The sequence below is a fragment of the Bacillus cereus group sp. BceL220 genome, assembly GCF_051776965.1.
In the GTDB taxonomy this organism is placed as follows: Bacteria; Bacillota; Bacilli; order Bacillales; family Bacillaceae_G; genus Bacillus_A; species Bacillus_A cereus.
Genome location: NZ_JBPWBC010000004.1, coordinates 229,741 through 460,426, shown reverse-complemented (window position 1 = coordinate 460,426; position 230,686 = coordinate 229,741). Strand labels below are relative to the sequence as shown.

Genomic DNA, 230,686 nt, shown 5'->3' with positions numbered 1-230,686 from the left:
TCCGATATACTGAAGCATGTTCAAAGTTAACTCATTTACGTCTATATGCTGTAGTTGCGTATAGTCATTTTGTTGTATAAGCTCTAACTGTTGTTGCAATGCTGTAATATCCACTGGAGAACCTCCTCCGCACTTTAAAGATGCGATCTTTTCTAGTATTCTATATATTCAAGGACAATCCTGCTCATGCAAGGAGAACGATTAGAAATTCGAGTATGATATAGATGAGGGAAGAATATGACGACGATAGAACAGTTAGAAAAATATTTTAAAATAAGAAGAAATGTTTCTTCTATTATGATAAAAGAAAATAATGCAGAGATTTTTACAGAAGAGCAATTAGAGGAAATGATGCAATATTGCGTTGTTGAAGCTAAAAAAGATGGATTAGAAAAACTATATTTTGAAATCTCTTCAAAAAGTCCAAATTATGATGTGTATAAAAAATGTTTTGAAACGTATTCATTTGAATATGTTACGGAAAACATGATTGTATTTAAAGATATATATGAAGTAGAAGATGTAGAAAGTGAAATTGATTTTAAGCTTATTGAAGAAGTTGGAGAAGAGGCTTTTTATTCACTGTGGAATGAAGCGACGGGAGAACCAGTCGCTCATGATCAAGTTGTGCATATGATGCTACAAGAAATTGGTGAGCAATGGAAAGAACATTGCTTAACAGCGAGTGTCGATGAAAAGCAGATAGGAATTGTAATCCCGCATATTGAAAGAGGTACGTTAGAAGAAGGGAAACTTATGTACTTCGCAGTTACTCCAAATATGCGTAATAAGGGATATGAAGAGGCATTATTTGCAGGTGCGATGTTTGTCTTAAAGGAAATAGGTGCATCTTATTATATTGGTGAGACAAATATACAAAATGAATGGATGAAGGATGTTTTTGAAAAGAACGGATGTCAGTTGCTGAGTTGTACTGAGCGGTATGTGAGGGAGTTTTAAGATATACTCTGGGACACATCTAGTGGGAACCCGTGTACAAATTTTGAACAAGTAAAAGAACTTTTCGCCTGTTTGTAAGATAAAAAGAAAAATGAGAACGACAAAGTAGTTATTCCTATAATACAATAGAGTAAGATTTGACTATAAGAGAAAGCGTTGGTGAAAGAATGGAGCAGCAAAGAAATTGGCTACAAGCAACTGTAGAGAGAAATGAAGATAATACGTTACAAATAAAATGGGAAAATAATATAGAAGAAGTTCGTATTTATTGGAGTACTTCACCAGAACATATTGAAGAAACTGGAGAATTACTTGCAACGGTAAATGGAGAATTATCATATACAATTGAAAACCCGAGTGAAAATGAACGTCCATATTTTAGATTAGTAGGAAGTAATGGACAAGCAGTAACAGTAGCTGAGCGTAGACTGCCATTACAAGGCGCATTTAACTTCCGTGATATGGGAGGATATGAAACGACAGAAGGCCGTAAAGTGAAATGGGGCAAATTATACCGTTCTGAAGAATTAGCAGGACTAACAGAATGGGATATTGCGTATTTACAAAAGTCTGGTTTAAAGTTAATTTGTGATTACCGTACAGACTTTGAAGTGAAGCATAAGCCGAATCCAGAAATTACGGGTGCTCGTCAAGTGTGCTTACCAGTTATGCAAGACTTAGCGAAAGATCTAAATATAAATGAATTTTTCCAAGTTGGTGACCTTTCTATGTTAGGAAAACCAGGTGAGTATCTTGTGAAAATGAATCAAGATTTCGTAAGTGGTAACGAGGCATTCGTGAGCTTCTTAAACTTAGCGCAAAACCCGGAAAACTTACCATTAGTAAACCACTGCACAGCTGGAAAAGATCGTACTGGATTTGGTTCAGCGCTTTTATTACTTTTACTAGGTGTACCGGAAAAAACAGTAATGGAAGATTACTTATTAAGTAACGGATTCCGTGAAAAGCTAAATGAAAAAATGATGGCCTTTTTAGGTGCGAAATTACAAAATGATGAGAGCAGAGCAATATTAGGTGCAATGTTTGAAGCGCGCGCCGAATATTTACAAGCTGCGATTGATGGAATCAAAAAGCAATACGGATCAGTTGAAGCATACGCCGAAAAAGCTCTTGGCTTTACGAAAGATTCGTTAGAAGAAATGAAAGTGTTATTGCTGGAAGATTAATAATGAGAAGGAGGCTGATTTGGATTAGCCTCCTTTTACTATTGTTGTTATAATTTTGTTAATGAGGATGTGTTGTGCACTGAGGAGAAAATGGATGAAAAGAACTTAAGAATCGGGGGATAAAATGATTCATACACGTGTAAAAGCAGAGGGGTTAAGAGAAAAGCTGGTAACAATACTAAGTCAAGAGTATAAGGAACTAGCTATTCAAGATTTAAAGGTGATTGGAACGGGAGTGCAAAATATTGTTTTTCAAGGAGATTCAGAAAAGGGGTCTTTAGCATTTCGAGTACCGTGGGAAAGGGAAGTGGAAAATATAAATGAAGACTTATTTAACAGTCGGATTTCGTTGCAAAAGGAAGCGGAGCTGTCTAAGTATTGTCATTCAAAAGGTATTCCAGTACCAAGGATACACGGATTGCATCTTTCAATCGAACTTGATTTTTTAATTTCGGATTGTGTGTATGCTGATCATATGCCAATTTCCGCATGCAAAATAGGGGAGTTAGTGAGCAAGCTTCATAGTATGCCAATTGATGGTTTGTATTACAAACAAAATATTAGAGAGCCCATTAGTAAGTATATAGCAGAACGAATTGTGAAACGGATAGAAGGGTTTAATACAATCACGAACTGTAAAATTAATCTTCCGGATACAAAAACAATTGAATATATTCTTAGTACAGCAGATCATGTAAAATGTTTATTACATATGGACATTCGACCAGCCAATTTAATCGGGTATAATGGAGAAGTTAAAGCAATAGTTGATTGGGATAACGCTTTAATTGGTCATCCATTATTGGAGCTTATGAGAATAGCTGAAACAAATGAGGTTAGTTGGGATGAATTTAAAGATGGATATAAGAATGATAGTATCTTTAATGTTACTCCTCATATTGTTAGTTTATTTTATAGACTAGATACAGCAGTCATGCTAGCAAACTTATTTATAGCACATTTGAAAATAAAAGATAAAGGTGTATTCTATAAAGAGCGGGTTAAAGCGCTTCATCACGAAATATATAAAAGTTTATAAGCAATGAGAACGAAGCTTTTAAAATAGGAATTGAGGAGAACATCATGAAATACAAATTTATATTATTCGACGTAGACGATACATTATTAGATTTCCCTGAAACGGAAAGGAATGCATTACACAATGCGTTTGTACAGTTCGGCATGCCTACAGGGTATAGTGATTATCTTGCAAGTTATAAAGAGATTAGTAATGGATTATGGAGAGATTTAGAAAATAAAATGATTACGCTAAGTGAATTAGCAGTAGATCGATTTAGACAATTATTTGCACTTCATAATATAGACGTAGATGCACAGCAATTTAGTGATGTATATCTTGAAAATTTAGGGAAAGAAGTACATCTTATAGAAGGCGCAGTACAATTATGTGAAAATCTACAAGATTGCAAGTTAGGTATTATTACGAATGGATATACGAAGGTGCAACAATCAAGAATCGGAAATTCGCCTTTATGTAATTTCTTTGATTATATTATTATTTCTGAAGAAGTTGGTCATCAAAAACCAGCACGTGAGATTTTTGATTATGCATTTGAGAAATTCGGAATTACGGATAAATCAAGTGTACTAATGGTTGGAGATTCGCTAACTTCTGATATGAAAGGTGGAGAAGACTACGGCATTGATACGTGTTGGTATAATCCGAGTTTGAAAGAAAATAGGGCAGAAGTTAAGCCGACTTATGAAGTGGAGAGTCTTCTGCAAATTTTAGAAATTGTGGGAGTGGTTCAAGAAAAGGCAACCTCATTTTAATTGTGTTGAAATTTGATGAATCGTCGATATAATTTCATATACTAAGATATGGAACAAAAAAGATGGCACCAAGTCAAAACAATTTTACTGAAGAAAACAGAAATAAAATCAGAACCATTTAAACAAGCTGGAATTAAAATTGAGGGTTAATGTGGAGAAGGTTTTGGAAAACAGAAATAACACGAAATAATATTTTAAGCAGTTTGTAATGACAAATTACAAACTGCTTAAAAATAAAAAAAGATTGCCTCTTTGGATATGAGCAATCTTTTTTATTTTGTTAGGAGATGAAATGTATATTTTTGTACCCTATCTCCATCAAGTAAAAAAATGTTTGTTCCCTAATAATGAAAAAAATGAATTTAATTTTCATAAATAACTGTAAAGTGGTAAAAATTTCGTTTTGGAAGTAATTCGAAATTTTAAGTTAATGGGCATAGGTTGGAACCATTTCCTTGTTTAGACTGGATATCCGCCTGTTGGCGGTGGCCAAGCACTAAATAATCTGCGGATCAGCACAATTTCTCCTAAATGGTAGGAGTTGTGAGATGCAATATTGCGTAGAACACCCCCAGTGGTCTCACCAGGCCATTCCTCCAATATTTTGTCCAATTGAACAGTTTGGGCAATCGTGCATGCCTGTTCAATCCCTTGAAGAAAATACTGAATAATCTGTTGCCACTCTTCTTCACTGGCAGGACATTCTTCTTCAGGCCAGCTCTCTTTTACATGGGCGGGCAATGCAGGCTTCTTCCCCTGGGCGGATAATAAGAGAAAATCTTGCCAGTAGGTCATGTGTTTTACTAATTGATAAATAGAATAAGGTAGTTCCTCTCTGCGTTTTCCCGCAAGCACCATGTCTATATCCGACAAAGCATTTTTGATGGGAAGATGTCCTCGTTCTCCTCTTAACGATTTTACTAATGCTAGGCTAAATGCCTTATTTGATTGATCCATAATAATTGACTCCCATCCTGTTTTATTTTCTAATTTGCTGATTTTAAGGTTTCGTCTCTTTTATATGTACTAAATAAATTATAGAAGATTTACGACTATTAAGAGAAAGTAAAATAAGGAAAAAATAACAAGAATCACTTACTTCTTAACGCACAGGAAATCGTTGTTTTTTATTTGAATAGTACCTTAATATACAATTGTAGTAACAGATAAATCAAAGGTTCGAATAACAATATCCAGGTCTGCGATAATGTCAGCCACTTTTGATTTTAGCTATTCCAATCCCTACTGAATTTTGTCCAATTGATTTTATTTTGAATGAACTATGAGTTGATTATAATGGTTAGAGTGAACTCTAAGTCAAGAAAAAATAATAAAAGGATAGTTATTCTATTATGAGGGAGTTCGTAAAGCAAAAATAGTGTTTCTATACTAAGGTCATTTACGTGTTATAATACATAAATTAAATGTGTATATATACATAGTTTCTCAGAGTGCTGCAATGTTAGGTATGAACTGTGTAACAACTAGAGGTGAATAAAGGATGTTAACGTTTTTATTTGAGTTAGACAAGAATCTCCCGCAGAAGGATGAGCCACGGTATGTTGCTTATACAAATGGTTTTATCGAAGGGGATTTAACAATTTGTATGGGTGACAGAGTATTTTTTCAAAAATCATGTATGAAGGTTGCAGAGCTGGGCATTTATTTAGGTCAGTGGATGGAACAAGTTCAACACGGGCAAAACGTGCCTATGAAATATGAAACGGCTGACCGTGAAGAGGTCATTCTTGGTTTCTTCTATGAAGAGGATCATAACCAATGGAATGTTTCTTCCAGCTGGCAAGAATTTGAACTTCAAGAGCGTATCTCTACTGAAACATTAGTAGAGAGCGTTCAATGCTATTTATATGAGCTAAATAAGGAACTGCGTGCGATAGAATATCCTGTGACGTTTGATCAGTACTTAAGAGGAGAGCGAATGATGCAGCTTTCTTACAAACGACCGTGTGATAGCAAAGCAGATACGACGCCGATAGAGGTTTATAATGGAAGCGAGCAAGTAGGCGTAGTAAGGGGCTATTATAAAAATACGCTGATGAGAGTGCTGGATTTTATTCCGAAAATTGGTAGTAATATCATTTATGAAATAAAGGATATTAAGAACAATATTCGCGTCATTGCAAAGGATGTAAGTAGGCAGCGCCAAAGAAAGATTTTAGTAACGTACATCGATAATAATGATGCAGAGCATGAAATACTTGTATGTGACGGAAAGTTATTGGATGCAAATTTTATATTTACCTTTACATATAAGGCAGAAGAATATGTTGTTCATAAAACTTCATTTGGAATGGGAAAATTATTACGAAAAGGCTATTTAATCGCAGATTGGAATATTCGTCTTGAGGAAGATATGTATTACATCGAGATGAATGCATATGATGGAGATTACATGGAGGATCAATACTTACTATTAGGCGTATTTCATGCGGTTTTATATGGATAATCGATGAGAAATACCGTCATTCTTCTTGGAAAGAATGACGGTATTTTTTATTTATCCTCAAAAATAAAAAATCTCATCAATCGTACTATGAAGTGCCTTCGCTATATCGTGAGCGAGTTGCAATGAAGGATTATACTTACCTTTTTCAAGGTGGCTAATTGTTTCACGGCGTACACCAACTTGCTTCGCTAAATCTTCTTGTGTCATGTTCAATTTGGCGCGGTATTCTTTTATCCTCGTTACGAACGCCATGGTGCATCTTCCATTTCATCAACAGGTTTATCATAAAAGAACATAGAAAAACCGAACGTAAGAATGAGTGTGCCGAAAATAAGAGCGATATCAATTTCTTGTAAGATCGGGTTTGGAAATAACATTTCAATAAACATAATGATAGCGGTAGTTAGTAATGTAATGATAAATGCATTGCGACACGATTTATTTACAATTTGTTCAAACAGTTCATCGTGTTGAACTGTTCTATACGATGTGAAAAAGGAGAAGAAACAGAACATAGTAAACAATCCTTTTTCATAAAAAAAACCGAGGAAACCGAAGAAACCGAGAAATCCTAAATATTTTATCCAAGTTGTTTTCATGATAGGTCCTCCTTGCGGTGTTAGAAATAAGTCACGTTATGTTATAAATATATCACGTATGGATAGGAATGGTAATAATAGTTTTCCAGTTTGCTTCATAATAATAGTAAAAAGAGGAAATATGCTGCGAAATAAAGAGGATAATATTGTAAAATGATTGTAAGGAGGGGGAGGAAGAAATGCTAACTTGGATCATGATCGTTGTATTACTTGTAGTGATTACTGTCATTGCGACGGTGTTAATTGGGCGGAATGGTGATGCGAATTATAGCAAAGCGACAAAGGGGAATATTAAACGATTAACAATGATTTATATTATACTAGCTGTCGTTTTAGTTGTTGGATTAGGGGTGTATATTTATTTTAAAGGTTAAATAAACTGAAAAATGTAAAAATATTAAAATAGAAGTATGCTATAATATCAATATAGTTATTTGGTAATTAAGGAAAGGATTGGATGGAATGATTGAAATTACGAATGTGTCAAAAAGTTATAATGGGTCTACCTATGCAGTAAAAGATTTAAGTTTATCTGTACCTAGCGGCGAAATCTTTGGATTTTTAGGACCGAATGGTGCGGGTAAATCCACGACAATTAAGATGATTACTGGCATTCACGGGGTGGACAAAGGGACTATTACGATTAACGGAAAAAATATTATGGAAGAGCCGATGGAAGCGAAGAAGACGTTTGGTTATGTGCCGGATAGTCCAGATATGTTTTTACGTTTAAAAGGAATTGAATATTTAAACTTTATGGCAGATATGTATGAAGTGCCGAAAGAAGTAAGACAAGAACGAATAGAGTCTTTAGCGAAGAAGTTTGATCTTTATAATGCATTATCTGATCAAATTCAAAGTTATTCGCACGGTATGAGACAAAAAATCGTTATTATTGGTGTGCTCGTGCATGAGCCAGATGTATGGATTTTAGATGAACCGTTAACAGGGCTTGATCCGAAATCTGCATATATTTTAAAAGAAATGATGAGAGAGCATGCGGATAAAGGAAAGATTGTATTTTTCTCTACACACGTATTAGAAGTAGCAGAAAAAATATGTGACCGCGTTGCGATTATTAATAAGGGGAATTTGCAGTTTAAAGGAAATTTAAATGAAATGAGAGATCATTTTAAATCCAATGAATCACTTGAAAAAATGTTCTTGGAGATGACGGGAAATGAGTAAAATTTGGACGTTAACGAAAGTATTATTGAAATTAAATTATGCAGATTTCATAACAGATAAGAAGAAGCGATGGGCGTATGTATTTTCATTTGCAGCTATTTTATTTGTTGGCTTTTTAATGTTTGGTTCTATAACGCACGCAATGTATGAGGGAACGAAACAATTAGGGCAAGACCCAGGAATGATTATCGCAATGGGACTTGCGATTGCGAGTATATGGGTATTTTTAATGAGTATTACGAACATTTTAACTGTATTTTATTACAGTAATGACATTGAAATGTTACTACCATTACCATTAAAACCAGCGCAAATTATTTCGGCAAAATTTTTAACAGTATTAATTACACAATACGTAATGAGTTCATTCATTTTATTACCAATCTTTATTACGTACGGGTTAAAAAGTGGCGCATTTATTACATATTACATATACATGATTTTGATTTACTTACTCTTCCCGATTGTGCCGTTAGTATTAGCTTCGTTACTTATGACAGTAATCATGAGATATACAAATATAGCGAAAAATAAAGATCGAGGCAATATATTTATCGGAATCGTAAGTATACTATTTATTGTAGGAATTAACGTATTTATGCAGTGGAAAAATAAAAGTGCGTTTTCTGAAGATGCAATTGCGAGTTATCTTGCGAATAATCAATCCTCTCTTTTAGTACAAATGACAAATTATTTTCCAACTACATATTTTGGAGCAGTGGCATTAGTAGAAAATGCAAATTGGAAGGGACCTTTATATGTAATAATCTTTGCAGTTATTTCATTTGTCTTCTTTGTGTTGTTTTATTACATAGCAGAGCGTACATATTTAAAAGGGGTTATTGGACTTTCAACGAGTACAGCAAAGAAACAAGTTATTTCGGCGGAAGATTTACAGAAATCAACAGCACAAAGTTCGCATTTAAAAGCGTATGTGAAAAAAGAATTTAAAACGTTATTCCGTACACCACAATTTTTCTTAAATTGCATTGTACAAACTTTCGTTATGCCAATTATGTTGTTCTTTATTTTATTTGTGCAAGATGGAAATTTAAAGTTTATTACAGAGTATATTAACAATCCAAAGACAACGGGATTTGCAATTGGTGTTGGCCTTTGTGCATCGTTATTTTTAATGGGTAGTAATGTCATTGCAACAACGTCATTTTCGCGAGATGGAAGCTCTTGGTTTGTGAATCGTTATTTACCAGTAAAGGCTTCGGATATCTTTTTTGCGAAAGCAATCACTGCTTGGTTAATTAATGTAATCATTTTAGCAGTATTCGGTATTACGATGGCAGTTGTAGCTGGGATTTCTCCAGTCTTCATGATACTGTGGTTTTTACTAAGTGCGAACGGGTTACTGTTAATTAATTTAATCGGAACACGCTGGGACGCACAAACTGCAGATATTCATTGGGATACAGAGCAGAAACTATTTAAAAGTCGATATACAACTTTATGGAATTTTTTAGCTAATATTTTAATAGCTTTAATTATTGTGGGGGGAGTAAGTGTATTATACTTCTTCCTTCAAGTAGGACTTTGGGTTATGTTTATCGTTTTATTTGTAATGTTTACGATTGTAAACTATATCTTTATTAAAATGTTAAAATTAGGTGCTGAACGTATACTGTCAAATATTCAATAAGAAGATAGATCCTCTGTATTCATGCAGAGGATCTGTGTATAGATGGAGGAGAAAAAGGTGAAGAAAATAGCAATTGTAACAGGGGCAACTCGTCTGAATGGAATTGGTGCAGCTGTATGCAAGGTGCTTGCTCAAAAGGGGATAGACATTTTTTTCACGTACTGGCCAAAGTATGATAAAGCGATGCCATGGGGAATGAGTGATCAAGAACCCTTTTTGCTGAAAAAGGAAATTGAAAGTTACGATGTACGATGTGAAATGGCAGAAATCAATTTATCGCAGTCTTATTCGCCAAATCGTTTGTTTTATATGGTATCAGAACGGTTAGGTGATCCATCTATTCTAGTTAATAATGCAGTATATTCTACTCATACGAGAATTGAGGAATTAGATGTAGAGCAGTTGGATAAACATTATACAGTTAATGTTCGGGCTACTATGCTATTAAGTTCATTGTTTATAAAACATTATTCACTTAAAACGGGCGGGAGTATTATTAATCTTACTTCAGGACAGTCAGTAGGTCCAATGCCAGATGAACTAGCATATGCAGCAACGAAAGGGGCAATTGAAGCATTTACAAAGTCAGTAGCACCAGTTGCGATGGAGAAGGGGATTACAGTGAATGCTGTAGATCCAGGACCGACGAATACAGGATGGATTACAGAGGAGCTGAAGCATCATTTAGTATGGAAGTTCCCGCAAGGTAAAGTAGGAGAACCGGTGGATGCTGCGCGCTTAATTTCTTTTTTAGTAAGTGAAGAAGCGAAATGGGTTACTGGGCAAGTCATTCACTCGAATGGTGGTTATTCATAAAAATATTATGTTAACAAATGTTGAGAAACAAAAAACGAAAGAAAATTTTATTTTTTTGTATAAATAAAATGTCAAGAAAGATAAAAATTTGATAGAAGAGTATATCGTCATATGAAGATAGTAATTCTTAATGTGACAATATACTCTTTTTCTTTTACTTGCAAGTAGAAAAATGAAGTAGAAGAAACTCGAATATTAAAATGAGTTTATCAGTTTTTGTACGTATTATTATGAAGATTACTGTCGGAAAGATGGTAATTCGTATGAAAAGGGATTTTTTAAGGGGGAATCGAATCGTAAAGGGGAGGATAAATTATGTAAAACATAGGGGGATTTATATGAAAATGAAAAAGGTCGCTATCGCATCGATAACAATTGGTACAATGCTTACTATGGCAGCTTGTAGTCCTTCAGCAGATAAAGAAACGGAAAAGAAAGAGCAAGTAACTGCGCAAAATGATGGAGAAGCAAAAACGACAAGTGCAGATGAAGCGTCAAAAACAACGAAAGATACTGAAAAAGAAACAAATACTTCTTCAAATGAAAAAACAGATAAGGATGCAAAAAATACGAAAGAATCATCAGAGACAGAAAGTAACGGAAAAACGTCAACTCAAAACGAAAATGTAAAAACAAAAGAAAAAGAGACGACAGGAAAAACGAATGATCAAACGACTAGCGGGAAAACAACAGATCAAAGCACAAGTACAAGCACAAACAATAACGGAAAGACAACGAAAGATCCGAAGAAAAGTGTTGCTGTGAAAACGAATGTTAAAGAAGTTGTAGCATTAATTGATAGCTTGGACAAGCAGTTAGCTGCTAATCCGAAATTGGAAACAGTGAATAAGCTTGGCAAACAAATTAATGAAAAGTGGGATGTGATTGAAAAAGAGCTAGAGGCATCACATCCGACGGATTCTAAAACAATCGGTCAAAGTATGTATCCGTTAATTGTAGGAGCGGAGAAAGAAAAAATCGATATTAATAAAATGAAATCTTTAACGACGAAAACGAAAAAAGATTTAAATCAGTTATTGACGAAACTTTCGTAGTTTCAAAAGCCTACTCGTGTCAGTAGGCTTTTTTGGTTGTTATACTGTGCACAGTATAACTTATTTATTTTCATTTTCAATTACGATGCGAAAGGAACTAAATGCTTGTTGACTGATATAATCTTCTTCGCTAACTTTATAAGGAAATGGAAAAGCGACGAGTTGAAAATTACTTTCCTGATCCACTGAAGGCAATATGAAATTAAAGATTTGCCTCGTTTCAGGTGCAACTTTAGTATAAACGACTTTTCTATTGTTAAATATTTCAACTTGTTTCCAATCTTTAAAAGCCACGATTGCGTAAGTCATTTCATCATTCGTTTCATTACCGTTTGATAGGGTTAATTGCTTGCCTTCCTTTTCAAAGAAGACAGTTTGTAAGTTCTCTTCACGGTTCGTAACAAATAATGGTTCGTAAAGACCATCTTTTAAAATAGCATCTGGATCTATATGGGAGAGTTTTATTTTTTCGCTTTCTTTCTGAGGAAGACGCATTGAGTATCGCATACTTAGAATATCTTCTAAAATGGCTGCTTTATTTAAGTTATTATCTTTTAATTTGTATTCAGGTTTTTTAATTATTAAAAAGGTTAATTCACTTGCATTAGGAGAAGTGTGTAAAGAGATTTTCGTAGTCATTGAACTGTTTGGCTTCATATCAAAAAAATAGTGTGATATTTCATTAGTAGTATCTTCTATTTTAAAAGGTTTTTGTTCGTAATCTTCTAGAACAATTAATCCATATTTTCGGTTTTCGTTAATAGTATGTACGAATGATAATGATACATTAATTTTATTATCCTCACTAGTAATTGTACTACCGTTGTTAATATGTTGGCCTTGATTATCCTTCAATCCGTAAGAAATAGTATTGGTTTGTTGCCCTCTCTTATTTTCTTTAGAAGGTGGATGAGGTTGTATGATTGAGGTATTGAACAAAATATAAATTGTAAGTAATGAAATGAGTAAAACACCGATAATAATATATATTTGTTTCATAAATAGCACCTCAATATATGTAAAGTATTAGAGAAAAAAGATATGCAAGATGCATATCTTTTTTCTCTTTCTTACCAGAAGGCTTTTGTTTCGTGATTCACATCATTATAACCACTTAATTTATAGGTATGATTACCGATAGCGTAATCATCTCCATAATAAACGCTTGTGTTGGTCGCTGTAGCACTGACAAAGGATGATTTTTTTGCACTATTACTTTTCGTATTTACTAATGAGCCATCGCCATTGAAAGTTCTTGCTTTTGCATAAACATAGTCTTCGGTCGTAGTTGATTTCGATTTAGCAACTGCATATGGGTTACCAAAAAAGGGAGTATATACGCTAATGTTAGAGTCATTCTTAGGTGCAGCTGCAACAGTCAAACTAGGAACACTAGATGTTTTTGTTGATTGAATTGTATCAAAGTCAACTAAAACGGGCTGCTTGTCTACAGTATCGACCTCTGAAGCACTTGCGTTATTAGTAAAACCAAAACCTAAAACCGCTAACCCTAAAGTTGTCACCGATAAAGATTTTTTCATATTCACTAATTTTCCCACCTTTTTAAATTTTTGAGTTCGAACTCAATTCATACAATATATGAAAATTTCGAAACTCTCAATGGTTTATCCCATACTTAACTTTTCTTTTACTTTCGATTCAACATGTCTTCATTTGCAAAAAAGCGAATATATCTTCTAATGCTTAGCCAGCAAGGGATACAGGTTTAATTTTATGAAATTCATGTAAATTTAAATCTATTCATGTCAGAATCTCTGTTATTTTTAAGTTCATATGGGAAACTTATTAAAAAAAGGATGGTGACAAAAATGACAATCGATCGAATTTGTACAATTGGACCCGCAAGTAATAATAAAGAAACGTTAGCACAGTTAATAAAGAATGGTATGAAAATTGTTCGACTGAATTTATCGCATGGCACGCATGAAAGTCATAAAGACATCATTCGTTTAGTGAAATCATTAGATGACTCTATTAAATTTTTGGGTGATGTACAAGGTCCTAAAATAAGATTAGGTGAAGTGAAGGGAGAGCAAATTACACTTCAGGCAGGAGATTCTTTTATTTTACATACACAACCAGTTACAGGGAGTAATACAGAAGCAAGCGTTGATTATGAAGGAATTGCGAATGATGTGAAAGTAGGCAGTAGAATTTTAATTAATGATGGAGAAGTTGAATTAATTGTTGAAAAGATAAGTACGGATAAAATAGAAACGAAGGTAAAAACAGGTGGCAATATCTCATCTCATAAAGGAGTTAATTTACCAGATGCGGCTGTTCGTTTACCAGCTATTACAGAGAAAGATAAAAAAGATATTCAGTTTCTTTTAGAAGAGAATGTTGATTTTATCGCGTGTTCTTTCGTAAGAAAACCTAGTCATATAAAAGAAATACGAGATTTTATACAACAGTATAAAGAAACGTCACCTAATGTAATTGCAAAAATAGAAACGATGGAAGCAATCGAGAATTTTCAAGATATATGTAAAGAAGCAGATGGAATTATGATTGCAAGGGGCGATTTAGGAGTAGAGTTACCGTATCAATGCATTCCGCTTTTACAGAAAATGATGATTCAGGAATGTAATCGAACGAATACATATGTCATTACAGCAACACAAATGCTTCAATCTATGGTAGATCATTCTATTCCAACAAGAGCAGAGGTGACTGATGTGTTTCAAGCTGTACTGGACGGGACGAATGCAGTTATGCTTTCAGCTGAAAGTGCATCAGGAGAACATCCAATCGAAAGTGTGAGAACATTACGTCTCGTTTCAGAATTTGCAGAGCATGTTAAAAAAGATGGACCTTTTGCGATGAAAGATGTACTGGAGTTACTGCATAAATCACTGAATGAGTGATGAATAAAAAAAAGAGGGTGGATATGCATCCCCCCTCGTGTTTACTCTTGTTCTTGTTCATCTAAAATCTTATCAAAAGCAGCAGATACTTTATCAAACTCTTCATCATTTTCAATGTATGAAAACTCATTATCTTCTTCTACTTTTAAAAAGAAAATATCAATGTCTTCCTCAGTTTCTGTTTGGATATCTTCAACAAAGGCAACTGCAATATATTCTGCACCTTCGACATCCATTGCTCCAAGTACTTCTACTTCCTGATCCTCATTATTCTCATCGCTAAGTGTAAACACTTCGCCAACTTCAATATCAGACATATTCATTCTCCTCCTGTTCGACTCTAAAAATAGAGCACTCAAACTGTATACATACTAACATATCTTTCCATGAAAAACCAAATTCATACGTAAGAAAACAATTGATTCTTCTTTAGTATGAGTATACAGCTATTAGGAGCATTATTTGTCTGTGCTATATTACTTAATCCATTCAACAATTGTATCCATAGTCTGTCTTGTTTTATCACGCTTTGGCTCTTCTTTACGGTAACCAAAGGCAACCATAACTGATACTTCAAAGTTATCGCCTTGTATAATGCCTTCTTGACGAAGTAAAGAATCTACTTCCTCTTTATCAAATCCTTCTATTGGACAAGAATCAATACCGATTTGAGCTGCGCTCGTCATCATATTACCTAAAGCAATATAAGTTTGTTTAGATGCCCAATCAAATACAGCACGATCGGATTGTAATAAGTTAAAATCTGATTCCTGGAACTTTTTGAAGAATTCATATCTAATTTTTTGAGTGTCTTCAGGCAATCCAATAATATCGTTCATCATATATTTGATATACTCTGCATCATAATGCATATCTTTAATGTTTCTTGAAAGAACAATAACAAAATGACTAGCTGTTGCAAGTTGCCCACCAGCGCCCCATGAATACGGTTGTAGTTTTTCTCTTAATTCTTTATTTTGTACGACAATAAATTTCCAAGGCTCATATCCAAAAGAAGAAGGAGATAATCTGCCTGTTTCTAAAATAAATTTAAAATCCTCTTCTGAAATTTTGTGCATAGGATCGAATTCTTTACATGCATGTCTGAAATGAAAAGCCTCCATAATCTTTTCTTTTGTAATTTCATTTGTATTTGTCATAAAAGTTCCTCTTTTCATGAATTTATTTTTGTAAGTAAATTATATTTTTAAAGTAACAAAGATACAAGTACGCACATTTATGTGGTATAGTATCAAAAAAGATACTATTGATAAGGGAAGGGATTTATTATGGATTGTTCAAATGAAAATAATATAAATTACCCATTTTTAAATAAATATTCTTGTCCAGTTGAAGCTATGGTTGAGGTGATTGGAGGGAAATGGAAAGGGGTAATTTTGTATCATTTATTAGATGGTACAAAGCGGTTTAATGAATTAAAAAGATTAAAACCAAATATCACACAAAGGATGTTAACACTGCAGCTGAGAGAACTTGAAGCTGATGGGATTATACATCGTGAAGTATACCGTGAAGTACCACCTAAAGTTGAATATTCGTTAACTGAGCTTGGTGAATCACTACGTCCAGTGATTCTATTAATGATGGAATGGGCAACTCATAATATGGAGAAGGTTTTGGAGAATAGGAATACGAAAAATAATAGTTAAGAGTTGAAATTGATATAGACGAGTTATGTGAAATAGTTGTAGAAATAAAAGGTGTTTCCATACGTGAAAACACCTTTTATTTCTATATTTTTTACTTTTTAACTTCAACTGCTGAAGTTGGAAAGTTATTTAAGTTTGCAGTTTGACCATACCAATCAGCATGTTTAAAAACAACACCTTTTCCATATCCGTCAGTTGAAGTACGTTCCCATAGTGTTGTTGAGTAGCTAGCAGTAGGAGCTGCTGTACGTACAGAAACAATTTGATTTTGCCAACTAGCAGACAAGTTTTTATAACCGCTACTTAGAGAAAAATACTCGCTACCTTGATTTGTAAGTTTATAGAAGTCTGTACTACCAGGTCCGCTTCCTCCAACACCAAGGGGAGTGATTGAATGATTCAACCTTTGTTTATCTTTTTCAATAAAAGACTCTAAACTTTCTTTGCTCGAAAATCCATAAGATAACCAGTCTCCATTTTGATTTTGTTTCGGTAGAACTAACGTTATTTTTACGTCTTCCTTTGATGGAGCACTCAATTTGTTAAACGAATCAACAGTCTTTTCATCTACAGTTACATATTCGAAAGAGGAAATCGTATAATCTTTTTCGGTACTAGCTGATACTGATCCTAGTCCTCCAGTTAACGACGAGACAGTTAATAATGCACCTGCTACCAACTTTTTCAGCATGGATTCATCTCCTTAAAACTTAGATTTTTTACATAACTAAAATGTATGTTAATTTGAATGTTTTATAAATATTTAGAAGTTTATAAAAATTAAACAGAATATTCTTTTATTATTCTGGAGTAAGGAAAGTAATTAAAAATGAAAAAAGGTTTACTTAAAAAGTAAATCCTTTTTGGGGGTTAGCAATAAAGTTAGTGTGTGAAATTGATTTTCCTTTTTGCCGACCTATCTCAAAACTCTATGGATTAAAGTTTCATTTTATCCATCTATGAATCACAAACTTCTTTTGCATTCATAGAAGCAGCATCTAATAAAAGGAAAATGGTTGCTATAATATGTAGAAGGATTTCTATATAAGGAAAGAAGGCAACTAGAGTAACGATAATACCTATATAATGAGTGTACGTATTCATGCCTGCTTTTTTAGCTAATAAAATAGTAGTGATATGTAAAGCAATCAATAGTAGTAAAGGTAATCCATCTAGGTTAACAAGACTTGGAAATAAATAATAACAAGGAATTAATAAAAGATGATAGATTCCTGTGATCCACTTTAGTGCTTGTATGTAAGTTTTCAAAGTAAATCCTCCTAAAATAATATATCTATATATTACTAAAAATAACAGGTAATTGGATATTATATATTTTTAGTTTTAGGTAGCTTGTAATTATTTTATGTAAACTAATTATTGATTATCTATAAAATAGAAAAACCACCCAAACGAGCGTGGTTCGTATTATAAATAACTACTTAAAGAAGAAAGGGAGACCTTCACCTCACTACCTTCCTTCATATTTCGCAGCATAACGGTTTCTGTACTAAGTTCGTCTTCACCAATGATAAGCACATAAGGGATATTCTCTTTATTGGCATAATTAAGGGCACGTTTTAATTTGCGTCCTGCTAGTTCAAGTTCAACTTTTAAGGAAGTGGTAGAACGTAATTGCTGGGCAATTTGTAAGCATTGTAATTCTGTTCCGAGTGGGATGATAAATAGATCCGCTGTAGATGATAATGTTTCTTTCTGCGAAAGTGCTGTATAAATAACGTCTAAACCGAATGAAATGCCGACTGTTGGATAGTTCATATTATCACCACGGAATGCTCCGATAATGTTATCGTAACGGCCGCCACTACCTATGCTAGATGTAATTGAGCCATCTTTTAGGAAGATTTCATATACAGTCCCTGTATACATTGTGAGTCCTCTTGCTAAAAACGGATTGAATATCGTATTTTCATTTATTCCGAGAGCGATTAAATATTGCTGTAATTGTTGCAATTCGTTTACTCCATCGGCAACGAGTTGGTTATTGAAAGCTTCTTTAAAGTCAACAATTGTAAGCTTTAGACAAGATAATACAGTATTACATATTGTATCAGCCATTTCTTCAGAAATGCCGCGCTCTAATACATCTTTTCGTACACCATCAATCCCAATCTTTTCGATTTTGTCTAATGATAAAATGACGTCACTTGTTAATTCACTAGGGATGTTAATGGCCTGAAGAATACCATTTAACAATTTTCGGTTATTATATTGGATCGTTATCTCTAAGTTTAATGTTTGGAACAGCTCAAACGCCATGCTCATGAGTTCCGCTTCTGCCATGACTGATTCTACACCGACTATATCAACGTCGCATTGTATAAATTCACGAAATCTTCCTTGTTTAATTGGCCCATCTCGAAATACTTTCCCAATTTCATAACGTTTAAAAGGGAGGCGAATATTCGGATTCATTGCCACAACTTTTGCGAATGGAATAGTTAAATCGTATCGTAAGGCAAGCTCACGTTTTCCCTGATCCTCAAGTGTATATATTTCTTTTAAAATTTCATCGCCACCGCCGTACTTGTAAGACATAAGCTCATACATATTTAACGTCGGTGTCTCTAACGGTTTGCATCCGTATCGTTCAAACGTATCTTCACAAGCCCTTTTAATTTTATTTCGCAGCACTTGCTCCTCTGGTAAATAGTCTTTTGTGCCTTTTACATTTTTCATTTCCATTGTAATCACTCCTATTTTAAAATTAAAAAAAGCTATGCGGGTATAAAAATACCCACATAGCTTTATGAACGCTTCGTGGGTCAACAGGAAAAGCCCTGTACCCACGAAGAAAAATTTTTCTTCGGATACACGGCGTTACGTATGATGATGAAGTTGGAAAGAAGTATTAAAATTTCGCATTACAAATCTCTCCTTAACATAAGTTTTTCCAAATTATATCAGATGATTTTTGAATTATCAATATTTTTAGTTTTGAAATATACGTGAAGTTATGTAGGAGAAATGGAAAAGGGTGTATAATAAAACTTAATAATATGAAATAACCTTTTAAGGAGAACGTTATGAAAAAAGATAAAACAAATGCGATGCGAATATTAGACAAAGAGAAAATTGAATATTCGATGATGTCATATAATCCAGACGATGGAAAAATTGATGGTGTATCAGTAGCTGAGAAAATTGGACGAGAAGTGAGAGAAGTATATAAAACGTTAATCGCTCAAGGAAATAGTAAAAATTATCATGTGTTTATTATTCCGGTAGATGAGGAACTAGATTTAAAAGCTGCCGCAAAAGCAGTAAGTGAAAAGAAAATTGAAATGATTGCTGTGAAAGATATTACGAAAGTGTCAGGATATATTCGTGGTGGTTGTTCACCAGTCGGAATGAAGAAGTTATTTTCTACATGTATCGATGAAAGCGCCCAATTACTTGATAAGATGATAGTGAGCGGCGGGAAAATTGGTATACAAATTGAGCTGAAAGTTGATGACTTGGCGAAAGTGACAAGAGCGCAGTTTGGAGAGGTAACGAAGTAAATATACATAGGAAAAGAAGTTCTTGTTTTATTAAATTTAGATAAAGATTTATAGGATAATTAGTCCATTATGAGGACGGATTATCCTTTTTTCTTGCTACTGATCATGAGACGTTATGTTAACCGAGTGTGTATACAATATTCAACCGAAAACAAACAACATATCAACTCTATAAAATGGTAAAATAGGGAAAAGGGCATTCTGAATAATACCTTTAGAAACCACTATTTATCACATAGGGGTTTTCAAAAAAGTAAAGGGGGGGGATAAATGAAATATATTAATGGATTGTACATAGCACTTATATTAATGATGTTCATTAATTTACTTAATTTCACAATTTTTGATAATAAATACTCAGGGATAACAATGTATCTTTCTTCCGTTATATTCATAATTGGGAGCGCATTTTTTGGAAGTGCAAAACGGCTTAAAATGAGTGAGAAAAAATAAACCTTTTAGGAGGTTATAATCATTAATGAAACAACAAGAACAAGTTATCTTTCGTGAGGTTCAGCGATCCCCAATTTGGGTATGGATACTCATATTAGGGATCTCCATGCTGATGTGGTATGGATTTATTCAACAAATTATTCTTGATATCCCGTTTGGAGATAAACCAGCTCCTAATGGTGTCTTAATTGTTATGTGGTTGTTGTTCGGGATTGCCTTTCCTGTATTAATGCTTGGAGTATTGAAACTGATCATTGAGGTCCGTGAAAAAGGTCTTTATGTCCGCTTTGTTCCTTTTCATTTTCAATATAAGCAGTACCTTTTCAAAGATATACATCATTATGAATGCATTACTTACAGTCCAATAAAACGATTTGGAGGATGGGGAATTCGTTTTAACCTTAAGAATGAAAAAGCCTATAACATGAATGGAAATAAAGGTATAGAGTTAAAGTTGCAATATAACACAGTAGTAATCGGCACTCAAAAATCAGATGAATTAAAAAAAGCACTGGACTCAGTACAAAAAGCATAATGAAAATTAAACTTTAATAAACGGGCACAATTCAACAATTTCTACTAGGTATACCTACTTTAAAAACAACTTAAATTTACTTCCAATAACGAAAATTATGTAAATAAGCTGTTCACTGGATTCCCATAGAAAACTGTGGTGAGATGAGATTTTTGATTTTGAAGTACTTCAAAATCTTAGCTAGATGGCTATGTAGCGGTACCCACATTAAAAAGGCAGGAACATATCAAATATGTTCCTGCTTTTGATTTTATTTTAGATAGATGTTTCCTAACAGTTGATTTTGTTAACGAAAGTCGACTTTAAATCCATATTTTGTGTGAAAAAAGAACATATAATAAAAGTATGAGGTGATGATGTGAAAGAGATAAACATTCATAAAAAAATTGCGGATAAGAGAAAAGAAAAGGGAATTACGCAGGAAGAGTTAGCGGCGTATATCGGTATTACGAAGGCATCTGTTTCCAAATGGGAGACGGGACAGAGTTATCCAGATATAACATTTTTACCACTGTTAGCATCATAGTTTAACATTAGTATAGATGAACTAATTAGTTATACACCGCAAATGAAACAGGAAGATATTAAAAATTTATATCATAGACTCGCAGAAGCTTTTAGTGAAAAACCGTTTGATGAAGTGATGATAGAGTGCAGAGGAATAATCAAAAAATATTATTCTTGTTTTCCGTTATTACTTCAAATGGGACTACTTTTTATTAATCACCATATGTTAACGGAGGATACGGATAAAAGAATTGAAATGTTAGAAGAGGCAATGCATCTCTTTAGCAGGGTACAGGAAGAAAGTGACGATGTTTCTCTTGTGAAAGAGGCGGTATCGTTTCAAGCAACTTGCTATCTTATACTCAATAGACCGAATGAGGTGCTTCAATTACTTGGCGAAACGATACGTCCTAACGTCCCAGCGGAAGATTTAATCGCACAGGCGTATCAAATGCTTGGAAATACTGAAAAAGCGAATGAAATAATGCAAATTAGTATGTACCAACATTTAATACAACTTGTTGCGACAATACCGAATTATGTAGTAGTAAATGCTTCAAGCGCTGAAAAAGTAGAGGTAATTTTAAATAGAGCTTTTATGTTAATAGATATATATGAATTAGAAACGTTACATCCCAATATGACTTTAAAAGTATACTATGCTGCTGCACAAGTATATTGCATGCAAGGGAATTTTGAAGGTTCATTAGAAATGTTACGGAAATATGCAGCGGTTTGTGCGGCGAGCTTTACAGTAAATAGTCTACATTTACATGGAGATTCCTATTTTGATGCGATTGATGGATGGTTTGCAGAGTTTCCACTTGGTCCTAAAACAGTTAGAAATGAAGAGATTATAAAGCGAAGTATGTTACAAAGTATTGCAGAGAATCCAGTTTTCGCTCCGATGAAAGATGTAAGAGAGTACAAAAATATAATAGCGAGTTTGAAATTCAAATTAGATATAACTGAATAAAAGGAGGGTTCATATAATGACCTTTGACGAATATGAAGTAGCGATAAAGAGGGAATTAACTTTGCTAGGTACGATTACTAAACCGAAAGCCGACGGGAAGTATGCAGCGGTTGTCATTATCGCGGGATCTGGAGAGATTGATCGTGATGGAACGATCGTACCGCTAAAGCTTGAGGCGAACATATATAAAGATTTAGCGCATGTAATAGCGGGGTTGGGTGTAGTGACGCTCCGCTTTGATAAGCGCGGAGTAGGAAAGAGTGATGGAGAATTTCTGAAGACTGGAATGTGGGATTTAGTTAGTGATATAGAGTCTACGATTACGTATTTAAAAGAACAACCATTTGTTGATCCAGAAAATATCATTTTAGCTGGTCATAGTGAAGGATGTATGTTGGCAACAGTAGTAAATGCAAGAACACCAGTTAATGGGCTTATCCTTCTTACAGGGGCTGCGGAATCATTAGAAGAGGCTACGAAAAGACAAAGGGAAATTGCATATAAAGAACTAAAGGAGCAGAAAGGAATAAAAGGAAAACTAATGCGCCTTCTCAATGTAGAGAAACGTGGAGAGAAGCAAATGGAAAAAATAAAAGAGAAAATGATGAATACAGAAAAAGATACGATTAAAGTTGGTTTTAAACCGATGAACGCAAAGTGGTTTAGAGAGCATTTTCAGCATGACATTTATAAAGATTTAATGAAAGTAACGTGCCCGGTATTAGCAATCGCTGGTGATAAAGATATTCAGGCTGATCCTGAAAGAGCGAAGCGGATCGGTGATTATGTGAAGGGTGATTCTGAAGTACATGTAATAAAAAATATGGATCATAGTTTGAAAGTTTTTGAAGGTGAGTTTAAAGCATTAGATTTTAAAAAGAATTATGAAGAAGGGGCAAGAAAGCCACTTCATCCAGAGTTGGAAGAAATAATTGTGAATTGGCTGGATACACATTTTAACTCGCAACATGCGGGTAGTAAGATTCCCGGCTCAATATTAGGCGAAAGTGAGGAAGTCGGAAGGAAGAGTAATTGTCTGTAAAAAAAACGGTTGTTGTAGGTTGATTTAGTTTAGTATATGAATTTATTTTTTTTGCGAATTCATTCATTATAAAATGTTCGTTTTTATTAATTAACGAGATAAAAACGAACATTATTTTATTTTAAATAAATTGGGTAATTAGACTATAACATTAATGCTTATCATTGAATATAATAATAATATAATGGAGGTGATGTTATATGGCTCTTACTACAGGACCAATTGAAAACGTAGGAAATCAACCTGCTAATGCAAATAAAGTTAGGGTGAAGATCCTTAACCGTACTGCGGGCCCACTTACTGGAGTAGCTAGAGTTTTTAGACTTGACGGTTCATTAGTATTAATTGAACAGGTAAACTTCAATGTGAATTCTAATGCTTCTACTTTTGCAACTCTAAGCTTAGTTCATCCTGCTCTTGGACAAGCATTTGAATATGAAGTTCAAATTGTTCCTAATCAACCTGGTGGACTATATAGTGTTTATGGACTAACAGCTGAAAATGTTATTATTACTGCACAACGTGTTGTGAACTCAGAATTGACACAGTTTCTTTAATTAAAATAGATTGGTGCCTACATGGTATCCAATCTATTTTTGTACGTATTATTCAGAGAAAGAAAGGTTTTACACAAAAATAAAGACAGTTATGGAAAAGGGAAGAGTCGAGCTATCATCTTGATTTTTATTATTTCTGTCTTAGACCGTATCTGTTTTGTGGCACGGTTTTCTTTGAATGCTTTTTATTCAAACTGTTTTTTAAAGTATTTATCAAATATGCATTATTGCATAAATAAATTTAAATTTATAAGTTAATATTAAACTACTTTTTAGTTGTAAAGAATATGTTAATAATCTTTATAAGAAAAGGATATTCCTTGTAAAAAGTGAAATTGTTTGGAATGTGAATAAACAAAAAGTTTAGAAGTGATACAGACTGGATAGAGTCTTGTATTAAATAAAAAGAAAAGGGTGGGTATGGGTTTCTAAAAGTTTTGGGGGGAGAAAGTATTTTTTAGTTAGTAGCTTCAAATTATATTTTAAAGGGGAATGGGTATATGAAGTTTCGAAATACAAAGATTGCTATGATTACACTATCTTCATTTTTTATTTTAGGTTCTGCATCTCTATCATTCACAGATACTATACACGGTGAAGTAGCTTCTGCATCAGCACAAGAGATTATTGTAAAAAGTTATGACGATACATATTATAATAACGCAATAGGAAAAACGGGCTTAGAATTAAAGAAGGAACTGCATAATATTATTGATAATCATACAAAGTTATCATACAGTGCGGTTTGGGAAGCACTAAGAGATACTGATGAAGATCCAAATAATAAAAATAATGTGATACTCTTATATACTGGTCGTTCGCAAGGGAAGCTTACGAATGGATCAGGAGTAAATAACTGGAACCGTGAGCATGTTTGGGCAAAATCTCACGGTGACTTTGGAACGACTGCAGGACCTGGAACAGATCTACATCATTTAAGAGCGACGGATGTATCTGTAAATAGTTCACGAGGGAATTTAGATTTTGATAATGGTGGTGTGAATCATTCTGAAGCGACAGAATGTAAATATGATAGTGATTCTTGGGAACCTCGTGATAGTGTAAAAGGAGATATTGCTAGAATGCTGTTTTATATGGCTGTTCGTTACGAGGGGGACAACGGCGAAATAGATTTAGAACTAAATGAAAAAGTGAATAACAATAAAGATCCATACATGGGGAAACTATCGGTTTTATTAAAATGGAATGAACAAGACCCGGTCGATGATTTAGAGCGAAAGCGTAATGAAGTGATTTTTACAAAATATCAACATAACCGCAATCCTTTTATTGATCATCCTGAATGGGTAAATAAAATTTGGAACTAAGATTTTTAAAGGTATTATATTTTGATAGAAGGGATTGATTATTATGATCAATCCCTTCTTATATTTTTACTAGAATAAATGATTTTTATAGGATTGAAGAGGAGAATAGGATAGATATTTTATCAAGTTAATTATATATGGGTATTTTAGTACGGTCCCCACTCAATATTCACCCCAATAATAAGAAAAACAAGTCCAATGATAAACCAAATGAGTGCAAGTGGAGCCATGAAACGAATCCATTTTCCATAAGAAATCCCGCTCGCTGCGAGAACGCCCATTAAAACACCAGAAGTTGGATTTAAGCAGTTTACTACACCTTCCCCAAGCATAACAGCCTGTACTGTAACTTGGCGTGTAATGTGCATGAAATCAGCTAATGGAGCTAATATCGGAATAAAAATAACCGATTCTCCTGTCCCGGATGAAATAAGGAAATGTAATGCAGCACTACTTACGTACATACCGATAACGCCAAATACAGGGCTTTGTCCTTCAAGAGACTGTGCGAGCTGGTTAACGATAGTATCAAGTAATTTGCCTTGTTCTAAAATGACTGAGATACAACGAGCCATTCCGACGATTAAGGCACCGTATATGAGATTTTGGCAACCTGCTAGAAAAGTAGAAGCGATATCGTTTGCTTTCATACCACCTATTATTCCTGCTGTAATTGCTATGAAAATAAAAGTAGCAGTCATTTCTGCGTCCGTCCAATGTAGACGAAAAGCGCCTATTAAAAATGAAATTAAAGATAAAGCTGAAACGAGTAAAATTAATTTATGACGTATCGTCCAAGGAACTTCTTTTTTCTCTGTTTCTTTTTCGCTTGAAAGAGCGTTACTTGGAAACCAGTTGTCGCCAAGAATGCTTCCTTTATTGGATTTTTTCAAGCGCTTTATATACCAATTTATATATAGAATGGTAGCAAGTAAAAAAGATATATAAATTGCTGTGCGTAAACCAATTCCCGAAAACATCGGAAGTTCTGCGATCTTTTGTGAAATGCCTAAAGGTGAGGGGGATAAAATAGTAGCATTAAAACCAGCATAAGTGCCTAAATAAATAATTGCTACGCCAACGATAGCGTCCCATTTTAATGTGCGGGCAACGATGATGCCGATAGGGATAAAGCCGATAACTGAGTTAACGATAATGCCAGTCGTTCCGAGAATGGAAAAGAGTGCGGCGACAATACATATGAAAAGTAATTGCTGATTACGAAATTTGTTAATAACATGATAGATTAAACCGTCAAGGGCACCTGTCTTTTCAAGAATTGCAATGGCTCCACCTGTAAATAAAATTAGAAAGATAATAGGAGCAGCAAGTGTCATTCCTTTTTCAATAGCGGTAAAAAAAGAAACAAATCCTACAGGTGATTGTGGAACAGAATGGTAGCTTCCCGGTATTGTCGTTGTAACGGTTCCATTTGTAACCCTTTTAAATTCTCCAGCGGGAACGAAATACGTAGCAATGGCGCAAAGTAAGGCAATAAAAAATAGTAGTACGTACGCATCAGGCATTTTAAACTTTTGTTTACTAGGTTGTTTTTTTGCCTCAGTTTGTATTTGCATAAAATCCCTCCTTCTTCACTAGGTTAATTTTTAATATTCTGAATTTAATCTGTGAAATAGATTATAATAAAGGTAGCTTCTTAAGGCAATAGTTTTTGTATCCTTTTCCCGCACATACAAATTATTGCAATATTAGACAGGGAAACGATAATAAGCCAAGAATATGTTATGTAGAAAGAAAAAGGAAAAGAGGGAACAAGATGTGGAAAACTACTGATCTATGTGATGAATTTGAAAAGGAATTACAAATATGTCGCCAGTCTTTTCGGTCTTTTGGGAAGAAAGAACAATTCTACGGAAAAATTGCAACTGTAAAAGTGAAAGATGATAATGTACTAGTGAAGGAAGGATTGCAAACATTACCAGAAGGAACAGTATTAGTTGTTGATGGCGGAGCGTCTACTAATTGTGCGTTACTCGGTGATAATTTGGCAGCTATTGCAGAAGAAAGAAAGCTAGCAGGAATTATTGTGAATGGATATGTTCGTGATTCTAGTGAACTAAAGAATATTAATATTGGTATTTTAGCGTTAGGAACGATGCCAAATAGAAGTGTGAAAGAAGGAAAAGGAGAACGAAATATTTCATTGCACTTTGGAAAAGTGGATTGGAATCCAAATGAATATGTCTATGCGGATGAAGATGGCGTCATTATTAGTGAAAAGAGTTTACATTGTTAAAGGTTAGTAAGTTACTATTCTTAGAAAATAAATCCGATAAAGCATGGACAAAATTCTTTGTCAATAGTAAAATAATACAGAAATTTATAATTTACAGAATGTATAGGTTTATCGTTTTACGATAACTTAAATGGAATTAAGTTGTGCCAAGAAAAGTGAATGTTATCACAATGATACGTTCATAAACAAAATTATTTTTCCTATACAAATATAGCCGCGAATAATGCGGGTAGGAGGTGTTGTACATTTTTGTTCGACACTTACAAAAAGAGAGTGTCAATCGCACGCCCTTGAAGGGCCTTTTTTTGTGTAAATGGTAGTAAGGGAGGAAATTTTGGGATGGCAATGTTGAAAAAATGGCTGCTTACGTCTTTAATGGCAGTGACACTTGTATTTGTTTCTTTTGCGAATACAGTACATATTACGTTTGCTGAAGGAAATACAGCAAAACTTGCAATTATTGGGGAATCACAAAAAGGCATTATGTTATGTCCGAAAGAAGAGCAAATTAAAGATGGGGAAACAGCTTTAAGTTTGCTGCAAAAGGTCATGGGGGACAAGGTAGAATCTGAAACGATGTCGTTTGGAACATATGTAAAAGGCATCGATGGTTTAATGGCCGGGGCTACAAGTGCTTGGCTGTATGATGTAAATGATAAGTCTGCAGAAGTCGGAGCAGATAGTTATAAATTAAAATCTGGAGACGTTGTTGTCTTTCGTTTTGTTTCAGACTGGAGCAATATAAGCCAGGAAACATTGAAAGAAACGCTAGATAAGTTCGGAACGTGTAAAACAGAAGAACCTAACGGTGGCAAAACAGAAGAACCAAAACCAGAAGGTCAAGACGGTAAAACACCAGATGGGAAAAATCAAGGTGACCAAGACGGTAAAACGCCAGATGGGAAAAACCAAGGTGATCAAGACGGTGAAAAACCAGATGGGAAAAACCAAGGTGATCAAGACGGTGAAAAACCAGATGGGAAAAACCAAGGTGACCAAGACAGTAAAACGCCAGATGAGAAAAACCAAGGTGATCAAGACGGTAAAACGCCAGATGGGAAAAAACCAGAACAACCACAGCAAGAGAACATTCAAGTTTCAAGTGCACAATTAAATGAAGCCATTTCTAAAACATCAGACAAGATGTTACAAGATGGAATTGAAAGTGATTGGGTAGCTGTAGCGCTTTCTCGTTCTGGAAAGAATGTGCCAATTGAGGCAAAATTAAATTATGTTAAGTCAGTAACTGAAAAAGTAGAAAAGCGCATTAATCGTTTTTCAGCGACAGATTTAGCTAGAACAATTATTATGATGAATGCAATGAGTGCAGACCCTAAAAATGTAGGTGGACATAATTTAGTTCAAAAATTGTATGAGTCAGATAAAGTGAATTCTGTTACAGGTTATGCATTTGCTTTACTTGCATTTGATACGAAGAAGTATGAGATTCCAGTTGAATCAAAATGGAACAGAGTTGCTCTAGTGGAAGCACTGTTAAATAATCAGCATACAGACGGTGGATGGACTTATAATAGTTCAGGTAGTAAAGATAATGCTAGTAGCGTTGATGTAACAGGTATGGTTTTATCAGCATTAGCTCCTTATCAAGAGCGATCAGATGTGAAACCAGCTATACAAAAAGCTGTTGCGTATTTATATAACGAACAGCTGCAAAATGGCGGTTTTTCAGCTGATGGACAAGAAAATTCAAATAGTACTGCGCAAGCAATTATTGGATTATCGCTTGTTAAAGATGTAGATCAAAATCGTCTTCATAAGGCAATGCAAAACCTATTATCATATCAACTTTCAAATGGTGAATTTAAATGGTTACCAAGTGATCAAAATGGTAACGGAATGGCTACAGAACAGGCTCTTTTAGCATTACTTCAATTTAAGGAAATGGGAAAATCTATTTATGATTGGTCTAATGTAGACGCTGGTGATGTAATTAAGCCAAAACCGATTGAAGAGCCAGAAAAGGTCGTTGAACCAGAAAATAATGTAGTAGAAAAAGAAGTTACTGAAGAACCGAAAGAACAAAACCAAGTACAACAAGAAACAAAAGATGAAAATCTAAAAGTAGTTGCAGATAACGAACCGGTTAAGAATAAAAAAATCGGAAACGGTAACAGTCTACCAAAAACAGGAGCATCTTCTCATAGTGCAGCAACAGAAGTAGGTATGGGTGTATTATGTATTGCTTCTGCATATGTATTATGGAGACGTAAAGCAGCTTAACAAAAAATTAGGAGCAATTATTTGCTCCTAATTTTCGTATGAAAGGTGAGAGATAGGATGAGTAAGGTGAAATGGTTCATTTCTTTACTGCTTTCGCTTGGGCTACTTGCCGGATGTGAAGAGGCAGCTGTAAAGCCTGAGAAGAAGGTAGAACCGAAGCAAGAAGAGGTAGCGAAACAAGAAGAACAAAAAGATGAAGCGAAGCCGGAAGAAAAAACAGAAGAAAAGCAAGCTGAATCAGAGCAAAAGCAGCAAGAAGAGCAGAAAGAGAAACAAGAACAAAAAGTAGAAGAGAAGCAGAAAGAGGAAAAGCCGCAGGCACAACCAGAGGTAAAGAAAGAAGAGAAACAACAGGAACAACCGAAAGAACAGCCGGCTGTAAATAAGCAACCAGAGCAGCAAGCACAAGAAGAGAAACAACAACCGAAAGCACCAGAAGTAAAAGAAGAAGCAAAGGTTGTGAATCAGCCGAAAGAAACACCGAAGCAGGAGCAAAAAGTTGATCCGAATAAAGCGGAGAAAACGATACCGACTCCGGCAGTACCAAAACCTGAACCACCAAAACCAGATCCAGTAACAGTACCGAAACCACAAGCAAAACAAGTAACAATCTCGGTAAAAGGAAATAACGGATATATAATGGGTGCGAAAAAGATGGATGTACAAGATGGCGATACTGTGTATAAAGTATTACAACGTACAGGATTAGATGTTGATGCAAGCGGATCTAGAGATAGTATTTATGTAAAAGGTATTAATGATTTATATGAAAAAGATATTGCGGATACTAGTGGATGGAAATATCGTGTGAACGGTGCTTTTCCAAACCATAGTGCTGGTGTAGCTACGATAAAACCAGGAGATACAATTGAGTGGGTATACGTATTACAATAAGAAAGGCATTCGGTAAAGGGCTATGAAAATAAGTTTTTCTTCTTTACATCCTTTTGTGAATTTTTTCTATTATATCGGGGTGATGATACTATGTATGATGTGTCTTCATCCTCTTTTTTTAATTGGAGCAATACTATTAATTGTTATTTTAAATGTGATGCAAGGGAATAGCGAAAAGATAAGAAAGATGTTACCAAGCACAATTATTTTCTTTTTTATGGTCATTTTATTTAATTCGTTATTCACGCATAGAGGCCGAACGACATTATTTTGGTTAGGTGATAGCCGTATTAAACTTGAGGCAATTATGTTTGGGTTGGTAATGGGGTTATTATTAGTGGCGATTATGTTTACGTTTGCTTCGTATAATGATATTATTACAAGTCATAAATTTTTATATTTATTTTCTAGAATTTCACCGAAAGTAGCATTGTTAACGATGATTACAGTGAGATTTGTTCCTTTGTTTATGAGGCGATTACAGAAAATAACACTCGTCCAAAAGACGAAAGGTGTACAGGTAGATGCAGGTTCCATTGTAGAACGTGTGAAAAATGGTATGCAATTGCTGCAAGTATTATTAATTTGTTCATTGGAAGATGCACTGCAAACGGCAGATTCTATGCAAGCTCGTGGATTTGGTGTAACGAAACGTACGACATATATTCGCTATAGAATGGAAAAACGAGATTGGTATACGCTCAGTTATTTAAGTATTCTATTTATAATTGCTATCATATGTAGTACGTATGGCGGAGGAAAGTTAATCATTTATCCGAAAGTCGAATCTATTTTATTTCAGCAATACGATGGGATGATGTTTATCGTATTTACGATGTTTATTAGTTTACCAATTATAATGGAAGGAAGGGAATGGTTATGGTGGCGCATACAGAAATAAACAATTTATCATTTGTATATGCTGATGAAAACGAAAAAGCGTTACAGCATATTTCTCTTTCTGTTCAAAAAGGAGAGTTTATTGCACTTGCCGGCGGATCAGGATCCGGGAAGACGACTTTATTAAAACATTTTAAAAAAGAATTACTTCCAATTGGTAAGCGTACTGGGGATACATATTATGATGGTACTTTATTAGAAAATGTACCTGATTTGTTATCTGCTCAAGAAATTGGTATGGTATTTCAAAATCCAGAAAATCAACTCGTAATGGATACAGTTATTCAAGAATTAGCATTTTCTTTAGAAAATATTGGGTTACCATCACATATTATTCAAAAACGAATAGCAGAGCTCATTAGCTTCTTAGGATTTCAAGATTTATTGCACCAATCTGTTCATACGTTATCTGGCGGACAAAAGCAACTTGTTAATTTAGCTGCGGTATTAGTTATGCAGCCGAAGTTATTATTATTAGATGAACCGACAGCGCAGTTAGATCCAATCGCTGCAAAAGAGTTTTTAGGATTATTAAAACGGATTAATGAAGAACTTGGAATTACGATTATTTTAAGTGAACATCGTTTAGATGAAGTTATCCCGCTTGCAACACGCGTTGTTTGTATGGATAATGGCCGTATTATGTATGATGGTAGTCCTAAAACTGTTATTACGAATATGTGGGGAGTAGAAACATTCCGTCCATTTATTCCGCAAATTCCAAGGCTATTTTTAGAGTGGAATGTGAGAGATATTCCGTTTACGGTGCGAGAGGCGCAAATGAAAATGAATAATTTTTCAGCGATATCATATGTAAATGAGCCAATAGCACAAAGTGAAAAGCAAGAGGTAATTTTAAGCGCAGAGCATATTTCGTTCCAGTACGAAAAAAGTAGTCCGCTTATTTTACGTGATTTATCAGTTTCGATTGAAAAAGGAAAATGGGTAGCTCTCGTTGGGAAGAACGGTACAGGTAAGTCTACACTGTTAACGCTTTTAGCTGGATTGCAAAAAGTGAGAAGAGGGAAAGTAAAGTGGAATGGGAAAGTGATACATAAAATTGATTCGAAAGAACGATTTAAAAGTATTGGGTATGTATCGCAGCATCCGTATTATCATTTTACATTTGATACAGTGTGGGATGAGGTGTATGAACGTGCACGTGAATTATACGGAGAACAAGGAAAAGAAATAGCAGAAGATACGCTAAAACAGTTTTGGTTGTATTCGCTTAAAGAACGCCATCCGCACGATTGTAGCGGAGGAGAGCAACAATTACTTGCGTTATGTACAACGTTATTATCAAAGCCGACTTTATTATTACTGGATGAACCGACAAAGGGATTAGATCCATGGAAGAAAGAAAGAGTAGGAGAGCTATTTAGGAAGCTACAAAAAGAAGGTACAACAATTGTAATGGCAACGCATGATATTGAGTTTGCAGCGAAATACGTGGATCAATGTATGATGTTATTTGATGGAGCAGTTATTATGAATGATGCACCGAAAGAATTTTTTAGTGGTAACTTCTTTTATACAACATCTATTAATCGATTCATTCGAAAAGAATTGCCATATGCATTAACGTGGGAGGATGTGTACGAAGCGTGTCCAAACGATATGTTGCATTCATAATATGTATTTTTGCAGTAATAATAGGCACATTACTCTTTACTACAGTTATTATGGACGGTTATTACATGTTAAGTAGTTTGTTTTTATTAGTTGTTATTATGTTACCTTTCTATATCCGTTTTGAAAGGAAGGCGTTTGTTTCACGTGAAATTGTTCTCGTTGCTGTATTAGCGGCAATTGCAGCAGTTAGCCGCGTACCATTTTCTATTTTACCGAGTGTACAACCAACTTCTTTTGTTATTATCGTTTCTGCAATTGTGTTTGGAAGTGAAGCGGGTTTTATGATCGGTGCAACAGCAGCGATTGTGTCTAACATCTTTTTAGGGCAAGGTCCGTGGACGCCGTGGCAAATGTTTTCATGGGGTATGATTGGTTTTATAGCTGGATTATTGCGTAATACATTTTTAATGAAAAAGCTATGGGGAAGAATCCTGTACGGATTGTTTGTTGGATTTTTATTTGGCTGGATTATGAATTTCTGGGGACTTCTCGGTTTTATACGAGAGGCAACGTGGGAAACAGTCATTTCGTATTACATCGCAAGTTTTTATTTCGATTTGAGCCATGCAATTTCGAATGTTGTCTTCTTACTATTATTTAGTACTTCTTGGATTACGATTCTCACAAGATTTAAAAAGAAATACGGTATATTAGATAAGCATAACATAGCATAGAAAAGCATACTCATATAAGGTAGGGTCGCGACTTACATATTCGTTTGCCTCTTTCATGCTTCTTACATATTGTAAGGAGCATTTTTTATTGTCAAAAAATAGTCCAATATATATCCGTTACTATATAAAATTATTTGTATAATAATAGGTGAGAACTATTTTCAAAAGGGAGGTGTATAGTTAATGAAGTTAGTTATTCCGAAGCAACATGGTGCATGGGCGATGCTTGCTATACCATTTCTATTAAGTGTCATACTTGGAAAACCTACTATATATCACATTCCATTGTTTATAGCTTGGTTCTTTATCTATTTAGCTACGTATCCATTCCTTATGTACATAAAACAAAAACGAAAAAGAGAGTATTTACATGCTTCAATTGTATATTTTATTATTGCGTTCGTATTTGGGATGATTTCTCTATTATATGAATGGCGCATTCTTTTATTCGTAATAGTCATGATTCCACTATTTATAGTAAATATGCATTATGCTCGTCAAAAAAATGAAAGGGCATTACTAAATGACATTAGTGCAATTGTTGTTTTCTGTATTGGTGGTTTAGTTAGTTATTATTTTTCAATGAAACTTATAGATAAAACAGCATTATTTATTGCGCTTATTTCATTTTTATATTTTTTAGGAAGTACGTTTTATGTGAAAACGATGATACGTGAGAAAAATAATCCGAAGTATCGTTTTATATCTTGGGGTTATCATATTCTATTAACAATCATTGTATTTGCAATTAATCCGTGGTGCTCCCTTATTTTTATACCAAGTGTCATTCGAGCCATTATATTGTATGGCAAAAAAATTTCTATTATAAAAGTAGGGGTTTTAGAAATTGTCAATTCTGTATATTTTTTAATCATAACGGCAATAATTATGAAGTATGCCATTTGAAAAAACTTCCCACCTTATGATGGGAAGTTTTTTCAATCTTGTTCTAAAATGTGAACGGTGTAATCGCAGCGTTGAATAGCTTGTTCGATCGCATAAAGGGATTGCTCAATACGAGCGCGATTAAAATCTTTTTCAACAGTCTGTAGTGCTTCTTCTAAACAATGTTTTGCTTCTTGTAATGATTGAAAAGAATCTTGTACATATCCGCGAGCATTTTGATGCATTTCATAATCCTCCTTGCATATTCATATATGTATAGTATGAACAGTAAAGAAGAAAATATTATTTGTTATATTTGTTTGACAATTAAAATGAAATTACGTATAGTAAGAATTAAGTGAATATTTTCTTATCCAGAGAGGTGGAGGGACTGGCCCGATGAAACCCAGCAACCGCGATGCAGGTGCTAATTCCAGCAGAACATATTTGTTCTGGGAGATAAGACGAAGATATATACGTAACTTCTTCTTATCGGAGAGGTTTTTTTGTTGCAAAAAAACCGATTACGAAAATTTATCTTAAGAAGAAAGGGGTTGCGCATTGCTGTGACACTCGAAAAATACGTAAAACTGCGTAGTACAGTTTATGAATATATGATAGAGCAAGATAAGCCGATATCATTGTTAGATATTCAAGAACATATCGTTTCGCATCATGAAGGAAAATTCACGAAAAAGATGTTGCATCAATTTTATTTATCAAGATTATTAGACGAACTAAAACTGGATGGGAAAATTACATTAGCTGATGAATATCTCTATACTGAAAAAGGGGTATTGTATAAGGCGAGAAAAGGGAGCTAAGCTCTCTTTTTTCTTAAAATAACGGAGTATGTAGAGTAAAAGACTGCTAAAGCAGCCTGATACAGGGAATGGTGTTGAGTGTGTAGTGTCAAAAATTGAATGTGCCTGAAAGAGGCAATTCATATCGGCTGCAAATGAAAAGAGACACCTTCGCCGAATAGGTGTCAGTCGTTTTGCAAAATAGACTTGCTATTTAACAGTTCTTAGAATAACATGCAGGGTTTTGGAAGTCAAAAGGGAATTAAAGGAAGGGGTACAATTATGTACGCTTACTTATTAAAAGATATAACGAAATGGATCCCAAAGTACGTTGTAGATAAGGGATATGAATATTATGAAGATGGACATGTAGAAGATATTGAAATACAAGATAACAAGGTGTTTGCTTTCGTTACTGGAAATGCAGGGAATTATGAAGTAGTTATCGATCTCGAAGATTTTTCAAAAAGTAGTTGCGAATGTCCGTATGAAAATTATTGTAAACATATGGCGGCAGTTGTTTATGATATTCAAGGTGCTGGTGAGAGTGCAGTTAAAGAGAAACTGAAAGATTTAGAAAAAGAAGAGTTACTTACTGTATTAAATCGACTGTTGCAAAGTTCGAAAAACGTACAAATTGTAGAGAAGTTATTAAAGAAGGGGTAACTTTAACGATAGAGGGAGTTGTTTTGTAGTGAACGTACTGATTATATACGCTCATCCTAATCCTTCAAGTTTTAACGGGGCAATTTTAGAGCATGTGCAAAAAGGGCTGCAGGAAACAAATCATTCGGTTACGTTGCTTGATTTATACAAGGAACAATTTGATCCGGTACTTGTATTCAATGAAGAGAAGAAAAGACGTGATTTAATAAATGAAGAAGAGACAGCGCGGTATAGAAAATTAGTGGAAGAAGCAGATACACTTCTCTTTATATATCCGATATGGTGGTGGGGGATGCCAGCTATTTTAAAAGGTTTTATTGACCGTATTTTCGTAGCTGGATTTGCTTATAAATATGAAGGGGCTCTGCCGAAAGGATTATTGCAAGGGAAAAAAGCGTGGGTTATTAATACGTTAGACTCGCCTCTATGGTACGTCGCATTGTTATATCGATCAGCAGATTGGATTATGATGAAGAGAGGTGTTTTACGTTTTTGTGGCATTCGTGATATAAAACGGTCAGTGTTTCAATCTGTGAAAACGAGTAAAGTATCAAAGCGCGAAAAATGGTTATTACAAATAGAAGAAAAGGCTCGTACATTATGAATGAAGTCGATCGTATTATAAACTGTTGTCAGTATGATAACGAACTTTTTCGAAAGTATATTACGTGTTTACTTCAATTGAAAAAATGCAGCGATACATTTCAACAAATTCAAATAGAGTTAAGAAATGATTATTTAATAAGAGGGATTTGTGAAAGAGAAGTTGATGAGGTAGTACGGGGAAGTAAAGAATATGAAACATATTTTCTTCCTAAAGCGTTACAGTGGAATTTCTTGAGGGAAAATCCATATTTAATTGAAAGAGTGTGTGAAGATTTTTTTGCGTTTGAGTCATTACATCTTACGGACATAGAGTGGAAGACAGTTATAAATTGCATGGGAAATGAATGATTTATTATGTAAAAAAGCTAGTATAAAACTAGCTTTTCGTTTAAATAAATAAGAAGCATAGACTAATGATAAAACCTGCATATAGTAAGTTCACAACGCAAAATCCCATAATATCGCGAGCACCTAAACCAGCTATCGCTAATGCTGGTAATGCCCAGAAAGGTTGAATTAAATTCGTCCAAGCATCGCCCCACGCAATGGCCATTGCAGTTTTTGCAGCAGGTACACCAAGTTCAGCGCCAGCTGGAATCATAATTGGTGCTTGCACGGCCCATTGACCGCCACCAGATGGAACGAAAATATTAACGATGCCAGCACTTAAAAAAGTAAAGAGCGGGAAAGTTGATTCGTTTGAAATGCTAATAAAGAAATTAGAAATAGCTCCTCCAAGTGAAAGTCCTTCACTATTCGCTCCAATCATCATGCCCATAATTCCTGCGTAAAACGGAAATTGAAGTAAAATGCCAGAGGCACTTTTCGTAGAGTCTGAAAAAGCGCGAATATACTGGATCGGAGTGCGGTGGAAAATAAGTCCAGCAATTAATAACATAAAAATCACGATATCGAGAGTAAGATTAAATCCTTTCGTATAAAAGTAATTGAAAATATAAATGAGACCTAACAATCCAACACAAAGTGTAATAATGATGCTATTTTCCATTTTTTCAGCGAATGTATTTTTTTCTACTTCTTGAGCAGCAGCTTCTTCATGGAACACGCTAGGATCTACAGTTATCGTATGTTTTTCATCTGGATGCATCGCTTTATTAATGAGAGGCATCGTAACGAGAAAAATAATAACTGGAACAAGAGCGTATGGTGAGAATAACGTTTCTGTTATCGGAATCGCCTCTTTAATACTTCCAGCAGTCGTTTTAATTAACGTTTCACCGCCTGTTGCTAAAGTAAGAGGGATAGAGGCAGAAAGACCGGCATGCCAAATGAGAAATCCAGAGTAAGAAGAGGCAATTGCTAGTCTATAATCTAATCCGTCCAGTTGTCTTGCCACTTCTTTTGCGTATAAAACAGATACAACAATTCCAAAGCCCCAGTTTATGTATGCACCAAGTAAACTTACAATGGAAATGGCAATAATGCCTTGGCCATTCGTTTTTGGTATTCTGGCAGCTTTCGTTAATCCTTTTTTAATAAGAGGAGCATTTGCTAAAGCAGATCCAGTCACGAGTACAAGTGCCATTTGCATAGAAAAGGCGAGGAGTCCCCAAATTCCATTACCCCAGTGATTAATCATTTCTACAGGTGTTTGGTGAGTCGCGAACATACCAAAGAAGATAACGAAAACAGTTAGTAAACATGATAAAATAAACGGTTCTGGCAAGAAGCGCTGCACTAAGGCGACGCAACCATTTGTAAAGGAACGAAACAAAATAGATCAACCTCCTTATGTATATGTATTACGATTATTCGAGGTGTTTCGTTCATAACCTTTTAAAATCTGAAAATTTTGATATTTTAAAAGAGATTGAAATATTTTCAATAAGAGTAGTACCATCATAACCCTGACAAAAAATGATGGTAGCGGCATATAAGCAAATATTGTATACCGTAAGTGCTGAGCTACCTAACAATCCATCCAATCTGTTTGATAATAGTGTTTACTTTTGATGAGTTAACTCGTAAAGGAGTAAGTCATTCAGCTCCACCTGTTGTGGTTTCAAATGTAGCTTATGGTAGAACGATTTATGTAAAATTAGAAACAACATCTAAGAGCAAAGATGTACAAGCTGTTTTTAAATCCTTACTTAAGGATAACAGCGTTGAAACAAGTGGACAGTATAAAGATATTTTTGAAGAAAGTACCTTTACTGCTGTAGTATTCATATTTCTTATGGCTGTATCAATGTTTTTAATGATTACATTTCCCATTATTAAATTCCCATAAATATAGCCTATCTTAGGTTGATAGTGATGCATGGTGCCTCCATGTATGTAAATGCATCTTGTCGAAATTATTAAAAAGGGGAATCTTTCTATTTGAAGAACTAATAATTGATTGTCAATATGTATTAGAAATCTCAATCTAAACTAAAGGAGAACAAAATGGGACAAAACAATAAGGGCTTTTCTGAAACAGGATTGCGCAAAATGCGCAATATATTGGCGCGGCATGTCGATTCTGGAAAGATTCCTGGGCTCGTCGCCTTAGTCAGCCGAAACGGCGAGACGCACGTCGAAGCACTTGGAACAATGAGGCATGATGGTGGTGCACCAATGCGTCGGGACACGATTTTTCGATTGGCGTCCACTAGCAAGCCAATCGCAGTTTCACCAGTAATGGTTTTGCTCGATGAGTGCAAACTGCATTTAGACGACCCAGTAGACAAATGGCTACCGGAACTCGCCGACCGGCAAGTGTTGAAACGACCCGATGGCCCGCTAGAAGAGACCGTCCCAGCACGGCGTCCTATCACTGTACGAGACTTGTTGACCTCTACATTCGGGCTCGGAGTGGATCTCACGTTGATGGGTTCTCCAATTATGAACTCGTTCTTCGAGAGTGGGATATTCGACACGCCAGGGCAGGATATGCCCGATCCAGATGAGTTTATGCGTCGCCTAGGTGCACTTCCGCTAAGCTATCAGCCCGGAGAGCGGTGGCAGTATCATATCAGTATAGAAGTAATCGGCGTTCTTGTTGCCAGGGTCACGGGTCAGACGTTCGAGTCGTTCTTGCACGAACGCATATTCGATCCGCTAGGAATGAAGGACACTGGATTCTACGTACCTCAGCTCAAGATTGATCGGCTTCCACCAGCCTTCACCCCCAATCCGGAGACAGGTGAATTCATCGTGTGGGATGAGGGGGCGGGTGGACGTTACAGCAAACCTCCAGCATTCCAAGCAGGCGGTGGTGGACTGCTTGGAACCGTCGACGATTATCACGCGTATTTGCAGATGCTTTTGAATAAAGGGATGCACGGCACTAAACGGATCCTGTCTAGGCCCGCAGTACAGCTGATGACCACCAACCGTCTTACTCCGGAACAACAAGTATACCGAGACGATTTGGCCAAAAATAACGTCCATTTGTCGTTCGGACAAGGGATCCAAGGTGGCTGGGGCTTTGGGATGGCGGTGCGTACCTATCTTGGAGACTACGCGTCTATCGGTCAATTCGGCTGGGATGGTGGAACCGGTACTTCAGCTTACGCTGATCCAGATAAACAGTTTATTGGAATTCTGTTCACCCAGGTTGGGATGTCGACTCCGGCCCCATCGCATCTTATCCAAGACTTCTGGACCACGGCCTACCAAGCGATCGAAGACTAGGGTATCGTTTAAAGGAAAACGCCAAGACGGATAGATAATCATAGGCTTGATGGCCATGATCACCACCATGGTTAAAAGTTAGGATAGGACCGTGTTGGAAGTACTGCGGTAACAGTTAGGCATTATTAATAATAGCACAACAAAAACTCCTCTTGGATGCAAGAGGAGTTTTTTATTGGGAATAGTAAGGAGGAGGGAGGTGCATTACATATGGGAAAAGGTAGAAGTAATAATGCTGGTAAAAAGCAACCGAATTTCGATGATTCATCTAATTTCGCTAAACAAAGCCAACCGACAGAAAAGAAGAAGTAAAAAAAGGATCTCTCTTTATCAAGAGAGATCCTTTTTTAATATATTGACGTTTCGGCAAAACATATCGATTGCTCAACCAAATAGACATTATAGTCATTCATGCAAGGCTTAAACTCCTTCGAATGGAAGTTAATTTAATATTATTGTCCTGCTTTTCATAATGCTTCTTCACGTTTACCTTATTTAAAAAGCCAATAAAAAAAGACACGTTTCCTAAATAAACGAGCTCTTAATGGAGTATTATCTTTATTTTGAGCATTTAATAAAATTCTCCAATTTATATTTTACTCTAATAGTCTATGAAATTTAATTAAATGTAAAATCTATATAGTAAGTTATAGATATTTATGAAGAACTTTAAATATATTATTCTACAATTAGGCCAAATTGTAGAGTGCAAGTTCTACTAGGTGTAAAACTATTGAGAAACATGAGGAGAGGGTTATATTGACTATTTATGAGCAATTTATAGAGGCACTTAAAGAAAAAATAGGCGATATTTTAACATCTGCAGAGGTAAAGGACAGATTAATAACAAAATTTCATACGAAACCGGGGAGTATGAATCCTGCTGATTATTGTTATAACCGCTATAACAAAGGAAGAGCTGTTAATAAAAATCTGTTTATATATAAATAAAAAAACTTATAGATATGTAGGTGAAAATTATCCTTATACTGGATTAGTTTTTCATAAAACTAAAGGGGCAGAGTGTGAATCTGTTGTAGGTGAGTGGGATAATGGGAAACTTCTTGTCAATGAGGATAAGGACAAAATAGGAATCTCACAAATTAAAAAGTTATATGAGGCATACTTTGAAATGTTACGATTTAAAATGAATGTTCTTGGTTGTAAGGCGACTGAATTAAGGCATCTTATAGGTCGTCTAGGTGAGTTTTTTTGTGTCCTTTACAACGAATGGTGAGCTATCCAAAGTGACGAATCAGCATGGATATGATGTCATTAAAGATGGACGAAGAATAAGTGTTAAAAAAACTGCTCAAGAAAAAGGGTTTATCACGATTAATCAAAACACATTTGACCAATTCGATGACTTCTTCGTAGTTCAGTATAAAGATGATGATTTGAAACTATTATTTTATGGGGCAAAGGAAGAGATTCCATCACTTAGACCATATGGGAATACTTATGAGGTTGATATAAATTCTTTAAAGAGAGTAGAAAAGACACTCCTATAAGGGTGTCTTTTTAGCAGAAGTAAGCAGCCCCAACAATGATGATTCAGCTTTGTAATTGTTATAGGAATCATATGAAACAAAAAATATTAGTGCTCAGTGACTAATATTTTCTATCCGGCCTCACCAAACTAAAAAAGAACATATACAAACATAGCCTTATAGAATTGTATTTAACTTTATTTAAATCTTTATGTATGAGTGTTATTTTATACATTCACTTAATTGTTGAATATGCAGGTATGATTCTCAACGCTCTTATGTTTACCTGTTTTGAGTTAAAAATAAGAAAATTTGAAATGTTAGTTGTATATATCGTGTTAAATATTGTAAAATGAAATGGTACCAAAAAAACTAAAGTGGTACCAAAGGTTTAGGGGGCGGATTATGAAACAAAGAATAGTAACAGAAACAATTCATCAAATTCAAACGAAGGGGTTTACATTTACAATTAGTGATTTAGCAAAACAATTAGCTGTCAGTAAGAGGACAATCTATGAGCACTTCTCTTCAAAAGATGGAATAGTAGATGAAGTTATTCGTAATGTAATAGAAAGTATTCAAGAAAAGGAAAAAAATATCGCTAAAGATGATACGTTACAAACAGTTGAAAAAATAAGGCTCATTTTAATTTGCATTCCACAACAATTTACATTTATGGATGCACGATTATTAGTAGAACTAAAAAAACATCATTATTACCAATGGTTAAAATTAGATCAGTTTTTACGTGAAGGCTGGTCTACTGTAATCGGTTTAATAGAAGAGGGAATAAGAGAAGGAAGCATAAGAAAAATTCAAATTCCATTTTTTATTGAAGTGTATTTAGGGGCACTGAATCGCATATATGATCCTATGTTTATTGAAAAGAGTGATTATACATTGGGAAGTATGCTTGAATCAATTATGGATATGTTACTGTACGGAATTTCTAATTCGAAATAGAAGGTGGGAGAATAGTGCAGTGGATTTATTTAAGTTTAGCAATTTTATTTGAAGTAGCGGGTACAGCTGCGATGAAACTATCTGATGGATTAACGAAACTTGTACCAAGCATTCTTATTTTTGTATTTTATGTAGTAAGTTTTGCATTTCTTTCATTTGCATTAAAGGGGATGGAAATGTCCGTAGCGTATGCGGTATGGTCAGGTATGGGAATTGTAACGATTACAACAATTGGTTTTATTTATTTTGGAGAAAGTATCAATATAATTAAGATACTAGCAATTCTTTTTATTTTAGTTGGAGTCGTAATATTAAATTTTAATAGTGCGGCACATGAAGCGAAGAAAAAAGAAATGGTGGAGGAACGTATACATTGAATCAATTAAAGTATTTTTTCCTTATTACTGATCTTGGATTTGTTGTATATTGGTTTATAACAATTTTCCATATGATTCCGCAAGAATATTTATTTAAAGATTATGAAGACCCAATTTTAGTAGCATGGAACTGGTCTTTTTTACCCTTGGATTTGCTAATCTCTTTAACGGGACTTTTAAGTTTGTATTTGTATTCTAAACAAAAACATATTTGGAGCCACTTTGCGTTTTTATCATTAATTTTAACTTTTTGCTCAGGGTTACAAGCTCTAGCATTTTGGACAATCCGTTTAGATTTTGATATGTCTTGGTGGATCCCTAATTTATATTTATTAGTCTATCCATGCTTCTTTTTAAAAAGCGTTTGGAGAGAGTGTGGATCGTATGAGACTAGCATGAGAAAAGAAAGAATAGAATTCATGTAATATAGGAAAGATAGGACCTTTAAGCACATTCTAATTCTAGATGCTACAACATTGCAGCTTCTAGATAAGTTTTTTCGCTAGCCGTACAGTAGTAGTCAAAACAATTTTCGAAATGAAGGTAGCCGATGATTCCTATGGTAAGGAAGCATCGGCTTGTATTATGTATATTGAGTGAGTTCACGTTTCTGGAATAATTGTAATAGCGACAGTCCGAACCGGAGTCTCTATTTCGTCATCTTTACTTTGGCTATTGTAGTATTTAATCATTAATTCGTTAAGTTCGTTTTGAAATTTTCCAAAGTGTTCTTCATCTAGCTTTAATTCTACTACAGAAAAAGTAGCCTTATCTTCTTGACTGTTTTGTTCCTCTAATTTCTTAAGGTAACTTTGATATTGTGTCATAAGTGATAACTGATAATAGGAAATGTAGTTTAACTTTTCATCATCAGATAATCCTTTCCATTCACTTCCTTCAATTTTTGCATCTTCTTCATTGATTGCGTAATATTTTTCAGAAACAGATTTCACCTTTTTTTCTTTAATTACATGGACGATACCAGAATCAACCATAGTTTGTAGCTGTCTATATAGTGTGGCTTGTGGTACATTTTTAATGATTTTTACCATTTCTAATGGTGTTAGCCCATCTTCCTTATTTCTCATTAACACTTGGCAAATTTTCATTCTTACCGGATGCATTAAAATTTCAACTTTATTACTCATTATATCACCTTATGTATTGTTTTTTTATTCTCATTATAAATAATGAGAATAATGATTGCAATCCATCCGTTTTTATTTTATCATTATCAATAATGATAATGAGATTTAAAAGGAGTGATGACAATGAAAATACATTATGGATTGAATGATCTTAAAGACATTGATATTATGGCTTTTCTACCCATTATATTACCAGTTATTGCAGTGGGAGCACTTTTAGTTTTAATTGCATTCATTGATTTATATCGACATAGGAAAACAAGAAAAAATGTACTTGTATGGACGTTAATTATTCTTTTCGTTAATATATTGGGACCTATCTTGTACTTTGTTATAGGGAGAAAGGACAGTGAGAAATTATGAAATTAGAGATTAAAAATGTAACAAAATCATTTAAAGGAAAAATTGCTGTGAATAATTTCTCGATGGAACTGCAAGCAGGGGAATGCGTCGGATTAATTGGACCAAACGGAGCAGGGAAATCCACATTAATAAAAGTAATTTCGGATATTACTAATCCAACTGCTGGTGAAGTTTTATTGAATGGGATAAAAATATCAAAAATGAAAAGTGAAATTGGTTATTTACCTCAATATCCTAATTTTTTTCATTGGATGACAGCGAGAGAAACGCTTACGTTTATGGGCCAACTTTCGGGGTTGAAAAAAGAAGAATTGTCAAAGTCGATTCCAAAAATGTTGGAGAAAGTTGGACTAAAGGAAGAAGAAAATGCAAAGGTTAGTACATTTTCTGGTGGAATGAAACAACGACTTGGTATTGCACAAGCATTATTGCATAAACCTTCGCTTATTGTCATGGATGAACCAGTATCCGCATTAGATCCGATCGGCCGGCGGGAAGTATTGAATCTGATTAAAGAAATAAAAAAAGATACAACCATTTTATTATCAACCCACATCTTAAGCGATGCAGAAGAAATCTGTGAACGATTTGTCATTATAAAAGATGGAACAAAAATAGAAGACACAACGATTACGGAGCTTTTACAACGTAATCGTGAAAATAAATTAATTATTGAAATAACAACTAAAGATCAAAATTGGATTGAAGTTGTAAAGAAATTACCGTATGTGAAGAATGTAGAAGTGGTTGGGCTTAAAATCAAAGTGAAGGTTGAAAGTATCGAAATAAACAAAAATATGTTACTGCAAAATGCACTCGAACATAAAGTGGACATTGTTAAATTTAAAATGAGCAACGATACTTTAGAAGAAATTTTCTTGAAATTGGTGGTGTAAAAATGAATAACTCAATGGTATTGATAAAAAAAGAATATGTTCAAATGTTACGTGATTTTAAGATTATTTGGCTACCAATTGTTTTTATATTTTTAGGTGCAACACAGCCGATAGTAACTCATTATTTGCCATCAATTCTAGAAGCATTAGGTGGAGGCCAGGGAATTACAATTGATCTGAGTATGGCAGCGCAAAAAGGGGGCGAAGTATTAGCGAGTACTTTAGGATCCCAGTTTGATCAGCTTGGACTTATGATTCTAGTGATTTCTATGATGGGTGCAATTCAAACAGATAAAGCTAATGGTATGTTGGCCTTTATTTTAACAAGGCCCGTTACTGTTACTTCATATGTAGGTGGGAAAATAGTGTCAAACTATTTAATGGTAGCGTTTAGTGTAACAATTGGATACGTAGCTTCTTATCTATATGTAAATTTTCTTTTTACTGCCGTTCCATTTGCACACCTAATTACTGGATTACTATTTTATCTAATTTGGGTTCTTTTTATCGTATCTTTCACAACAATGATAAGTGCTATTTTTCACAGTCAAGGTATTATTGCATTAATTTCAATTGTTTTCCTTTTAGCCTGCAGAGTAATCGTCGGTTTGAATCCAATAATGGATCAGCTTAATCCAGCCGGTATGAGTAAGTATGCAATGGAAACGTTAGTCACGGGGGTAGTAAATTCAAACGCAATAATTACTGGATTACTAACTATAGTGTGGATTTTATTGACACTCTTCGTAACGTATTATTGGATTGCTAATAAAAAGTTTCATTATGAATAACCGTGATGAGGGTAGTGGTTTCAAATAAAACAACGCAATAAGAAGAAGCTTCCACTACCGTGGAAGCTTCTCCAAATGATGTGCAATATCAATATACATATTTGAGTAAACCGAATGTATTTCATTACTTGGCGTTGCGTTAGAAGAGAAGTGAGCGATTACCATATTTGCTTTCGGATCGATGTAAAGTGTTTGTCCGTAACTACCTAACACTTCGAAAGCACCTTGTTCATTGTGGGGAATCCACCATTGATTATGATAAGAAATGGAAGCTCCAGGGCCAATTGCAAGTTCACCTTCTTGGACATTTTTTACACTTTCTGTAATAGAAGAAGGGAGAATTTGTTTTCCGTTATATTCCCCATTATTTAATAGTAATTGCCCAAATCTCGCCATATCTCTAGCAGTTGCATTTAATCCAGCACTAGCTTGTTCTACTTTTGATTCATCTGTAACGTAATACGCGTTTTCTTCCATACCAATTTGAGACCAAATTCGTTCACTTACATTTTCAGCTAGTGATTTACTAGTAATAGTTCTAATAATCCAAGCGAGCGTTTCTGTTGATCCGTTATTGTAAGAAAAGGCAGAACCAGGCGGGGCCGTTTCTTCGGCTTCTCGTAACATATCATAAATTTTCATCGGACCGTCGTAATTTTTGCCGCGGGGTAAAATATTGCTAGCTAAATATAATTGTGCATCTTGATTTTCTAGCCCAGGCTGCTCATATCCGTGGGTCGGGTATTCTGCTGACACTTGCATGTCCATTAATTGCTGAAGTGTGGCATTACCGAACGGTGTGTTTTTTAATTCTTTTATGTAAGTGTCAGCTGTTTTCTCTAAATCGATACGATTCTCTTCAGCGAGAGATTGTATAATTGCCCCGGTAAAGACTTTTGCTAATGATGCCATACCATGAGGTTCATTCTGTTTATACCCATTGAAATATCGTTCGTAAACAAGTTGTCCATTATGTACAACGACAAAAGCATCTGTTTTGTTATCGTCTAAAAGTTTTTTTAGAGGAGTTGTATTTCCGAATCTACGCTCCACAGCAAAATCGTCTAAGTTTTGCAATGCGGAAGGGAAGTGAGCAATTTGGTCAGGATTGTTTTTTACGTCATTAACTAAAGTGAATTCTTTCATGTGTGTGTACGACCAACGTAAGTAAGGGTCATTTAACCAGTTTTCTTTTGTCACATTATGTTTTGATGGGGTCGTTTTATTTTGTTTGAAGTAAGTAAACCCAAGCCCTGTAATTACAAATATGAATGTTAGTATAAGTAAGAGTAGGGGAGATTTTTTTAGTTTCATATATGGCCCTCCTTTTTATTTCTACTATAAGTATACGCTCGTCTTGAAAGAAATACAAAATAAGGAAAGTAAACGGGGAAGTTTACTTTCCTTATTAACGTTAAGCGGAAATTTTTCCGTCTGTAGGTTGTTTCTTGAATTTTTGTTTTCGTCCGTGTAATCCATAATATAAAAGTAAAGTGAACGCAACGATAATAGCTGCGATAAAATACATATTATGATAACTGGATTTCGCTGCGACAATACCTAAAATGAAAGAACCAAAACCAATACCACTATCAAAGAATGAGAAATACGTAGCTGTCGCAGAACCACGTCTATGGTTTGGAGCGGCAGAAATCGCAATCGTTTGGAAACTCGGAATTAATGTCCCGTAACCTAAACCGATTAGCATACCTGCGCCAAGGAACCAAAATGAAGTTTGTGCTTGGCTTAATATGAACATTCCGATTGTGAAAATAATGATAGCAGGGTAAACAAGTACATTTTCACCGAAGCGATCAAAAATCTTTCCTGTAAATGGACGAGAAATGACAACGACAAGTGCGTATACAATAAAGAAGTAACTTGCAATTTCACTTAAACCGAGTTCTTTCGCATAAATAGGAATAAAGGATAAAATACCACTATAAGAAAAGGCTAAAACAAATCCTGTAAGTGCAATCGGAATAGAAGATGGTTCGATTAAGTCTTTCCATTTCATTTTTTCACGTTTCTGTTTGCTAACAGGTGCTTCGTGCGGAATATCTACAAGTAGTCCTAATAAAAATGCAAGTAATGAAAATACGGAACAAACGATAAATAACACAGTAAACGAAAAATGAGAAATAATTGTTAAACCTAAAAAAGGACCAATTACCATCGGCAGACTCATAAATACGCCGAAATATGCAAGTGCTTCGCCTCGTCGATGAGCTGGCGCAACATCAGTTACAATCGTACCAGTAGCTGTCGTTGCCATCCCGAACCCAATACCGTGCAAGAAGCGAAGGGCAAGTAATAAGAATAAACTTTGCGCACCGAAATACATAACAGTAGCGGCTAAAAATAATGAAAGTGAAATAAATAATATTTTCTTTCTTCCTAAATCATCGAGCCATTTTCCTGTGAATGGTCTACATAAAACAGAAGAAATAAGAAACACAGTTGCAACTAAACCAATTTCCTCAGGTTTTCCTTTTAGGCCGTCTATTACATAGACAGGCAGAGTAGTCATAAGCATGTAAAATGTTAAGAAGAGAAATAGACTACTAAAACAAGTTCCGAGGAAATCCTTCGTCCAAAGTTTCTCACTTTGCATCGTCATCCCTCCAATTTAATCTAAATTTTTAATAATTTGTTGTAACACTTGAAATGCTTGATGTAAATCATCTTCATTAATACCTTCTAGCGTTTTTTCTTCGAAAGTATCAACTTCTTCTTGCCATACTGGAATCATCTTTATCGCTGTTTCGGATAAAGAAATGAGCTTCTCGCGGCGATCTTTACCTTCTGTACGAATAATCCATCCCATCGTTTCCATACGTGTTAACGTACGAGTCATCGTTGGTGATTCAACATTTAAATACTGGCACAATTCTGTTTGTGAACAAGAACCAGTTTGATTAATGCGGAAAATAACAGCCCATTGCGCACTAAATAACCCTGTTGGAGATACACGTTCATTAAATTTCTTCGTAAACTTCCGAGAAGTCTGGCTGACGATGTGAAAAAAATGTTGTTTTTCGTCCATGTATTTTGATCCTTTCAAATTAGTTACCTAGCTAACTATATACTTTTTTATAATAATTGTCTAGTAATAGACATGTTGATTTATGTAAAAAATTCTTATAGGTTTTATGTTGCGAACGTATATTCTGCGTGCTATTCTTTAATTAAGTAAAGAATTTTCTTTCTATTAAATAGAATGGGGGAACTTGTGATGATTAAGCCTGCAACAATGGAGTTTGTTTCACTATCGAACGGAGAAACGATTGCATATCAGGAAGTTGGAAGGCGAAATACAGATATTCTTGTACTCATTCACGGGAACATGACATCGTCACAACATTGGGATTTAGTTATTGAAAAGTTGCAAGATCAATACCATATTTACGCTCTTGATTTAAGAGGGTTTGGACAATCAACGTATAATCAGTCGATAGATTCATTACAAGACTTTGCAGACGATGTAAAATTATTTATCGACGAGTTAAAGCTAGAGAAATTCTCATTAATGGGCTGGTCAATGGGCGGTGGCGTTGCGATGCAATTTACAGCGAATCACCCAACTTTTGTAGAAAAGTTAATTTTAGTAGAATCAGTAGGAATGAAAGGATACCCAATCTTTAAAAAAGATACGAATGGGCAGCCAATCGTATCAAGTTTAGTAAAGACAAAAGAAGAAATTGCGCAAGATCCAGTACAAATCGCTCCAGTATTAGACGCGATAAAAAATATGAACAAACTATATTACCGTACAGTATGGAATCTATTAATATATACACATAATCAACCTGAACCGGACCGTTATGAAAAGTATTTAGATGATATGTTAACGCAACGTAATTTCGTAGATGTGAATTATGCGCTCATTACATTTAATATTTCGGATGAACATAATGGGGTTGTAGAGGGAAGTAAGCAAATTCATCATATTAAAGCGCCGACACTCGTCATACAAGGTGATAGAGATTATGTCGTACCGCAAGTAGTCGGTGAGGAATTAGCGAAACATTTGCCAAATGCAGAGTTGAAGGTATTAGAAGATTGCGGACACTCACCGTTTATTGATTGTTTAGATGTATTTATAAAACATGTAGAGAATTGGTTAGAACATAAATAATCCCCGAAATGAGAAGTGTTGCATATACTATAACATTTGTATGTATAAGGGGAGATTATCAATGTATAAACCATCCTTAATCGCTTATTCGCCATATAATCATCATATCTATAAAAAAATAATGATAGATCCGATGTATATGCAAGTTTCACCAGCTGTAGTTCCTTTACAAATGCAGCAGCCACTAACAGCTCATATGCAACATTACTTATATGGACCTTCATTTTATGAAAATCCATATTTTAAACACTTTCATTACAATGTGAAAGCGCAAGTTTGGGAAGGATAAGATAACAAGCTAAAAGGTTCATTCTTTTAGCTTGTTTTTTATTGCGAATATTCGTACACGCATTTGAAGAAACAGTTTATAATGAAAAGTGGAAGCGTGAGAAGGAGAGGGACAGAGGATGTCAATGCGTTTTACTTTTTGGATTATGGTTGGGATTGTAGCAATCTCGGGTTTGTCACAAGGAATGCTCTTACCGGCCATTGCAATGATTTTTGAACAAGAAGGGGTTAGTTCAAGTATTAATGGTATTCATGCGACGGCATTGTACATTGGGATATTAGTTATTTCGCCGTTTCTTGAAAAACCGATGCAAAGGTTTGGAATGAAGCCGATTATTGTTATAGGTGGGTTTCTCGTTATTATTTCATTATTCTTTTTTACACAAACATTTTCATTTTGGGTATGGTTTATCCTTAGATTTCTAGTTGGAGTCGGAGATCATATGCTTCATGTCGGAACACAAACATGGATCACGACAACATCAGACCCAAGTAAAATAGGGAGACAAGTATCGATATACGGTGTATTCTTCGGAATTGGTTTTGCTGTTGGTCCGTATTTAGCAAGCACTGTGCAGTACGGTCTTGCAACACCATTTATTATATCTACTATACTTTGTTTAATAGGTTGGCTTTTACTACTTCCAACAAAAAATGCATTCCCAGCGCAAGATGAAAGAGAGGTGAAGAGTGAATCATCATTTTCTCGTTATAAACAAGTTGTTGGATTAGGATGGATTGCACTGCTGGGACCACTTGCATATGGCGTACTTGAAGCAATGCTAAACAGTAACTTACCAGTATACGCACTTCGTAAAGGGTGGTCTGTTTCAGATGTATCCTTCTTATTACCAGCATTTGCAGTTGGGGGTATTATTACACAAATTCCGCTCGGTATATTGAGTGATAAATACGGAAGGGACCGTATATTAACGTGGACGTTTAGCATAAGTACGGGCATTTTTCTACTTGCCGCTGTATTTGATCAATATTACTGGATCGTCTTTGCCTGCATGCTTTTAGCGGGTATGGTTATTGGATCGTGTTTCTCTTTAGGGCTTGGATTTATGACTGATTTATTACCGAGACATTTACTACCGGCAGGTAATATATTATCCGGAATCGCTTTTAGTTTAGGAAGTATTATGGGGCCTGTATTAGGCGGCGTATTTATAGAAAAAATACAGTATACAAGCTTTTTTATTGCGGTTATGATTATAATGGGAATTCTCGCAATGTTATATATGGTCTACATGAAAAATCAATTCGCATCAAGAAAAATAGAAAGTAGGTTAGGGCATGACAAAACAACCTAATAAAAAGAAATTTGAAGTACTTGAAAATGAAACAATTACAGACTGCTTAGCACGTATGGAACAAGAAGGCTACGCTCCGTCTCGTCGTATGGAAGAGCCAATCTTTCATGAAGTAAAGAAAGACGGCAAAACAGTAGTTGAGCCGTGCGGTAGGAAGATTGTTTTTGAAGGGAAATTGAAGTAATCCAATAACAAATTCTCTTTATAGTATAGAGCCATCCAATAGTTGGGTGGCTTGTTTTTTTATTAATCAATGAAGGAAGGAATTAATTAAAATGAATCTTCCTTTCATTTCTCCTAATTGGCTTCTTTATATGGGTCAAAAGATTGCTACTTTTTTTGTATATTGGTAAAATAAGTTCTTGGGTCTTACTTATCGTTATCGGTATAATGTTTGTCGCTTAACGTAAAGAAATTAGTTACAATGATTCCATAATATTTAAAGGGGGTACAGCAACGATCCCCTCTTTTTGGAGCCACTCACAAACGTAAAGCAAGAGAAGAGGCTATATGAACTATTCTTCTATCTTGTTTAGATTAAACGAGTTACTGCAATTGGAACAGGTATATGAAACTAGTCGACATCCTGATGGATCATGTTTTTCTAGCAATCTATCAATTCTGATGGAATTGATAGATTGCTAGAGAATGGAAAATGATTATCTGTATATTCCGAAGCAGATGTAACAGAGTGTCCTTCCATAATTAAGGGTAAAACCAAAATACGTTGTTTTAAAGAATGATTTGTTAGAACTGGTTATAAGTAATAAAACAGAAAAGAGGATCACATGTTAGATACTTTACAGAGAAGTAAAAAGTTTTTTTTATTATGTCTTATTTTTTTAGTGCTTTTAACTGCTTGTGGTAATACAGATGTTAAGACATCTAAAGCTTCATTACCACCGGCTGAATCTAATATAGATACATCATTAAAAGCACCAAATTGGGTAGAGAAGAGTCCTATCCAACAGTCTCCTAATTTTACGGAAGATAAAAAAGTAAAATCGGTTGTGAATTTAATAGCAACGGGTGATAATTTATATCATGACGCAGTAATTAAAGATGGCAAACAAAAAGACGGTTCATATGATTATAACTATATTTATGAAAATATCAAAAAAGCTGTTAAATCAAGTGATCTTGCTATCGTGAACCAGGAGACTCCAATTGCAGGAAATAATCTAAAAGTACAGGGATATCCGACTTTCAATACACCTGAAGAAGTAGGCCAATCTTTAGTGGACACTGGATTCAATATAGTGACTCAAGCGACAAATCATGCTATGGATATGGGTATTAAAGGTGTTGCGAATACAAGAGAATACTGGAAGAAATATCCGGATGTTATCCCAGTAGGCATTAATGAGAGTCAAAACGAGCGTAATGAAATAAAAACGATTACAAAAAATGGTATTCGCTTTGCGTTACTAAATTATACATATGGTACGAATGGAATTAAAATTCCGGCTGATAAGTCTTGGGCTTTAAATTTAATTGATAAAAAAGCGATACAAAATGATGTGGAAAAGGCAAAGAGTAGCTCTGATATGGTGATTGTTATGGTGCATTGGGGAGTAGAATATACATCTACACCTTCAAAGCAACAAAAAGAAGTTGCTCAATATTTAACAGATTTAGGTGTAGATGTAGTAATTGGAAATCATCCACATGTAATTCAACCAATTGAGTGGAAACAAAATAAAGATGGACATGAAACGCTAATCTATTATTCTCTTGGAAATCTTATTTCTGCGCAAGAAAAATTAGAAACATTGGTTGGAGGATTATCTTATGTACAATTTGTTGAGTATGAAGATAAAACTTTTGGTATACGACAAGCGGCAATCGTACCGACAGTAACCGACTACGCTGATGGTAAGAAACAATTTAAAATTCAATTTTTAAAAGATTATTCGGATGAAGAGTCTAAAAAACATGGAATTAAAAAATTTGTCGGCCCCGTTTCTTTGAAGGATTTCAAGGAGATTCCTAGAGACGTGTTGGGAAATTGGTATAAAGACTAATAAACAAAAAGGGAATGAGATACAATTAAAAAATTTATAATTTTAGCATTGGTATTGGCAATGGGATGGAGTCTTGCTGCTTGTAGTGGAAAGCAAACATCTCAGGAAACTACTAATAATAACGATAAAAATAAAAAAGAGATACATGCGAATAAAAAAGATGTTTTACCTATCTCTGATCCTAATGATTGGAGAATTATTCTTGTAAATAGAGAGCATATGTTATCAAAGGAACTAGGAATTGAATTAACAAGTATTACTCAAAATGCTAAGCCGAATATGAAAATAGATAGTAGAATTGCAACTTCCTATCAGGATATGGTAGCAGCTGCAAAAAAAGAGGGAATCAATCTTTATTTAAGATCAGGTTATCGAGCTATAAAATTACAACAAACGTATTATGATGCTTCAGTTAAAAGCTATAAATCGCAAGGTTTGTCGGATAAAGAGGCTAGTGCTAAGGCATTGGAATATCTTCAGTATCCTGGTGCAAGTGAACATCATACTGGATTAGCGTTAGACATTATTTCAGTTGAATGGCAGAATACTGTAGAAGATTTAAATGCAAAATTTGAAACTACCGATGCATTCAAATGGTTAGATAAGAATGCTGCGGAGTATGGATTTACTCTCCGCTATCCGAAAGATAAAGAGAATATTACTGGCATTAAGTATGAGCCATGGCACTATCGTTATGTAGGAAAAGAAGTTGCTGTTTATCTAAAAGAAAAAGGGTTAACCTTAGAAGAATATAATGAAAAAATTAAGTCTGGTAAGTAAAAATACACTTTGATTCTATTAAAAAGTCAGATTTGGAGGGTGTGTTAATCTTCCTCCTAGAATTGCGAAAACTGTGTATGATAATGTAAGCACGTATGAACCAGTTATCGTGTGAAACGATGTATGTATCAAGAAGTTACATTTATAAAAGAAGCAATGAAAAAGGATCTGATATTCATATCAGATCCTTTTTCATTCGCAACATAGAATACTTACTTAACTAAGCCTTAAAGACTGCCTGCTTTTCAGGTACTACAATAGTAACCTCGCTTTTTTATTTTGGATGTTCGTTTTTCTTAGCTTGATAGACATGTGGAAGTAGTTCAAACAATGCGATTAGCATTTTTTTGTTTGCATGATTTGTGCAACCGATGTTCACTATTGCTTTCAGTTCAGTAATAACGAATTCTACAATAGATGACAGAACGTATATTTGGTATAATGGAAATATACTACTTAAAATAATGCACATGAGTTATAAAATTTATGTAAAGAGGTAAGGACTACATAACAATAACTAAATGTAAAAGTTCTAGTACATATAGGGTTCAGTTCATGTTAAGCAAATTCGTTATGAGAAAGGAAAAGATGTAATGAATCAAATTTCATTTGAAGATTTATTTGAAGACGAAAAAGAAAATAAACAAGAAAAGGTAGAGGTAGCCGAGATACCTGCACCTTTATCAGCATTGCAAAAAGATATATTGGAATTAATGGATTCTGAAGAAATAAGTGCACTGGAGTTATGCGAACAATTAATACGATCTGGTAAAATATCAGATGAAAGATTTACAACGAATAAGCCAAAAGCATATGGACAAGTATGCTTAGCATTGGAAGGTTTTGTTACAGAAGGAAAGCTTACTTTTGTTAAAAACGATGAGAAAAGAGATAGGGTGTATAAAGTGAAAGAAGAAATTTCTAACATATAAGTTGTAAAGAGGGAAATGAATGATTTTTAGGGAGGTAGTTCATTTTCTACTTCTACATTAAAAAAGGTGCCAATCTTTCTTGATTGACACCTTTTTTAATAATCTAACATCTAACGTATTTACGTTTGAAACCAACTCTTCCTCTATCGACTTCTTTCTGAATACTTTCGGAAGCATTTAACAAACTGCTTTTTTTATTATCACGTTTTACTTCAACTATACCAACTTCTTTTGCAGTCTCGACTGCTTTTTCGTGTAGTGGCACATATGAAATTGCTACAGTATTTATAAAATTATTCATAGCAGATTTTGTTCGTTCTGGTGCATCATGAATTGTATTTTTTACAATTTCAAGCATATCGGAAATTTTGCTTTCGGCAAATTCATTGTCTTTGCGATTTCCTAAAAGCCAGCAGTAGCAACTCCAGCCCGCTGACATTCGTAGCTCATCCCCACTTGCAATCCATTTATCAGCAACGTCTTGGGCGATAGTTGACTCCGATAAAGTTACTGCTACCACATAATCAGATAGCATATAAAAATATGCCCCGTCCATCCAGCGATCAAAATCAGACTCATTCATAGCTTTTGGATCTGCAATAATGCCTGCAAAGTACATAGCATCGTAGTTACCTGTGGCATAAAGTTCCTCAGCTAACTCTTGATTTACTTTTATTTTCTTAGCGATTGGTTTCATAGCACCTGTAGCTACGCCAAAAACCGGCTCGTGTGCACCGTTAGAGATGTATGTTTTTTTCGTTCTTTCCTTACCAAGGGATTCAAGCTCTTGCATGACTGTTTTAAAATCCATAGCTGTGTACTTCCTTCCTTAATATAAGTAATCATCTAGTTTATATATTTTCAATTCTAATACTAATCTTATGTGAGTAGGATGTCTACTTTCTATAATATTCCCGTATTAATTTTGAAAGCCTAGCTATTCATACTTATGAGGATACTATATTAATGTAAAGGGAGGGACAATACGGATGTAAATAATATTTTATCTTTGGCTCTTTCTCTGTATTATCATGTTATTTTATAATAAGGAAATAAATAGTATTTTAAATTAAGTATGTGAGGTTAGTTATAAATGATAAAGAAATTTACTAGAGTAGTATTAACTATGGTTATGCCAATCAGTCTTATTACAGGTTGTGGAGCTGCTGAAAAAACTGAAGCACAAAAGCCGAAAGTGGTACAAACGGAGAAAAAGGACTATATGGATTACTCATATGGTAGCAAAGGTATATTAGTAAGCGGAAAAGCGAAAGAACGTCAACAATACGAGATTGGATATATGGATGATAACAAGTTAATTGGGATTGACGAAAATATTGAAGACTGCATTATTTTAGATAATAAAGATGAAGCAGGCCTCATTTGGAAACAAATAGAGCGTGGATCTATCATTGAAGTGCAATACGGTAAGGATCGCAATGATATTGTAGGCGTGCAATTCGTAGGAGATCGTGAGCCATACGAAATTAGTGATAAGTTTGATCGAAATACGATAAACGAAATTGTCGGACAAGTTAAAGGTAATTTGTAATAGATGTATTTCGCTAGTATATTGATCTATTATCATGAAATGGCGAATCGTATACATAAAAGTTTGGAATCAACGGCATTTTTTATATGAAAATGCCGTTGATTTATTTTGAAAAATAAATGCTATTCTATAGTCTTGTAGAAAAATATACAAATGAATTATTCTTCTTTTAGTTGTGATGATCGCCGTAAGGTCATTGCCCAAAATAAAAGAGCACAAGCACTAACAGATAAACCTAATATGCAGACTCCATCCCAACCATATTTTGCATACGTATTTGTTGAAAGAATTGCACCTGTTGCACTACCGATAGAATAAAAAATCATGTAACTGGCAGTAAGTCGACTTCTTGCTTCGGGACGCACTGTGAACAGCATACTTTGATTGGTGACATGTACAGCTTGCACCGCTAAATCTAAGAGGATAATGCCGAAAATTAGTAATAATAGAGAGTGTTTAATAGATATAATTAGGAGCCATGAAAGTACTAATAAAGATAAAGCTATGCCAGTTGTTCTTTGTCCTAATCCTTTATCAGCTAATTGTCCAGCTTTAGTAGCAGCTAATGCACCTGCAACTCCAGCAAGGCCGAACGCACCAATAGCTGTATGTGAAAGATTATGTGGTGTAGCACTTAGAGGCAATACTAAAGAAGTCCATAAAATACTGAATGAAGTGAAAATGAGCAATGCTAATATTCCGCGAATGCGTAAGAGTCGTTCTTCTACAAATAATAAAAGTACAGAACGTATTAGCTTCTGGTAAGGTATAGTTGTCATTCTGTTCTGTTCGAGAGTAGGTAAATTACGATATAACAAAACAGTTACGAATAGTATAAGTGTAGCGGAGGTGAGATAAACGGACCGCCATCCAGCTAAATCTGTTAATGCGCCTGCAAATGTACGCGCAAGGAGAATGCCGATTACAACGCCGCTTGTAACGAAACCTACTATACGTCCACGGTCTGCTGGATTCGCTAAAATTGATGCGTATGCGACGAGTGTTTGTGTAACTGTTGCAAGAATTCCTACTAAGGCCATACCTATAAAAAGTACGATGGCTGAGGGAGCGACCCCAATTACAATTAAAGCGATAACGGATAAAAGCATTTGAACAATAATAAGTCTTTTTTGGTTTAATAAGTCACCAAGTGGAACTAATAAAAGTAATCCGATTGCATAACAAACTTGAGTAATAGTAATCACAATACCGATAGTTGAATGACTAATCTTAAATTCATTTGATAAAGAATCAAGTAGTGGATGAGCGAAATATATATTTGCGACCGCCATCCCGCAAGCTATTGCGAATAATAGAGTCATATAGCGGGACATGTTTGCGCTAATAGGTGAATGTAACTGGGGATGATTATGTTTTAGAGTGGTCATCATCTTTTCTTTGTTATTCATAAAATCAGCTCCTTTTTGTATTATTGTAAATAACGTACCGAACGGTATGTTATTTTGTAAGTAAAATATAATCTCGAGTAAATGTATATGTCAAGTTTATTTTGAGTTAATTTCGTTTTCTTTGACACGTCATTTATAATTTAATACGATATATAATATACTGATTGGTACATAAAGTGTTGGTTTATAATCTAAAAATGTAGAGGAAGGGGATATTTTTAAATGGCTCGACTACGCGAATTTGATGAAGAAAAAGCTTTGGATGCTGCTATGCAACTTTTTTGGGAGAAAGGATACGCTGCAACTTCATTAAGTGATCTAACTGCTAAAATGGAAATACAAAAACCGAGTTTATATTCAGCCTTTGGTGATAAAGAGGGTTTATTTGAAGCGGCATTAAGGAGATACACCAACTTACATGCGGCTCGTATACGAACAAAACTTCAAAAAGAACAATCTGTAAAAGAAGCAATTCGGATGTTTTTTGAAAACATGGTGGAAGAGGAATATAAAAAAGAGTTCAGTAAAGGCTGTTTTTGTATTAACACAATGGTTGAGCTTGCTCCTCATAATGAAAGGTTTGAAGTACTGACTAGAGAACATCAAATGTATCTTGCAGTTATTTTTCAAGAATTAATTATGAAGGGAATTCGATCAGGAGAACTACAAAGTGATTTGAACGCAAAAGCATTAGCGCAAACATTAGTCACGTCCCTAATTGGATTAACAGTGTTAATGAAATCACGCCCAGAACGTTCCGTTATAGATAATTCGGTATCTATAATAGTATCTTTAGTAAAATAATTTTAGAGTGGGATGTTAATCAGTAAATTAAATAGTAAGAAAGTCGATTCCTTATTAAAATAAGAAATCGACTTGTTATAATTATATATTGTGTAAGTTGTCTTTCTAAAAATTATAGCTATTATCAATAACTTCTTTTAATTTGAAATAATTTTCCCAAGTATCTTCTAGTTCTTCAAAATAAATGCTATCCGCTGGTGATTGTATACACTCTTGCTGTGGAAAGTTATATATGTTTGTATTTATAGCAAAATTGTAAAGTTTCTTCTTAGTGAAGAATTAGTACAGGGTATTATAATCTATTTTTGAGAAGTAGAAATTTGATAGGGGAATTCAATAGTATATAATGTGAAAGAAATAACATTTACTATAGCTATTAAAGTGTGGATTGTTGAAAATGCTTTTGACGGTATTGGTAATTAGTTGTAAAATAATTTTTGTTGACGGATTTTGTAAAAAATATGTTAGATGAAATTCATTTGTAGGGATGACATATAAATATTTTCTTAACGGGCATAAAATAATATAATTTAAATATATAAATAAAAAGAAAATATATTAGAAGTACATAGTAGATTTGTATTTTTAAAATTAATGTGACAACAAAAGGAGGTTGAGATATATACACGGCGAGAATGTGTGTATATCTATTTATAATAATGAATAAGACAATCAAACAACAAGTAATCGCACTATCAACAAGTCTAGTGATTTTAGGGAGTGTACCTTTATCAGCATCAGCAGAAGAGATAAACAAATCTCAAACTGATCAACTAAATATTGCTGAAGGAGAACATGGAACGAGCGGATTAAATTATTCTAATTTCAAGTTGGAAGTTCCTGATCATGTACAAATTAACGAAGCAGAAGTATCTGAAAATGAAAAAATGCTTTTAGAAGAATATAAGCATAAACATGATGAAACAGAAGAATTAAACAAAATGCAAGATGCTAAGAAGGGACAAGTAGCAGAAAAGGAAGCTATTTCAAACATTGAAAAGGCATTTGAATCTGTAGATGGTCGAAATGATGGATCTGATCGTCAAATGAAACCTGTTGCAAAGCCAAGAGGTATTCAATATAGTGCACAGAGTACGAAGAAATATGGAACACTTGCAGGAGTTCCATTTGTGGAGTGGATTGTTCCAGCAGGAAATCCTGATATTCGTCCTGCAAATCCGATGAAAGCACGTTACATTACAATTCATGAGACCGCAAATACAGCCGCTGGTGCTAATGCTGAAAATCATGCAAAATATTTATACAAGCAAGCAACTGAAGGCACTTTCCGAACAGCTTCATGGCATTTTACTGTAGATGATAAACAAATTTATCAACACTTACCAACAAACGAAAATGGTTGGCATGCAGGAGATGGAGATGGTTCAGGAAACAGGGAGTCTATCGGTATCGAGATTGCGGTTAACCAAGACGGTGATTACAATAAAGCGTTAGAAAATGCAAAACGACTTGCAGGTTATTTAATGAACAAAGAAGGAATTGGTGCAGATCATATTTACAAGCATCAACAATGGAGCGGGAAAAAATGTCCTGACATTTTAATTTCACGTGGTAATTGGGCTGGTTTCGTACAAGGAATTCAGTGGTATGCAAATATAAATGCGCAGATTGATACGCCTTTACAAGATAAAAATGACTCATTTAATCCAAATGAAAATAATCCAGCTGAACCTAGCATGGAACTAGTGGTAAATGGTAGTGGCATCAATGTACGTAGTGATGCGGGTATTGAACATCGTGTTGTACGTAAAGCTTCAAACGGAGATCGATACAAAGTATTAGCGGTTAAAAATGGTTGGTATAAAGTAGGTAATGGAGAATGGATTTTCTATGACCCAAGTTGGATTAAAATTAACTACAATGTACCAAAGGAAGAAGTACAAAAACCAAAAGATGATATTACAGGTGGCTGGTTTGAAGGGCATATTCGTAAATTAAACAGTCTAGGTATTATGCAAGGCGAAGGTAATGGTGTATTTGCGCCATATCGAAATGTAACGAGAGCGGAGTTTGCGAAATTAATCTCGAATGCTCTTAAACTACCAGAGGGAAATAAGTCATTTGTAGATATTAATGAGGCACATCCATCACTTCATGACGGTATTAAACGTTGTGCAAGTGCAGGAATTATTAATGGTCGTGGTGAAGGAATTTTTGATCCTAACTCACCAATTACTCGTGAAGAAGTATCTATTATGATTGACAAAGCATTACGATATAAAGGAATTACAGGTGAGTTAGTAGCATTACCATTTACAGATAAGCATTTAATAACATACAAAGAATCGGTTCAACGATTATACAGTCTAAAGGTAGTTAATGGTATTGGAAATAATGAGTTTGATCCTCGAGGCACAGCAACTCGTGGTCAGGCAGCTGCCTTTATTGTGAAGATGTTAGATTCAATGCAAAAATAAAAGGAAACTTTAATCAGTGAGGGCCACTCGCACTGCAATCGAGCAGTTTATTCACCGAATTTTGAAATGAGAGTTTTACTGCCCGCAAATAGCAGAATAAATTGTATGTAGAAGCTGAAATTGATAGAAGTAAAAAATAAGAAGAATTTGAAAGGAGCTATCCAAAATAATAATTTGGAATAGCTCCTATTTAGTAGGAAGAACAAATTGTATTTGATAGATTGTAATGTGGAATGCCCTTCCAAGCCCCTCATAAGCCCCTACCAAGTAATAAATCACTAAGAAAAAACAAAAACAAAAACAACTACAAGAACAAAACAAGCGCGAAAAAATGAAACCGGCGTTGTAGTAGTAAAAAAATTGTAATTCGAATGCCAAAACCATTCCCGCAGTCCTATCTTTATAATGAAGGATTAAAATTTTCCTATTTACTAGCAAAGAGTGGAGGGAAACATATGGCAGTATACCGTAATGTGCAGGTGAACTTTTGGCAAGATGAATTCATATTAGACTTAACGCCAGAGGAGCGTTATTTTTACATATATTTGTTAACTGGTACGAAAACGAAGCAATGTGGAATTTACGTATTACCGAAGCGTGTGGCAGAGCTTGAAACAGGCTACAGTATGGAGACTGTTGAGAAGTTGCTAAACAGGTTTGTTGAGTATGGAAAGATTTTATATGATACGGAAACGAAAGAGGTATTCATAATAAACTGGTTACACTATAACCCTATTTCAAATATGAATGTAGAGAAGTGCGTATTACGTGAGTTAAAGACTATAAAAAGTAATGAGTTCATACATATATTTTTACGTAAATGTCTTGAAGAAGAATACAAGATTCCATTATTATTGCAGCATTTTGGTATGCCAAAAGAAGCGGATAATAGTAGTTCACAAGTAGTTATTGAAGAAAAAGAAGAAGCGGAAGAGGTGGAAACCATAGAAGAGGACGTTCCAAATAGTGAAGTTTATAAGTTTTATGAACAAAATATTAGTAGTTTATCCCCATATATTGTGAAGGAATTGAAGAATTGGATACAAAGGCTTTCTGGAGAGAAAGTCTTAGAGGCACTTAAAATTGCGTTTGAAAATAATAAGAAAACGTTAGCTTATGTGAAGGGGATTTTGAGGAATTGGTGTAGCAAAAAGTTAAAGGATTTTAGTGGGGAGAAGTGTGTAATGGGAAGTTTAGAGAGAAGGAAATGTATGTTGAGTAGTGTATTTTAATTTACATTAATTTAATGTAGAATGTACGTTCGTTTTTGTGGGTTTTATGCTATACTACCATTAAATAAGGGTATTTTTATAATAGATAAAAAGATGCGGGGGGTACAAAGTTTGACTACTAGTACATCTGAGTTGTTTCAATATATTAATATGACAGAAGAACAGGAACAATTATCACTACGATATTTACAGACAAAAGAAGAAGAGATTTTAAAAGATATTGAACTAACGACGATTCGTGATCAAAAAAGAAGCGATTTTGCGGAGCGATTTATAAACGATTTTAGGAAAGTGCATAAACAAGATCCGGATTTTTTTCGATTATTTTACCATATACTCGAGGAGCAATTATTAAATGTTCTTGTAGTCCGTTTTGCGCATGTCAGTTTTTCTAAAATGAAGATTTATTTAGAAAAAAGTGCACTTCCTTTGGACAAACTTGTAGCAATCGCATGTAAATATTTATCCAGTATTTCAAGTTATGTAAATGAAGCAGATGTTTTTCTTAGAGAGTTAACAAAAGAGAATCCGAACTATATAGAGGGACAATTACATACTTTACCAACTAAGCAGCAAGTAACATTACTTTTCGTAATGTTTGATGTAGATTATGAAAAGTTTCGTACATATAGTTCTTTATTGAATGAGAGGTTAGGAGAACATACAGAATTTATATTGAAACTGCTAGGGGAAAAGGAAAAGGTTGAAGCGGTTAAACGGTATTTAAAAGGTGAAGATGATAGTGAAGTATTTATAGGTGGGAATTTACCGGAACATATTTGGCGGCTATTATTTTGTGTTCATAAACATTCGAATGTTGCGAGGCGATATATTGAAATATTGGCGAAGAAAAATGTTTGGGGTTTTATAAACTATGCAACACGTTATATGTGTCACACTCTTGGTCAGTCTCAAAACCACAAAAAAACTGGTAGTGTAAATAGAGAAACGTATGAAGAAATTCAAAGTTTTTGTACACAGTTTTGGATTTCTAAGGAAAGATTTTTTGCGCATCGTCTAAGGCAACATGATTTGAATAGTGAGGATTTTTGTAAGACGTATGAATATGAATTGCTATGCTTTATGTTGGAGGAAAATCCTGAATTTATTCAACAAACTATGCAATATGTAAGTAAAATGAATTATCTCATCATCGCACGAACGCTAGCCGAAAAAGGATATGAGCTAAATAGAGGGAAAATGCGAGAAGAATTTTTTGTTGCTGCTTTGCAAATTAAATTGTCTACATTGCGGGATACATATTGTGATTATTTACTAGGGAAGTTGTCACTTGAGGATATGAAGCAAATACTTAAAAATCCGAAATATAGAAATATGTATTGGGGTATGCCGGTGTTAGAGGTTGCGCTTCTTTGGGATATAGATGATGTAGCGAAAAGGGAAGCTGTACTTACACTACAGTTTGGAGATAATGATAGTGTTAATTTATACGAACTTCTTTACGAATGTTCTGTCAGAGGAGTAGAGCCGAAACAAGTATTAGAAGATCTGCTTTCGTATGGGTTAAGTAAGGAAAAACTTATCGCTTATGCAGTTGAAGAAGCTGCATGCTACAGTGAAGAGAGAAATAAGGCGAAGGAAGCGCTTGTTTGTGTAATTGTAAAAGAACAAGCATATATAATTGAACGGTTTGATGAGTATTCTGCTATGGCAAAAGCATATATTTTAGAAGAGTTAGCAAAGGATAACATGGTTAAAATGCGTCCGATTTTAATTAAAAGCTTAGGAGATTCATCTAAAAAAATGCGTGAGTCTGTAGTTAAACTGCTTTCAAAAGATGTAGAAGCTGCAGCAGATGTAGCAGTTGAACTTCATAATAAAAAGAAGATTGTTCGTGAAAATGTGATGAAAATACTAATAGAGTATAAGCTTGAAAAATATACGAAACTTGTACAGGAAGCTTTGCAAGAAAGTAAAAATGAATCTTTCGCAGGAAAATTCTCGTTTTTATTTCAAGCGGAGGAAGAAAAGATCGAAGAACTATGTGCACGTATTTTAACGGAACAAACAAGAAATTCACTTCTGCAATTGATTGGGGATGAGCCACAAATCAGTTTACGTGACTCTAATGAAATTGCTGATGCTGCAATTCCGTTAGCCTATTTACAACAGTATATTTCAGATGCTGTTATTGAGAAGAAAGAAACGGCAGAAGTAATTGGTAGAGCTTTAAATGAAGAGGACTTAAAAGAATATGTGCAAACAATATATCAAATATGGATTTCTCAAGACGCAGATGTGAAGAAGCGTGGAATTCTTTCGTTATACGGAATGTATAGTGACGACAAAATGGTCGACATACTTATAAAGCAAATTGATGAATGGGTGCTTCAAATGAGAGGAAAGATAGCAGCGGATGCCGTTCGTGCTTTAGGTTTGTCTTCATCTAAGCTTGCACTTATGTCTATTCATGCAATAGCATTTAAATATAAACATAAGCAAGTACGTAATGCAGCAAAAGAAGCGCTAAGTCTTGCTGCGAAAACACGTGGTATAACAGAGGAAGAGCTGGAAGATCAATTGGTGCCAGACCTTGGCTTTACTATACATGGTGAAAAGATAATTGATTTCGGGAATCGAAGTTTTACTGTCATTTTAACTACAGAGTCAAAAATTGAATTAGAGACAGAGGAAGGAAAACGTATGAAGTCACTTCCAAAGCCGAATGCAAAAGATGATGTAGAAAAGGCTGAAGAGGCTAAAAAAGAATTAGCCTCTTTAAAGAAGGAACTCCGAACTACTCTTTCAATGCAAAAACAACGATTAGAAGCGGCACTTTCGTTAAAGCGTTATTGGTCACATAATGCATGGAAGTCTGTATTTATGGATAATCCAATTATGAAGCAATTTTCTATTTCACTCATTTGGGGTGAGTATAAGGAAGGGAAGTTGCTGAACACATTCCGTTATGCAGAAGGTGGCGTGTTCTGTACAATTGACGGGAAGAGTTATGAACTTTCATTTGGCACTGTTATTGGTTTCGTTCATCCGTTAGAATTGTCTGGGGCGGAGAAGGAATTATGGAAAGAGCAATTAGAAAGTGCGGGAATTGTTCAGCCGTTCCTACAAATTGAGCGTCCAGTGTTTGTAGTAGAAGAGAATGATGAGAGTGCTATTGAGAGATTTGGTGGTATTTTACTAAATGGTCGTTCGTTATTCGGTAAGATGACGAAGCTTGGATGGATCCGTGGATCTGTTCAAGATGGCGGTGTGTATTATACATTTTACAAAGAAGATACTTGTAACGGATTAGGAGCGCAATTGTCATTTAGCGGAGCGCCGATTGGTTATGAAGATGAAGAAGATGTATGTGTATTTGACATTCAATTTTATAAAGCAGGTACGGTAAATCGTGGTTCATATGAATACGATGAAATTGATGATGAAAGACGCATTGTACCAAAAGAAGTAGATAAACGCTTCTTTAGTGAAATGTTATATGATGTGCAAGTAGCGACAGGTGCAAATCTTGGGCATAATGAAAGTTGGCGTAGCAAACGATAAGAAAGACCCCCTTCATTGGTAGGAAAATGAAGGGGGTTTTTTAATGTTTTTAAAAGGTTCATTCTCAAAAAGAAGCGAATAGTGTGAGAAAGGGGTGGTTATATGGAGGTAGTTATAAAGAAGAAACGAAAAAGGGGAAGAAGAATTTTTATTTGGGCTAGTAGTATCGTTCTCTTGTTAGTTATTTCCGCTGCGATTTTTTTGAATATATATACGCTGAAATCTATGCCAAAGATAGATGGAACGATAAAGCTAGAGGATTTACAACACGCTGTTACGGTGAAGCGGGATAGTAAAGGTGTCCCGCATATTAAATCGGAAAATGCACATGATTTATATTTTTCACAAGGATATGTACAAGCGCAAGATCGTTTGTTTCAAATGGATTTAAGTAGAAGACAAGCGTCTGGTATGTTAAGTGAAGTTGTTGGGGAAGCAGCTGTTGACCGAGATAAATTGTTTCGAACACTCGGTTTACGGCGAGCTGCAGAAGCTTCAGTTAGTCAATATGATGGAGAAGCAAAATATGCCCTGCAGTCATTTGCTGATGGGGTGAACGCTTTTATACGTGAGGCAAAAGTGGAAAAGAAATTGCCGGTTGAGTTTACTATATTAGGTTATGAGCCTTCTGAATGGTCAATCGTGGATTCTTTAACAATTGGAAAGTATATGGCGTTTGACTTAGGAGGACATTGGCATGGACAGGCGTTTCGATATTGGGCGCTGAAAAACCTTCCGAAAGAGCAAGCAAATGAGCTATTTCCTAAATATCCGAAAGATGCTCCTAGATTGCTAGCTGAACTGAAAAATACAAATGTGGACGTAGCGCAAAGTTTTTCAAAAACGATAATTCCCCCGGAGTTTAACGGTAGTAATAACTGGGTTGTGAGCGGTGAGAAGAGTGCGTCAGGTAAGCCGATTTTAGCAGATGACCCTCATTTATCCCTTGCGACACCTTCTATATGGTATCAAACGAGACTTGAAATGAAAGATTTAAATGTGAGTGGCGTTATTTTCGCTGGAGTACCAGGTGTTATATTAGGACACAATGACAAAATAGCATGGGGTGTTACGAATACAGGGCCTGATGTGCAAGATTTATATATTGAGAAGAGAAATCCTAATAATGAAAATGAATTTCTGTATAACGATAAATGGGAAAAAGCTACCGTTGTAGACGAGTCGATTAAAGTAAAAGGCGGGAAGACAATTCCTTATAACGTTACGATTACGAGGCATGGGCCAGTAATTTCAGAGTTTGCGGATAAGGGGAAGGAGAAAACGAAAACAGTATTCTCTTTAAAGTGGACAGCTTTAGAACCGTCAGCTGAGTTAAAAGCTGTATTAAATATGAACAAAGCAAAAGACTGGAATGAGTTTGAAACCGCTCTTCAAGATTTTCATACACCAACCCAAAACTTTGTGTTTGCATCAAACGACGGCACAATTGCTTATAAAGCGAATGGAAATATACCAGTGCGTAAAAAAGGTGATGGTAGCTTACCTGTTCCAGGATGGACAGATGAATATGAATGGGAAGGGTATATCCCGTTTGATCAACTTCCAAAAGTAATTAATCCAAAACAAGGGTTTATTTCAACTGCGAATAATAAAATTGTTGATGATGATTATCCGTATCATATTAGCAATACGTGGGCGCAGCCATATAGGCAAATGCGTATTCAAGAATTTTTGCAAGAGAAGGAAAAGTATACGGTGAAAGATTTAGAAGAGTTACAGATGGATCAAAAGAATTTATATGGGAAAGAGTTTACTCCTATATTTTTAAAAGAGTTAAATAAAGCATCTTTAAATGAGGTAGAGAAAGAAGGCGTAGACCAATTAACAAAGTGGAATTTTTATGATAGTAAAGATGAAGCGGCACCACTAATTTTTCATTTATTAATGAAAGAGATTTCTAATACGTTATTTTCAAAAGAAATACCGAAAGGTGTGATGGAGTTATTTGAAGGGAAGTCACAAGTTGTTGATGAATTGATTCGAAAAGAAGTAGCGGGAGAAAATAGCGCTTGGTTTACGAAGTACGGAGGTTTCACAAAAGTTGTGCATACATCGTACGAGAATGTAATGAAGAAATTGCAGAAGGGATATGGACCCGATGTTGGGGGCTGGAAGTGGGGCGATTATCATCAACTTGCTTTTACACATCCAATTTCGAAATCATCTAGTATGTTAGCATTACTAGCTTTTAATCGTGAGAAACCAGTTCCGATTGGCGGAAGTCAAGTTACCGTTCAAGCAGCGAGTTACGGCGAGAACGGCATTGTAAATCACGGAGCGTCTTGGAGATTCATTATTGATACGAAAGATATGTCAAACGGTTATCATATCGTAGGGCCAGGACAGTCGGGACATTTTAGAAGTGATTGGTATCATGATCAAATAGATGATTGGGTAAATGGCACGTATCATACGACTACATTGAATACGGAGGGGATAGAGGGTAAGGTATTAAATTTAGAGCCGAAGTGATAGGGTGTTTTTGTTTGTGGAGGGACTAGTAATAATCTTTTTGATAATGAAAGCTTATCATTTAGAACTTAACCCAGTTCTTAAATAATTTTAACAGCCAGCCTACTATCATTTAATTTGATAGTAGGCTGTTTCCATCTTCGAAATACGCTGTAGCAACTTCTTCAGGATTACGATTATTTCCACATGCTGCAAGTGCTGTAACAAATAAAGCCATTACAACTATTAACATGATTATTCCAGTTTTGAGGGGAATTAGTTAACAAAGACCAGGTATTATTTGCAACAGAACGGTCCCTCTGTACCCCTTGTTTCGTCATTTTTCTAGGCCATCCAACTTGACAAATGTTTTTTTATCAAACTACAATGAAAATCATTATCAATAATATAGGGAGGATACTTTTGTCAATAAATGAAAAACAATATATTTATAGGTTAATAACCAGATCTTGTTAAGTCGTATGTACTATTTTTAGTTTAGCGTTGCCCAGAATGTACACCAATTAATCTCGCGAATTACAAGAAAACTATTATTGAAATGAGGCGTGCATTGTGAAGTTGGACGTGAATGAGTTAGCAGAGTATCTTGCCAATAATCCTTTCCGAGTAGAAGGAGTATATCGTTATGCTAAAAATCCAGGTGTACCTTGTGCTGAGTCTACAGATTCTTTCCCAGGATTTGTATTTCCACTTACAGGGAAGACGCAATTTCAATTTAATGGTACGCCGTATATCCTTTCCCCAGGAAAAGTTATACATGGGGGTGCAAAAATGACATTAGCCCATAAAATGCTTGGTGAAATAAACTGGGAATATATTCTTGTTTTATATCAGATAAGCAATTCAGAACGAGAAGACTCTGGCTTTACTCATCAGCATTTTGAATTATTAACAGGACAATCTCCTCGTCTTGTCGAATTACTTATGCGTCTTTGGGATGTGTATAATCAGCGTGGAGGCATTTCGATGCTTCAGACCGAAATGCTGTTTCGCGAAGCGTTGAATGAAGCTTTATTAAGTGTTGTCAATAGAGAAAACAACTATGAGTCGCATACTTTATTCGAACGAATATCTAGTTACGTTCGCAAATACTATTATAAAGATATTACAATACATACGCTTACAGAACAAAATAATGTTAATCGAAATCGTCTTTCTTACGTGTTTAGAAAGCATGCAGGTATGGGGCCAGCAGAATATTTATTGAACTATCGTATAAAGATGGCTCAAAAAATGTTATGTACAAGTGGTGTGCCTGTACAACAAATTGCGCAGGCTGTTGGAATCGCAGACCCTTTTTATTTTAGTAGAGTTTTCAAGAAGCGAGTTGGCATTTCGCCTACTAAATATCGCGAGAAGTTCATCAATAATCCATACTAATGTCAACAGGGGTCCATTCTTATTTGAAAATCACTGTTCTATACTTATGGAGAGTTAAAGGAAACATTGGATTGAAAGAACTTTCATTGAAATCACTCCTTTGTACTGTCTGAATGAAAAGTTCTGGCCGAAGCATTTTCTTTTTAAGCGTAATGACGACTTTTTTACTTAGATTATTGTAATATAGTGGAAGTTAAAAATGAGGAGGGATTATTATCCATTACCAACCTATTAAACTAAATGACGAGTTATCTAAAATTAACGATTATTGGTATCCACGAGTGATTGGTGAAATGAATGATGATCAAATTCAGCTTTTTAAAGCTAATGGAGATTTTATATGGCATGAGCATCCTAATACGGATAAGCTATTTATTGTGCTTGAAGGGGAGATGTTCATCGATTTCCGTGATGGACAGGTGAAAATTTCTAAGGGCGAGATGTTTATTGTCCCGAGAGGCGTTGAGCATAAACCTTTCACTGAAAAGGAATCCCACATCATGTTGGTAGAGCCTAAAAGGGAAATGGATTGATAATCGTAAAAAGATAAAAAAGGAGCGGAAATCCGTTCCTTTTTTATTTATCTTACTATTTTTAGGGGCTTAGTATGAGTAAGATGTGAATAAAGGATGAATAGCATTTTTATCAATAAAAATTTATTGGATTTTTTGTGGAATATATATGAAACGTTGTATAAAATAATCAAGAAAGCCAAAAATTATAGGGGGAAAGTTGTGAAGAAAAATAAGAGTTTAATAAGTTTTTTAGGAGTGTTTATTATGTTGTTTTCTTTTTGTTTTCAAGGAAATGTACAGGCAGATGTAAATACTGTTCAATCTGGAAAAATCAAATCAGGAAACGTAACAGTATGGGAAGTTGGAAATGTAGCGAAAGTATTAGCGGATGTGGAGCGCTTAAATTTAAATACAGTAAATGTACCGATTCAAGTAGATATCCCAAATGTGACTTCTACTAACATGGTAATTAATCAAGCGCAAAAGCAACAAGCTATAATTTTAATTCAAGAATTATTAAAGCGTAATATTCAAGTTATAGTGGAACCGTTCCCGTATATTCAACAGGGGAATGTTGGAGAGACAGAATGGAACCCAAGTAACATTAATGATTTCTTCTGGAATTGGAAGACGGTTATTCTGCAAGATATTTTTAATTCCATTACAAGTAAATACAATGTGTATGGACTAAAGATTGCTTCTAATTTCGTGAATATGGAGTATGCAGAAGGATACTGGAGCGATACAATTGATTTTGTTCGTAATCAGTATAAAGGAAATGTTTTGTATCAAATGAACTGGTGGTTAACAGCAAGTTGGGACTCTTCTTATGAAGCGAAGTTTAAAGAAAAAATCAATCGCCCGTATTTAAAAAAGGTGGATATTGTTAGCATAGATAGTTGGTTTGAAGTTTCAGGAAAAAGGAATCCAACATATGAAGAAGTGAAACAAAGTTTATTTGCGACAACAGTATATAATCGTGGGCAAAATGTTGTTCAGCAATTGGAACAATTACATAATGCAACAGGAAAGCCAGTTTACTTCGGTGGATTTAACGTTCCAGCACGTGAACTTGGATTACAAAATCCATGGAATCCAGATGTTTCAAATGTGTTTTCGAAAGATGTACAATTAAATGGATGGCGTGCTTACCGCGATGTATTAGAACCGAAACCATATTTTAAAGGTTTTTCAATTTGGTTTATTGGCTCTAATGATAGTACACATCCGTATCAAATACATAGTAAAGAAGCAGAGGCAGTTATTAACGGGTGGTACCGAAAATAAATTTTATAAAATAGGTAAGTTTTAAAGTTTACTACATATATTTCTAGTGAAAGGCCTTTCACCATCTTATCACCTAGGGGGCAATCATAATGAAATTTTTGTCTTACCTTACAGTAATTTTGGTGATTCTTGGCGGTTTGAATTGGTTATTTGTAGCGTTAGATTACAATGTAGTTGAGAAATGGTTTGGTTCTATGCCGGCGCTTGTGGACACTATTTATTGGCTCTTTGGTCTTTCTGCTATTTATCAAATCTTTGATCGGTTCTTTACGAACGACTAGCTATTATTATTCTATTATTAGAGTGTTAAGTACGATTATGTACTTAACACTTTTTTATGTATAAATAAAAAGTCTGCACTTGCAAGCGATTCCATCGCGTCTTGCGCCGTAATAATAGAAAACAAATTGACCGTATATTATATTTTAGGTTATAATTCAGAAAGTTTAAAAAATAATCAAATGAGAAATAGGGAGGTTATGAGGGTAATGGAGAGAGTCTATAATTTTTCAGCAGGACCATCAATACTCCCTTTGCCAGTTTTAGAGAAAGTGCAAAAGGAGCTTTTAAATTATAACGGGACAGGCATGTCTATTATGGAAATGAGTCATCGATCTTCTTATTTTCAAAGTATTATAGAGGAAGCAAGTAACTTACTTCGTGAATTAATGAGCATCCCTGATGAGTATGAAGTTTTATTTTTACAAGGCGGTGCGTCATTACAATTCTCTATGATACCACTGAACTTAATGAATACGTATAAAAAAGCTGGATACGTATTAACTGGCTCATGGTCTAAAAAGGCACTACAAGAAGCCGAAAAAGTTGGGGAAGTACAAGTGATTGCTTCTTCTGAAAAGGAGAATTTTACTACGATTCCTAAACTGGACGGTTTATTAAATGATGAAAAACTAGATTATGTACATATTACAACGAATAATACAATTGAGGGGACAAAATATGTGGACATTCCACATGTAGAAAGAGTGCCGCTCGTTGCGGATATGTCCTCAAATATTTTATCAGAGCGATATGATGTTTCGAAGTTTGGTCTTATATATGCGGGGGCGCAAAAGAATTTAGGACCTGCGGGCTTAACGATTGCTATTATAAAAAGAGATTTAATTGGGGAAGCAGATCGCTCTTGTCCGACAATGTTAAATTATGAAACTTACAGTAAAAATAACTCCTTATATAATACACCGCCATCCTTTAGTATTTACGTAACAAAACTTGTACTAGAGTGGTTGAAAGAGCAAGGCGGAGTATCTGCGATTGAAGAACAAAATAAAATGAAATCTTCACTTATTTATCATTTTTTAGATGAATCTAAATTGTTTACTTCACCAGTTGACCCTGCGTATCGATCACTTATGAACATTCCATTTACAACACCGTCAGAAGAACTTAATAATGAGTTTTTACAAAAGGCGAAGGAACGCGGTTTCGTTACGCTAAAAGGACATCGCTCAGTCGGCGGTATGCGTGCAAGTATTTACAATGCGATGCCAGTGGAAGGTGTAAAACAATTAGTAGATTATATGAAGGAATTTGAGCTTGAGAATAGATAGGGAGATGGGGATATGTTTCGTGTTCAAACGTTAAATCAAATTGCAGAAAAAGGTTTGCAAGTTTTTACTGAAGAACGTTATGAAGTAGGAGATAGAATCAATCATCCAGATGGAATTTTGCTTCGTAGCTACTCTTTACATCAAGAAGAGTTTTCAAAAGACTTAAAGGCGATTGCAAGAGCTGGCGCTGGTGTAAATAATATTCCTGTCGAGCGATGTACAGAAAAAGGAATTGTAGTATTTAACACGCCGGGGGCAAATGCAAACGCTGTAAAGGAACTCATTATTGCCAGTCTTATTATGTCTTCACGTAACATTATTAATGGTGTAAGTTGGACGAAAAACTTAGAGGGTGAAGAAGTACCACAGCTTGTTGAATCAGGAAAAAAACAATTCGTTGGATCAGAAATTGCAGGGAAACGTCTAGGTGTTATCGGACTTGGCGCAATCGGTGCTTTAGTTGCGAACGATGCGTTAGCGTTAGGGATGGATGTTATCGGATATGATCCTTATATTTCAGTTGAAACAGCTTGGCGTCTTTCTACACATGTGCAAAGAGCATTTAGCCTTGATGAAATTTTTGCAACGTGTGATTATATTACACTGCATATTCCTCTTACGAATCAAACGAAGGGGATTATTGGGGAACACGCTGTAGAGAAGATGAAAAGAGGGATGCGTCTATTTAATTTCTCTAGAGGAGAACTTGTAGATGAAAAGGTTCTTCAAAAAGCATTAGAAGAAGATATTATTACACATTACGTAACGGACTTCCCGAATGAAAATGTAATAAAGATGAAAAATGTAACAGCGACGCCTCACCTTGGTGCATCTACGTCTGAATCAGAAGAAAATTGTGCAGTAATGGCAGCACGTCAATTACGTGAATATTTAGAGACAGGAAATATTCGTAATTCAGTAAACTATCCAAACGTAGAGCTACCGTATATCGGAAAGAAACGAATTACAATTATGCATCAAAACGTTCCGAATATGGTAGGGCAAATTACAGGATGCTTAGCGGAACATCATATTAATATTGCCGATATGATTAATCGTAGTAAACATTCTTGGGCATACACAATGATTGATATCGATAACGGAATTGATGATATAATAAAAGAGAATATTGTAGAAAATATAAGCAAAATTACAGGTGTTGTAGCCGTTCGAATGATTGTGTAAAGGAGAGAGGAATGTGGCAAAAATACGACCGTTTCGGGCCATTCGTCCAGTAGAGGAAAAAGCGGCACAAGTGGCAGCTTTACCGTATGACGTATTAAATAGTGAAGAGGCAAGGGAAGTTGTAAAAGGGAATCCATATTCTTTCTTGCATGTTGATAAAGCAGAAATTGATTTAGATCCTGAACTGTCACCGTATGATGATCGCGTGTATGAAAAAGCGGGCGACAATTTAAAGCAATTTATACGAGAAGAAGTGTTCATACAAGATGAAGAGCCAGCGCTATATATTTATGAACTGACGATGCAAGGAAGAACGCAGTCAGGCCTTGTCGTTTGTACATCTATTGATGAGTATGAAGATGATACAATTAAAAAACATGAAAGAACACGTCATGAAAAAGAGCTAGATCGTATTCGCCACGTAGATGTGTGTGACGCAAATACAGGTCCGATTTTTTTAACGTACCGTACAAAAGATGAAGTAAAGCATTTAATTAGGAGCTGGAAAGAAGAACATGCGCCAATTTATACATTTACAGCAGAAGACGGTGTTAAGCATGTTGTGTGGAAGATTGTAGATGAAGATGTAATTACGACTTTAGTAAACGCATTTGAAGATATTCCTAATCTTTATATTGCAGACGGGCATCACCGTTCTGCATCAGCTGCAAAAGTAGGACTTATGCGAAGAGAACAATATCCAAATTACACAGGAGAAGAGGAATTTAATTTCTTCTTATCGGTTCTATTCCCTCATGATGAATTATCGATTTGGGATTATAACCGAGTTGTGAAAGATTTAAATGGCTTATCAGAGGAACAGTTTTCAAATCAAATTACGCAGTACTTTTATGTAGAAGAAGCAACTGTTTCTCCGTATAAACCAAATGAGCCCAAATCATTTGGTATGTATGTAAATAAGAAGTGGTATAAGCTTACTGTGAAAGAGGAAACGTTTGATGCGAATGATCTTGTTAGAGGTTTAGATGTATCTATCCTGCAAGATCACTTATTAAGCCAAGTGCTTGAAATACATGATCCGCGATCTGATTCACGCATCGACTTTGTCGGAGGAATCCGTGGATTAGAAGAACTAGAACGTCTTGTAAATAGCGGTGAATATAAAGTGGCGTTTTCACTATATCCGACATCAATGGAAGCTTTATTAGCAATCGCAGACGCTGGAGAAGTTATGCCGCCAAAATCAACGTGGTTTGAACCGAAACTGCGTAGTGGGTTGTTTGTTCATTCTTTAAAGTAAATAGACTTCTTTAGTTAGAAAAACCGAAATGATTTTTAGTTTCGGTTTTTCATATTTTACAAGTGTTTTTGAGGAGGGGGATTAATGAAATTGCAAGTAGGCGCAAAAATCACCTTTGAACGAACTTTTACGAAAGAGGATGTTGCGTTATTTACAGAAGTATCGAAAGATGAAGGTGTTCATCATGTTACACCAGATGAGCAGGGAAGATTTGTTGTACAAGGGCTGTTAACATCAACATTGCCTACAAAAATTGGCGGTGATTATAACGTACTAGCTCGCAAAATGGATTTTGAATTTTTACGTCCTGTTTTTAGCGGCGATACGATTCGTTGTGACGTAACTATTGAACAATTTGAGCCTGATGAAAAAAATCGTACAAAAATTATTGCGACGTTTATATGTAGGAATCAACTTGAAAAGGAAGTTATGAAGGGGAGTTTTTCGGGGATTATTCTTTAATTAGTAAGAAAAGAAATGAATAGGTGGGGGCATGATGTCTCTAGGGCGTAGATTTTTAATTCCCCCATGAAGAAAATTTTATGCATTGCTGAATACTGATAATATACTCTGTTCATTTTTAACTTGAATAAACTCGTCAACAAAAAGGACATTCCTAGTATTACAAGAAATGTCCTTTCCACTAAATTATAAGGTATTTTGCTGAAATTCAAACTCTAAAATTAGTTTACTAGTTTGACCTGTAAACTGATAATTATAGGATCCTCTCAGGTTTTCTAAGTTACCGGTAGCTTTAATAATTGTTCCTGGGGAATCTAAATTTCCTTTATCAAATATTCCTTGCTCTAGAGCTGTAAATGTCCCTTGTTGCCCCTTATAAATCCCTTCAAAGTGTAAAAATCCAGAAATTTTAGCAGTAGCTAAGTGACCATCATTTATATTTGAGTCTAAATAATATAATAAGTATTCAACAAAAGCCTTTCCTTTTAATTCCCCATCAATATCATATTCGACATGAGCAATATTAATAGGGAAATCTTTTTTATTATCATCGATTGGTTTTTCATCCCACTTACTTACTGTAAATGTTACTTCCATACACGTAATCTCCCTCCAATTATATACTTTTAAAAAGTACCAATTCACAGACATATCTCATAGGAGTGTTTTTATTCATTCCACGCCACTTTCCAAAATAGAGAAAGATCCATTTTCACAATTAATTTCTGCCATTGCACCGTAAGGTAAAATAAACTTCGGTTCAGTATGGCCAAAATTTAAATTATAAAGAATCGGCAAATCTTCTAAGTTATGTTCCTTCATAACCTGTAATATTTCCTGTTTATATTCTTCATAGTATTGTTCATCTTTCGGTTTACCAAAAATGATTCCTTTTGCTTTTTGCAGAATACCTTGTGCTGCATAATTTCGTAACCAATATTTTATATAACTTGGTTCTGGATGATCTTCAGAAGTTTCAAAGAAGAGAATACTATTCTCCCAATGTTTTTTCTCAGGCCAAAGTTCCGTTCCTTTTGCAAATTCCAATACTTCAATACAACCACCAATTAAGCGCCCCTGTACAGTGGTAGAGCCTTGAAGTAGCTCATATCCATTGTTTTGCTGCATCGTACGTCTTGTATCCTTATTTATTTCAATCCATTCTAAATGCTCACTTGTCCATTCATGAGCTGGTTGAATCTCTCCAATCGTTTCATTTGAAAAGAGAGTACGATTTACCATTTCAATTGTATATGGATCCATCTCTACATTTTCGGCAAAGTCGGTCAAAATTGCTGGACCGTATAAAGAGGAAAGCCCTGCTTTATGGCAAAATAAATGTGAAATAGTAACGTCAGAGTACCCCATAAAAATTTTCGGGTTTTCGCGTATCACATTAAAATCTATATAGGGAAGTAACCGGATGCTATCTTCACCGCCAATATTCGCGATAATTGCTTTCACGCGTGTATCTTTAAATGCTGTCATTATATCTTCCGCACGATCCTCTGGATTGTTATAAAGGTATTCGCTACCTTTTAAGCTATTTGGCATTGGGATAACAGTAAGACTAAAAACTTCTTCTAATCTTTTTACTCCTTGTTCATATCGCCATCTTATTTCAGAATCACCTGCACCGCCCCATGAAGGACTTACTGTTGCTACGATATCTCCTGGCTGTAATCTCTTTGGCTTTATTAACATATGAATCCCGCTCCTATATAATTTAATGAACTACGGCTATACAAACCGTAGAGTTGAAGAACATTGTACATGACATTAGTTTCTCCGCCTTCAATAAGTTCACCTGCTGTAATTTGAGAATTTAGTATTAGTGCTGAATATAGGAATAATCTACAAATATTTTTTGCTAAAATTTATATTTGAAAATCACAGTATGCATCATTGCATGAGGAAAACGGTTGTTATTTTTATAAACTGTAACTATAATGATTACAGGTTGGTCGATACCAATCAAAAAAATAAAATCATCATGAATGGAGATGTTACATATGGGTATGAAAAAAATAATTTTAGCAGGTGCTTTAGGGATCGCAGCATTATCAGGAACAAATGTACCAGGATTAGAACTAACAAAAGCGAGTGCAGCTTCTATTGAATCGAATTTCTCGACGTTAGAAGGACGAGTAGTAGAAGTAGATAATGGTGTGATTGTTGTAAAATCTAAGCAATATGAGGAACCTGTTAGTGTGTATATTGATTCACTTTCAAACGTGAAAGTAGGAGATGAAGTAAAAGCTACTGGATCTATGATGCGTAATTTTACAGAATATATGGTTGCAACTGCAGTTGAAAATACAACAAACAAGTTAGGTATGCACATGAAAGAAGATGGCTCACCTAATTATGTAATTGGAGAAGTATCAAAAGTAGGAACGATGGAAGATGAGGGAGACGGTGCTACTAAATATGTTGTAGTTGAGTATCCATCGCTAAACGGGAAGAAAGATATTATTGATGTTTTCTTAACAAAGGGACAAGTATTTAATGTGGGTGAGAAAGTAAAAATTGATATGAAGTATGTAGGCTGGGGCGGTATTTCTATTAACTGGAACACAGTTGATCATATTGAAAAAGTTCATGAAGCAAAGACGAACGCTGAAAATAATGATGATGTATGGATTTGGTCTTAATAAGGCGAGTATAGGTCGTTATTTGCAATTTTCTCCAAACAATACATGTGAAAACTAAATGTATCATGCAGTACCCATCTAATTATCATTGCGTATGACAATTAGATGGGTACTTTTTTATTTGAAATTTGTGCAAGTCAATGTTCAGCATTTCTTTTTAAGAGTAAATTACGGGTGAAATCAAAACTTTATTTGCAGTACATAATAAATAATGTTGATTTTTTATCTTATATTAAAATAAAAACAAACCACTGTTCGATTTGAATATTCCACGATATAATAGTGAGAGTTTATGGCAGAATAAATATTTACATAAGAAGTGAGGTACTGTATGAAAAAAAGAACGACAGACATTATTTTTATTATTATCGGTGCATTTCTTTTTGCGTTAGGTGTCAATTTATTTGTTATTCCGAACGAGTTTGGTGAGGGCGGGGTAACAGGTATCACGATTATTACGTACTATTTATTTGAGTGGTCACCAGGTTTAGTTAACTTAATTTTAAATGCGATTTTGTTAATAGTCGGTTATAAATTTTTAAATAAGATTACAACGATTTATACGATTATCGCTGTAGTGACTAACTCGCTATTTCTTCATTTAACAGAAGGCTGGACGATTGCTTCTGATGAAATGCTCGTAAATGCCATTTTCGGTGGAATATTTATCGGGTGTGGTATTGGTCTAATCATTCGTGTTGGCGGAACAACTGCAGGTACCACGATTTTAGCAAGAATGACGCATAAGTATTTAGGCTGGAGTATTAGCTATGGTCTATTGTTCTTCGATTTAATCGTTGCGTTTTCATCTTATTTCATCATTGGTGCAGAAAAACTGATGCTGACAATTATTATGTTATATGTAGGAACGAAAGTAATGGAATTTGTAATTGAAGGTTTAAATCCGAAAAAGGCCATTACGATTATTTCTGATAAACCAGATGAAATTGCTGGGAAGGTGACGACTTTAATGGGCAGAGGGGTTACTGTGTATTCAGGTCATGGCTATTACACGAAAACGCCGAAGGAAATTCTTTATGTTGTTATTAATAAGCAAGAAGTAGTGAAGCTAAAGCGGATTGTTCAAACTACGGATCCGGCGGCGTTCATCGCTATCCACGATGTTCGTGATGTGTTCGGAGAAGGATTTGTTGATATTTCGAAGGCTTAAAAATTGTTTTTGATTAAAATAATCTTAATACTAAAACGTGAGAATCTATTTTGAATAATCTTTTTTCAAAATAGATTCTTTTTCTTTTTCTTGCAAAAAATCTAATTGTTTCTTAATGTAGTGATGTAGAAGGATGAACGAGAGAGGGTTTAATGAAGATGATACATATTTTATTAGCTGATGACGATAAACATATTAGAGAGTTATTGCATTACCATTTACAAAAAGAGGGGGTTAAAGTTTTTGAAGCAGAAGATGGAAAGGTAGCGCAAGACGTATTAGAGAAGGAAAATATTCATCTTGCGATTGTAGACATTATGATGCCATTTGTTGATGGCTATACGTTATGTGAGGAAATACGGAAGTATCATGATATTCCTGTTATTTTATTAACTGCGAAAGACCAGTTAGTGGATAAAGAAAAAGGCTTCATTTCTGGTACAGACGATTATATTGTGAAACCATTTGAACCAGCTGAAGTGATTTTCCGTATGAAAGCTTTATTACGTCGTTATCAAATGCTGAGTGCAGATATTATTACGTTGCACGGAACGACAATTGATCGAAAAGGTGTGGAAGTAAAGTGTAACGGCCAAACAATTTTGCTTCCTTTAAAGGAATTTGAGCTATTATCACAACTTGCTAGTTATCCTGGAAGAACATTTTCAAGAGAAGAATTAATTGAATTAGTATGGGGAATGGATTTTGAAGGAGATGAACGAACAGTTGATGTTCATGTGAAGCGACTACGAGATCGTTTCTCAAAACGAACGGATGATTTTCAAATTACGACAGTGCGCGGCCTCGGGTATAAGTTGGAGTTGAAATAAGATGAAATCACTATATTCTAGATTTGTATTTATGACGGTCGGCATTATGCTACTTAGTAGTATTATCGGCTTTTTATTAACGAACGTATATTATCAAGTGAAGTTAAAACCGTATAACAGTGAAAAGATTTTAAAGTATGCTGAAGAAGTTAAATCGTTATATGAAAAGCAAAGTGAAGAAAATCAAGAGGCGTACTTACATTCTATCGCAAAGTTAGGGTATGAAATTTATATTGTCGATGATCAAAAGAATGGAAAGCGTATCGGCAATGCGTTTCGTAAGACGTCTATTAGCGATGCTACTGTTCATAAAGTATTGCAAGGAGAAACGTTTAATGGTGTTTCTACGTATCCAACGCGTCTTTTTATTACAGGATTTTTCGATAATGAATTAATAAATAGTGTTGGTGTACCGGTAAAGCACGGTGATAAACAGTACGCGTTATTTATTCGCCCCGACATTCAGAACCAATTTGGCGAAATGCGAATTTTCTTAGCGGTATTACTTGGGTTTATCGTACTATTAAGTATTATCTTTATAGCGATTGCAGCAGGTTATATCGTTCGCCCAATCCGTAAATTTACGAAGGCTACGCAAAAAATTGCGAGCGGGGAATATGAAATTGAATTAGATGTAAAACGAAAAGATGAAATAGGAACGTTATCTACAAGCTTCCAAAAGATGACGAAAAGTATAAAAGAACTAGATGAAATGAGACAAGAATTCGTTTCGAACGTTTCACATGAATTTCAGTCGCCGCTTTCTTCCATACAAGGTTTTTCAAAGACGTTGCAAACAGAAAAGATGAGTGAGGAAGAAAGAAATCATTACTTACAAATTATTGAAGGCGAAAGTAAGCGAATGTCTAGTTTATGTAAACAGTTACTTACGCTCGCTTCGTTAGATAAGGAGGAAAAGGTTTTACAAATAAAAGACTTTTCCTTACAAAAACAAATAAAAGACGTCATTTTTATGCTTGAATGGAAATGGCGGGAAAAAGATATCGCCGTTGAATTTGATGTGCCAGATATCACTATAAAAGGTGATGAAAACTTACTTCATCAAGTATGGAGTAACATTTTCACGAATAGCATTAAGTTTTCGAACGATGGTGGAACGATTGAGTTTTTCGTGGAAGAGTTAGAGTCTAACGTTATAATTTCTATATCAGACAACGGAATCGGTATGGAGCAAGAAGAAATGGATCGTATTTTTGATCGTTTTTACAAGGTGGATACAGCAAGGGCAAGAAACGTAGAAGGTAGCGGTTTAGGATTATCAATCGTGCAGAAGATTGTTGAACTGCATAAAGGGACCGTTTCGGTATATAGCACGAAAGGGGAAGGGACGACTGTTCGGGTGGAGCTTCCTAAATAGATAGAAGAGGCTGTTTGGGAACAGCCTCTTCTTTTTTTGTCGCTAGTATACGTGTAAAATGAAAAAATATGAGTCATTTTAATTGCATAATCGGATGAGTTTATGGAGTGGGCTTAGGAGGAAGTTTATTTAAAAATGTAGAATCTCTACAGAGTTAGAGGGAGTGTATTAAAACTTGAACTGTGTAGGGAGGAAATTACTTTGAAACGAATTGACTTGTTATTAAACGTACTAGATTCAACATTCGACAAAGAGAGTTGGTATGCACCGTTTAAACATGCTATAGAAGGACTTACAGCTGAACAGGCTATGTGGAAACCAGCTGGAGAGACAACGAATACCATTTGGGAGAATGTTAATCATCTCACTTATTACAAAGAAAGACTTGCTGCAAACTTGGAAGGCCGTGAATGGACAAATAATCTCGATGGTGGTGAAACCTTCTATCTTACCAATCAATCTAATGATGAGAAAGAATGGAAGAAAGTCGTTGAACGTTCTGAAAATGCTCAACGTAATTTAAGACAGGTATTGAGTGCAATTTCTGAAAAAGAGCTTGAACAAAATTCACTTGAGGGGAAATTACTGGATATCATGCTTCATGATGCCTATCATACGGGCCAAATTATTCAATTAAGGAAAATGCAGGGGGCATGGCCAGCAAAACGTTGATTGAACGTTTTAGATCGTTCTATTAAAGGCGTTATTATTGAATAAAACTTAACATCCAAGCATAACCCCGTTCTAAATTTAGAACGGGGTTATGCTTGTTTCTGCTATAAAGCCGCACCTTTCCCGCGTTCTTCCTTAAACCGAAGCTCAAAAGTATCCGCTGTAATTTCATCAGCTTTTGGAAAAGCCCGTAATTTCGGATGAAGTAGCCATACGAGGGAAATGAATAAAATCCCAATGCTAGCAAGCGCGAAAATAAGTTGGCTACTATATACATTCGCAGTGTATCCGCCAATTAAAGAGCCGAGCGGCATAGCAATTGTGCCCATGCTCCGTGTGACTGAATTGATGCGCCCAAGATATTGGTTTGGAATTACAATTTGACCAATAGTTGCAAATAATATGTTGGTCGCACCAATTGGTATCCAAGCTAAGCCGAATAAAAAAATGGATAACCATTGAAACGGTACAACCGTAGAGAGAAACCAAAAGAAAGCGCCAGTCGCAAAGCTAATAATGGAGACACGGCCAACATTATGTTTACCAACCCATGAACTGAATAGTGCTCCAATTAAACAACCGGCGGATATAGCGGCTAAAAAGAAACCATATAATTTCACACCGCCTAAAGAATCAGCGAAAGAAGGGAGTATTGCCATCGTCATACCGATTGAAAAATTAGCGACAACGGAACCGATTAAGAAGACACCCATCAATGAACGAAAGACGATTGAAAAGCCTTCTTTTAAATCAGAGAAATATTGCTTAGTTGAAAGTGTTGTGTCTGCTTCAGTTTGTTTTGGCATTTTTAATGAAAAGAACAAAAGGGCAGTAATCGCGAATGTAAAAGAGTCGATCACATATAAAGTGATTGCGCCAAATAGTGCTACTAATATTCCAGAAAGAGTCGTACAAATTAAATCAATGCCTTGATATGCAAATGAGAAGAGTGAATTTCCTTTTAATAATTGTGTTTTATGCAGTAGAAGTGGTGAAGCTTTTGATTGTGCGGGATAGGCGAATTGTTCGATAAAAGCTACGATTGGCATGATGATGAGTAGTAGTTGGACTGTTAATAGGTCGAAGTAGTGTGTAATAGGAATGATTAAAATAAGAATGCATTGCAAAACTTGTGTGATGACGAGGGTGTTTTTTATCGACCATCTATCAACGAATGGACCAGTAAGAAATTGTAATGCAGAAGGTAATAACGTAAGGGAACCAGCCAATCCAGAATAAAAAGGATTACCACTTAGCTTATATACGAGCCACATCGCGGCTACATAATACAAGCTATCTCCTATGTTTGTAAAAATTCTCCCTAAAAATAATAAGAGGAAATTCCGGTTTTTTAATATGTCCACTTTATCTACTCCTTTATAATAATTTTATTCGGTAAAATAAAATTGACCGTCTCGGTAAAAAAAATCGTATTACGATTTTTCTTTTTCTTCTTTAACAAATTGCTGCATTGTTCTCTCAGCGATTTGAAGTGCAGTAGTAGAAATATAATAAGGTTTACTATTCGGATCTTTATCTGCACCTTTTGTGATTTCGTTTAATTCAGCCATTAATTCATAAAACTTTTTTACCCACACTTGAAATTGTTCTGGCGTAGCATCAAATTCCCAGCAGGATGAAACGTAATTCCACTTAGCTGGATCTTCACTTGCATTTTGTAATGTAAAAGCTTCTTCTGGTGCAGAGAGAATTTGGCTTTTCGTTCTTTCTATCATTTGTAAAAAGATTTGGCGACCTGATTCGCTTAATATTTCTAAATGAGGTAATAGATCTGCGGCAGGGGTGAAGCCTTTAGCGACAGATTGATAAAACTTTTGAATAATCCCATTCTTTTCTTCTGTATAAACGATCTCTATAAGCCCATTCTTTTCTAATTCTTTTAAATGATAATGAATTTTCGCCCTTGAAATGCCGAATTTCTCAGATAGTAATTGTCCAGTATAAGGACGTTCACATAGACGTATCATCATTTCGGCACGTAGTGGATCGCTTAAGGCTTTTAGTTGGCTATAAGTAGTTAGTGTTAATACGGGCTTCAACATGATCAACTCCTTGAATTAAATTACTCGGTCAATATTATTTGACTGAATTGTATCAAGGATTTTATTTATTTTCAATACTTTCAGAAAATTTATTTTTTTACTCTGTAACCTTCTGTTCATATTCCGTTCATATTTCTTTTTTATGATTAGTGCATAGAAAGAAAGAGGAAGGAGCGAGCGAAATGTTTTTAGCTCTGCGTGAATTAAAACAATCAAAATTAAGATACGGATTAATCGGATTGATTATGGTGTTATTATCATTTTTAGTCCTTGTTATTTCAGGATTAGCAAATGGATTATCATATGATAATGCTTCATCGATTCAAAATATGGAGGCAAATAAGTTCGTTTTAGCAGATGATGCGGAAAATAAATTACTTCGTTCACAAATTAAGAAAGACGATGTAGATAACGTAGTAAGTCAAGTAGGCGAGAAAGAGGCAGTTCCGTTTCGTGTGAAAGTTTCAACATATGAAAAGAAAGATAGTTCGAAAAAGGTTGATATCGCTATTTTCTCAAGCGAACGAGATTCATTTTTAGAACCGAACATTGTAAAAGGTGAGAAATTAGGTACAGCAAACAACGAGATGGTTGCTGATGAATCGATTAAAGAGAAGGGAATCGATATTGGAGATACAATTATCGATCCTGTTTCAAAGAAAGAATTTACAATCGTCGGATTTACGAAAGATCAAATGTTTAGCCATACACCAGTCGTTTATGTAAATGAAGACGTATGGGGATCTATTTCACAACCAAACCAAAAAGATTATAGTGCAATTGCACTTAACACAGATAAAGAAATTAAAAATGCTCACGTTATCGATAAAAAAGAAGTACTGCAAAGTATTCCAGGATTTAAAGAAGAGCAAGGAACATTAACGATGATCATTGCGTTCTTACTTGTTATCGCTGCGTTATTAATCGGTGTATTCTTCTACGTTATTACACTGCAAAAAACACAGCAATTAGGCGTATTAAAAGCAATTGGTACGAAGAACTCGTATTTAGCAAATAGTTTAGTCGTACAGGCGTTATTCTTATCAGTCGTTGCGATGGTAATTAGTATCGTTCTTGTACAAGGGTTAGAACAAATTTTACCAGCGGGTATGCCGTTCTTATTAACAACACCGATGATTGCACAATACGCAGCAATCTTTATCGTAATTAGTATTTTAGGAACACTTATTTCGTTATACCAAGTATTAAAAGTTGATGCATTAGAAGCAATTGGAGGCGGGATGTAATGACTTCATTATTGAAATTAGACAAAGTAAGTAAAGTGTACGGAGAAGGGAATACGGAAGTAACAGCCCTTCATCCGATGTCGCTTGATGTGAAAGCTGGAGAGTTTATCGGCATCGTCGGTCCTTCTGGATCAGGGAAAAGTACATTATTATCAATCGCGGGTGCACTATTATCACCGTCAAAAGGGGATATTTACATTCGTGAGCAAAATATTACGAAGCTATCAGAAAAGGAAATGACAGACATTCGTTTGAAAAAAATCGGCTTCATTTTCCAGTTCGCAAATCTTGTTCCATATTTAAATGTAAAAGAACAATTGCTTTACATTGCAAAGCTTAAAAAAGAAAACAAACAAGAATCAGAAAAGCGTGCGGATCATTTACTAGCAGCATTTGGATTAGGAGAAAGAAAAAATCATTATCCAAATCAACTATCTGGCGGGGAAAAACAAAGGGTAGCAATCGCTCGTGCGTTCATGAACAATCCGGATTTAATATTAGCGGATGAGCCAACGGCGAGCCTAGACTCAAAACGTGCACGTGAAGTCGTAGAAATGATGAAACGTGAAGTGAAAGAGAGCCAAAAAGCAGCGATTATGATTACACATGATGAAAGAATGCTTGATGTATGTGATCGTATATTGACGCTGAGAGATGGACAGTTAATATAAAGAAAAAGGCCAACCGCATGTACGGTTGGCCTTTGTATAATTGTTTTTAATAAGTATAATGGCTTTATTTTGAGAATAAGGTTTTAATTTTATTGCGTGTTACTAATAAAATCCCGCCTAATACAGATAGCATTCCTAGAGCCATATTGTTTGATTGCTCGCTACCAGCGTTAGGAAGTTCTTTAGCGTTATTGTTTTTAGTACTATTATCTGCTTGCGTTTGTTTAGACTGTGACACTTCATTAATCTTGTTATCAACATTTTGCTTCGTTGTATGTAACTCAGCTAATTTGTCGTCAATTTTTTTCTCAGTATGCTTAAAGTCGTTGATTTTAATATCTAAGTCTTGTTTTTTCTTTGATAAATCATCTGAAACAGTTTGTTTCGATTGTTTAATTTCGTTAATTTTATTGATTAAATCTTGTCTAGCTTCTTGTAAAACAGCTAGTTTGTTTTTTACATCTTGTTTAGCTAATTCTAAGTTAGCGGAAAGACTGTCTAAATTGCCTTTAATTTTCTTAAGTTCCTCTAACGTGTTACCAGTATTCGGCTTGTTTTCTTTTAGTTCAGCGAGTTTGTCTTCAGCAGTTTGTTTCGCTTTCTTTAACTCAGCTAATTTTTCATCTACTTGTTTTTTAACTTCCTTAAGTTCATTAACCTTTTGATCAATGTTCTCTTTATGTTGCTTCATTTCATTCACTTTTTCATCGACAGTTTGTTTATGTTCTTTAATCTCATTCACTTTGTTATCGATATTTTGCTTATGCTCTTTTACTTCAGCAACTTTATCTTCTACTTGTTTTTTATGCTCTTTAATTTCAGCGATTTTATCTTCGGCGATTTGTTTGTCTTGCTGAAGTTTTGCATCTAGTTCTTGTTTATGCTGTTTAACTTCGTTAATCTTTTCATCAGCAACTTGTTTACGTTCATGTAGTTCATTCACCTTAGTATCAACATTTTCCTTAACTTTGTTAAGTTCATTCAATGTTTGATCCACGTTTTCTTTGTGTTGCTGTAATTTCGCATCTAACTCTTGTTTATGTTGCTTAATTTCAGCTAATCGATCTCCCGTACTTTGCTGAGGAGTAGCATCATTTACTTCTGCATGAGCAGAGTTTGCGCCAGCAATCATTGCTAAAGCTAGTGTAGACGCAGCGATTGTTTGTTTTGTTTTCATATTTTTGTACCTCTTTTCTTTCATATGCATGAGCTGTTTTGTGTAAAAATGAGCATATAGAAGTAGATTCTTCCATCATTATATACCATCTGCGCCGTCTAGAGGAAGTATTTGCATAATAATCTATGATTATGTAATTTTTATAGTCTCTTATTTTGGAGTAGGGGAGAACTCTTTAGCAAGATGGACAATTTTTAATATAGTAGAGTTTACATCCTTACTGTTACGAATAACAAACAAATAATCAGCTTCATTTTCTATAGGATCTACTACATCTTCATGTAGTGATTTAACTTGTTGGCGGTGGAGGACTTCTTTGAAACTGGAATAGTTTCCCCTAAAAATATTTGTACTTCGTTTACTAAGGCCTACTCTTTCATAAAGTACATCATCTGGGATGTCAAAGTGAACTAATATGCGTACATATTCATTCTGTGGAAATAATTCGTTTAGTAAATAGAATCTTCCGTTTTTACTGCGATTGGAGTTACAAATAATAAGGTGTAAATTTGTATGTTCTTTCGCATAATCAACAATGAATTTTGAAAGACCGTGCTTTAGTGTATTTGATCCTTCTGTCGGCTGTAATTTTTCATAATGTGTGTTAATAAATTCAGCTTGGTTGTCTTGGTCCATAATAAAAGAATTAGGTAACTCTTTTTCTAGCTCTTTTGCAAATGTAGTTTTTCCACTGTGTGTTTTTCCTACTGTAATGATGACTAATCTTTTCATGACGACCTCCATTTGTGTTGTTATAAACTGGAATATTCGATGTAGATCGAAATCTTCCTGTTAGAGATTACACAAATTATTGGAGCGTTAGTAGGCTGAAAACTTGACAAAAAAACTTATTTATGATATAATTTACCAATATAAAAATAAGGTGTATAATAGGGTTCTCCTGGCCAGGGGAACCCTATTTTTGTTGTGAAAATGAAGGAGAGTGTATGTGCGTGAAACAAGGTGAAGTAAGTGTAACGTCGTTAGTATCAGCTTTCGGAAGGGCGTATCATAGTGAATTTGATAATCCTAAAATCTTTGATGATTATGTAGCTAAAGATTTCATTTCACAAAAAGAACGTAACAATATTGAAACGAACATGGTTCAAGGGATTCACTTTTTCAATAAAGACATTGCAGAGCAGTTTCAAGACAATCCAAAAGAAATATTAAATTGGATTACGCAAGTTCAGTTATCACCAACACCTTTAGCACGTGCTGCATATTGTGAAAGAGTATTACTACATGAAATTACATTAGGAGCGAAACAATACGTCATACTCGGTGCAGGCTTAGATACGTTCAGTTTTAGACACCGAGAATTAGAAAATAAAATAGAAATATTTGAAGTGGATCATCCTTCTACGCAGGTGTTTAAGAAGGAAAGAATAAAAGAAACAGAACTTGAAGTTCCAAAAAACCTTCATTTTGTTTCAATGGATTTTACGAAAGGATTTTCCTATGAACAGTTACGCAATGAAGGATTTGAACATAAAAAGACTTTCTTTAGCCTTTTAGGTGTTACGTACTATTTAACGAAAGAGGAACTTGCTAGTTTATTAGAATGTTTATTCGAGATGGTTCCGGCAGGTAGTTCTATCGTTTTTGATTATCCCGATGAAAACTTGTTTACAGAAAAGGGACTGTCCAATCGAGTTGAAAATATGGTGAAAATGGCTGCGGTAGGCGGAGAACCGATGAAATCATGTTATTCTTATGCTGAAATGGAAGCACTGTTAGAGAAGGCGGGCTTACTCATGTATGAGCATTTATCGCCAGAAGACATAAATAAATTATATTTTGAAGGACGAAACGATTATTTAGAAGCTTTTGAGACGGTGCATTATGTACATGCGGTGAAAAGGTAAGAAATTAGTAGGCATGGGGAGGAATCTCTGTGTCTTTTTTTATAAAAAAGGAAATGAGCTGTAGTGGTGGAAAATATAAATATATAATATATATAAATTAATGTTTGTAGAAACTAAAGGAAAGGGGAATTAGAAGATGTTGAAATTACGAGGAAAATACAATGAAGCGAAAGTGTATACTACGAATGTAGAAGAAACGGCAGCAGGTCAAATTATTGATCTTTGTAACCAAGAATTTGTAAAGGATAGCAAGATTCGTATTATGCCAGATACACATGCGGGCGCAGGTTGTACGATTGGGACAACAATGACAATTCAAGATAAGATTGTTCCTAATTTAGTCGGGGTTAACTAATCGGCTCAGACTTTAAACTACTCACTCAATTGACTGGGAACCCTAACGATAAAAGGCGAGGGTAATCAGCAGCCAGTGGTTATGGTGACATAATCGAATGGTTCAGAGACTTGTACCATGTTAGCAGACTAAGGTACAGAATTATTCCTCATCCATTTTGAATTGAAGAGGAATAATTAATACGGTGAGCCTACAGTAGAGACTGCATATCTCGATGACTGTAGAGAAGGTATAGTCCACTCTTTCAGGAAACTGGAAGGTAAGTACGATATTGGTTGTGGCATGGAAGTTGTGATGATTAATAAGAAAAAAGAGGAAATCAACTTCGATCACTTAGACGAAACGATACGTAAATTTGTCCCAAGTGGTTTTCGTATTCGAGATAAGGAACATAGATTTTCAAAAATGATTGATTTTGATAGTGTAAGAGCCCCGTTTACATTGCAACGTGCTCAAAAAAGTATTGGTACACTTGGCGGGGGCAATCATTTTGTCGAACTGAATGAGGATGATAAAGGAAATGTATACATTGTCATTCATAGTGGTTCGCGTAATTTAGGGAAACAAGTAGCAGAGTATTACCAAAACTTTGCTTACGAGCAACTTATTAACGTTAAATCGATTAAAGAGGAAATCATTGAACGTTTAACGAAAGAAGGCAGACAACAAGAAATACATGAAGCTTTACGTGAAATTAAGAAACCGGTGATTCGCAAAGAATTAGCTTATTTAGAAGGACAAGGATTTAAAGATTACATGAATGATATGAAAATTGCTCAAAAATATGCGGAGTTAAATCGTAAAGCAATGATTGATGAAATCGTCACTAAAATGGATTGGAATGTAACCGATCAATTCACTACAATTCATAACTACATCGATATGGAAAATATGATTCTACGAAAAGGTGCTATTTCAGCTCAGAAAGATAAACGAGTAATCATTCCAATTAATATGAGAGACGGTTCTATCATTGCATTTGGTAAAGGGAATCCAGATTGGAACTTTTCTGGACCACATGGAGCAGGACGTATTATGAGCCGTAAGAATGCGAAAGAAGTACTTAACTTAGAGGATTTTCAAAATACAATGACAGAGGTTTGGACTACATCTGTTGCAGAAAGTACTTTAGATGAAGCGCCAATGGTATATAAGCCAATGGATGAGATTATTGAGAATACAAAAGAAACAATTGATATTAAACATATTATTAAGCCGATTTATAATTTTAAAGCGAATTAAAAGAGGAGTAACGTTTATTAAAGAAAGAGAACTTGAAAAGATAGCATATTTTGTGGCGGTTATATAACAGAGATTAAAAAGACAACATATTAAACTAAGAGATTCATCATATTCATTTACATTTATGTAATGTAAAAGGCTAGAAAGCTAGATTGGCGCGAATTGCTAATTGTGGAGTGTGTAAAAAAGACAAAATCTCTTAAAAAACACTTAATTTTTTATTCCATTAATCTTTACATTCTCCCCCTATAATGTGAATTGGACAAGCACCTAAGAGAAAGCAGAACATGTCAGTTTGTACATTCTATTATTAGGGGGAGAATTTGTATGAAAAAGACGGTTGCTTCGTTAGCAGTTATGGCGGCATTATTACCGACGTTTTCAGTGCATGCGGAAGGGAAAGAGCAAGCCCGAAAATCAGCTACAACTTTTAATGTTATTAGTGATATTCAAGGTGATTTAGGGGATTTTGATCATGTGCTAAAAGATATGAACAAAGTGACGCCACTTTCTAGAGCGCTTATTATGAATGGGGATATAACGCCGACTGGACAACAGTCACAATATGATGATGTAAAGCGTGTGTTAAATAAAAATAAGCATCCAGAAAATGTATGGTCTACTGTTGGGAATCATGAGTTTTATGCTGGTAAATGGACAGCAGATGGGAAACTCTCTCAAAGTACATGGCCAAATGGTGTAAATGAGGAAACTTTATTTAACCGCTATCTGAAATTTAGTGGACAAGAAAAGGTATATCATAAAAAAGAATTAGACGGTTATCCGCTTCTATTTTTAGGAACTGAAAAATATATGAAATACCACGATTCAAAAATGTGGGACGAAGTATATATGAGTGATGAGCAATTAGGTTGGTTAAAACAAAATTTAGAAGAGTACAGTCAAAAAGATAAAAATAAGCCAATCTTCATTTTCTCTCATCACGTTTTACCTGATACAGTATCTGGATCAAGGCAATCGCCGTACTTACAAGATTATTTAAACGTGGATAAATTGTACGATATATTAAAAGACTATCCGCAAGTTGTTTTCTTCACGAGTCATACGCATTGGGATTTAAACTTACCTGACTGGGCTGGTAAAAAGAAAATTAAAGGCGGAGATGAAAAAGGTTTCACTGTTGTAAATACGGGCGGGATTGAAACAGGTTGGATGTCAGCAGGACCAAATGGAGGAGAGAAAACTGCTCCAGATGGCTATTCATTTAAACAAGGGTTACAAGTGAAAGCATATGGTAACGATGTAATTGTGACAGCTTACGATTACAAACGTGATAAGGATATAAAGAAGTTATTAATTAGTGATTCAAAAATTGCGCAGATGGCACCAAATGTAACGACAGATGATAGTAAAAATATAATTGTCGGTGCAACTGAATATATGGAGTATTCTATAGAAGGAACGAATGAGTGGCATACGTATAGTAAAGCAAACCCTCCGAATTTTGATGGGGATAAAGTCGTATACGTACGCCACAAAGGTGAAATGAATTTAGAGCCGGGATTAACACAGTTACTTCGTTTTTCGGTAAATAAGTGATTGGAGGGAGTCCACATTTGAATGTGTGGGCTCTTTTTTTGTTGATGAGAAAGGGGTTGCCTGTCTGTCGTTTTTTGTCGATAGATCGATATATTAAGAAAATCGTTGATATACTGCAAGTTACGATCGATATATTTGAAAAATCGTTGATATATTGTAAGTAATGAACGATATATTTAAAAAATCGTTGATATAAATTTCATGTACCGTAATTAAGTTAAAATCATTAATACGGTTTTACTTATCAAAATGAAATTTTAATACATTTTTAACCGAGAAAGATGACTTCACCATTTTTACGTGTAATAATAGTAACGTTACATATATTGTGAAAGAAGTACAAAAGGAGCGTTACAATGAATTTAGCTAAATTCCCGAGAAAAAAATATACAGAATCATATACACCAATTGAAAAGTTAAACAATTTTTCTGAAGCACTTGGTGGCCCGACTATTTATTTTAAACGAGATGATTTACTTGGTTTAACAGCCGGTGGCAATAAGACGAGAAAGTTAGAATTTCTAGTTGCAGATGCACAGGAAAAGGGTGCAGATACGTTAATTACAGCTGGTGGTATTCAGTCAAATCATTGCCGCCTGACACTGGCAGCTGCGGTAAAAGAAAAAATGAAATGTATCCTTGTATTAGAGGAAGGGCTTGAGCCAGAAGAGAAGAGAGACTTTAACGGAAACTATTTCTTATATCACTTATTAGGTGCTGAGAATGTCATTGTTGTACCGAACGGAGCAGACCTGATGGAAGAGATGCATAAAGTAGCACAAGAAGTAAGTGAAAAAGGTAGTACACCATATGTAATTCCAGTTGGTGGATCAAACCCTACGGGCGCAATGGGATACGTTGCTTGTGCCCAAGAAATTATGGCGCAATCATTTGAGCAAGGAATTGATTTCAGTTCAGTTGTTTGTGTAAGTGGTAGCGGCGGTATGCATGCTGGTTTAATTACTGGTTTTTCTGGAACACAAAGCCATATTCCTGTAATCGGGATTAACGTAAGTAGAGGAAAAGCTGAGCAAGAAGAGAAAGTAGCAAGACTTGTAGATGAAACTTCAGCACACGTTGGTATTCCAAACTTTATCCCGCGCGACGCTGTTACGTGCTTTGATGAATATGTAGGACCAGGCTATGCGTTACCAACGCCGGAAATGGTAGAGGCAGTTCAGTTACTTGCGAAAACAGAAGGTATTTTACTTGATCCAGTGTATACAGGTAAGGCAGTAGCGGGATTAATCGACTTAATTAGAAAAGGTAAATTTAATAAGGAAGACAATATTTTATTCGTACATTCAGGTGGTTCACCAGCTTTATATGCGAATACGTCTCTATTTGCGTAAGTGTAAAAAGCATTGGGTATCCAATGCTTTTTTGTTATATACTGGAATTATCTAGAAGTAGGAGGATTATATGAACTCAAATTTAAAATGGATTATATATACGGTACTTAGCATTTCTATTCTATTAATCTTATTTGTGGTTTATGGGGTGTATTCTTATTTTACATTTTAAAAGCGTAATGGAAGTGAACTATTATATACACTAAAGGCGGAGAGCACTATGCAAATGAGAAATTTGTATTTAGTCTTCAGCGTGATTTGTTTATTTGTAGTAACCAGCTGTTCAAATAATATAGGAAATCATGATCAAACAATCGAAGTACAAAAACATGCTGGTGATAATCATTATGAGGATTTGAAGGTAGTTACAGACAAGAATAAAGTATTGCAAGTAAAGAAAATATTAAATGATACTAACTTTGAAAATAAAAAGGTGGAAATGTCTCGTTCAGCTGATTATCAGTTTGTTTTTCAGTTTAAAAATCCGAAAATAGAAGCGAAAGCTGTTTTATATCAAATGTGGATTAGTCCTAATAAGGATAAAGTAGAAATAATGGCGGGGAATAATCAGTACGCTCAATTAGCAGAGAAAGACGCAGCTGCTTTTATGAAGATTGTTTCTGGTGAGAAGTTAGCTGAATAAAAGTATATGGTAGATTTTGCTCTCTAATTCCCCGCTTATTTTTCGCTTTGAGGGATAATTAGTGAGAAATATCGAATGAGAAGTAATCGTGAAATAGTAAAGAATATATTCACGGCTAAAAGAAGAGTTGTTTAAAAAACTCTCCGCATCGTTATGTAATGTTAATAAGAAGAAGTAGAAGGTAGAAGTAAATCTAAATAAAACCAAAAAGGGATAAATAGGAAAATGTAGAATCTTTATATATAAGATGTTCTGAATTTTTAGATATAAGGTAGAGTGGAGGAAGAAAGATGATTCAATTTCCTATGGAAGCTGCTGAACAATTTTTTAGATCCTATAGTATTGGTAGGTTTACAGTTAGTGAAGATGAAGGGAAATTAATTTTTAGTACAAACTTAAATGGTCATTCTAATTTATGGGCGATGGATTTACCCAATTTATCCCCTTATCCATTAACATATTGTAATCAATCAAGCAATTTTATTAAAACGGATTCTTTAAATCGATTTATTTTAGCTGGATTTGATAAAGATGGGGATGAAAATTATCATATTTATGCATTAAAACCAGAGGGTGGTGGATTGCTTGAATTGATTCCAGCAGGAGAGACAGAAAAGGATTACTTTGTGCATTTAACAGAGGATGGGGAACGATTATACTATGTCACAAGTAAAGATAACCCAATGTTCTTAAACTCTCGTTGTTATAATATACGCACAAAAGAAGATACGCTGTTGTTAACTGGTGTGGAGACACCTACATATGTAGAGGCAGTAAGTCCGAATGAATCAAGTTACATTGTTTTAAAGTCATATAGTAATACGTATAATGTAGGATATGTAAAAAAGGGAGAAGAACTTATTTGTTTAGTACCTTCCAGTGAGAAAGAACATACTGTAGGCTCTATTTCTTATATTGATGAAAATACAGTGATTTTCGTTACAAATTATGAAGAAGAGTTTTCCTATGTAGCTTCTTTTGATTTAAATAAACAGGAATTCAAACCAATCTGTAAAATAGAGAAGGAAGATATATCCGATATAAAATGGCATGCTGAAACAAAAAATGGCTACATTGTTTCGTCGAAAGGTGTTACAGATAGGTTATATAAATTTGTATGGGATAAAAAAGAGTTAATTCTATTGAATTCTCCGGTAGATACGATAAGTCAAATTGAAATTACAAAATCGGAACATTTATATTTACTAGGTGAAAGTGCGACGAAAACAGCAAACATCTATTACAAGAAGAATAGAGATACAGAATGGGCAGCATTAACAAAAAACTATGTTATTGGTCTATCTGAATCTTCTTTTGTTGAACCGGATGTTATAACATATGCCTCTTTTGATGGATTAAACATAGAAGCATTATTATTCCGGTCGAAAGGAGAAGTACAAAACGGATATACAATATTTTGGCCTCATGGTGGTCCACAAAGTGCTGAGACGAAAGATTTCAGAGCATTATTTCAATATTTATTAAGGCAGGGATATAATATTTTTGCGCCAAACTTTAGAGGTAGTACAAGATATGGTTCAACGTTTACAAAAATGATTGAAGGTGATTGGGGAGAAGCACCGCGTTTAGATTGTGTAGCAGGGATCGAATGGTTATTTGAACAGGGGATATCAACTCCTGATAAATTATTTGTTATGGGCGGTAGTTATGGAGGATATATGACCTTATTGCTTCACGGGCGTCATTCAGAGTATTTCCGTGCAGCCATTGACATTTTTGGACCTAGCAATTTATTTAGTTTTATCGAATCTATGCCTGAAAATTGGAAACCGCTTGCAGTTAATTTAATAGGTGATATTAATAATGATAAAGATAAGCTTATACAAGATTCACCAATTACTTACTTAAATCAAATGAATAAACCACTCCTTATCATCCAAGGGGCAAATGATCCACGAGTTGTAAAGGAAGAATCGGATCAAATTTTTCACGCGTTGCAAGAACAAGGAGTAGATGTAGAATACCTAGTATTAGACGATGAAGGGCATGGATTTTCAAAAAAAGAAAATGAAATATATGTATATCGTCGCATAACAGAATTTTTAGCAAAGCATAAGTAAAAGAAATGGCATTTTACGGGGTATAATCATATCGCTATCAGGCTAAAAATGCAGAGAAATGACAATGAAATTATTGAATAAATAAGAATGAAACAACTTAATCGTTACGTAACAAAAACGCTATTCTTTCCCTATAATCATAGGAAAGGATAGCGTTTTTGTTGTGAACTTATTGATTTTGTATGAACTGGAATTGTTGTCTAAAGAGTTACAACAGATTTTTTTATAAATTGAAAGACAAGGAGACGAACTTGGATGGAGTATTGGAAGCACACAATAAATATATTGAGGAGTACATGTTTGAAAACATTAAATCAATGGAAAATGAAATATTTTGTTGGAATGTCTGAGCTGCGGACCAATTCTATCACTTTAATTAACTAAAAGAAGAATTTCCCCATCCCGATTAGACTACTAATCATTCCTATTCCACTCATGGTGCCTTTTCCTGCTGTAAATAAGTTTCCAAGCATTCCTAGCTGACCGTTACCTCCGTTATTTCCCCATCCCATTGGGGCCCACGGACTACCCCATCCTGGAGGGTTTCCAAAAACACCCGAGTTATTGGTATTGATATGAAAAGGCTTGGCTGGCGGAGATAATAAAGCGGCAAGCTGACCTTGTGCGAACATCCCTGCATGATTGAATGGTTGGGCCCAGGGGAAGGGAGGTTTTTGAAAATTAAAACCTGCATGGCCTGGTAATGGAGTCCAATTGGCAGGATGACCTTGTGGCATTATCCCTGCATAATTGATTGGCTGCTGCCCCCAAGAGAAGGGAGGGGGTTGGGGATTGAATCCCGTATAATTGGCTGATGAATCCCAACTAACTGGATAGACTCGATAACTCCAATTCTCAGGAATCTTCAAATCATTCATTACCTCAGATTTAGTTATTTCGGGCTGTGAATATAATGAAATTTGGTTAGTATATTGTTCCCCGTTTCCCTTTGGATTCAAATACCAATATTGGTCCATACGCTTATTCTCCTCACTTTAAAAATGTAATGTTAGACTTAGCCTATGTAATATTCCTTTTTATGGATGGTTACATAACTAGATCTACAAGCCTGTATTTAAAGGAATGGGTGTGTGGACTTGTTGATTTAAAGTTTCACTTTATTTTAGAAGGGTATTTTCAGTTGCTTCTTTTATATATTTTAGCCTAATTTAAATTCCGTTAACAAACGTTTTTATAAAGGTTTCATCAACAAAAAGATTTTAAAATGGTATGTTGAGCAAGTGGAATTGCTAAAAAGAGAATATCCATTCGAAGAGTTTGGCAAAATACTGCAAGGGTAATGTTTTCTTGTGCAAATATGTAAACGATTTAAATGAATTAATGAAATTTATAATGAAGGGGCAATTAAATATATGAGTGAAACATTACATAAAAGAAAACCACCATATTTAATGCTTGTAATTCTTTTTATTGGGGCATTTGTTTCATTTCTAAATAACTCGCTTTTAAATGTAGCCTTGCCATCAATAATGAAAGATTTAGACATTCAAGATTATTCAACGATCCAGTGGCTTTCTACAGGGTATATGCTTGTAAGTGGTATATTAATTCCGGCATCAGCATTTTTAATAACGCGTTTCTCGAATAGAAGCCTATTTATTACATCTATGTTGATTTTTATTCTTGGTACTGCCTTAGCGGCTGTAGCGCCGAATTTTGGTTTATTACTTACTGGTCGGATGGTTCAAGCGGCAGGCTCTTCAGTTATGGGGCCTTTGTTAATGAATATTATGCTAGTAAGCTTTCCAAGAGAAAAAAGGGGAACAGCAATGGGGATTTTTGGACTAGTTATGATTACAGCTCCAGCAATTGGACCGACACTATCAGGTTATATTGTAGAGTATTATGACTGGCGTTTGCTTTTTGAAATGATTTTACCGTTAGCAATCATTAGCTTACTGTTAGGGATTTGGAAATCTGAGAATGTCATGAAACAAAACAAAAATGCAAAACTTGATTATCTCTCATTACTATTATCTTCTGTCGGTTTTGGCGGTTTGTTATATGGATTCAGTTCTGCGAGCTCCGATGGTTGGACAAATAAAGTTGTTTTAACAACCTTAATCATAGGCGCTATTGCCCTAATTGCTTTCATTATTCGTCAATTAAAAATGAATGAGCCGTTATTGGATTTACGTGTTTACAAGTACCCAATGTTTGCACTTGCGTCTGTAATTGCAATTGTTAATGCAGTGGCCATGTTTTCGGGTATGATTTTAACCCCAGCTTATGTACAAAACGTCCGGGGTATTTCACCGCTGAGCTCTGGGCTGATGATGCTTCCAGGTGCGGTAATAATGGGGATTATGTCACCAATTACAGGTAAACTATTTGATAAATATGGTCCTCGTATTCTTGGTATAGTAGGACTTTCCATTACAGCCGTTTCAACTTATATGCTAGCAAACCTGCAACTCGACTCTAGTCACACACATATTATTCTTATTTACACACTGCGGATGTTTGGGATGGCGATGGTGATGATGCCACTTATGACAAATGGTCTTAATCAATTACCAACTCGTTTAAATCCGCACGGTACAGCTGTTAATAATACAGCTCAACAAGTGTCCGGTTCGATTGGTACGGCTATTCTTGTTACGATTATGAATTCTGTAACAAAAACAAAAGTTGAAAGTTTAATGTCTGATATAGATCCAACAACCTTCACAGAAACTACGAAGGCAATAGTAACTCAAAAGGCTTTATTATCTGGAATTCAGTATTCATTCTATGTAGCGCTTGGCATGAATGTTGTTGCACTACTATTAGTTTTTTTCGTTAAACGTGTAGATACAAGTGCAGAGGCTGTCGAGAAGTTAAATCGGTAGAGAAGAATAAAACGTTAGATAATGATTCCTACAAGTTGTTTGCTGCTAAGGCGCCGGTATTTAAAGCTGGAAAAGAACTGAAAGAAGCAGTGAAATAATTATGTGGTGAAAGAGGACCTGATATTCATATCAGGTCCTCTTTCATTAGTAACACGGTATACTTGCTTATCGTATTGGTTTAACTAAACTACTGATTTTTCGAATACTACAATCTTAAGCTCGTCAACTTCTCTATTTTTGGGTGTTTTAGAAGAAAATGAATCAAAATAATCATTTTTATAAACAAATACAAGAGATGAGATCTGTTTGCAATTTCTCATAAACATTACAAGTTTAGATTATCTTTTAACACCAACATTAAAAGGCTCCAATTATATTTATTCGCTTCATTTTAATTTAGTATTTTTCTACAAGTTATAAATCTAATTGCCAAGCTTATACGTAATATCATAATCATGAATAGTTAGGGAAAAGATAAAATAAGGTAATCAATTACATATCTTTATTTCATGCTTTTTTGAAAGGGTGTTTTAAATGGAAAAAAAAGTATCTGCCATTCCTCAGCCGAAAACATATGGACCGCTGGGTAATCTCCCATTAATCGATAAAGATAAACCGACCCTATCCTTTATCAAGATAGCGGAAGAGTATGGTCCCATTTTTCAAATTCAAACTTTAAGTGATACCATCATTGTCGTTTCTGGACATGAATTGGTAGCAGAAGTCTGTGACGAAACGCGGTTCGATAAAAGTATAGAGGGTGCTTTAGCAAAAGTTCGTGCCTTTGCTGGGGACGGATTATTTACTAGCGAGACTCACGAGCCTAACTGGAAAAAAGCTCATAATATTTTGATGCCTACATTTAGCCAACGGGCAATGAAAGATTACCATGCCATGATGGTCGATCTTGCTGTACAACTCGTTCAAAAATGGGCACGGCTTAATCCGAATGAAAACGTAGATGTTCCGGAGGATATGACTCGCCTTACGTTAGATACAATTGGTCTATGTGGTTTTAATTACCGATTTAATAGCTTTTATCGTGAGACCCCTCATCCTTTTATTACTAGCATGAGCCGTGCTCTAGATGAGGCGATGCACCAATTGCAGCGGTTAGATATAGAAGACAAACTTATGTGGAGAACGAAACGTCAATTTCAGCATGATATTCAATCCATGTTTTCTTTAGTAGATAATATTATTGCTGAACGTAAAAGTAGTGGAAATCAGGAAGAAAATGATTTACTTTCCCGTATGTTAAATGTGCCAGATCCGGAAACTGGTGAAAAATTAGATGATGAAAATATTCGTTTCCAAATTATTACCTTTTTAATAGCTGGACATGAGACAACAAGTGGATTGTTATCTTTTGCAATTTACTTTTTATTAAAGAATCCGGATAAGTTGAAAAAAGCCTATGAAGAAGTAGACCGTGTTTTGACAGATCCTACTCCAACATACCAACAAGTTATGAAACTAAAGTATATACGGATGATTTTAAATGAATCGCTACGTCTATGGCCTACCGCTCCAGCATTCAGTCTCTATGCAAAAGAAGATACAGTGATTGGCGGGAAATACCCAATTAAGAAAGGAGAAGATCGTATTTCTGTTCTTATTCCACAGCTACATAGGGATAAAGATGCATGGGGAGACAATGTGGAAGAATTCCAACCTGAACGATTTGAAGAGCTGGATAAGGTTCCTCATCATGCTTATAAGCCATTTGGAAATGGCCAGAGAGCATGTATCGGTATGCAATTTGCACTTCATGAAGCCACTCTTGTAATGGGAATGCTTCTTCAACATTTTGAATTAATCGATTATCAAAACTATCAGCTGGACGTAAAACAAACATTAACGCTAAAGCCCGGTGATTTTAAGATTAGGATTCTACCCCGAAAACAAACTATTAGTCATCCTACTGTTCTTGCACCTACAGAGGACAAGCTGAAAAACGATGAAATTAAGCAACACGTCCAGAAGACACCTTCTATTATTGGGGCCGATAATCTTTCACTTCTTGTTCTGTATGGCTCGGATACAGGTGTAGCAGAAGGGATTGCAAGAGAATTAGCAGATACAGCTAGTTTAGAAGGAGTTCAAACGGAAGTGGTAGCTCTTAACGATCGAATTGGAAGTTTGCCAAAAGAAGGAGCGGTACTTATTGTGACTTCTTCTTATAATGGAAAACCGCCAAGTAATGCAGGGCAGTTTGTGCAATGGTTGGAGGAACTAAAACCAGATGAGCTAAAAGGGGTTCAATACGCAGTTTTTGGTTGTGGAGATCATAATTGGGCTAGTACCTATCAACGGATTCCAAGATACATTGATGAGCAGATGGCTCAAAAAGGAGCAACAAGGTTTTCTAAACGCGGAGAAGCGGATGCAAGTGGTGATTTTGAGGAACAGCTTGAGCAATGGAAACAAAGCATGTGGTCTGATGCGATGAAGGCATTTGGATTGGAACTCAACAAAAATATGGAAAAAGAGCGCAGTACTTTGAGTCTGCAATTTGTCAGTCGTCTTGGAGGATCTCCTCTTGCACGAACATATGAAGCAGTTTATGCATCTATACTAGAAAATCGTGAACTCCAATCATCCAGCAGCGATAGAAGTACACGACATATCGAGGTATCCTTGCCAGAAGGCGCTACATATCAAGAAGGAGACCACCTTGGAGTGCTGCCAATTAATAGCGAGAAGAATGTTAATCGAATTTTAAAACGCTTTGGATTAAACGGAAAGGATCAAGTCATACTGAGTGCAAGTGGACGGAGTATAAATCACATACCTTTAGACAGTCCTGTTAGTTTATTGGACCTTCTTAGTTATAGTGTCGAAGTTCAAGAAGCAGCCACTCGTGCACAAATACGAGAAATGGTAACATTCACAGCATGTCCTCCTCATAAAAAAGAATTGGAAGCATTATTAGAAGAAGGAGTTTACCATGAACAAATACTAAAGAAACGGATTTCAATGTTGGACCTTCTTGAAAAGTATGAGGCTTGTGAAATCCGATTTGAACGTTTTTTAGAACTTCTTCCTGCGCTCAAACCGCGTTACTATTCTATTTCAAGCTCTCCACTCGTTGCACAGAATCGTCTGAGCATTACGGTCGGTGTTGTTAATGCGCCTGCATGGAGTGGGGAAGGGACATATGAAGGAGTCGCTTCTAATTACTTAGCTCAGCGTCATAATAAAGATGAGATTATCTGTTTCATTCGAACGCCACAATCAAACTTTGAATTACCTAAAGATCCAGAAACACCAATTATTATGGTTGGGCCAGGTACTGGAATTGCACCATTCCGTGGATTCTTGCAAGCGCGTCGTGTTCAAAAGCAAAGAGGTATTAATTTAGGACAAGCGCATCTATATTTTGGTTGTCGTCATCCTGAAAAAGATTATCTCTATCGTACAGAACTAGAAAATGATGAAAGAGATGGATTAATCTCTTTACACACAGCTTTTTCTCGTCTAGAGGGACATCCAAAAACATATGTACAGCATTTAATAAAACAAGATAGAATCAATTTAATTTCGTTATTAGATAATGGAGCACATCTTTATATATGTGGTGATGGAAGTAAAATGGCTCCGGATGTAGAAGATACCCTTTGTCAAGCATATCAAGAAATTCATGAAGTCAGTGAACAAGAAGCAAGAAATTGGTTGGATCGTGTGCAAGATGAAGGGCGATATGGAAAAGATGTTTGGGCTGGTATATGAATGTTTCTTAATTAGTTACGTATTAACTAATGAATTTCTTTCGAATAAATTTCACTTTATTAGTATAGTGTATTTAGATGAATAGTGATTAACCGGACTATTTAGTATCTACTAAATAAAAAACAGGACCTGATATTCATCTATCAGGTCCTGTTTCACATAGACGTTATACATGGATATTTTCCACACATTATCAATGTTTGTAATGTAGTTAGTCTTGTGGGTCAGCAATAAAATCAGATATTATTTTTTCGATATCGAAAGGAGTAATCCCTTTATCCAAAGAAAAAATGCTTTCTGCTTCTTCGATTTCTTGAACGAGTTCACCTCTAGCTTCAATATGTAATCGGAACAAGTCATATAAATTCGGTTTAACTAAATTAGTTAAAGCCTTTCCAACTAGTATCATACCTTTTTGATTAGCCTCGATGGTATTATCATATGTTAGATCTCTTGTAAGAGACAAATCTGTCCAAATCAATTTTCGTTCCTTTAAGTCTAAAATAACTGGAATAGAGATTTGGGTGTCGGCAGTAATATCCACTTTATCTTGAACAGTAGAAGGTTCAAATATTTCACCTGAACCAGGATATTGACGAACCATCCAACCAGTAAAGCATTCTGGTAAATCTTTATATGGTTGATCTGTGTAAGAAAGCAAAGTCATGACTACATAGCGTCCACCATATTTCAGCACAGACGGAATATCGAAATCAATGAATTCAGATGCCCCCTTTGGTGCAGAAGTAATATCTCCGCTATGGTAGGCTTTGAAATTTTTTGAACGTAAGTTCGTGAAGGAGACATGTTCTTTGTATTGCCAATCTTCGTCGTACATTGCAGCAGACAAATCAATGTCAACGCGTCCTGTATGTTGTCCATCCACATAGCCTTCTTTCCACCATAGGAAAAAACGAATCGTATCTCCTTCTGGCAAATCTACTTTACTCCCTCGAGATAATGTGCGAAGCGATTTGCTGGCTGAACGTTGAGAGAAGGGAACTAAGTGATTTTTTAACTGTTCATCCAAAAATACTTTTCCGAGACTTGGAAGTTCTGCGAAGCGATTTTTTAAAGTATCTTCACACATTTTTACAATCATTAAACAAATATCCTCTGAGATAAATGGAAGTGTATTTTCAATACCTATAGCTTTTGCTACATTTCCCTTTGGAAAAAAGGTACGAAATTCATTTTTATCATTTCGATGCTTAAAATGAGCCGTGAGTTGAAGTAATACAGGAGTAGAAACGTTTCCTATTATACTTAGAAAATCTTCGAGAATATTGAAAACATCTGTTGACTTATTACTACATAAACGGATTAAATGATCCAAACGTCTGGCAAATTCCCCTGGGCGAGTTTTTAAAAGATTTTTCGCTGTCATGATATCACGATTCAACAAAGCTGCTTCTATTTTTCCATTAAATGTTTCAACTTTAATGTTGTTGCGAAGCATCTCAAATGCTCGGTGGGTTTTTGGGAAACGAGTATGATATTCTGCTGGATGAAGAATTTCACCTAAACGAATCCAACGTTTTTTGTATCGAATCATATCTTCGGTAATGTTTCCGCATTGCTCTAACAATCCTAAAAGGAAGCGTCTTTCGGCTCGGTTAAACTTCTTGAATCGAACGGAGGATGCTAAACTCACATCACCTTCAGATAAAGCAACTGCAAGGCGAAGAACATCAGTTGCTGTTTTAAAATACTTTGCAGCAGCATCGGCTGATATTTTTCTGTTTATTAATAAAACCCCGATTATAAAAGACATATTTTCCTTATGAGGAATTACATTAGGTAGAAAACAGGAAACATCTTCAGTGTGTGTAATAGCCCATTCTACATCTGTCTTATCAGTTGAGGAAATAGAGCTGTTTGCACTAATCAATTGAGAAATCATTTGATTGAAATCTTCTTCACTTCCTAAGTCAATCACTTTCAAATCAACGCTATCTAAAAGAGGAAGTCGTTCTTCTACTTTTGATATAGGTAGGCACAACGTCACATAGTGAATAACGGCATTGATGTATAAATCAGCGTCACTTAAATCCATCATTTGTTGCGGAAAGTTTGGATACATAGGAGTAAACTGAATATGTGCACCAACCATTTCTTTTAAATGTTTTACCAACTCTTTGTAAAACGATGTGAATGCATCAACCGAAAGTGTTTGCAACTCTTCTATTAAAGGCTCGGAAAAAGTAAATCCTAAACTTTCCAAGTTTTTTAAAACAGTGGCTAAATAAATGTTCGGTAGTTTATTTTCTTCTCTTTTTATAATTACTTTCAAACTTCTTCTTATGTAAATAGAATTTTTCATGAGAACGCCAGCTATTCACTCCTTATAAAAGAGGGGGAATAGTCCGACTGTCCTCCTTTCAGTGGTAGATTTTTATTTTTACATGCATAAACACACTAATTGTAGAGAAATGCACTGAGGGTATAAAGCTATTTTTTAGTGAAAAATTAGGGGTATAACATTTAGTTGTTAAGTGGTAATTTGTTAATTAAGAAAAGAAAACCTCTACATCAATGGTTGATAAACTAAAGTTTATTCAAACCTAAAGAAGAAAGAGGTTTTATAGTCTAATTATTTTCATAGGAAATTGACAACTCTAAAACAATTTGAAATTTCTACAAAGAAGGAAGAATTGTCATAGCCTATGTGTTTAGCAGGAAAGTAACATCCCTATTTCGCCAAAGAAGTTAGAAGGAAGGAACGTCATAGCCTGCTTTATTAGTATATTCTCATGCGAAGAGCAATTCAAGTATACAGTCTGATTTTTTATATTTTTCTTAAAGGGGAATTTTCATGTTTATCCCGCATTGACGGGTAGCCCGATTGGTGAGGGGGATTAAAGTTTCACTTTATAAATAGGGAGACCATCACATGCCCTTTTTATAATACTATTACGGGAGGATTTTTATTTTTGATATATTATACCATTTATTTAATGTTATAATATGATATTAGTTCTATGGTTAGGGGTGAATTAGTTAACCTTGATACAGATTCAGAGAAAAATATATATTGGAATTATCCAGATACCAATCCATATATTGAATGGGTAAATAAGAATATTGTTAGAATTGGAGATCAAACTTTAGATGTTTCGCAGAAAGAAAACTATGATTGGCGTGATGATGATAAGCACGTTAAAGAAATGCCTAAACAGTTTAGTAGATAAAACAAGAAAATTTAAATTTATTTAATCTTATTCGTTTAACTATAGATAGGATTATATGAGTGAAAAATTCCATTTAGATCTTCTAAATGGAGTTTTTTAGGTTTCTAGATACGACTACTGATAAAAATGGAACAAACTTGTTACTTAGGTTGTCTATTAATTATACGCATAAAACAGGGGTTCATGATAGTTCGCTCATTTTATCCCGCTATTTGCCCGTAAAAGCCCGATTGGTGAGGGCTTCTTGCATTTCACTTTATGAAAAGTGAAATGCAAGAAGAGTGATATCCGATACACTCTTTAATTGTATCGATATGTATAATACCTAGAAAAACTATATATTCTTGAAAGAGGTTGAAAATGTATGATAGTCTTAAACAAGTTTTTTAACATTTTACATTACAAAAAGATGGTACCTGTAGTATTTCTTTCATGTGCAACGCTTATAGGCTGTTCCGATGGTAATACTCAATCTGAATTACCTAAACAAACGAAACAAACAAATCAAACCAAACAAACAAATCAAACCAAACAAGAAACTAACGGTAATGATTCTTTTGCTAAACTTGAAAAAGAATTTGATGCTAAACTCGGTATTTATGCATTGGACACTGATACGAATCAAACCGTTACGTATCAATCAGATAAACGGTTTGCATACGCATCTACCCACAAAGCTTTAGCTGTGGGAGTACTTTTACAAAAGAAATCAATAGAAGATCTAAATCAAAGAGTTTTGTATACTCGTGAAGATCTTGTTAATTACAATCCAATTACAGAAAAGTATGTTGATAGGGGTATGACTCTGAAAGAGCTTGCAGATGCTTCCCTTCGATATAGTGATAATACTGCACAAAATCTTATTCTTAAACAATTAGGTGGACCTAGTGAATTCAAAAAATCACTGAGAGAAATAGGAGATACCGTTACAAATCCTGAACGTTTTGAACCAGAGTTAAACGAAGTACATCCAGGAGACGTACATGATACTAGTACCCCAAAGGCATTAGCTACTAGTCTTCAGGCTTTTACGCTAGGAGATGTACTTTCAACTGAGAAACGGGATTTATTAATAGATTGGATGAAAAGGAATACTACGGGAGACAACTTAATTCGTGCTGGAGTTCCAGGAGGATGGGAAGTAGCTGATAAGACGGGATCGGGATCTTATGGAACCAGAAATGATATCGCAATTATTTGGCCACCAAATAAAAAGCCAATTGTTCTTGCGATACTTTCTAATCATGATAAAGAGGATGCTAAATACGATGATAAGCTTATTGCAGAAGCAACCAAAATAGCGCTGGGTGTCTTAAAAGCTAAAAATAAATAATAATAGTATTAGTTATTGAAATTTTCTTGTTTTTTCGTCACAATACTGTGACGATCTTTTTATGTATTTTACAAAAAATCGTCTTAAGTAAAGAAAAAAGATAGAAACCATCTCTATTAAGTTTATTAACTAACAACAAATATATGCTTTATTGAATACTTATTGCATTTAATGTGGAGGAATAAAATGGAGTCAAAAATTCTTATTGTTGATGATGATAAAGAGATTAGAAATCTTATCTCGGTATATCTGGAAAATGAAGGCCTAAAAACTCAAAAGGCAGAAGATGCTATACAAGCTTTACAACTGTTAGAAGAAAAGGAATTTGATTTGATTATTTTAGATATTATGATGCCGAATATGGATGGCATTGAAGCATGTATGAAAATTAGGGAAGATCGCAATATGCCTATCATTATGCTATCTGCAAAATCTGAGGATATAGACAAAATTCAGGGCCTAGCCTCTGGTGCAGACGATTATTTATCAAAACCGTTTAACCCACTAGAATTAATTGCTAGGGTAAAATCCCAATTAAGAAGGTTTAAAAAATACAATACGTCCATAGAACATAATAAAAGCATTCTAGAAATTGGTGACTTAACCGTGAATACAGATACTCGTCAAGTATGGGTAAGGGGAAAAGAAACAAGGTTAACTCCAAAAGAGTTTGCTATTCTCGAACTACTCGCCCGCAACAAAGGGATTGTCCTGAGTGTAGCAAAAATATATGAAGCAGTTTGGAAAGAGGTTTTTTATAAATCAGATAATACCGTCATGGTGCATATTACAAAAATAAGAGACAAAATTGAAGAAGATTCTAAACATCCCATTTATATTAAAACTGTTTGGGGAATTGGGTATAAAATATGAAGAATGTTAGTTTCAGAAATAAGATTATTATAAAACTTCTTGGTGCTGTTGCAATTAGTTTTTTTATTTCATTTGGTTTAACAATCCTCATTGTGCAATACGTCATAGATCCATTTTTTATAAAACACGAAGATTTTGGCATATTTGAAGTGAGACTCGCAATGTTGTTCTTATTTACGTTCGCAATCTTAAACTTTATAGTAATCTTTTTGCTATTGGTTCGAAAGAAAATAGTATATTTGAAGCTCATTTCGGAAAATGTGAATGATATTGCAAATGGAAAACTGGGTTTAACAATTGGGATTAAGGGGAAGGACGAATTGACCCAACTTGCTCAAAATATCAACTATATGTCCAAGGAATTGGAGAATACATTTGAACAAGAAAGACAATTAGAACGTACAAAAAATGAACTTATCACCAATGTATCTCATGATTTACGCACACCTTTAACATCTATTATTGGCTATATAGATTTATTAAAAAGAGGGCAATACAACAGTAACATACAATTACAGGAATACCTTGAAACCACGTATTCAAAGTCACAGAGACTGAAATATTTAATTGATGAGCTGTTTGAGTATACTCGTTTATCAGGTATAGATGCTAAGTTAAACCTTAATGAAGTTGATTTATCAGGTTTGTTGGAACAAATAGTTGGAGAATACATACCTATATTTGAAAAGAAAAGTTTAATCGTTCAAAGATCTATCGCGGAAGAAACAATACCTATCTTCATAGATGTAGAAAAAATGGTACGTGTATATGAAAATCTCTTTATGAATGCGATAAAGTACAGCATGAAACCATCCGAATTATCTATATGTCTTGAACTAATAGGTAACAAGGCAATTTTGAAAGTATCAAATAAAGTCGAGAGACCGCCTGTTAGCGATCCAAATAAATTGTTTGAAAGGTTTTTCAGAGGGGACAAGGCAAGAAAAGATGACCAGGGAAATGGACTGGGACTTGCTATCGCAAAAAGAATTGTTGAACTTCATCATGGTAATATACATGCAGAATATAAAGATGGTTGGATGTCTTTTATTGTTGAACATTCAATCAAATAGACTGGCTTATGGAATTACAGATTCCATAAGCTTTTTTTTAAAACTTAAGAATTCTTAAGGATTTTACGGGGTGTTTCCTAATTTTCATAGTTTATCATGGATGTATTCAAAATGATGAGGTGAGCAAAGAAGATAAAAGAAAAGATTTCATTGTAGCTTTAGGGTGAATGCAACGTGTCTATTTTGTTAGTAGTAAACAAACATAGTAGCTTATTGTAATGAAATAAAAAAGTAGGAGGATATAAATGATAAAACCAGTTGTAGATGTAAAAAACATTCAAAAATTGTACGGTAAAAAAGGTGAGAATCAATCACACGCATTAAAAGGTGTATCATTCTCAATTCAAGAGGGAGAGTTTGTTGGTATTATGGGGCCTTCTGGTTCTGGTAAAACAACATTATTAAATGTAATTTCAACGTTAGATAAAGCGACAGGTGGCGTTGTTGAAATTGCAGGAACGGATATTACGAGGATGAAGCAGGGTGAACTTTCTGGTTTTCGTTCACAAAAGTTAGGATTCATTTTCCAAGACTTTAACTTATTGGAGAATTTATCTATCTATGAAAATATCGCACTCCCACTTTCACTTCAAGGTGTTTCATCTCGTAATATTGGAAAGAAAGTAGAAAAAGTAGCTGATATGTTAGGCATTACAGCTATACTTCAAAAATATCCTTCTGAAGTATCTGGTGGACAAAAGCAACGTTCCGCAGCAGCACGTGCGTTAGTTCATGAACCAGCAATTATTTTGGGAGACGAGCCGACTGGATCCCTAGATTCTAAAAATGCAACGAGTTTACTTAATGCCATGACAAGCTTAAATAAAGAGCAAGGTGTATCCATTATGATGGTTACGCATGATCCTTACAGCGCAAGTTACTGTCAACGTATTTTATTCATTCAAGATGGTGAGTTATATAAAGAAATTCATCGCGGTAGTACCCGTGAAGAATTCTATAAAGAAATTTTAGATGTGCTTGCAAACTTAGGCACACAAAAAGCGTAAGGAAGGAAGTTTAATCATGTTATTTAAGCTCTCTATGTCAGGCCTAAAAAGTAAGTTGCAAGATTACATTGTTTTACTTGTTGGTCTTATTGTCTCTATTTCAACTTTTTATATGTTTCAAACGCTAGCATCCAATAAAACGTTCCTTGAATCTAACTCTTCTATTAGGGATATTGTGGCTGTCTTTAAAATTGGTTCCGTTTTGTTAGCGATTATCACATTTTTCTATATTTTATATGCAAACTCTTTCTTATCAGCTCTTCGTCAAAAAGAATTTGGTATGTATATGATGTTAGGAGCAAAAAAGCATAAAGTTACATTACTTATGTTTATCGAAACAATCATATTAGGTGCCACCTCTCTTTTGATTGGAATTACAATTGGTGTAGGACTTGCAGAAGGTATCGGTCAGCTATTAATGAAACAACTCGAGTTTGCTGGCGAAGGTTATAAAGCATTTTATCTGCCATCTATAGCTATTACTTGCATCTTTTTCTTTGCACTCTTTGTATTATCTGCAATTATGAATAGTATTAAATTATCTCGCATTTCTGTACTGCAACTTGTACATGCTGATGAACAAACAGAACGTGTTGCCATAAAAGGAAAAATGACAGTTGTAGTTGCATTCCTTGGTATTCTTTTATTGGGTATTGGTTATGCATCACTTATTTATATATCATATGCAAATTCGCTAATTGTTTTGGGATTAATGGCCGTTGGATTAATCTCAGCAACTGTTGGTACTTACCTTATATTTGGATCACTTCTTCCAGTTATGATTAACAAGCTAAAGAGTAATAAAAAACGTAGTGAAAAAGGCCTTAATGCTTTTACTTTTGCACAATTAAATTTCCGCATTAATAGTCTAACAAATGTGCTTGCAACAGTAGCAATTTTAGTGGCTCTTGGTGCTGGTGGAATTGCTTGTGGTATGGCATTTAAAAACAACATCCTAAAAATTACAGATCAAATACAAATTTACGATTCAGTTATTCATAATCCAACAGCGGAAGAAAAGACAATTTTGGGTAGTATCTTATTTCAAGAAAAACTTGAATATCATTACAAAGTTGATGATAGATATGTTTATTATCTTAAAGAAGATGTAGAGAAAAATCGCCCTTTCTTGCAAGGTATGAAAATAGAGAAAGTTTCAGAGGAAATACCAATTGGTGCGTTTTCAATGAAACGGGCTGAAGGAGAGACAGACACAAAACAATGGATTCAGGCTTTCAGAACAATCCAGCCAAATTATTTATATCCTGATTATGAAATGAAAATTGTAGATTATAAAATATACAATCGATTGAAGGGGAAAGAAAGTATTGTGTTTATGGGGAAAACAGATGATTTTGGATCATACATAAAAGAATGGAAAAAACTTGATGAATTACAGATAGCAAAATATAAAAATGTGAAAGCGGAAGAATTGGGTAGTAAGTATCAAACATATATTATGAGTCATGATTTTGCCAGCGGACTAATGTTTATGGGTTTCTTCGTTGGAATTGCATTTTTAGCAATGATGGCAAGCTGCTTAATGTTTAAAGTTCTGTCGGGAGCATCAAAAGATGTAACACGTTATCAAATGCTTCATAAAATTGGTGTTCGCCGAGAGTTATTAACAAAATCAATTTATAAAGAGTTATTCTTCATATTCTTATTCCCAGCAATTGTAGGGATTACTCATATATTAGTTGGTATGAACATGTTTAGCCCTCTTGTAATCGATCCGTACTCTCGCATTTGGTTACCACTTGTTATTTTTGTAGTAATTTACTCGATGTATTACTGGATTACTGTTCAATTATTTAAAGGAATTGTACTCCCTAAAAAAGATTAATGTAATGATGTTGTTTATCCCGCATTAACAGGCAGCACGATTGGTGAGGGCTCATAATCAGTGGGGGATGAACAAACCCCACTGATTAAAGTTTCACTTTATCTTTTACTGTACCTTGTAACTACATTTTACCTTGCTGTAAAGAAACAAAAAACGTTTTTTTATTCAATAATTCCAATTTCTAGAGCCTTTTGCACAGCTTCTTCTTTGTTGCGGACTCCTAGCTTTGTATAAGCTGTGGAAGCATAATTTCTGACCGTACCATTCGATAAATATAACCTTGATGCTATGGTAGTGTATCGAAGTCCCTTTGCTACTAGCTGCAATATTTCTATCTCCCTAGCTGTTAGCTCATAAGCGGTTGCTTTTGATTGTGGTGTCTCTTTTTGCGCATCAAACTTCTCAAATATTTTGTGAGACATTCCTTGATCAATCAGTGTCCCACCTTTGTGAATAAGTCGGATCGTATTAGCTAGCTCCAATGTTTCAATAGATTTGAGTAAAAAACCGTCCGCACCGTTGCGAAGCGATTCCAACGCCTGTTCGGTATCCTGAAAAGTAGTAAAAATCAATATGCGGATATGTGGCCATTGTTGCTTAATCTTTTTGGTTGCTTCGACTCCATCCATGTGCTGCATATCTAAATCCATAAGTATAACATGGGGTTGAAGGCGCCCACACAAATCGATGGCTTCATTGCCATCCTCGGCCAAACCGATTACATTTAAATCTTCATATCTATCGAGTAGTGTCCTCAAACTTTCCCGAACAAATGGCTGGTCGTCTACAATTAACAAACGAATAAGTCCATCTTTTATTTCAGTTTGTCGCGGCATGGTACATGTAACAAGCATTCCTTCATCTGGCTTTGTATATACAGACAATTGACCTTGCAAATTCATTGCTCGTTCTTTCATTGCATTCAGACCGAAGCCTTCCTGCCATTCTACATTTCCTTTTCCATTATCTTGAACTTCTAATCTCGTATATTGTTGTTCAAACTGCAATGAAACTATAATTTCAGTTCCTTGACCATGACGTACTGCATTCGTAAGGGACTCTTGTAAGCAACGAATGAACGCTATCTTCGCTTGCCGAGACATTTCATATTCCTCTCCGTATGCCCGAAAACTTACATTAACCTGAGCGTGCTCCTGAAATTCGGCTCCAAGATTTTGGAGAGATTGAATTAAGGAAGGCGATTGGCAAGGAGACTCCATTTGATGTAGGTAACCTCTCACGTCCTCGATGCTTTTACGTCCCATTTCAAGCAGAGAATCTAGCCTCTGTATACCCATTTCAGTAGCAAGTTCGGTGCGCAACGTTTCCATCCCCATAATAATAGATGTATAAGCGTGACCAACTGTATCATGAAGCTCACTCGACAGTCTGTTTCGTTCTTCCGCCAGTGTAATGCGTTCAATCTGAGACATATATTGCTCAAGTACCGCGTTTTGTTTACGAATTGATTCATTTTGTTTATGATTGACGATTAATAAATGAAAAGCGAAGCCCATTACATATGCGAATCCATAATAGGTGACCATAACCCAATAGCTATTACTTGACGCAACCGCATAGAAAATTCCATTTGTTACAAAAACTGTTATTGGAGCTGTCCAATAATAGGACAAATGCTTACTATTCGCAGCAATTAGAAACACTGATATAAGAAATGTGTTGTAAGCCCCTGGAAATAATGAGGTTAAATATATACATAGTCCACCATACAGCAGTATTTCTGTGAACAAATAATATTTATAATTGAATAGTAAGGCTACCCATGGAACAGAGAAGGCAATAATTTCCCAAAGAATAATAATCCAAAGTGGTAATGTTAAACCATCCTGAAAATTTAATGTAGCTAGAATGATAGACACACTAGCAAGTAGGCGTACCCCTAACATAATCCAATCATACCAAAACCAATACTTAACCATATCTAACAAGTCCTTTACCCCCTAAATAGCCTACCATTTTACTTCCTATATTATAATTTAATCCTTCCTGCCTTATTATACTTTTTAATTTAAAACTACGATACTACTCACAGACTGCAAACTTCTATTGATTTAGTTGCCGAATCATACTACGTGTATAGCCCCCAATTTTCTTTGTCAAACCATCGACTATTCTAATACTTATGGCGGTAAATACTATACCCATAAACATTACAAAGAGTGACTTGGCAAAAGTATCTATTTGTATAAATATAATATTCATATCGATGTATCGATACAGTAGTGGTGCCAACAGGAACATAAGTGGCATTACATAAAAAATGATTGCACTAATGAGACTGAAAATGCCAATCGCAAATTTCTGCATTAACCAATAGACAGCACACCAAGTGCGACGATCTGTTAGCACTAATTTCACCTGAGACCAGTTCGATGTATCCATTGTTATACTTCTATCGTAAGAGTCTGTTGAAATATCTGTATAAATTTTCGTCTGTATGCGCTCGAATTGGATAAAGGGTGTGGTAGTCTGTAGTACGCGCATAATTAATGGAATCCCAACAACAGTAAATGAAAGGGTTAAACTAAATAGCAGAGCTATTATATAAAAACAAAAATAAAACAATCCTGTACCGAAAGTTAGCAATAAAAAATAACCATTCTGGATGAATCTTGATTTCATAAAGTTCATCGCTCCTATCTATGTAATAACCGAATTATACTGCTTTTTTTGTCATTCTCACTAGTGTAAAAGTGTCATATGACAGTTCTAAATGATGTTAAAAAGGGGAGAGCAGCTTACATCTGGTTAAAAAGATGCTTTTATCCCGCTATTTACTGGGCAGTAAGACTCCCACCTCAAAATTCAGCGTTAGGTGGGGGGCGGGCTGCCGGTAAACGCACGATTGGTGAAGGCTAATAATCAGTGGGGGATGAACAAAAACCTGCTGATTAAAGTTTCACTTTATTAATTCCCACAAAACAATCCCGTTCTTACATCTGCAAGAACGGGATTGTTTTGTACTTTTATTTAATATGAGATGGACTTGTTTTTCGAATATGAAAAATAATATCAAATTGCTCAAGCAATGAAGTATCAAAATACACCGAACTGTTCGGGAGAATTTGTCCCCCTATACTTAGTAATGGTCTTTTTGCTTTAACCCATTTTTCTGCTTGTCCTTTAAGGTGACGGTTATCCAATAAAAACATTTTATATGGCACTTTTCCGAGAGTATAATTGAAACTTTTTACATCTTGTGGAATAGTGTCGGTTGTAATCTTACCTCCAGTGGAAGGATCATATTCGCTGTATAAGGTAAAATTCCCCTCCGTAGTTGTACTACCAATTGTGACATAATTATTGTCTAAACGTTCCTTCAAAAACTGCCCCGCAACATAAGGGTATAATTTCTCATCGATAATTCCTTTAGCTATATGAATATTGTGTGCCCATACCATCGTTTTACCACCAAATGTCTCTTGTGCCCACATTGCATGATCGGCCAAGTATTGTTCATGTAGTTTTATTATACTTGGATAGTCGTTAGGGAGTAGCATTGTGGTAAATTTCTCTATTGCACTTGCCGTTGCTTTCGCCCAGATGTACTCGGATGGAATTATTTCTGTGTTGGCTTGCTCATTCTCATCTTTTAGTAATCGGGCTACTCTCTCAGCGTTTGCTTTAAACTTCTCTTTTCTTTCAGGAGCAAGTTTCATATATTCCTGTATACTTCCAGTAAAAGAAGACAATTCTTTATAATTTTCTTCTACTTCTGCCAGCAAATCTGGTCGATGCAGCCTTACATAATCAATTACTTTATTAAAGCTACCTTGGTCCAACGCCTTTAAGTCGAGCCCAATAAATTGGATCTTTTTTTTATTGGATGGATCAGCATTATAATCTTTCATCCACTCAATCATGGCTATAATTTCATCAGTAGGATATAACAAATTTAAAAATTCCCTAGGGTTTCCTTTTCCTGTTTGGATATATTCATTTAGTTTTAAGCCGTTTCCCCAATCTTCTTCCATTGCAAAATTCGTAAAACCCATTTCAGTAACCAAATATTTCACAAGGCGAAACTTCATAGTAAAAATTTCAGAGCTTCCATGAGTATTCTCTCCTAATCCTACATATTGCGCGTTCCCAATCATTTTCTTAAGTGGTTTTAAATCTTCAAATGGTTTTGACGGCTCTATCGTTTTTAATGGGTTAGCCTGTGATTGTATTGATTTAACTATATTTTTTTGGACTGATTGACCTGAATTTTCGACTGCTACAGTTTGAGCGTTTCCTACTTCCGCGCATCCTGTGACTAATAAAGCTGTACTAACCATTGCAATCATTCTTTTCTTATTCATTTTTGCCCACCTCAATTGAATTATTTTTATAAACAAGATTGATTCATGTACTTGCACGAATCAATTGCCTTAATTCAATTGTTATTTATTCCATATCATATTTTCTAGTTACATATTGTCATAAGATTAATTGACACAAGTCATAGGTTAATCATTACACTTTTGTACTATCGGCTATGACAGTTTATAAATAATAATTAAATTGTTGAATCGCAAGTAAGACTAGATTATGAATTTGGGAGGGATTTTAAAGATGAATGATCTGTATGTCAAAATATTTTTATTCTAAGTTGTAGCTGTTGAAATGACAGGAAGTAAATTTGATAAACAAATGAATAAAAGGGGAAGGGCGGATTACAATGTTATTACACGGAGAAGCATTCCACAATAAAGATAAAATCCAACGTGCTAAAATAGGACTTCAACTCTTTCTAAGTATCTTAACCATTACTTCTATTATTCTAAATGTAGTAGTAATGATTACTAAAAGTATGCCGCTTATTGTGGTATATATGTTTACCCCAGCATTTTCTTCTATTTTGACTCGCATAATATTGAAAGAAGGGTTTAAAGATGTATCTTTTAGTCTCGGTAACTTAAAGATATGGAAGGGGATTGGTTTTGCTCTGCTAATACCTATGATTATTTGTGGAATTACTTATTCTATCGCCTGGTTGAGCGGAATTGCGAGGTTTCAGCCCCCGCAAGGTGGTATGCTAGAACCTATTTACAATATACTTGGATTTCAGTATCTACCGATACCATTAAGTTTCATTTTTATAGTAGTATTGAGCGGAGTTTTAGGTAGCTTGCTTAACTTAATTCCAGTTATGGGAGAAGAAATGGGTTGGCGAGGTTATATGCTTACAAGACTAATCGATGCAGAGTTTTCACGCCCAATCCTTATTAGCGGATTGATTTGGGCAACGTGGCATGTTCCAATTGTTATTGCTGGTCTATATGTAGAGGGAACATCTGCCCTACTTTCAGTACTTGGCATCTATTTTTGTATTGTGCCATTCAGTTATATTACAGCTTATTTACGACTTATCACAGGTAGCGTTTGGCCTTCGGTTATCATTCATACTACTTGGAATGCCATTATTCAAGGACCTTTCGCACGTGCAAGTACAGGAGATCAAACTGAGATTTGGATTGGAGAATCTGGTTTGATAACCGCTATTATTATCTTGGCTACTGCAATAATTATGTCTCGAATCGTAAATTTTACTAAATAGCATACGGATTTGTTTTAAATTCAATTAGTGTAATATGACGAGGCTGAAATAAGATGCTCCTAAAAATATTAGAAAAAATCTAGTTGAACGGACTCTTACTTAATCTTAGGCTGCTGGATATATGGAAGGCATCAAGCTAAGGGTTTAATTTATAAAAATAAACTTGATTGTCATAAAAAAATAATGTTTTTCATTTAAAGGCTATGAGATGAAATTTCGTCATCTTCATCACATTAGACCTTCAGGAAATAAAAAGTTAAACGATTATACAAATACTCTAACTGAAAAAACGATAGTCCTTTTATCAAAAATGTAGAAGGACTATCGTTTATTTTTTTGACAAAATTAGGGATTGATGTTCATAAAAATGGATAATATAATTCGTATTTTACGTAAAGAGAAAAATTTTCCCCTAGAATATTAAGCTAAATCTCTTGGTGTGACGGTTAATTTAAGTTTCACTTTATGACTTGTAAAGGGCTGTTCAATGCATCGTACTATTAAAAAATCTAAATTAAATCATTAAATTGCGATAAAATGTGGTCGGAAATAATGAAATTTTAGGAAAAATAAGGTACACTAGTCTATGATTTTAGTTGAAAATCGTTTGACGTTAATGCATACGGGGGAAAGATTGATGAACAACAATACAACAAATGAATCAGTTGAAGAAATTGATCAAAAACGAGTAAGATCAAACAAACGTTATACAAATTGGAAGTTTATCGCAGCGGGTATTGGTGTAATTGCACTTCTTATTGGGGGAATGAGTTATTATCAGGCAACTCACTTCAATTCGAATGTTACAATTAATGACACAAAAGTTGGTGGTCTGAGCGCTGATCAGGCAATACAGAAATTAAAGACATCTGGACTAGCAAACAAAGTCTATGTTGATCAACAACAAATTTTAGATGAAAAAGATACAAAAACGGAACTTACGGAAAAAGATTTGCCTCAAGTTAAGAAACTATTAAAAAACCAGTGGACATTTTTCCCTTCCTCAAAGGGAGAAAATTATTCATTGCTACCAGAGAAGGCAGATCAGTATCGTAGTGAAACGATGAAAAAACTTGTAGAAGAAAAGCTCATCTCTATGAATGAGAAATTAAAAGCGCCTCAAGATGCTATGGCGAAGCTAGAACAAGGGAAAATTGTTATTTCGAAAAGTGTTGAAGGAAAACAGTATGATGTTACTAGTCTACTGAAAGATTATGATAAGCAAAAATATAAAAGCGAAATTCATCTGAAGTCTGCATACATAAAACCTATTAAAGAAGACGACCCGATTGTCAAAAAAGAGGAGAAAGCACTACAGAATCTTCTTGGGCAGTCTGTTGAGTATAAAGTGCAGGATGAAGTTTATCCTTTAAAAGCGAAAGATTTAATTCAAAATGCCTCTATGTCAAAGGATATGAAAGTTACAATTGATGCGAGTGACATTAAGAAGAAAATTACTGAAATTAATAATGCCAAATCAACATTAAATAAAGATTTCTCATTTAAAACGCATTCCGGTTCAGTCATATCAGTAAAAGGACAAGGATACGGCTGGGCACTAGATGTTGAAAAAGAAACTAAACAAGTTCAACAAGCCTTTGAGAAAGGCGAAAAGTCGCTTTCTGCTTCTAATATTCACGGAAATGGTTGGGAGAAGGAAGGTATCGGTTATAAAACAACATCGAATAATGGCATCGGAGACACGTATGCAGAAGTTTCAATTGCAGAGCAACAAATTTGGATTTACAAAGATGGAAAATTAGTCGTTACAACAAATGTAGTAACGGGTAAACATAGCACGGGTGAAGATACATCACCAGGTGTTTGGTACGTTCTATACAAACGAACACCATACACGCTAAGAGGTAGCGCAGTAGGGAAAGCTGATTATGCGGTTAAAGTAGATTACTGGGTTCCATTCACCAATAGCGGTCAAGGATTCCACGATGCCGGCTGGCGAAAAGACTGGGGAAATAATGCTTATTTAACAGGAGGATCAGGTGGGTGTGTGAACCTTCTTCCTAATGTTGCAAAAACTGTATATGATAGTTTGAACACGTATGATCCAGTTATCGTGTACTAGAAAATAGCTACGTATCAAGAAATAAACAAAGCAGGAAATCTTATCTGATGGTATATGAAAAAAACACCTCTTGCATTCGCATACTAAGTGTGCAAATGTAATGGAGGTGTTTTTGTTTGAATATAAAAGTGTATTGCTTATAAGAAACAAAGTAGAAAGAGATTAAGAATAAGTATTCAAATAATCAATAAAATTGACAATGAATATCATTTTCACTTAATATAGAATCGTCGCATTTAATTAGACATGAATTTTTTGTTAATATAATAGATTTCTATTAAGTTGTCATATTTACGAACTATCATTAAATATTTTAAGAATTTAAACGTAGGAAAGGGTAATATAAAATGAACTGGAAAAAAGGCGGGTTATGGGTTATTATTTTTTTCGTTGTAAAAGGCACGATTTCTACACTTTTAATCGTTACAGGTGCTAAATATTTTGATTTATCATTTATGCAACTTATCTTATTAATTCTGACCTTATTAGTGATTTCTCTAATAAGTCGAAAGTTACTGTATAGACATAAACAAAACAAAAAGCAAAAAGAGCTAAATATATAATGAAGCCCCAGAGACCGTTGGATTTCTGGGGTTTTATTTCGATAGTTTTTTTCGCATCCACATGAATTTAACAGAAAAGGTTGTCCAAAATGATAAAATCGTTGATGTTTAAAATGCGTCAGTTATTTTTACATAAGGATTGTAGAGAGCCTTTGAATCAATCTTTATTCTGAAGCTACAGACACGCATAAATTATGCTCTTTTTTCAATTGGTAGTTTAAATGTAAAAGTACTGCCTTCTCCTAATTCACTTTCAACTGTAATTTCTCCTCCGTGTAGTTCGACAATCCATTTTACCATCGACAATCCTAAACCTGTGTTTCCGATGTTTGAAGATGTGCGTGCTGCATTAACTCGATAGAAGCGGTCCCATATTTTATTAATATGTTGCTCGCTGATGCCGATGCCATTATCGGAGACTTTACCTATTATGTTGGTTTCATCACGGAATAGTTGCATATGCACAGTTCCGCTCGCTTTACTATAAGCAATCGCATTCGTTAGTAAATTCATTAATAAACGCATCATCAATGTTTGATCTGCTTTAATAAATAGGTCTTCCTCTATATTAGTTGTTATATCAATCGAAGCTTCTTGAATCATTAATGAAAGCTCTTCTACAACGATTTCCGTTAATTCACTCATATTGATACATTCAAATTGGAAAGTATTATGGTTTCCTTGGTCAGCTCGTGCTAATAATAAGAGTTGTGAGATTAGAGCGGACATTTTACGTGATTGTTTTAAAATTACTTCTAACGATTCTTCCATTTCTTTCGGATTATTTCTCTGCGATAAAGCGTATTCGCATTGCGAAATAATAACAGATGTTGGTGTTCTTAATTCATGAGATGCGTCAGATGTAAATTGTTTTTCACTTTCGAATGATGTCTCCAATCGCTCAAACATTTTGTCAAAGGTTTGTGCTAAATGATACATTTCGTCTTTCGGTGAACCTTGTAAATTAATTCTCTTCGAAAGGTCTTTACCATCACCAATTTTACTGGCTGAATCACTCATTTGTTGCACAGGTCGAAACGCCCTTTGCGTGATAAAATATCCTCCGAATGCCGCAATGAGAATAAGTAATGGGAATGAGATGATTGTTACCACGATAAGCGTATTCATCGTTGAGGATAATTGGTTCATAGTCATTATTCCACGAACCCAGACTTGCTCATCGCCGCCTGCATTATGGAGAAAATCATATACTATCCATTCTTTATTGCCATCTTTAATGGTTTGTATTTCATCAGATTTAAGCGATATCTTTTTATTAAAGCTTGTTGGACTATGTCCTACCAACAGCTCACCTTGTTTACTATAAATGCTTATATTTACTCCATCTTCTAAGGTTTCAAAATCATCGTCAATCTTTAACTGTCCATGCTTATATTCGATATCTTCCATACTTTCTTTTACTGTGCTCTTTAATTGATCTTTCATATTAAAAAGCAAAACTTTATCTGAAGAAGTTAAAATAAAAGCTAACACGAGTGCCATAATAATTACAATTAGCCCCGTATACCACAGGGTCACTCTCATTTTTATTGATAGTCTTTTCATGATTCTACTCGCAATACGTAACCAGTTCCTCGTACTGTATGAATTAACTTCGTTTCAAACTGGCTATCAATTTTTTTGCGAAGATAGCGGACGTAAACATCAATAATATTCGAGCCACCTTCATAGTCGTAATTCCACACATGTTGCTCAATTTTATCTCGTGTCAGCACAACTTCTTTATTACGGATCATATATTCTAAAATAGCAAATTCTTTACTGGAAAGAGTGATAACTTGGTCTCCTCTTATTACTTTATGCATATTGCAATCTACCACTAGGTCAGCGATTTCAAACACATTAGATGTATTTCCTGTTTTTCTTCGCATTAACACTCGAATTCTTGCTAACAGTTCATCAAAAGCAAACGGCTTTACTAAATAATCATCTGCACCTAAGTCGAGTCCTGTTACACGATCATCAATTGTATCTTTAGCTGTAAGAAGCAAGACAGGAGTTGCATTATTGTCCGCGCGTAATCTTTGTAATACGCGTAAACCATCTATTCCGGGAATCATAATGTCAAGGACAATCAAATCGTAGGTAGCCATGTTTATATAATCCAGGGCATCTTCTCCATTCCCACATGCATCGACACTATAATGTTCTGCATTTAATCGTTTCACCAATATATTTTGTAAGTCTTGTTCATCTTCGACGATAAGAACTCGCATTAACATTCTCCTTTTCTTCTTATTAATATGTATCACTATAATTCCAAAACATTAAAGAAAGATTAGAAACTAGTTAATTATATCATTTTATCCCGCATTAACGGGCAGTAAGACTCCTCCCTCAAAATTCGGTGAATGCGAGGGAGGTAGGTAGGGATTAACTGCCTGTAAAAGCCTTCACTTTATTTTTTTGTACATTAATCTTCCTTTAATGTTTGTTCAGTAATATAAAGGCAAGGATAAGGTGCACATGTAAAGGGAGGAAAACAGAATGGGAAAATGGATGCTGATTGGAGCAATGTCCTGTTTATTCTTAACAGCTTGTTCTACTCAAGTTGATAACAATACAGAAGTACAACAACTGAAAGTGGAAAATGATAAATTACAAAAAGAAGTCGCTCAACTACAACAAGAACCAAACAAAACACAAGCTGCTACAAATGATAAGAAACAAATACAAGATTTCAAAAACGAAGTCTCATCTATTGTAGAAAAGGCAAATAACACGAAACCAGTTGGAGCAAAAGAAGATAACTTAAATACGTACTTAGCAGCAAAAAAAGAAATTGACCAATTGGATGACAAGATAGATCTATCTGATAATCAGCTAGAAGCAGATTATCACGCTGGAACGATAACTGTTGAGCAATATCAAACGCAAGAAAAAGAACACGATATACTGGAAGATCAATTAGAGCAAGCAGAAAATGCACTTGAAGCAAGATTTGGAATAGATGATTAATCATTAAGGAGTGGATGAAAATGTTAAAACATAAAAAGAAAATAATTATAAGTGTAATTGCTATTTTAGTAAGTGGTATTGCTATTGTTGGTGGATATTATGGTATGGGTTACAATTATGCAAAAAAGAATGAAAACTACACAGAGAAACAAGTTCGTGAAATTTCTTTAGCTCATACAAATGGAGAAATTATGAATGTGAAAAAAGAATTTGAATTAGAAGATGACAACTTAGCACAATCAAAATTTGAATATGAAGTGGAAATCAAGACACCTGATAATCTGTTAAATATTTTAAAAGTTAGTGCTAGGACAGGTACAATAGAAATCAATAATGAAGATTAAATAAATATCGCATATTTGAAAAAACTCCGAACAAAATTTGTTAGGAGTTTTTTTCATGTTTATACGTTACTATTTTGAAATGTGGAAAATCTTCATACTTCTACAATCTATATAAATGATTCAAGCTTCACATCTTATGAATTACTTGAAGCGCTAAACTTAAGCAAAATAATGAACTATCCTATAGAAGAAAGTTGAGGGAGCTAATCGCATATGTTTTATTGAAAGGATGTGATTGAATTATGGAACGGCCAAATTGGGGAGTTGGAGGATTAGTATTCGTTGGCTGTATGTTTCTTGGTGGAGGAGTGGGATCTATGTTAGGTAATGCCCAAACTGGATGGCTAATAGGAATGGGCATTGGATTTCTTGGGATGGCTTTAACGAGACTGTTCAGAAAATAATGTAACTGAGATTCTTCTTCTGGTAAATAAGGAAATATGTAAGTAATTCATGGCATAAGAGTTCTATAAATTATAGTTAGAATTTTCTCTTTTGTATTTGTCTTTTCTAAATTTCTCCATACATAGATACGATTCTCAAGTCGGAGGATAGCACCTTAGGGTGTCTTTTTTATGCTTTTTAAAAATGTCTTAATATATATAGCTGAGTTAATTTAAATAATCAAGAATAATTGAGCTAATAGCTCTCGGTAGATTGCCATCATTTTTTTAATAGATTAGATTCATTACCGTTTCAGACCTATGTATTCATTCATAACCTAACAGTAAAAGGGGGGATGATTAAAGGTATGGCGTTTAATGATGAATTAATTTGTCAACAGTTTGCAAGAATTATCGGCGGGCAAGAAGGATTCGCCGGTGGGAAATGCGTGGCAACAATAAACAGGGATGAAATACGAGCAACAATCTTAGGAAAACGTTTTAGAGTAACAACTTCCTTTTCATTCGAATCACGAGACAATAAAACTGGACGGGCATTATGCCTAGGTCGAGTAGCACTCTTACAAAAAGAAGTCACTGAATTTGTGGCGACAATTATTAAACAAGGAATAATCGTTTCGTCTATACACAATGAGTGGTTATGTGATGATCCAAATTTGATTTACGTTAATATCGAAGACGTTGATAATCCACTAAATTTTGCAAGAAAAGTGAGAAGAGCGTTATGCACGTAATCAATTTCTTTAGTTAAACGAGTGATTATATTAAATTGAAAAGTTCAGCGTGTTGGATGGTTTTATAAAACGAAAGAAGGTGTTTCATATTTGGAATGCCTTTTCTTTATGTTTTCGTTGCTAATGTGGGTGGTTAACTGATTATATGCTGTTTATCTTGTAACAGCAAGAACTGGATGAGGTATCTTGAAAGGTGTTTGACAGTCTGTAGATACCATATTTTATCAAATGTTATTAGAATATCATAAAACGACAGGGGAGAAATCGCCAGAGAAATACGTCAGATTAGTTATTCCTGCTATAATCTAAGGGTGCGATTTTGTTTTCGAAAAATAATAGGTAAATCATTTGACAATTAAAATAATCTACTTTAATATATGTGCCATAGCATATATATGGTGAAACAAATACATTCATTGTGAATGATTGACTGGTATGCTATATCCTTTTATATCTTAATTTATAGAGGTGATATATGAACTTACATGATTTAATAGGCTATCTTGTTCATCGTACTGATGTGAAAATGACCAATTATTTTACGAAGAAATTAAAGCCTTATGGAGTTACGCCAGAGCAGTGGGGGATTATTAGTGTTCTTTGTAGCCAAAGGAGCACTACTCAAAAAGAGTTGGCGGAAGCTATTGATAAAGATCAAACTACTGTTGTTAGAATGATACAGTCAATGGAGAGAAAAGGGATTGTAAAGAAGGCTTTGAATGACCAAGATAGGCGTTCACATAACCTTTTTTTAACTGAAAAAGGTGACGAGTTAAAGAAAACAATCTTGCCTGTAGTGAAAGACGCTCACCATTTCGTTACGAGTAATTTGAGCAGGGAAGAAATTAAAGTATTACAATCGCTATTAAACAAATTGTATGATACACACTATTAATATTTGTTCCTTATTGATGCTATGCTATTCATAAGGAACAAACTTTGTTTTAGATATTATATATGCTATAGCATATACTTTTTGTTTGGACGAATGGGAAGATAACTTTATTTTGTATCATATCTGATTCAGGTTCATTTTTTTGCTTAGTACCAGTCAAATTTTTGAATTATATATGCTATAGCACATAATTTTCGGCCCTTTAATATTGAGAAGGGTAATGTAAATGGAAGCGACTTCCATACGGGTAATCTCAGGAAATAGGGTAAAGGTAGTGACTACTACCTGAACAATACTGAGTTTTTATCAAATAATAAGAAAGGTGTGATTACTATTTTAATTTTCATCAATATTGTAAAAGTAGTGTTGTTTCTGTTCTTTTTAATGACAGGAATGAAAATTATATCCGGGAAAATGGCAGATGAGTTCAAACGATTTGGTTTACCTTCGTTTTTTAATTTCTTAACTGGAGCTTTTGAGATTGTAGGAGCGATTGGAATGTTGATAGGAATCTGGATTCCAGTAGTAGCTTTATGGGCAGGATTGTTATTAGGCGGTACGATGCTTGCAGCCGCATTAACTCTAATTGTATTAGCGAGAGATCCTTTTAAGAAAGCAATACCTGCGCTTGTTTTGTTTGTCCTTAGTTTAGGGGTAAGTTTGTATCATATTTTTTAAACATAACTGAAAACTATTAAACTTTCACTTTATGCGTTCAAGTTACTATCGTTTTGTGATTATGTTACAAATAGGGGGATTCTCCAATTAGTGCTTGAATAATAATAGCAATACGAATTTAGACATTACGATCATTCGGATCATAATCAGTAAAAGAATGGCAAGAATTTTATATTAAAAATAGGAGTGAGTGAAAATGGCATATTTATTACAAGTTGATTTTCCGTTTGAAGGTCCTTTTGGTGAAGAAATGGAAAAAGGATTTTGGGATTTAGCAAATAGTATTAACGAAGAAGAAGGATTCCACTGGAAAATATGGACTGAGAATGAAGAAACAAAAGAAGCTGGAGGCATTTATGTATTTGAAGAAAAACAAGATGCTGAAAAATACGCGGAAATGCACAAGAACAGACTTGAAGCAGCTGGTGTTAAAGATATTAGAGTAAGAATTTTTAACATCAATGAAAAGTTAACTAAGTTGAATCGTGGTTTTATTAAATAATTCCGACAGTCGGAGCAAGCGTAAAAAGGAGGGGGATAATCCCCTCTTTTTTAATTCTTAAATTGATGGTGAGGGGGCTCGTATAAAAATAAACCTAGTGCTATCATGAGACATTTTTTATTTGAACGATCTACAAGACTTCTTGACCAAATATTAGTAAACAATGTTGATAAAGCCCTAATAATATATAAACCAGAGACAGTAATTGCTGATTCTGTTATGTTAAGAACGATTAGGTTTAGAGCAATAAAGTAAACCCAACTTCCAACACTTGAAACACCAATATTAAACAATAAGATAGATGGATACCGCCAAATTTCCAATGTTTTGTTAAAACTCAATTGAATTCCTCCTAAAATATAATCAGATAGAATGCAACACTTAAAACAAAATAAAAAAATACCACTCCCACGACTTGAAGTCTTAGGGACGAGATTTATCATCGCGGTGCCACCCTAGTTTATTAATATGTCGCCATATTAACTTTATCAGGTACGGCATTTAAAAATGCTTATACCTTAGCTCTATAACGGGAGATCCCGCCACATAACCCCCTCCTAAAAGGTTCCGACGTGCTACTCTGAGGCTTGCTTCAATAAAGAAATTCTAACCCTTTTTCAGCTACCAGGGTTCTCTGTATAGAATTCACTTTATTTACTCTTCTCTTCATCGCATTTATTTTTTATATAATATTACCTATAGGTATTTGTGTTTAATATCTTAATAGGTTTTTTATAATACAAAAAACCTATTAAGATATATGATTCTCATCTAACAACTAAAAAAAGAAAAATACTTGAGAGCAAAAATTATTTGCAACTTTAATACAAAGTGGTTTTTTTCGTTTTGGGGGTACTATAAAATATTAGCTTGATAGCGATGGGATAGCGCCAACACAAAGCGAATTTCGTACGTTATCAGGGCCTAAATCCAAAAAACACTTAAAATATCAAGCTCCTAACATATTTTACATGACTAATATGTTAGGAGCTTTTGTTTTGGTAATGAGTTTTGCAACTTAATTTGAATAGTATTTTTCTCTGTTTAGGTAGAAATTAGTAAAGTCCCATAAACGATCGTTTATGGGACTTAGTTGGTTACACTAATTCACTAAATATATCGTCTTTTATTTACTATATATCTTTTGAGAAAATTACCATTTACACACAATCAGTATTAGTGTATTATTCATCTAGTACACTAATACTGAGGAGGGGAGAAATGAAAACTGAGTTTTCTCCTAATATCCCGATTTATATTCAGGTAATGGAATATGTTAAAAAAGAAATTGTAACAGGTCGTTTAGCACCGGGTGATAAAATACCAGCTGTACGTGAACTAGCCAGTGAATTACAAGTGAATCCAAATACAATTCAACGCACATTTCAAGAGCTAGAACGAGAAGGTATTGCTGTGACACGAAGAGGAACAGGGAGATTTGTAACGAGTGAAAGAGAAATGATTACTGAACTACGCAAAGAAATGGCAACAGAGTTGCTTGATAATTTTATAAATGGAATGGACAATTTAGGATTTACGAAAGAAGAAATTCTTCCAATCCTCCATTCTTCATTAGAAAAGAAAAGGAAGGAAAACGAATGACAGAGTTATTAAAAATTGAGAATCTGTGGAAAAGATATAACTTAAAAACAGTGCTTCAAGATTTAAGTGCAACAATTTCTGAAGGGAAAATTATTGGTCTTGTTGGTGATAATGGTAGCGGAAAAACAACATTATTAAAAATGATTGCTGGTTTGCGTTATCCTTCTAAAGGAACTATCACAATTGAAGGTCAGAAGGTAGGAATAGAAACAAAGAAAATTGTTTCATTTATGCCTGATAGTCCTGTTTTTGACGAGTGGATGACGATAAAAGATGCTGTAGCTTTCTATCGGAATTTTTATCCTGATTTTGATTTAAACCAAGCAATGGAATTAATAACTGAATTTAAAATGCCATTAGAAGAGCATATAGTTGCTTTATCCAAAGGTGAAGTGGAAAAATTACAACTTATCTTAACTTTCTCCAGGAAAGCAAAGTTATATATATTAGATGAGCCATTGGGTGGAATTGATCTTGTTTCTAGAAAACATGTATTAGATTTAATTCTTAAATTTTACCGAGAAGATTGTACCATTCTCATTTCAACTCATTTAATAGAAGAAATCGAAAATATATTTGATGAGGTAATCTTTTTAAAAGAAGGAAATATTGTATTACATGAAAATGTAGAGGAAATCCGTTTTCATCAAGGGAAAGCAGTACATGAGTTGTTTAAGGAGGTTTTTGAGTAATGAATTCACTTTTTCATTATTTATATAAGTGTAATAAAAGAAGCATAGCCATCTTTTATTTTGTTTTTATCACTTTTTCTTTACTACTTTTATTTCATGTGAAAGGTTCATTAAAAATAATGAATTCGTTTAGACAGGATATAACATTAGCCATATTTCTAATAGTATTATGTATGGCTTCGTTTTCTATTTTTTTACTAGCGTTGTCATCTTTTAATAAAACGATAAAAAATTCTATGATTCGCTACACAGCTATATCATCTCAAAGAAATATATATGCAAATTTATTTTTTTTCACACTCGTATTTATTATTTTGCTAGTAATAGGACTAATTTTTTTATATTATTTTTCCTTAAATACTAATGGTAGTAAAGTAACTGAGAGTCTTCAACAAGATTTTTATATGTTATATGAATATGGCATCTTTCATCATGTATTTGCTGTTTTTTCGTGGGGAATCGATTTCATGTTTTTGTTAGTTTCTGGTTATTTCATCATAGTTATTACAAAACAGTTTCCTGTTAAGGAATCGGTGAGTAAGATACTTTTCTTTATCATTTTCTTTGCTATTTTTGTAACAATCCAAACAGTAGTAATGGATGTTTTAAGTAGATTAGAGAAATATGTAGTTACTATAAAAAACAATGAGTTTATTGATCAGAATGGCTTTATTGATACGTCCTTTTATCCTAGTGAGTGGAGTACTATTACTGACCTAGGATTTAGCTGTTTGTTAATAATTTTCTTCGTAGCGCTTACTGGCCGCATCATCGATAAGAAACTAGAGATATAAAAAATTCACTTTATACGCAAAACACATTTTAGGAGGAAATAATGAAAACATCTAATCCAATGTTAAAAAAGAACGCTTTTCATAAAAAGCAAACAAACACTTCTACGATGACCATTGGTGGAACCGTTAGAAAAACATTCGTTATGCTTGTCTTACTTCTTGCAGCGTCTGTCTATTCATATTTACAGGTAACACAAGGTACAATGAAAATGTCGGTATTAATTGGAGTAGCAGTGGTTAATATAATAGTTGCATTTTTAGCTATATTTATTCCTCGAATATCACCAGTTTGCGCACCGATTTATGCTGTGGTAAAAGGAATTTTATTAGGAAGTATTTCTGCATATTATACAATGCGTTTTGGAAATTCTATTGCTTTAACTGCTGTATTGTTAACCATTTCGATTTTATTTGCAATGTTAGTATTATATGCTACTCGTATAATAAAAGTAACTGAAAAGTTCCGTACTGTTTTAACAGCTGCAACACTTGGCATTTTAATTATGTATTTGATTGTCTTCTTACTAAACACCTTTGTTTTTACTGTTTCTTACATTCACCAAGGTGGGACAATCAGTATCATTATTAGTGCCGTTGTGATTTTCGTTGCTGCATTAAATTTATTACTAGATTTTGATTCGATTGAAAATGGTGCACGTAGCGGGGCAGCAAAACATATGGAGTGGTATAGCGCAATAGGGCTCATGATGACATTAGTATGGTTATACCTTGAAATTCTCCGTTTTGTTTCTTACTTTATGAAAAACGAAGAATAGAAAAAATCCTGCATGTTTGAAACATGCAGGATTTTTTTATCTAGTAGTGTCAATTTGAACCCGAGAAAGTATCAAGAAGCTGTAACAGTAATTAAATATTGCTACTTTTTATTAATACACTAACAATTATTGTTGTTAGCTTTATGTATATTCATTTATAATAGAATATGGAAAATTTTAAACTGCAATAATAAAGATTTTTAGTATATAAGAGCTGGGAGCAGCTCTTTTTATTTTGCTCAGGGGGAGTGTGAAAGAAAAAAGTTTATGTTAGTAGCGAAATTAAATAATCTAATAGAAAATAAAAAATTAGAATTAGTAGAACTGGTAAATAAACATGGCTTTAGTCATACGAAAGTCCTCCGTTTAAGTCAGGAAATTGATAAATTAATTAATAAATATATGATTATAAAAAAGGAACCCTATAATAGTAGGGTTCAAAGGGAACATATACATAAAATAAATAAAGAGAATAATTTAATTATATAAGAAATTTTATACTGTAATATTGAGAAAGTGTAAAAACTTAATTAATTATTTTCGTTTGAAAAGTGATGTGATTACTATTTTAAAATTAAGAACAGAGTTAATAGATAAAGCAAACTAATTGATATAAAAGAAGATACCAATGTTAGTAAACTGGAAGGCAATATTGCATTTAATTTATATGAAGAGTTACAAAAAATAAACGAACCTAAGAAATTTAAATTTTATCCTTTTAATGAAAAGGAAGTCAGTGAATTCTCATAAGCTAATTTCTCGGAAGACGCTAAAAAAATGATTCGTTTAAGAAACTGGGTTTTAGAAGTGCTACCTATTATTCATTTGTATAATCAGGTTGGAAATTTACCTCTAACAAGAGAAAATGATGACTTTATAGAGTATCTTGAAGATAAAAATTAAAAACAAGTAAAAAACGGATGTAATTTGTCTAAAAATATAGAATTTTTAACAGAAATTCATAATTATGTTATATAATGATGTTAACAAACCATATTTTAGGCATTATCCCCGATTGTGTAGAATAAATAATTTGTTTTGATTAGCTAAAGAATTTAGCTAAAAGAACTTGTAGCGGGGCCTGCTGCAAGTTCTTTTATTTTTTCAGTAAAGGAAAATAAGAAAAGGAGGGAATACAAGTATGACAAGAAATTTAAAGAAGGCAGCACTTAATTCGTTAGATGGTAAATGGGGGTTGGGGATTGGAGTATCAGCTTTAAACTATTTTGTACCCACTCTTAGTGCATCAGCAATCGCGGGTTTCATGTATTTATTAGTTGGCTTATTTATTGGAGTAATTGGTTTGGATGTGTTCTTAATTTATTCGATTAGTGGGGAACCACAAGTAGATCCAACTGCACTAGTTTTACTTATTCTAAGTTATATATTTTTAGGAATTATTTGTTTCTTTATTTACAGTTCCATACAAGGTATCTTTAAATTTGGATACTCTGTTTTCACCTTGCATTTAGGTAAAAGTGAAGATGCTAAAGTAGATGATGTATTTTTGGGATTTAAGAAGAACAACGTGTTTAAGTCAATAAAATTGGGTCTGTTACAGGCAATTTTTCTTTTTTTATGGAGTCTATTATTAATCGTTCCAGGTATTATTAAATATTTTTCTTATTCTATGTCTTATTACATATTAATAGAGAATCCTGATTATACAGCAAGTGAAGCATTGAGGGAAAGTAAAAGAATAATGAAAGGACAAAAGTCAAAGTTATTTGTTCTTTGGTTATCATTTATTGGTTGGTTTTTATTAGCCGCCTTTATAGGAATGTTTACATTTAATCTATCTTTTATTTTCATTTCTCCTTATTACAACACAACTGTTTCACATTTTTACTTAGATATAATTAAAAAACAAGATGTTGGAGAAGCGAAGGTAAGTATATAGATGGGGAGAGTGGATATGCGATTATGCACATCCACTTTTTAATATTATATTAAAAGACTTAAGCTGCTGGATATACCATGTTTATTATGATTTGAGCAAGGATACCACAAACATGTTGCAAGTTGGGTTGAAACAAAGGTTGATTATAAATTCTTACTTGTACTAGAATTTTATTTTTAACAAAAAATCTCTATATATAGAAATTAAGAACTATAGTACTACTCTGTGCATTCCATCTCTCTCTTTTTTGCTTTAAATGTAGATTTTCGTTTTACTTTTATCTCAGCAAGTATAACACCGCTTAGAATAAGTAATGCTCCAATATACCCTTTGAGTGACAATACTTCGTTCATGAACAGGTATGCAAATAGTGCAGAAAATACAGGTTCTAACGAAAAAATGAGTCCTGTATGTGTCGGTGTTGTGTATTTCTGTGCCATCGCCTGAATGATGTAGGCAAAAGCACTGCAGAATATACTTAATACCAGTACAGCGATCCAACTTTCTTTAGTGGATGGAAGTTGCGGCTCTTCGAAAATCAGGGCAGAGAGTACGCCAAACCCTCCTGCAAATCCCAACTGAAGAATTCCAAGCTGCAATGTATTGGCCACTTTAGCCGCCCTTCCGGTGACAATAATATGAAAAGCATAAAAGAGAGCAGCGAGTATACAGAGTAAATCTCCAGAATTAAGTGTTAATTGATTATTCAAAGTCAGTAAACCAATTCCAGTCATTGCAACAAGGGAACTAATGATTAGTCTGTAGCTCAGTCGATCCTTAAACAGAACGATAGATAATAAAGGGATAAAGATTACGGTCAAACTGGCTAGAAAACCAGCATTTGAAGCTGATGTCGTTTTTAAACCTAAGATGACTGAAGCAGATACAAAGAAAAGTAAAAATCCTAGAATAAAGCCGTATTTTAAGGTGACAAAATGAATTGAATGAAATTGTTTAAAAAAAACAGCAGCACAAACCAAAAAAGCAATACCAAAGCGTAATGCAACAAGAGAAAATGAAGGGACAGTTTCCAATCCGATTTTCATAAAAAGGTAGGAAGTACCCCAGGTCATTGTAACAAGTAAGATCATAAGATTAGCCTTTATTGGTTTCATTTTTAGTTCTCCTTTAAAATTTTTATGTACTTAGTTTAATTGTGATTCAAGTATTAGTAAAACGAATATATGTAATGTTATACTTGAACAAAATTCATACATGAGAAAGTAGGAGAATCGATGAGTCTGACTAAGTTAGAAATCTTTCTGAAGACGGTTGAAATGGGGAACTTATCAAGAGCGGCCGAAGCACTGAATGTGACTCAGTCAGGTGTCAGCCATGCGATTAGAAGTCTTGAATTGGAGTATGGTTTTCAACTGTTATCCCGGAATAAAACGGGTGTTCGATTAACAGAAAATGGTGAGCGTGTTTTAACGCATGTTCGTGAAGTAGTAAATCATAATGAGCGATTGAAGCAAACTGTTGCAGAGATTAATGGGATAGTGGCAGGAACCTTGCGCATCGGAACCTTTACAAGCGTTTCTATTCACTGGTTGCCTGCAATCATTCATCGATTTCACTTGGAATATCCTCGAATTGAAATCAAATTAATGGAAGGTGATTATGGAATGATTGAAACGTGGATTCAACAAGGGGTGATTGACTTAGGTTTTATGTCACTACCGTCGTCGGGCCATCTAGAATCTATTCCACTAAGAAAAGATCGAATGCTATGTGTCCTTCCTAAAAATCACTCATTAAGTAAACAATCTATAATTCAGTACGATCAGCTCGAGAAAGAGCCTTTTATTATGCCTGCTTCTTCATGTGGTTACGATGTTAGGAAAGTATTAGAAGCTGCTAGGGTTCATCTCGATATCCAATTTGAAACCGGTGATGATCATGCGATTGTCGCGATGGTGGAGAACGGGCTTGGAATCAGTGTCATGTCTGAACTCGCATTACAAGGACAATGCGAAAATGTTACGGTTGTGGAATTGGAAGACAAACCTAAACGATCGCTTGGGTTGTCACTTACTTCAATTAAACACGCATTACCAGCGACAAAACGTTTTATCGAACATACCCAAAAATGGCTGGATGGCGATTGAATATATAGGCAAGCAAAAGAAAATTAACATTTTATGATATTTAGTCCATATAGTGGTGCCTTTTCAAAAGAAGAAATAAACGGGGAAAGAAAAAGAGCAACTCACAGAAGATATTCACAAAAGCTCTCCAATTATAAGTATGTAGTTAGTGTATTCATCTTATAACGTATAAAAAGACACTATAGAAAGTGTCTTTTTATACGTTGACATACTATGAAAGAAAATGTAGCGATTAATAATAATTTGTTGGATGCTTCTTGGTTAATCCTAGTATATTAATATAGACAAACGTAAATTAAGTTTTGAATATATATAGATTTTTTATGTTTGTACACATCGTTCGTCAACTTCTTTTCGTTTTGATAATTTGTTATTCTGATTTGTAATAACGATAATTAACTAGTAAGTTAGAATAAAGATTTAATACTTGCTAAGATTGTAAGTACTCCTACAATAATAACAAATACATTGCTCATTTTACCTCTATATTGAGCTAATACCGGTACTTTACGGATCGCATACATTGGTAATAGACATAAGATAGCAGCAACTAATGGACCGCTTAGAGCGTCAATGAGCCCAAGAATACTTGGATTTGCATAAGCAACGTACCAGCATGTTAATACGACAAAAGTAAGAATTACTGTCTTAACTGTTTTTTCTTCTATATCTTTTCCACGTGTTTTACCAAATTTGATAATCATGTCACGCATTACTTCATATGATCCTATATAATGACCAAGGAAAGACTTTGTTATAGCCATAAAAGCAATAATAGGAGCTGCAATCGTAATTACTGGCGAATTAAGTTCATTAGCGAGATAGGATAGGATTGATAAGTTCTGCTCTTTTGCCACTTTTAAATCATCTGGAGTCAAACTCAGTGCGCTGCTCCAAACGAAGAACATAACAACAACGAACGTCATGATATAACAAATCTTTTGTATTTGAGCACATTTAGCATCAGTTGCTTCTATGCCATACGTAGATCTTTGTTTTATCACAAAAGACGAAATCATTGGAGAATGGTTAAATGAAAACACTATGATAGGTAGTATCATCCATATCGTTCCCAAATAACCTGTTCCGGTTGAAGCAGTAGAGACATCTGAAAAACTAAGCATTGATGTGTTCCACTGAGGAATTAGAGATATTGCGATAAATAGTAGAGAAGCTATGAAAGGGTATACTAGCAAGCTCATAATTTTTACAGTGATATCTTGACCAAAATTTAGTATAGCGATAAGACCCAGTACTAAGACAAGCGATAAAATGGCTCTTGAGGGCTCTTTCATATGTAATTGATTCACAATAAAACTACTTGCAGTATTTGTAAGTGCAACTGAATACATCAAGACAATTGTATAAATTGAGACGAAGTATACGATGTTAAAAATAATACTCGCCTTATTTCCGAAATACTCTCTTATTGTACCCGTAATTCCCTCATCGGCAGAATTGGAAGCATATATCATTTTAGCAAGCGCTCTATGTGAGTAATACATAACTGGATAGGCAAGTAATGTAATGAGTAATAATGATAATAAACCACCTGAACCTGCATTAATTGGTAAAAAGAGTACTCCTGCTCCAATTGCTGTCCCAAAAAGGCTCAATGCCCACGTAGTATCTTGCTTATGCCACTTTTTAGGATCCAAATATTTCTCGTTTGTAATCACAGTATTTTCAGATTGCAATTCTATTTTTTTAGCAGTATTCCCATTCATATAATAAATCCTCCTTGTATCCTATTCTTAAGTCTTAGGAATATAAGTCGTTCTGGAAAATGAATCTCCTACAAGTTCCTCAAATCGTGTGTTCTTCTCTAATTGAATCTAAAACCCAATGTTTGTTAACGCTTTCAAAATCTTTTGATTGTAGATGAGTGTATTTAAGTGAATAAGGATTAAAAAATTGTAAGTATGTCCAGAATTCCCCTAAAACTATTGCTTTTAATTCGTGAGACATCTGACTTCCATCCCTTTATATCGCTTCAATAACCTCGTCAACATTGTAGACAGTGCTAAGGCATAGCTAATGCGATGTCTTTTGCTACTAAAGAATTTTTAATAAATTTTCTTTTTGATTACACACCTTTCTTTGAGTGATTTTTTCATCTTGTTCAATTTTAGAAAGTTGATATTTTCTAAGGTGCTAATAGGTTATCCCTAGACGTCCCTATTATAGCTTGTATATTTATAAGTTAAATATTTTTGTATTTTAAGAAAAAATGAACAAACAGAATTTTGAATAGGTAATAAATTCAACATTACATGTAGTATTTGTGTCTAATGTTTGAAACTGTATTAGTTAGAGGGAAATCAGCAGTAATACAGGGGTTCTTACATTTTCACATTGTTTATATTGGTAATCTCTTGTTGAGATACCTATATTTCTCTTTTTTGAAATATCTTATTTTTAGCGTGAAAGCTGTTGTAATAAATAATACATATAGATGATAGAAACTTATGTTAGGACATGTATAGGTGAGATGTTGAATATTAAATAGTAAATTTGTATTTAAATTCATTTTTCGAAATAAATAAACTTTTATGTGAAGTCAAATTCCTATCAAATTAATACAACTAAATGTTATTAAAATAAAAAATAATCAATTATAAAAGTGATTTTGAACGTAAGGAATTTGTAAGGAAGAGGTAAGAAAAAAGAGATTTTCATTGTGTAAGATGAAAATGTAAAGAAGAGTGAGAGGAGAAAAATACTATATATTTCTATAAAAAACAAATCAATTAATAAGACTTGTTTGGAGGAAAAGAGACATTACAGATTCAATGTCGTCCTTTTGCAGTGGGTTAAGAAGAAAGCTGTGTGATTAGTTCCAAACAGCAAATAACCATTTATACAATATGAATAGGGGAAAGGATTATTTTGATGAAAAAGCATCGTCAAATTACATGTTCAGGTTTAGCTCTATTAATAACTGGAGGTTCCCTGTTTTATACACCTCTAACCTCAAGTGTAAAAGCGGAGTCCATTCAAAATGTATCTAACTCGTTACAAACAAGCACTCAAAGAGACCGTAATTCCGTCAAAGAGGCAATGCGGGATACATTGAAACTAGGATATCCAGGGATACTTGCTAAAACTTCTGAGGGTGGAAAAACATGGAGTTATGCGGCTGGTGTAGCTGATCTGAGTAACAAGAAAGCAATGAAAACAGATTTTCGTTTTCGGATTGGCAGCGTGACAAAGACGTTCACTGCAACAGTTGTACTTCAATTAGCAGGAGAAAACCGCTTGAATTTAGACGATTCTATTGAAAAATGGTTGCCTGGTGTCATTCAAGGAAATGGATATGATGATAAACAGATTACTATCCGGCAATTATTGAATCACACAAGTGGTATCGCTAATTACACAAGGTCAAAGGATTTTAATATGATGGATACAAAAAAATCTTATACTGCTGAAGGATTAGTAAAGATGGGAATATCCATGCCTCCAGATTTTGCTCCAGGAAAGAGCTGGTCGTATTCAAATACAGGATATGTATTACTAGGAATTCTTATTGAAAAAGTAACTGGGAACAGCTATGCGGAAGAGATTGAAAATCGAATTATTGAACCACTTGAATTAGCGAATACATTCTTACCTGGAAATTCAAGCGTCATTCCAGGAACCAAGCATGCCCGCGGATATATCCAATTAGACGGAGCAAGTGAGACAAAAGATGTTACTTATTATAACCCAAGTATGGGGAGCTCGGCCGGAGATATGATTTCTACAGCTGATGATTTAAACAAATTCTTTTCTTATTTACTTGGGGGCAAGTTATTGAAAGAACAGCAACTAAAGCAAATGCTTACAACAGTCCCTACAGGAGTAGGTGAGCTTGGTGATTCCGGGCTTGGAATTTTCAAAATGAAGCTTTCAAACGGTGAATCGATATGGGGGCATGGAGGAACCATTCCTGGCTTTTTAACTTTTGCTGGAGGCACACTTGGAGGCAAGCATACATTGGCAGTCAATTTGAACAGCCTTAAAGCTGATACTCCTGATCCTTTTAAAAATATTTTACTTGCTGAATTTAGCAAGTAGTCTAAAAGTAAAAACGGGTAAAATTTATCATGGTTTCATAGTTAAACAAATTAATGATGAAAACGATCAATTATTTAAGGAGGTATCCGTGATGAAAAATAAGCTAACTGGTGTGTTAGCCACTGCATTAGTGGTAACTATGATTCTACCAACAGGAGCGAAAGCATTTTCTGAAAGTAAGACTACTGTTGTAACTGGTGAAGAAGTAGCTAGTCAGGAACTGAAGAAGATTGCAGCAGAGAAGGCGGAGCTACTTACGAAGTCCCATGGGGCAGCTAGCGTGCAGTATGCACTAATTGATAATGGAAAACTTATTTTGTCGGGTCAGGCTGGCAAGAACGATATGGAAGGGGAAAAGCCGCTAACCAAAGATACTTTATACGGGATTGGTTCAGTTAGTAAAATGTATGCAACAGCGGCTGTAATGAAATTGGTCGATGAAGGAAAAGTCGATTTGGATGCTCCTGTTGTCCGCTATGTTCCTGATTTTAAGATGAAAGACGGTCGATACAAACGTATTACACCGCGTATGTTATTGAATCACTCCTCTGGATTGCAAGGTTCTACGTTAGGTAATGCATTTTTATTTAACGATAATGATACCTATGCCCATGATACTTTGTTACAGCAATTGTCAAATCAAAACTTGAAGGCGGATCCTGGTGCTTTCTCGGTATACTGTAACGATGGTTTTACGCTGGCCGAAATTTTGGTGGAAAGAGTTAGTGGTATGAGCTTTACTGAATTTCTACATCAAAACTTTACAGGGCCTTTAAAAATGAATCATACGAAAACGCCGCAGGACAAATGGAGGGATGAAAATCGGGCTGGACTATATTACCCGGCGTACCAAGGGCAACTTCCAATTGAATCGGTGAATGTTATTGGTACGGGAGGTATATCTTCCACGGCAGAAGATATGGTGCGATTCTCACAACTATTTATGGGACAGGGAAAAGGAATCCTCTCTGATAAGGTAGTTAAGGCAATGGAGCAAGAGGAATATAAAAAAGGAATGTGGCCGGGGGCTGGCGAGAATATTTTTAACTATGGTCTTGGCTGGGATAGTGTAAAACTATACCCATTTAGTGAGTATGGGATCAAAGCTTTGGCTAAGGGCGGCGATACGGCATTGCAACATGCTATATTAGTCGTGCTTCCGGAACAGAAAATAGCAGCGGCTGTATTGACATCTGGTGGACGGAGCTCTACAAATCAGCTAATGGCAACTGAATTGCTGCTCGCTACGCTTAAAGAAAAAGGTACTATTAAGGAAATCAAGCCGAACAAATCCTTTGGTAAGCCGGTCAAAGTCAAAATGCCTCAAGGCGTAGCAAAGAAAGCTGGATTTTATGGTAATAGCGAAACTCATTTCAAGATTGAAATTACGAAGAACGGTGAACTATTCTTACCATCTAATCCAGAAGAAAAATATGTATATACTGCTGATGGAAGCTTTATTAATGAGGGGGGTACTTCCAAGCTCAACTTCGTAACCGAGAAGAATGGAAGAACTTATTTGAAGGAGAGCGCATATAAATCTCATCCAGGTTTAGGGCAAAGTGTGATGACCCACTATTTAGCTGAGAAACTAGAAGATAACGTGCTTTCGAAGAAAACCGCTGCTGCATGGGCAAAGAGGGAAGGTGTCAAGTTTTATCGTGTAAACGAGAAATTTAGTTCTATTCAATATCTTGTTCAGTCGAAACATCTTAGTACTCAAATTACTCGCAAGGAAGGCCCAGCAGGCTATTGGGATGGCAGAAAAATTACAGGTCCGAACACGGCGGTGCATCAGATCCAAGTACCCGTGATGAATGGTCGTGATACGACGGAAACGCATTTCTATACAGAAGGCGGCAATGAATATATGGAGATGGCTGGATTGTTATACGTAAGTGAATCTAATGTAAAACCAATTGATGTAGGCCAATCATCCAAAGTTACGTTGGATGCAAATGGGCATGCGAAATGGTTTACAATTCCACAAGCGGCAACAGACAAAAGGATGACCGTGACGCTGCCATCAAATGGTTCATTTGCGGTGTATGATGAGAAGGGAGTTTGCGTCAACTTCACCATTGTGAGTGGCAATAACAAGGTGGAACTTCCGAAGAACGGAACAATCGTATTCGCTGGGGCACCGAAATCGGAATTTGCAATCTCGGTGAACTAGCTATAATTTAAGATGATCTTAAACAAAACCAGTACGGTACAGAAAAGATGTATTACTGGTTTTGTTTGTATTTATGCATTCTCAATGAAAAAACTTGAATAATATCACTCTCAAGCACTATAAAAACATCAAAACTAGAAAATTAGTATCTCTAGAAGATGTACAGTTTTTGGGGAGTTGAATAATTTTAACAGCGTAGAGAGATTAAATTTCTACTCTTTTTCTTCTTAATTGGGGTACGACCTCAATTAAGAAGGTTTCTTCAATTAATAGAAATGTATGTACATACACATTGTATTTTTATTCCATAACTTTTAAAATTTTGTTCACGATAGTTTGATATTGTAAAAAAAAAAAATATGTGGAACGACATCACTTTGTTTTTTATACAGCTTTGTAATTAAACTATAGTATTGTATTTTTCTTCATTATTGAAATTAGTAATAATAAAATGTATTATTGAAAAGCACAATTTATAATTCAAGTAATCAAGCATATGTACCCATAATAATTTGAACATTCAGAAATTATAATATTGTCTAAAAACGAGGTGAGATTCATAGAAACAGTACATATTAAGTGGTATGGCATGTATAGTATAAATGACTTTTATAATAGGGAAGAAGCTTCTAAGAAGGGGATATTTGCAATCTCTAGAGTATATGCTAAGAATGTAACATTGCTTTATATAGGACAAACCAAAAGAAGCTTTATACAAAAGATAAGAGAACTTAATAAAGAGTGGACTTTTGATGAGAGCGAATTAAAGATTACATTAGGAATAATAGAATTTCCTAGTGGTGAAATTTACTCTGAAAAGAAGGTAAAAGAGATAAAATCTCTTTTGATTTTACGACATACCCCATTAGAAAACGAAACATCTTTATTATACTATAGAGGGAAATTTAATTTAAAAATTATAAATAAGGGAAGAAGAGGCTTAATTGTTAAAAAGCTTTCTACAGGAGATCTAATGTGGACGTAATTGGAATCACCTTTGAATAAAATTGAAGGTTCCTTAAGTGCAGAAGCTTATCAATTTTTAATGTATTAAACTATTTTGAATAACATATGTCAGATACTTGAAAAAACACAAATTATATTATGATATGAAATCCTGTATGGAAAGTGTAGTTTATTTCTATTGTTTAATAAAAATATTAAGAATTTTAGGGATAATACATAAAGAGTAGAGGAGAAAGTAAACACGGAGGTTTGAAGAATGGGACAAGTAAGCAGATTTCAAGAAAAACAACAGAATCGTCGTCAAAAGGCAATTTTTAATATTGCATTTACTTTGGTATTAGTGACAGTTGGTATAGTGACATACCAATTGTTTACCCCTTCTAATACATCAACGAAAGCAATTGCTCAAGAAAAGAAAGTAACAAAGATAGAAGAGAAGAAAACTGAAGATAAAGAAACAGCAAAGATAGAAGAGAAGAAAACTGAAGATAAAGAAACAGCAAAGATAGAAGAGAAGAAAACCGAAGATAAAGAAACAGCAAAGATAGAAGAGAAGAAAACCGAAGATAAAGAAACAGCAAAGATAGAAGAGAAGAAAACTGAAGATAAAGAAGCAGCACAGTTAGAAGGGAAACAAAAAGTAGAAAAATCGGTAAAAACGAACGGAAATGAAAATAAAGAGGAAGAAAAAACGGTATCTCAAGAAAAGGATCCTCAAACTAATCCTTCATGGAAGCCAATTGGTACAGAGCAAGGAGCAAAACCTGAAATGAAATTTAAAGAAGGAACAGTAGATTGGAGTGAGATGAAAAAAGCAATCTCTTATGCTGTTGATGTTCCAGAGAGCCAATTGATTTTCGATTTTATTGGAAATAATGGTAATAATAAAGCCTACGGTAATGTACGAGATAAACAAAGTAATAAAAAATATAAGGTTAATATTGATTGGGTAGAGAATCAGGGGTGGAAACCAGCATCTGTACAAGTGGTAAAATAAATAATAGAAATGTAATTATGTGCTTAAAAGTTTACTCTTGTAAAAACTCATAAAAGAGTTTGTTTCAATCAGGACTCTTTTGTTATGTTGACAGCATTAATTACTCAGACTCAATTGTGAGATCCTGATGCAGACAAAGTTTGAAGTTTATTAAAATCTACCTAATTTAGTGCTTCGAAAGGTTCAAAATTGCATTTTTAAAGCACTAAATAATTTATGGTACCTTTTGAAATATTTTTGGTCTTATTTCATTAGAAACAATTCCGTCTATATAACTAAAAAATGTATTATAATACCTATTAAACATATGAATAGGATAACAATTACCTGCTGTTAGCAAATTGCAGTTTATCTAATGAAAAGATCACTTGTTTCTAAGACAAGTGATCTTTTTATATACATTTCCTTTACTATTTTTGAAATTGAATAGATATTTCAATCTGTGTAATTACAATAGACTTGATTAAAATTAAAACTGCAACAAGGATAATACCGTCCATATTTGTAGTAAGAAATATATATATAATATCTTAATGCAAGGTTGGCCTATGTTCTATGAAGATATTAAAGAATTATAGGAAACATTGATAAACGGGAATTATTTTTATTACAATATCTATGCATCTTTAGGCCTAAATAGCTGGGTATTAGCTAAGAAACTTGAGATATTAGACTCCTATTAAGTTAAAAATGGCCTTAAGTGTACTTCCCATAAAGAAAATTATGTAAATAAGCTGTCCATATGGGCAGCTTATTGTATTTTTTGGCTTAGCTTGTTTTTTTCCGAAGTGCTGGCGGTTCCTCTACAAGTATTCTTGCATTTAAATTATTTTTAATATATTATATTTATATGGTTATATAGAAATGGATGTATACAAAAAAGACTCAAATCTATTAATAAGATTTAAGTCCTTTTCAAAGATAAAAAGATTGTACCGAAATGGAATACAACTTATACTTTTCTTTTTAATATGTATCTAGTAAAAAGACATCTTTCATCAATAAAATTGTATTTTCAATATAAACGGAAGTTTATTTATTTTCAATGATAGGAAATAGTGGGTCTAGAACATAGAGGAACAAGGAAACATATAGAGAAATCTGAAGAACCTGAAAACTATTGTATGTAGTTTGTTCATCTCAAGTACAATAAAAGAGTCTTACCTCTGTAGGCAAGACTCCACTAGTATAGCTGTATAATATTTACATATCAACTAAAAAACAGAAACCATATAACACCAAGTAGCAGAATCCTAATATTCCTCCTACAGCTAATACTTGTTTAAACCAACTCTTAAATTTTATATTGCTGTAAATATCTTGAACTTTTTCCATATTTCCTCCTATTAAGGCGAACCCTTAAAGACTCTCACTTCGTTATGGTACCATTAAAGAATGGCTAATAGAGGTCAAATATTGTCAAAACGTATAAATATGCAATATTGCATACAGAAATGTATTGTTACAAATGTAAGCGTTTACTATAATAAGTGTATAAAGTTTAATCACATCCCAGTACTAACAAAAGAGGAGGAAATAATATGGAAATCGCAATGGCAGTTTTAAAATTTATAGGTGGAGCAATCCCATTAGTTCAAGAGCTTCTAAAAGCATTTATGTAAATTCACTATTTAGCAATTATTTATAAAAATTATCATTCGTATGAGTAAAGCCCCTTTAACAATATTAGGGGGCTTTTTAAATTTCTAAATATTTAAGGTTACGTCACATCAACATCAAGTTAAAAGTAAATTTTAAGAATAAACCTATAGAGGATATTTTATAGTGAATCAAGATCCTTTTACAAAGTTGTAGGCATTAAACTCCTACGGCTTTTATTATACTTTATTGAAGTAAAAAGTCTCTTCAGAAAATCTAAAAGGACCTTTTTAGATTTTTAAATACATGACCTACTGATAACTGGGGAGTGTAGAGAATATATATTTGATTTTTAAACAAATATGACAAATTACATGTGTAAGTTAGGTCGATCTTTGTCGTAGATTAAAGGGACTTGAATAAAGTTCTTTTTATTTGTAATCAAATCCCAGAGTGGCCCCTAACCTAATACCGGGAATCGTCTCCTATCCCCTTATACGCTAAGATATTTTTGGAAGTAAAAACCCAAACTTAGACCCCGAATTTGCTTTAACGTGAGGAGAGTCTAATGTCGACTGTCAGAAACGTGCGACAAAAGTCTTAAAAGAATTATTAAACACCTACCGAGGACAGAAAATAGTATTAGGCACTCATGGAGCTGTAATGACTTTGATGATGGGGTATTATGACAGTAAGTATGATTTGAATTTTTTACTACAGACATCAAAACCATATATATATAGAATGGAATTAAATGGGAATTATATTCTACTTCTTTATCAGGATTATATTAAGAAGTGGAGATAGTATAAGTACCCAAAAAACGATAATAAAAACTGTATTCATCAGTTTCTACTCCTTATGTGGATCATAAAGTTATTATCCCGTTTATTGTGGGCTGACTAAAGTTTCCCTTTATCTCTCCGTCTCAAAAAACTCAATCCACTCCCCATCAGGACCAGCGAAGAATATGTAACGTGTTCCATCTGGTAATGTTTCGATTTCTTCTCCTAGTAAAAAGGTTACGCCGTGTTTTTGTATTCTTTCAATTTCATCCTCTAATGAATCTACCTTAAAGCAAATGTGATGTACTTTTCCTTCTGCCGGAAGAGAAGAGTTATAACCTTCAATGAGTTCGAGTATCGTTTCCTTCGATTCTTCCACACCTAAAAAAGCGAGTTTTAAGTCTGGGTTCGGGTGCCCCATACGTTTAAGGAGCTGTAAGCCGACTACTTCTTCATAAAATGAGATAGATGCTTCTAAGTTTGCAACCATAAGTCCTACGTGTTCAATTCTTCTAACTGGCATGTAGATTCCTTCTTTCTGAAAATTATATACAATATATTATTGAAAATTAAGAAAATAAGCAAGATAAAAACCTTACAAATTTTAGCGTGTTATATGGTATAGTGAGAAAGTATGTTTGGGGAGAAGGAAGGAGATTATACGATGAACACAACTACTCAAACTCCTTCATTATCAGAAACGATGAAAGAGTGGCATTATGCATTAGCATATGAAATTAAACATTGGAAAACGATAGGTGGTAGTAAAATTTCTATCATGAACGGTCGTTTTTTATATACAGATTATGAGAATACAGTGTATGTATTTCAGCTTATTTCGGAAGTAAGCTTACCTGAAGGTTCACCAATTCGAATTGAGTTCGATGGTGAGGAAGCGACAGGAGAAGTATTATCTGTACATGGATTAGAAATAGAACTGAAATTAAATGATTATATACAAGGTGAAATAAGAGAAGCGGTTTTATACAGTGAACCGTGGCAATTGTTAGAGCAACTGCAAGAGCGATTGAAAGAAGCACGTAAAGACAAGCTAAAACGTAATCGTATAAAGCGTCTCGTTGATGGGACGAGCAGTCCGAAACATATTGAGAAGATGAAAAATCCGAAAAATGAACTGGCATATCGCGCGTTTTACAATCCGACAACGTACGTATGGGGACCACCTGGAACAGGGAAGTCTTACAATTTATCACGTATTATTTCGGCTCATTATCAAAAAGGAAAATCGGTACTTGTGTTAGCTCATAGTAACGCGGCAGTAGACGTATTAATGAGTGAAGTAACGAAGCAAATTGAAAAGAAAAAGAAATGGACGCCTGGCGAAATTGTTCGTTACGGTTATAGTCAACATGAACATATACGAAATCATGAAACGTTACTTGCATCTAAGTTAGTTGAAACGACGAACGGATCATGGGGTGAGGAAAGACTCTACTTAGAAGAAACACGCCAAGAGCTTCGTGAAAAAATCTTATCGTATAAGGCAACGGCCTCTGATAAGAAGCGTATGCAGGAGATTGAAAGTGATCTTCGAAAACAAAAAGCAAAAATTAAAGAAGTAGAAAAAGAGTATATTGAAAATGCGAAAGTAATTGGTGCAACTCTATCAAAATGTGCAATTGATGCGCTAATTTATGAGCGTACATTTGATTTAGTTGTCGTAGATGAAGTGAGTATGGCGTTCGTTCCGCAAATCGCATTAGCTGCTTCACTTGGAAAACGTATCGTCGTTTGCGGTGATTTTTTACAATTACCTCCAATTGCGATGGCAAATCATGAACTCGTTCGCAAATGGCTTGGGGAAGATATGTTTTACCATGCTGGGATTGTTGAGTCTGTTAATAAATCAGAAGCACACCTAAACCTATTTATGTTGCAGGAACAAAGACGTATGCATGCGGATATATCGAAGTTTACGAATTCGTTTATTTATAAAAATAGAGTATACGATCATCCGTCTGTTTCAGAGCGTAAAGAACTTGCGCAATTGCAACCGTTCGCAAATGAAGCGAGTGTTTTATTTGATACGAGCCAAATGGGAGCTTTTTCGTTAAAAGATGCTGCTTCTGGTTCACGTTTTAACATTATGTCTGGTTTAGTAGCGATGCAAATGATGTTAATCGGATTGTTAGACGGTGTTCAGTCGATTGGTGTTGTGACACCTTACAGGGCGCAGTCACGCTTTTTATCGACGTGTATTAGAGAAATGTTGCAGAGAACGAAATATCAACACATACCAGTTTTAGCGGCGACAGTTCATAAGTTCCAAGGTTCTGAAAGAGATATGATGATCTTTGATACGGTTGACAGTTATCCGCAAGAACGACCTGGCGTATTATTCTTTGACCATAAAAACCATCGCCTCGTCAATGTAGCAGTGACAAGAGCGAGAGGGAAGTTCATTCAATTATCAGATTGCCATTATATGCGTAAAAATCTTTCAAGAAAACAAGCGTTGTCACAATTAACAGCTCATATAGAACGTCACGGAGATGTGTATGATCGCACGACATCAAGACAATTGTGGGAACGAAAAATATCGAAACGATTACGCTGGTTTATGGAAATGAATCTTGAAGAGCCGAAAGGGTTATTGAAAGATATTTTAGCCGCAAAACGAAAAATTATTATTTCACTTCCAAGTACAAAACAAGTGGATAAGCGAGTATGGCAAGCGTTAATGCGCACAAATGCACAGATAACAGTTTATAGTGACGGACCAGTTCCACTGAAAAATGTAAAGTTACAAAGACAAAATAAAGCTTTCCCGTTTATCGTAATTGATGATGAAATCTTCTGGGCAGGCGCACCGCTTACATCTCAAATGATGTTTGAAGGTAGTACGGAATTTCCGTACGTATGTGCAAGACTGCAAGCACCTGAGACAATTGGTGTATTAAAAGGATTTTTAGATATTCGGTAAATTCGGATAGGAATTCCTTGACTTTTACTTGGAATGAACTTAGAATAAAAAATAATTTAATATAATTTTATGAAAATTCTTATCACGAGAGGTGGAGGGACTGGCCCTATGATACCTCGGCAGCGGATTCGTTATGAATACTGTGCCAATTCCAGCAAGGTAACTTGAAAGATAAGAAAGAAGCTCATTTTGACTGTATATACAGAAGCCTCTTTCTATCTTTTAGAAAGAGGCTTTTTTACGTGAAAATAAAAGGAGGAAGAACAATGGGAGCGACAGGAGTAACGTCACAAAGAAAAACAATTGAAGAGAGTATCGAAAGAAATAAGGAAAAGTACATAGAAACAAGTCATGATATTCATGCGAATCCAGAGATTGGTAACCAAGAGTTTTACGCATCTAGAACGTTAAGTTTATTGCTAGGCAGTGCAGGATTTCAGTTGCAGCACAATATAGCTGGACATGAAACGGGGTTTATTGCGCGAAAAAGTTCTGGAAAACAAGGACCGGCAATTGCATTTTTAGCGGAGTATGACGCTTTACCAGGATTAGGCCATGCGTGTGGTCACAATTTAATTGGCACAATTAGCGTTGCAGCAGCAATCGCATTATCAGAAACGCTTGAAGAAATTGGCGGGGAAGTTGTTGTGTTTGGTACACCAGCAGAAGAAGGCGGGCCAAATGGTAGCGCGAAATCAAGTTATGTAAAGGCAGGTTTATTTAAAGACATTGATGCGGCGCTTATGATTCATCCGAGCGGAAAAACAGCGACAACGAGTCCTTCACTAGCAGTCGATCCACTTGATTTTCATTTTTACGGAAAAACAGCTCATGCTGCAGCTTCGCCGGAAGAAGGGATTAATGCATTAGATGCGGTTATTCAGCTCTATAACGGTATAAACGCACTTCGCCAACAACTTCCGTCAGACGTGAGAATTCATGGCGTCATTACAGAAGGCGGAAAAGCACCTAACATTATTCCTGACTATGCCGCGGCTAGGTTCTTCATCCGTGCAGCAACGCGAAAAAGATGCGCGGAAGTAACAGAAAAAGTAAGAAACATTGCTGAGGGAGCAGCGTTAGCAACAGGTGCAAAAGTAAAAATCCATCAATTCCAAAATGAAATCGATGAATTACTCGTAACAAAAACATATAACGATATTGTAGCGGAAGAACTAGAACTATTAGGTGAAGATGTAAATCGTAAAGAAAGAGTAGGGATCGGTTCAACCGACGCAGGAAACGTAAGTCAAGTTGTACCGACAATTCATCCGTACATTAAAATCGGACCAGATGATTTAATTGCACATACGAATGAATTTAGAGAAGCAGCACGTTCAGAACTTGGAGATAAAGCATTAATTACATCGGCAAAAGCATTAGCAAATACGGCGTATCGATTAATTACGGAAGAAGGGTTGTTAGAGAAGGTCAAGGAGGAGTTTAGAGAGGCGCAGAGGAATCAAGGGTAAGGGGATTAAGGTGCTTTTTTCGAATAGCAATCTAATTAATAAGTAGAGATATAAAAAAGAACATTGAAAATCAATGTTCTTTTTTTGGTTACTAATCATTGATTTTGTTGGTTTTTCTCAAGAAAGAGAAACTTTTACTGTTAGTGAGGATAATACGTATCCCTTTATCAAAACGACAATTTCTCCTCAAACTCACTCTTTAATACTATTAAAGGAGATGATAAGCCAAACTGCATTAAGGAGTCTAAAAATGCAGCGAGGGAATCCATCGAATCGCTCATGACCTTCATCATATAATTAAATTCCCCACTAATTCGATATAAATCTGTTATTTCAGGAGCGGCATTACAAAATTGAATAAAATCAGAGCATTGGCTCGTTTTAAACATGATGAATGCTTGAATGTTTTTATTAATTTTTGCAGGCTCAAATTTCGTTCGATAAGCCGCTATAACTCCTTGATCTTCAAGCTTGTTAATACGTTCTTTTACAGCAGGTTGCGTCATGGATATAATTCGTCCTATTTCTGAAACAGAAATTCTCGCATTTTCATACAACAAGTTCATAATTTTATGATCGATTTCATCCAGTTTTACGGCGTTTTGCATTGTGTAGCCTCCTTGTTTTTGTTTTCTAAAGTAAATTACGAATTATAACTATAATATCATAAGCGAACGAACTGAATTACCTATAAATTTATATTTAAAATGATTGGTGTTTACATGAAAATATAAGTATAGGTTTTTATCAAACGGAAATTTAGGAAGGATGGAAAAAATGAAGAATCTTGATGGAAAAGTAGCGTTAGTAACAGGAGCGAGTCGCGGAATTGGCCGTGCGATTGCGATGAGATTGGCGAAAGATGGAGCATTAGTTGCGATTCACTACGGTCGAAATAAAACAGCTGCAGATGAAACGATTAGTGAGATTGAATCTAATGGAGGAAAAGCGTTCTTAATTGAAGCTGAACTCAATTCAATTGATGGTGTCAAAAAGCTAGTAAAACAGTTAAAGAATGAATTACAAATAAAAGTTGGTACATCAGAGATTGATATTTTAGTAAACAATGCAGGGATAGGTACACAAGGAACGATTGAAAATACGACAGAAGAAGTTTTTGATGAAATTATGTCTGTGAATATTAAAGCACCATTCTTTTTAATTCAGCAAACATTACCATTAATACGAGCAGAGGGCCGTGTGATTAACATTTCATCAGCTGAAGTACGACTTGGTTTTACAGGGTCCATTGCATACGGCTTAAGTAAAGGTGCATTAAATACGATGACACTGCCTCTAGCTAAACATCTTGGAGAAAGAGGTATAACAGTGAATACAATTATGCCTGGATATACGAAGACAGATATCAATGTAAAATTGCTAGATGATCCGGAAATACGAAATTTTGCTATGAATTCATCTGTGTTCGGACGAATAGGGCAAGTTGAAGATATTGCAGATGCAGTAGCATTCCTTGCTTCTTCTGATAGCCGCTGGGTAACTGGACAGATTTTAGATGTTTCTGGAGGGTTTTGCTTATAGGGGCACTACTCCATACTCATCAAGCTAATTAAGTAAATTACTAGTTATGAAACGACCCTTGTTTCATAACTAGTAATTTATAGAAAGATAGGCATACTAAAGAAGTCTATTAAAACGTGATTTTTTCGCTAGGCAAATTGAATAAGGGGGCTATTTTTAATTATTCGTAATCTAAAATAATCAAATTTAATTTTACAGTAACAATAAAACAAAATTATTGACTGAGTGGTACAAAAAGGGGTATTCTATTCATGTTATCTTTAAAATGAGAGGAGGATACGATTGAATAAACGCGGCAGACCCCGAGAGTTTGATTATTCCTCAATTGTAGATGTTGCAATGAAAACATTTTGGTTAAGAGGATATGAAGGATGTTCTACACAAGATTTATGCAGTGATACAGGACTTGGAAAAGGAAGTTTATACAATACTTTCGGTAGTAAACATGAACTGTATAAACAAGTATTAGAACGCTACCATGAAATTGGGATTAGGGAACAAAAGAAATTGTTACATACTCCAATTCCAGTTAAAGAACGATTAAGTAATTTTTTTGAATGGGCATTGAAAGAAGACTTTGAGAATATGGATCAAAAAGGATGTTTATTGATTAATGCCAGTATAGAACGTGCTAACAACGATTTAATGGTACAAGAAATTTTCTCGAAGCATGTTGAACTTCTTAAACAAGCTATTGAAACAGTGATGGAGGAAGGATTGCAAACAGGTGAAATTTCAAAGAAGCAATCAGCTGAGGAATTAGCTAGTCTGCTTTTAAGCAGTTATTACGGATTCCGTGTTCTTAATGTATCGATGCAAAATCGGATGTTGTCTGAACAAGTTATCAAAGGAACAATAGAGTCTATTTGTGGCGCTTAGTGCGCTCTTTTTTTGCACTATTTCTGTACCGATCATTACAATAATGAATAAGGAGTGTTTTTATGCCATCGATTATTTATTTATTAGCTTTAGCAATCTTTTGTATGACTACATCAGAATTTATGGTTGCAGGTATGATGAATGAACTTGCTCTTTCATTCCAGGTTTCTGTAGCATCTATTGGGTATTTAATTTCAGCTTATGCAGGAGCAATGGTAATAGGAGGCCCCATTTTAACTGCAATCCTCTTACGAATGCGCAGCAAACAAGCATTATTGTTTTTAATGTTCGTATTTTTAATTGGTCAATCGCTCGGAGCTATTGCTTGGAACTATGATATTATGATGATTTCACGTATTATAACTGGTATTGCTTCAGCTTCAGCTTTTGGAGTTGCGATTTCCTTTTCTGCAACATTGGTTCACTCTGATTCAAGGGGAAAAGCTGCATCAATTGTACTTGCAGGTTTAATGTTCGCAACTGTATTAGGCTTACCTATAACAACCGTTATTTCGCAATATTTTGGCTGGCGTATTAGTTTTGGGGCTGTTTCTATTCTTGTGTTAGTATCAGGGATTATGATTCAACGGTTGTTACCATCATCTTCAAATAAAGAGCAATTAAATTGGAAAGACGAACTTCTGCGATTTAAGAATATTCATCTTTGGGCAGCGTACGTAACAAGTATGTTCATTATTGGTGGTACGTTTGCAGCATTTAGTTATTTCACTCCTATCTTTACAAATGTTACAGGGTTTTCAAGTGCAAGTATTCCATATTTACTTGCTCTCTATGGTAGTGCGACGGTAATTGGGAATATAATAATTGGCAAGTTCGCTGATAAATTTACAATGAAAATACTTATGGGTGGACTAATTATATTAATCATAGCGTTGTCTTTATTTGCTTTAAGTGCAGAGAATAAATACATTGCAGTGATTTCTACGATTTTTATTGGTTTAACTGGTGTAGCATTGAATCCAGCTATGGTTGCGAGGGTGATGAAGACAGCTAGTAATGGCATAATGATAAATACCGTTCATAGTTCTTTTATTACGCTAGGTATTGTTATTGGTTCGTCACTAGGTGGTCTTGGGATCAGTAAAGGATATGGTTTTGTATCTCCGCTATGGATTGGAGCTTGTTTAGCTATCCTTGGGGTAATTTCGTTATTCCCATATTTACATAAAAGAAAGGCAGATTAAGATGTTTAAAATTTCTTTATATGGGGTACCGCCGCATCACCATCAAACTAATATTTCATATCTCCCTAAATTAAAATTTTCTTTCTCTACAGATAGTTATTCTGAGAAGCTGCTCATTTTTTCATTTTGGGAGCATTTCTTTTTCTTAAGTTGATGGGCATGTATGGTGACCCCCTATTAGACGATAGTAAATTAACGATTTCGGGGTTCAGTTCAACTTTATTTAAAATAAGATTTTTTTGCAGTAAAATCAATGTTAGTGGAACTTTTTTAATCAAACTTTTTTGAAAATTAACATAAATACTTGCAATATTTAAATTAGTACTATATAGTTCTAGTTATGACAAAGATAAAATTAATGAATCAAAAACGTGTGATTGAAGTAGCTGCAACATTATTTTTAGAAAAAGGGTTTGCTTATACAAGTATGGATGAATTAGTACGTGTAAGCAAAGTTTCAAAGTCTAATGTGTATTATCACTTTTCTAATAAGGAAGTATTATTAGAAGGAGTCGTTGATTATTGGATTGAAATGTATCAATCTGCAATTGATGACATACTTTCTCAGAACCAATTTTTAGTTGAAGATCGTATCCAACTGTTTTTAAAGCAATTATCACAAGGAGTTCAGTCGAGAGAGTATAAGGGGAGCTGTCCATTTATTACTCTTTATATTCAAAGTCCTAAACAGGCCACGCAAATAAAAGAAAAAATAGGTCTTTTTTTTACAGGATTACAAAAGAAAGTTTCTCTATTACTTAAACAAGGGGTAGAGAATGGAGAATTCAGAAATACGATTAATATTGATGAGGTTGCATCACTTTTTATTACAAATCTTGAAGGAGCGTTATTTATTTCAGAAACATTGAAGGATGCAACTGTAATCACGAAAACAGCAGATCATTTTTTAAAATTGCTTCGATAAAAGAAGCATTTTTTTTACATCAAATTAGTACTGATTAGTACTAAAAAGGAGATCTTATATGAGAACAGTATTTTTAATTGGTGGAACAGGCTTTATTGGAAAGCAAGTAGTGAAAGAATTAGCCAAAGAGGATGTTAAAATTCTTCTTTTAGTGAGGTCGAAAAGTAAAGCAATACGCCTTTTTCAAGAAAGAGGCATCTTAAAAAAGGAAGTTATGCACTTTATTGAAGGTGATTTGACGAAAATAGATTTAGGTCTAAGTGCTGAAGATAAGGAGAGGGTATTGAAAACGGATGTGATTATTCACGCAGGAGGCCCCATGGATATTCAAGCGACAAGTAAAGAGGCAGCTTCCGTATTTTTAAATGGTGCCAAACATATTAGTGAATTAGCTAAAAGTATTCATCAATTGAAGGGCTTGCAACAATTTATTCATGTTGTAGGTTATATGAGTCCCTTTGATGATAAAAATAGCAAGATTGCAATTGATGTGTTTCAAGAAGGAAACAATTATTTGAAAATAAAAAATCCATATGAGAGAACAAAATTTTTAGCAGATCTTTATATCCGTCACCAGGCAGCAGCAGTAGGTTATCCGCTTTCTGTAATTAATCCGCCAACTGTAGTCGGTAGTAGTAAAACAGGGAGTACAGAGCAGATAGCGGGATTAGGTTTGCTTGTGATGAGTATGCGAAGAGGGCTCATGCCAGTGATTCCTGGAGGTAAGGGATATAGGTTACCACTTATTTCAAACGATGAGCTTGCGAAGTTTATTGTGCAGGTTTTCAGATTGGAGCAACCGACTATTCAAACATATACACTTGTTGAAGACAAACAGTACGATCAGAACATTGCTGAATTATTAAGTATTATGTCGGAAAGTATGAATATGAGGGCACCAAAAATCTCTGTCCCAATGCCACTTATGAAAGCAATTATGAATAGTGGAGTAAGTAAAATAACAAAAATTCCTTCTGATGGACTGAATTTTATTACAAAACGAAAATTTTCAAATGTTTCAGCGAAAAAAATTATGGGAGGAGATTGGTTTAAGGAGACGAATGTAATGAAATTTTTCCCTGCCGTAGTAGCTGATCTGGATTATCGAATGATGTATCAAAATGGCCAACATAATCAATTATTTAAACGAACATTATGCGATAACACTACCCTTTACCAATTACAAGGAGAGGGTAAACCGTTTATATTATTACATGGTTTATTGAGTGATGGAGAGGACTTATTTCCTTTAGCACAAGAGCTTCATGAAAAAACTGGTCAACCTGTATGGATCCTGGATCTTCCAGGTTTGGGACGTTCTCCTTTTAAACGAGAGAAAAATCTTCTAGATATCTATTTGAATGTAGTGAAAAAGTTATTGGAGAAAGCTACTAATGGTGCACATTTAATTGGCCATTCATTCGGTGCGTTTATTCTTCTGGAAGCGTTGGTACAAGAGTACATAGATAAGAAGTATTCAATCACTTTACTTCAGCCACCTGTTGTTAAAAAAAATGCTAAATCGCTAAATGTTCCTCAATTTATGAACAAATGGACATTAAAACTGGCAACTACTAATTTGATAGGGCGATATTTATTAAGTAATGGTTTGTTTGAAAGTATGGAGAGCATCCCTGAACATTATATTGAAAAAATAATTAACAGTTTTACTTCTCCTAGAATTTTAAATACTACGGTTCAGCTTAACAGTTTACTACTGAAAAACGATCAAGGTGATTCCAATGAAGTAACAAAGTATAATCTTCACATTATTTGGGGGGATTATGACAGAGCCTATTCTGCTCCATCGCATCTTGGTAAGGTTGATTTTGTTCCATATGGCCATCATTTTCCTCTTAGCCATCCGAGTGAAACGGCAACATTAGTAATAAAAAATAGTAATACTAGCAGATGAGAGTGTGGGATAAATAAAAAGTGTGTAGTAAGATCGTTGTGTCTTTGAAATAAAATCGTACTGTTTTGGGTCCCCCTATCATCATCAGACTAAGAAACGCCAATACCTCAAAACGAAAAAATGAGCATTTTGTTACAAGATAGTACAAAATTTCGTTCTGGGGGTACTATAAAATGTTAGCTTGATGGGCATGGGATCCCGCTCACATTTTAACGAAAATATACGCTAAGCAAATTCCAATATAAAGCGAGCCGAATTTTCTACTCTTAAGAAAAATTTCGGTTCGTTTTATGGTTTCATGACAAGTTGTTTACTGAACAATAAAGTTCTTTATTGGAACAGGCTACTTTCTTCAACAATTGGGCTAGATTGTTGAAGAAGAAATATAATAAAAATGCTTTTGATTGTTTTATTAAACGAATTAAACCGCAAAAAACAAGAAGAATTCCCCCCCCTTTACTAGTACACTAAATGCTATAAAAAGGAGGGAGATTATGAACAATAAAGCCATTGGATTATTTCAAGGAATTGCGTTATACATTTCAGCTATTCTAGGATCAGGTGTCCTTTTTTATCGGGGGTAACGGCCTCAATAGCGGGCCCTGCATCTATTGTATCCTGGTTTATCGTTATTATAATTAGTTTTCCGCTTGCTTATTCCTTTGCTAGTTTGGCACGGATATATCCTGATTCCGGTGGAGCAGCAACCTTTGTTAGAAATTCTTTTGGATATCATCTTGGCAATATCGTTGGGTGGTTTTACTTTGTAACAGCAGCAGTTGGTCAAACGATTGTATCTTTAACTGGTGCTTTTTACGTCAGTCAGGCATTTGGATTTTCGCATTTTGAAACAATTATAATTGCCGTCTTTATTTTGGTAATTGCAGGTGTTTCCAATTATTACGGCGTAAATGTTAGTGGTAAAGTTGCAGTGTTTTTAAGTTCCTTATTACTGATCCTTTTAGCGTCAGCTGTATTTGTGGCGTTTCCAAGAATACAATGGGGGAATTTTACTCCCTTTGTTCCAAATGGATGGTTTTCTGTCGGGAACGCTATAACGGTTATCTTTTGGGCATTTTTCGGTTGGGAGGCGATTTGTAATCTGGCTGAGCACTTTAAAAGGCCAGAAAAAGATATTGTCAAAGGAGCAGTTATTAGTGCAGTTGTCATTGGATTATTATTTTTAGCGCTAAGCCTTGTCACTATTGGAACGGCCACGTATGGCAGTCAAGAAAGCAACCTGTCTCCTATTGGTGTTATAATGGGAGATACAGTAGGCGGAGGTGCCAAAGTCGTTACAGCTGTTTTAGCTTTAATTATTTGTACAGGGACAGCGAATGCTTTTGTAGCCAGCCTAACGCAATTCGGTAGCAGGTGTGTTAGTGACAAAAGCTTTGTCACTAACGTTTGATGATATTTTGTTTATACCGACTTCTCTTGGGATTATAGTTTATGTTCTTTCAATGGCAGCAGGCGTTAAATTATTTAGGAAGAACACACTGGCATGGTGGGCATCGTTAATCTCTTTCATTTTATGTTTGCTGGTGATTCCATTTTTTCAATTGTATATATTTGTTCCGTTAATTGTCGTGGCTATATATGCGATTTATATGATTTTGAGTAATAAGATTTTCGCCTACAAGGGAGGATTAAAATCTAATGAAGGATCAAAATAATCTTTCTAGAGATACCATGTGGAAAGCAACAGTATCATGTGATTTAGCGTATGACGGGATATTCTTTTACGCAGTAAAGACAACTGGAATTTTCTGCCAGCCTTCTTGCAAGTCTAAGGTTCCTAATTATGAAAATGTATCCTTTTTTTCAAATGTGCACGAAGCTCAAAGGGCAGGCTATCGCCCATGCAAAAGATGCCGATCAGATCTAAATATAAAAATATACGACCCGTTCGAATGCGTTTTGGAAGATACTATGCGATTGATAAAAAATAATTATGTTCAAAACATGTCTTTAAATGAAATTGCATCAAGGGTAGGAGTTAGTCGTTTTCATTTAAATCGGATTTTCAAAGAAAGAACAGGGTATACTCCTCGAATATATCTAGAAAGGATCAGAGTTAAGAAAGCAAAGGAACTGCTCTTGACAACGGTCTTTAATAGTACAGAGATTGGTTATCAAACAGGCTATCAAAGTGTATCTAGCTTTTATAATGCATTTAAAAGAAATACAGGATTTTCACCGAGTCAATTCCGTGCTTTCCATAGTGGAAATACCGTAAACCAAGAACTTGACTGAATTCACGTTCTTTAACAAAAGATAGCATGAATTAACAAGAGTGCTTTGTACTCATCGTATTTTTCGATAAATCATTACTGATTGATTAAAAGTAAACAACTTTGTATTGAACAATAATACGCCATTTTTCTCTGTTATAGAATTGTAAGCTTTTTAATTCACTCCTCAACAAACGGGCAGGATTATTGAACAAGTTTTATGAACTTTAGTGGTAGCATCATTAGTGAAATGCTTTATAACAACTAATTAAGGAGGGATAGAATATGAGAAATAACTTTCAAATCATTGCGTTACAAGAGAAGGAGTTTAATAACCTATTTCTAATGAATGAAGAAGTATTAAAAAGTATCGGGGCAGTCAAAATAATAGCAAATAAAAATCCTGGATATCCTTGCAGGATAAGTTTGAAGGATGCAGAGGTAGGAGAAGAGGTAATTTTACTGAATTACCAATATCATAGTGTTAATTCGCCTTATAAAGCAAGTGGTCCTATATTTATACGAAAGGGAGCAACTACTGCTAAGCTAGATGTAAATGAAATTCCGCATATGTTACATCATAGGTATCTATCTGTACGCGGCTACAATGCTGACTCAATGATTGTAGAAGCAAGGGTTACAGAAGGTGTAAATTTAAGAGAAAATATAGATGAAATTTTTGATAATAAAGAAGTAGAATATATTCACATTCTTAACGCTAAACCAGGATGCTATAACTGCCTTGTTAATAGAGTATAAAAAAAGTAGTTAGACTAGTGTATTTTACTCCGGTTCATTTCAAAATATAATTGAAAATTCATCTTTAAATTAAAAAAAGAAGGTGTTACCTTTATATATTAATACCTTCGAAATATTGTATAACAGATAATTTTTATGCATTATTGATTAGCATTGATTATTGTGCTAACGAATCAGGATAGTGTGGCGACCGACCAACTAAATAGTTGCTTCTCCTCAATTATTAGAAGGGAAGTTCTATCATTTCGCGAATTTATTAGACATAGACGAGTGCTATAATTTTCTATATCTACATAAAGAGGTGACTACGCATGAATCAAAGACCGTCAGAAGAAGAATACGCCGGGAACTCCGGCGAATATATCCGTTTGGTACCGGACGGTGAAATCATCGATATTCTGCTCGCCCAGGAAAAGCAAATGACCGAGCTCCTGGCATCGTTGACCGAAAGCCAGTACGCGTATCGGTATGCGGAAGGAAAATGGACGCTGAAAGAAGTCGTGGGCCACATTGCAGACTCAGAACGCGTCATGACCTACCGCCTGCTCCGGTTCGCAAGAGGGGATCAGACGCCTCTGACTGGTTTCGATCAGGACTTGTTCATACCTCCTTTCGGAAGTTGGACAACCGCGCAATTGGCCGAAGACTACCGGGCCGTACGGCAATCAACGATCACATTGCTGCGCGGGCTACCGGCGGAGGCGTGGACCCGCAAGGGCACAGCCAACAACCTAAGCATTACGGCGCGCGCCCTCGCGTACGGCATAGCAGGACACGAACTTCATCACATGGGGGTCATCCGAAATCGGTACTTGAGTTAATCGTTGGCTGAGGCCTTTGGAATGGAACTAACACCTCTCATACAGCCTTAGATACCGTTCTTATTGGGGTCCCGCCCCACAACCATCAACTTAAGGATTTAGACTATTTTTGAAATTAAAAGCACATTACTATTCTCTTATGTTAATGAGAATAGTAATGTGCTTTTTATGAATATGCACCAAAAACAAGAGTTATCTTTATTTGCCGAAGAGTTATATCAATTTTTTTCATTTGGGGGTATTTGTTTTTCTTAGCTTGATGGTGATGGGGCACTACTCTATAATGGTCAAATTAAAATTGAAAACAGTTATAGAGACTCCATTCCTCGGAAATATTGTAACTATTAAGTTGTAAAAAGAACCATAGTTTTTTATTTTTGAAAAGGCTATGGCCCTTTTTAGTTGTAGCAAAGATATGATGTGAGGAAGTTTTTATAAATCAAAAAAATTGATTAATTAGTTGCATAATAAATTAATCAGCGTATATACTATAAATATCAAAAAAAGTTGATGAAGGGAGAGGGAACTAAAATGGCACAAGATTTTCAGCTCTATGAGAAAAAATTCAAAGCATTAGCGGATCAAAAGCGTTTAGAGATTATGTATGAACTTTGCCAGCGAGGCCAGACTTGTGTATGTGATTTAACAGAGATTTTTGAAATGACGCAATCTAAGTTGTCCTATCATTTAAAGATTTTATTAGATGCAGGTTTAATTGTAAAAGAAACAAAAGGTACGTGGAGTTATTATGATTTAAATGATGCGGAAGTAAATAATTTATTATCAGAAGAATTATGTTGTATCTTTAGAAAAACAGGAAAAGGTAGCTGCTGTTAAAATTTTAATTTATTAATCAAAAAAAATTGATTAATGATATATAAAGAGGAGGAATAAGGTATGAGATATGTTCACATCGGTATAAACGTTACGAATTTAGAGAAGTCTATTGAATTTTATGAAAAGGTATTTGGTGTATCACCAGTTAAAGTGAAAACAGATTATGCAAAATTTTTATTAGAGACGCCAGGACTTAATTTCACGCTGAACGTGCGAGATGAAGTGAAGGGAAATCAGGTAAATCACTTTGGTTTCCAAGTGGATACAGCTGAAGAAATTATATTACATAAAGAACGATTAGAAAAAGAAGGTTTCTTTGCGCGTGATGAGATGGATACGACTTGTTGCTATGCAGTACAAGATAAGTTTTGGGTAACGGATCCCGATGGTAATGAGTGGGAGTTCTTTTATACAAAAGCAGATAGTGATGTTCACAAAATAGAAGAGTCATCTTGTTGCACCACTTCAAATGAGGTAGCTAAAAATTCTTGTTGTTAATAGGAGATGGGAAATAAAATGAAACGTTTATCTTTTCTAGACCGATATTTAACACTATGGATCTTTCTAGCGATGGCTGTTGGGATTGGTTTAGGGTTTGTGTTTCCTAGTGTAGTAGACGGACTGAATACATTGCAGGTTGGAACGACGTCTATTCCGCTTGCTGTTGGATTAATTATAATGATGTATCCACCGTTAGCGAAAGTTCGCTATGAGGAAATGGGCCGAGTATTTAAAGATGTAAAAGTGTTAGTTCTATCTTTAGTACAAAATTGGATTATTGGTCCGGTACTTATGTTTGTTTTAGCAATTATTTTTCTTCCTGATAAACCAGAATACATGGTTGGTCTCATTATGATTGGATTAGCACGTTGTATTGCAATGGTCATTGTTTGGAACGATCTTGCCGATGGAGATAAAGAGTATGCGGCAGGTTTAGTTGCTTTTAATTCGGTATTCCAAATGCTCTTTTTCTCAGTTTATGCATACGTATTTGTAACTATAATTCCAGAATGGTTAGGGATTGAAGGTGCTATTGTCGATATTACAATGATAGAAGTAGCAAAATCAGTATTTATCTATTTGGGAATTCCTTTTATAGCAGGTATGTTGACACGCTTTGTACTCGTTAAGTTTAAAGGAAGACAGTGGTACGAAAAGGTGTTTATACCGAAAATTAGTCCACTTACATTACTTGCATTGCTATTTACGATCATCATTATGTTCTCTTTAAAAGGGGAGATGATTGTTAGCGTGCCACTAGATGTAGTAAGAATAGCGATTCCGTTATTAATCTATTTTATTGTAATGTTTTTTGTTTCTTTCTTTATGGGAAGAAAAATTGGTGCAAACTATCCGGTAACAACAACGCTAGCATTTACAGCAGGTAGTAATAACTTTGAATTAGCGATTGCTGTAGCAGTTGGTGTGTTTGGTATTCATTCAGGCGCAGCATTCGCAGCTGTTATCGGACCGTTAGTTGAAGTCCCAGTCATGATTGCACTTGTAAACGTCGCTTTTTGGTTTAAGCGTAAATATTTTAATGACCAACCAGTATAATTTAAAAACAAAGGCGGAAAACAACATGGAAAATAAAAAGACAATCTATTTCTTATGTACAGGAAATTCATGCAGAAGCCAAATGGCAGAAGCATGGGGCAAACAATATTTAGGAGATAAGTGGAATGTATATTCTGCAGGAATCGAAGCACACGGAGTGAATCCAAACGCAATTAAAGCAATGAACGAAGTAAATATCGACATAACAAATCAAACATCAGATATAATTGATGCAAACATTTTAAATAGTGCTGATTTAGTCGTTACGCTTTGTAGTCATGCGGATGCTGTATGCCCATCTACTCCGCCGCATGTGAATCGTATTCACTGGGGATTTGATGATCCAGCAGGAAAAGAATGGTCTGAATTTCAACGTGTTCGCGATGAAATTGGAGAACGTATAAAGCGATTTTCTGAAACAGGGGAGTAAATAAAGGAAAGAGTCAATCTTCTATTGGATAGGGGATTGGCTCTTTTTTCTATATATAGTCACTATTGCATTGGCTTATAACAACTATCTCAACGAATACAGAATATTATGTGAGAATGATATAGTTAGAATAGTAGTATGCCTCTATTAAATATGTATAGAACAATATTGGTCATTAACAATGAATAAAATTTTGGTCTTTAGAGTAATCGAGATAGTAATCATAAAAGTAGTGTGTAATAAAAATTTTTCAGATGAAAGGAAAAAGGATGAAACAAATAATAAGAGACGTATTAATAAGTTATTTTAAAGAAATCCATACACTAATGGTAGAAGAAGAATTACATAAAAATAGCTGGCATACAGATTTACACTATAAAATTATGGTAAATGGAAAGCGATATTCCGCACGGTTTATGAATAGCAAGCGAATAATCAATCCAGCTTTTGGAGCGTTATCAAATGAACAATTGAAAGAGCAAGTACGCTTTACGTATTATTTACGTGAGCATGGAATGCCTTTTATGCAAATTAACAAGAATAAGTCAGGGGAGTCATTTACATTAGTCACTTGGAATGATGAACAGTACCGATTTATATTGTCTAATTGGATTGAAGGAGAGCATCTTACACACTGCACAGAATCTATCGCAGAATTGTTTGGAAAGAAGGCAAGAAAGATACATGATATTTCTAGTACATTTCAAAGTTCAATTTTTCAAAAGAAATCTCATTTAGATGGGTATGTTGAGTTTATTAATATGTTAGAAAGTAAGGCTAGCGCATGTAAAGATGTACGGGAGTATATAAATCTAGCTAAATATCATATAGAGTGCGCATATACGAGTGAATTAGAGTTTATCGTACAAACAGACTTAAATCCTTTGAATGTTTTATGGGACTCAAATCAACAGGTAAAAGGAATTGTAGATTTTGAATCAATTGGATATGTAGACCGCATTGAAGGACTAGCCTTTTTAATAAAATGGTATTCTCAAACAGAAGGAATACAGTCTCATGAAGTATGTTCAAGTGTTGCTAGTGCATTTTTAGTAGGGTATAAGGCCCATAATATTTTAACACCAAATGATTATAAGAGACTTTCTTCCTTGTTATGGTTATCCGGTAGTTTGAATTGGAATTTTGTGAAGAAAACGCTAAGTGTAATAAGTGATGAGAGGGAATTAGAAGAACATTTAGAAGTTTATAGATTGAGGGGAGAAAGACTATCTTCATTATTAATTTGTACATAACATGTATTCTCCTAGTTTGGGATTCAAATAAGAAACCATAGGATGTGTTCTAAAAATGAAAATACAAATTGTATTGTTTGATGGCTTTGGAGAGCTTGTCTCCTTTGCACCTTTTGAAGTATTAAACAGAGCGATAGAAGGAGGGGCTCCATTTACGATTGAATTCGTTTCAAGTGAACAAAAACAAGAAGTCACTACTTCGTTTGGAGTTACGGTTAAATTACATGATTTTTTACGAATGGATAACCGTCCAGATTTGTTAATTGTACCTGGTGGTGGCTGGAATCATAAAGCAGAGCATGGGGCACGAAAGCAAGCAGAGCTTGGAACTTTGACTAAAATGATTAGCGAGATGCACAATGCAGGAACAATCGTTGCTGGTGTGTGTACAGGAGGTATGCTATTAGCTGCCTCTGGTATATTGAACGGTCGAAAGGCAACGATGCACTATTTGGCACAGGATGAAATGAGTGAATACGGGGCAGAGCTTCTTCATTACCGAATTGTAGATCAAGGCGATGTTATCACTGCAAGAGGGGTCACTTCAGGAGTTGATTTGGGACTTTGGATCACGGAAAGATTCGCAAGTCCTAAAATTGCAGCTGCTGTTGAATACAGAATGGAATATGAGAGGCGAGGTGTTGTTTGGAAGTAATTTAATTTCTTTTTTAGCCTATTTTAAATGGGAGGGTTGCCCATAAAAGCCCAATCCATATGCACTAATAATCAGTGGGGATGACAAAACTCCTACTGATTAAAGTTTCATTTTATAAATTTTACTTTATTAAAAGTTGATTTGTTAGAAAGGATAATCATTTATTGCTATAATGAATGGATGCGTGGCAGGAAATAGATAGAAAGATACTGCTAGTAATTTATACTTCAAATGTAGGGAGATTGAACAGAGTTATGGGGAATGAAAAGGAAATTAGTTCCGCTAAATTAATATGGAAGATGACGCGCCCGCATACATTAACGGCGACGTTTTCTCCTGTAATTTTAGGGACAGTGGCATCACTTTATGTTGCCAAAATTGATTGGCTTTTATTTATTGCGATGATGCTTGCATGTTTAGCACTGCAAATAGCAACGAACTTATTTAATGAGTACTATGATTTCAAACGTGGATTAGATACCGCTGATTCTGTTGGCATCGGTGGCGGAATTGTCCGTCATGGATTGAAACCAAAAAATGTTTTAACTGTTGCGCTTTTATTATATGTCTTAGCAGCACTTATCGGCATTTATATTTGTATGAATAGTAGTTGGTGGTTAGTGGTTATTGGTTTAATTGGGATGGCAGTTGGCTATTTATATACAGGCGGTCCATTACCGATTGCGTACACTCCATTTGGAGAACTAGTTTCTGGATTGTTAATGGGGACATGTTTTGTACTCATTGCTTTCTTTATTCAAACGAATACTGTAACGATTGAAAGTGTATTGATTTCCATTCCAATTGGAATTTTAGTAGGTGCAATCAATATGTCGAATAACATCCGAGATATCGAAGAAGATATTAAAGGTGGAAGAAAGACATTAGTAATCCTCCTTGGGAGAGAGAAAGCTGTGGTAACACTAGCGGTAGCCTTTTTCATTGCGTATTTATGGATTGCCGTAATTGTATTAATGGGTTATATAAGCCCTTGGGCATTAGTAATGTTCCTAGGTTTGAGAAAGCCAATTTCTGCGATTCAAAGTTTCCAAAAAGGGGCAAAGGATCCTGGATATATGCGCATCGCAATGAAATCAACAGCGATGACAAATACGATTTTCGGCTTCTTATTATCAGCAGGATTATTAATTAGTTACTTGTTTTAAATGAAAAATATTGTTAAGTAACTTAACCCCAATTTCTCAGTTTTTATAGAGAGAGATTGGGGTTTTGATTTTGTTTAATGCTAAAAACAGTTTTATTTGAAATGCAAATACCAATAAATCGCAACTTCATCATTTTCAATATCCAAACCTTTATAAACAAGAAAATCAAACCCACCAATTACAAATCCACATTTTTCATAAAATTTACATGCTGCGACATTATTATTTTGCGTTTCAAGCATGATACCTGGCATATTGCCTTTTTTTGCCCACTGCTTTGCTTGATCAACTAATCTTTTACCAACTCCGAGTGTACGATATTTTTTATCTACCGTTATATCTTCTATGTAAGCATAGTGGTTCCAATTCTTTTTTAATACCATTAATCCAATGATTTGGTTATGTAACAGTGCTATGTAAATTACTTGATTAGGTTTATTTATATATTCATTGTAAGGCAGTTCTTCATTATCATCTTGATTTTGTAAATAACTTTTTTCATAACTCGGAATGTCTTCTACTGTATATTCTATGCGTCTATTTACTTTGGAAATAGAAAGAATTAACCGAGCATTCACTATAAAACTGTCATCAATCTCCGGGAGATTATCTAAATCATTTGTTTCTAACTCTCTAATTACAAGGTTCATCGGGGCACCTCCACATAATAATATTTCTTCTAGTTCTTCATTTGGTTCAAATGAATTCCAATTACAAAATTATAATAGAATTTCAATTGTACGGCCATCTCTGTATTTTATCTTTATACCAACATGCTGTTATCTTGATATAAAAATATTGTTTAGAAAGAGTAGTATTTTTTATTTTGGATGTATATCCAGTTTTCAAATTTAACTGTAATAGAGAAAAAATATTTTTTTAAAGAGTGGATGCAATACGCTATTCTTTAACTAATTTCGACATTATCTGCATTTTATCTTCACCTTCCTCTATTAATCTATTTATTGTAAATATTAGCTGAAGTTAATGTTTAGCTGCATAAATAATGAATATGAAAATGAGTAGGGAAAGGATTGAAACATAATGAAAGAATCACAAAATAAGAAAAAAACAAGTGTAGTAACTAAGGCAATACTATCTCTAGGAGTTGTGTTAGCAACGACCTTTTTCACGTTCTTTTTAATAGGAAAATGGAACTCTATCCCAGTGAAAGGGGGAGCTAATGAAAGTATTAAGCTAGCTAATACGCAACAACAAGAAAAGAAAGAGGACACATCACTGGCAAAACAGAAAAGAGCTGATGGAAAACCAGTAGGAAAGGTTGTTTATTTAACATTTGATGACGGTCCTAGCGAATTAACTGGGAAATTTTTAGATGTACTAAAAGAGCAACATGTTGCTTCGACATTTTTTATGCAAGGTAGCAATTTACAGAATACCGGTTTTCAGGAAAATGTAAAACGAGCAGTAAAAGAAGGACATTATATTGGTGCACATAGTATGACACATAATAGTGATAAGCTATACAAAAAAGGACAATTTGTAACGGAGATGAAAGAAACGTTAGCTCTTATTCATAATATTACAGGTACAACTCCTAAACTAGTCCGTCCCCCATACGGATCTGCACCAGGATTAAAGGGGCAGGACATTCGTAACAAAATTGTAGAAGCAGGAATAAAAGTTTGGGATTGGACGATAGATTCAAATGATTGGAAATTAAAAGGTAACCCACAGCAAATTATAGAAAATGTAAAGCGTACAACAACAGAAGATGTGGAAGTAGTTCTAATGCATGAAAAACCACAGACATTACAAGCGCTTCCGGAAATTATTAAATTTTATAAGGAAAAAGGGTATGAATTCGGGGTATACAATGAAGCGGATCATTTTCAACTAAACTTCCAGAAAGATCAACGTCTATAGCATAAGCTTATTTCTTTTAAAAGTGTTTTTATTACTAAATCAATAACTAAGTCAAAAGTCGATTTCCTATTTTATATAGAAATCGGCTCTTTCGTTTATGTATTACGTTACAAGAGTTTCCTTATTTTCTCCGGAATGTCCTTTTTAGAAATCGGTGCAACAGAGCCTTTTTAGTAAGAGTATTTTGTTGGGGATAATAAAAAAACGTATATCGCAATATAAAAATTCACTTTAATACTAAAGGATACATGACAACGATTCCTATAAATTCTTCTCAATAATTGAAAATAAAATCAATCCAGATTATTATATTGTTATTGTAATTATAAATGTAATTACATTTTATTGAAGGAGGATACAAAGATGAAAAACTCAAAAGGCTCTATTGAATCAGAGATAAGCAAAGCAATTACTCACTGGGAAAAGGACTACCTAGGACGCGGGTCTATATCCGTTAAGACAGATATATTACGGGATATGATTATCGTAAATTTACAAGGTATTTTAACGCCGGCTGAATATACGGTTTGCGAAACGAAAGACGGTATGCTAACGATAAAGAAAAATCGTTCGGAGCTAGTTGAATCTGGAATTGAAGATTTGAAAGAGATTATTCTAGAATTAACTGGAGAAAAAGTGAAAAGCTTTCATACGGATATAAGCTCCCGTACTGGTGAACGAGTAATGATTTTTAAATTGTTTCATAATCTTGAGGAAAAATTTTAAAAATTAAAATCACCGTAGGGTTAGTGGGAGATAATTAAGAAGCCTAAAAATTTTGCACTTTATTTAAATTTATTAACATGATAATAATTAAAAACTTGAAATTATTTACGTATACTGAATTTTAATTGGAATAACGCTCAAAAAAAACTGATAAATAAATTGACAAACTGCTTAATATAGTTTATCTTATATTTGTTTTAAAAAATTAATAGATGCTTATTTTAACTGTTTGCTATAATTAAGGCTTTAGCATTTTTTTAATATGTAATATTGACTAAATGAAAAAGTTTCTTAATTGAAAGATAGCGCATAACATAAATTGATATATTGATTGCATAATCTAGGAGATCAGAGATATACTGTTATTTTTAATAGGAGTAATACATACATTACTATCCTCTATAAAATGGGAGCTCTTCAAAAAACTTTATTGAAGTTAGTTGAAGTGAAACCGACAATCTCCATAATTCAATGATGATATAAAATCATTGAATTATGGAAGTTGTCGGTTTTTTTTATGGGAAAAAACGATGCACTAAAAAGAGTGAATGAAAATTGAAATTAAAAGGAATTTTTATAGGTTATTTTCGTTTGGAAGGGAGTATGTAATATGTTAATTTCGCTAAGTTCATCAACACTGTTAACTTTATTTTTTATGGCACTTAGTGCCTCTTGGCTAAGTGGATTATTGTTTTTACATGCAAGGATACCTTTACGTTTTGTTCATATCCATATTGGTATCGCTGCTTTGCCTTCATTGGTTTCTTTACTTGCACTTGTTAATAACAATGGAGATAGAGTTGTGGGGCCTTGGCATCTAGATACTTTAGCTTGGCTCATGTCTTTCTTTGTTCTTACAATTGGCTTAATTATTCAGCGATTTTCTGTACGTTACTTAATGGGGGATCGCTCATATCGAAAATACTTTGCACTTTTTACATTTACTACAAGTATATCTTCAGTTGCATGGTTGAGTGATGACCTTCGTATAATGATTATTTGTTGGGGAGCAACGCTTATAGGATTGGTTCTACTTATAGGGCTAAATAAAGGGTGGAAAGTAGTTAGTGAAGCAACAAAAATCTCTGGATATTTATTTGCAATAAGTTGGATTGCCTTACTATTAGCTATAATCTGGCTGTTTCAAATAACTGGACAGTGGCAGTTAACATCAGTTTTAACGAATGAAAATTTAGTGCAACATGGAAGATTGGAAAAAACAGTAATCAATTTATTAATTATAGTAGCTGTGATGATTCCGGCAGCACAATGGCCTTTTCAGAGATGGTTAATTGAGTCTGCTGTTGCTCCAACTCCTGTTTCTGCTATTATGCATGCGGGTTTAGTAAATGCTGGCGGTATCATGTTAACTAGATTTTCACCTCTTTTTCATGATGATATTGCACAAATAATTTTACTAATTTTCTCTAGTATTTCTGTCTTAATAGGTACAGGAATTAGTTTAGTCCAAGTTGATTATAAACGTCAGCTAGTAGGTTCAACTATTGCACAAATGGGATTTATGCTTATTCAATGTGCATTAGGCGCCTATTTAGCGGCTGTTATTCATTTAATTTTACATGGTTTGTTTAAAGCTACACTATTTTTACAAGCTGGTTCTTCAGTGCAACGTTTTGGGGTAGTGAATCAGTCTAATGAAAAGATGTCCAATTTATGGATTATAGTTGGGCGTGTTTTAGGATTATTTATAGCAATTACTTTCTGGTTTATGACTTCTGGAGAGGGGTATCAACTAGTTAGTGCGTTAATCTTAGGATGGTCACTATACTTTTCATGGAAACAGCTTGTTGTTTTTGGAGAGGGAAGAATGGGACGAATTGCTGGCTTAATTGTTTTGATTGGATTTTCTCTCATTTACTTTACTGTTCATAATTCTCTTTATAAATGGTTGCATACTGATATTTATCAAAGTGTTCAACCTTCAGCTCCAGCCGTTATCTTTGTTATATGTATTTTACTATTTAGTAGTGTTATTAGTACTTTCGTTACTCGTCATCAATCTTCTACTTTATCCGCTGTACTTTATCTTTGGTTAGTTCGAGTAGGTGAGGCGAGACGAAAGTCAGTAGAAAGTCACCCAAGCTATCTGAAACATTATGTATCAAAGGGAGGTAATTCGTGATGAGCATACCGTCAATATTAAAGAAAGATACAAACATTGATATGCAAGAAAATAATATAAATGATTTAGTGGCATCTGCTAGCCGAGTTATTGCACCACTTTGGCCTATCTCTACGTTTGCAGCTCATCACCCTTGGATGGGACTTGAAAAGCAATCATTTGAACAAGTCGCAAATTGGTTAAAAGAAGCTCGTAATGTGGATATTTATCCTAGTGCCTCCATGATTCATTCGGCAAAAGCGAAAGGTGAGATTGAGGAATCATTTTTACAAATGAGTTTGTCTCGTTGGCTGGATTCACAATCTTTTCATATTCCGCGAGAGAAAGCAGAGCGATTTTGTCAAGCAGCTTTAAAGTTAGAAAAATTACCTTCTGGTCTATTAGCATCGCCAGAAGTAAATAAATTGGCAGAAGAAATGAGTTATATAAATACAGCAAGTATGAAAGCCTCTGTTATGCAGCCAATAAGTTCGCTTATAGAGAATCAAAATAGTGAAAACCTATCTGATGTTCTTAATTATCATATCATTAAATGGTGTAAATTATATCTTGATGACTCCGGATCAAGTTGGACGATGCCAAATCGAGAGAAAGGTTTTTATCGTGCATGGCAACACCTTATTAAATTTGATCCAGCGCTCAGTAAAAATGAGCGTAAAGTTTTAAAAGATTGGCCACAAGATGCCGAAGTAGCTTTAGCGAGAGCATTATCTGAACTAGGAATTTCTGAATCTAACATACAATCTTACCTTGAAGGGCACTTGCTTTCTTTGCCTGGGTGGGCAGGAATGATACGATGGCGCTCACAACAATCAATTCAGGAACAGGAACTTCTCATAGAATATTTAGCAGTTCGAATTTCTATGGAGCTGGCTATTGCAAAACCTTATTTACCTTTAAAAAATCAAAAGGTTGAGAAAAAAGTTTCGATCGTCCCACTTATAGCTTCTTGGATCTATTGGGGGAATATTTCAACACGGGAATGGTTACAAATGCCTGCTGCTGAACAAAGTGAATTATTAGTATTCGCTTATCGTTTTGATGAAAATATTCGCAGAAAACTTTGGCTGGAAGCTTGGGAACAAACGCATGCAGAGCAATTAAGGGAGAAGATTGCTTCTAAACAACGTGCAACCGATGATAAAAAGCGTGTATTAGCTCAATTAGCATTCTGTATCGATGTACGTTCAGAACCGTTTCGTCGCCATCTTGAAAAATTAGGTCCGTTTGAAACATTTGGGATAGCTGGTTTCTTTGGATTACCAATTGCAACTAGTGAACTAGGTAGTAATAACAACCATCCTTCTTTGCCAGTTATACTCAAACCGAAACATCAAATAAAAGAGCTCACAAATGAAAATGAACTTAAATCTTATGAGCAACGTAAGAGGGTAGGCAGCTCGGTACGTTATACATTTAAAACGATGAAACAGAACGTACTGACAAGTATGGCGCTACCTGAGTTAAGTGGTTCTTTACTTGGTCTACAGATGGTGACAAGAAGTTTTGTCCCAAGAGGAGTTGGTGGTTTCATTCGTAACCTTCGTAAAACTATGTTACAAAAACCTGATACAACATTTTCGCTTAATCATGTTCATGACACAAAGGGTGAGATACCTATCGGTTTTACTAAAGAAGAAAAAGTGAACTATGTGCGTCAAGCTTTAAAAATGGTGGGATTAACAGAAGGTTTCGCTCCTTTAGTTGTCATGTGCGGCCACAGTAGTCAAAGTACGAACAATCCTTATGCTGCAGCGCTTGAGTGTGGTGCGTGTGGCGGAGCAGCGGGAGGGTTTAATGCAAGAGTTTTCGCTACTTTATGTAATCTTCCAGAAGTGAGAGAGGCGTTGTCTGCTGAAGGTATTAAAATTCCTAAGGACACCATTTTTGCAGCAGCTGAACATAAAACAACAGTGGATGAATTGGAATGGATTTACGTCCCAGAACTTTCGGAAACTGCGCAAGAAGCATTTGATTGTATCGAGTCGATTATGCCAAATGTGAGCCAACATGCAAATAGAGAGCGTTTAACGCAATTACCAAATTTTAAAACGAAAATAAAAAATGCGAGTAAAGAGGCACATCGATTTGCAGAAGATTGGAGTGAAATACGTCCAGAATGGGGATTAGCTCGTAATGCATCTTTTATTATCGGGCAACGAGAATTAACTCAGGATTGTGACTTAGAAGGTAGGGCTTTCCTCCATAATTATGATTGGAAACAGGATGAAAGTGGCGATATATTAGCTAACATTATTGCAGGACCAGGAACAGTAGCTCAGTGGATAAATCTACAATACTACGCTTCAACTGTAGCTCCTCATTATTATGGTAGTGGAAACAAAACAACCCAAACCGTAACGGCTGGTCTTGGTGTTATGCAGGGAAATGCAAGTGATTTGTTGCCAGGCTTACCTTGGCAATCCGTTATGCAGTCAGATAGTGAGACGTATCATTCACCACTTCGTTTACTAATTGTAATTCAAGCGCCTAGTCAATATATAGAACGTTTGCTAAATAATGATTTCACATTTCGAGAAAAAGTTCAAAATGGATGGGTTAGACTTGCAAGTGTTGATCCAGAGGGACGCTGGAAAAGCTGGTAACAAACATGTAATGAATTATCAACTATTGTTACTAGCTTAAAAGTTTCATAAATACAATAATGAAGAAGGAGTGCTCCATATGAATTCAAAGAATAAAAAAGTTTTATTGTTAACAGACATTAAACATGGAATAGAGCCTATTATCCAACAAGTAACTAACATTCAACAAGAAAACATATTGACTATACACAGCTACGATTCTGTAATTGTACATCCTTATGGAGATATAATGAGATCTATTATTATTGCTATTTATCAAGAAAATGTTGAAGAAATTTTTGTTGTAGGAATAGAGGATAAAGAAACTGATGTAGTTAATCTACAAATTCAACGTGATTCCATAAAAAATAACAGGGAACTAGACTATCTCTTTGAAAATTGCATGCCTGAATTTTCAAGTGGTAGCCTTGATGAATGGCTAAGTGGAAAAGAAAATGTTAGTGAAAATATTGAGAAGAGTATAGATATGATTTGTCATCATCCACTAGTACCGTCTGATGTTAAAGTTCATGGTTTCAAGATTGATAGAACAGGGGAAAAAGAAATGGTTGTTAAAGTTTCTGTTAATAAAGTAGTGAAACAAATGCATTCTTATGTGTAAGTTATCGATAGATAAGCAACTTTTATTTAGTAGATACTGTAATATGTTAAATATTTGGAGTTGTTTCCTTTAAAAAGAGTAAAAGAAATCTTCTATAAATGGAGATCTTTTGCTCTTTTTATAATAAAAACAAAAAATTATTTGACGTTTTTTCGAAAAATTTTTTAAGACAAGGCTTTTAGTTTTATAAGAACCTTTATTCATGATAGCAAGATAATTTTGATAAGAAGTATATAGTAAGAATGATTTGGAGATACCGATGGGGATATAACTATTTTATTTAGGACGGTGCAATTAAAATGGATTTACAGAAAGGGAAATTATATTGGAACACGACTTTTTCTAATACACCTTCTTATCCTCGTTTGGACGAAGATATAAAATGTGACGTACTAATAATAGGAGCAGGAAGTTCGGGTGCTCAATCAGCATACTATTTGAGTGAATCAGATTTAAATATTGTTATCGTTGATAAAAGAAAGGTAGGACATGGAAGTAACCTTACAAATACAGCACTTATTCAATATTTAGGTGATAAGATGTTTTTTGAACTTGTAAATACATTTGGGGAAGAGTATGCAGTTAAGCATATGAAATTATGTGAACAAGCTATTAATGATATTGAATATGCTGATCAAAACTTGCCTTATTGCTCTGACTTTAAACGACGTGACAGCTTATATTATGCAAGTTATGAAGAGGATATAAAGAAATTAGAAAAGGAACTGTATTATTTACATAAGCATGATTTTAAAGCGGCTTGGTTATCAGAAAAACAAATTGGACAGAGATATCCATTTAAAAAACGTGCAGCTATTTATACGTATAATGATGGTGAAATAAATCCTTATAAATTTACACATAGTTTATTAGAACAAGCCTCTAATAAAGGAGTTCACATTTATGAAGATACAGAGATTGTTGGCAAAAAGTTAGAGAAAGAATGTGCTATCTTTTATACAAAGGAGGGCAATTCTATTACTGCCAATAAAGTAATTGTGGCTGCAGGATATGAAGGATTGGAATTTAAAAAGGAAAAGAACGCTACACTGATTAGCTCATATGCAATTGTTACTAATCCTGTGGAAGATTTATCTTCTTGGTATAAACGCACTCTCATTTGGGAAACTGCGAGACCATATATTTATATGAGAACTACTGCAGATAATAGGATTATTATAGGTGGATTAGATGAAGATACAAACATTGCTCAAGAAAGAGATTCAAAATTAATCCATAAAAAAGAGAAATTAGTGAATGAATTTAATAAGCTCTTTCCCAATATAACAGTTGAACCTGAATTTTATTTAAGTGCTTTTTATGGTGGTACTCATGATGGTTTACCTATAATTGGAATGTATGAAGAGTTTCCAAATTGTCACTTTATCTATGCGTATGGAGATAATGGATTAGTTTATAGTATGGTACTTTCTAAAATTGTTCGAGATATAATTATTAACGGTTCAAGTCCGGATTTGAAATTATATTTACAAACTAGACCGAAACTAAATGAGTAAGCTGCATGTATGCAAAAACATAGTAGTAAGGAGTTGATTTAGGGCTCCATTATAAAAGATGCTATTTAAAATGTATCAGTTTAATGTGACTATTTGTTATGTTTATGAATGCTTACATAAAGCATTCATAAACAATATTATTTGTTAAATCCATTCATTTTACTAAGTTCTGTTATTTGTATAATCCATTCTTTTTTTAGGTAAGGTAGAGTTGCTTGGATATGATGATATTCCCATTCTTCCTCAATGATAGGGTAAAGATCAAATAAGTGTTTTTCTTCATCATTTGTTACAATTGCTGTAGGATTGTCAGTAAGTTTAAAATAAATGTCGCACCATCCGCTATAGTTTGTTAACATGAATAAAAAATTAGGACATGTGAATTCGATGAGGTATATTTCTTTCTCTAATTGAATATCTGATAGTAATTCTCTTGCAGTCTCAAAAGTAGGCTTCTTTTGGTAACCATTGCATGAATGCCATGCTCAAATGGGTAAATCTATAATAAAGTCAATACCTTTCTGTTTCATGTGTCTTACAATGTATTTATATGCTGTGCAATCTTCTTTACTAACAAAAATAGGATCGGCTATAAGCTTACCTTCATTCAAAAGTGTATTTATGGCATTTTGGTTTTGAAAAGTCCATAGGATTGTTGAATCTATAGATGTATTTAAGTTTGATTGTTTATAAAATTGTTTTTTCATCTTTCTCTCCATTTTCTTTTTTATTTTATAAGAGTTTAAGATAAGTACAAAGTGCATTATATTTTTATCTTTATTAAGAGTTGGAAAAATCCATTAAAGATAGAAGAGTTTGTTTGCAATTACAAAAAATGATTCTTATAATCATTTAAAAATAACAGAAGTATTTGTTCTAATAAAGAATGAATTGTGCTTTAAGAATTAGAAAGGATAGCCATGCAAAATAAAATTATTGTTATGTTTCAAAAAGATTTTCGTTTATATGATAACCCAGCTCTATTTGAGGCTGTTCAGTCTGGTGAGGTTCTTCCTGTATATATACAAGAGGAAACTTTTTCAATAGGAAGTGCGTCAAAGTGGTGGTTGCACCATGCTGTAATAGATGTAAAGAAGCAACTTGAGGCATTGGGCTCTACTTTAATAATTCGTAAAGGACGTACGGAGGAAGAAATACTTTCTCTCATAGAGCAATTAGATATAACGGCTGTATATTGGAATATTTGTTACGATCCGGACAGATTACAATCTAATCAAAAAATGAAAATGATGTTAGAGGATAAAGGTATTATCTGTAAAGAATTTAATTCGCATTTATTATTAGAACCATGGGTTATTAAAAAGAAAGATAACACTGAATATAAGGTGTTTACGCCTTTTTACAATGCATTTCAAAAGCAGGTAATACCTAAACCTATTAGCAGAGTGCAGAGTATAAAGTGGGGAAACTCTTTACCAGCAAGCTTATCTGTTTCAGAATTACAATTGTTGCCGACTATACCGTGGACATCTCATATGGAAGTAATATGGGATCCGACAGAAGAAGGGGCATATAAAACATTCAAGAAATTTTTCTCTAGTAAATTAGTCTCTTATAGTGAAGGAAGAGATTTTCCAGGTCAAAATGTCCATTCGATGTTGGCACCGTATCTTTCATTTGGTCAAATATCAGTAAAGCTAATGTTTCATTACTTAATAAATAAAAGTACCCAAAGACAATGTAGTCTTTTTGAAAAACAAGTTAATAGCTTTATACGTCAATTAATTTGGCGAGAGTTTTCTTATTATTTACTATACCATTATCCATTTACAGTATATAAACCTCTTAATAAGAGCTTTGAACATTTTCCGTGGAATAAGGAAGAGGAGTTATTAAGAGTATGGCAAAAGGGGAAAACGGGTTATCCGTTTATTGATGCGGGAATGCGAGAACTATGGCAAACAGGTTTTATGCATAACCGGGCAAGAATGGCTGTAGCCTCTTTTCTTGTAAAGCATTTGTTAATTCCGTGGCAAGAAGGAGCAAAATGGTTTATGGATACACTACTAGATGCTGATATTGCAAATAATACAATGGGATGGCAATGGGTTGCTGGAAGCGGAGCAGATGCATCACCGTACTTTCGTATTTTTAACCCCATCACACAAGGAGAAAAGTTTGATAAAAATGGAGAGTATATAAGAAGATGGGTACCAGAATTAAAAGATATCCCAAACAAATATATACATAAGCCTTGGGAAGCACCTGAGCATATTTTACAAAAATCCAATATAAAACTTGGGGATACATATCCTTATCCGATTGTTGATCATAAGGCAGCACGAGAGAGAGCCCTTTGTGCATATAAAAGTATGAAAGAATTTGTATGAAATAGGTTAAACATTATGTATTTGGAATTTAAATATTAGAATTTTATCCATTACAAGGACATACTAATCATATAAAGTTTCTATAATCTTCTAGTAAAAAGGAGAATGTTTATGAAAAAATCTAGTATTATAGTGTTATTACTAACATATGGTTTGTTTTATGTTTCTAGTGTTTTATTCCCTATTGATCGTACTTGGTATAATGCGTTAGAAAAGCCATCTTGGACACCTCCTGGTATGACAATCGGAATGATATGGGCTGTATTATTTGGACTTATTGCATTATCAGTTGCAATTATTTACAACAACTATGGATTCAAGCCAAAAACATTCTGGTTTTTATTCCTTTTAAATTATATATTCAATCAAGCGTTCAGCTACTTTCAATTTAGCCAAAAGAATTTGTTTTTAGCAACAGTAGATTGTTTACTAGTCGCTATTACTACGTTACTTCTCATTATGTTTTCTTCCAATTTATCTAAAGTATCGGCATGGTTGCTAATCCCATATTTTTTATGGGCTACATTTGCTACATATTTATCTTGGACAATTTATAGTATAAATTAAAGACGTAAATGAAAACTTGAGCACAATGAAAATGCTCGAGTTTTTACGTTTATTAATGGTAATCTAAAGTATAGAATATACACATCTTAGGGAGGGCATATATGTGAAGAAATGGATAAAAATTACTCTGTACTCTTTACTAGGTATTTTAATTATGGGAAGTGTTACTTTTTTAACGTGGTCTCAGTTTACTTACAAACCAACGAAAGAGGCTTTGTCTTTAGTAGATGATAAAAAAGATGAAAATTATATAGTTTTTGGAGAGAAAGATGCAAAAATAGGAGTTATTTTTTATCAAGGAGCTAAAGTAGAAGCGGAGGCTTATAGTTACTTAGGAGAAGCACTTGCAAAAGATGGGCATTTTGTAGTAATGCCTAAGTTACCATTAAACTTAGCGATATTTGGAATAAATGAGGTAGATAGTGTAATTGAACAGTATCCTGAAGTTCAAAAATGGTATGTTGCTGGGCATTCAATGGGTGGAGCTATGATTTCTAGGTATGCCTTTCAACATGAAGAAAAGGTAGACGGGATTATTTTCTTAGGTTCGTATCCTGCAGATGATTTCTCTGCCAAATCGATTCCAATGTTATCAATTTATGGAGAAGTAGATGCTTTAGCAACTGTAGAAAAAATAGAGAACAATAAAAAGTTTATGTCAAAGAATACAACTATGCACATGATAAAAGGGGGCAATCATGCTCATTTTGGCATGTATGGTGAGCAAAAGGGTGATAACGCGAGCTTAATTACGCCAAAAGCACAACGAGATGAAACAGTGAAAGTAATTGAAGAATGGTTATTGAAACAATGATGAAAAATTCTTCTTCCCCTAGCCCAATGGTAGGTGGGAGAGGTAAGAAAGAGCCAACTTGTACGAGTAGGCTCTTTTATTTATCTACAATTTTCAATTGTCCTCTTATTTTCTCCGGTATGTCCGTTTCAGAGATAACATCGTAAGAATAGACATACTTGCCTTTTACATGAATTTTTAAGTAAGTTTTTCTTATAAAATCATTAGGCGTGTTCGTTCCAACATTATATTCTTTTTCATTGCTTAATTCATCAACAGCTTTTAGTGAGTACATAGCTTTTCCTTTTTGATGATAATCCGGAACACCATATCCTTTCGCAACGGCATATACATTTTTTTCTTCAGCAATCGGATTAAATCTGTCTAAATCCCCGCGCAATATGAAAGGTAGTAAGTATATAGGAAGGCCTATTCCTAATATGCAAATTACAAATTTCTTCATGGTCATTTCTCCTCTTGTTCATTTACAGGATTCAGTATAGAAAAAAATTCTTATAAATATAGAGGGAAATTCCTTAAAGTTTTCTTAATAAAGTTTAACCGTGTGAAAAAAACTAACTTGAGCATTAAGCTTACGGAATGAATAACCAAATAACTTTTTTTCTTTATTTTTTGATATTTCTTAAGAACCTATCAAGAAATAAGTGAGTTTTAGGATTTAGAATAAATGTATCTTACAGTAATAAGAGAATTATCTAAATAAATTGGAGTGAGAACAATTAAAGAAAGTATCTTGTGGGTTGCTTTTTTCTTTTGGAATAGAGAATCACATGAGTCAGTTACATGTAATGCAGCGCTGTGCTTCTATGTCACTGAAAAATCCAATGATAAAAAAAGAGGGGGAAGGCATTTTTTATTGAAGTTTGTTAATGATAGATTTTTAACTAGTTAGGGGGGGATCGTAAAATAGATTATTAATCTCTTTGATAATTTTTATTTTCCTTATAGTTGGCATATTGTATTAGAAATTTTAAATTTTGAAAGGAGAATCAATAATTATGGGTAAGAAAAGAAGAATAAGTAATAAGTTATTACTTGTCAGTGCAATTTTTACAATAGCAATTCCCTCAGTCTCATATGCGGAGGAAGTAATTTCACCTGAAAATTTTACGAGTTCTTCAAGTTTGTATGAGGGACGGAATACGGAAGTATTGAAAACAAGCTTATACCCTTATACATATAATTATCCGTTTAACTACCAATTTATTTCGAAATTAAAGGAAGCAAACACAACTATAAAAAAAGTAGACAACAGTGATGATGAAAATCCTATTATATCTACTACTCTTTCATTTATTCGCCATATGAATAGTGAAGATTATAAATCTGCATTTGATTTAACCTCAAGGTCATTACAGAAAATAATATCCGAAGAATAGCTGAAGAGCTATTGGGAGGGACTCCCAGTACAATTACAAGCAGGTTCTTTTATAGAAATTGGAGAGGTTACACAAAAAGAGACAAATCCTGTTCATACAAATGTGGAGATTCAATTAGTTTTTGAAAAAATGACTGTACCTTTACTAATTAAACTAGATCCATCTGGAAAAATAGACGATTTTCAACTCAGCATGTCGTTTAGTCCTGTTGCAGAGCGTCCATCATATAGTAAGCCTGAGTCATTTGTTGATAAAGAAGTAGTAGTTGGAAGTGGTGCATTTCCATTACCAGGAACATTGTCGGTTCCAAAAGGAAAGGGTCCTTTTCCAGCGGTTATTCTTGTTCAAGGATCAGGAGCAACTGATCAGGATGAAACAGCGTTTGCTTTAAAACCATTTCGCGATTTAGCTGAAGGTCTTGCATCGAAGGGAATTGCTGTCCTTCGCTATAATAAAAGAACTTATGAACATGGGTTGAAAACACAATTCAGTCCCTTTTATATAGTTGATAAAGAGACAACAGATGATGCTCTTCTTGTAACTCAATTTCTTAAAAATGAGCCTCTAATAAATAAGAATCAAATATATATTCTTGGTCATAGTCAAGGTGGAATGATGCTTCCGAAAATGATTGAAAAAGACCAAAATAAAAATATTGCTGGGGCAATTGTAATGGGAGGGCCAGCTCGTACGATCCAAGACGTTGTTTTAGATCAATTTGAGTACCTTTTTTCAATTGGAGCAATGAAACTAGATGAATATAAATTCTACAAATCACAATTTGAATTATTAAATGATCCAAATTTCTCTGGTCAGAATCCCCCAAAAGATTTTCACTTAGGATCAGCAGTATTTTGGGATTCTATACGGAAAATTAAAGCGGCCGAAATGTCAAAAGAACAAAAGACACCGCTTCTTATTATTCAAGGAGAAAGAGACTATCAAGTTCAATCAAAAATCGAAATTCCTCTTTGGAAAGAACAATTAAAAGAACGAGATAACGTAGATTATCGACTATATCCAAAGTTAAATCATTTCTTTACAGAGGGTGATGGGGAAATAAGTAAGCCAGATGAATATTATAGTCCTGCTAATATCCCTGAGTATGTTATAAGTGATATTGCTGCTTGGGTGCAAGGCAAATCGCAATTAAATTAGCAACCATATGTTTTAATAAAGACTTTCTTTCCGTAATCAAAATAGAAATATTTTTATTAGGTTATATGTTTTTTAAAAGCACTCTTTGAAAAGGAGTGCTTTTTTATTTTTCTATGATTTCTATAAAACAATGGGCTTGCCTTCCAAACAAATCGTTATTTGTAGCGCTTTTATCAAAGCAAAGTTCTTGTGACATTTCTTTAATATTAAAAACATGAATAACCTATTGTGTAAATTTTTTGAAAATTTAGGTTTAACATCTTTAAAATAGGTGTATTACATATTACATAACAACTAAATAAAAAAAATCTAAAGGAGGAAAGATACCATGCATACGAACGAAAGAAAACCGGTGGTTTATGAATATCAAAATGAACAGGAAGTAGTTATAAAAGTAAAAGAGCTAGAATTGCAAGGGATTCGCCAAGATGACATTTACGTCTTAACACATGAAAAACATCTAACAAAAAAGATTGCGGATGATACAAACACAAATACGATTGGAGTAAAAGAACAAGGATTGGGAACAAGTATTATCAACTTTTTCTCCAAAAAAGGGGACGAACTTCGAAATCAAATGGAAGAAATGGGGTTGTCGAAGGAGGAAGCTAACTTATATGAAGAAAAACTAGATCAAGGGAAGATTTTACTCCTAGTAACAGCTGAAGTACCAATGGCGAATGATAGGCAGCCGCAAAACTATCATTCTCTGTAATAGATTGCAACATCTGATAAATAGGTAAGGTAATTATTTTAGGTTGTAGCATTGAAGAAAATAAAAATAGAAAAGGATGAGAAAAATGAAACATACAATATTTAAATATGCTGTGATTGGAATTACGACCGGAGTCATAGTCTCCCTATTAAAAAAAGAAAATCGGAAAGCTATACAAACAAAAGGAAAAAGCGTAAAAGAAAAACTACAAGAAGGAAACATAAAGGAAACATTGGAGAAGGTAACTGAGACAAGTAAACAATTTTCTGTAACTGCAGCTAATGTTGCAAAACAAACATTACCACAACTGCTTACAGCCACACCAGTTGTCATTTCTACCATTAAAGACTTAACAGAAAACGAAAATAATAAAAAGAAAACAGGTGAAAAGGATTACGAAATAAATGAAAATAGTAAGAACTTAGACGGGGAAAAAACGAAAAATGAAAAGAAATATGTGAAAGAAGGGAAAGAAGAGAGTGCCTAGATTTAACTCTAAAAATAGAAAGTGGGGAAAAAAGTATGAAATCTCTGTATGCAATTGATGTAGGAATTGGCTTTACCAAAAGGGCATATCGACAGGATGTAGATTCTGAGATGACGGTCAAGAGTGAAGCTTCCACACTAGCCCCTGTACCTAATCATGCTGAAAGTGAAGATTTAACAAAGGTAAGTTTTATAGACTTAGACTTTGCATACTACATGGGAAATGAAGCACATCAATCTGACGCTTCATTTCTTCCTCCATTTGACGAAGAAATAGAAAATTATTATGAAAGCGAACGATTTAAACAACAAATATTTGGTTGCATTGCAAAGGATTATAAAGAAAATGTCGTGTTACCTCTAGTTGTTACCGGGCTTCCCATCACTTGTTTTGGTAGTCAGCATGAGCAATTACAACGTGCACTAAAAAAAGAAACTTCCGTGCAAATTGATGGAAAATTTATTAATATTACGGTGGAAAATGCTTTGATTCTTCAGCAACCGGTCGCTTTACATGCCTATTTCTTAAAAGAGGGAATCATTCAGGAACGAGATCGCATCTTAATTATTGATGGTGGATTTCGTACATTAGAAATGACAGATATGAAACAGAATCTCATTTTAAATCATTATGAGACGGAACTAGGATGTAGCAAGCCTTTGAAAAATATTAAGAATATCGTGCAGAATCATGAGGGTGAAAGTAATCAATTGCATATTAACGACATGCCAAACATATTAGAAAAAGGATATGAATGTCGAGAAGAAAATCATGAGACAAGTCAGGTTCATACTTTGATTCAAAAAGAGTTGGATGCACACTTCCAAGACGTCATGCGTGTATTACAAGAACAATTTAAGTTAGAACAGTATGATACTATTATTTGGACAGGAGGAATAGTAGATCTCCACAAAAAAAGAATTGAAAAAATGCAAGGTGAAATTTCTTCTTTCCGTATGGTAGACGCTTCGAAAGAGGCTGCACTTCATGGATACTACATTATTGGGAGTCAAGTATTTGAGGACATCACCAATCAATCTGCATATGAATCCAAATTATAATAACGACTGAAATGGAGTTCGTTTAATAGACGTGCCAAATTATGTAGCTTCTTTTCCACATATAATAAATTCTTTATAAGAAAAGATAAAAAGTGCTTGTATAGAGGAAATGTTTAAAATTGAGAATAAAAATAACTAATATATAGGGGGTCTTACTTTTAAAAGAATAAGACCTCCTATGTCATTTATTTTGTAATTTAGATGATTTAAAAACTTTTCCTCCAATACATGAATACCTACATACAAATTTCATATTACGGATATGATTCGATCAAACATAAAACTATTTAGAAAGGAAGAATAATATGGAATGCATAGAAATGACGAAATGGAGTTGGTATCATGTGAAAACTAGTGAGCTTGAAAAACTTTCTTCTATAATCCCTCGTGATGTAACATCTTATTTCTCTCAATTTGTAAAAAAGATAAGTTCTCCTTGTGAAAATGGATTATATGTTTATACGTTATCACCAAGTCAAACTTGTGTATATGGTTCGTTTTTATATGATCAAGATAAAAAGGATGCCAAAATTCAAAAATTTCTTCATTATTTCGTAGCTCATGGAATACTGATAACAGTTCAGGAAAAAGAGGAAGAGGATTTCCAAAAATTAACACATAATTTCCCTATGGGTACAAAAAATTGTAACAGTTCCGCTGAAGGATTATGTGCTATCTTATCAATGTTTATATCTCACTATTTGCGAAAGGTTGACTACTTTGAAAACAATTTCAGAAATGTATTATGGGATTTTTATCATCATAATAACATAGCAGTTTTAGAAAGGATTTATCATATTCGTCATGAATTATTTATGAACACACATGTGTTTCGCTTAATACAGGAAGTGTTACAAGGCCTAAAAGAAGCTTGGTTAGAAAAACTAACAAACACACTTTGTTATAAACAAACACACGTAAAATTAGAGCGTGGATTACAACTTGTTAAAGAGTACCAAGAAGAATTAGACACGATGATTCATTTACAAGAAGTTGTTTCTTCTCATCGTGGGAATGAAATTATGAAAGCTCTTACTGTATTAACTGCTGTGAGTACGCCTTTGACAGCCTTAGGAGCATTATGGGGTATGAATTTTAAATATATGCCTGAACTAGAATGGAAATATAGCTATTTAATTGCTCTCTTATTTATTATTTTCACAACAGGGGGGATGTATATGTATATGCGATTCAAAGGATGGACAGGTGACTTATTACGAGTAAAGAAAAAGAAATCGTTTTTTAAATCTAATTAATCCTGTTTATAAAAAATATGATAGATATTAATCTAGATATATGGTTTGTAATATTTATTAATTGAGGTAGTGCCATATCCTCATCAAGTTAAAGTTTTGATGTCCCCGCAATGATAAAAATGGTGAATATTTATATGAAAGATTAGAGCTCTCCTTCTTGTAGGAGGGCTCTAATCTTTGTTTAAAAACTATATCATATACATGGGGGCAGACTCATCGTCTGAAAATTGTCCGGATTCAATTTAGAATATGTCAAAAGAGAACTTGCGATTAAAAACAAGCTCTCTTTAAAAGAAATAACGTAATTGAGATACTTATATATTAACAATTGTTTTCTTCTAATTCCATATGTCATATGTTGAGAAATAAATTATAAATGGATTGATAAAGCTAAAATGAATGATTGACATAATATTTTGACGATAATATAATGAATCTCGAATTCAAGATAACTTGTAAAGGATTGGTAATTATGAGCGTGATTAACGATGAGAGCTTATCTTTAAAGTTATTTGTTATATTATCAAGGGCAGTACAGTCAATTACTAAGCGTATTGAAGAGGATATAAAAAGTTATGGACTTAATCCAACTGAATTTGCAGTGCTTGAGCTACTGTATAGTAAAGGCGATCAGCCTATACAAAAAATTGGAGACAAAATATTACTTGCAAGTAGTAGTATCACGTATGTAGTGGATAAGTTGGAAAAGAAGAGGTTCTTAATACGAAAACCATGTCCTAAAGACCGCCGTGTCACGTATGCGTCAATTACTTCAGAAGGTATTGAACTAATGGATAATATTTTTCCTCAGCATAAAGAGGCGATTCAGCAAATATTTGGTGGTTTGGACTATATTGAGAAAAAAATGATAATCGAAAAGTTGAAAAAATTAGGGTATTATGCACTAGAACTATAAATCTTTAGAAATATATCTCGAATTAGTAATGTCCTAATTAAATATAATTTAAATAAATAGGAGGAAAAATTAATAAATGGTAGTAAATTTATTATAATACAAAATGAATAAAACGTGTAATTTCAATCGGTATAATATGAAATAAAGTTGTTATGTTAACGTATACATATCGTCCTTTAAATTATAAATCTTTCATAAAGCGGAGAGTGGGTATCAAGAATGGAATTACGTCATTTAGAGTATTTTATTCAAGTTTGTAATAATAATAGTTTCACTAAAGCTGCGGAAGTTCTAGGTATTTCACAGCCGACTTTAAGTCAACAAATACGAGTTTTAGAAGGTGAACTTGATACACCCTTGTTTCATCGAGTTGGAAGAGGTATCAAAATGACAGAAGCGGGTAAGCTGCTATTTGATAAAGGAAAATTTATCATGCAACAATTTGATGACGTTTATAATGAAATTTTTGAATTAAAGGGTGTAAAAAGAGGTGTGATTACTATAGGAGGTCTATTAGAGGATCTCACTTATTTAACACCTTATATTATGAAGTTTCAACAACATTATCCTAACATTGTAGTAAAGATTATAGAATCCGAAGTTGCTGTAAATCAAATCGTTGACAAAAATATTGATTTCGGGATTACACGTAGTGCTCAAATTCCAGACACATTAACAAACACCCTTTTGTATAGTGAAGAGCTCGTCCTTGTCATTCCAAAAAATCATCCTTTGAATGAAAAATCATTTGTTTCTTTTCGAGAATTAGTAGGGATCAGTAGAGTAATGGTTTCATGTAGTTGTCGTGAATCTATTAAGATATATTGTGAGAGTTTAGGGTTATCTTTATCTGAAGCAAATATAGAAACAAAATCTTCTATTTCTCTATTGAGCCTTGTATACAATGGACATGGGGTTGCCATAATACCTCTTTCACTGGTTAACTTTGTTAATAATGATACTTTGAGCATAGTTCGTATTACTGATCCAACACCAAGTCAAGATATTAATCTTATACACTTTGATGATAAATTTTTAAGTTTTGCAGCACGCATCTTTATGCAGAAGTTAAATGATTCTCAAAAAGTATCAGTGTAATAGAAATAATAATGATTCTAGTGTAACAATTGAAAAAATTAAAATCTATATTAAAGTCAAAGGACAGTGGGGTTATATGTGTGGTGTAGTCGATCAAAAAGGGGGATACCATTGACTTTTAATTAAGGAAAAAAGGACAGACTTTGCAAGGAGAGAAGGCTATCAAAAACAAGTTAAGTTAATCAATCAATTCTTTGGTCTTATCGCATAGTAACAGATTCCATATGGGGATATACACTGCTATTTTGAATCTACATATCCTTATTGTAGAAAGAAAACCACCGGCATTATACCGGTGGTTTTGATTTAGAAAGCAAAGCAAGTACAACCAATCCCCCATTTAGTTCCATCTTTTCCTATTACGGTATGAGTGTGTTGATGGAGAGGGTTACTACAACTATGTAACTTGTTATCATGGGAATCGTGAGAAAGTATAGTGTTTGCTAGGTTAGCACCACCATAACCATAAACGCCCGTCGGTGACCAATCAGGTGATGCTGGCGGCAATTCAGGTGATAAATTTTTAAATTCATCATTTCCATAAACAACCTGCCCACCCATAATGGTAAGTAATGATTCAAGGTCTTTGATTTCTTCTTCTGGCACAGTAAAGTAGTCAGCAGACAATACAGCAATATCAGCAAACTGACCTACTGCAAGGGTTCCCTTTTTACCTTCATCACCAGAGAACCACGCACTTCCTTTTGAATATAATTCCAGGGCTACTTTTCTATCAAGTTTATTTTTTTCATCGTATATGGAAAGACCACCAATGGTTTTTCCGGCAACCATCCAGTAAAGAGCGACCCAAGGGTTATAGCTGGAAACCCTTGTTGCATCACTACCGGCGCCAACAGGTATACCAAGATCTAACATACGATAAATCGGAGGAGTATGCTTTGCAGCTTCCTTTCCGTATAAGTCAACAAAGTATTCACCTTGAAAAGCCATGCGGTCTTGGATGGCAATACCGCCATTTAAAGCCTTAACACGTTCCATACTACGATCTGAGATTGTTTCTGCATGATCAAACCACCAGCGTAGCCCATTAAAAGGAATTTCTCTGTTAACTTCCTCAAATACATTTAAGAAACGTGTGATTGACTCGTCATAAGTTGCATGTAAACGGAATGGCCAACGGTTTTCCACCAATAGAGAAATTACTTTCTTTAAGTCGGCTTCCATTACTGTAGCTAGTTCGGGCCGTGGCATTTGAAATTTTTCAAAATCGGCTGCCGAGAATACTAACATTTCTCCGGCACCATTCATTTTATACTTATCATTTCCTTGACCAGGAGAAACAATTTTTGCCCATGAAGCAAAGTCTTCATATTCATGATTAGGATTTTGCGTAAATAGATTATAAGCAATACGCAAAGTTAATTGTTCCTTCTCGGCTAAATGTTCAACAACTTTGTAGTCATCAGGGTAATTTTGGAAACCACCACCTGCGTCGATGGCGCTTGTAATACCTAATCTATTTAATTCACGCATAAAATGGCGAGTGGAGTTAATCTGGTCGTCAAGATTAAGTACTGGAGCTTTACCCAAACTTGAATAAAGAATAGAAGCGTTAGGGTTAGCAATTAAAAGGCCCGTTGGATTACCTCTTTTATCCCGCTGAATTAAACAGCCTGGAGGGTCTGGGGTATCTTTCGTGTATCCCAGTGCACGTAGCCCTGCACGATTTACAAGTGCTCTATCGTAAAGATGTAGCACAAAGACAGGCGTGTCTTCAGAAACAGCATTAATCTCTTCTAATGTTGGCATCCGTCTCTCTTTAAATTGAAATTCAGACCAACCTCCAACTACTCTTACCCACTGAGGAGCAGGTGTACGCCTTGCCTGTTCTTTGAGCATTTCTAGAGCAATAAAAAGTGATGGCACGCCTTCCCAACGTAATTCCATATTATAATGCAGACCACCACGAATAACGTGTATATGAGAGTCATTCAGGCCTGGAATAGCTCTCTTTCTTTTTAGGTCTATTTTTTTTGTTTTTTCCGTGGCACTATTAAGAATCTCATCTCCACCTACTGCAGTGACTAAACCATCAGTTATGGCGATAGCAGATACCTCAGGCTGAGAAGGGTCAAGGGTAGTAATTTTTCCGTTATATAAGATCATATCCGGTAAATTCATGTTCACACCTCGTCTACTTTCTATTATTTTGTAACCATGGATGAAATAATTTACCGAAAATCGGCATGACTACCCATGATAGCAAGGACACTATACATACAGAAACAAAAAAAGCTGACATAATAGGATTCATATGTTTTATAATAGGTCCTATCACTTTAGGAACTAACATGCTAAGAGGCCATACACCCAGAAGGGTAACGATAGACATTTTCCATTTTGGAGGTGGAACTGGCGTTTTCGGAGTAACAAACCAATAAGCCAAACTGCTTTCAGTTTTGTAAGTTGGATTATTGGCTTGAAATTGCTCGGCCGTTTTTAACAAATCCCGGCGAACATCTGATTCTTGCCAAGCACGTAGATGCTCATACGTATCAAAGCGAAAAATAACAGTATACTCTCTGGATTCGTTACTTGGGACTATTAGATTTACACCTAAATGTCCTGGAAATTTAGTAGCCGCAGCCTCAATTTCATGTCTCCATGTTTCAAACTGTTTTTCTCTACCTTCTTGAATTTCCCATGTAACAATCGTTGTTACTGGATTGCCAGCATCCATCGTGTTCCCTGTATAAGTCTCTTCGACAGCTACTCCTTCTTGTTTCATATTTTCCTGCTTGGAAGCGCGCCATGCACCATAGTATATGCGTATTCTACACCTTGACCATAAGCACCAGTGTGTTCCTTTACAATCTCCATTACAGCATCATAAGTGTCTTTGTGTGCCCAGTCACGTTGGTATTCAAGTAAAACTTGAATTGCTGTCACTGGAATTGCACCAGCTTGTTCTACACGACGCATAGCAGCGTTATGTGCTGTCAAACTAGTACCACCTGAAGCATCATCAACTGCATACACCTCATAGCCAGCTTTAATTGCTTCAAGCACAGGGAATGCAAGGCAAACTTCAGTCCAAAGTGCTGCAAATATTAATTTCTTTCTACCGGTTGCTTTAACTGCCTCAACAAATTTCGGATCTTCCCAAGAATTCATTGAACTACGTTCTATAATTTCATGGTTTGGGAATATATCAAGAATTTGTGGCCAAAAATAACCAGAAAAGCTGCGTGTTTCAACTGTAGTAAGAATAGTAGGTACGTTAAAAGTTTTTGCTGATTTAGCAAGCAGCATAACGTTATTAATCAATGTTTGTCTATCAATACTTGCAACTCCAAAAGTCATTTGAGGTTGAAAATCAATTAAAATTAATGCACTGTTCTCCGGATTTAACAATTCTAAATTACTCATAATAAACAGCTCCTTTTGTAATTGTTTAAAATTAATATTATTGAAAAAATATATTTTCTGTTAATTAAACCTGTAATCGTAAAAATAAAATATTTGCTATACCTTTTAATTTAAAAGAGAGTGCTGATTTAATCAGCACTAAATGTATACTATCTAGTTTTTTGAAAGAAAAGCTATTATGCATTTTGTTTACTAAGATCTCGCTGCGCGCCCATATAGCTTCCAATTATATTTTGATAGCCTGGAAGATTGCTAGCAAGCAAATTGCCAAAACCTTCGACATCGTTGCGCCAATCGCGTTGTAATTCGCAAGCTACGCTAAACCAGTTCATAAGTTGCACACCACTATGTGCCATACGAGTATTTGCAGCATCTGCAACTTGTTTACTGAAAGTTCCTGAAGCATCAGTAACAGCAAATACTTCATATCCAGCTTTTATAGCGGAAAGTGCAGGGAAAGCAACACAAACGTCCGTAACTACGCCCGCGATGATAAGTTGCTTTTTTCCAGTTTCTTCGATTGCTTTTACGAAATCATCATTATCCCATGCGTTAATTTGTCCAGGTCGAGCTATTTTTGGTGCATGAGGAAAGAGATCAACCAATTCTTGCATTAAAGGTCCGTTAGGTCCGTTTTCAAAACTTGTTGTTAAAATAACTGGTAAATCAAAAAACTTAGCAGTATGAGCAAGAGCTAAAACATTGTTCTTGAATTCATCAACACCATAGTCACGTACTAGTCCGGACATAAGACCAGTTTGATGATCTACTAAAAGAACGACAGCATCATCTTTGTTAATACGAGAATAGAGATCAGTCATTATGTATTCCTCCTAAAAATTAAGTAATCGAAGAAAGTTTAAATAGTCGAATACTATCATAAGTTTCTTCGTTTATAACTAAGCTGACCAATAATATTGGTCATAGCAGCATTCACAGAACATGAAGTGCTATACAAATTTATAGTATTTGAAAACTGATTCATTAATCAATTCTAAATTATCTATAATTTGTATAGGTCGTAACTATAGTTGTTTTCACTATAAAATAGATTGGTTTTACCTATACATCCTATAGATAGAACAATATTGATAGTCACCTATTTTTGTTATTACAATTGAATATAAGTAATGTTCAGTAATTATTTTATGATGAAAAAGGTATTAGAGGGGGGATTGTTCCAAAAGGAGAAAATGAATGCATTGGAACAATAGAGTTTCATACTTAGAGTTCACAACATAAACGTGCATAAATAGATTGTGAGATTCATCCGGATTATTGAAGAAAAGGATACATATTAGAATACTTTTTGGAGGTAGAAGCATGGCTAAAATTACTGTGGGAACCGAAAATCAAGCACCAATTGAGATATATTATGAGGATCATGGCACAGGAAAACCAGTTGTACTAATTCATGGTTGGCCGTTAAGTGGTCGATCTTGGGAATACCAAGTTCCAGCTCTTGTTGAGGCTGGATACAGAGTTATAACGTATGATCGTCGAGGGTTTGGAAAATCATCTCAGCCGTGGGAAGGGTATGAATATGATACCTTTACTTCTGATTTACATCAACTATTAGAACATTTAGAGCTTCAAAATGTCACACTTGTTGGTTTTTCTATGGGTGGAGGCGAGGTAGCCCGGTACATTAGTACGTATGGAACAGATCGTATTGAAAAGGCTGTTTTTGCTGGAGCAGTTCCTCCATATTTATACAAATCAGAGGAACATCCTGAAGGGGCATTAGATGATGCTACAATTGAAGCATTCAAAAGTGGTGTGATAAATGACCGCCTTGCATTTCTTGATGAATTTACTAAGGGATTTTTCGCGGTTGGTAATCGAACAGATTTAGTTAGTGAACCATTCCGTTTATATAATTGGGATATTGCAGCCGGTGCATCACCTAAAGGAACGCTTGATTGTATTACCGCCTTTAGTAAGACAGATTTTAGAAAAGATTTGGAGAAGTTTAATATACCTACTCTTATTATTCATGGTGACTCTGATGCAACTGTACCTTTTGAATTAAGTGGAAAACGTACATATGATGCCATTCCTGGTAGTAAACTCGCTTTAATACAGGGCGGTCCTCATGGGTTAAACGCAACTCATGCTAAAGAATTTAATGAAGCACTCCTATTATTTTTAAAGGACTGATTACAACTATATAATTGTTAATTGATAAATTATAAACAAGTAAAAAATAAAGCTTTATAAAAGATGCTCTTGGATAAATCCAGGAGCATCTTTTTAAATGGTAATATTGAGATGTTAGGTTGATAAATCTCCATTAATTTTGGATTGAATATTCTTCTTAACAGCTAAAATGTATTGATTAGAGTTTTTTAGATTTCTTAGAAGTATTGTTATATTACTATCAAGATAATATTTTGAATAATCCTCAAAACAAAGAAATGTACATTTTTTTGAGGAAGAAATATCTTGTCAGAAAACAATAAAATCTTATTAATTTTTATAATTGGTAGAATTTTTATGGAAATAATTCTCTTAATATATTAAAATAACATCGTATTATGTCAGATTTTAATTAGGGGAGAGAAATTTTATGTTGAAAAAAATCATTCCAGTTGCTTTAGCATTAAGTACAGTTACTTTTACTAGTGTATTTGCTGCGCCTTCAATCCAAGCGAGTACAGAACAAAACCGCTACATAGATGTACAAATGCTCGGTATTAACGATTTTCATGGGCAACTAGACACTGTAAAAAAAATTAACAATAAAGATGCAGGGGGAATTGAGTACTTAGGGGCTTATTTACGTGATCGTGAAAAACAAAATCCAAATACATTAAAGGTACATGCTGGAGATGTTGTTGGAGCAAGTACTCCTGTTTCAGCATTATTACAAGACGAACCTACAATTGAATTTCTAAATGATTTGAAATTCGATGTTGGAACGATAGGAAATCATGAATTTGATGAAGGTGTTGAGGAAATGCATCGCCTTATTTATGGTGGATACCATGAGAAAACAGGTAATTTTAAAGGAGCAAAATTCCCATATGTTGCTGCAAATTTCTATAATAAATCCACCGGGCGTCTATTTTTACCACCATTCACTATAAAAAAGGTACAAGGAGTTCCGGTTGGCTTTATTGGAGTCGTAACAACGGATGTTCCTAACCTTGTTATGCCTACTATGCTAAAGAATGTAGAAATTACAGATGAAGTTGAAGCTATTAACAAATCCGTAAAGCAATTAAAAAAACTAGGCGTTAAATCTATCGTTGTTCTTGCACATAACGGAGGTACAACAGATGGGAACGGAGTAACAAATGGTGATATCGTCCGATTAGCAAATGAGACTGATCCGGAAGTCGATGTTATTTTTGGTGGGCATAGCCACACTTATGTAAATGGAACTGTTAATAATAAACTTGTCGTACAAGCAAATTCATATGGTATGGCTTTTGCTGATGTTGATGTAAAGATTGATCGTAAGACACAAGATATTGTTGAGAAAAAAGCAGAAATTGTTACAACTTACCATGAAGGCATGGAGCCTGATAAAAAAATAAAGAAGAAGATGGAGAAATATCAAGCAAAAATCGCACCTCTTGTTAATGAAGTTGTAGGTAAGTCTATTGCTCCACTAGATCGCAAACTCAATACGGCTGGTGAATCTACTCTGGGAAATTTGGTTGCTGATGCCCAGCGTGCAACAATGCAATCCCAAATTGCACTTATGAATCCTGGTGGTATTCGTAATGACTTAGATGCTGGTGATATTACATGGGGAGAGATATATGGTATTCAACCATTCGGAAATCAATTAATAAAAGTAAATTTAACAGGTCAAGACATTCGTGATATTTTAAATCAACAATGGCAAAAAGATATAACAAGAATGCTTCAAATTTCAGGGATCCAATACACTTGGGATGCGAACAAGCCTAATGGAGAAAAAGTAACAAGTATTCGCTTAACAAATGGAGAAGAAATTACTCCATCTAAAACTTACAGCGTCGTTGCTAACGCATTTCTAGCTTCAGGTGGAGATGGATTTGTATCCTTTAAAAACGGTAAAGATGCTGAAACAGGACCAACTGATTTTGAAGCATTAGTAGATTATATAAAAAAATCAAAAGAACCAATTCAGTCTATTATTGATGGAAGAATTCAAAAAATAAATTAGTCTTTTATTAATCTCAAAAACAACTAGATTATCTGTGCGCTATACTTTTTAGTGTACAGGTAATCTATTTTTTTGATTTGAAATAGTCTAACCGTGGCCAATGCGTATACTGTCTAGATGCAGAGTGCCGAAAAAAATGAAGTGAACAAAAAATAACCCCTAAATTAACTCTATGATAAAGAGACTACAAACAATCAAAATTTGGAACTTCATATTAACCATATATTAACTACGTTAATAATACATACTGAAATTGAATACTTTAGATAACATCATTTATAAAGAATATCTATACATTATGATGTTATGCAATGAGGAGTTTACACTACAATGGATTGAAGTTTATGTAGTTTTATATTCGTATAAGTGAATTAAGAATTTCTTAAGAACCTATTAAGAAATAAGTGAGTTTTAGGAACTAGAATAAATGTATCTGAACAGTAATAAGAAAATGAATGTTTTAAATGGAAGTTGGCAGAGTATGTCAAAAAGCTATAAGTAAATATTTCAGGAGGTTTTTTATGAAAAAGAAAATAATTATTGCAATTGTTGCTTCTGCTATAACAATGACTCATTTTGTAGGAAATACTTATGCAGATTCGAAAATAAAGGTTTCTGTTACAGCTCCCTACAATACAAATCAAATAGCAAAATGGTTAGAGGCACATGCAAAGCCTTTAAAAACAACTAATCCAACTGCATCTCTTAATGATTTGAAACCACTTAAGAATATGGTAGGTTCAGCTTCAATTGTAGGTTTAGGTGAAGCTACGCATGGGGCTCATGAGATTTTTACAATGAAACATCGCATTGTTAAGTATTTAGTATCTGAAAAGGGCTTTACCAATCTAGTTTTAGAAGAGGGATGGGACAGGGCCTTGGAACTTGATCGATATGTTCTTACTGGTAAGGGAAACCCAAGCCAACATCTAACACCTGTATTTAAGACGAAAGAAATGCTAGATTTACTTGATTGGATTCGGCAATATAATGCTAATCCAAAACATAAATCTAAAGTACGTATCATCGGGATGGACATTCAATCAGTAAACGAGAATGTTTATAATAATATAATAGAATATATTAAAGCGAACAATTCAAAACTATTGCCTAGAGTAGAAGAGCAGATAAAAGGTCTTATTCCTGTAACAAAGGATATGAATGCTTTTGAAAGCCTTACGAAAGAAGAAAAAGAAAAGTATATTTCAGATGCTAAACAAATTAGTGCTTTATTAGAAGAAAATAAAAGTTATTTAAATGGAAAATCTAAAGAGTTTGCATGGATAAAACAAAATGCTCGTATTATTGAACAGTTTACTACAATGTTAGCGTCACCTCCTGATAAACCATCGGATTTTTATTTGAAACATGATATTGCAATGTATGAAAATGCGAAGTGGACCGAAGAACATTTAGGAAAAACCATTGTATGGGGACATAATGGACACGTTTCGAAAACAAATATGCTTTCTTTTATATACCCTAAAGTAGCTGGGCAGCATTTAGCAGAATATTACGGAAAACGGTACGTATCTATTGGAACGTCAGTTTATGAAGGACAATACAATGTCAAGAATAGCAATGGTGAATTCGGCCCATACGGAACATTAAAATCGGATGATCCAAACAGTTATAACTACATTTTTGGACAGGTGAAAAAAGATCAATTTTTTATTGATTTACGTAAGGCGAACGGCGTGACAAAAACTTGGTTAAACGAACAACATCCAATTTTCGCTGGAATAACTACCGAAGGGCCTGATATACCAAAAACTATTGATATATCATTAGGTAAAGCGTTTGATATACTCGTTCAAATTCAAAAAGTGAGTCCATCTCAACTACATTAATAAATTTAGAATAATGTGCCTTAATGACAACTTGAGAAGTGTTTCATATAATACTATGAAATTTGTTTTATATAGTAAGAAGAATAATCGTATTAGAAAAAATCAGCAATTTAACCTGTTAAGAGTAAAATGAATCTTCAATATGTAAAGCGCAAAAAACACTGAAGCGAAAAGCATCGGTGTTTTTTGCGCTTTCGGGCACAGATGCTACTTCAACCCTAGTGTACAAGTGATTTTGAATGTAAGGAATTTGTAAGGAATAGGTAAGAAAAAAGAGATTTTCATTGTGTAGGATAAAAATATAAGGAGGCGTGAAGGGGGGAACAATTACGGCCTACATATAAAACAAACAATCAGTAACAAGAGTGTTTTGTGAAAATAATGAGTACAATGATTGCAAATGCATTGTTGCCTTTTCATCATTTGGAGAATGGATAGCTGTGTGGTTCGTATATGACACTTCTATCAACTATCTATACAATTTTAATAGAAGAGAGGAATTCTTTATGAAAACACGCAGTAAAATTACATGTGCAAGTCTAGCACTTTTAATAGGTGGAAGTTCCCTGTTATACATAACACCAACATCAGTTGTAAAAGCAGAACCTACGCAAAATGTATCTAGTTCGTTACAAACAAGTACGCAAAGCGATCGTACTTCCGTTAAGAAAGCAATACGAGATGAACTGCAACTTGGATACCCGGGAATACTCGCTCAAATTTCTAAGGGTGGTAAAACTTGGAGTTATACGGCTGGGATAGCGGATCTGAGAACTAAGAAACCAATGAAAGCAGATTTTCGCTTTCGCATTGGCAGTGTGACGAAAACGTTCATTGCAACAGTTCTACTTCAATTATCTGGAGAGAACCGTTTGAATCTAGACGACTCCATTGAAAAATGGTTACCTGGCGTTATTCAAGGAAACGGATATGATGGTAACCAGATTACTATCCGTCAAATATTGAATCATACAAGTGGTATTGCTGATTATATAAATTCAAAAGACTTCGATATTATGGATACAAAAAAATCGTATACGGCTGAAGAATTCGTCAAAATGGGGATTTCTCTTCCCCCAGATTTTGCACCAGGAAAGGGTTGGTCTTATTCAAACACAGGTTACGTATTACTGGGGATTCTTATTGAAAAAGTAACTGGCAACAGTTATGCGGAAGAGGTTGAAAACCGAATTATTGAACCGCTTGATTTGTCAAATACATTTCTACCTGGTAATTCAAGCGTGATTCCAGGCACCAAGCATGCCCGTGGCTATTTGCAACTAGACGGAGCGAGTGAGCTAAAAGACGTTACTTATATTAACCCAGGTAGTTCGGATGGAGATATGATTTCTACTGCTGACGATTTAAACAAATTCTTCTCTTACTTACTAGGTGGTAAATTACTGAAGGAACAGCAGTTAAAACAAATGCTTACTACAGTTCCTACAAATAGAGAGGGAACCGGATATGGTCTTGGAATCCTTGAAATTAAGCTTCCGAATGGTGTCTCGGTATGGGGACACAGAGGTGGCGTTCTAGGGTTTTCCACTTTTGCTGGTGGAACACTTGGAGGCAAACATACATTGGCCGTCAATTCGAACAGTTTTAACATTAATAATCCAGAGTCTTTTAAAAACGTTTTAATTGCTGAATTTAGCAAGTAGGCAAAAAGGAAAACTGGATACATTTATCATTTGTAATTTTAATCGGAATAGATTACCGATTAAAATTAGTATAGAGGGAATTAAGTATCTAGAAACAATCAATCCGATAATGAGAGATGGCTAAGTAAAAGGATTGGTTTATATATTGTATTCTCTCCAGCCGATTAAAGAAGTAACAGATATAATGAGTGATTATTATGTATATATTATTGTAGTCGTGTTTGTATAGTCAATGATTATAAATTTGTATAAGATGCGAAGTCTAATTTAAGACTTCGCACCTTTGCTGTTTAACAGCTTTTATTACTAAGCTATTAATAATAGCAAAAAGGAGAATGTAACTAGTTATGCAGATGAATCTTGGCACAGGCGCTATGTAGGAGATTTTGCTGAAAATAAATTTAGAAGAATATATGAATTAGAGACATGAAAGCTGAAGTGAATTTTAGTAGTTTTTATGTTCATCAGTTACTTGAAATTCTAGCTGTTTTATATACAGAGTTTTTCCAGCCGTGATTGATAGTGTATATATATATTCATGTTACTGAGTATGCATTGAGTGAGATTTTTTAGAACTAAATACAGTGTCATCTCCTAATGGTGAAAACAGTATTTGAATATTGTAGGGCTCTTAAATGTTTTTAGATTTTTAAAGCCCGGTCATTTTAACCAAAATTTTCATAGAAATACCTTTAAAAAGAACGTTAGTTCGGATATAATAAGAACAAATGTTCTTTTGTTAGGAGTGATAACCTTGTATGATTATTCTCTTTTACCGAATCGGATTATTCTTTGTGTAGACCTTCGTAGCTTTTATGCAAGCGTATCATGTATTAAAAAAGGACTTGATCCAAGATATACAAAATTGGCTGTCGTAGGGGATGTGAATCAGAGCGGATCAATTGTATTAGCAGCAACACCGCCATTAAAAGCGTTAGGAATAAAGAAGATGGCTCGTTTGTACGAAATACCGAAGCGACCAGATATTATTATTGTGAATCCAATTATGCATACGTATATGAAGTGTTCAACTTTCATAACGGGTTTGGCTTTGCAATATGTCGCGCCGGAAGATTTTCATCAATATAGTATCGATGAATTTTTTATGGATATGACTGCAAGTATTCATTTGTTTGCCAGTAATCCGCGCGAATTCGCATTAAAGTTTAAGCGAGAAATATATGAACGTACAAGGATTGAAAGTACGATTGGTATTGGGCCGAATTTATTATTAAGTAAAGTAGCGATGGATGTGGAAGCGAAAAAGAATAGGGATGGAATAGCGCAGTGGACGTATGACGATATACCCGAGAAGTTATGGAGTATTAGACCGCTCAGTAAATTTTGGGGTATATCGTATAAAACAGAAATGAAATTGAATCGAAAAGGTATACATACCATTGGAGAATTAGCTCAGTATCCTTTGAAATATTTAAAGCAATCATTCGGTGTAATAGGAGAAGAATTACATCTACATAGTAACGGAATTGATTTTAGTAGAATAGCAGAAAAATACGTTCCAGCGACAACATCTATAGCGAAAAGCCAAATATTATTGCGTGATTATTCGGTAGAAGAGTTCATAGTTATTTTATTAGAGCATATAGAAGAGGTTTGTTATAGGCTGAGACGAGAAAAGAAATGCGCGCAAACAATTCATTTTTCAGTTGGATATAGCAAGGAATACGGTGGGGGAATAAAAAAGGCACATACGTTAAATAGAGCAACAAACTTAACGATGGATATTTATAATGTTTGTACATATTTTTTATATGAGCGCCATACAGGAGAGCCGATTCGATCAGTAAGTGTTTCATTAACAAACCTTATTAATGAAGGGGAAGAGCAAATTTCGCTTTTCGATAACATTATACAAAGAGAAAAAGAAATAAGATTAACGAAAGTTATGGACGAAATTCGAACACGATTTGGTAAGAACAGTATTTTACGTGGGATTTCTTACACAAGCGTCGCAACAGCAAGATATAGAAACACATTATTAGGAGGGCACAAATCGTGAAGAATGCTAATATGCCAAAAGGAAGAGGTATGGTAAAGTGGCAACCGTTTGCCAGTATGCCGGAGCAGTTCGCAGTTATTAAAGAAATGATAAAGGAGCAAACGAAAGCCTCGCGTCCAATTGTAACGCAAGATGCAAAAGAAATGATTGAAAATAAGCTATTAACTTCATTTTTAGGTGAGGAAGAGGTTTTACTTACATATTATAAAGATGGTTATTTATATAAAAATTACATAACAGTAGTGGATATTAATCCATTAATGGAGACGATTACTTGTACGGATGCTTGTTGTAATAAGCGTACTTTTAAGTTTTTTGATGTAATTGAGATTGATTAAAGTATGTTTCTATGCAGCAGACGTATTTTTTTAGCCTACTGCATAGAAAGGTCAGTTATAGTATTATGCTTATACTAAAAATAAGATACTCTTTATTACCATTGACGATAGTTGCATTTCAGATGAAAGAATGTGGGGAAACACCCCCGTTAACAATAGAATTAGCATTAACAGCAGTTATAGGGTTTCTTAAAATTATGAATATCAGTTGTTAGATGGTGCGATATTTATTTAGAAAAAGCCGTTTTAGATACTAATAGATATAAGTAAGACAAGACTTAATGACTAAAGAAAATAAGCATTTTACACTTCAATTATAATAGGGAGGATCATTGGTTTTCTTTTTGTATGTGAGTATATAAAGTGACCAAGTGATTCTCGTATTTCTCTTTTTAGAACATTCCATTGATTAATATGTGCTTTTTGTAATCTGTTGACAGTTTCTACAACTAATTGATTAATTTTATTTAAGAAATCTTCAGAGTCCCGAACATATACAAACCCACGAGAAATTGTATCAGGGCCAGAAATTATTTTCTCTTCTGTTTTACTCAAGGTTATAACTATTACAAGCATACCATCTTCAGAAAGTTGTTTGCGATCGCGCAATAAGGCGTTTCCAACATCTCCAATACCTAATCCATCTACATATATATTACCCGCAGTTATACGTCTTGTTTGAATAGCAGTTTGATTTTTAATATCAACAACATCTCCATTGCCGATAACATAAATATTATCTTTCTTGACACCAACAGACTCTGCCAATTGACGGTGATGATGTAACATTCTAAATTCACCGTGTATGGGAATGAAGTATTTAGGCTTCATTAAAGTAAGCATCAATTTTAATTCCTCTTGATATGCATGTCCAGAAACGTGCATTCCTGTTGAACTTCCAGATCCATAAATAACATTTGCTCCTAATAGAAATAAGTTATCTATAATACGTGAAACATTACGCTCATTTCCTGGTATGGGGGATGCAGACAAAATGACTGTGTCACCTGGTAAAATATCAACTTGTCGATAGTTGCCACTAGACAATCGAGACAGGGCAGCCATAGGTTCACCTTGACTACCAGTGCAAAGTATAGCGACTTTTTCGGGTTCCATTTGATTAATCTCATTCGCTTCGATTAACATTCCTTCAGGTATATTCAAATAGCCTTGTTCTAAAGCGACAGAAACTACGTTCACCATACTTCTTCCGAGGAGGGCAAGCTTTCTATTTGTTTTTAAAGCGGCATCTACTATTTGCTGTACACGATTCACATTAGAAGCAAAGGTAGATATAATAACTTTTCTGTGAGCCTTTACAAAGGCTTCTTCAATTTTTTCGCCTACTAACCGTTCTGATGGAGTAAATCCAGAACGTTCGGCATTCGTACTTTCTGAGAGGAGAGCTAAAACCCCGTTACTTCCGATATTAGCCATTTTGTGAATGTCTGGATATTGATTGTTTATGGGAGTCAAATCAAATTTAAAATCACCTGTATGGACTACTGTACCTTCTGGTGTATGAAAAGCAATCCCGAGGCAATCGGGAATACTATGATTTGTTTTGAAAAAAGATAGGTTGATCTGTCCAAACTCAATTAAAGACTCAGAGTCAATAACAATTAACTGTGTCGAATCTTGAAGTTTATGTTCTTTTAATTTAATGCCGATTAAGCCTAAGGTTAATTTTGTTGCGTAAATTGGTACATTCAATTGTTTTAAAAAATACGGAATACCTCCAATGTGATCTTCGTGTCCATGTGTAACAATTAAACCTCGAATTTTATCTTTATTTTCTTGTAAATATGTAACATCAGGTATTATTAAATCTATGCCTAATAAACTCTCGTCGGGAAACTTAGAACCACAATCAATGATTACAATGTCATCTGAATATTGTATGACATACATATTTTTACCAATTTCATTAACACCACCTAAAGCAAAAATAGATAGTTTATCATTTATTGTACTCAAATGAATATCCTCCTCTTAAAATCAAATTTACTTGAATCTATGTAAAGGTTTGTAACCAACTATTAATAAATAGTGGGTTACAATTACCTCAAAGACCCATATCTTTTAATCCAGGACTATGCTCATTTGGCATTTCAGGAAGTTCTGGTACAGGAAAACCTTTTGGCGGGTCAGTTACTGCTAATGTTCCTTTGTTTCTACTTGGTGATTCACCTTGGAATATTTCTCCGATTCTTGTTGGATCTAAGCTAAAATTAAATTGTGCGTTATGGAATCCCATGTCTACATACTTTCTGCACTCTGGGTATTTATTAATATCATAGTTCGGCACAGGGAAGAGTTTCCCCCATTCAACACCCAATGTCTCTAAAGCTTTTGCGAAAGCATTTTGATGTGCATTATCACGTACAATTAAGAATGCAAGTGTTTCTCTAAAAGTTTGATTGGAACTCATTTCATAAATTCTAGTTTTTTGAAGTACACCTGTAGATTCAAGTACTACGTTATCTAATAAATCGCTAATTAAATTCCCATGACTATATACCCAAGATCCATTCCATGGGTTGCCAGCTGCATCAACAGGCAATGAACTTTGAGCACCTACAATAAAGTGGTGAGGATTTGCATGTTTAACCGCTTCATCAAGTGGTGCGTTGTCAACACCAGCATTTCCTGGCGTAGGTTCACCAGATCCAGTTAATAGTTGATTAATTGTATGTTGTACAAGTTCTACATGGCTGATTTCCTCTAAAAAAACACCTCGAAGTAAATCACGATATTGCTTCTCTTTACCTCTAAAATTTGAGCTTTGGAAGAAGTATTGCATCATTGTACGCATTTCGCCATAATGCCCACCTAATATTTCTTGTAAAACTTTTGCGGCAGCTGGATCTGGCTTGTCCGGCTTGATAATATTAATCAGTTCTTCTTTATAATAAAACATGAAGTACACCTCTTTTAAGTTAGTTAACATTGTTATCGTGTCCGTTAGTTGGTTACTTAATACTGTAATTCATTTTTTTACCAATAAAGTATTACCTCAAAATACAAAGTTTTTTGGAAATAACTATTTTCGATGTAAGATGAAAATGGGGGATAGATACTTAGCAATTAATAAAAAAAGATAAGATTACGAAATGTAATCTTATCTTTTCATTAAGAATCATGAATTGTAGCTTTAAGGCTTCAGAATGACTTTTATACAGTCGTCTTCACGATTATTAAAAATCTGATAACCATAACTCGCTTCTTCAAGGGGAATTTTGTGTGTAATAATCTCTTTTGGATCAAATTCTTTATTTGTTATTTTTTCAAATAGTTCCGGCATAAAATGAATGACAGGTGCTTGTCCCATTTTAAGATTAATATTTCTAACCCAAAATGCACCGAGTGGAAAGGCGTTATAATTGCCACCATAAACGCCGGTCATTTGAACCGTTCCATATTTTCTTACGGCTTTCGTAGCGATTTGAATAGGACCGAGAGTTCCACCTTGTAATTTTAATTTTTGTTCCAGAAATTCTAGAGGCGATTTTTTTCCATCCATCCCCACACAATCAATAACTACATCAGCACCGCCATGTGTAATTTCCTTTAAATGTTCTCCCATATCGGGGAATTTTGTAAACTCAAATACCTCAACATTGTTAATCTTTTTTGCATAATTCATCCGATAATCTAAGTAATCCACTGCAATTACACGTTTAGCACCTTGCATCCAAGCGAATTTTTGTGTCATTAATCCAACAGGTCCACAACCAAGGACGATAACAGTATCACCTGGCTTAACGCCTGCGTTTATTACACTCCAATAGGCTGTTGGTAAAACATCTGATAGAAATAGTAGGGATTCATCTTCAAGTTCGCATGATTCCGGTATAACAAATGGAGTGAAATTTCCAAAAGGAACTTTTAAATATTCTGCTTGTCCGCCCGGATGATTACCAAATTTCTCTGTATAACCAAAGTATCCACCAGAATCGTAATGAGGGTTTGAGTTATCACATTGACTTTCCATTTCATGTTGGCAATAGAAACAATGTCCACAAGAAACGTTGAAGGGGATGACAACACGATCGCCTTTTTTCACTTTAGTGACATCTGGCCCGACTTCTTCAACGATTCCCATTGGTTCATGGCCGATAATGTATCCTTGAGGTAAGGGCATGTTGCCTTGATATAAATGTAAATCAGAACCGCAAATAGCGGTTGAAGTAATTTTTACAATAATATCATCTTTTTTCTCTAATTTTGCATCATCCATTTGTTTAACCTGTACTTGGTTTGGTCCTTGATAGGTTACAGCTTTCATCTCATATCTCCTTTTGGATTATGTCTCAAAACATAATTTTATTTAATCTCTTGGTGAAATAGAAATCTTTCTTTTGTTTACTGAAGGGAATTAGAAAGTATACATAGTGTTGTTATGAAAGTATGTTATATCAGTTATTCTTTCTTATATGTTTTGCCCTACTTTAAGAAAAAAATCAATTTTTATTCATCATCTAATTTCCATAAAAAGGATAATTATTATTTCATAATTTGTAGCATATTAAAAACATCGGAGGTGAAACAATATGGGAAAAAATAATAGTGGAAGTCGTAATGAATTATTAGTTCGAGGCGCTGAACAAGCTCTTGATCAAATGAAATATGAAATTGCACAAGAGTTTGGTGTACAACTTGGTGCAGATACAACAGCTCGTTCAAACGGATCTGTTGGTGGTGAAATTACAAAACGTTTAGTAGCAATGGCAGAACAACAACTTGGTGGTAGAGCTAACCGCTAAGTAAATTGGCATAAAATATAGCAAATATGTAAATCAATTTCTTTTGTGTATTCATAAAAATAAAAACCCTTATATTAAACAGATTCTCACTCAAAGATTATTGATAATCTTCTTTCATAATCTTTGAGTATTTAATTTGTAAACTACTTTCCTAAACAATAAACACGCGGTGTTGGAAAGGTGTTTTCCATGCATAGTAGAAAATCTTTTGCAGGAAAAAGCATACTTAAAAATTTGATTTCAATATTGAAATCAATATTTATTATCATATTTTCGAAAGGTAGGAATTTAAAAATGGGTATATTAAGTGGAAATCCTCAAAATGAACCTTTACATTACGGTGAAGTATTTGACATTTGGAGCTATCTTCTTGCTGCACAGGGTGCAATTGCCAGCCATCAAGTATTTATGAATCACACAGGTGACGAAGATTTGAAGAAGTTTTTAGAAAGCTTAATTGAAAATGATATGAATTCGGAAATAGAAGAGTTAAAAACTCTTTTAAAGGTGAATGGCGTAGCTTTACCGCCTGCTCCTCCAGAACGACCAGTTGCATCGATCGAAGACATTCCTCCTGGAGCACGTATTAATGATGTTGAAATTGCTGCAGCTGTTTCTACAGGATTAGCAGCTGGACTTGTGACATGTAGTCAAGTAATGGGAAAATGCCTTCGAGAAGATGTAGGCATGTTGTTTGGACAATTTCATATGAAAAAAGCGCAGGCAGGTGTAACTCTGCTACGTTTAAGTAAGAAAAAGGGATGGGTAGTTCCACCTCCATTACATGTAAGAAATTCTGACCAAGCGTAATAAACAAAAATAAAAAAGTGGCGTTGGCCACTTTTTTATTTTTTAGATGTATCCTTAAGCTTGGATTTATTTATTGTAGAAGAATCTATATATTCATCTGACATTTCCATAGCATATTTATTATGTTGAATATGATTGTGATTTGTTAATTTATCGTCGTTACGTAGCACTAGCCTCTTCATATAAATGTGGAAGAAAACTTCTGTTCCACCAATAATTAAAGCGGCTATAAATGAAGAAAGTCCAATGTTACGAGTAGCATCTAAATTAGTAAACAAAGATGTTAGTAACCAAGTTCCGAAGAAGCTTAAGCCGAAATCTGCCATTGTAGCAATCATATTTCCGTATTTAGGTAAAATGAAGAGGTCTCCGATTAAATAGGCAGCTCCCGTCAGAAAAAGAGAAATTAGTAATACTCTAGGAATTGAAATGCCTTGAAAGATACTGAGCATGATTAGCAATACTGCAGTTATTGCTGTGTATTTAATTAATAAGGCAACAATATGTTTCATCATTTTCCTCCATTGTGTAAACGTATATGGAATACAATATTTCATTAAAAACGGATTATGCTTTTATATAGCGTAACCCGTTTTAATCACCCTTTAATGGTAAGAAGTACAACCTGGGTAAGAAGTACAACCTGGGTAAGAAGCAGGCTTATACTATGGATAGTATTTGCGGAATATCGAGCTTTATTCACAAAGGGTAGTTCCATTCTTATAATAGAGAGGTTGCCTAAGTACAGTTTTTTTCATATTAAACTTAATATTTTTTGGTGTTTTGATTTTGTATCATATTCTGATTCGTTAATATAAAAATAAACAAAGTATTTCCGCGTTTAATGCATCTTTTTATCTATATATTTTCCGTAATTGGGCACAGCAATTTTATCAAATTCTTGAACGAGTGTTTTGAGGCTTGTTGATAGCAATTCACCCGACATAGGTACCCCATGTCCAGTAACAGCGGTTAGAGGCTTTAACTTCTCTAGCTTAATAACTGACTCTTTAGCAGCTTTCCAGTCTGTTGTTAAATAACGAGGCGGACCGCTTATTTCCTGTTCTTGAGTTATTACTTTATACAGATACTCCTGTTTCACTGTAACAAAAGCGTCCCCAGCGATTAAAGTTCGGTCTTTTTCTCGGAATAATGAAATATGCCCTGGAGTATGTCCTGGTGTATGAATCCATCTAAACTCTGGCATATCGGGAACAGTTCCATCGGTAGGTAGCGCTTTTACATTATTTCCTAAGTCAATTGGTTCGTTTGGGAACAGAGGAGACATTTTCGCTACCATACCACCTTCAACTGTAGGGTCTGGTTCTGGATAGCTTTGTTGTCCGGTTAGGAATGGTATCTCCATTTGATGGGCATAGACCGGAACATCCCAATATTTGATGAGTTCAATTATTGCCCCAACATGATCAAAATGCCCGTGAGTTAAAATAATTGCTTTTGGGCGACTATTGGTACCAAATCGATCCTCAGCGATAGAGATAATTTCATTTGCACATTTAGGCATTCCAGCATCAACTAAAATAAAATCATTGGTATGCGGATTTCCAAAAAAGCATATATTGACGATTTGAATTGTGTAACAAAATAAATCAGGTAATACTTCGATGCCGTGACCACTTTCAATTGAAGTTGCTGGAATAAACTTGTAATCACTTCCATAATTCATTTCATTGTCCAATTTTTCTCCCCCTTAATATATTTTAATACGACATTATAGTTCCCTAATCTTGAAAATTCATTTTGACGAATTTTAGAAAAGAATTAATATGGGATTAAAAAACAATAATTTAGTCCTAGAATTAAGAGGGATTCATATCAATTTATATAAAGTGCAAACAAAAAATATTGCTTTTAAAGTCACAGATTCTACTATTTTTTGAGGCGAATTTATGGCTTAATAAAAGGTTTATAAGGATATTAAAATATGGATTTATATAAAAAACACATAACAAGTGTCGATAGAAATCCATTATGTCTAATGATTGCTTTTCATAATCAAAGAATGTTTAAGTTTGGTGATGTAATTGAAGTGAATTAGAGGGGAAATAGAAGTGATAATCTCTTCCTAACTTAATTATATCATGTAATTTACGTTCGAAATAGACTGTTTCTTCTCATTTACTACTGTTACAATCAAGAACACATGAATAGTAAGGAGAGGTGCCAAATGAGTTCTTTCGTTCTCGATTTTCAGGAAATAGAAAAAACGCAGCTTTTTCTCGTTGGTGGAAAAGGATTGAATTTAGGGGAGTTATCCAATATTCAAGGGATACAAGTGCCAGAAGGATTTTGTGTTACAACGGTAGGGTATGAACAGGCCATCGGAAAAAATGGAGCGTTTAAAACTTTATTGAATCAATTAGCAATGCTAAAAATTGAGGAACGAGATCAAATTGGTGAAATTAGTAAGAAGATTAGAGAAGTCATTATGGCGGTGGAAATTCCAGTTGATGTAGTGGAATCAGTAGCTCATTATCTCTCGCACTTTGGCGATGAACATGCGTATGCAGTACGTTCGAGTGCTACTGCTGAAGATTTACCGTATGCCTCGTTTGCTGGTCAACAAGATACGTATTTAAATATTATTGGAAAAGAAAATATTTCGCAGCATATTAAAAAATGCTGGGCTTCTTTATTTACAGATCGAGCGGTTATATACCGAATGCAAAACGGTTTTGATCATAATCAAGTTTCTATATGTGTTGTCGTTCAAAAAATGGTTTTCCCTGAGGCTTCAGGGATTTTATTTACTGCGGATCCGATTACTTCGAATAGGAAGGTGTTATCAATCGATGCCAGCTTTGGACTTGGCGAGGCGCTAGTATCTGGATTGGTTTCTGCCGATAATTATAAGGTAAAAGAAGACGAAATCGTCGAAAAGGTTATCGCAACGAAAAAATTAGCTATCTATGGACGAAAAGAAGGCGGAACAGAGACAAAGAAAATTTCTCCTAATCAGCAAAAAGTTCAAACACTTACTGAACAACAAATTTTACAACTAGCACGCATCGGAAGACAAATCGAAGCTTATTTTGGTTGTCCGCAAGATATTGAATGGTGCTTAGTTGATGATACAATTTATATAGTCCAAAGCAGACCGATTACGACTTTATATCCAATTCCAGAAGTAAATGATGGGGAAAATCACGTGTATGTATCGGTTGGTCACCAGCAAATGATGACTGATCCTTTGAAGCCATTAGGAATGTCTTTATTTCAGTTAACATCTTTCGGACCAAGGTTTCAAGCTGGGGGAAGGCTGTTTGTTGATGTTGCACAAAGATTGGCTTCACCTGCAAGTAGGGAGTTTTTATTAAATACAATAGGTGAGTCGGAACCGCTTATTAAAGATGCATTAATGGCTGTAATAGAGCGAGATAATTTTATCAAATTGTTACCGGATGATGAAAAAGAAAATAGTAAGAGAATGCCGCCTGCAGGCTCACAACCACAAATCGAAAATGATCCAGCAATCATTACGGATTTAATAAAGAATAGTGAAGCATCGATCGAAGAATTAAAACAAAACATTCAAATGAAATCAGGATCAGATGTACTTAGTTTTATTTTAGAAGATATCCAGCAATTAAAGAAAATATTATTTGATCCGCAAAGTATGGCTGTAATTATGGCAGGTATGAATGCTTTATCATGGATCAATGAAAAAATAGAACAATGGCTAGGGGAAAAGAATGCAGCAGATGTACTTTCACAATCTGTACAACATAATATTACTTCAGAAATGGGGCTAGCGTTATTGGATGTGGCAGATGTGATCCGGCCGTATCCGGAAGTCATTGCGTATTTACAGCATGTAGGAGATGACAGATTTTTAGATGAATTAATTCAGTTTAAAGGCGGGGAAAAAGTTCGGGATGCAATCGATGCCTTTCTAAATAAATATGGAATGAGATGCAGCGGAGAAATTGACATTACGAAAACTCGCTGGAGTGAACAGCCAGCTACAATTATACCGATGATTTTAAATCATATAAGGGACTTTGAATATGGTGCTAGTAAACGGAAGTTTGAAGAAGGGCTGCAGGAAGCTTTGAAAAAAGAAGCAGAGCTGTTAGAGCGATTGCAGCACTTGCCGGATGGGGAACAAAAAGTAGAAGAGACGAAGAGAATGATTTGTAACCTCCGCAATTTCATCGGTTATCGTGAATATCCGAAATACGGCATGATTCATCGTTATTTCATATATAAGCAGGCATTACTGAAAGAAGCAGAGAAACTTGTGAAAAATAATGTTCTGGATGAAATAGAAGATATATACTATCTAACTTTTGAAGAACTTCACGAAGTCGTCCGCACAAATAAACTAGATTACAAGATTATTCATAAACAAAAAAATGCGTACAAATTATATGAAAAACTAACACCTCCGCGTGTTATCACGTCTGATGGAGAAATCATTACAGGTAAGTACAAACGTGAAAATCTCCCGGCTGAAGCAATTGTAGGTTTGCCTGTTTCTTCTGGAGTGGTTGAGGGGAGAGCACGTGTTATTTTAAACATGGAAGACGCGAATTTGGAAGATGGAGATATATTAGTTACGGCATTTACTGATCCTGGCTGGACACCTTTGTTTGTTTCTATAAAAGGGTTAGTCACTGAAGTCGGCGGGCTTATGACGCACGGAGCAGTGATTGCACGTGAGTATGGCCTGCCAGCAGTTGTTGGAGTAGAGAACGCTACGAAATTAATAAAAGATGGGCAACGAATTCGGGTACATGGAACAGAAGGGTATATTGAAGTGCTGTAGTTGTATTTTAGATAAATAAAGAAATCGTCCACTAAATATAGTGGACGATTTCTTTATGATTTTAATAGTTTTATCAACTTTCATCAATATTTTCTGAAATATTGATGAATCAGAATGTATGTTCATCTAAAATAAAGGATTTTTTCAAAAATATTACAAATTAAGACAATGAATTGATTGTTGTCTGAATTTTCTGTAATATATAAACGTTGTATCGTATTTAATATTAGGGAGGAATGGGGATGAAGAAAAAGCCTTTTAAAGTGCTGTCTACGTTTGCGGCGGCAGCTGTACTTAGTTGCACATTTGGGTATGGGGGTCAATCTGTTTATGCGGCAACGCCGTCTAATGGAGGAACTTTAAGTCCGATTGATGAAAATTTAATTCAAGAGGAGCGTTTAGCAGATGCGCTCAAGAAACGCGGTGTAATTAGTGAATCTACGTCGAAAGAAGACATATTAAAAGCTGTTGAAAAATACGTAGAGAAGAAAAAAGGAGAAAATGCGGGAAAAGAACCAGCAGCGGGGGATAGTGTTACGAGAGAAGCTGCTGACTTTTTGAAAAAAGTTAAAGATGCAAAAGCAGATGAGAAAGAAAAAGCAGATCAACCTGTTAGTGGTCCAGTAGCGGGACAAGAGCCGGTTAAAGGGGGATTAAACGGCCAAGTACCAACTACTTCAGCGAAGCAAAAACAATATAACGGTGATGTTCGTAAAGATAAAGTTCTCGTATTGCTAGTAGAGTTTGCGGACTTTAAGCATAACAATATTGATCAAGTACCAGGTTATATGTATTCAAATGATTTTAATCCAGAACATTATCAAAAAATGTTATTTGGTAATGAGCCATTTACACTCTTTGACGGTTCAAAAGTACCAACATTTAAACAATATTATGAAGAGCAATCTGGTGGTAGTTATACAGTAGATGGCACAGTAACAAAGTGGTTGACAGTTCCTGGTAATGCGGCAGATTATGGCGCAGATGCAGGAGATGGCGGTCATGATAATATGGGACCAAAAGGACCTCGTGATTTTGTAAAAGAGGCATTAAATGCGGCTGTAGAAAGTGGTATTGATTTATCTGAATTTGACGAATACGATCAATATGACAATAATGGTGATGGCAATAAAAATGAACCAGATGGTCTGATTGATCACTTAATGGTCATTCACGCTGGAGTTGGGCAAGATGGGGGCGGTGGTAGACTAGGTGATGATGCAATTTGGTCACATCGTTGGCACCTTGGAACACCATATCCAATTGAAGGAACAAAAGCAAAGGTTGATAACTGGGGCGGTAAGATGGCAGCATACGACTACACAATTGAGCCAGAAGACGGAGCGGTTGGTGTATTCGCACATGAATTTGGTCATGATTTAGGTCTTCCAGATGAGTATGATACGAAGTACACAGGAGCAGGTGAGCCAATTAACTCCTGGTCTGTTATGAGTGGCGGTAGCTGGGCTGGTAAGATTGCAGGAACAACGCCACCGAGTTTCTCTCCGCAAAACAAAGAGTTCTTTCAAAAGAACATAGGTGGAAACTGGGCCAATATTGTAGAGGTTGACTATAATAAATTAAATCGTGGTATTGGCTATGCGACGTATTTAGATCAAAGTGTAACGAAATCAAATCGTCCTGGACTGATTCGCGTTAACTTACCAGATAAAGAGGTGAAAGGTATTCAGCCTGCATTCGGTAAGAAGTACTACTATAGTACAAAAGGTGATAACCTTCATACAACATTAGAAACGCCAGTGTTTGATTTAACAAATGCAACAAACGCGAAGTTTGATTACAAATCAATGTATGAAATCGAAACGGATTATGACTTCCTTGAAGTACATGCAGTGAAAGAAGATGGTACGAAAACGTTAGTGGATCGAATTGGTGAAAAGAATGTGAAAAATGGTCTAGACACAACAGATGGTAAATGGGTAGATAAGTCTTATGACTTAAGCAAATTCAAAGGCCAAAAAGTAAAATTAGTATTTGAATATATTACAGATGGTGGCTTAGCGCCGACCGGTTTTACTTTTGATAATGCTACATTAACTGTAGATGGAAATGTGGTGTTCTCTGATGACGCAGAAGGCGAAACGAAATTTAAATTAAATGGTTTCGTTGTAGCAGACGGTTTTGATAAGAAAAAGCATAACTACTATTTAGAGTGGAGAAACTATGCTGGTGCTGATCAAGCGTTAAAATATAGCAGTGGTGTACCGTATAATACAGGTCTTCTAGTATGGTATGCAGACTCTAGCTTTACAGATAATTGGGTTGGTTTACATCCAGGTGAAGGTTTCTTAGGAGTTGTTGACTCTCACCCAGAGGCAATTATTGGAACGCTAAACGGAAAACCAACTGTTAAAAATAGTACACGATTCCAAATCGCAGATGCTGCGTTCTCCCTTAACCAAACACCAGCATGGAAAGTCGTATCTCCAACACGTGGAACATATGATTACAAAGGATTACCAGGTGTAACGAAGTTTGATGACTCTAAATTGTATATAAATGATTTAATCCCAGATGCAGGACGTAAATTACCAAAATTCGGATTGAAATTTGAAGTAGTTGGACAAGCAGATGATAATTCTGCAGGTGCAGTTCGTTTATATCGTTAATAATGTAGAAGCTGTTGAAGGGGAAGTCCTTTCAACAGCTTTTTTTACAGAAACATAAATTTCAAGTTATTAATAAAATAATAGAAATTACTAAGCAAGCTGGCTTATTTTTTTAAACCAGCTGCATAAAAAGGTCCATGAACTGCAATAGTTGATAAAAAGCGAGCAATCTCCTCAGGTGTTTCTTTTTGTCCATTATTTAACCATTGTTGGATGACACCTATATGTGCAGATGCCATATAAGAAGTTAAGTATTCGCTTGGAACAAGTAAATTCTCCTTATTAATGAGAGGACCATTCGTATCTTCAAATAATGTTTTCCACATAAAGTCTTTCAGTTTTGTTTGGAAAGATAAATCTCCTTTCGGACTTAGTACAGCTTTCATAAAATCACTATTTTCATTTAGAAATTCAAGAATAGAAGTGATAAGTATAAATGGCATTGTTGAAGAAGGATTTGATCCAAGGTCAGCAATAACTTCCGGGAATTTCTGTTTAGCAATTTTAGAAAACTCGTACATAATGTCTTCTTGGCATTTTGTCATTAAATCAAATTTATCTTGATAGTGCGCATAGAAAGTACCGCGATTAATGTTTGCTTTCGTTGTGATATCTTTCACTGTAATGGCGTCAAAACCCTTTTCTTCAATTAGCTCCACCAATGCATTTCGTATGGCAGTTTTCGTACGAACAACACGCAAATCTAAATTACTATCGCGCAAAGCATGTCCCTCCTTAATTTTACTCAACACATTTAGAAAATGTGTCTTATAACCGACACATTCACGATTTTTGATTATTGTATAAGGTTCAACTCGAACATATAATTCAAAATATAAATAAACAACACGTTGTTGATTATTATAAATCAAATTAAAGGAGGAGAAAAGAAGATGTTTAAAAATAAACTTTTATTGTTATCACCAGTTATTGCACTACTTGTTGTTTTTATTTTTACATTAACGTTATTTCCAACTGTTCAACCGCAGCCGAAAAACTTGCCAATTGCAATTGTAAATGAGGATCAAGGTGTAGAAATTCCAAATCAACCGAAAATGAATATGGGGCAAACGATCGTTGATAACATGAAAAAAACAGCGAAATCAGAGGAAGAACCCGCAGTGAAGTGGGTAGAAGTAAAAAATAAAGAAGCCGTTCAAAAGGGATTAAACAATAAAGAGTATTACGCGGCATTAGTCATCCCGAAAGAATTTAGCGCAAAACAAGCGTCGTTACGAACACCACAGCCATCTTCACCTGAGATAGAAATATATATTAATCAAGGAATGAATACGGCCGCATCAACTATGGCAGGACAAATATTAAATGGCGTGGTTGATAATATGAACAATAATGTCCGTACACAAATATTAGAAGGGTTGAAAATAAAAGGAGCTACTGTAACAACAGACCAAGCTGAGAAATTAGTAACACCTATTGTAAAGAGCGTGAAAAATGTGAATGAGGTCGGCAAAAATAGTGCGAACGGTAATTCACCAATATCATTGTTCCAGCCGTTATGGATTGCAAGTTTAGCGAGCGCAGCGATTATTTTTATTGCGATTAGTAAAATACCGGTAAGTTCACGAAAAGAAAACTTTATATTGAAAGTAAAACAAATCGTAACAGGAGCTATTGCGGCACTTGTAATTGGATTTGGTCTTACATGGATTGCAGATGGGATGGTAGGATTAAATATTTCGAACTTCACGGATACAGCTCTATTCTTATCCATTACTTCTTTTAGTTTCTTCTTAATGATATCTGCGGTACTTTCATTAGTTGGGCTAAAAGGAATCGGTTTATTCGCTTTATTACTATTCTTCGGGGCGCCGTTATTATCATTAGCACCTGAGATGTTGTCTCCGTTTTATCAAGACTGGGTTTACTCATGGTTACCAATGAAATTTATGATTGAAGGCCTAAGAGAAATCTTCTTCTTCGGAAAAGGGTTAAGCTGGAATACACCTGTTACTGTACTCGTTTGGATTGGTATAGTAAGTATGATTACTATATTAGCAACTGCATTCAAACGTAGTGTAGTAAAAGGGCATAAAACAGAATTGAACGCTTAAAAAAAAGCCGTTTCACTAAATTAGTGAAACGGCTTGTTTGTGATTTTTTCTCAATATAAATGCCTAATTGTTGAAAAGTGTAGTGTTTAGAATTAAGTCGGAATCTCTAAAGATCGCGTACGTTCCAAACAATTTCACCACGTTCGTCATCCCACGTACTGTGATGCCGCTTAAATCCTATCTTTTCTAGTACCCGGAGGGAAGCGATATTCCAAGCGCCTACAGTCGACCAAAGTCTTTGGCGTCCAGTAGCAATTGCCGCGTCCAGCACAACAGATGCCGCCTCAGTTGCATAACCTTTACCATGAGCGCTGCGGAACAACTCGTATGCAATCTCTGGCTCTTCAAGTGTGGAACGTCCAATAATTAAGCCACAGTATCCGATGAAATCACCTTCATTGCGCCTTCGAATAGTGAGAAGGGAAATGCCATTTTCCTCTGTCTTCTTGCGCATCTCAATGAGCCGGTTACGAACGGAATCAACGGCTGGAATGTCCACACCACGTTCGCCAATTAATTTGCTCAGCCAAACGGAATCGGATTCCTCCCACATACTAAGCTCAAGTCTTTCGGTTTTCAGCTGGAAGGCCATAGGTTTAAATAAAGATGGCATAGTGGTACCTCCTAGTTATATGATTGGATTCATAATAGCTTCGCATCTCAACACCACATCTGGTTGGAAACCTGATTCATTCGCGAATTTATAGCCACAGCGTACAAAAAAATAGTGATATTTTATCCGCTATTTGTCGTGTAGTAAAATCCCCACTGAATATAGTTTCACTTTATGAATAAGCAATTCCTTTGCAAAATAGACCCTTTTTTCAAACTTTACTTTCAATCTAAAGTCGTCCCGTTATATACACAGGCTCCTACTATTTCTAAATGCATAAAATGTTAAGCGAAAGTATGGAGGGATACGATGTATAATTCGAATTATTATGATTGGTATAGACAAAATGATAAGTTGATTAGTGATATTGAAAAAGCTATAAACGGAGAGTATAGCGCTATAAGCTGCTATGCAAAATTAGCGAATATGGCTCCAAATCAAGTAGAACAAAAACAAATTCTTGAAATTCGTAATGATGAAATAAAGCATTTCCACAACTTTGTACAAATTTATACGAACTTAACTGGTAGGCAGCCAAAGCCACAAATTACTGAAGACTGCCCAAATACGTATTTACAAGGATTAGAGTTCGCTATACAAGATGAACAAAAAACAGTAGATTTTTATTTGGAAATTTCAGATGAGACATCGGATGCACATTTGAAAGAGTTGTTACGAAGAATAGCTGCGGATGAACAAAATCATGCAGTATGGTTTTTATATTACTTCGTGAAGTCGAAGTGAGCATTAAGAATGAACGACTGATGTGGTGCATATATTAAAAAATATTTTAAAACGTAGTGCAACAATTGAATGAAATATTTAAATGTAAGCAGAAGGAAACCGTTTCGCTAGTAGTGGAGCGGTTTTTTTTGATGTACATATGTATCGACAAAATATAGTAATTACATTTCATATATAATGTATGAAACGAAAATGAATAAGTTAGGAGCAAGCATATGAAAAGAGGGATTACAGTAGATATTCTAGATGGATATGATAATTTACTTTGGAAAGTATTAAAGCCAATTGATATTACTGTATTTGATTGGCAAGTCATGGGAAGGGAGGAAGCTTATATAATAATAGGGAATGAATTAGGTCCAGAATTATTTTCAGAAGATAACGAGATCATGGAAGGATCAGAATTAAAAAAGCTAATAAAAGATAACATATATTATCTTTTATTTTTAGATCTAAAAGCATGTCCAAAAGGAGAGGTAATAGGAGAAATTGCAACATTTGAAGAATTTAAGGAGAGTAAGTGTGAAGTAGTCGTATTAGTAGCGGATGGCGAGTATATACAAATTTATGCGAAAAACCAAGAAGAGATTGAAATGATGTATGAAAACGCAGTGAATCAAGGATTTTATGTAGAATATATTACAGATGAAAATGATGGAAGGACTCGTTTGTCAGTATGGTAGCAATTTGAAAGGGGAACGGCAATATGGAGAGAAATATAAGTAAAGAATATGCAATTCGAATTGCTACTGAAAATGAAAGTGATAGTATTATCCTTTTATTAAAAGAAGTAGCACAATGGCTACAATATAAAGAAGTGGATCAGTGGCAGTATCTTTTAGGAGAGGAAGCTACGGCTGAAATACTAGAATGTATAAGAGAAAAATATACATATGCTGTTCTGAAAGAAGATGAAATAGTTGGTACGGTTACAGTTTCTCCTAAACAAAATGAATGGGATGAACATATTTTTGGTAAAGAGGAAGTTTCTAATTCATTATATATTCATAGATTTGCGGTGAAACGGAAGTATAAGGGGAACGGAATTGGAGAATGGATTTTACGGTGGGTAGAAGAGAATGTACAACATGACAAAGAGTATTTGAAGTTAGATTGCGTGGGGCATAATCGTACGTTGAATGATTTTTATAAGAAAAATAGTTTTGAATATGTTGGGAGTACGGATGGACTTAGTAAGTTTCAAAAGAAAAGGAGAATGTGAATGCATCCAATTAACGTAAGTTTAGTTGAAAAGTTAATACGACAACAGTTTCCTAAATGGGCCCATTTAGAAGTGAAACCTGTAAAGTTTAGTGGGCATGATAATAGGACGTTTCACTTAGGGGATGAGATGAGTGTAAGATTGCCAAGTGATGTGGCATATGCACCGCAAGTAGAGAAAGAAAATAGTTGGCTTCCTATATTAAGTAAGGGGCTTTCTTTACCAATTTCTACCCCACTTGCGAAAGGAAATCCGTCTGAAGCGTATCCATTGCCTTGGTCTATTAATAAGTGGATAGAGGGAGAAACAGTTACGAAACAAAACGTTCGGGATTTAAATGAATTTGCGGCGGACTTAGGATCTTTTTTAGTAGAATTGCAATCTATAAATGCGAGTAACGGACCTTTAGCTGGAACACATAATTTTTACCGAGGCGGACTTATATCTGTATATGATGAAGAGGCGAGAGTTGCTATTGAAAATAATAAGGATGTTTTTGACGAGGCATTATTAAAGCACCTTTGGAATTTAGCACTTAGTTCAACATGGGATCGTAAGCCAGTTTGGGTTCATGGAGATGTAGCGCCAGGGAATTTACTCGTTAAAGATGGAAAGCTTTGTGCTGTAATTGATTTTGGTATTTTAGGTGTAGGAGATCCTGCTTGTGATGCAGCGATGGCGTGGACGTTTTTTGATGAAAATAGTAGAAATGTATTTAAAGAAGTATTACGCATGGATGAAGAGACGTGGAATAGAGCGAGAGGATGGGCACTTTGGAAGGCGTTAATTACATATGATGCGAATAGGGATAGTAATGAAAAAGTAGCAGAAGAATCGTATCGTATCATTCAAGTGATTGTGGATGATTATGAGAGGTAATAGAAAAGCCTATTTTAAAATAGGCTTTTTCATATGATTAAATAGTAGAAATGGAAGGAATATAACATAATTATACAGAATATTTAGATAATAGGAGGTGTCGAATTTTGAGTGAAATTGAATTAAAGAGTAATGTAATTAAGACAGGGCGAGAGAAGGGGATTATTCTTCGGTTTATACTTGCTAGTCTTGTTGGAGTGTTTATGTTTTTCGTTCCTGTTACGATAAACGGTGCATCGTCTATTATGATTGATCATATCGTATCGTGGATTAGGGCTTCCGTTCCTGGCATAGTACCTTATTATGCATTATTTGTTATGGCAATTGGTGCGATTTATCCATTTTATACGAAGAAATGGAATGCATCTATCGTAGACATTTGTTTTTCTATTTTAAAAGTAGTTGGCGTTGTTTTTGGTATATTATATTGTTTAAAAGTAGGACCAGCTTGGTTCTTTGCGCCAGATGTTGGGCCGTTTTTGTATGAGAAGCTAGTCATATCAGTAAGTCTGCTCGTTCCAATTGGCTCGGCGTTTTTAGCGTTATTAGTCGGATATGGATTGCTTGAATTTATCGGTACATTTTGTCGTCCGATTATGAGGCCATTATGGAATACGCCGGGGAGATCGGCGATTGATGCAGTTGCGTCCTTCGTTGGAAGTTATTCGCTTGCCCTTCTTATTACGAACCGCGTGTATAAAGAAGGAAAGTATACGACAAAAGAAGCGGCGATTATCGCTACAGGATTTTCTACAGTATCCGCTACATTTATGATCATCATCGCAAAAACATTAGATATTATGCATTTATGGAATGTTTATTTTTGGACTACACTTGTTGTAACATTCATCGTGACTGCTATCACCGTAAGAATCCCACCCCTTAGTAGAAAACCAGATACATATGTAACAGAAGAAGGGTTTCCAGAGCCTGTTTATAAAGAGAAAATGTTAGAACGTGCTTGGGAAGATGCGTTAGAAGTATCAAAGTCTGCACCGAGCATTATGAAAAATATTGCAGTGAATTTAAAAGACGGATTTATTATGACAATGGGAATTTTACCATCCATTATGTCAGTAGGATTAATTGGTATCGTCTTAGCGAAGTTCACGCCAATATTTGATTGGATCAGTTATATTTTCTATCCGTTTACATGGCTATTACAATTACCGGAAGCAGACTTAGCTGCTAAAGCGGCATCCGTTGGTATTGCAGAAATGTTTTTACCGTCATTATTAGTTGTAAGTGCGCCACTTGTGACAAAGTTTGTCATTGCAGTTGTTTCCGTATCATCTATACTGTTTTTCTCTGCGTCCATTCCTTGTATATTATCAACAGATATTCCGTTAAAAGTATCTGAACTTATTATTCTGTATGTGCAGAGAACGATTTTAACGTTGCTTATCATTACGCCGATTGCTTATTTGTTGCTTTGAACTATAATGTAAGTTCTAAATATATGGCGTTTACTAAATTGTGTAAATGAATATTTATCGTAAAATCGTAGGTAGTGCAAAATTATAAGTGCGATGCTTGAATAAAGGCATCGCACTTATAATTTTTAGATGTACTATATGTTTACGGTGTGAATTTATTTTTATTTATATATTAATAAAACGATGTTAGTGATATGTTATAGTAACAACAAAGGGGGCTTAAAAATGGAAATTATTCACGAAAGAGCAAAGTTGCGGTTAATGGATAATACTGATGTCGAAACTTTGTTTTCGATTGTAGAAGGAAATCGGGATATTTGGGCGTATTTAATCTCTAAAATGGATAGTGTGCAAGATATGCAACAATACGTTCAAAAAGCGATAAAGGGTTACGGAAGAGGTACTCAAATACCTTTCATAGTCGTAGATCAACAGTCGAATAAGATTGTAGGAAGTACACGTTTATATAATATTTCAGTAGAAGATAAGACAGTTGAGTTAGGGCAAACGTGGTATCATCCGAGTGTGCAACGTACGAGTATAAATACAGAGTGTAAGTATATGCTTCTTCAGTATGCTTTTGAAAAATTGCATATGCTGAGAGTGCAAATTAAGACGGATGCAAGAAATGAAAAAGCACAACGAGCAATTGAAAGGTTAGGCGCAGTAAAAGAGGGTGTGCTTCGAAATGAAAGAAAATTACCGAATGGTTATGTGAGAGATGCGGTGGTATACAGTATTATCTCGAGTGAATGGCCAGGCGTAAAAGAACAATTGTTAGAAAAATTAGAGTTGTATAAAGAAAAGTTATAATTCGTGTTTTGAAAGGTATATTGTTCGTGAGACATGAAAAATATACCTTTTTTCTTACAAAATGCTACTTTATTTTAATTCCTTTTGTTTCATCGTTCCCTTCTGAGAAAAAATTCGTTACAATGTAGTTGTATGGTAATAAACTTATGAATTTAAAAAATGTAATGAAAACCGCAAATGAAAATGAATTGATAATCCTCAATTTTAAATGAAAACCCTTTTATACATAAATAACAAGTAAAGTTCCTTCTTTTAAATAAACTCAAACAAAACGATTTGATATAAATGTTTTTTATAGAAGTATGGATGATGTACGGAGGCAATTACAAATGAAAGAAAATAAGAAAAGTAAGAAAAGACGAATCTTTCAAGTATTTTTACTAATGATTTGTTCTGCTATTTTATATGTAAGTTATGCAGCTTACGATATTTGGAGTTATCGTTTTAAAGCAAATGATGACGTGAAAACGGATGCTGGTATCGTACTAGGCGCAGCTTCATGGAATGGAAAACCATCTCCTGTATTTAAAGAAAGAATTAATCATGCGATTTCTTTATATAGGAACGGAAATATTAAAAAGATTATTTTTACAGGTGGTACAAAGTTCGAGGCAGAACTTGAGGAAGCACGTACTGCAAGAGTATATGCAATGAAACAAGGTGTAAAAGAGGAAGATATTTTAATTGAAACTAAATCCCTTTTCACTGAAGAAAATTTAAAAAATGCGAAGCAAGTTGGAATAGAGAACGGTATACAAACATACACGATTGTAAGTGATCCACTTCATATGAAACGCGCAATGAGAATCGCAAAACATATTAATATTGAAGCGTATGCTTCACCAACGCCGACATCAGCATATAAAACGTTAGATACAGAAATACCATTCTTCTTTAAAGAATTATTCTCGTATATTGGATATGTAACCTCTTTGCCGTTAAAAGCATTGAAGGGGGACTAATATAAGAAAAGAATCTATCCTTAAATAGGAACTTTTCTTATTAGTCAAAAACATTGTATTTTTATCGGAATAGTGAAACAATAGAGAGGTAGCTTCATATAATCATAATGACAAAATGAACGGTTTATGAATCGAGCATAAAGGAGATTATAGTATGGCACTCTCATTTGTTGAAACAGAAGAACAGTCTTTAATTATTGAGAAAATAAATAAATTGATTCCGAAGTTCATGGAAAGGGAGCATCAGCTAAGTGAATTAGGATCATTTCCGTATGAAAATATAAATGATTTGAAAGATATTGGATATACGAAATTAACGTTACCGAAGGAATTTGGTGGTAGTGCGATTTCTTTATATGACTTCGTTTTATTTCAAGAGAAAATCGCGGAAGGCTGTGGAGCTACTGCATTATCGATTGGCTGGCATCTTGGCATTGTGAAGGAGCTAGCGGAAAATCGCTCTTGGAATGATGAGATGTTCAAATGGTTTTGCGAAGAAGTACGTAATGGTGCGCTCTTTAACAGGGCAGCAACAGAACCGAAAACAGGGAGTCCGACGCGTGGCGGCAAACCAGAAACAATAGCGGTTCAACAAGGCGAGAAGTGGGTTATAAATGGAAGAAAAACTTTTACAACGATGGCGCCAGTACTTGATTATTTTATTATTTCAGCGAGTATTGAAGGCCAAGAAGAAGTTGGTGAGTTTGTTATTCCAAGAAATACACTCGGTGTATCTATTGAAGAAACGTGGGATAGCGTTGCAATGAGAGGGACTGCTAGCCACGACCTTGTCTTACAAAATGTAGAGATAGAAAGCCGCTTTTTTACGGATGTGAAGGGCGGAAAAGTAAAACAAAAGGGTATTGGCTGGTTGCTACATATACCAGCATGTTATTTAGGAATTGCACAATCAGCAAGAAATTATGCAGTTCAATTTGCGGGATCATACAAGCCAAATAGTTTAAACCATTCTATTAGTTTATTACCGAATGTTAGAAAATTAGTTGGAGAATTAGAACTCGAGCTTATGCAAGCTCGCGTCTTTTTATATCAAATTGCGAAAAAATACGATGAGGCAGAAGATAAACTGTCACTGCAAGCAGAATTAGCGGCAGTGAAATACGCCGTAACAAATGCGGCGATATCCATAGTGGATAAATCAATGCGCATCGTAGGAGCAAAAAGTTTATCAGAAAAAAATCCGCTTCACCGTTACTATTTAAATGTCAGAGCAGGATTACACAATCCACCGATGGATGATGCAACATTGTCTATGCTGGCGGATGCGGCGTTTCGGTCGTGATTTTTGAAGTTTACATTTTATTGTTTATGGATATTATAGTTGTTTTGAAAGCACGGGTTTGATTAGTAATCAAACCCGTGCTTTTTATGTGTATGAAGTACTTAATGGAGATGTAGGTTTTTAATATAAATGATTATCATGGTGTTGTGATTGTTTCTTGTTGAAAAATTCTTATTGTAATGCCAGTTTGGAGGCTGTATAAACATTTTTCGTATTTAATCCCAAATTAAAGGTCTTTCCAAGTTAACCATTCGCAAATATTGTAAAAATTGACCCGCATGGACCGCATCATGATAGGCAATTCGTAATAGCGTATCACCTAAATATCGTTGATAGCCAACATCACTTCTATCAATAAGTCTTGAATCTAGCTCGGCTATGCTTATTGATTGAACATATTCTATGAAGTCAGTAAAGTGTGGTTGTGCCAATTCAATTTCTTTTTTTACACAAGTAATTGGCTCGTCATCATACGGGGTACGTATGTCGTTTATTGAACCGTTGTTTTTTATAATCATATGATAGTAAAAAGTTGAGCTCCATACGTGACGAATCATTTCACCAAAGGACATAGCCTCAGGATCAGGCTTCCAATTAAGAAAATTATCGGGAAGAGAATTCCATAATTTTTCTGAGCGCCTTCTCGTTTCTTTTAAATTTAATATACTAAGATCAATTGCATTCATAATACATTCTCCTTTACTATTAAACTTAAAATAATTGTATCAATTTAATAGTTAGGGTATCATCGAAATATGAATGTATATCCGAATATCTCATATATAGCTAAACTAATTGCTGAACCTACAAGAGCAATCATCTTAGATTGTCTAATGAATAATCAGGCACTACCTGCTAGTGAATTGGCTTATATGGCAAAAGTGTCACATCCAACAATTAGTTCGCATCTTTCTAAATTAGTAGAAGGGAATTTACTTACAGTTGAACAACATGGTAGACATCGTTACTATCGACTTGCTAATCAAGAAGTTGCAGAAGTGCTTGAAAAGTTAGGGACAATTGCACCAACAGTTCAAGTTCGCTCTTTAAAACAATCAAGCCAACTAAAACAAATTCGTTATGCTCGAACTTGTTATGATCATCTTGCAGGTAAACTCGGTGTAGAGATAACTGAAAAATTACTAGATAGGCAATTTATAATTTTAGAGGGTGGAGAATACATTGTAACGGAACAAGGTAAGGAATGGTTTCTGAATTTTGGAATAAATGTTGATGAGGCAGATACAAAAAGGAGGGTATTTGCAAAACCTTGCCTTGATTGGAGTGAACGGCGTTACCATATTTCTGGTTGGTTAGGGTCTGCAATTGCAAAACTGCTTTTTGAACAGGGATGGATTACGAAAACGGATAAGAACCGAGCTGTCCATCTTACAAAGAAAGGTGTAAATTTATTGGAAGATCAATTAGGCATTGATATGAAAACTGAGGAAAGAAAAGCTTGAAATTAGAAAAGTCCGTCAAAATGAAGGGCTTTTTTCATTATGGTAGGAGTGTACATGAATAATAGGATGTTACCAATAATCGTTGCCAATAAAAAATCTTTCTTTTTATTCTTCTTTTTTAAGTTTTAAAGGAGAAAGCTAGGCTTCTTATTTTTACTAATGTTATAATAAAAAAAAAGCACGAAAAGAGGTCATCTCATGCTAGAGGTTATTGCAACATGTTTAGAAGATGTAAAACGAATTGAAAGCGCTGGCGGGAAGCGGATTGAATTAATTTCATCTTATACAGAAGGTGGTTTAACACCGAGTTATGCTTTTATAAAAAAAGCGGTAGAAGCGGTAAGTATACCAATTCATGTTATGATTCGTCCGCATGCGAAGTCTTTTACATATACGGAAGAAGAAATTGAAATGATGAAAGAAGATATTATAGTTGCGCAGAAGTTGGGAGCAGCTGGTGTAGTATTAGGCGTATTAAACGAACGAAATGAAGTGGATGAAGAGAAATTAGCGGACTTACTATCTGTTGTAGATGGAATAAATGTAACGTACCACCGTGCGATAGATGATATAGAAAATCCAGTAGAAGCAATGAACACTTTAAAGAAGTTTCATAAAGTGACTCACGTTCTAACTTCAGGTGGACAAGGAAATATAGTAGAGAATATTCCGGTGCTTACAGAAATGCAAAAGGTAAGCGATGGTCAAATTCAGCTTGTAGCTGGAGCTGGCGTGACGAAAGAAAATATAAAGCGATTGCTAGATGAAACTGGAATTTCGCAAGCTCATGTCGGTACAGCGGTAAGAGAAGGAAAATCATGTTTTTCTGAAATAGACCCTAATTTAGTACAAGAATTAGTTAAAATCATAAAATAAGTGCTTAAGAAAGAGGAGAAATGATGAAGGAAAATACGAAGAAAGAATTATTCTCTTGGGCTAAAACGATAGGTTTTACCCTTGTATTAATTGCTATTATTCGTGGTGTTTTATTTACACCTTCTTTAGTGCAAGGTGAATCAATGATGCCCACTTTAAAAAATAACGAACGAGTTCTAGTGAATAAGATTGGTTATAGTATAAGTGGATTAGATCGCTTTGATATTATCGTCTTCCACGGAAAAGAAGGATACGATTTAGTAAAACGAGTAATTGGTTTGCCAGGCGATACAGTTGAGTATAAAAATGATGTTTTATATGTAAACGGAAAAGCGATGGAAGAACCATATTTAAAAAAGTTTAAAGAAAAAGCAGTAGGCCGTGTATTAACTCCAGACTTTACGTTAGAACAAATCACTGGGAAAACGAAAGTGCCAGAAGGCCAAGTATTTGTTTTAGGGGATAATCGTGAAGTTTCTAAGGATGGTCGCATGTTTGGCTTTATTTCAGAAGATGAAATTGTCGGAAAAGGACAAGCTGTTTTCTGGCCGTTGGAACAAGTAAGAGCGTTATAAAGAAAAAGTATGGGAGAAATATTCTTCCGGTGGATTTAAATTACATTTTTTGTAAAATTGAATGTTCAATTAAGAAAGACAGAGGTCATTTTGATTATTACTTTTCAAAATGGCCTCTGTTTATTTGAAGATAGTATTGCAAGGAGGGAATTTAAATGATAAAGAAAGAATCAGAAATTATCTTAAACAGGAAAGGAGCCAGGAAAGTAAACGAAATTCCTAAAGAGGTCTTACAATTACTACAGCAAGGGAAAGTAGAAAGTGTTAATCTAATAGAATGGCTAGCTATAAATCATATTGAACTACTTAAAAATGTCTTACCTTCAATAGGACTCAAGAATAGTTTAGAATGTATAGTAGCTGAATTAGAAAAACAGAACGTTGAAACAGGAATGAAAGTTATACGAATAACAGGGACTTTATTGGATGAAATTATACTCAAAGAGAATGACGGAAACAAGGAAGACGTACTGTTAAAATTATCTAATCATATTTCAGATAGTGTACGATGTTGGGCAGCGTTTATGAATAAAAAATCAAATGACACATTAAAAGATACATTAACATACATTCGACCTTTTGCGGCGGATCATCATTTTGGTGTTCGAGAAATTGCTTGGATGTCTATTAGAGAAGAACTTTCACAAAATATAGAAGAAAGTGTGGAATTGTTAGTAGAATGGGCAAAAAGTGAAGATGAGAATATTCGCAGGTTCTCTGTAGAATCTATTCGTCCTCGAGGTGTATGGAGTAAACATATTGAAATATTAAAACAAGAACCTGAAAAGGCACTTCCTATTCTTAATTTACTTAAATCAGATCCATCAAAATATGTACAAGATTCGGTTGGAAACTGGTTAAATGATGCAAGTAAAACTAAACCGGATTGGGTAATGAACCTGTGTAAAGAATGGGAAAAGGATGCTGACATAAAATCAACTAGTAGAATTATTAAAAAAGCTAAAAGAACGATTTTGAAAAATAAGTAATATACAACTAATAGACTCGGTAGTTGTACGAAGGAACATTCAATCATGTTAAAAAAGAATAATTTGAATAACTATGAGAAGAGCATGTATTGATCAATACATGCTCTTTATATTTACTTTTTTATTGCAGCTTTTATTCTAATAGTTTTGTAGCAATGTGAACGTTAGAAATTGAACCGTCGTGATTTCTAGGGTTAATTTTATATTCACTGTCAGGAAGCGAATCACTCCAATATAAATTACATTCACTAATAGTTCATTCTTCACGTGTTAAAGTTTTTTCAATCATCCAAGAGCCTTTCATTTTATATAAATCACATATTATTTTTGTTTTTTTAATAGCGGACAAAATATATCGGATTATGTACGTGAAAAAAATATTGATAGAATTGAAAGAATATTTTATAATTTTAAATTATATGTTTGTTTCGAAAAACGGAATTTAAGTTCCGTAATTCGGAACGAAAGGGAGATAGAATGAGTATAAATAAAACGGCAGTTAAGACAATGGATATTTTAGAGTTGTTTTATGCGCATGAAGAGTTAAGTTTAACTGAGATGGTTCAGCTTACAAATATGCCGAAAACATCTGTTTATCGTTTAATTGGCTCGTTAGAAGAGATGGAGTTTTTACAAAAAAACGAAAAGGGGAAATATCGTTTAGGGGTCGTATTTTTACGGTTCGGTCAACTTGTTTCACAACGATTATCAGTAAGGAATATAGCAATTCCTTATATGAAAGAACTTAGAGATAGTTTAGGACAGGCAGTTAATTTAATAATTCAAGATGGTAATGACGCAATTTATGTTGAAAAGATGGAAGGTGTTCAGCCAGTACGCGTGTATACGGCGGTTGGAAGAAGAGCACCGCTTTATGCTGGTGCATGTCCGAGAATTTTACTATCGTATTTTTCTGAGGAAGAGAAACGGAGATACATAGAGGAAGTGGATTTAAAACAGTTTGCAGATGGAACAATTGTGGATAAGGAACAATTGCTAGAAGTGTTGCAAATGGCAAAAAAGGAAGGCTACACCATTAGTTATTCTGAGTTAGAAAATCATACAGCCGCAATAGCAGCGCCCATTTACGCAAGTGATGGAACGGTTGTAGCAGGTATGAGTATTTCGGGATTAGCAATTGAGTACAGCGAAAGTAACATTTCATATTTTATCGCTAAGGTGAAAGAAACAGCACATCGCATTTCGAAAGAACTCGGCTTTTTGGCATAGAAAGAGGGAGTAGGATGAAATTTTCTGCGTTAGGGGATCAAGCAATTATTGTTACATTTGGTGAAGAAATTAAGATGGATATATATGAGAAAGTACAGCGGTTATTTCAAGCACTGCAGCAACATCC

Annotated in this window: 208 protein-coding genes, 11 pseudogenes, 2 riboswitches and 1 other annotated feature (2 of these 222 running past the window's edge); of the genes and pseudogenes, 164 read left to right on the top strand and 55 right to left on the bottom strand. The window is 34.6% G+C overall.

The window, feature by feature from the left end:
- A protein-coding gene (locus ACS2FK_RS14405; protein WP_053563955.1) for a DUF2785 domain-containing protein crosses the window boundary here: on the bottom strand, nucleotides 1-114 show its 5' portion. Its footprint begins 726 nt before the window's first position; the window shows 114 of its 840 coding nt (coding positions 1-114); it begins with the start codon at nucleotides 112-114; the stop codon falls past the left edge of the window.
- Nucleotides 115-237: 123 nt separating this feature from the next.
- Between ACS2FK_RS14405 and ACS2FK_RS14400 the strand changes: the two genes are divergently transcribed.
- From ACS2FK_RS14400 to ACS2FK_RS14385, 4 genes are all read left to right on the top strand, one after another.
- Nucleotides 238-960 carry a GNAT family N-acetyltransferase gene (locus ACS2FK_RS14400; RefSeq protein WP_023522529.1) on the top strand — a complete coding sequence of 241 codons (723 nt, stop codon included), beginning with the start codon at nucleotides 238-240 and terminating at the stop codon, nucleotides 958-960.
- A 167-nt stretch (nucleotides 961-1,127) separates the two neighbouring features.
- Complete coding sequence (locus ACS2FK_RS14395; RefSeq protein WP_063548034.1) at nucleotides 1,128-2,147, top strand: tyrosine-protein phosphatase; 1,020 nt, start codon at nucleotides 1,128-1,130, stop codon at nucleotides 2,145-2,147.
- Between the two features lie 124 nt (nucleotides 2,148-2,271).
- A complete protein-coding gene (locus tag ACS2FK_RS14390) occupies nucleotides 2,272-3,186 on the top strand; it encodes a phosphotransferase family protein (protein ID WP_063548032.1) in 915 nt (304 codons plus the stop codon).
- Nucleotides 3,187-3,230: 44 nt separating this feature from the next.
- Nucleotides 3,231-3,941 carry a YjjG family noncanonical pyrimidine nucleotidase gene (locus ACS2FK_RS14385; RefSeq protein ID WP_063548030.1) on the top strand — a complete coding sequence of 237 codons (711 nt, stop codon included), beginning with the start codon at nucleotides 3,231-3,233 and terminating at the stop codon, nucleotides 3,939-3,941.
- A gap of 459 nt (nucleotides 3,942-4,400) precedes the next feature.
- Here ACS2FK_RS14385 and ACS2FK_RS14380 read toward each other — a convergent pair whose 3' ends face one another.
- Nucleotides 4,401-4,898, bottom strand: coding sequence for a DinB family protein (locus ACS2FK_RS14380; protein ID WP_016080905.1), 498 nt, complete (start codon nucleotides 4,896-4,898; stop codon nucleotides 4,401-4,403).
- 544 nt (nucleotides 4,899-5,442) lie between these two features.
- Between ACS2FK_RS14380 and ACS2FK_RS14375 the strand changes: the two genes are divergently transcribed.
- The gene (locus tag ACS2FK_RS14375) at nucleotides 5,443-6,408 is read left to right on the top strand and encodes a tubby C-terminal domain-like protein (protein WP_063548028.1); all 966 of its coding nucleotides are present in this window, start codon (nucleotides 5,443-5,445) and stop codon (nucleotides 6,406-6,408) included.
- 57 nt (nucleotides 6,409-6,465) lie between these two features.
- Here ACS2FK_RS14375 and ACS2FK_RS14370 read toward each other — a convergent pair whose 3' ends face one another.
- The gene (locus ACS2FK_RS14370; RefSeq protein WP_063548026.1) at nucleotides 6,466-6,660 is read right to left on the bottom strand and encodes a helix-turn-helix transcriptional regulator; all 195 of its coding nucleotides are present in this window, start codon (nucleotides 6,658-6,660) and stop codon (nucleotides 6,466-6,468) included.
- Nucleotides 6,648-7,007, bottom strand: coding sequence for a DUF3796 domain-containing protein (locus ACS2FK_RS14365; protein ID WP_023522524.1), 360 nt, complete (start codon nucleotides 7,005-7,007; stop codon nucleotides 6,648-6,650). Before ACS2FK_RS14365 ends, ACS2FK_RS14370 begins: the two co-directional genes overlap by 13 nt.
- Nucleotides 7,008-7,186: 179 nt before the next feature.
- On the opposite strand from ACS2FK_RS14365, the gene ACS2FK_RS14360 reads away from it, so the two are divergent.
- The 5 genes from ACS2FK_RS14360 (at nucleotide 7,187) to ACS2FK_RS14340 (ending at nucleotide 11,717) form a co-directional block, all read left to right on the top strand.
- Nucleotides 7,187-7,381, top strand: a complete 195-nt coding sequence (locus tag ACS2FK_RS14360) for a hypothetical protein (protein ID WP_000958863.1) — start codon at nucleotides 7,187-7,189, stop codon at nucleotides 7,379-7,381.
- A gap of 88 nt (nucleotides 7,382-7,469) precedes the next feature.
- The gene (locus tag ACS2FK_RS14355; RefSeq protein WP_000570205.1) at nucleotides 7,470-8,195 is read left to right on the top strand and encodes an ABC transporter ATP-binding protein; all 726 of its coding nucleotides are present in this window, start codon (nucleotides 7,470-7,472) and stop codon (nucleotides 8,193-8,195) included.
- Entirely contained in the window at nucleotides 8,188-9,846 is a 1,659-nt protein-coding gene (locus ACS2FK_RS14350; protein WP_053563962.1) for a putative ABC transporter permease subunit, read from the top strand. Before ACS2FK_RS14355 ends, ACS2FK_RS14350 begins: the two co-directional genes overlap by 8 nt.
- A 57-nt stretch (nucleotides 9,847-9,903) precedes the next feature.
- Nucleotides 9,904-10,662, top strand: a complete 759-nt coding sequence (locus ACS2FK_RS14345) for an SDR family oxidoreductase (RefSeq protein WP_000716965.1) — start codon at nucleotides 9,904-9,906, stop codon at nucleotides 10,660-10,662.
- Nucleotides 10,663-11,000: 338 nt separating this feature from the next.
- Nucleotides 11,001-11,717, top strand: a complete 717-nt coding sequence (locus ACS2FK_RS14340) for a hypothetical protein (protein WP_063548024.1) — start codon at nucleotides 11,001-11,003, stop codon at nucleotides 11,715-11,717.
- A 60-nt stretch (nucleotides 11,718-11,777) separates the two neighbouring features.
- On the opposite strand, the gene ACS2FK_RS14335 is transcribed toward ACS2FK_RS14340, so the two are convergent.
- The gene (locus tag ACS2FK_RS14335) at nucleotides 11,778-12,716 is read right to left on the bottom strand and encodes a hypothetical protein (protein WP_000810150.1); all 939 of its coding nucleotides are present in this window, start codon (nucleotides 12,714-12,716) and stop codon (nucleotides 11,778-11,780) included.
- A 71-nt stretch (nucleotides 12,717-12,787) separates the two neighbouring features.
- A complete protein-coding gene (locus tag ACS2FK_RS14330) occupies nucleotides 12,788-13,264 on the bottom strand; it encodes a hypothetical protein (protein ID WP_001056356.1) in 477 nt (158 codons plus the stop codon).
- 282 nt (nucleotides 13,265-13,546) lie between these two features.
- Here ACS2FK_RS14330 and ACS2FK_RS14325 point away from each other — a divergent pair, with 282 nt between their 5' ends.
- Complete coding sequence (locus tag ACS2FK_RS14325; RefSeq protein WP_000151078.1) at nucleotides 13,547-14,605, top strand: pyruvate kinase; 1,059 nt, start codon at nucleotides 13,547-13,549, stop codon at nucleotides 14,603-14,605.
- Between the two features lie 41 nt (nucleotides 14,606-14,646).
- Here the strand turns inward: ACS2FK_RS14325 and ACS2FK_RS14320 are convergent, their stop codons facing one another.
- Nucleotides 14,647-14,928 (bottom strand): DUF1292 domain-containing protein, encoded by a 282-nt coding sequence (locus tag ACS2FK_RS14320; RefSeq protein ID WP_003271045.1) that lies wholly within the window; start codon nucleotides 14,926-14,928, stop codon nucleotides 14,647-14,649.
- 153 nt (nucleotides 14,929-15,081) lie between these two features.
- Nucleotides 15,082-15,765 (bottom strand): NAD(P)H-dependent oxidoreductase, encoded by a 684-nt coding sequence (locus tag ACS2FK_RS14315; protein ID WP_060851896.1) that lies wholly within the window; start codon nucleotides 15,763-15,765, stop codon nucleotides 15,082-15,084.
- A 129-nt stretch (nucleotides 15,766-15,894) separates the two neighbouring features.
- Here ACS2FK_RS14315 and ACS2FK_RS14310 point away from each other — a divergent pair, with 129 nt between their 5' ends.
- On the top strand, nucleotides 15,895-16,275 hold the full coding sequence (locus ACS2FK_RS14310; RefSeq protein ID WP_000340659.1) for a winged helix-turn-helix transcriptional regulator: 381 nt from the start codon (nucleotides 15,895-15,897) through the stop codon (nucleotides 16,273-16,275).
- A gap of 91 nt (nucleotides 16,276-16,366) precedes the next feature.
- Here the strand turns inward: ACS2FK_RS14310 and ACS2FK_RS14305 are convergent, their stop codons facing one another.
- The 3 genes from ACS2FK_RS14305 to ACS2FK_RS14295 all read right to left on the bottom strand — a co-directional run bounded on the left by ACS2FK_RS14305 (nucleotide 16,367) and on the right by ACS2FK_RS14295 (nucleotide 18,981).
- The gene (locus tag ACS2FK_RS14305; protein WP_000914421.1) at nucleotides 16,367-16,966 is read right to left on the bottom strand and encodes a hypothetical protein; all 600 of its coding nucleotides are present in this window, start codon (nucleotides 16,964-16,966) and stop codon (nucleotides 16,367-16,369) included.
- A gap of 266 nt (nucleotides 16,967-17,232) precedes the next feature.
- Nucleotides 17,233-17,544: a hypothetical protein gene (locus ACS2FK_RS14300; RefSeq protein ID WP_063548022.1), complete on the bottom strand. Its 312-nt coding sequence runs from the start codon at nucleotides 17,542-17,544 to the stop codon at nucleotides 17,233-17,235.
- A gap of 159 nt (nucleotides 17,545-17,703) precedes the next feature.
- The gene (locus ACS2FK_RS14295; protein WP_063548020.1) at nucleotides 17,704-18,981 is read right to left on the bottom strand and encodes a histidine--tRNA ligase; all 1,278 of its coding nucleotides are present in this window, start codon (nucleotides 18,979-18,981) and stop codon (nucleotides 17,704-17,706) included.
- A 341-nt stretch (nucleotides 18,982-19,322) separates the two neighbouring features.
- Here ACS2FK_RS14295 and ybaK point away from each other — a divergent pair, with 341 nt between their 5' ends.
- The 7 genes and pseudogenes from ybaK to ACS2FK_RS14260 all read left to right on the top strand — a co-directional run bounded on the left by ybaK (nucleotide 19,323) and on the right by ACS2FK_RS14260 (nucleotide 25,197).
- Entirely contained in the window at nucleotides 19,323-19,799 is a 477-nt protein-coding gene (ybaK, locus tag ACS2FK_RS14290; RefSeq protein WP_023522517.1) for a Cys-tRNA(Pro) deacylase, read from the top strand.
- Nucleotides 19,800-20,069: 270 nt separating this feature from the next.
- The gene (locus ACS2FK_RS14285) at nucleotides 20,070-20,252 is read left to right on the top strand and encodes a hypothetical protein (protein WP_000875160.1); all 183 of its coding nucleotides are present in this window, start codon (nucleotides 20,070-20,072) and stop codon (nucleotides 20,250-20,252) included.
- Between the two features lie 25 nt (nucleotides 20,253-20,277).
- Nucleotides 20,278-20,787 carry a DUF6141 family protein gene (locus ACS2FK_RS14280; RefSeq protein ID WP_063548018.1) on the top strand — a complete coding sequence of 170 codons (510 nt, stop codon included), beginning with the start codon at nucleotides 20,278-20,280 and terminating at the stop codon, nucleotides 20,785-20,787.
- Between the two features lie 358 nt (nucleotides 20,788-21,145).
- Nucleotides 21,146-22,270: pseudogene (locus ACS2FK_RS14275) on the top strand (helix-turn-helix domain-containing protein).
- Nucleotides 22,271-22,286: 16 nt separating this feature from the next.
- Nucleotides 22,287-23,312, top strand: a complete 1,026-nt coding sequence (locus ACS2FK_RS14270) for an alpha/beta hydrolase family protein (RefSeq protein WP_063548016.1) — start codon at nucleotides 22,287-22,289, stop codon at nucleotides 23,310-23,312.
- 200 nt (nucleotides 23,313-23,512) lie between these two features.
- Nucleotides 23,513-23,869, top strand: coding sequence for a hypothetical protein (locus ACS2FK_RS14265; protein ID WP_001229415.1), 357 nt, complete (start codon nucleotides 23,513-23,515; stop codon nucleotides 23,867-23,869).
- A gap of 500 nt (nucleotides 23,870-24,369) precedes the next feature.
- On the top strand, nucleotides 24,370-25,197 hold the full coding sequence (locus ACS2FK_RS14260) for an endonuclease I family protein (RefSeq protein WP_000672183.1): 828 nt from the start codon (nucleotides 24,370-24,372) through the stop codon (nucleotides 25,195-25,197).
- Between the two features lie 146 nt (nucleotides 25,198-25,343).
- On the opposite strand, the gene ACS2FK_RS14255 is transcribed toward ACS2FK_RS14260, so the two are convergent.
- Nucleotides 25,344-26,774 carry a YfcC family protein gene (locus ACS2FK_RS14255; RefSeq protein WP_063548014.1) on the bottom strand — a complete coding sequence of 477 codons (1,431 nt, stop codon included), beginning with the start codon at nucleotides 26,772-26,774 and terminating at the stop codon, nucleotides 25,344-25,346.
- Between the two features lie 200 nt (nucleotides 26,775-26,974).
- On the opposite strand from ACS2FK_RS14255, the gene rraA reads away from it, so the two are divergent.
- The 7 genes from rraA (at nucleotide 26,975) to ACS2FK_RS14220 (ending at nucleotide 34,704) form a co-directional block, all read left to right on the top strand.
- Nucleotides 26,975-27,454: a ribonuclease E activity regulator RraA gene (gene rraA / locus ACS2FK_RS14250; RefSeq protein ID WP_063548012.1), complete on the top strand. Its 480-nt coding sequence runs from the start codon at nucleotides 26,975-26,977 to the stop codon at nucleotides 27,452-27,454.
- A gap of 339 nt (nucleotides 27,455-27,793) precedes the next feature.
- A complete protein-coding gene (locus tag ACS2FK_RS14245; protein ID WP_063548010.1) occupies nucleotides 27,794-29,695 on the top strand; it encodes a DUF4430 domain-containing protein in 1,902 nt (633 codons plus the stop codon).
- 57 nt (nucleotides 29,696-29,752) lie between these two features.
- Nucleotides 29,753-30,589 carry a DUF4430 domain-containing protein gene (locus ACS2FK_RS14240; RefSeq protein WP_063548008.1) on the top strand — a complete coding sequence of 279 codons (837 nt, stop codon included), beginning with the start codon at nucleotides 29,753-29,755 and terminating at the stop codon, nucleotides 30,587-30,589.
- 22 nt (nucleotides 30,590-30,611) lie between these two features.
- Nucleotides 30,612-31,490, top strand: a complete 879-nt coding sequence (locus ACS2FK_RS14235) for an energy-coupling factor transporter transmembrane component T (protein WP_063548006.1) — start codon at nucleotides 30,612-30,614, stop codon at nucleotides 31,488-31,490.
- Nucleotides 31,463-33,124 (top strand): ABC transporter ATP-binding protein, encoded by a 1,662-nt coding sequence (locus ACS2FK_RS14230; protein ID WP_063548003.1) that lies wholly within the window; start codon nucleotides 31,463-31,465, stop codon nucleotides 33,122-33,124. The genes ACS2FK_RS14235 and ACS2FK_RS14230 overlap by 28 nt, the downstream gene beginning before the upstream one ends.
- A complete protein-coding gene (locus tag ACS2FK_RS14225; protein ID WP_063548001.1) occupies nucleotides 33,097-33,798 on the top strand; it encodes an ECF transporter S component in 702 nt (233 codons plus the stop codon). Before ACS2FK_RS14230 ends, ACS2FK_RS14225 begins: the two co-directional genes overlap by 28 nt.
- Before the next feature lie 183 nt (nucleotides 33,799-33,981).
- Nucleotides 33,982-34,704, top strand: a complete 723-nt coding sequence (locus tag ACS2FK_RS14220) for a YwiC-like family protein (protein ID WP_063547999.1) — start codon at nucleotides 33,982-33,984, stop codon at nucleotides 34,702-34,704.
- Between the two features lie 32 nt (nucleotides 34,705-34,736).
- Here the strand turns inward: ACS2FK_RS14220 and ACS2FK_RS14215 are convergent, their stop codons facing one another.
- A complete protein-coding gene (locus ACS2FK_RS14215; RefSeq protein WP_000554029.1) occupies nucleotides 34,737-34,928 on the bottom strand; it encodes a hypothetical protein in 192 nt (63 codons plus the stop codon).
- Nucleotides 34,929-35,050: 122 nt separating this feature from the next.
- Nucleotides 35,051-35,149: riboswitch (SAM riboswitch) on the top strand.
- A 40-nt stretch (nucleotides 35,150-35,189) separates the two neighbouring features.
- Between ACS2FK_RS14215 and ACS2FK_RS14210 the strand changes: the two genes are divergently transcribed.
- The 4 genes from ACS2FK_RS14210 to ACS2FK_RS14195 all read left to right on the top strand — a co-directional run bounded on the left by ACS2FK_RS14210 (nucleotide 35,190) and on the right by ACS2FK_RS14195 (nucleotide 37,106).
- The gene (locus ACS2FK_RS14210) at nucleotides 35,190-35,507 is read left to right on the top strand and encodes a hypothetical protein (RefSeq protein WP_063547997.1); all 318 of its coding nucleotides are present in this window, start codon (nucleotides 35,190-35,192) and stop codon (nucleotides 35,505-35,507) included.
- Nucleotides 35,508-35,768: 261 nt separating this feature from the next.
- Nucleotides 35,769-36,152: an SWIM zinc finger family protein gene (locus tag ACS2FK_RS14205; protein WP_063547995.1), complete on the top strand. Its 384-nt coding sequence runs from the start codon at nucleotides 35,769-35,771 to the stop codon at nucleotides 36,150-36,152.
- A 28-nt stretch (nucleotides 36,153-36,180) separates the two neighbouring features.
- Entirely contained in the window at nucleotides 36,181-36,756 is a 576-nt protein-coding gene (locus ACS2FK_RS14200; RefSeq protein WP_063547993.1) for an NAD(P)H-dependent oxidoreductase, read from the top strand.
- Nucleotides 36,753-37,106 (top strand): group-specific protein, encoded by a 354-nt coding sequence (locus ACS2FK_RS14195; RefSeq protein ID WP_063547991.1) that lies wholly within the window; start codon nucleotides 36,753-36,755, stop codon nucleotides 37,104-37,106. Before ACS2FK_RS14200 ends, ACS2FK_RS14195 begins: the two co-directional genes overlap by 4 nt.
- Before the next feature lie 40 nt (nucleotides 37,107-37,146).
- On the opposite strand, the gene ACS2FK_RS14190 is transcribed toward ACS2FK_RS14195, so the two are convergent.
- The gene (locus tag ACS2FK_RS14190; RefSeq protein ID WP_063547989.1) at nucleotides 37,147-38,493 is read right to left on the bottom strand and encodes a short-chain fatty acid transporter; all 1,347 of its coding nucleotides are present in this window, start codon (nucleotides 38,491-38,493) and stop codon (nucleotides 37,147-37,149) included.
- A gap of 137 nt (nucleotides 38,494-38,630) precedes the next feature.
- Here ACS2FK_RS14190 and ACS2FK_RS14185 point away from each other — a divergent pair.
- The 6 genes and pseudogenes from ACS2FK_RS14185 to ACS2FK_RS14160 all read left to right on the top strand — a co-directional run.
- Nucleotides 38,631-38,943, top strand: a pseudogene (locus tag ACS2FK_RS14185) (thiol-activated cytolysin family protein); the annotation flags it as partial.
- 224 nt (nucleotides 38,944-39,167) lie between these two features.
- Nucleotides 39,168-40,397, top strand: coding sequence for a serine hydrolase domain-containing protein (locus tag ACS2FK_RS14180; protein ID WP_063547985.1), 1,230 nt, complete (start codon nucleotides 39,168-39,170; stop codon nucleotides 40,395-40,397).
- A 759-nt stretch (nucleotides 40,398-41,156) separates the two neighbouring features.
- A pseudogene (locus ACS2FK_RS14175) lies at nucleotides 41,157-41,908 on the top strand (DUF7225 domain-containing protein).
- A gap of 384 nt (nucleotides 41,909-42,292) precedes the next feature.
- Nucleotides 42,293-42,850, top strand: a complete 558-nt coding sequence (locus ACS2FK_RS14170; protein ID WP_063547983.1) for a TetR/AcrR family transcriptional regulator — start codon at nucleotides 42,293-42,295, stop codon at nucleotides 42,848-42,850.
- A 14-nt stretch (nucleotides 42,851-42,864) separates the two neighbouring features.
- Complete coding sequence (locus tag ACS2FK_RS14165; RefSeq protein WP_080469846.1) at nucleotides 42,865-43,227, top strand: DMT family transporter; 363 nt, start codon at nucleotides 42,865-42,867, stop codon at nucleotides 43,225-43,227.
- On the top strand, nucleotides 43,224-43,652 hold the full coding sequence (locus tag ACS2FK_RS14160) for a YvaD family protein (protein ID WP_063547981.1): 429 nt from the start codon (nucleotides 43,224-43,226) through the stop codon (nucleotides 43,650-43,652). Before ACS2FK_RS14165 ends, ACS2FK_RS14160 begins: the two co-directional genes overlap by 4 nt.
- A gap of 177 nt (nucleotides 43,653-43,829) precedes the next feature.
- Here the strand turns inward: ACS2FK_RS14160 and ACS2FK_RS14155 are convergent, their stop codons facing one another.
- Complete coding sequence (locus ACS2FK_RS14155; RefSeq protein WP_063547979.1) at nucleotides 43,830-44,375, bottom strand: transcriptional regulator; 546 nt, start codon at nucleotides 44,373-44,375, stop codon at nucleotides 43,830-43,832.
- A 123-nt stretch (nucleotides 44,376-44,498) separates the two neighbouring features.
- Between ACS2FK_RS14155 and ACS2FK_RS14150 the strand changes: the two genes are divergently transcribed.
- The 3 genes from ACS2FK_RS14150 to ACS2FK_RS14140 are packed head-to-tail and all read left to right on the top strand — an operon-like array spanning nucleotide 44,499 to nucleotide 46,425.
- A complete protein-coding gene (locus ACS2FK_RS14150) occupies nucleotides 44,499-44,738 on the top strand; it encodes a PLD nuclease N-terminal domain-containing protein (RefSeq protein WP_000690914.1) in 240 nt (79 codons plus the stop codon).
- Nucleotides 44,735-45,634, top strand: coding sequence for an ABC transporter ATP-binding protein (locus ACS2FK_RS14145; protein WP_063547977.1), 900 nt, complete (start codon nucleotides 44,735-44,737; stop codon nucleotides 45,632-45,634). The genes ACS2FK_RS14150 and ACS2FK_RS14145 overlap by 4 nt, the downstream gene beginning before the upstream one ends.
- A gap of 2 nt (nucleotides 45,635-45,636) precedes the next feature.
- Nucleotides 45,637-46,425: an ABC transporter permease subunit gene (locus ACS2FK_RS14140; protein WP_063547975.1), complete on the top strand. Its 789-nt coding sequence runs from the start codon at nucleotides 45,637-45,639 to the stop codon at nucleotides 46,423-46,425.
- Between the two features lie 54 nt (nucleotides 46,426-46,479).
- Here ACS2FK_RS14140 and ACS2FK_RS14135 read toward each other — a convergent pair whose 3' ends face one another.
- The 3 genes from ACS2FK_RS14135 to ACS2FK_RS14125 form a co-directional block, all read right to left on the bottom strand.
- Nucleotides 46,480-47,739: a serine hydrolase domain-containing protein gene (locus ACS2FK_RS14135; RefSeq protein ID WP_063547974.1), complete on the bottom strand. Its 1,260-nt coding sequence runs from the start codon at nucleotides 47,737-47,739 to the stop codon at nucleotides 46,480-46,482.
- 100 nt (nucleotides 47,740-47,839) lie between these two features.
- Nucleotides 47,840-49,039: an MFS transporter gene (locus ACS2FK_RS14130; protein WP_001190320.1), complete on the bottom strand. Its 1,200-nt coding sequence runs from the start codon at nucleotides 49,037-49,039 to the stop codon at nucleotides 47,840-47,842.
- Between the two features lie 15 nt (nucleotides 49,040-49,054).
- Nucleotides 49,055-49,471 carry a MarR family winged helix-turn-helix transcriptional regulator gene (locus ACS2FK_RS14125; protein ID WP_063547972.1) on the bottom strand — a complete coding sequence of 139 codons (417 nt, stop codon included), beginning with the start codon at nucleotides 49,469-49,471 and terminating at the stop codon, nucleotides 49,055-49,057.
- A gap of 189 nt (nucleotides 49,472-49,660) precedes the next feature.
- Between ACS2FK_RS14125 and phaZ the strand changes: the two genes are divergently transcribed.
- From phaZ to ACS2FK_RS14090, 7 genes are all read left to right on the top strand, one after another.
- The gene (gene phaZ, locus ACS2FK_RS14120; protein ID WP_063547970.1) at nucleotides 49,661-50,563 is read left to right on the top strand and encodes an intracellular short-chain-length polyhydroxyalkanoate depolymerase; all 903 of its coding nucleotides are present in this window, start codon (nucleotides 49,661-49,663) and stop codon (nucleotides 50,561-50,563) included.
- 61 nt (nucleotides 50,564-50,624) lie between these two features.
- Nucleotides 50,625-50,852 (top strand): hypothetical protein, encoded by a 228-nt coding sequence (locus ACS2FK_RS14115; protein ID WP_063547968.1) that lies wholly within the window; start codon nucleotides 50,625-50,627, stop codon nucleotides 50,850-50,852.
- Between the two features lie 118 nt (nucleotides 50,853-50,970).
- Complete coding sequence (locus tag ACS2FK_RS14110; RefSeq protein ID WP_000062798.1) at nucleotides 50,971-52,167, top strand: MFS transporter; 1,197 nt, start codon at nucleotides 50,971-50,973, stop codon at nucleotides 52,165-52,167.
- Complete coding sequence (locus tag ACS2FK_RS14105; RefSeq protein ID WP_000166303.1) at nucleotides 52,151-52,351, top strand: NETI motif-containing protein; 201 nt, start codon at nucleotides 52,151-52,153, stop codon at nucleotides 52,349-52,351. The genes ACS2FK_RS14110 and ACS2FK_RS14105 overlap by 17 nt, the downstream gene beginning before the upstream one ends.
- A gap of 604 nt (nucleotides 52,352-52,955) precedes the next feature.
- On the top strand, nucleotides 52,956-54,191 hold the full coding sequence (locus ACS2FK_RS14100) for a CapA family protein (protein ID WP_063547966.1): 1,236 nt from the start codon (nucleotides 52,956-52,958) through the stop codon (nucleotides 54,189-54,191).
- Nucleotides 54,192-54,239: 48 nt separating this feature from the next.
- Nucleotides 54,240-54,971, top strand: coding sequence for a M15 family metallopeptidase (locus ACS2FK_RS14095; RefSeq protein ID WP_000241993.1), 732 nt, complete (start codon nucleotides 54,240-54,242; stop codon nucleotides 54,969-54,971).
- A gap of 593 nt (nucleotides 54,972-55,564) precedes the next feature.
- On the top strand, nucleotides 55,565-55,903 hold the full coding sequence (locus tag ACS2FK_RS14090) for a DUF3895 domain-containing protein (RefSeq protein WP_063547964.1): 339 nt from the start codon (nucleotides 55,565-55,567) through the stop codon (nucleotides 55,901-55,903).
- Between the two features lie 103 nt (nucleotides 55,904-56,006).
- On the opposite strand, the gene ACS2FK_RS14085 is transcribed toward ACS2FK_RS14090, so the two are convergent.
- Entirely contained in the window at nucleotides 56,007-56,714 is a 708-nt protein-coding gene (locus tag ACS2FK_RS14085; protein ID WP_063547962.1) for a DNA alkylation repair protein, read from the bottom strand.
- A gap of 282 nt (nucleotides 56,715-56,996) precedes the next feature.
- Here ACS2FK_RS14085 and ACS2FK_RS14080 point away from each other — a divergent pair, with 282 nt between their 5' ends.
- Nucleotides 56,997-57,455, top strand: coding sequence for a hypothetical protein (locus tag ACS2FK_RS14080; RefSeq protein ID WP_063547960.1), 459 nt, complete (start codon nucleotides 56,997-56,999; stop codon nucleotides 57,453-57,455).
- 158 nt (nucleotides 57,456-57,613) lie between these two features.
- Here the strand turns inward: ACS2FK_RS14080 and ACS2FK_RS14075 are convergent, their stop codons facing one another.
- The gene (locus ACS2FK_RS14075) at nucleotides 57,614-58,864 is read right to left on the bottom strand and encodes an MFS transporter (protein ID WP_063547958.1); all 1,251 of its coding nucleotides are present in this window, start codon (nucleotides 58,862-58,864) and stop codon (nucleotides 57,614-57,616) included.
- Nucleotides 58,865-59,086: 222 nt separating this feature from the next.
- Here ACS2FK_RS14075 and ACS2FK_RS14070 point away from each other — a divergent pair, with 222 nt between their 5' ends.
- From ACS2FK_RS14070 to ACS2FK_RS14010, 13 genes are all read left to right on the top strand, one after another.
- Nucleotides 59,087-59,668: a TetR/AcrR family transcriptional regulator gene (locus tag ACS2FK_RS14070; protein WP_063547956.1), complete on the top strand. Its 582-nt coding sequence runs from the start codon at nucleotides 59,087-59,089 to the stop codon at nucleotides 59,666-59,668.
- Nucleotides 59,669-60,327: 659 nt separating this feature from the next.
- Complete coding sequence (locus ACS2FK_RS14065) at nucleotides 60,328-62,106, top strand: S-layer homology domain-containing protein (protein ID WP_063549340.1); 1,779 nt, start codon at nucleotides 60,328-60,330, stop codon at nucleotides 62,104-62,106.
- A gap of 455 nt (nucleotides 62,107-62,561) precedes the next feature.
- Nucleotides 62,562-63,338 (top strand): DnaD domain-containing protein, encoded by a 777-nt coding sequence (locus ACS2FK_RS14060; RefSeq protein WP_063547954.1) that lies wholly within the window; start codon nucleotides 62,562-62,564, stop codon nucleotides 63,336-63,338.
- Nucleotides 63,339-63,449: 111 nt separating this feature from the next.
- The gene (locus ACS2FK_RS14055) at nucleotides 63,450-66,863 is read left to right on the top strand and encodes a DUF4132 domain-containing protein (protein ID WP_063547952.1); all 3,414 of its coding nucleotides are present in this window, start codon (nucleotides 63,450-63,452) and stop codon (nucleotides 66,861-66,863) included.
- Between the two features lie 102 nt (nucleotides 66,864-66,965).
- On the top strand, nucleotides 66,966-69,356 hold the full coding sequence (locus tag ACS2FK_RS14050; protein ID WP_063547950.1) for a penicillin acylase family protein: 2,391 nt from the start codon (nucleotides 66,966-66,968) through the stop codon (nucleotides 69,354-69,356).
- A gap of 552 nt (nucleotides 69,357-69,908) precedes the next feature.
- The gene (locus ACS2FK_RS14045; protein ID WP_063547948.1) at nucleotides 69,909-70,736 is read left to right on the top strand and encodes a helix-turn-helix transcriptional regulator; all 828 of its coding nucleotides are present in this window, start codon (nucleotides 69,909-69,911) and stop codon (nucleotides 70,734-70,736) included.
- A gap of 293 nt (nucleotides 70,737-71,029) precedes the next feature.
- Nucleotides 71,030-71,269, top strand: coding sequence for a cupin domain-containing protein (locus ACS2FK_RS14040; protein WP_000997182.1), 240 nt, complete (start codon nucleotides 71,030-71,032; stop codon nucleotides 71,267-71,269).
- A gap of 201 nt (nucleotides 71,270-71,470) precedes the next feature.
- Nucleotides 71,471-72,538, top strand: coding sequence for a glycoside hydrolase family 113 (locus tag ACS2FK_RS14035; protein WP_063547946.1), 1,068 nt, complete (start codon nucleotides 71,471-71,473; stop codon nucleotides 72,536-72,538).
- Nucleotides 72,539-72,627: 89 nt separating this feature from the next.
- Complete coding sequence (locus ACS2FK_RS14030) at nucleotides 72,628-72,819, top strand: DUF378 domain-containing protein (protein WP_000670801.1); 192 nt, start codon at nucleotides 72,628-72,630, stop codon at nucleotides 72,817-72,819.
- 207 nt (nucleotides 72,820-73,026) lie between these two features.
- Nucleotides 73,027-74,109 (top strand): 3-phosphoserine/phosphohydroxythreonine transaminase, encoded by a 1,083-nt coding sequence (gene serC, locus ACS2FK_RS14025; protein ID WP_063547944.1) that lies wholly within the window; start codon nucleotides 73,027-73,029, stop codon nucleotides 74,107-74,109.
- A gap of 12 nt (nucleotides 74,110-74,121) precedes the next feature.
- Nucleotides 74,122-75,294 (top strand): 3-phosphoglycerate dehydrogenase family protein, encoded by a 1,173-nt coding sequence (locus ACS2FK_RS14020; RefSeq protein WP_000490228.1) that lies wholly within the window; start codon nucleotides 74,122-74,124, stop codon nucleotides 75,292-75,294.
- Nucleotides 75,295-75,307: 13 nt separating this feature from the next.
- On the top strand, nucleotides 75,308-76,555 hold the full coding sequence (locus tag ACS2FK_RS14015; RefSeq protein WP_023522480.1) for a DUF1015 domain-containing protein: 1,248 nt from the start codon (nucleotides 75,308-75,310) through the stop codon (nucleotides 76,553-76,555).
- Nucleotides 76,556-76,639: 84 nt separating this feature from the next.
- Nucleotides 76,640-77,017 carry a MaoC family dehydratase gene (locus tag ACS2FK_RS14010; RefSeq protein WP_001968760.1) on the top strand — a complete coding sequence of 126 codons (378 nt, stop codon included), beginning with the start codon at nucleotides 76,640-76,642 and terminating at the stop codon, nucleotides 77,015-77,017.
- A 186-nt stretch (nucleotides 77,018-77,203) separates the two neighbouring features.
- Here the strand turns inward: ACS2FK_RS14010 and ACS2FK_RS14005 are convergent, their stop codons facing one another.
- Together ACS2FK_RS14005 and ACS2FK_RS14000 are read right to left on the bottom strand one after the other, a co-directional pair.
- The gene (locus ACS2FK_RS14005) at nucleotides 77,204-77,614 is read right to left on the bottom strand and encodes a DUF3224 domain-containing protein (protein WP_000454093.1); all 411 of its coding nucleotides are present in this window, start codon (nucleotides 77,612-77,614) and stop codon (nucleotides 77,204-77,206) included.
- 75 nt (nucleotides 77,615-77,689) lie between these two features.
- Nucleotides 77,690-78,721, bottom strand: a complete 1,032-nt coding sequence (locus ACS2FK_RS14000) for a S66 family peptidase (protein WP_023522478.1) — start codon at nucleotides 78,719-78,721, stop codon at nucleotides 77,690-77,692.
- Between the two features lie 308 nt (nucleotides 78,722-79,029).
- On the opposite strand from ACS2FK_RS14000, the gene ACS2FK_RS13995 reads away from it, so the two are divergent.
- From ACS2FK_RS13995 to ACS2FK_RS13975, 5 genes are all read left to right on the top strand, one after another.
- Entirely contained in the window at nucleotides 79,030-79,671 is a 642-nt protein-coding gene (locus tag ACS2FK_RS13995) for a F0F1 ATP synthase subunit alpha (RefSeq protein ID WP_000525484.1), read from the top strand.
- 331 nt (nucleotides 79,672-80,002) lie between these two features.
- The gene (locus ACS2FK_RS13990; protein WP_000747497.1) at nucleotides 80,003-80,842 is read left to right on the top strand and encodes a YitT family protein; all 840 of its coding nucleotides are present in this window, start codon (nucleotides 80,003-80,005) and stop codon (nucleotides 80,840-80,842) included.
- A gap of 152 nt (nucleotides 80,843-80,994) precedes the next feature.
- Nucleotides 80,995-81,672, top strand: a complete 678-nt coding sequence (locus ACS2FK_RS13985) for a response regulator transcription factor (RefSeq protein WP_078993931.1) — start codon at nucleotides 80,995-80,997, stop codon at nucleotides 81,670-81,672.
- Nucleotide 81,673: 1 nt separating this feature from the next.
- The gene (locus tag ACS2FK_RS13980) at nucleotides 81,674-83,050 is read left to right on the top strand and encodes a sensor histidine kinase (RefSeq protein WP_063547942.1); all 1,377 of its coding nucleotides are present in this window, start codon (nucleotides 81,674-81,676) and stop codon (nucleotides 83,048-83,050) included.
- A gap of 201 nt (nucleotides 83,051-83,251) precedes the next feature.
- The gene (locus ACS2FK_RS13975; RefSeq protein WP_023522475.1) at nucleotides 83,252-83,722 is read left to right on the top strand and encodes a DinB family protein; all 471 of its coding nucleotides are present in this window, start codon (nucleotides 83,252-83,254) and stop codon (nucleotides 83,720-83,722) included.
- A 104-nt stretch (nucleotides 83,723-83,826) separates the two neighbouring features.
- Here the strand turns inward: ACS2FK_RS13975 and ACS2FK_RS13970 are convergent, their stop codons facing one another.
- Both ACS2FK_RS13970 and ACS2FK_RS13965 read right to left on the bottom strand, forming a co-directional pair.
- Nucleotides 83,827-85,086 (bottom strand): MFS transporter, encoded by a 1,260-nt coding sequence (locus ACS2FK_RS13970; RefSeq protein ID WP_063547940.1) that lies wholly within the window; start codon nucleotides 85,084-85,086, stop codon nucleotides 83,827-83,829.
- Nucleotides 85,087-85,155: 69 nt separating this feature from the next.
- Complete coding sequence (locus ACS2FK_RS13965; protein WP_063549336.1) at nucleotides 85,156-85,782, bottom strand: ArsR/SmtB family transcription factor; 627 nt, start codon at nucleotides 85,780-85,782, stop codon at nucleotides 85,156-85,158.
- A gap of 185 nt (nucleotides 85,783-85,967) precedes the next feature.
- Here ACS2FK_RS13965 and ACS2FK_RS13960 point away from each other — a divergent pair, with 185 nt between their 5' ends.
- Together ACS2FK_RS13960 and ACS2FK_RS13955 are read left to right on the top strand one after the other, a co-directional pair.
- Nucleotides 85,968-87,032, top strand: a complete 1,065-nt coding sequence (locus ACS2FK_RS13960; RefSeq protein ID WP_000477773.1) for an ABC transporter permease — start codon at nucleotides 85,968-85,970, stop codon at nucleotides 87,030-87,032.
- Entirely contained in the window at nucleotides 87,032-87,703 is a 672-nt protein-coding gene (locus ACS2FK_RS13955) for an ABC transporter ATP-binding protein (RefSeq protein ID WP_016512575.1), read from the top strand. Before ACS2FK_RS13960 ends, ACS2FK_RS13955 begins: the two co-directional genes overlap by 1 nt.
- Before the next feature lie 64 nt (nucleotides 87,704-87,767).
- Here ACS2FK_RS13955 and ACS2FK_RS13950 read toward each other — a convergent pair whose 3' ends face one another.
- Nucleotides 87,768-88,880: an LPXTG cell wall anchor domain-containing protein gene (locus ACS2FK_RS13950; protein ID WP_063547938.1), complete on the bottom strand. Its 1,113-nt coding sequence runs from the start codon at nucleotides 88,878-88,880 to the stop codon at nucleotides 87,768-87,770.
- A gap of 150 nt (nucleotides 88,881-89,030) precedes the next feature.
- On the bottom strand, nucleotides 89,031-89,612 hold the full coding sequence (locus tag ACS2FK_RS13945; RefSeq protein ID WP_063547936.1) for an AAA family ATPase: 582 nt from the start codon (nucleotides 89,610-89,612) through the stop codon (nucleotides 89,031-89,033).
- A gap of 215 nt (nucleotides 89,613-89,827) precedes the next feature.
- On the opposite strand from ACS2FK_RS13945, the gene ACS2FK_RS13940 reads away from it, so the two are divergent.
- The 7 genes from ACS2FK_RS13940 to ACS2FK_RS13910 all read left to right on the top strand — a co-directional run bounded on the left by ACS2FK_RS13940 (nucleotide 89,828) and on the right by ACS2FK_RS13910 (nucleotide 97,981).
- Entirely contained in the window at nucleotides 89,828-90,748 is a 921-nt protein-coding gene (locus ACS2FK_RS13940) for a class I SAM-dependent methyltransferase (protein ID WP_080469842.1), read from the top strand.
- A 136-nt stretch (nucleotides 90,749-90,884) separates the two neighbouring features.
- Entirely contained in the window at nucleotides 90,885-91,103 is a 219-nt protein-coding gene (locus ACS2FK_RS13935; RefSeq protein WP_000916247.1) for an RtcB family protein, read from the top strand.
- A gap of 282 nt (nucleotides 91,104-91,385) precedes the next feature.
- Nucleotides 91,386-92,345: an RtcB family protein gene (locus ACS2FK_RS13930; RefSeq protein WP_063547932.1), complete on the top strand. Its 960-nt coding sequence runs from the start codon at nucleotides 91,386-91,388 to the stop codon at nucleotides 92,343-92,345.
- A 327-nt stretch (nucleotides 92,346-92,672) separates the two neighbouring features.
- Nucleotides 92,673-93,905, top strand: a complete 1,233-nt coding sequence (locus ACS2FK_RS13925; RefSeq protein ID WP_063547930.1) for a DUF4073 domain-containing protein — start codon at nucleotides 92,673-92,675, stop codon at nucleotides 93,903-93,905.
- Nucleotides 93,906-94,261: 356 nt separating this feature from the next.
- On the top strand, nucleotides 94,262-95,257 hold the full coding sequence (locus tag ACS2FK_RS13920) for a D-cysteine desulfhydrase (protein ID WP_063547928.1): 996 nt from the start codon (nucleotides 94,262-94,264) through the stop codon (nucleotides 95,255-95,257).
- Between the two features lie 220 nt (nucleotides 95,258-95,477).
- Nucleotides 95,478-95,900, top strand: a complete 423-nt coding sequence (locus ACS2FK_RS13915) for a hypothetical protein (protein WP_063547926.1) — start codon at nucleotides 95,478-95,480, stop codon at nucleotides 95,898-95,900.
- Nucleotides 95,901-96,190: 290 nt separating this feature from the next.
- Nucleotides 96,191-97,981 (top strand): S9 family peptidase, encoded by a 1,791-nt coding sequence (locus ACS2FK_RS13910; RefSeq protein WP_063547924.1) that lies wholly within the window; start codon nucleotides 96,191-96,193, stop codon nucleotides 97,979-97,981.
- Between the two features lie 380 nt (nucleotides 97,982-98,361).
- On the opposite strand, the gene ACS2FK_RS13905 is transcribed toward ACS2FK_RS13910, so the two are convergent.
- Nucleotides 98,362-98,958, bottom strand: a complete 597-nt coding sequence (locus ACS2FK_RS13905; RefSeq protein WP_063547922.1) for a hypothetical protein — start codon at nucleotides 98,956-98,958, stop codon at nucleotides 98,362-98,364.
- Between the two features lie 396 nt (nucleotides 98,959-99,354).
- On the opposite strand from ACS2FK_RS13905, the gene ACS2FK_RS13900 reads away from it, so the two are divergent.
- Nucleotides 99,355-100,833, top strand: coding sequence for a DHA2 family efflux MFS transporter permease subunit (locus ACS2FK_RS13900; RefSeq protein ID WP_023522461.1), 1,479 nt, complete (start codon nucleotides 99,355-99,357; stop codon nucleotides 100,831-100,833).
- Nucleotides 100,834-101,367: 534 nt separating this feature from the next.
- On the top strand, nucleotides 101,368-104,565 hold the full coding sequence (cypD, locus tag ACS2FK_RS13895) for a bifunctional P-450/NADPH--P450 reductase (protein ID WP_063547920.1): 3,198 nt from the start codon (nucleotides 101,368-101,370) through the stop codon (nucleotides 104,563-104,565).
- Between the two features lie 211 nt (nucleotides 104,566-104,776).
- Here cypD and ACS2FK_RS13890 read toward each other — a convergent pair whose 3' ends face one another.
- Entirely contained in the window at nucleotides 104,777-106,888 is a 2,112-nt protein-coding gene (locus ACS2FK_RS13890) for a TerD family protein (RefSeq protein ID WP_063547918.1), read from the bottom strand.
- A 661-nt stretch (nucleotides 106,889-107,549) separates the two neighbouring features.
- On the opposite strand from ACS2FK_RS13890, the pseudogene ACS2FK_RS13885 reads away from it, so the two are divergent.
- The 6 genes and pseudogenes from ACS2FK_RS13885 to ACS2FK_RS13860 form a co-directional block, all read left to right on the top strand.
- A pseudogene (locus ACS2FK_RS13885) lies at nucleotides 107,550-107,756 on the top strand (DUF5412 family protein); the annotation flags it as partial.
- A gap of 364 nt (nucleotides 107,757-108,120) precedes the next feature.
- A complete protein-coding gene (gene bla, locus ACS2FK_RS13880; RefSeq protein ID WP_063547916.1) occupies nucleotides 108,121-109,089 on the top strand; it encodes a class A beta-lactamase in 969 nt (322 codons plus the stop codon).
- A 186-nt stretch (nucleotides 109,090-109,275) separates the two neighbouring features.
- On the top strand, nucleotides 109,276-109,962 hold the full coding sequence (locus ACS2FK_RS13875; RefSeq protein WP_016081007.1) for a response regulator transcription factor: 687 nt from the start codon (nucleotides 109,276-109,278) through the stop codon (nucleotides 109,960-109,962).
- Nucleotides 109,959-111,035 (top strand): HAMP domain-containing sensor histidine kinase, encoded by a 1,077-nt coding sequence (locus ACS2FK_RS13870; RefSeq protein ID WP_063547914.1) that lies wholly within the window; start codon nucleotides 109,959-109,961, stop codon nucleotides 111,033-111,035. Before ACS2FK_RS13875 ends, ACS2FK_RS13870 begins: the two co-directional genes overlap by 4 nt.
- Before the next feature lie 245 nt (nucleotides 111,036-111,280).
- The gene (locus tag ACS2FK_RS13865) at nucleotides 111,281-112,042 is read left to right on the top strand and encodes an ABC transporter ATP-binding protein (protein WP_063547912.1); all 762 of its coding nucleotides are present in this window, start codon (nucleotides 111,281-111,283) and stop codon (nucleotides 112,040-112,042) included.
- Between the two features lie 16 nt (nucleotides 112,043-112,058).
- Nucleotides 112,059-113,888: an FtsX-like permease family protein gene (locus ACS2FK_RS13860; protein WP_063547910.1), complete on the top strand. Its 1,830-nt coding sequence runs from the start codon at nucleotides 112,059-112,061 to the stop codon at nucleotides 113,886-113,888.
- Nucleotides 113,889-114,049: 161 nt separating this feature from the next.
- On the opposite strand, the gene ACS2FK_RS13855 is transcribed toward ACS2FK_RS13860, so the two are convergent.
- From ACS2FK_RS13855 to ACS2FK_RS13845, 3 genes are all read right to left on the bottom strand, one after another.
- Entirely contained in the window at nucleotides 114,050-115,837 is a 1,788-nt protein-coding gene (locus ACS2FK_RS13855) for a helix-turn-helix transcriptional regulator (RefSeq protein WP_063547908.1), read from the bottom strand.
- A gap of 115 nt (nucleotides 115,838-115,952) precedes the next feature.
- On the bottom strand, nucleotides 115,953-116,531 hold the full coding sequence (locus ACS2FK_RS13850; protein ID WP_063547906.1) for a sensor domain-containing protein: 579 nt from the start codon (nucleotides 116,529-116,531) through the stop codon (nucleotides 115,953-115,955).
- 344 nt (nucleotides 116,532-116,875) lie between these two features.
- Nucleotides 116,876-118,213, bottom strand: coding sequence for an erythromycin esterase family protein (locus tag ACS2FK_RS13845; protein WP_063547904.1), 1,338 nt, complete (start codon nucleotides 118,211-118,213; stop codon nucleotides 116,876-116,878).
- Between the two features lie 359 nt (nucleotides 118,214-118,572).
- On the opposite strand from ACS2FK_RS13845, the gene ACS2FK_RS13840 reads away from it, so the two are divergent.
- From ACS2FK_RS13840 to ACS2FK_RS13830, 3 genes are all read left to right on the top strand, one after another.
- Nucleotides 118,573-119,451 (top strand): CPBP family intramembrane glutamic endopeptidase, encoded by an 879-nt coding sequence (locus ACS2FK_RS13840; RefSeq protein ID WP_000924281.1) that lies wholly within the window; start codon nucleotides 118,573-118,575, stop codon nucleotides 119,449-119,451.
- A 637-nt stretch (nucleotides 119,452-120,088) separates the two neighbouring features.
- Nucleotides 120,089-121,534, top strand: coding sequence for a L,D-transpeptidase family protein (locus ACS2FK_RS13835; protein WP_063547902.1), 1,446 nt, complete (start codon nucleotides 120,089-120,091; stop codon nucleotides 121,532-121,534).
- 347 nt (nucleotides 121,535-121,881) lie between these two features.
- Complete coding sequence (locus ACS2FK_RS13830) at nucleotides 121,882-122,097, top strand: hypothetical protein (protein WP_001104104.1); 216 nt, start codon at nucleotides 121,882-121,884, stop codon at nucleotides 122,095-122,097.
- A 192-nt stretch (nucleotides 122,098-122,289) separates the two neighbouring features.
- Here the strand turns inward: ACS2FK_RS13830 and ACS2FK_RS13825 are convergent, their stop codons facing one another.
- On the bottom strand, nucleotides 122,290-123,663 hold the full coding sequence (locus ACS2FK_RS13825) for a sensor histidine kinase (protein ID WP_063547900.1): 1,374 nt from the start codon (nucleotides 123,661-123,663) through the stop codon (nucleotides 122,290-122,292).
- Nucleotides 123,660-124,334, bottom strand: coding sequence for a response regulator transcription factor (locus tag ACS2FK_RS13820; RefSeq protein WP_063547898.1), 675 nt, complete (start codon nucleotides 124,332-124,334; stop codon nucleotides 123,660-123,662). The genes ACS2FK_RS13825 and ACS2FK_RS13820 overlap by 4 nt, the downstream gene beginning before the upstream one ends.
- A gap of 271 nt (nucleotides 124,335-124,605) precedes the next feature.
- On the opposite strand from ACS2FK_RS13820, the gene ACS2FK_RS13815 reads away from it, so the two are divergent.
- The 7 genes from ACS2FK_RS13815 (at nucleotide 124,606) to ACS2FK_RS13785 (ending at nucleotide 128,633) form a co-directional block, all read left to right on the top strand.
- Entirely contained in the window at nucleotides 124,606-125,076 is a 471-nt protein-coding gene (locus tag ACS2FK_RS13815) for a hypothetical protein (protein ID WP_000521301.1), read from the top strand.
- Between the two features lie 20 nt (nucleotides 125,077-125,096).
- Nucleotides 125,097-125,420 (top strand): PepSY domain-containing protein, encoded by a 324-nt coding sequence (locus ACS2FK_RS13810; protein ID WP_063547896.1) that lies wholly within the window; start codon nucleotides 125,097-125,099, stop codon nucleotides 125,418-125,420.
- A 242-nt stretch (nucleotides 125,421-125,662) separates the two neighbouring features.
- On the top strand, nucleotides 125,663-125,824 hold the full coding sequence (locus ACS2FK_RS13805; protein WP_196213899.1) for a hypothetical protein: 162 nt from the start codon (nucleotides 125,663-125,665) through the stop codon (nucleotides 125,822-125,824).
- Nucleotides 125,825-126,159: 335 nt separating this feature from the next.
- A complete protein-coding gene (locus ACS2FK_RS13800; protein WP_063547894.1) occupies nucleotides 126,160-126,558 on the top strand; it encodes a DUF1259 domain-containing protein in 399 nt (132 codons plus the stop codon).
- A gap of 475 nt (nucleotides 126,559-127,033) precedes the next feature.
- Nucleotides 127,034-127,453 carry a MarR family winged helix-turn-helix transcriptional regulator gene (locus tag ACS2FK_RS13795; protein WP_063547892.1) on the top strand — a complete coding sequence of 140 codons (420 nt, stop codon included), beginning with the start codon at nucleotides 127,034-127,036 and terminating at the stop codon, nucleotides 127,451-127,453.
- A 327-nt stretch (nucleotides 127,454-127,780) separates the two neighbouring features.
- Nucleotides 127,781-128,131 (top strand): DoxX family protein, encoded by a 351-nt coding sequence (locus ACS2FK_RS13790; protein ID WP_031312939.1) that lies wholly within the window; start codon nucleotides 127,781-127,783, stop codon nucleotides 128,129-128,131.
- 196 nt (nucleotides 128,132-128,327) lie between these two features.
- Nucleotides 128,328-128,633 carry a monooxygenase gene (locus ACS2FK_RS13785; RefSeq protein ID WP_000323764.1) on the top strand — a complete coding sequence of 102 codons (306 nt, stop codon included), beginning with the start codon at nucleotides 128,328-128,330 and terminating at the stop codon, nucleotides 128,631-128,633.
- An 86-nt stretch (nucleotides 128,634-128,719) separates the two neighbouring features.
- Here the strand turns inward: ACS2FK_RS13785 and ACS2FK_RS13780 are convergent.
- Nucleotides 128,720-128,974, bottom strand: a pseudogene (locus ACS2FK_RS13780) (MFS transporter); the annotation flags it as partial.
- An 81-nt stretch (nucleotides 128,975-129,055) separates the two neighbouring features.
- Nucleotides 129,056-129,312, bottom strand: a binding site (T-box leader).
- Between the two features lie 542 nt (nucleotides 129,313-129,854).
- On the opposite strand from ACS2FK_RS13780, the gene ACS2FK_RS13775 reads away from it, so the two are divergent.
- The 6 genes from ACS2FK_RS13775 to ACS2FK_RS13750 all read left to right on the top strand — a co-directional run bounded on the left by ACS2FK_RS13775 (nucleotide 129,855) and on the right by ACS2FK_RS13750 (nucleotide 134,397).
- On the top strand, nucleotides 129,855-130,235 hold the full coding sequence (locus ACS2FK_RS13775; protein ID WP_063547888.1) for a GntR family transcriptional regulator: 381 nt from the start codon (nucleotides 129,855-129,857) through the stop codon (nucleotides 130,233-130,235).
- Nucleotides 130,232-130,927: an ABC transporter ATP-binding protein gene (locus ACS2FK_RS13770; RefSeq protein WP_000137758.1), complete on the top strand. Its 696-nt coding sequence runs from the start codon at nucleotides 130,232-130,234 to the stop codon at nucleotides 130,925-130,927. The genes ACS2FK_RS13775 and ACS2FK_RS13770 overlap by 4 nt, the downstream gene beginning before the upstream one ends.
- A complete protein-coding gene (locus ACS2FK_RS13765; protein WP_001086592.1) occupies nucleotides 130,927-131,721 on the top strand; it encodes a hypothetical protein in 795 nt (264 codons plus the stop codon). The genes ACS2FK_RS13770 and ACS2FK_RS13765 overlap by 1 nt, the downstream gene beginning before the upstream one ends.
- 41 nt (nucleotides 131,722-131,762) lie before the next feature.
- Nucleotides 131,763-132,497 (top strand): Bax inhibitor-1/YccA family protein, encoded by a 735-nt coding sequence (locus ACS2FK_RS13760; RefSeq protein ID WP_061457441.1) that lies wholly within the window; start codon nucleotides 131,763-131,765, stop codon nucleotides 132,495-132,497.
- 267 nt (nucleotides 132,498-132,764) lie between these two features.
- Entirely contained in the window at nucleotides 132,765-132,986 is a 222-nt protein-coding gene (locus ACS2FK_RS13755; protein ID WP_000959245.1) for an aspartyl-phosphate phosphatase Spo0E family protein, read from the top strand.
- Nucleotides 132,987-133,638: 652 nt separating this feature from the next.
- Entirely contained in the window at nucleotides 133,639-134,397 is a 759-nt protein-coding gene (locus ACS2FK_RS13750; RefSeq protein WP_063547886.1) for a DUF975 family protein, read from the top strand.
- A 218-nt stretch (nucleotides 134,398-134,615) separates the two neighbouring features.
- Here ACS2FK_RS13750 and ACS2FK_RS13745 read toward each other — a convergent pair whose 3' ends face one another.
- Nucleotides 134,616-135,512 carry a DMT family transporter gene (locus ACS2FK_RS13745; protein WP_063547884.1) on the bottom strand — a complete coding sequence of 299 codons (897 nt, stop codon included), beginning with the start codon at nucleotides 135,510-135,512 and terminating at the stop codon, nucleotides 134,616-134,618.
- A gap of 120 nt (nucleotides 135,513-135,632) precedes the next feature.
- On the opposite strand from ACS2FK_RS13745, the gene ACS2FK_RS13740 reads away from it, so the two are divergent.
- On the top strand, nucleotides 135,633-136,505 hold the full coding sequence (locus ACS2FK_RS13740; RefSeq protein ID WP_063547882.1) for a LysR family transcriptional regulator: 873 nt from the start codon (nucleotides 135,633-135,635) through the stop codon (nucleotides 136,503-136,505).
- 407 nt (nucleotides 136,506-136,912) lie between these two features.
- On the opposite strand, the gene ACS2FK_RS13735 is transcribed toward ACS2FK_RS13740, so the two are convergent.
- Nucleotides 136,913-138,232 (bottom strand): aromatic amino acid transport family protein, encoded by a 1,320-nt coding sequence (locus ACS2FK_RS13735; RefSeq protein WP_063547880.1) that lies wholly within the window; start codon nucleotides 138,230-138,232, stop codon nucleotides 136,913-136,915.
- A 1,165-nt stretch (nucleotides 138,233-139,397) separates the two neighbouring features.
- On the opposite strand from ACS2FK_RS13735, the gene ACS2FK_RS13730 reads away from it, so the two are divergent.
- From ACS2FK_RS13730 to ACS2FK_RS13715, 4 genes are all read left to right on the top strand, one after another.
- Nucleotides 139,398-140,564: a serine hydrolase domain-containing protein gene (locus tag ACS2FK_RS13730; RefSeq protein ID WP_063549334.1), complete on the top strand. Its 1,167-nt coding sequence runs from the start codon at nucleotides 139,398-139,400 to the stop codon at nucleotides 140,562-140,564.
- 91 nt (nucleotides 140,565-140,655) lie between these two features.
- Nucleotides 140,656-142,740, top strand: coding sequence for a serine hydrolase domain-containing protein (locus tag ACS2FK_RS13725; protein ID WP_063547878.1), 2,085 nt, complete (start codon nucleotides 140,656-140,658; stop codon nucleotides 142,738-142,740).
- A 550-nt stretch (nucleotides 142,741-143,290) separates the two neighbouring features.
- On the top strand, nucleotides 143,291-143,725 hold the full coding sequence (locus ACS2FK_RS13720; protein WP_002094078.1) for a hypothetical protein: 435 nt from the start codon (nucleotides 143,291-143,293) through the stop codon (nucleotides 143,723-143,725).
- Nucleotides 143,726-143,962: 237 nt separating this feature from the next.
- A complete protein-coding gene (locus tag ACS2FK_RS13715) occupies nucleotides 143,963-144,703 on the top strand; it encodes a YrrS family protein (protein ID WP_063547876.1) in 741 nt (246 codons plus the stop codon).
- Between the two features lie 1,203 nt (nucleotides 144,704-145,906).
- Here the strand turns inward: ACS2FK_RS13715 and ACS2FK_RS13710 are convergent.
- Entirely contained in the window at nucleotides 145,907-146,038 is a 132-nt protein-coding gene (locus ACS2FK_RS13710) for a hypothetical protein (RefSeq protein WP_000416932.1), read from the bottom strand.
- Nucleotides 146,039-146,137: 99 nt separating this feature from the next.
- Between ACS2FK_RS13710 and ACS2FK_RS13705 the strand changes: the two are divergent.
- Together ACS2FK_RS13705 and ACS2FK_RS13700 are read left to right on the top strand one after the other, a co-directional pair.
- A pseudogene (locus ACS2FK_RS13705) lies at nucleotides 146,138-146,325 on the top strand (hypothetical protein).
- Nucleotides 146,326-146,821: 496 nt separating this feature from the next.
- Nucleotides 146,822-147,109, top strand: a pseudogene (locus ACS2FK_RS13700) (histidine phosphatase family protein); the annotation flags it as partial.
- A 108-nt stretch (nucleotides 147,110-147,217) separates the two neighbouring features.
- Here the strand turns inward: ACS2FK_RS13700 and ACS2FK_RS13695 are convergent.
- A complete protein-coding gene (locus ACS2FK_RS13695) occupies nucleotides 147,218-147,610 on the bottom strand; it encodes a VOC family protein (protein WP_001145268.1) in 393 nt (130 codons plus the stop codon).
- Nucleotides 147,611-147,721: 111 nt separating this feature from the next.
- On the opposite strand from ACS2FK_RS13695, the gene ACS2FK_RS13690 reads away from it, so the two are divergent.
- Nucleotides 147,722-150,031, top strand: coding sequence for an AAA domain-containing protein (locus tag ACS2FK_RS13690; RefSeq protein ID WP_063547874.1), 2,310 nt, complete (start codon nucleotides 147,722-147,724; stop codon nucleotides 150,029-150,031).
- Nucleotides 150,032-150,107: 76 nt separating this feature from the next.
- A riboswitch (SAM riboswitch) is annotated at nucleotides 150,108-150,209 on the top strand.
- A gap of 88 nt (nucleotides 150,210-150,297) precedes the next feature.
- Complete coding sequence (locus ACS2FK_RS13685; RefSeq protein WP_000501367.1) at nucleotides 150,298-151,503, top strand: M20 family metallopeptidase; 1,206 nt, start codon at nucleotides 150,298-150,300, stop codon at nucleotides 151,501-151,503.
- Between the two features lie 167 nt (nucleotides 151,504-151,670).
- Here ACS2FK_RS13685 and ACS2FK_RS13680 read toward each other — a convergent pair whose 3' ends face one another.
- Nucleotides 151,671-152,111, bottom strand: a complete 441-nt coding sequence (locus ACS2FK_RS13680) for an Lrp/AsnC family transcriptional regulator (RefSeq protein WP_063547872.1) — start codon at nucleotides 152,109-152,111, stop codon at nucleotides 151,671-151,673.
- A 169-nt stretch (nucleotides 152,112-152,280) separates the two neighbouring features.
- On the opposite strand from ACS2FK_RS13680, the gene ACS2FK_RS13675 reads away from it, so the two are divergent.
- The 16 genes and pseudogenes from ACS2FK_RS13675 (at nucleotide 152,281) to menA (ending at nucleotide 167,681) form a co-directional block, all read left to right on the top strand.
- A complete protein-coding gene (locus tag ACS2FK_RS13675; protein WP_063547870.1) occupies nucleotides 152,281-153,045 on the top strand; it encodes an SDR family oxidoreductase in 765 nt (254 codons plus the stop codon).
- Nucleotides 153,046-153,327: 282 nt separating this feature from the next.
- Nucleotides 153,328-153,924, top strand: a complete 597-nt coding sequence (locus tag ACS2FK_RS13670) for a TetR/AcrR family transcriptional regulator (protein ID WP_063547868.1) — start codon at nucleotides 153,328-153,330, stop codon at nucleotides 153,922-153,924.
- A 62-nt stretch (nucleotides 153,925-153,986) separates the two neighbouring features.
- Nucleotides 153,987-155,129: an MFS transporter gene (locus ACS2FK_RS13665; protein WP_063547866.1), complete on the top strand. Its 1,143-nt coding sequence runs from the start codon at nucleotides 153,987-153,989 to the stop codon at nucleotides 155,127-155,129.
- A gap of 358 nt (nucleotides 155,130-155,487) precedes the next feature.
- On the top strand, nucleotides 155,488-156,054 hold the full coding sequence (locus ACS2FK_RS13660) for a TetR/AcrR family transcriptional regulator (RefSeq protein WP_001072312.1): 567 nt from the start codon (nucleotides 155,488-155,490) through the stop codon (nucleotides 156,052-156,054).
- 58 nt (nucleotides 156,055-156,112) lie between these two features.
- Nucleotides 156,113-157,969 (top strand): alpha/beta fold hydrolase, encoded by a 1,857-nt coding sequence (locus ACS2FK_RS13655; RefSeq protein WP_063547864.1) that lies wholly within the window; start codon nucleotides 156,113-156,115, stop codon nucleotides 157,967-157,969.
- A 494-nt stretch (nucleotides 157,970-158,463) separates the two neighbouring features.
- A pseudogene (locus ACS2FK_RS13650) lies at nucleotides 158,464-159,645 on the top strand (APC family permease).
- Nucleotides 159,629-160,225: a bifunctional transcriptional activator/DNA repair enzyme AdaA gene (locus tag ACS2FK_RS13645; protein WP_063547863.1), complete on the top strand. Its 597-nt coding sequence runs from the start codon at nucleotides 159,629-159,631 to the stop codon at nucleotides 160,223-160,225. The pseudogene ACS2FK_RS13650 and the gene ACS2FK_RS13645 overlap by 17 nt, the downstream one beginning before the upstream one ends.
- Before the next feature lie 263 nt (nucleotides 160,226-160,488).
- The gene (locus ACS2FK_RS13640) at nucleotides 160,489-160,962 is read left to right on the top strand and encodes a DUF1203 domain-containing protein (RefSeq protein ID WP_063547862.1); all 474 of its coding nucleotides are present in this window, start codon (nucleotides 160,489-160,491) and stop codon (nucleotides 160,960-160,962) included.
- A gap of 311 nt (nucleotides 160,963-161,273) precedes the next feature.
- Nucleotides 161,274-161,783 (top strand): DinB family protein, encoded by a 510-nt coding sequence (locus ACS2FK_RS13635; RefSeq protein ID WP_063547861.1) that lies wholly within the window; start codon nucleotides 161,274-161,276, stop codon nucleotides 161,781-161,783.
- Nucleotides 161,784-162,314: 531 nt separating this feature from the next.
- On the top strand, nucleotides 162,315-162,620 hold the full coding sequence (gene arsR / locus ACS2FK_RS13630) for an arsenical resistance operon transcriptional regulator ArsR (protein ID WP_000046014.1): 306 nt from the start codon (nucleotides 162,315-162,317) through the stop codon (nucleotides 162,618-162,620).
- A gap of 60 nt (nucleotides 162,621-162,680) precedes the next feature.
- Nucleotides 162,681-163,118, top strand: a complete 438-nt coding sequence (locus ACS2FK_RS13625; RefSeq protein WP_023522412.1) for an ArsI/CadI family heavy metal resistance metalloenzyme — start codon at nucleotides 162,681-162,683, stop codon at nucleotides 163,116-163,118.
- Between the two features lie 18 nt (nucleotides 163,119-163,136).
- Entirely contained in the window at nucleotides 163,137-164,177 is a 1,041-nt protein-coding gene (arsB, locus tag ACS2FK_RS13620) for an ACR3 family arsenite efflux transporter (RefSeq protein ID WP_063547860.1), read from the top strand.
- A gap of 25 nt (nucleotides 164,178-164,202) precedes the next feature.
- A complete protein-coding gene (gene arsC, locus ACS2FK_RS13615; protein ID WP_023522410.1) occupies nucleotides 164,203-164,607 on the top strand; it encodes an arsenate reductase (thioredoxin) in 405 nt (134 codons plus the stop codon).
- Between the two features lie 269 nt (nucleotides 164,608-164,876).
- Nucleotides 164,877-165,860 (top strand): phosphotransferase, encoded by a 984-nt coding sequence (locus ACS2FK_RS13610; RefSeq protein ID WP_063547859.1) that lies wholly within the window; start codon nucleotides 164,877-164,879, stop codon nucleotides 165,858-165,860.
- 55 nt (nucleotides 165,861-165,915) lie between these two features.
- Complete coding sequence (locus ACS2FK_RS13605) at nucleotides 165,916-166,515, top strand: DJ-1/PfpI family protein (RefSeq protein ID WP_063547858.1); 600 nt, start codon at nucleotides 165,916-165,918, stop codon at nucleotides 166,513-166,515.
- 254 nt (nucleotides 166,516-166,769) lie between these two features.
- Nucleotides 166,770-167,681: a 1,4-dihydroxy-2-naphthoate polyprenyltransferase gene (menA, locus tag ACS2FK_RS13600; RefSeq protein WP_063547857.1), complete on the top strand. Its 912-nt coding sequence runs from the start codon at nucleotides 166,770-166,772 to the stop codon at nucleotides 167,679-167,681.
- 92 nt (nucleotides 167,682-167,773) lie between these two features.
- Here menA and satA read toward each other — a convergent pair whose 3' ends face one another.
- A complete protein-coding gene (gene satA, locus ACS2FK_RS13595; RefSeq protein ID WP_063547856.1) occupies nucleotides 167,774-168,331 on the bottom strand; it encodes a streptothricin N-acetyltransferase SatA in 558 nt (185 codons plus the stop codon).
- Nucleotides 168,332-168,725: 394 nt separating this feature from the next.
- Between satA and ACS2FK_RS13590 the strand changes: the two genes are divergently transcribed.
- The 6 genes from ACS2FK_RS13590 (at nucleotide 168,726) to ACS2FK_RS13565 (ending at nucleotide 177,161) form a co-directional block, all read left to right on the top strand.
- Nucleotides 168,726-169,568 (top strand): polysaccharide deacetylase family protein, encoded by an 843-nt coding sequence (locus tag ACS2FK_RS13590; protein ID WP_063547855.1) that lies wholly within the window; start codon nucleotides 168,726-168,728, stop codon nucleotides 169,566-169,568.
- Nucleotides 169,569-169,931: 363 nt separating this feature from the next.
- On the top strand, nucleotides 169,932-170,294 hold the full coding sequence (locus ACS2FK_RS13585) for a DUF2294 domain-containing protein (RefSeq protein ID WP_000798162.1): 363 nt from the start codon (nucleotides 169,932-169,934) through the stop codon (nucleotides 170,292-170,294).
- Nucleotides 170,295-170,904: 610 nt separating this feature from the next.
- Nucleotides 170,905-172,437, top strand: a complete 1,533-nt coding sequence (locus ACS2FK_RS13580; RefSeq protein ID WP_063547854.1) for an NADH dehydrogenase subunit 5 — start codon at nucleotides 170,905-170,907, stop codon at nucleotides 172,435-172,437.
- A complete protein-coding gene (locus ACS2FK_RS13575) occupies nucleotides 172,437-175,043 on the top strand; it encodes a DUF2309 domain-containing protein (RefSeq protein ID WP_063547852.1) in 2,607 nt (868 codons plus the stop codon). Before ACS2FK_RS13580 ends, ACS2FK_RS13575 begins: the two co-directional genes overlap by 1 nt.
- Before the next feature lie 79 nt (nucleotides 175,044-175,122).
- Nucleotides 175,123-175,644 carry a hypothetical protein gene (locus ACS2FK_RS13570; RefSeq protein ID WP_063547850.1) on the top strand — a complete coding sequence of 174 codons (522 nt, stop codon included), beginning with the start codon at nucleotides 175,123-175,125 and terminating at the stop codon, nucleotides 175,642-175,644.
- Nucleotides 175,645-175,943: 299 nt separating this feature from the next.
- Nucleotides 175,944-177,161 carry an NAD(P)/FAD-dependent oxidoreductase gene (locus tag ACS2FK_RS13565; RefSeq protein ID WP_063547848.1) on the top strand — a complete coding sequence of 406 codons (1,218 nt, stop codon included), beginning with the start codon at nucleotides 175,944-175,946 and terminating at the stop codon, nucleotides 177,159-177,161.
- A 137-nt stretch (nucleotides 177,162-177,298) separates the two neighbouring features.
- Here the strand turns inward: ACS2FK_RS13565 and ACS2FK_RS13560 are convergent.
- Nucleotides 177,299-177,868 (bottom strand): annotated as a pseudogene (locus ACS2FK_RS13560) (DUF3841 domain-containing protein).
- A 213-nt stretch (nucleotides 177,869-178,081) separates the two neighbouring features.
- On the opposite strand from ACS2FK_RS13560, the gene ACS2FK_RS13555 reads away from it, so the two are divergent.
- The 3 genes from ACS2FK_RS13555 to ACS2FK_RS13545 all read left to right on the top strand — a co-directional run bounded on the left by ACS2FK_RS13555 (nucleotide 178,082) and on the right by ACS2FK_RS13545 (nucleotide 180,893).
- Nucleotides 178,082-179,512 (top strand): cryptochrome/photolyase family protein, encoded by a 1,431-nt coding sequence (locus ACS2FK_RS13555; protein ID WP_063547846.1) that lies wholly within the window; start codon nucleotides 178,082-178,084, stop codon nucleotides 179,510-179,512.
- Between the two features lie 111 nt (nucleotides 179,513-179,623).
- Nucleotides 179,624-180,079, top strand: a complete 456-nt coding sequence (locus ACS2FK_RS13550; RefSeq protein WP_063547844.1) for a TspO/MBR family protein — start codon at nucleotides 179,624-179,626, stop codon at nucleotides 180,077-180,079.
- A 103-nt stretch (nucleotides 180,080-180,182) separates the two neighbouring features.
- Entirely contained in the window at nucleotides 180,183-180,893 is a 711-nt protein-coding gene (locus tag ACS2FK_RS13545; RefSeq protein WP_063547842.1) for an alpha/beta hydrolase, read from the top strand.
- A gap of 76 nt (nucleotides 180,894-180,969) precedes the next feature.
- On the opposite strand, the gene ACS2FK_RS13540 is transcribed toward ACS2FK_RS13545, so the two are convergent.
- Nucleotides 180,970-181,335 carry a YxeA family protein gene (locus ACS2FK_RS13540; RefSeq protein WP_063547840.1) on the bottom strand — a complete coding sequence of 122 codons (366 nt, stop codon included), beginning with the start codon at nucleotides 181,333-181,335 and terminating at the stop codon, nucleotides 180,970-180,972.
- A gap of 556 nt (nucleotides 181,336-181,891) precedes the next feature.
- Between ACS2FK_RS13540 and ACS2FK_RS13535 the strand changes: the two are divergent.
- Nucleotides 181,892-183,430 (top strand): annotated as a pseudogene (locus ACS2FK_RS13535) (alpha/beta hydrolase).
- 118 nt (nucleotides 183,431-183,548) lie between these two features.
- Here the strand turns inward: ACS2FK_RS13535 and ACS2FK_RS13530 are convergent.
- Nucleotides 183,549-183,626 (bottom strand): annotated as a pseudogene (locus ACS2FK_RS13530) (acyl dehydratase); the annotation flags it as partial.
- A gap of 132 nt (nucleotides 183,627-183,758) precedes the next feature.
- On the opposite strand from ACS2FK_RS13530, the gene ACS2FK_RS13525 reads away from it, so the two are divergent.
- From ACS2FK_RS13525 to ACS2FK_RS13500, 6 genes are all read left to right on the top strand, one after another.
- Nucleotides 183,759-184,145, top strand: a complete 387-nt coding sequence (locus ACS2FK_RS13525; RefSeq protein ID WP_063547838.1) for a general stress protein — start codon at nucleotides 183,759-183,761, stop codon at nucleotides 184,143-184,145.
- A gap of 85 nt (nucleotides 184,146-184,230) precedes the next feature.
- Nucleotides 184,231-184,632: a hypothetical protein gene (locus tag ACS2FK_RS13520; protein ID WP_000683216.1), complete on the top strand. Its 402-nt coding sequence runs from the start codon at nucleotides 184,231-184,233 to the stop codon at nucleotides 184,630-184,632.
- A 35-nt stretch (nucleotides 184,633-184,667) separates the two neighbouring features.
- Nucleotides 184,668-185,693, top strand: a complete 1,026-nt coding sequence (locus ACS2FK_RS13515; RefSeq protein ID WP_063547836.1) for a ParM/StbA family protein — start codon at nucleotides 184,668-184,670, stop codon at nucleotides 185,691-185,693.
- A gap of 305 nt (nucleotides 185,694-185,998) precedes the next feature.
- On the top strand, nucleotides 185,999-186,949 hold the full coding sequence (locus tag ACS2FK_RS13510; protein ID WP_063547834.1) for a magnesium transporter CorA family protein: 951 nt from the start codon (nucleotides 185,999-186,001) through the stop codon (nucleotides 186,947-186,949).
- 472 nt (nucleotides 186,950-187,421) lie between these two features.
- Entirely contained in the window at nucleotides 187,422-187,865 is a 444-nt protein-coding gene (locus ACS2FK_RS13505; RefSeq protein WP_063547832.1) for a MarR family winged helix-turn-helix transcriptional regulator, read from the top strand.
- A 219-nt stretch (nucleotides 187,866-188,084) separates the two neighbouring features.
- Entirely contained in the window at nucleotides 188,085-188,963 is an 879-nt protein-coding gene (locus tag ACS2FK_RS13500) for a LysR family transcriptional regulator (RefSeq protein WP_023522386.1), read from the top strand.
- A gap of 306 nt (nucleotides 188,964-189,269) precedes the next feature.
- On the opposite strand, the gene ACS2FK_RS13495 is transcribed toward ACS2FK_RS13500, so the two are convergent.
- The 4 genes from ACS2FK_RS13495 to ycaC all read right to left on the bottom strand — a co-directional run bounded on the left by ACS2FK_RS13495 (nucleotide 189,270) and on the right by ycaC (nucleotide 193,174).
- Nucleotides 189,270-191,105, bottom strand: coding sequence for an amidohydrolase (locus tag ACS2FK_RS13495; protein ID WP_023522384.1), 1,836 nt, complete (start codon nucleotides 191,103-191,105; stop codon nucleotides 189,270-189,272).
- Nucleotides 191,106-191,118: 13 nt separating this feature from the next.
- Nucleotides 191,119-191,712: an antibiotic biosynthesis monooxygenase gene (locus tag ACS2FK_RS13490; RefSeq protein WP_023522383.1), complete on the bottom strand. Its 594-nt coding sequence runs from the start codon at nucleotides 191,710-191,712 to the stop codon at nucleotides 191,119-191,121.
- Nucleotides 191,709-192,353 (bottom strand): hydrolase, encoded by a 645-nt coding sequence (locus ACS2FK_RS13485; RefSeq protein ID WP_000067162.1) that lies wholly within the window; start codon nucleotides 192,351-192,353, stop codon nucleotides 191,709-191,711. Before ACS2FK_RS13485 ends, ACS2FK_RS13490 begins: the two co-directional genes overlap by 4 nt.
- 176 nt (nucleotides 192,354-192,529) lie before the next feature.
- Nucleotides 192,530-193,174, bottom strand: a complete 645-nt coding sequence (gene ycaC / locus ACS2FK_RS13480; protein WP_000131213.1) for an isochorismate family cysteine hydrolase YcaC — start codon at nucleotides 193,172-193,174, stop codon at nucleotides 192,530-192,532.
- 502 nt (nucleotides 193,175-193,676) lie between these two features.
- On the opposite strand from ycaC, the gene ACS2FK_RS13475 reads away from it, so the two are divergent.
- The 6 genes from ACS2FK_RS13475 to ACS2FK_RS13450 all read left to right on the top strand — a co-directional run bounded on the left by ACS2FK_RS13475 (nucleotide 193,677) and on the right by ACS2FK_RS13450 (nucleotide 202,384).
- Nucleotides 193,677-194,513: a bromoperoxidase gene (locus ACS2FK_RS13475; RefSeq protein WP_063547830.1), complete on the top strand. Its 837-nt coding sequence runs from the start codon at nucleotides 193,677-193,679 to the stop codon at nucleotides 194,511-194,513.
- Between the two features lie 409 nt (nucleotides 194,514-194,922).
- Entirely contained in the window at nucleotides 194,923-196,512 is a 1,590-nt protein-coding gene (locus ACS2FK_RS13470) for a bifunctional metallophosphatase/5'-nucleotidase (RefSeq protein WP_063547828.1), read from the top strand.
- A 521-nt stretch (nucleotides 196,513-197,033) separates the two neighbouring features.
- Nucleotides 197,034-198,362 carry an erythromycin esterase family protein gene (locus tag ACS2FK_RS13465; RefSeq protein ID WP_063547826.1) on the top strand — a complete coding sequence of 443 codons (1,329 nt, stop codon included), beginning with the start codon at nucleotides 197,034-197,036 and terminating at the stop codon, nucleotides 198,360-198,362.
- 506 nt (nucleotides 198,363-198,868) lie between these two features.
- Nucleotides 198,869-200,026, top strand: a complete 1,158-nt coding sequence (locus ACS2FK_RS13460; RefSeq protein WP_063547824.1) for a serine hydrolase domain-containing protein — start codon at nucleotides 198,869-198,871, stop codon at nucleotides 200,024-200,026.
- 754 nt (nucleotides 200,027-200,780) lie between these two features.
- The gene (locus ACS2FK_RS13455) at nucleotides 200,781-202,046 is read left to right on the top strand and encodes a Y-family DNA polymerase (RefSeq protein WP_063547822.1); all 1,266 of its coding nucleotides are present in this window, start codon (nucleotides 200,781-200,783) and stop codon (nucleotides 202,044-202,046) included.
- Nucleotides 202,043-202,384 carry a YolD-like family protein gene (locus ACS2FK_RS13450; protein WP_053564081.1) on the top strand — a complete coding sequence of 114 codons (342 nt, stop codon included), beginning with the start codon at nucleotides 202,043-202,045 and terminating at the stop codon, nucleotides 202,382-202,384. Before ACS2FK_RS13455 ends, ACS2FK_RS13450 begins: the two co-directional genes overlap by 4 nt.
- A gap of 303 nt (nucleotides 202,385-202,687) precedes the next feature.
- Here the strand turns inward: ACS2FK_RS13450 and ACS2FK_RS13445 are convergent, their stop codons facing one another.
- The 3 genes from ACS2FK_RS13445 to ACS2FK_RS13435 form a co-directional block, all read right to left on the bottom strand.
- Nucleotides 202,688-204,361 carry a ribonuclease J gene (locus ACS2FK_RS13445; protein WP_063547820.1) on the bottom strand — a complete coding sequence of 558 codons (1,674 nt, stop codon included), beginning with the start codon at nucleotides 204,359-204,361 and terminating at the stop codon, nucleotides 202,688-202,690.
- 88 nt (nucleotides 204,362-204,449) lie between these two features.
- Nucleotides 204,450-205,304, bottom strand: coding sequence for a manganese catalase family protein (locus ACS2FK_RS13440; protein ID WP_000500355.1), 855 nt, complete (start codon nucleotides 205,302-205,304; stop codon nucleotides 204,450-204,452).
- Nucleotides 205,305-205,538: 234 nt separating this feature from the next.
- Nucleotides 205,539-206,672 carry a zinc-dependent alcohol dehydrogenase gene (locus tag ACS2FK_RS13435; protein WP_063547818.1) on the bottom strand — a complete coding sequence of 378 codons (1,134 nt, stop codon included), beginning with the start codon at nucleotides 206,670-206,672 and terminating at the stop codon, nucleotides 205,539-205,541.
- Nucleotides 206,673-206,937: 265 nt separating this feature from the next.
- Between ACS2FK_RS13435 and sasP the strand changes: the two genes are divergently transcribed.
- Together sasP and ACS2FK_RS13425 are read left to right on the top strand one after the other, a co-directional pair.
- Nucleotides 206,938-207,150: a small acid-soluble spore protein, SasP family gene (gene sasP, locus ACS2FK_RS13430; RefSeq protein WP_063547816.1), complete on the top strand. Its 213-nt coding sequence runs from the start codon at nucleotides 206,938-206,940 to the stop codon at nucleotides 207,148-207,150.
- A gap of 294 nt (nucleotides 207,151-207,444) precedes the next feature.
- The gene (locus ACS2FK_RS13425; RefSeq protein WP_000512134.1) at nucleotides 207,445-207,960 is read left to right on the top strand and encodes a DUF3231 family protein; all 516 of its coding nucleotides are present in this window, start codon (nucleotides 207,445-207,447) and stop codon (nucleotides 207,958-207,960) included.
- Nucleotides 207,961-207,995: 35 nt separating this feature from the next.
- On the opposite strand, the gene ACS2FK_RS13420 is transcribed toward ACS2FK_RS13425, so the two are convergent.
- Together ACS2FK_RS13420 and ACS2FK_RS13415 are read right to left on the bottom strand one after the other, a co-directional pair.
- A complete protein-coding gene (locus ACS2FK_RS13420; protein ID WP_063547814.1) occupies nucleotides 207,996-208,472 on the bottom strand; it encodes a YndM family protein in 477 nt (158 codons plus the stop codon).
- Nucleotides 208,473-208,801: 329 nt separating this feature from the next.
- Nucleotides 208,802-209,659 (bottom strand): MBL fold metallo-hydrolase, encoded by an 858-nt coding sequence (locus ACS2FK_RS13415; RefSeq protein WP_063547812.1) that lies wholly within the window; start codon nucleotides 209,657-209,659, stop codon nucleotides 208,802-208,804.
- A gap of 489 nt (nucleotides 209,660-210,148) precedes the next feature.
- On the opposite strand from ACS2FK_RS13415, the gene ppsA reads away from it, so the two are divergent.
- Both ppsA and ACS2FK_RS13405 read left to right on the top strand, forming a co-directional pair.
- The gene (gene ppsA / locus ACS2FK_RS13410; protein WP_063547810.1) at nucleotides 210,149-212,749 is read left to right on the top strand and encodes a phosphoenolpyruvate synthase; all 2,601 of its coding nucleotides are present in this window, start codon (nucleotides 210,149-210,151) and stop codon (nucleotides 212,747-212,749) included.
- A gap of 242 nt (nucleotides 212,750-212,991) precedes the next feature.
- Nucleotides 212,992-215,379: an immune inhibitor A domain-containing protein gene (locus ACS2FK_RS13405; protein WP_063547808.1), complete on the top strand. Its 2,388-nt coding sequence runs from the start codon at nucleotides 212,992-212,994 to the stop codon at nucleotides 215,377-215,379.
- A 104-nt stretch (nucleotides 215,380-215,483) separates the two neighbouring features.
- On the opposite strand, the gene ACS2FK_RS13400 is transcribed toward ACS2FK_RS13405, so the two are convergent.
- Nucleotides 215,484-216,101, bottom strand: a complete 618-nt coding sequence (locus ACS2FK_RS13400) for a TetR/AcrR family transcriptional regulator (RefSeq protein WP_063547806.1) — start codon at nucleotides 216,099-216,101, stop codon at nucleotides 215,484-215,486.
- A gap of 132 nt (nucleotides 216,102-216,233) precedes the next feature.
- Between ACS2FK_RS13400 and ACS2FK_RS13395 the strand changes: the two genes are divergently transcribed.
- Nucleotides 216,234-217,454: a YhgE/Pip domain-containing protein gene (locus tag ACS2FK_RS13395; protein WP_140157132.1), complete on the top strand. Its 1,221-nt coding sequence runs from the start codon at nucleotides 216,234-216,236 to the stop codon at nucleotides 217,452-217,454.
- A gap of 106 nt (nucleotides 217,455-217,560) precedes the next feature.
- Here ACS2FK_RS13395 and ACS2FK_RS13390 read toward each other — a convergent pair whose 3' ends face one another.
- The gene (locus tag ACS2FK_RS13390; protein WP_001139521.1) at nucleotides 217,561-218,067 is read right to left on the bottom strand and encodes a GNAT family N-acetyltransferase; all 507 of its coding nucleotides are present in this window, start codon (nucleotides 218,065-218,067) and stop codon (nucleotides 217,561-217,563) included.
- Nucleotides 218,068-218,376: 309 nt separating this feature from the next.
- On the opposite strand from ACS2FK_RS13390, the gene ACS2FK_RS13385 reads away from it, so the two are divergent.
- The 8 genes from ACS2FK_RS13385 to ACS2FK_RS13350 all read left to right on the top strand — a co-directional run bounded on the left by ACS2FK_RS13385 (nucleotide 218,377) and on the right by ACS2FK_RS13350 (nucleotide 225,426).
- Nucleotides 218,377-218,811: a ferritin-like domain-containing protein gene (locus ACS2FK_RS13385; protein ID WP_000282830.1), complete on the top strand. Its 435-nt coding sequence runs from the start codon at nucleotides 218,377-218,379 to the stop codon at nucleotides 218,809-218,811.
- 215 nt (nucleotides 218,812-219,026) lie between these two features.
- Complete coding sequence (locus tag ACS2FK_RS13380) at nucleotides 219,027-219,494, top strand: DUF2691 family protein (protein ID WP_033695840.1); 468 nt, start codon at nucleotides 219,027-219,029, stop codon at nucleotides 219,492-219,494.
- Nucleotides 219,495-219,517: 23 nt separating this feature from the next.
- A complete protein-coding gene (locus ACS2FK_RS13375) occupies nucleotides 219,518-220,033 on the top strand; it encodes a GNAT family N-acetyltransferase (protein WP_063547802.1) in 516 nt (171 codons plus the stop codon).
- Nucleotides 220,034-220,912 (top strand): aminoglycoside phosphotransferase family protein, encoded by an 879-nt coding sequence (locus ACS2FK_RS13370; protein ID WP_063547800.1) that lies wholly within the window; start codon nucleotides 220,034-220,036, stop codon nucleotides 220,910-220,912.
- A gap of 107 nt (nucleotides 220,913-221,019) precedes the next feature.
- Nucleotides 221,020-222,348, top strand: coding sequence for a YjiH family protein (locus tag ACS2FK_RS13365; protein ID WP_063547798.1), 1,329 nt, complete (start codon nucleotides 221,020-221,022; stop codon nucleotides 222,346-222,348).
- 225 nt (nucleotides 222,349-222,573) lie between these two features.
- Nucleotides 222,574-223,161 (top strand): GNAT family N-acetyltransferase, encoded by a 588-nt coding sequence (locus tag ACS2FK_RS13360; protein ID WP_000402585.1) that lies wholly within the window; start codon nucleotides 222,574-222,576, stop codon nucleotides 223,159-223,161.
- A 329-nt stretch (nucleotides 223,162-223,490) separates the two neighbouring features.
- Nucleotides 223,491-224,123 (top strand): YdcF family protein, encoded by a 633-nt coding sequence (locus tag ACS2FK_RS13355; RefSeq protein WP_000662218.1) that lies wholly within the window; start codon nucleotides 223,491-223,493, stop codon nucleotides 224,121-224,123.
- 154 nt (nucleotides 224,124-224,277) lie between these two features.
- Nucleotides 224,278-225,426, top strand: coding sequence for an acyl-CoA dehydrogenase family protein (locus ACS2FK_RS13350; RefSeq protein ID WP_063547796.1), 1,149 nt, complete (start codon nucleotides 224,278-224,280; stop codon nucleotides 225,424-225,426).
- 215 nt (nucleotides 225,427-225,641) lie between these two features.
- Here ACS2FK_RS13350 and ACS2FK_RS13345 read toward each other — a convergent pair whose 3' ends face one another.
- Entirely contained in the window at nucleotides 225,642-226,112 is a 471-nt protein-coding gene (locus tag ACS2FK_RS13345) for a DinB family protein (RefSeq protein ID WP_063547794.1), read from the bottom strand.
- Nucleotides 226,113-226,181: 69 nt separating this feature from the next.
- On the opposite strand from ACS2FK_RS13345, the gene ACS2FK_RS13340 reads away from it, so the two are divergent.
- From ACS2FK_RS13340 to pxpB, 6 genes are all read left to right on the top strand, one after another.
- Nucleotides 226,182-226,889: an ArsR/SmtB family transcription factor gene (locus tag ACS2FK_RS13340; protein ID WP_063547792.1), complete on the top strand. Its 708-nt coding sequence runs from the start codon at nucleotides 226,182-226,184 to the stop codon at nucleotides 226,887-226,889.
- A 198-nt stretch (nucleotides 226,890-227,087) separates the two neighbouring features.
- Nucleotides 227,088-227,765: a copper homeostasis protein CutC gene (locus ACS2FK_RS13335; protein WP_000895109.1), complete on the top strand. Its 678-nt coding sequence runs from the start codon at nucleotides 227,088-227,090 to the stop codon at nucleotides 227,763-227,765.
- Between the two features lie 23 nt (nucleotides 227,766-227,788).
- Entirely contained in the window at nucleotides 227,789-228,340 is a 552-nt protein-coding gene (gene lepB / locus ACS2FK_RS13330; protein WP_000662498.1) for a signal peptidase I, read from the top strand.
- A gap of 155 nt (nucleotides 228,341-228,495) precedes the next feature.
- Complete coding sequence (locus ACS2FK_RS13325) at nucleotides 228,496-229,329, top strand: DNA alkylation repair protein (protein ID WP_063547790.1); 834 nt, start codon at nucleotides 228,496-228,498, stop codon at nucleotides 229,327-229,329.
- Nucleotides 229,330-229,806: 477 nt separating this feature from the next.
- Nucleotides 229,807-230,559 (top strand): IclR family transcriptional regulator, encoded by a 753-nt coding sequence (locus ACS2FK_RS13320; RefSeq protein ID WP_063547788.1) that lies wholly within the window; start codon nucleotides 229,807-229,809, stop codon nucleotides 230,557-230,559.
- A gap of 14 nt (nucleotides 230,560-230,573) precedes the next feature.
- Nucleotides 230,574-230,686: the beginning of a 5-oxoprolinase subunit PxpB gene (pxpB, locus tag ACS2FK_RS13315; protein ID WP_063547786.1), read on the top strand. It continues 601 nt past the right edge of the window; 113 of the gene's 714 nt are visible here — the first part of the coding sequence; its start codon is at nucleotides 230,574-230,576; the stop codon falls past the right edge of the window.

Bases quoted from the DNA above. Each gene is read 5' to 3' on its own strand.
- ACS2FK_RS14060 (WP_063547954.1), top strand. From the start codon at position 62,562: ATGGCAGTATACCGTAATGTGCAGGTGAACTTTTGGCAAGATGAATTC.
- ACS2FK_RS13685 (WP_000501367.1), top strand. From the start codon at position 150,298: ATGGGAGCGACAGGAGTAACGTCACAAAGAAAAACAATTGAAGAGAGT.
- ACS2FK_RS13715 (WP_063547876.1), top strand. From the start codon at position 143,963: ATGGGACAAGTAAGCAGATTTCAAGAAAAACAACAGAATCGTCGTCAA.
- ACS2FK_RS13900 (WP_023522461.1), top strand. From the start codon at position 99,355: ATGAGTGAAACATTACATAAAAGAAAACCACCATATTTAATGCTTGTA.
- ACS2FK_RS13355 (WP_000662218.1), top strand. From the start codon at position 223,491: ATGAAAGAAAATAAGAAAAGTAAGAAAAGACGAATCTTTCAAGTATTT.
- ACS2FK_RS13500 (WP_023522386.1), top strand. From the start codon at position 188,085: ATGGAATTACGTCATTTAGAGTATTTTATTCAAGTTTGTAATAATAAT.
- ACS2FK_RS14135 (WP_063547974.1), bottom strand. From the start codon at position 47,739: ATGAAACTAAAAAAATCTCCCCTACTCTTACTTATACTAACATTCATA.
- arsB (WP_063547860.1), top strand. From the start codon at position 163,137: ATGAAACGTTTATCTTTTCTAGACCGATATTTAACACTATGGATCTTT.
- ACS2FK_RS14150 (WP_000690914.1), top strand. From the start codon at position 44,499: ATGAAAATACATTATGGATTGAATGATCTTAAAGACATTGATATTATG.
- ycaC (WP_000131213.1), bottom strand. From the start codon at position 193,174: ATGACTGATCTCTATTCTCGTATTAACAAAGATGATGCTGTCGTTCTT.
- ACS2FK_RS14010 (WP_001968760.1), top strand. From the start codon at position 76,640: ATGAAATTGCAAGTAGGCGCAAAAATCACCTTTGAACGAACTTTTACG.
- ACS2FK_RS13935 (WP_000916247.1), top strand. From the start codon at position 90,885: ATGTTGAAATTACGAGGAAAATACAATGAAGCGAAAGTGTATACTACG.
- ACS2FK_RS13605 (WP_063547858.1), top strand. From the start codon at position 165,916: ATGAAAATACAAATTGTATTGTTTGATGGCTTTGGAGAGCTTGTCTCC.
- ACS2FK_RS13665 (WP_063547866.1), top strand. From the start codon at position 153,987: ATGCCATCGATTATTTATTTATTAGCTTTAGCAATCTTTTGTATGACT.
- ACS2FK_RS13540 (WP_063547840.1), bottom strand. From the start codon at position 181,335: ATGAAGAAATTTGTAATTTGCATATTAGGAATAGGCCTTCCTATATAC.
- ACS2FK_RS13810 (WP_063547896.1), top strand. From the start codon at position 125,097: ATGTTAAAACATAAAAAGAAAATAATTATAAGTGTAATTGCTATTTTA.
- ACS2FK_RS13815 (WP_000521301.1), top strand. From the start codon at position 124,606: ATGGGAAAATGGATGCTGATTGGAGCAATGTCCTGTTTATTCTTAACA.
- ACS2FK_RS13925 (WP_063547930.1), top strand. From the start codon at position 92,673: ATGAAAAAGACGGTTGCTTCGTTAGCAGTTATGGCGGCATTATTACCG.
- ACS2FK_RS13800 (WP_063547894.1), top strand. From the start codon at position 126,160: ATGATTAAAGGTATGGCGTTTAATGATGAATTAATTTGTCAACAGTTT.
- ACS2FK_RS14230 (WP_063548003.1), top strand. From the start codon at position 31,463: ATGGTTATGGTGGCGCATACAGAAATAAACAATTTATCATTTGTATAT.
- ACS2FK_RS14400 (WP_023522529.1), top strand. From the start codon at position 238: ATGACGACGATAGAACAGTTAGAAAAATATTTTAAAATAAGAAGAAAT.
- ACS2FK_RS13550 (WP_063547844.1), top strand. From the start codon at position 179,624: ATGAAAAAATCTAGTATTATAGTGTTATTACTAACATATGGTTTGTTT.
- ACS2FK_RS13635 (WP_063547861.1), top strand. From the start codon at position 161,274: ATGAATCAAAGACCGTCAGAAGAAGAATACGCCGGGAACTCCGGCGAA.
- ACS2FK_RS13795 (WP_063547892.1), top strand. From the start codon at position 127,034: ATGAACTTACATGATTTAATAGGCTATCTTGTTCATCGTACTGATGTG.
- ACS2FK_RS13570 (WP_063547850.1), top strand. From the start codon at position 175,123: ATGAATTCAAAGAATAAAAAAGTTTTATTGTTAACAGACATTAAACAT.
- ACS2FK_RS14220 (WP_063547999.1), top strand. From the start codon at position 33,982: ATGAAGTTAGTTATTCCGAAGCAACATGGTGCATGGGCGATGCTTGCT.
- ACS2FK_RS14110 (WP_000062798.1), top strand. From the start codon at position 50,971: ATGTCAATGCGTTTTACTTTTTGGATTATGGTTGGGATTGTAGCAATC.
- ACS2FK_RS13905 (WP_063547922.1), bottom strand. From the start codon at position 98,958: ATGGACCAATATTGGTATTTGAATCCAAAGGGAAACGGGGAACAATAT.
- ACS2FK_RS14325 (WP_000151078.1), top strand. From the start codon at position 13,547: ATGACAATCGATCGAATTTGTACAATTGGACCCGCAAGTAATAATAAA.
- ACS2FK_RS13955 (WP_016512575.1), top strand. From the start codon at position 87,032: ATGACTTCATTATTGAAATTAGACAAAGTAAGTAAAGTGTACGGAGAA.
- ACS2FK_RS13565 (WP_063547848.1), top strand. From the start codon at position 175,944: ATGGATTTACAGAAAGGGAAATTATATTGGAACACGACTTTTTCTAAT.
- ACS2FK_RS13820 (WP_063547898.1), bottom strand. From the start codon at position 124,334: ATGCGAGTTCTTATCGTCGAAGATGAACAAGACTTACAAAATATATTG.
- ACS2FK_RS13490 (WP_023522383.1), bottom strand. From the start codon at position 191,712: ATGAAACAAGAAGGAGTAGCTGTCGAAGAGACTTATACAGGGAACACG.
- ACS2FK_RS14310 (WP_000340659.1), top strand. From the start codon at position 15,895: ATGGATTGTTCAAATGAAAATAATATAAATTACCCATTTTTAAATAAA.
- cypD (WP_063547920.1), top strand. From the start codon at position 101,368: ATGGAAAAAAAAGTATCTGCCATTCCTCAGCCGAAAACATATGGACCG.
- ACS2FK_RS13690 (WP_063547874.1), top strand. From the start codon at position 147,722: ATGTTTGGGGAGAAGGAAGGAGATTATACGATGAACACAACTACTCAA.
- ACS2FK_RS14000 (WP_023522478.1), bottom strand. From the start codon at position 78,721: ATGTTAATAAAGCCAAAGAGATTACAGCCAGGAGATATCGTAGCAACA.
- ACS2FK_RS14065 (WP_063549340.1), top strand. From the start codon at position 60,328: ATGAATAAGACAATCAAACAACAAGTAATCGCACTATCAACAAGTCTA.
- ACS2FK_RS13425 (WP_000512134.1), top strand. From the start codon at position 207,445: ATGGGTATATTAAGTGGAAATCCTCAAAATGAACCTTTACATTACGGT.
- arsC (WP_023522410.1), top strand. From the start codon at position 164,203: ATGGAAAATAAAAAGACAATCTATTTCTTATGTACAGGAAATTCATGC.
- ACS2FK_RS14390 (WP_063548032.1), top strand. From the start codon at position 2,272: ATGATTCATACACGTGTAAAAGCAGAGGGGTTAAGAGAAAAGCTGGTA.
- ACS2FK_RS13920 (WP_063547928.1), top strand. From the start codon at position 94,262: ATGAATTTAGCTAAATTCCCGAGAAAAAAATATACAGAATCATATACA.
- ACS2FK_RS14125 (WP_063547972.1), bottom strand. From the start codon at position 49,471: ATGGACGAAAAACAACATTTTTTTCACATCGTCAGCCAGACTTCTCGG.
- ACS2FK_RS13610 (WP_063547859.1), top strand. From the start codon at position 164,877: ATGAAACAAATAATAAGAGACGTATTAATAAGTTATTTTAAAGAAATC.
- ACS2FK_RS13980 (WP_063547942.1), top strand. From the start codon at position 81,674: ATGAAATCACTATATTCTAGATTTGTATTTATGACGGTCGGCATTATG.
- ACS2FK_RS14255 (WP_063548014.1), bottom strand. From the start codon at position 26,774: ATGCAAATACAAACTGAGGCAAAAAAACAACCTAGTAAACAAAAGTTT.
- ACS2FK_RS14295 (WP_063548020.1), bottom strand. From the start codon at position 18,981: ATGGAAATGAAAAATGTAAAAGGCACAAAAGACTATTTACCAGAGGAG.
- ACS2FK_RS13875 (WP_016081007.1), top strand. From the start codon at position 109,276: ATGGAGTCAAAAATTCTTATTGTTGATGATGATAAAGAGATTAGAAAT.
- ACS2FK_RS14140 (WP_063547975.1), top strand. From the start codon at position 45,637: ATGAATAACTCAATGGTATTGATAAAAAAAGAATATGTTCAAATGTTA.
- ACS2FK_RS14360 (WP_000958863.1), top strand. From the start codon at position 7,187: ATGCTAACTTGGATCATGATCGTTGTATTACTTGTAGTGATTACTGTC.
- ACS2FK_RS13850 (WP_063547906.1), bottom strand. From the start codon at position 116,531: ATGAAATCAAGATTCATCCAGAATGGTTATTTTTTATTGCTAACTTTC.
- ACS2FK_RS14085 (WP_063547962.1), bottom strand. From the start codon at position 56,714: ATGGATTTTAAAACAGTCATGCAAGAGCTTGAATCCCTTGGTAAGGAA.
- ACS2FK_RS13750 (WP_063547886.1), top strand. From the start codon at position 133,639: ATGACAAGAAATTTAAAGAAGGCAGCACTTAATTCGTTAGATGGTAAA.
- ACS2FK_RS14050 (WP_063547950.1), top strand. From the start codon at position 66,966: ATGGAGGTAGTTATAAAGAAGAAACGAAAAAGGGGAAGAAGAATTTTT.
- ACS2FK_RS13680 (WP_063547872.1), bottom strand. From the start codon at position 152,111: ATGCAAAACGCCGTAAAACTGGATGAAATCGATCATAAAATTATGAAC.
- ACS2FK_RS14080 (WP_063547960.1), top strand. From the start codon at position 56,997: ATGATAAAGAAATTTACTAGAGTAGTATTAACTATGGTTATGCCAATC.
- ACS2FK_RS14115 (WP_063547968.1), top strand. From the start codon at position 50,625: ATGTATAAACCATCCTTAATCGCTTATTCGCCATATAATCATCATATC.
- ACS2FK_RS13725 (WP_063547878.1), top strand. From the start codon at position 140,656: ATGAAAAATAAGCTAACTGGTGTGTTAGCCACTGCATTAGTGGTAACT.
- ACS2FK_RS14395 (WP_063548034.1), top strand. From the start codon at position 1,128: ATGGAGCAGCAAAGAAATTGGCTACAAGCAACTGTAGAGAGAAATGAA.
- ACS2FK_RS14245 (WP_063548010.1), top strand. From the start codon at position 27,794: ATGGCAATGTTGAAAAAATGGCTGCTTACGTCTTTAATGGCAGTGACA.
- ACS2FK_RS14180 (WP_063547985.1), top strand. From the start codon at position 39,168: ATGGGACAAAACAATAAGGGCTTTTCTGAAACAGGATTGCGCAAAATG.
- ACS2FK_RS14365 (WP_023522524.1), bottom strand. From the start codon at position 7,007: ATGAAAACAACTTGGATAAAATATTTAGGATTTCTCGGTTTCTTCGGT.
- ACS2FK_RS13505 (WP_063547832.1), top strand. From the start codon at position 187,422: ATGAGCGTGATTAACGATGAGAGCTTATCTTTAAAGTTATTTGTTATA.
- ACS2FK_RS13385 (WP_000282830.1), top strand. From the start codon at position 218,377: ATGTATAATTCGAATTATTATGATTGGTATAGACAAAATGATAAGTTG.
- ACS2FK_RS13870 (WP_063547914.1), top strand. From the start codon at position 109,959: ATGAAGAATGTTAGTTTCAGAAATAAGATTATTATAAAACTTCTTGGT.
- ACS2FK_RS14260 (WP_000672183.1), top strand. From the start codon at position 24,370: ATGAAGTTTCGAAATACAAAGATTGCTATGATTACACTATCTTCATTT.
- ACS2FK_RS13510 (WP_063547834.1), top strand. From the start codon at position 185,999: ATGGAATGCATAGAAATGACGAAATGGAGTTGGTATCATGTGAAAACT.
- ACS2FK_RS13485 (WP_000067162.1), bottom strand. From the start codon at position 192,353: ATGAGTAATTTAGAATTGTTAAATCCGGAGAACAGTGCATTAATTTTA.
- ACS2FK_RS13520 (WP_000683216.1), top strand. From the start codon at position 184,231: ATGAAACATACAATATTTAAATATGCTGTGATTGGAATTACGACCGGA.
- ACS2FK_RS13805 (WP_196213899.1), top strand. From the start codon at position 125,663: ATGGAACGGCCAAATTGGGGAGTTGGAGGATTAGTATTCGTTGGCTGT.
- ACS2FK_RS14155 (WP_063547979.1), bottom strand. From the start codon at position 44,375: ATGAGTAATAAAGTTGAAATTTTAATGCATCCGGTAAGAATGAAAATT.
- ACS2FK_RS13960 (WP_000477773.1), top strand. From the start codon at position 85,968: ATGTTTTTAGCTCTGCGTGAATTAAAACAATCAAAATTAAGATACGGA.
- ACS2FK_RS13865 (WP_063547912.1), top strand. From the start codon at position 111,281: ATGATAAAACCAGTTGTAGATGTAAAAAACATTCAAAAATTGTACGGT.
- ACS2FK_RS13380 (WP_033695840.1), top strand. From the start codon at position 219,027: ATGAAAAGAGGGATTACAGTAGATATTCTAGATGGATATGATAATTTA.
- ACS2FK_RS13990 (WP_000747497.1), top strand. From the start codon at position 80,003: ATGAAAAAAAGAACGACAGACATTATTTTTATTATTATCGGTGCATTT.
- ACS2FK_RS14100 (WP_063547966.1), top strand. From the start codon at position 52,956: ATGTTAGATACTTTACAGAGAAGTAAAAAGTTTTTTTTATTATGTCTT.
- ACS2FK_RS14370 (WP_063548026.1), bottom strand. From the start codon at position 6,660: ATGGCGTTCGTAACGAGGATAAAAGAATACCGCGCCAAATTGAACATG.
- ACS2FK_RS14355 (WP_000570205.1), top strand. From the start codon at position 7,470: ATGATTGAAATTACGAATGTGTCAAAAAGTTATAATGGGTCTACCTAT.
- ACS2FK_RS13950 (WP_063547938.1), bottom strand. From the start codon at position 88,880: ATGAAAACAAAACAAACAATCGCTGCGTCTACACTAGCTTTAGCAATG.
- ACS2FK_RS14305 (WP_000914421.1), bottom strand. From the start codon at position 16,966: ATGCTGAAAAAGTTGGTAGCAGGTGCATTATTAACTGTCTCGTCGTTA.
- ACS2FK_RS14005 (WP_000454093.1), bottom strand. From the start codon at position 77,614: ATGGAAGTAACATTTACAGTAAGTAAGTGGGATGAAAAACCAATCGAT.
- ACS2FK_RS13325 (WP_063547790.1), top strand. From the start codon at position 228,496: ATGATAAAGAAAGAATCAGAAATTATCTTAAACAGGAAAGGAGCCAGG.
- ACS2FK_RS13375 (WP_063547802.1), top strand. From the start codon at position 219,518: ATGGAGAGAAATATAAGTAAAGAATATGCAATTCGAATTGCTACTGAA.
- ACS2FK_RS13660 (WP_001072312.1), top strand. From the start codon at position 155,488: ATGAATCAAAAACGTGTGATTGAAGTAGCTGCAACATTATTTTTAGAA.
- ACS2FK_RS13940 (WP_080469842.1), top strand. From the start codon at position 89,828: ATGTGCGTGAAACAAGGTGAAGTAAGTGTAACGTCGTTAGTATCAGCT.
- ACS2FK_RS14215 (WP_000554029.1), bottom strand. From the start codon at position 34,928: ATGCATCAAAATGCTCGCGGATATGTACAAGATTCTTTTCAATCATTA.
- ACS2FK_RS13825 (WP_063547900.1), bottom strand. From the start codon at position 123,663: ATGAAAAGACTATCAATAAAAATGAGAGTGACCCTGTGGTATACGGGG.
- ACS2FK_RS13320 (WP_063547788.1), top strand. From the start codon at position 229,807: ATGAGTATAAATAAAACGGCAGTTAAGACAATGGATATTTTAGAGTTG.
- ACS2FK_RS14020 (WP_000490228.1), top strand. From the start codon at position 74,122: ATGTTTCGTGTTCAAACGTTAAATCAAATTGCAGAAAAAGGTTTGCAA.
- ACS2FK_RS14070 (WP_063547956.1), top strand. From the start codon at position 59,087: ATGGCTCGACTACGCGAATTTGATGAAGAAAAAGCTTTGGATGCTGCT.
- ACS2FK_RS13830 (WP_001104104.1), top strand. From the start codon at position 121,882: ATGAACTGGAAAAAAGGCGGGTTATGGGTTATTATTTTTTTCGTTGTA.
- ACS2FK_RS13405 (WP_063547808.1), top strand. From the start codon at position 212,992: ATGAAGAAAAAGCCTTTTAAAGTGCTGTCTACGTTTGCGGCGGCAGCT.
- ACS2FK_RS14195 (WP_063547991.1), top strand. From the start codon at position 36,753: ATGAATGAAGTCGATCGTATTATAAACTGTTGTCAGTATGATAACGAA.
- arsR (WP_000046014.1), top strand. From the start codon at position 162,315: ATGGCACAAGATTTTCAGCTCTATGAGAAAAAATTCAAAGCATTAGCG.
- ACS2FK_RS13460 (WP_063547824.1), top strand. From the start codon at position 198,869: ATGAAAACACGCAGTAAAATTACATGTGCAAGTCTAGCACTTTTAATA.
- ACS2FK_RS14320 (WP_003271045.1), bottom strand. From the start codon at position 14,928: ATGAATATGTCTGATATTGAAGTTGGCGAAGTGTTTACACTTAGCGAT.
- ACS2FK_RS13915 (WP_063547926.1), top strand. From the start codon at position 95,478: ATGCAAATGAGAAATTTGTATTTAGTCTTCAGCGTGATTTGTTTATTT.
- ACS2FK_RS14280 (WP_063548018.1), top strand. From the start codon at position 20,278: ATGAAACAACAAGAACAAGTTATCTTTCGTGAGGTTCAGCGATCCCCA.
- ACS2FK_RS13420 (WP_063547814.1), bottom strand. From the start codon at position 208,472: ATGAAACATATTGTTGCCTTATTAATTAAATACACAGCAATAACTGCA.
- ACS2FK_RS13770 (WP_000137758.1), top strand. From the start codon at position 130,232: ATGACAGAGTTATTAAAAATTGAGAATCTGTGGAAAAGATATAACTTA.
- phaZ (WP_063547970.1), top strand. From the start codon at position 49,661: ATGATTAAGCCTGCAACAATGGAGTTTGTTTCACTATCGAACGGAGAA.
- ACS2FK_RS14265 (WP_001229415.1), top strand. From the start codon at position 23,513: ATGGCTCTTACTACAGGACCAATTGAAAACGTAGGAAATCAACCTGCT.
- ACS2FK_RS13525 (WP_063547838.1), top strand. From the start codon at position 183,759: ATGCATACGAACGAAAGAAAACCGGTGGTTTATGAATATCAAAATGAA.
- ACS2FK_RS13835 (WP_063547902.1), top strand. From the start codon at position 120,089: ATGAACAACAATACAACAAATGAATCAGTTGAAGAAATTGATCAAAAA.
- ACS2FK_RS13745 (WP_063547884.1), bottom strand. From the start codon at position 135,512: ATGAAACCAATAAAGGCTAATCTTATGATCTTACTTGTTACAATGACC.
- ACS2FK_RS14385 (WP_063548030.1), top strand. From the start codon at position 3,231: ATGAAATACAAATTTATATTATTCGACGTAGACGATACATTATTAGAT.
- ACS2FK_RS14040 (WP_000997182.1), top strand. From the start codon at position 71,030: ATGAATGATGATCAAATTCAGCTTTTTAAAGCTAATGGAGATTTTATA.
- ACS2FK_RS13930 (WP_063547932.1), top strand. From the start codon at position 91,386: ATGGAAGTTGTGATGATTAATAAGAAAAAAGAGGAAATCAACTTCGAT.
- ACS2FK_RS13475 (WP_063547830.1), top strand. From the start codon at position 193,677: ATGGCTAAAATTACTGTGGGAACCGAAAATCAAGCACCAATTGAGATA.
- ACS2FK_RS13845 (WP_063547904.1), bottom strand. From the start codon at position 118,213: ATGAATAAGAAAAGAATGATTGCAATGGTTAGTACAGCTTTATTAGTC.
- ACS2FK_RS13555 (WP_063547846.1), top strand. From the start codon at position 178,082: ATGCAAAATAAAATTATTGTTATGTTTCAAAAAGATTTTCGTTTATAT.
- ACS2FK_RS14350 (WP_053563962.1), top strand. From the start codon at position 8,188: ATGAGTAAAATTTGGACGTTAACGAAAGTATTATTGAAATTAAATTAT.
- ACS2FK_RS13370 (WP_063547800.1), top strand. From the start codon at position 220,034: ATGCATCCAATTAACGTAAGTTTAGTTGAAAAGTTAATACGACAACAG.
- ACS2FK_RS13710 (WP_000416932.1), bottom strand. From the start codon at position 146,038: ATGGAAAAAGTTCAAGATATTTACAGCAATATAAAATTTAAGAGTTGG.
- ACS2FK_RS14235 (WP_063548006.1), top strand. From the start codon at position 30,612: ATGAAAATAAGTTTTTCTTCTTTACATCCTTTTGTGAATTTTTTCTAT.
- ACS2FK_RS13580 (WP_063547854.1), top strand. From the start codon at position 170,905: ATGTTAATTTCGCTAAGTTCATCAACACTGTTAACTTTATTTTTTATG.
- satA (WP_063547856.1), bottom strand. From the start codon at position 168,331: ATGAACCTTGTAATTAGAGAGTTAGAAACAAATGATTTAGATAATCTC.
- ppsA (WP_063547810.1), top strand. From the start codon at position 210,149: ATGAGTTCTTTCGTTCTCGATTTTCAGGAAATAGAAAAAACGCAGCTT.
- ACS2FK_RS13860 (WP_063547910.1), top strand. From the start codon at position 112,059: ATGTTATTTAAGCTCTCTATGTCAGGCCTAAAAAGTAAGTTGCAAGAT.
- ACS2FK_RS14030 (WP_000670801.1), top strand. From the start codon at position 72,628: ATGAAATTTTTGTCTTACCTTACAGTAATTTTGGTGATTCTTGGCGGT.
- ACS2FK_RS13360 (WP_000402585.1), top strand. From the start codon at position 222,574: ATGGAAATTATTCACGAAAGAGCAAAGTTGCGGTTAATGGATAATACT.
- menA (WP_063547857.1), top strand. From the start codon at position 166,770: ATGGGGAATGAAAAGGAAATTAGTTCCGCTAAATTAATATGGAAGATG.
- ACS2FK_RS14105 (WP_000166303.1), top strand. From the start codon at position 52,151: ATGACAAAACAACCTAATAAAAAGAAATTTGAAGTACTTGAAAATGAA.
- ACS2FK_RS13645 (WP_063547863.1), top strand. From the start codon at position 159,629: ATGAAGGATCAAAATAATCTTTCTAGAGATACCATGTGGAAAGCAACA.
- ACS2FK_RS13840 (WP_000924281.1), top strand. From the start codon at position 118,573: ATGTTATTACACGGAGAAGCATTCCACAATAAAGATAAAATCCAACGT.
- ACS2FK_RS13785 (WP_000323764.1), top strand. From the start codon at position 128,328: ATGGCATATTTATTACAAGTTGATTTTCCGTTTGAAGGTCCTTTTGGT.
- ACS2FK_RS14340 (WP_063548024.1), top strand. From the start codon at position 11,001: ATGAAAATGAAAAAGGTCGCTATCGCATCGATAACAATTGGTACAATG.
- ACS2FK_RS13755 (WP_000959245.1), top strand. From the start codon at position 132,765: ATGTTAGTAGCGAAATTAAATAATCTAATAGAAAATAAAAAATTAGAA.
- bla (WP_063547916.1), top strand. From the start codon at position 108,121: ATGATAGTCTTAAACAAGTTTTTTAACATTTTACATTACAAAAAGATG.
- ACS2FK_RS13730 (WP_063549334.1), top strand. From the start codon at position 139,398: ATGAAAAAGCATCGTCAAATTACATGTTCAGGTTTAGCTCTATTAATA.
- ACS2FK_RS13345 (WP_063547794.1), bottom strand. From the start codon at position 226,112: ATGAATGCAATTGATCTTAGTATATTAAATTTAAAAGAAACGAGAAGG.
- ACS2FK_RS13515 (WP_063547836.1), top strand. From the start codon at position 184,668: ATGAAATCTCTGTATGCAATTGATGTAGGAATTGGCTTTACCAAAAGG.
- ACS2FK_RS13390 (WP_001139521.1), bottom strand. From the start codon at position 218,067: ATGCCATCTTTATTTAAACCTATGGCCTTCCAGCTGAAAACCGAAAGA.
- ACS2FK_RS13675 (WP_063547870.1), top strand. From the start codon at position 152,281: ATGAAGAATCTTGATGGAAAAGTAGCGTTAGTAACAGGAGCGAGTCGC.
- ACS2FK_RS13985 (WP_078993931.1), top strand. From the start codon at position 80,995: ATGAAGATGATACATATTTTATTAGCTGATGACGATAAACATATTAGA.
- ybaK (WP_023522517.1), top strand. From the start codon at position 19,323: ATGAAAAAAGATAAAACAAATGCGATGCGAATATTAGACAAAGAGAAA.
- ACS2FK_RS13495 (WP_023522384.1), bottom strand. From the start codon at position 191,105: ATGAATTTACCGGATATGATCTTATATAACGGAAAAATTACTACCCTT.
- ACS2FK_RS13465 (WP_063547826.1), top strand. From the start codon at position 197,034: ATGAAAAAGAAAATAATTATTGCAATTGTTGCTTCTGCTATAACAATG.
- ACS2FK_RS14130 (WP_001190320.1), bottom strand. From the start codon at position 49,039: ATGCAAAGTGAGAAACTTTGGACGAAGGATTTCCTCGGAACTTGTTTT.
- ACS2FK_RS13765 (WP_001086592.1), top strand. From the start codon at position 130,927: ATGAATTCACTTTTTCATTATTTATATAAGTGTAATAAAAGAAGCATA.
- rraA (WP_063548012.1), top strand. From the start codon at position 26,975: ATGTGGAAAACTACTGATCTATGTGATGAATTTGAAAAGGAATTACAA.
- ACS2FK_RS13585 (WP_000798162.1), top strand. From the start codon at position 169,932: ATGAAAAACTCAAAAGGCTCTATTGAATCAGAGATAAGCAAAGCAATT.
- ACS2FK_RS14075 (WP_063547958.1), bottom strand. From the start codon at position 58,864: ATGAATAACAAAGAAAAGATGATGACCACTCTAAAACATAATCATCCC.
- ACS2FK_RS14315 (WP_060851896.1), bottom strand. From the start codon at position 15,765: ATGACAAATACAAATGAAATTACAAAAGAAAAGATTATGGAGGCTTTT.
- ACS2FK_RS14205 (WP_063547995.1), top strand. From the start codon at position 35,769: ATGTACGCTTACTTATTAAAAGATATAACGAAATGGATCCCAAAGTAC.
- serC (WP_063547944.1), top strand. From the start codon at position 73,027: ATGGAGAGAGTCTATAATTTTTCAGCAGGACCATCAATACTCCCTTTG.
- ACS2FK_RS13945 (WP_063547936.1), bottom strand. From the start codon at position 89,612: ATGAAAAGATTAGTCATCATTACAGTAGGAAAAACACACAGTGGAAAA.
- ACS2FK_RS13440 (WP_000500355.1), bottom strand. From the start codon at position 205,304: ATGTTTTATTATAAAGAAGAACTGATTAATATTATCAAGCCGGACAAG.
- ACS2FK_RS13350 (WP_063547796.1), top strand. From the start codon at position 224,278: ATGGCACTCTCATTTGTTGAAACAGAAGAACAGTCTTTAATTATTGAG.
- ACS2FK_RS14285 (WP_000875160.1), top strand. From the start codon at position 20,070: ATGAAATATATTAATGGATTGTACATAGCACTTATATTAATGATGTTC.
- ACS2FK_RS13740 (WP_063547882.1), top strand. From the start codon at position 135,633: ATGAGTCTGACTAAGTTAGAAATCTTTCTGAAGACGGTTGAAATGGGG.
- ACS2FK_RS14145 (WP_063547977.1), top strand. From the start codon at position 44,735: ATGAAATTAGAGATTAAAAATGTAACAAAATCATTTAAAGGAAAAATT.
- ACS2FK_RS13340 (WP_063547792.1), top strand. From the start codon at position 226,182: ATGAATGTATATCCGAATATCTCATATATAGCTAAACTAATTGCTGAA.
- ACS2FK_RS13640 (WP_063547862.1), top strand. From the start codon at position 160,489: ATGAGAAATAACTTTCAAATCATTGCGTTACAAGAGAAGGAGTTTAAT.
- ACS2FK_RS13775 (WP_063547888.1), top strand. From the start codon at position 129,855: ATGAAAACTGAGTTTTCTCCTAATATCCCGATTTATATTCAGGTAATG.
- ACS2FK_RS13910 (WP_063547924.1), top strand. From the start codon at position 96,191: ATGATTCAATTTCCTATGGAAGCTGCTGAACAATTTTTTAGATCCTAT.
- ACS2FK_RS14335 (WP_000810150.1), bottom strand. From the start codon at position 12,716: ATGAAACAAATATATATTATTATCGGTGTTTTACTCATTTCATTACTT.
- ACS2FK_RS13735 (WP_063547880.1), bottom strand. From the start codon at position 138,232: ATGAATGGGAATACTGCTAAAAAAATAGAATTGCAATCTGAAAATACT.
- sasP (WP_063547816.1), top strand. From the start codon at position 206,938: ATGGGAAAAAATAATAGTGGAAGTCGTAATGAATTATTAGTTCGAGGC.
- ACS2FK_RS14375 (WP_063548028.1), top strand. From the start codon at position 5,443: ATGTTAACGTTTTTATTTGAGTTAGACAAGAATCTCCCGCAGAAGGAT.
- ACS2FK_RS13890 (WP_063547918.1), bottom strand. From the start codon at position 106,888: ATGAAAAATTCTATTTACATAAGAAGAAGTTTGAAAGTAATTATAAAA.
- ACS2FK_RS13590 (WP_063547855.1), top strand. From the start codon at position 168,726: ATGAAAGAATCACAAAATAAGAAAAAAACAAGTGTAGTAACTAAGGCA.
- ACS2FK_RS13995 (WP_000525484.1), top strand. From the start codon at position 79,030: ATGGGTATGAAAAAAATAATTTTAGCAGGTGCTTTAGGGATCGCAGCA.
- ACS2FK_RS14240 (WP_063548008.1), top strand. From the start codon at position 29,753: ATGAGTAAGGTGAAATGGTTCATTTCTTTACTGCTTTCGCTTGGGCTA.
- ACS2FK_RS13435 (WP_063547818.1), bottom strand. From the start codon at position 206,672: ATGAAAGCTGTAACCTATCAAGGACCAAACCAAGTACAGGTTAAACAA.
- ACS2FK_RS14170 (WP_063547983.1), top strand. From the start codon at position 42,293: ATGAAACAAAGAATAGTAACAGAAACAATTCATCAAATTCAAACGAAG.
- ACS2FK_RS13695 (WP_001145268.1), bottom strand. From the start codon at position 147,610: ATGCCAGTTAGAAGAATTGAACACGTAGGACTTATGGTTGCAAACTTA.
- ACS2FK_RS14380 (WP_016080905.1), bottom strand. From the start codon at position 4,898: ATGGATCAATCAAATAAGGCATTTAGCCTAGCATTAGTAAAATCGTTA.
- lepB (WP_000662498.1), top strand. From the start codon at position 227,789: ATGAAGGAAAATACGAAGAAAGAATTATTCTCTTGGGCTAAAACGATA.
- ACS2FK_RS13575 (WP_063547852.1), top strand. From the start codon at position 172,437: ATGAGCATACCGTCAATATTAAAGAAAGATACAAACATTGATATGCAA.
- ACS2FK_RS13470 (WP_063547828.1), top strand. From the start codon at position 194,923: ATGTTGAAAAAAATCATTCCAGTTGCTTTAGCATTAAGTACAGTTACT.
- ACS2FK_RS13655 (WP_063547864.1), top strand. From the start codon at position 156,113: ATGAGAACAGTATTTTTAATTGGTGGAACAGGCTTTATTGGAAAGCAA.
- ACS2FK_RS13760 (WP_061457441.1), top strand. From the start codon at position 131,763: ATGAAAACATCTAATCCAATGTTAAAAAAGAACGCTTTTCATAAAAAG.
- ACS2FK_RS14090 (WP_063547964.1), top strand. From the start codon at position 55,565: ATGAATCAAATTTCATTTGAAGATTTATTTGAAGACGAAAAAGAAAAT.
- ACS2FK_RS14270 (WP_063548016.1), top strand. From the start codon at position 22,287: ATGACCTTTGACGAATATGAAGTAGCGATAAAGAGGGAATTAACTTTG.
- ACS2FK_RS13625 (WP_023522412.1), top strand. From the start codon at position 162,681: ATGAGATATGTTCACATCGGTATAAACGTTACGAATTTAGAGAAGTCT.
- ACS2FK_RS13335 (WP_000895109.1), top strand. From the start codon at position 227,088: ATGCTAGAGGTTATTGCAACATGTTTAGAAGATGTAAAACGAATTGAA.